Here is a 229,625-nt window from a genome sequence, read left to right as displayed (position 1 = left end):
AAAGGAAATCCAATGAATCAGGAATCAACGCTGAAAGGCATACGCGTCATCGAGGTCTGCAATGTGGCCGCGGGCCCCTTCTGCGGCCTGCTGCTGGCCGACATGGGCGCCGACGTCGTCAAGATCGAACAGCCCGATTGCGGCGACACCCTGCGCAGCTGGGCGCCCATCACCGACGGCTACAGCGAAAACTTCGCCTCCCTCAATCGCAACAAGCGTTCGGTCACCCTGAACCTGAAGAACGACCGCGACCAGCGGCTTGCCGCCGACCTCATCGCCCAGGCCGACGTCCTGATCGAAAACAACCGCCCCGGCGTCATGGACCGCCTGGGCCTGGGCTACGCCGACATGCGCAAGCGCAACCCCGCCCTGATCTATTGTTCGATCTCGGCCTACGGCCAAAGCGGCCCGCGCAGCCAGGAAGGCGGGTTCGACCTGACCCTGCAAGCCATGAGCGGGCTCATGAGCGTCACCGGCGAGCCGGACGGCGCCCCCGTCAAATGCGGGGTTCCGGTCTGCGACTTCACGGCCGGCCTGTATGCCGCCTTTTCCATCGCCGCCGCCTTGCGCGGCGTGGCGCAAAGCGGCGAAGGCACGCACATAGACGTCTCGATGCTGGGCGCCACCCTGGGCATCGCGGCCTTGCAGACCTCCCAATACTTCGGCACGGGCGTCGACCCGGTCAAGCTGGGTTCGGCCCACCCGCGCAATGCGCCCTACCAGGTGTTCCGCTGCAAGGACGGCTACTTCGGCATGGCGGCCGGCAATAATTCCCTGTGGAAATCGGTGTGCGCCGTGGTCGAACGCGCGGACTTGTTCCAGGACGCCCGCTTCCTGAACCCAACGGACCGCGCCGTCAACCAGGACGCCTTGCGCGAGATCCTGGAAGCCATCTTCCAGACCGCCGACGCCGACGCCTGGCTCGAGCGTTTCCGCGCCGCCGGCGTGCCTTGCGCCCCCATCAACAACTATTCAGACGTGCTGGCGGACCCCCAGGTCGAACACATGCAGTGGGTGCGCGACCTGGAACTCCCCAACGGCGTGCGCACCCGCACTTTCGTTTCCCCCATCCGCTTCGATGCCCGCACGGCGGACGTCCGCCTGCGCCCGCCCGCGTTGGGCGAGCACAACGAAGAAGTCTTCGACGGGCTCTTGAAGCCCCAGACGGTGGAGTAAGCCCCATGCCGGACCTGCTCACCATAGACCGCCTGCCGGGCGGCTGGACATTCACCCTGAACCGGCCCGAAAAGCGCAACGCGCTGTCGAGCGAACTGGTCGAAGCCCTGATCGAAGGGGTCGAATCCGCCCATGCCGCCGGCGTTCCGCTCCTGGTCTTCCGTGGCGCGGGCAAGAACCTCAGCGCGGGTTTCGACTTCACCGGCTACGAGGAACAAAGCGAAGGAGACCTGGTGCTGCGCATGGTGCGCATCGAAACGCTCCTGCAGCGGGTGGCCGGCTCGCCCGCGCTGACCGTCGGCTTGGCGCATGGCAAGAATTTCGGCGCGGGCGTGGACCTGTTCGCCGCGTGCAAGCTGCGCTACTGCACGCCCGACGCCGGCTTCCGCATGCCCGGGCTGAAATTCGGCCTCGTGCTCGGCACCCGGCGCTTCCGCAACATCGTCGGCCCCGCCCATGCGCTGTCCATCCTGGGCAGCGCCCGCGCCTTCCAGGCCGACGAGGCCTTGCGCATCGGCTTCGCCACGCTAACCGCCCCCGAAAGCGAATGGCCCGGCCTGCTGCAAGAAGCGGAACAAACCGCCGCCGCGCTGTCCGCCGACACGCGGGCCGGCCTGTACGCCGCGCTGGACTTGAACGACGCCGCGGCCGATATGGCGGCGCTCGTGCGCTCCGCATCCAAGCCCGGCTTCAAGGGCCGCATACAGCAATACCTGGCGGGATGATCCCGCCGCTCAGGAGAACGACATGTCATCTGGATTCAACAACCCCGACAAGCAGGTGTCCATACAGGAACTGGCCGCGCTGATCCCCGACGGCGCCTCGGTGGCCCTGGGGGGCAGCTTCCTGCATCGCGGCCCCTTCGCGCTCGTGCGCGAGCTCGTCCGGCAGAAGAAAGCCAACCTCGAAATCGTGAAGCAGTCCCCCGGCTACGACATCGACCTGCTGTGCCGCGCCGGCGTCGCCACCCGCGCGCGCACCGGCATCGTCGCCATGGAAGGAAACTTCGGCCTGGCGCCCAACTACCGCAAGGCCATCGAAACCGGGGCGCTCGAACTGGAAGAGCACGCCTGCGCCACGCTGACCGCCGGCCTGCGCGCCGCCGCTTTCGGCACGCCCTTCCAGCCCTGCGCCGGGGTGGAAGGCAGCCATCTCATCGACATCAACGGCTGGAAGAAGCTGGACGACCCCTACGGCAAAGGCGACCCCGTCTGGGTGATCCCCGCCATCCAGCCCGACGTCGCGGTCATCCACGCCAACGAGGTCGACGCCAAGGGCAATGTGCGCGTGCTGGGAACCTCGCATTGGGACCGCATCATGAGCCGCTCGGCCAAGCGCGTCCTGGTCGTGGCCGAACGCCTGGTGGACAGCGAAGTCTTCGAGCGCCAGCCCGAGGTCACGCTCATCCCCTACTTCCTGGTGCAGGCCTATGCCGTGGTGCCGAACGGCGCATGGCCGGGGTCGTGCTGGCCGGATTATGAAATCGACTACCCCGCCGTGGAACGGTACCTGGAACCCGGTCCCGACGCCTTGCAGGCCCACCTGGACGCCGCCCCCGAAGCCTTGCCGGAGCATGCCCAATGAATACGAACTGGTCCCCTTTCTCTTATATCGTCACCAATCTGGCCCGCTTCATCCGGCCCAACGAAATCACCTTCAGCGGCGTGAATTCCACCATGCCCATGCTGGCCTGCCTGATGGCCAAACAGGCCTACGACTGGGATTTCATCTACATCAACGTGGCCGGCGGCGTGGACCCGCGTCCGTCCAAGATTCCCGTCTCCAGCTCCGACCCGGTGCTTGCCGAACATTCCGCATCCATATTCGCCAACGAAGACTTCTACGACCTCTGCTGCCGGGGCCGCATGGACCTCACCTTCCTGGGCGCCGCCCAGATCGACGGCGAAGGCAATGCCAACAACTCCTGCATCGGCGACTGGCACCAGCCCAAGGTGCGCCTGCCGGGCGGCGGCGGCGGCGCCGTCATGCTGCCCACGGCGCGGCGCGCCTGCACCTGGCGCACCGAACACTCTCCGCGCACCTTCGTCGAGAAACTGCATTTCCGCACTTCCTGGGGCGGCTTCCACGGCGTGGCCACCCCCATCGCCGTCTTCGTGAAAAAGAACGGCCGCCTGGCCCTGCAGTCCTGGCATCCCGAATCCAGCCTGGAAGAAGTCAAGGCGCGCACCGGCTTCGAATTCGACAGCGAAGGGGCCCGCCCGACCGAACCGCCCACGCAGCGCGAAATCGACGCACTGGCCGCCCTGGACCCGGACGGCGCCTTCGAACGCGACGCCGCCGTGACCCTGCGATAGGAGGCCCCATGCACCACGCCAGCCTGCCGGCCGCCTATCCATCGCTGTGGCGGTCGGAATCCTGGGCATCGCGCCCGGCCCTGAGCGACGCCGCCGGCGCCGCCACCCTGTCGTACGGCGCCCTGTACGAACGGGTCAGCGCCCTGGCGGGCCGCTTGCGCCAGGCCGGTGTCCAGCCGCGGCAGCTGGTGGCCCTGGCCATGGAACGCTCACCCGATGCCGTGGTCGCCATCCTGGCCGTCATGGCGGCGGGCGCCTGCCCGTGCCCGCTGGAACCCCGGCTGACCCAGGAGGAAATCCGCGACCGCCTGCGTTCCGTCGGCGCCGGAATCGTGCTGGCCGACGCCGTCAACCTGCCCAGCCTGGACCTGGCCGACGGCACGCGGCGATTGCGCATCGACGCGCTGCCCGACGCCCCGCCCTGCTGGGCCGACGGCATTCGGCCCGAAGACCCCGGCCTGCTGCTGTTCACGTCCGGCAGCACCGGGCGGCCCAAGGGCGTGCTGCTCAGCCACAAGGGCCTGCTCAACAATGCCCGGGGCGTCGTTCCGCTGACCGGCCTGGCGCCGGCCGACAAGCTGCTGCACGTCATGCCGCTGTACCACACCAACGGCCTCAACAACCAGATTTTCAGCCCCTTCCTGGCGGGCGCCCACGTCGTGCTGGCCGGCCGCTTCCGCGCGCCGGACACGCCCAGGCTGCTGGACACGCACCGTCCCACCATCATCACCGGCGTGCCCACGATGTATTCCCGCATGCTCGACCTGGACTTCACGGCCGCAAGCCTTGCCGCCCTGCGCTTCGCGCGCTGCGGCTCCGCCCCCATCACCCGCGAGCTGCACGCCCGGATAGAAGCGGTGCTCAAATGCCCGCTGGTCGTGTCCTATGGCTTGTCCGAAGCCACCTGCACCTCGACCATCAACCCGCCCTCGAAGCGCAAGATCGGCTCCATCGGCAAGGCGCTGCCCCACCAGCGCGTCTACCTCCGCGCCGCCGACGGCGGCATCATCGACCAGCCGGGCGTGGACGGCGAAATATGCATCGAAGGCGACAGCCTGATGCTGGGCTACCTGGGCGTGAAGGAAGACGGCGTGCAGGAGCCTGCCGGACCCGTCCTGCGCAGCGGCGACCTGGGACGCGTGGACGAAGAGGGCTACTTCTACATCACCGGCCGGCTGAAAGACGTGATCATACGCGGCGGAGAAAACATATCCCCCGCCCTCATCGAGCAAGCCATCAGCGCCTGCCCCGACGTAAGCAGCTGCTGCGTGGTGGGCCGGCCCGACGCCGACCTGGGCGAAGTCCCCGTCGCCTTCGTCGTGCCCGCCGACCCCGCCCGCCAGGACAAGGCCCGCATCCAGGCCGCCGTCAGCGAGCGCCTGTCGCGCATCTACCAATTGGAAGACGTCTACTTCGTGGACAGCCTGCCCGAAAATTCCGTCGGCAAGATCGACCGCAAGGCCCTGGCCCGTTCGTTGGCGCAGGAGGCGTGAAATGAACACCGAACGACTGTTGAACACCGTGGCCGGCCTGACCCGCTTGACGCAGGACCGCGCCCCCGGCGATGACTCCATACTGGACCAGGCCCGCGACCTGATGCGCGACCTGGTCGCCCGCGACGACTGGCTGCCCGACGCCTTCGCCCGGCCCCACCCCGAGTTCTATAGGCAGTACCTGCTGTACGGCGACCCGCTGGACCGCTTCTCATTGGTCAGCTTCGTTTGGGGACCGGGCCAGAAAACCCCCATCCACGACCACACCGTATGGGGCGTCATCGCCATGCTGCGAGGCGCCGAACTGGAACAGCATTACCGCCGCGGCAGCGGCGGCCTGGCGCCCGCCGGCCCCGAAACCCGCCTGAACCCCGGCGAAGTCGCCTGTGTATCCCCCAAGATCGGCGACATCCATCGCGTCAGCAACGCCTATGCGGACCGGGTCTCCATCAGCATCCATCTATACGGCGGCAACATAGGAAGGATCCGCCGCTCGGTGTACGACCCGCAAAGCGGCGCGGCGAAGGAGTTCGTCTCGGGGTATTCGAATGGGGTGGCGGCCAATTTGTGGGCACCATTCAGCCAGGACTAGGATAGAGAATCTGGTCGAGCAAATTGTTTACCCCAATAATTTGAATATTCCCGTTGGACTCGTAACCATCATGGAGCCAAATATTTAACATTTCAAAAGTGCCATCGGTGGAAAATCCTTGCATCGATATATTCTTAAGTGTGGCGCCTTGCAATCCAATGGCTTCTATACCGAATTTGCCGGTTGGTTGGGAATCTCCCTCCCAGAAAATGATCAAGTCTTGCAAATACGCGTTCCTTACATCGAACAGTCCGAGGCCATGCTGCCCATCCGCCATGATCTTGACACCAATGATTGATAGCCCGTCGGTATTGTAAATTTCGTCCATATTGGAGTAGGCAATAATTGGGAATGACCCGGCTCCGTCCGGGTCTACCGTAAAGGCGCTTAGCAGGACGTTTTCAACGACTTTGCCGGCGTCTGACGGAACGTTGATTTTTATGCTTCCCACTACCTTGGAGAAATCCTCTCCTTGGCCGATCAATTGGATATTTCCATTAAGAGCGACGTCTCCCGTGAAATTTCCTTTACCCAAAATGACTTGCCCAACTCCTTCTGTCAGGACATTGGCCAACTTGTTTACAGCGTTCTGAATGGCTTGACCGTTCGCCACCACAATGACGTTCGTTCCCTGAAGCTCGTCTACGCCGGTGTCGATACCATGATTCGCAATGGAGATTGGAGTTTCACCATACGTGTTTCCGCTGATGTCCAAGTTTCGGATCATTTTTTCTTGCGTCAATCCTATCGCTTCCGATGTTGTCTCGAAGCTGCTGCTCTTGACGCTGAGCTTGGCGGGCCCATCGGTACCAATCCCTACCTGCCCGGCAGAGAAAAAGCTGTTCGATACGGTAAGCTCATTGCCGCCATTGACGTATATTCCTGTCAACCATCCTGTAAAAGTCGAGCCATCCACGGTAACGACGCTGCTTCCGTTTTCCACCTCGATGCCGCGAATTTGACCCGTATCACCACCATCATACGTGAACTGAACACCGTCGACCGTAACGTCCGCGCCGCTCTGTATATATACCCCCTTACCTTTGGAGCCGGCAACCAAGTTCGTCTCCATGCCATAAATGGATCCATCACCCGAAAGATGGAAACCATCCGCGCTGCTACGCACGACAAAACCTCCGTCTATGACGGAGCCGGCGGAAAGAATGACATGGAGGTCGTTCATCCCCACATTAATGTCTTCATGAAACATGCCCGGTCCAACGTAAATTACGTCGTTAGCTTGAGCAGCATTCACTGCCGACTGGACGGTAGCGTATTTCGTAACGACATCCGTTCCGTTAGCAACCTCCCGGACGACATAAATCTCATTTTGGATTACCGCCCTGTCACTCGCGCTACGCTCAACTCCATGCGCGAGGTCCCATGCGACGGTTTTTTCTTGATTCTCTGTTTTGCTCAGCTTCCCATCGTGATATGGCCGGCCGCCAAACGTGCTAGAGGCATCCATGTACGCCCCTTCACTGGCCGGGATGCTCAGCACCTCATCTGCCACACGGCCAGCCACCACTGTACGATTCAGGTTCCCCATGAGGTTGTCATGCAATGATTGCTGACGAATATCCCAATGAGGCACTCCACCATCCTTAGTTTGCACGACGTCCCAAATCGGATCTCCACCATTCTTTAAGTAAGCGGCATAGATGACGCTCAATTCAAGATTGGCGTCATTCACAATGGTTTTGGCCTGTTGATCACTGGAACTTAATAGGCGGTAGTATTCCTCATCGCCCGTCACCCAGAACAGCTTGAATTTATCAGCAATATCATTGCTGGTGACCAATACGCTATCCCATACGGCCGCAGGCCCATTCATATCGCCCACGTACACTTGCGCGATATTTGCGCTTTCTAATTTCTGATTTCCATCGCCAAGTGGTGTGAAGTTCGTTTCGACGCGCAGCTTTCCACCATTGACCAAATCAATTCGAGACAAACTGCTGACCACATCTTCCGCTGCCTGAAGTACCGTATTTGCTTCGACAACGATGTTATGGATGCTCCCCATATTGGGCTTCAACGACGCGGTCACCGAACCTCGAACGAATGTCGCAACACCGCCATCATCCACCGTCATGATGATGTCGCCAGTCGCCGTCCCCGAAAAAGTCAGCGTCCCATCGCCGCCGAGCGTCACCGTGAACGTCGGGCTGGGGCTTCCGCCACCGCCCCCAGGCGTGGGCGTTGGCGGCGTGAAGGTGGGCGGCAATTCCGTACCCGGCGGCACGATCACGCTTGGCGGGATCACCAGCTGTATGCCGGCCGGCGGGACGAAATCGACGGGAATCGGCGTATCTGGCGGGGGCGTCCACCCGGCCGGGGGCTGGAAGGTGGGCAGGAACGGGGCGACCTCGCCCACGCGCAGCAGGGCGCCTGCGATGTTCCCGGAGGACAGTGCCTGCTGGAAGGTGCCGTCATTGGCGAACATGCCCAGGTTCACCCCGTTGCCCAGGTCGCGCGCTTCGCCGGCGCCGTAGACCATCAGGTGCTCCATTGCGCTCATGAAGCCGTTCTGCACCGCGGCGGCCACGTCGGGGTTGGCTTCCAGGTAGGCGCCCAGGTCGATGGAGGGGTTGAATGGGCGCGGCTCGCTTTGGCCGTAGGACAGGAAGTGCTGAACCGCCGTCATGGTGCCGGCCTGCACCGCGGCGGCCACATCGGGGTTCTGCAATAGGTAGAAAGCTTCGTCGAACAGCGCGGAAGGCGTCCGGTCTTCGCCCGCACCGTATTGGATGAAGTGGTCGTAGGCGGTGGTTTCCCCGCGCTCGACCGCCGCCGCGACGTCCGGATTCTGGGCCAGGTACAAATCCACGTCGAACAGCGGCCCCATGGAGCGCCCTTCGGCCTTTCCATATTGTTCGAAGTGCTGGAAGGCATCCACCAACCCCTGGGCGACCGCCGCAGCTACGTCGGGGTTGTGGTCCAAATACCATTTAAGACTGAAAACCTTGAGTTCAGTTGCCATGACAGTCTCCTGTGTCGTGCTGCACCGAAACTGGGTTCATATGTGTTTAATTGTAATAATAGTTACATATGAGAATGGCTTATTTTACTCGTGTTTTCTGGGAAAGTGATGTGGTATAAAAAATTTATTCTGATAAATCAATGATTTGCATTATGTGGTTGAATTTTTCATAATGCTTCTAAAAATTGTCACTTGTGAAAATTTTCCAATATTCATGTTGGAATTAACTTATTGTTGCCAGGGTGGCTGATCTCGCATAGGCGCGCCGGGCTCATCAGCCTACGAGCTGCATATCTGCTTACGGATTGGAGAGCAAGTGTGGAAGCACCGCCGCCGGTAAACGAGCGGCGGCGGGCTGGCATGAACTGGGATGATTCGTGAGGCGGGATGAAATGGGCAGGCAGGGCTGAGGCACCATGCGTGGCGCCTGCCTTATGGCCGCCCACGATGGCGCGTCATGGCATCACAACATGATGCTTTCTTCATCCACCAACACGCCGACGATGCCCGATATGGCATCCCGGCCAAAACCGGCTCCGGCTATCACTATCTCGGTTCCAGAGGTCGGCGGATACGAAAATTCATCGTATAGAACTCCGTCCGAAATCGTGCCACCCCAACCTATCAAGTCAAGAGTGTCCGTCAGGCCATTTGCATTGACGGTATCGATCGCCTTCAGCATGAAATTGTATTCGTCGACTGTGACGATGTTGCTCAGGATGAGCGTTGATGTTCCACCGGGATCTGCACCGTTCATGTCGAAGCAGAAGATGAAATCTACATAACGTAAAGACTCACTGGTTTTTACCAAGTCTCCCTCTGCAATGGTCAGCGAAGCTACACTGGCGATGAGGTTGTCCTTGCTAATGAACCACTCCGTCAAATCAATGACGTCGTTTACGACCGGGCTTTCCTCATAGTTCCATGTCGAGGTCAATGTCATATTTTGGATTTCGACTATCGCCCCTTCTTCCAGGGGAGGCACTGTAATCAAATGATCTGACTTGCGCCCTCCACGTACCGGTGATAGGTCGCTCTTGTTCCCTACGGCGCCATCCAACTCAGCAAGAGTCAGCACCATGGCCTCGGCTAGATAAGCGCTCACGTTGGTGTATACGACGTCGGCCCCGCCATTTCCCTTTAGCTCCGCCAAGTTCAATTCCAATGAGCCGGAGCCCTCTACTAGCAGCATAATGAGACTGCCATCCAGCCCTACGCCCCCGGCGTCGCTTTTGAAGCTCCTGATTCCGCTGTTGCCATACGCGGCAAGCAACAAAGTCGAAATATTGGCCGAGACCTCACCACCGCCATCCAAGGCAGTGACGGATAAGCGCGCCAAATGCGCATCGTCCAAACGCAATGTCTGCTCCGAACCGCAGCCGCAAGGCTCCATTGGTTCTTGATACACCACAACGAATTCATGATCGATACCCTCCCCGATGCCCTTCGCACTCAACGCGAGCGGAAAGATATCTGAGCCAGATATCAAGACAGGCACATTGGTTACAGTCAGATTGGATACGGACGCTTCATTGGATATCTCCAATATTCCTTCTGAATTGCGAAGGTCCAGGCCGCTTTCCGAAGTCGCCGTCAGGTGTAGAACGGGAATGTTCTTTAAGCGAGGCGCATACTTGGAGTCGAGCGGTTGATCCAAGGTGGCATACAGTTCGTCGGAAACGCCCCCATTGATGGTGAGCCGATCCGTTAACGCAGCCGAGCCTGTCGCCAGGAAATAATTGTATACAGAGCCCCCATTGACGGTTTGCCATTGGCTATCCGACAAGTCCGCAAGCTTGATATAGTTTTCCGCATTGGGTAGCTGATACTTGAGCACCTCCGGCTTGAGGGGGTACGGATTATCAAGCGTTCCCCACCCCTGCGGATCAGGATCAGGCCCCGGCTTAGGATCCGGCGGACCATAATCCGGCAGATACGGCGCCACTTCCGCCACCCGCAGCAGCGCATCGACAATCTTCCCTTCCGCAAGCAATCGCAGGAACACCGGATCGCCGTCCATCATGCCGAAGTCTATTCCATTGCCCAGGCCACGTTTCTCGCGTATGCCGTAAAGCATCAGGTGCTCCATGGCGGACATCTGGCCGTCCTCTACCGCGCGCTGCACGTCGGGGTTGGCGTCCATGTAGGCGGCCAGGTTGATGATGGGCGTCACGATGCGGCCTTCGTATTGGCCGTATTCCACGAAATGCTGGATGGGGGTGAAGTGCCCGGCCCGCACGGCATCCGCCACGTCCGGGTTGTGGCGCAGGTAGTAGGCGGCGTCGAACAGGGCGATCGGGGCCCTGCCCTCGTAGATGCCGTAAGTGAGAAAATGCTCGTAGGCCGTGGTTTCGCCGCGCGCGACCGCGGCGGCGACGTCGGGGTTGCCGTGAAGATAAAACTGCACGTCGAACAATGGCCCGGGCGAACGGCCTTCTTTGAGGCCGTAACGCAAGAAGTGCTCCAGCGGTTCGATCAGCCCCTGGCTGACGGCTTCCGTGACGTCGGGGTTATGTAGCAGATACCACTCTGTATAGAACAAGGGGGCGGTGACAACCATTCCATCTCCAGCATTACTTTATGTATCATAATTCTACATATGTAACTGACGCCAAGCAATGAGGCCGGCCAACAAAGCCGGCGGAGCATGTGGAGACGCCCGGCCGGCGGGCTCGCCGGCCGATCGGGCGGGCAGCTGGGCGGTCAGTGCAGCAGCACGCCCAGCGTGGTGGTTTGCGGCGCGGGGCTTTCCAGCCAGGGAAGATCCAGCGGCAAATGCCACTGGGCGTCCTGCGCCTTCTTGATCAACAGCTCGATCAGCTGGTGCACATGGTCGGGCGACAAAGGCATGGCGAACACCGGCTCGTGGGCGCTGGCCTGGGTCATGGCCTTCGGCATGGGCAGGCCCTTGAAGGCCAGGATCAACTGCTTGTCGTCCAGCTTGATGATCAATTCCGTGGCCAGATAAATCGCCGCCTGCGGCGCCGCATCGGCCGCCGCGTCCGCGGCGCCTTCGGCTTCCCCGGCCTGCGGGCCCGCCGCCCCTTCCGCCGCCTTGTCGGTGTCCCGCTTGGCTTGCATGGCTTTCTGATGCGCCATCTGCAGCACCTCTTGCCAATATTCCGCCGGCGTCTGGTCCAGGCCGGTCAGTTCGGGCAGCTTGGTCAACAGCTGGTGCAGGACGATCATGGTCATGCGCCGCGTCAGCAGCATGTGCACCGCCCCATGCCTGGGCCTTTCGGCGTTGACGATCAAACGGTCTTCATACGCGCTGAACACGATGTTGATGTCCGTGCTCAACGGGTAGGTGACGTCGGTGGTTTCTGCCGTGGTGGTCATGGTTGCATGCCTCTGAAATAGTGCCTGGGCGCCGCCCCGGAAACGGGCGCGGACACGCATACGATAACATTGCTTGGGCGCCGCCCCCGCCACCACAAGAGCCGCAACAAGGGCGGCCGACGGCAAAAATAACACTATATGATTATAGTATTACCACACACCCGACCGCCGCGCCCAAATCGGCCCATAGTCCAGTGACAACATAGAAAATCCAGCCACCATCTTCTCAACCCAATACTTTGTAGTATAATCGCATAAACTGCCCATCCAGCAGACAAGCAGAGACGTGACCATGAACCTACTGAAGCCACAAGGCAATTCCACCTCACGCGCTGAACCGAATCTTACGGACCGCATCACCGAAGTCCTGGCCAACGAAATCACCAGCGGCAACTACAAGCTGGGCGAAGTCCTGCCCCCCGAGCAAACCATCGCCGACCGCCTCGGCGTATCCCGCACCGTCCTGCGCGAAGCCGTGTCCCGCCTGAAGGCCGACGGCCTGGTGTCCAGCAAGCAAGGGCGCGGCCTGGCCGTCCAGGCGGTGGCGCGCCCCTCCGTGCTGCGCATGCACGCGGCCGACGAAGACAATCTCGATGAAATCCTCGCCATCGTCGAACTGCGCCGCGGCTTCGAGATCGAAGCGGCCTCCCTGGCCGCCGCCCGCCACAACGACGACGACTTGCAGGCCATGCGCAAAGCGCTGGACGACATGGCCCGGGCGATAGAATCCGACGACATCGCCGCCGGCATCGAGGCCGACCTGCGCTTCCACCGCGCCATCGCCGAAGCCACCCGCAACGAACACTACGTCGAATTCTTCCACTTCCTCAGCCGCCTGCTGCGAGACAACCTGAGAGTCTCGCGCACCCGCTCGGCCAAGGCCAAGCGGGGCACCGATGCGCAACGCGAACACGAAATCATCTACCAGGCCATACAGCGCGGCGACCCCGAGCTGGCCCGCCAGTGCGCGCGCAATCACATAGAAAACACGGAATCGCGGCTGCGCAGCAGCAGCCATTTCACCAGCGGCGCATTGAAGTAAACCGGCAAACGCAATGTCTACGACCCCTGAAACGCTCGCGGCACAGCAATCGGCGCCCGGCACCGTCATCATCGGCGCGGGCCATGCCGGCGTCGAATGCGCATTCGCGCTGCGCACCGCCGGCTACACGCTGCCCATCACCCTGCTGGGCGCCGAAGCGTGCGAGCCCTATCAGCGCCCGCCGCTGTCCAAGGGGTTTCTGTCGGGCGCCATGGCCGCCGAACGCCTCGCCCTGCGCTCGCCCCAGGTATACGAAAAACACGGCATCCAGGTCCACGCCGGCGACCCGGCCGCGCAGCTCGATTGCGCGTCCAGCGTCGTCACCACGGCCTCGGGCCGCCGCATCGGCTTCCAGCACTGCGTCATCGCCACCGGCGCGCATGCGCGCACCCTGCCGGTGCTGCATGGGCCCGATGTCTACGTGCTGCGCAACCTGGCCGATGCGCGCGCCTTGCAGGCCCGGCTGGCCGACGCATGCCGGCTGCTGGTGGTCGGCGGCGGCTATCTCGGCCTGGAAGCCGCCGCCACCGCCGCCAAGCTGGGCGCGCAAGTCGTCGTGCTGGAATCTTCGCCCGCCCTGATGTCCGGCAAGGTCTCGGCGCATGCGTCCACGGAATTCGACGCCATGCACGGCCAGGCGGGCATATGCCTGCGCCGCAACGCAACCCGGGTGGACTGGGCGGCCAGGCCGGGCGGCGGCTGGACCGCGCTGCTGCCGGACGGCACCTCATACGACGCCGACGCGGTGCTGGTGTCCATCGGCGCGGAACCCGACACCGGCCTGGCCGAAAGCGCGGGCATCGCCTGCGACGGCGGCATCCTGGTCGACGCACAGTTCCGCAGTTCGGCGCCCGCGGTCTTCGCCATCGGCGATTGCGCCCGCGCCTATCGGCACGAACTCGGCGCCCGCGCGCGCGTCGAAAGCGTGCAGAACGCGCTCGACAGCGCACGCGCGGCGGCCGCCGCCATCGCCATGCAAGCCCCGCCCGCCGGGCGCCCGCCCACGTTCTGGTCCGAGCAGCACGGCCGGCGCCTGCAGATCGCCGGCATCGTCAACCCCGCCATCGCGGTGCAAGACGTCGTCACCCGCAGCGCAAACGGCTGGCTGGTCGAGCGCTATCAGCAGGGCCTGCTCGCCGCGGTGGAAGCGCTGGACAGCCCGGTGGAGTTCATCAAATCCATGAAGCGCATCGGGTCGCCCCCACAACCCTAGCGCCTCGCCGCAACCAGGAGACAGCCAATGCCAACCGTTAGATTCCTACTGCCCGACGGCGCCGAACGAGCCCTGGAGGTGCCGGTGGGCGTCTCCCTGATGGAAGCCGCCCGCCAGGACGGCATAGAAGGCATCGTCGCCGAATGCGGCGGCGGCGCCATCTGCGGCACCTGTCATGTCCATATCCAGAAAGAATGCTTCGACCTCCTGGAACCCGCGGGCATGGCCGAAGCCGCCTTGCTGCAGATCGTCCCCGACGCATCGGAAACCAGCCGCCTGTCCTGTCAGGTCATCATGACCGATGAACTGGCCGACATGTGCGTGCGCGTTCCGGCTGAACAATTAACCGTTTGATGAAAGGATCGCACCATGTCGGACAACAAAACACTGAACCTGATGGACCTCGTTCCCGGCATGCGCGTGTCTTTGTCGGACGGCGCCGTGGCGGAAGTGGTCGAGAACCCGCAGGACGGCTCTTGGATCATCTGCCGCTACCTCAGCCACCCCGCCATGCCGAACCTGGTCGAAGCGGGCGAACAGCCCGTCTTCGCAACGGATATTGAAGGAATAGTGCAATAAGGCACGTTCTGTTTTTTTGAATCAGGAGCCCCCCATGCCGCAACCCCGAGTCATCATCACCGCCCCCGTGCCCGCCGACCTGCGCGAGCAGCTCGCCGCCCAATGCGAGATCATCGACGTTCCCACCGGCGCCGGCCTGGCCGACGCGCTGCCCAAGGAACAGCTGGACAGCATCGAAGGCGTGGTCTGCACCGTGCGCAGCAAGTTCGACACGGCGGTGTTCGATGCGCTCCCGCGCCTGCGCGTCGTGTCCAACTTCGCGGTGGGATACGACAACATCAACATTCCGGAAGCCACCAAGCGCAATGTGCTGGTGTGCAATACCCCGAAAGTGCTCGACGGCGCCGTGGCCGACCTGACTTTCGGCCTGCTGATCTGCCTGGCCCGCGACCTGGTCCGGGGCGATGCCCACGTGCGCAGCGGCGCCTGGGCCGAAAAGGGCGCGCCCGCGCTGACGCAAGACATACGCGGCAAGACGCTGGGCCTGCTCGGCATGGGCCGCATCGGGCGGGTGGTGGCGGAAACCGCCAAGGCCTTCAACATGAAGGTCATCTACCACAACCGCAACCGCGACGCCGAAGCCGAATCCCTGGGCTTTGCGGAATACCGCGATCGCGACGCCCTGTTCGCCGAGTCGGACTTCCTCAGCATCCACGTCCCGCTCACCCCCGAAACCAGGCACTCCGTCGGCGCCAAGGAATTCGCGGCGATGAAACCCACCGCCTACCTGATCAACACTTCCCGCGGGCCCGTCGTCGACGAGGCGGCGCTGATCGACGCGCTCAAGGCCGGCCGCATCGCCGGCGCGGGCCTGGACGTCATGGAACAAGAGCCCCTGCCCGCGTCCAGCCCGCTCTGCGCCCTGCCCAATGTGGTGCTGCAGGCCCACGTGGGCAGCGCCACGGTGGAAACACGCCGCGCCATGATCGATCTCGCCGTGCGCAACCTGCTGGACGCCCTGTCCGGCACGCGCCCGCAGGCCATGGTCAACCCGGAAGTCTGGGCGGGGGCATCGGAGACGACGAATGCCTGAAGAGAAGCAGCGCGGCCTGTACCGTGGCTTGACGCACTACGGCGACATCGAGTTTTCGCGGTACCTGCGCCGGTCGTTCGCGCGTTCCATGGGGTATTCGGGCGACGAGCTCAACCGTCCCGTCATCGGGATCGCGGACGCGGGCAGCGGCTTCAATAATTGCCACCGGCACTTCCCCGAGCTCATCGAAGCCGTGAAACGGGGCGTGACGGCGGCGGGGGCGCTGCCCATCGTCTTCCCCACCATTTCGCTGGGCGAGCCCTTCCTGCATCCCACCAGCATGATGTTCCGCAACCTCATGTCCATGGACGTCGAGGAAATGGTGCGCGCCCAGCCCATGGACGCGGTCGTGCTGGTGGGCGGCTGCGACAAGACCGTCCCCGCCCAGCTCATGGGGGCATTCTCGGCCGGCAGGCCCGCCATTCAGCTGGTGGGCGGCCCCATGATGACGGGCCGCTACGAAGGCGAGCGCCTGGGCGCCTGCACCGACTGCCGCCGGCACTGGTCCAACTTCCGGGGCGGCGACCTCTCCGTGGACCAGATCGAGGAAATCGAAGGGCAGCTGGCCACCACCGCCGGCACCTGCGCCGTGATGGGAACCGCCAGCACCATGGCCTGCATCGTCGAGGCCCTGGGCATGATGCTGCCCAAGTCGGCCACCATACCGGCGGTCCACGCGGACCGCCTGCGCGCCGCCGAGGCCACCGGCCGGCAAGCCGTCTGGCTGGCCGGCCAGGGCCTGACGCCAGACCGGATCGTGTCGGAAAAGTCGATCGAAAACGCCCTGCGCGTGCTGCTGGCCATAGGCGGCTCCACGAACGCGCTCATCCACCTGACGGCCATGGCCGGCAGGCTGGGCATCGCCGTCGGCCCCAGGCAACTGAACGAGCTGTCGGAAACCACGCCCGTGCTGGTCAACCTGAAGCCCACCGGCACGCACTACATGGAAGACCTGCACGCCGCGGGCGGCCTGCCCGCCGTCATGCGCCAGATCAAGGACTTATTGCATCTGGACTGCCCCACCGTCACCGGCAGGACGCTGGGCGAAGAGCTGGAGCGCGGCAAGCCCTGGTTCGACAAGAACGTCGTGCGCGAACGTTCGGACCCGGTGCGGGACAAGGGCGGCCTGCTGGCGCTCTTCGGGTCGCTGGCGCCCAACGGCGCGCTCATCAAATGCGCCGCCGCCGATGAGCGCCTGTTCGAGCACGAAGGGCGCGCGGTGGTCTTCGACACGCTCGAAGACATGGCCGAACGGCTCGACTCGCCCGACCTCGACGTCCATCCCGACGACGTCCTGGTATTGCGCAACGCCGGGCCCGTCGCGGCCGCCATGCCCGAGTCCGGCTACATCCCCATCCCGGCCAAGCTCGCCCGCCAGGGGGTGCGCGACATGCTGCGCATCTCCGACGCCCGCATGAGCGGTACCGCCTACGGCACCGTGGTCCTGCACATTTCCCCCGAAGCCGGCCTGGGCGGGCCCCTGGCGCTGGTGCGCAACGGCGACCGCATCCGCCTGTCGGTCTCGGCCCAGCGGCTGGACCTGCTGGTCGACGAAGACGAACTGGCGCGGCGCCGCGCCGAATTCGACAGCCGGGCCCGGCAGCCCTTGCGGGGATACGCATGGCTGTACCACAAGCACGTGCTGCAGGCCGAGCACGGCTGCGATTTCGACTTCCTACGGCAGGCCGGCGTGGGCGGTGAACAGGCGCCCCCCGGGGCCTGACTCGACCCGGCACAAGAACACTTTCAAACAGGCAGGAGACATGCACGCGAATTTCATCAATGGCGAGTGGGTTGAAGGCACGACCGCGCGCGTCAATCTAAACCCCTCGGACCTGAGCGACCGGGTCGGCGAATACAGCCAGGCCGACGCCGCGCAAACGGCGCTGGCGATCGAATCCGCCAGGGCGGCGGCCCACGCCTGGGCGCGCAGCACGGCGCAGCAGCGCGCCGACCTGCTGGATCGCGTGGGCGCCGAGATCCTGGCCCGCAAGGAAGAACTGGGCCGCTTGCTGGCGCGCGAGGAAGGCAAGACGCTGGCCGACGGCATCGGCGAAGTGAACCGCGCCGGGGCGATCTTCAAGTTCTTCGCGGGCGAGGCGCTGCGGATACCCGGCGAAAAACTGCCGCCGGCGCGGCCCGGCATCGACGCGGAAATCACCCGCGAGCCGGTGGGCGTGGTGGGGATCATTTCCCCCTGGAACTTCCCCATCGCCATTCCCGCCTGGAAGATCGCGCCGGCGCTGGCCTACGGCAACACCGTGGTCTTCAAGCCCGCCGACCTGGTGCCCGGCAGCGCCTGGGAGCTGGCCGGCATCATCAGCCGCGCCGGGTTCGCGCCGGGCGTTTTCAATCTCGTGATGGGGCGCGGCTCGGTCGTGGGCCAGGCCATGCTGGATCATCGGCACATCGACGCCGTCTCTTTCACCGGCTCGGTGGCCACCGGGCGCAAGGTGGCCGAAGCCGCCGTGAAGCGCATGGCCAAGGTCCAGATGGAGATGGGCGGCAAAAACCCGCTGGTCGTCCTGGACGACGCCGACCTGCAAACCGCCGTCGACTGCGCGATCCAGGGCGCTTTCTTCCAGACCGGCCAGCGCTGCACCGCATCCAGCCGGCTGATCGTGCAAAAAGGCATCTATCCCAGGTTCCTGGAAGCCATGAAGGCGCGCATGCAGGCGCTGACGGTCGACCACGCCTTGAAGCCGGGCGTGGACATCGGCCCGGTCGTCGACGATGCGCAACTGAGCCAGAACGAGCGCTATATCGCCATCGGCCGCGACGAAGGCGCCACCCTGGCAATCGGCGGCGAGCGCCTGCTGCGCGAAACCGACGGCTACTACTTCAGCCCGGCGCTGTTCACCGACTGCCACAACGGCATGCGCATCTGCCGCGAGGAAATCTTCGGGCCCGTCGCCGCCATGATCGCGGTGGACGGCTACGAAGAAGCGCTGGCCCTGGCGAACGACACCGACTTCGGGCTTTCGGCCGGCATTTGCACGAGCTCCCTGAAGCACGCAAGCCACTTCAAGCGCAATGCGGAAGCCGGCATGGTCATGGTCAATTGCGCCACCGCGGGCGTTGACTATCACGTTCCCTTCGGGGGGCGCAAAGCATCCAGCTACGGTGCCCGGGAACAAGGCCGCTACGCCGCCGAGTTCTACACCACCGTGAAAACGTCATATACCGCCGCATAAAACATTTTGGACGGAGCCATGAACGACAATCACACAGAGACAAGCCAGCCCGAAGCCGCCTATGTCCGCGCAAGCATGGACTTGTGGTGGGAGATCCAGAACTTCCTGTTCGAAGAAGCCGAGCTGCTGGACACCCGCCGCTTTTCCGAATGGCTGGAGCTGCTGCACCCGGACATCCAGTACCGGATGCCGCTGGCGCGCAACATCCGGCGCGACCACATCAAGACGCAGGAATACACCCGGCCCGGTGAGGCGGCCTGGTTCGACGAAGGCTACCAGACGCTCAGCCAGCGGGTCGCGCAGATCAACACCGGCATCCACTGGGCCGAAGAGCCCGCGTCGCGCATTTCGCACCTGATCGGCAACGTGCAGGTGTGGGCGCCCGCGGAAGCCGCCGGCGCGCCCGATGAAGTCAAGGTGCGCTCCCGCTTCCTGGTCTACCAGAACCGCCTGCAAACGGAAACCTCGCTGTTCGTCGGCAAGCGGGACGACATCCTGCGACGCCACGAAGGGCGCTGGAAGATCGCCGAGCGCACGCTTTACCTGGACCAGAATGTTCTGCTCGCCAAAGCCCTGACGACCTTCTTCTGACTCGCCGTCCGCGCCACGGCACGACCCATTACGACTCTAATGACACGGGGGATGCATGCTACCCATCAATGAACTGGTACAGGCCGACCAAGGCCTGGTAAAAAGAGCGGTTTTTTCCGACGAGGCGATTTTCCAAGAGGAGATCAAGCAGATTTTCTCGCGGGCATGGCTATTCGTGGGGCACGAAAGCCTGGTGCCCAATCCGGACGACTATTTCGTTTCCCAGATGGGCACCGATTCGGTGATCCTGACGCGCAACCGCCAGGGCCAGATCCAGGTGCTGCTGAACAGCTGTTCGCACCGGGGCATGAAGCTGTGCCGCTACGACCACGGCAACAATCGCACCTTCACCTGTCCCTATCACGGCTGGAGCTTCTCGACCGACGGCCAGCTGGTGGAGCGGCCGGGCGAACTCGTCGGCGTCCCGGGCTTCACCACCCATTACATGGGCGAGCTGGACAAGAAGAGCTGGGGCCTGAAGAGCGTGGCCCAGATCCACAACTACAAGGGCACCATCTGGGCCACCTGGGATCCCGACGCGCCGCCGTTCGAAGAATACCTGGGCGACATGCGCCTGTATCTGGATTCCGCCCTGGACCACCGGGACGGCCGGCCGGGCGGCTCCGAAGTGATCGGCGGGGTGCAGAAATGGCGCGTCAAGTGCAACTGGAAGATGCCCGCCGAGAACTTCATCGGCGACCTCTATCACGACATCAGCCATCGATCCGTGGACATCGTGGGGATAGGCCCCAGCGGCGGACGCGGGCGGCGCGACGCCATGAAGGGCCGCGTGGCGATCGCCTTCAAGGACCTGGGCCACGGCCTGCTGGGGAACCTGCCGCACTTCGAAGAACCGGACTACAGCCCCATGTACGCCGCCTACCCCGAAATCGAGCGCTATTACCGCGAGGTCCATGAAAAGCGCGTGCAGAATCTGGGCAGCCAGCTGCGCGTGAAGCACCGCGTGGGCACGATTTTCCCCAATATGTCCTTCCATGGCTGGCAGCCGCGCACCATCACGGTGTTCCACCCCGTCAGCGCGACGGAAATGGAAATGTGGCGCATGTATCTGGTCGACAGCGATGCGCCGGAAGACGTCAAGGAAGCGGCCCGCCACTATTTCCTGCGCTACTCCGGCCCCGGCGGCATGACCGAATCGGACGACATGGAGAACTGGACCGGCGCGACCGAATCCAGCAAGGGCGCCGTGGCGCAAGAGCTCTACTTCAATTACCAGATGGGCATCGGCCATACCAGGCCCGTGCCGGAACTGCGCGGCGCCGTCGTCAGCCATGAGTTCACGGAAGAAAACGCAAGAGCCTACTACCGCAGGTGGGGCCAGTTCATGGAAGGCAGGAGCTGGAGCGAACTGATGCCCCGCTACGACTGATCACCCCCGCGGCCGGAGCCCAAACTACAACAGCCTGGCCCGCGGACCACATTCACCAAACCACTTGAGCACACTCCTGGAGAAGACAAACATGGACCGTCGCACTGTACTGAAACTGATGGGCGCTTCCGGCCTGGCCTGGCATGGCGCCGGGCTGGCGCAGCAGAAATTCCCGTCCCGCCCCATCACCATGATGGTGGGCTCCACCACCGGCAGCGCCACCGACCTGGCCGCCAGGTTCTCGGCGCAAATCCTGCAAGACAAATACAAGCAGAGCGTGGTGGTCGAGAACAAGCCGGGCGCCGGCGGCATCATATGCATGCTGGCGGTGGCGGCCGCCGCGCCCGACGGCTATACGCTGCAGACCGGCGGCCTGGGCCACAACGTGATTCCCCCCGTCACCCGCACGGGCATCCCCGTCGACCTGACCAAAGCCCTCATCCCCATCGCGCAGCCGGCCGAATTCCTGAACGTCCTGGTCGTGCGCTCCGACCACCCCGCCCGCAACCTGCAGGAATTCATCGACTATCAGAAGAAGAAATCGCAAGGCGGGAAATCGATCCTGTACGGCAGCAACGGCGTCGGCAGCTCGTCCCACCTGGCCAGCGAGCTGTTCGGCATCCGCACGGACCTCAAGGTGGAACACGTGCCCTACAAAGGCGCCAGCGAAGCGCTCATCGGCACGGCCAACGGCGACCTGGACCTGCTGTTCATGAACATGCCGCCTACGCTGCCGATGATCCAGTCCGGCCGCTTGCGCGCGCTGGCCGTCACCAGCTCCTACCGGGCGCGCCAGCTGCCCGACGTGCCCACCATGCAGGAACAGGGCATGACGGACTTCGACGTCACCAGCTGGCTGGGCGTCTATGGGCCGGCGGGCATGCCTCAAAAGCTCATCAATGAACTCTCCGACATCCTGGTCGAAGGCTTCAACACCGAACACTACCGGGAAAAGTTCATCGGCGCAGGCTTCGAACCCAAGACCCGCAACGCGCAAGAGTTCGCGGCGTTCAGCCAGTCGGAAATCGCCCGCTGGAGCGAAGTGGCGAAGAAGGCGGGCATCAGCATTCCTTACGGGGGGTAGGCGAGTCGGCCCAGGGTGCAGGCCGCTTGCGCCTGCGCCGGGCCGGCGCCTTCAAGGATCACGGATGGAATTTCTCCCACCAGTGGCGGGCGATTTCCTGCCGCTGGCAGACCCATGCGTCGGGAAAACCGGCAACGTAGTCCAGGAAACGCTCAAACCCCACCGACCTTCCGGGATGGCCCATGAGCCGCAGATGCAGGCTGACGGTCATCATTTTCGGATGTGTCTGTGATTCCCGACGCAGCACGTCGAAAGCGTCCTTCATGTATTGGAAGAAGTCGTCTCCGGTAAGCATCGCCCCGCGGATGAACTTGGTGTCGTTGTTGACCAGGCCGTGCGGAATCACGAGGTGGTGCCTGCCTTCCACGCGAGTCCAATAGGGAAGTTCGTCGTTATAGGCGTCCGAGTCATAGAGGAAGCCGCCGTGCTCGACGACCAGGCGGCGGGTATTGACGCTGGGTCCGTACCGGCAATACCACCCTTCCGGCTTGCGGCCGATGGTTTTCTCTATGCTTTCGACGGCCCGCCGAATGCGTTCCCGTTCGACGTCCTCCGGCATGTTCTGGTGGTGTTCCCAGCGCCAGCCATGCGCGCAGACGTCGTAGCCGCGCTCGCGTATGCGGGCGCAGACTTCGGGGTTGCGCTCCAGGGCCAGGGCGCAGCCGTAGATGGTCGCCGTCATGCCGCGTTCGGCAAGCAGGCGGTCCAGGCGCCAGAATCCGACGCGGCTGCCGTATTCGAACATGGACTCGGCGGCCAGATCGCGCCCCTTGCCGGGGCTGCCGCCTTCCGTGAGTCCGGTCTCGCTGTAGTCGTCGCCATCCGGAATCGACGGTTCGCTGCCTTCCTCATAGTTGATGACGAAATTCACGGCCAGCGCTGCACCCGGCTTCCATTGGGGATCGGGCGGGTTGGCGCCATATCCGACGAAATCACGATTCAAATGAATTGGATTGCTCACATCTGCTCCTGTTCGCTGGGCCAGTCGCCCTTGAGGCATGCCTGCACAGGCCGCTCCAGCGTATGGAATACGTCGTCGTCCTGATTGCCGGTGAGGCTCATGGCAACGATGAAATCCATGGGCGTGTCGAAGACCGATAGCCCGTAATGCCAGACATTGCGCCGGTACGTGACGCCTTGTCCCGGCCGGGAAACGAACGCGCGGAACGAGGACGGGTCTGGAAGACCGTTGTCGCCGCCGAGACAGACGACAATCAGGAAGTGGGTGGGGCCCAGCGGCATGAAAGTCTGGGTTGAAAAAGGATGGCGTTCCATCCACTCTATCAGCAAGGGCATGCGAGTCGGGGCCACGATCCGGCTGATCCACATGCACGGCTGGCTTGCGGCTTCCTGGCCGCGAAAGGCCTCGGTGATGTAGTGCCGCCGCCCTTCCCCCGTGTGTTCGATCACCGTTCCGAAGGGCTCGAAAGCAGCCGCGGTCAGCGGCTCGGCCTCGACCCTCAATAAGCTAACCGCCATGTTCGTTCCTTACTCCAAATGCCGCGAGGAATCCTTCGGCAATATTTTCGAGGTGCTTGCGCATGAATTCCCGCGCCTGATCGGGGTCGCCGGCCGCCAGCGCATCGACGATCGCCAAGTGCTCACTGCTGGCTTCGGCATTGCGTCCCGGCACGCGTTCGACGTTCGAAATCCGTATGCGCCGCCGCGCGTCCTTCAAAATCGCCGAAAGCGAACGGTTGGAGCAATACTCGCAGACCAGGTCGTGCATCTCGTCGCCGGCATGCCAGGTTTCGATGCGGCCGTCGGTCGCCAGGGCGGGATCCATGATCGCCGCTCGCACTTTCTGGAGCAGCGCGGGGGGGATGCGCCCGGTAGCCAACGCGGCCGCCTCGGGTTCGAGGATGCGGCGCACATACAGCAGCTCGAGCACCTCGCCCACGTCGATTTCGCGCACGATCGTCGTGCCGTTGACCAGGCGCACCAGGTAGCCCTCGCCCAACAGGCGGTTCAAAGCATTTCTAAGCGGGGTCCGAGAAATGTTCAGCGCGTTGGACAAGCGGCGCTCGTCCAGCACGGACCCCGCCCCGATCTGCCGCGTTTCTATCCAGCCCAGGACGGTGCTGTAGGCGCGCTCGGTGGCGGTGGCCACCGGCTGCGCGGGCTCCGAATAAATAATTTCCGAATTAGCCATTGACCCTCACTTATGACGAAAACCAGACGCCGAAGACAGTCAGCATAACTCTGCGCGGCGCCTGGAGCCCCCGCTATTTACGTTGCTTCACGGTTTCCAGATGCCAGGCGAAACCGTACAACGACGGCGTCCACGATTCCACCCGTTTGCCGACCACGGCGACCTGGCTCTTCATCGCAACCGGATGATTGATGAATTCCGAGTGCATTTTTTTATTGAGGGCGCGAAGCGCCGTTTCAAGTTCATCCGCCTTGTGCAGCGTGATCAGTTTTTTCCACTCCTGATTGATGCCTGGAAGGTCCCAATATCCCTGGATGAGTCCTCCGACGTCTTGCCCGATGACCGCGACGCGCAGGTTCGGCAGCACGGTCGGCCGCACGCCGGGCGCATTCAAGTATAAATGCGCGGCGTACTGGGTCTCCCAGCGTTGCGGCGTGGAAGCATAGCGCGGACGGAAGGCTCCGAACTCCATGGGCGTGACCTCGGTCTTGAATCCGGCGGCGCGCAGGTAGCCGTCCACCAACTCCATGATTTCGGGCGCTTCGGGGATGGAGACGGTGCGCACCGACCAGATCTTGACGGTGGTGCCCTTGTAGCCGACTTTCTTCAGCAGCTCGGCGGCGCGCTTGGGATCATAGGCATAGGGTTTTTGGTTGGGGTCGAAGCCTATGGACTGATCCACGGGCCAGTAGGCGGAGGAAATAGGCTGGGCCGTGCCTTTCGGGTAAATGTGCTTGAAGATGGTGGGCATGTCTATGGCCCGGACCAGCGCCTCCCGGAAGTCCTGCTTGTGGCAGAGCATTTCCTGCTGGTAGCAGCCATAGAACTCCAGGGACGCGATGGCGGCGCCCTTGGCAGTCATTACGTTCAGGCCGGCCGCGCGCGCGTCGTCCGCCTGGCGAGGATCGACAAAGGCCATGTCGGCCTCGCCGGAGCGGACCATGGACAGGCGCGTGCTGGGCTGGCTGCGCGGCACGATGCGCATCGAAGCGAAATCGGGTATGCGCGCCTTGTCCCAGTAGTCGGCATTGGCGCTCAGGGTCATCTCGACCCCCCGCGAGAACGACGAATACTTCCAGGGCCCGGTCCCGATGGGGTCGCCGACCAGTTCGAAGCCTTCCGGCGTAGCGCGATAGTTATGACGGGCCAGCATGCGAATGTCTCCATCGCGCGCGCTCAGGATGGCCAGGTACAGAGGATCCGGAGACTTCAGCTGGATCACCACGGTATGCGGGTCGGGCGCCTTGACGGACTCGATGGACTGCAGCAGCCGGCAGAATGTGCAGATGGCGTCCTTCGCGATGAAGCGCTCGGTCAGGCTGAACACCACGTCATCGCTGGTGAACGGCTTGCCATCATGCCATTTCACTCCCTGGCGCAACTTCAGGGTGTAGGTCTTCGCATCCTCGCTCATGGTCCAGGATTCCGCCAGGCCGCGCCCGGGCGCCAGCGAGCCATCGGGCGCCGTGCCGATCAGGGGGTCATTGATGTGGCCCGTGTACTGTAGATCCTGGGTCGAAGTCTTGCCCAGATCGAGCAGCTCGCGCCCGAAGTTGGGCACGACCACCGTAAGCGTGCCGGCCGGGGCTGCCATGGCCGTAGCGCCGGCCACCCACAGTGCGCCCGCCAATATTGCCTTGTATATAACCGCTGATTTCATCATGTCCTCCTCTTGTTGGCCCGGTTCTTCATCAGGCTGCAGACCCGTCCTGTAGGGCCTATCCGCGTTCGTCGCCCGGTCTGCGGATGCGGGCGGCGGAAATCAAAGTTTCGGTATAGGCATGCTGGGGACGCGTGAATAGCGACTCAGCCTCGGCCTGTTCCACGATACTGCCTCGGTACATCACCGCCACACGATTCGCCAGATAGCGGACCGTGGCGAGATCATGGGAAATGAGCAGGTAGCTCATGCCCAGTGATTCCTGCAAGTCCTTCAACAAATTCATGATCTGCGCCCGCACCGATACGTCCAAAGCGGATACGGGCTCGTCGAGCACGATCACTTTGGGGCGCACGGCGATGGCGCGCGCGATGGCGATCCGCTGGCGCTGGCCGCCGCTGAACTCGTGAGGAAAATTGTTGGCCGCCGCCTGTTCCAGCCCGACATCGTCCAGCGCGCGGGCCACGGCTTCGGCCGCTTCGCGCGCCGACCGGCCATTGAGCCGCAGCGGCTCGGCGATCAGCTGGCTGACTCGCATCCGCGGGTTCAGCGAGCTCCAGGGGTCCTGGAACACGGCCTGCACGGAAGACCGGTACTGGCGCCGCTCGGCACGCGTCGCCTGGTTCAGCGCGATGGTCTCGTAGCGGATCACGCCGGACGTGGGCTGCTCCAGGTCGAGCAGCATGCGCGCGGTGGTGGTCTTGCCGCAACCGGACTCGCCCACCAGGGCCAGCGTTTCTTTCGGCCGAAGGCGCAGGCTCAGGCCGTCGACCGCGACGACGGGGGCATGCTTCATCCTTTGCAGCACACCGCCCGGGCGCTCAAAATGCTTGACGAGGTTCTCGGCTTCCAGCACGAATCTTTCCGCCATGTCAGTCTCCCAGCCGCCAGCAGCTGACGGTATGGCCCGGGCCGCTCTCCTTCTGCGGCGGAACGTCTTTCAAGCAGCGCTCCATCACGTAAGGACAACGCGGCGCGAATGCGCAGCCCCGCACTTCAGAGAAAATCGACGGCGGCTGGCCGGGTATCGTGTACAGGCGCTCGTCCTTGTGATCCACGTCGGGCACCGATTTCAGCAGGCTTTCGGTATAAGGATGGCGCGGCGCATTGAACAGTGCCGCCGTAGGCGCCGTTTCGACGATGCGGCCGGCGTACATGACGGCGACCCGATCGCACATGCGCGCCACCACCGCGAAATCGTGAGTGACGAACAGGATGCTCAACCCTTCTTCCCGCTGTATGCGCTTGAGCAGGTCCAAGAAGGCCGCCTGCACCGTCACGTCCAGCGCGGTGGTGGGCTCATCTGCGATCAGCACGGAGGGGGAACCCGCCATCGCGATCGCTCCCACCACGCGTTGGCGCATTCCGCCGCTGAAATGATGGGGATAGGCCGACAGCCCTTGCTCGGGGTTGGGAATCTGGACACGCTCCAGCAGCGCGGCGGCGGCGCGCCTGAGCTCCGCGCCTCGCAGGCCTTTGTGCAGGCGTAAAGACTCGAACAGTTGATCGCCTATCGTCAGGACGGGATTCAAAGCGCGCATCGGGTCTTGCAGGATCATGCCGATTTTCTTGCCGCGATAGGCGCGCATTTCGTCGTCGGAAATCCGGAGCAGGTCCTCGGATTCGAACAAGACCTCGCCGCCCGTCACGGTGGACGCCGGCTTGGGGTTCAGCCGCAAGACGGACAGGCATGTCAAGCTCTTGCCGGAACCCGACTCCCCGACCAGACCCAAAGTCTCGCCGGGATAGAGATCGAACGACACTCCCTTGACCGCCAGCCCCGTTCCGCGCTTGCTTTGCAGCTGCGTAGTCAGGTTCCGGACGCGCAAGAGTGGCTCGCGTGTGGAGTAGTCCATCTTCAAATATTCCGCAGTTGGGGGTCCAGGATGTCGCGCAGCCAGTCTCCGACGAGGTTGTAGGAAAAGACCACGAACAGGATGGCGACGCCGGGCATGACTGAGATCCACCAGGCCGATTCGATGTAGTCCAGTCCCTCCGCCACCATGCCGCCCCAGGTCGGGGTGGGCGGAGGGACGCCCGCGCCCAGGAAGGTGAGCGATGCCTCGACGATGATCGCCCACCCCACTTGAAGGGTGCAAAGCACCACCAGCGTATTCAGGATGTTGGGCAGAATATGGCGCAACACGATATACAGGCCGCCGGCGCCGGCCACCCGCGCCAGGAGCACGTAATCGCGCCCTTTGATGCTCAGGACTTCGCCGCGCACCAACCGCGCGAACCGCGCCCACAGCACCAGCGCCAGAACGACGACCACCACCATGAAGCTCGGCCCCACCGTCACGGCGAGCACCAAGGCCAGCAAGATGCTGGGGAAGGCCAGGAAGCCGTCCGCCGAACGCATGATCAACGCATCGATCCAGCCGCCGCGGTAGCCCGCCACCAGGCCGAGCAATGTGCCCACGAAGCCACCCAGCATGATGGTGGTCACGGCGACCCCGAGCGACACTTGCGCGCCCAGAATGATGCGGCTGAATATGTCGCGCCCCAATCGATCCGTGCCCAGTGGATAGTCCCACGAGCCGCCCGCAAATACCGGCGGCAGCAGGCGCGCTCCCGGGTTGATGGCCAATGGGTCGTGCAGCACAAGGTAGTCCGCGAACACGGCCGCCAGTACGGTCGCGGCCACCATGAGCAGCGGGATCACGGGAAAGCGATCGGAGGTGAGCCTGCGCAATGCCATGGTCGCCATGCCTATCCCCTTACTCTCGGATCGATCAGCCCATAGCTGAGATCGACCAGGAAATTGATGCCGACGATGATCGCGGTATAGACGAGGACGGACAGCTGCAGCACGGGAAAATCGCGCCACAGCGTCGACTCATAAGCCAGGTAGCCCAGGCCCGGCCAGCCGAACACCACTTCGATCACCACTCCGGACGCGATGATCACGCCATACATGAAGCCGATGAAGGTCACCACCGGTATCAACGCATTGCGCAACCCATGCTTCCATACGACGATTCCTTCGGACAGGCCCTTGGTGCGTGCGAGTTTGATGAACTCGGCGTCCAGCACCTCGAGCATCGAGGACCGCAGCAGCCGCACGATGCCCGCGCTGATGCTCCACCCGAGCACGACGCTCGGCAGGACATAGTGCTGCCATGTGCCCACGCCCGAGCTGGGAAACCAGCGCAGGCCCACGGCGAAGACGAGGATGAGCACGATGCCCAGCCAGAAGGCCGGCGTGGACTGCCCCAGCAGCGCGAACCCCATGCTGAACCGGTCCCAGCCCTTACCCCTGTGGACCGCGGCCAGCACACCCAGCGGCACGCTGATCAGCAGCGCGACCGCCAAGCCCGCCGTGGCGAGTATCAGCGTTCTGCCGACACGGTCGAACACCAGTTCCGTCGCGGGCGCCCCCGTGCGTATGGACGTGCCGAAATCTCCGCGCAAAGCGTCCCTCAGGAAGATCATGTATTGGCTGGCCATGGGCTTGTCCAGCCCCATGCGTTCAATATAGGCGGAGCGCTCGGCCGGTGTGGCGTCCGTCGGCAGGACCAGATCGGCGGGGCTGCCGGACGAGCGCGCCAGCACGAAGACGATCAGGCTGGTCATGAGCAGGGTCATGAAAGCCTGGAACAGCCGGGAAAGTATCAGTCGCGCCATGCCGTGCCCTATGCCGTTTCGTCATCCGGCGCGGCCATGCGGACGTTCTGTATGTCGACCACACCGTGCGGATGCGCCTTGAACCCGGAAATGTGCGGCCCCCAGCCGACCAGCACGTTGGCCGAGAACAGCGCCATGACCGGCAGCTCCGCGCGTATGATTTCCTGGATGCGGGCATACAGCTCGCGGCGCTCTTCATTATCGGTGCTGTGCCTGGCCCGCCTGGCCAGGCCGTCGAGTTCCGCATTCGAATAGCGCCCGGCATTGAACACGCCGTCCGTGCAGAATTCGCGCTGAAGCAAGGTATCGAAATGCGGCCGGCTGGCCGTTCCCTGGATGGCCATTTGCCAGTTGCCGCGCATGTACATATAGGGCCACCAAGGCGGGTCGTCGTAGGAACTGGCCCGCATGCGTATTCCAACCGCTTCGAGATCTTGCGCCACGCGCGCGGAGATGGCCGGCAGCGGCGCCGTGGTCGGATGCGCGACCTTGATGGTCAAGCCGTTTCCGTAGCCGGCTTCCCGCAGCAGCATCCTGGCCTTGTCGGGATCGTAGCCTACCGGATCCACCGGATGCATCCACGGATCGTCGTGCGGCAGGACCCCTTCGCCCGGCCGGGCTTGACCGCCCATGACGTCGCGGATCAAGGCCGAGCGGTCGACCGCGTGCGCCACAGCGTGCCGCACCCGCGCATCGTTGAACGGCGCTTCTTGGCAATTGAAGCAAAGCAGCACGCGCGCCTGAGACGGTGCCGCCATGGTGCGCAGCAGGCCCGCGTCTTCCAGACGCTGGGCGGCCGAACCCGGCACGCTTTCCACGATGTCGGCCGCGCCGCGTTCGATAAGGGCGATGCGCTCGTTGACGTCCGGCGCATAGCGGATTTCCACCGCGTCGACATTGGCGCCGCCGCGGCCGCGGCCATCGATGTGCCTTTCCAGCTTGATGTGGCTGCCGCGCACCCATTCCGTCAGCTTGAAGGCGCCGGTGCCGCAGGGTTGCGCCACCGTGTCGTCCACGATGTGCGTGCGCCAGGCGAGGTTATTGAGAAAAGCGTCATTCGGCTCCGAGAATTCAAACGCCACTCTATGCGGTCCCAGAACCTTCACCTCTTTCAGGCCTTCGTAGTCGGCGGCCAGCACGCTGTCGCTCTTGCCGTCGAAAACCTGCCGGAACACGCGCACCACGTCGTTTGCCGTAAAGGGCCGGCCACTATGGAAGCGCACCCGATCGTCGAGGTCGAACGTATAGTGCTTGCGGCAAGGGGAAACCGCCCAGCGCAGCGCAAGTTCCGGAGCGATCGCACCATCGTGATCGATCCGCACCAAGCTTTGGCAGAGGATCTTCAGAATGACAGTGGCCGCGCTGGAATCCGAATTAAACGCGTTAGGCGCCAACGCGATGGTCTCGTGCTTGAAAAGCAGGCGTAAAAGATTCATGCCCCACCCTGATAAAACATTTTGCTCATGTCGTCTCCCGCTATGAATTCTTTTGGTATACCAATATGACACCGAAAAAATTCCGGGTCAACCAAGGGTTATCCCGAAATGAACTCAGCGGAATGGGACAAGCGCGGACATGCCCCCGCGTCGGCGGGAACTCAATCGAGCGGGTGGGAGCCCACCACACGGGGCCACGGCCGGTTAGCGTTGACAGGCCCTAGGCTGGCCGGCCTCTGGATAGATGCAGCTTCACCGCCAGATGGAAGGCTGACAGCGCCGCGTCGTCAGTCCCTTTGGTGGACCATGCCGCCCAAAGCTGGGGCTGCACGGGGCTGTCTTCGATCGGCACATAGGCGACGCCGGTGATGCGCGCGCCTGCGCAGCGAAGGCGTGTGCTGACCCTGAACGCCGGCCGCCCCCGCCCTACGCCGCGATCTGCAGCGCCCGCAGCAAGGGCAGCTGCTTTTGCGCGAAGGCGGTCGCCTGCGCGGAGAGCTCGGCCATGTTGTCTTCGGCCGTATCCAGGGCGACGCCTTCCTTGACGATCTTCTGGCCTTGCGCGGCCAGAATCTGCCAGACGTATTGCGCCCATTCGGCGGGCTGTTTCCTGCCCTGCGCCAGCGCCAGCAGGAAAAGCTGCTGGAAGCGGCCGACCATCACCCCGCCGCCTGTTACCGGGCTGGCCAGGTAGCTGATGTCGCCCATGCTGCGGGCCTTGAGCATCAAGTGCGCATTCAGCTTGTCGGTGTGCTTCCTGGCTTTGCTTATTTGACTGTCTTCCGCGGCGGCCACCGCCAGGGTTCCGGCCCCGACCAGCACCATGGCAGCCTGCACGATCTGCGCGAAGGTGACGCCTTTTCCGGACAACGCTTGTTCGAGCTGGCCCAGAGTGCGCGCCTTGTGGTCGGCCAGGGCGTCCAGCAGGGGCGCATAGACGCCTTCGTTGAGCGTGGCCTCGCCCAGCGCGCCGTTGACTTTCATGGAGACGTCCGCCCGCGGCGTGACCAGCATCACCTTCTGCTGCCGCAGCGCCTGGGCCTGTTCGAACGGGGTGACCCGCCGGGCGCCCTTCACCCAGTAATCGCGCCGGAACTGCTGATTCACCATGAAGTCGCGCACGCTTTCGCGGAACATGGGGTCGGGGATCTCTTTCAGGAAAGCCTGCTGCTCCGCCGACAGATTGACCGCGTCGATGTGATCCAGGTAATGGGCGGAGCACGCATACTGCAGCTTGGCGGGCTCCAGCCATTCGGCCATGGTGGCGAAGTGCATGGGGTGCCAGTCGCGGTTGAAGTATTCGTGGGCCAGGTAATGGCGGTTCTGTTCCTTCAGCTTCTTGATGCGCTCGCCCACCAATGGGTTCGCCCGCGAAAACAGCGGGTTGGTGGCCAGCAGCCCTTCGGCGAACTCGATGGCGCCGTCGATGCGGCTGACGATGCCGCGCCCTTCGGCGCCCAGCACTTCCGCGTGCTCGGCCATCAGGTGGCGCATGGGCGCGAACGCCGCCCAGCCCGGCAACGTGTTGTAGCTGATATAAAGCACGCCGCCCACCTTCAGCTTGCGGCGGATGAAATCCACGATGACGGCGCGGTTCTCGTCGCTGATCCAGCTCCAGATGCCGTGCAGCCCGATGTAGTCGAAGTCGGGCAGGTCGGCCCGCCTGGCGAAGTCGGCGAAGGCGTCGTCATGCAGCGCCGCGGCCGAGCCCGACACGGCGGACAGTTCCTGCGCGAACCCCGCCTGGGCGGGGTTGAAGTCCGTGCCATGCCATTTCACCACAGAGGCCGAGGCATGGATGTTGGCGCTGAGCCCTTGCCCGAATCCCAGTTCGCAGGCGTGCCCCACCTCGGGCATGGACAGCCCCGAGTTCAAGAACGCCAAGCCCACCCGCAAGGGATTCAGTTCCGTGTAATACCCGTAGGTATAGCCGATGTCGGCCACATAGCCCGCGCTCCAGTTGCTCATTGTTGTCTTTTTCCCCGTATCGAATCCGTCCGCTACTCTAACGGTTGGGTTCGGGGCTAGTCAATGGCAAGCGGCGCCGGGCCTTGTGCCGGGAAGTCAGGCGCCGCCCGCGCCCCGGCCGTCCGCCTGGAAATACAAGTGCGCGCCGCATGCGTCGGCCGGGTCCACGGCCAGGCTGCGGTCATCCACCTTTCTGTAGCGGATGCCGTTGGCTGCGAACAATGCCTCGCTGCGGCCGATGTCTTTCACCAGCAGGGTGGCGGACGCCAGATACGCATCGCCCAGGCGCTCCTGCGCATCCCCGCGCCGCTCGGCTTCGCTGGGCGAAATCAGCTCGATGTCCGCGCCTTCGCCAAAGTTCAGAAGGATGCGGTCGGCGCCGCGGCGCACGTTGTCGGCGCCCAGCAGCTTCACATAGGCGGTTTCGGCTTGGTCGAAGTCGGACACCACGCCCACCAGGCGGCCGAAACCGACCACGCCGTTGGGATGATCCGTCCAGCCCGGCTGGCGAAGCGTATCGAAAGTCAGGTGTTCGCAAAGATTGGCGTGGGTGAGCCCCGGGTAAAGGCTATGGTCCAGCATCACCGTGCGGAAATACAGGTCCAGGGTCTTGTCTTCCAGGACCAGCTTCCGGTTGAGATCCCTGGGAGGCTCTATGCCCAGCCCCGCCGCCAGGCCGGCCTGGTAGCTTTCGTCGGCATTCCCGGCATTGAACGCCACGCTATACAAGCCTTCGCCTTTTTCCAGGAACGTGTCCACGCCCGCCAGGAACTTGCCGGGGTCGCCGATGCCGCGGATTTCAAGGTAATCATGAGGAAACATGATGCACAGGTTTTCCGTTCCCCATTCCTGGTGCTTGCCGCTGGGCGGCACCACGAAGCCCAGCTTTTGATATTGCGCGCGTGTTTGTTGCAGGTCGCGCACGGCGACGACGGGGTGGTCTACTCTTCCTACTTTGGCGGTCATGGGTCTGTCCTGGATCCTGCTGCGTGAATGGTGATTCGTCCATACGATTGGATCCGATTTAGGATAATATGTCAATCCGTCCCTTCCATCTCGAAAAAACCCGCACATGGCATCCAATCAATTGCTGGCCGGAGAACGGCCCGAATTCCCCGACAGCCTCTGGGCGTCGATCACCCCGCCGCTTCCGCCCCTGCCTTCCCTGGAAGGCGCGCAAGAGTTCGACGTAGCCATCGTGGGCGGCGGCTTCACCGGCCTGATGGCGGCGCTGACGCTGCGCGCCGCAGGCCGGCGCGTCGCGGTGCTGGACGCGGTCGAACCCGGCTGGGGCGCCTCGGGCCGCAACAATGGCCAAGTCATCCCCGGATTCAAATGGGACCCCGACGTGCTGCGTGCGCGCTATGGCCCGGAAGCCGGGCGCCGGCTGGCGCTTTGGGGCGCTGCGGCGCCGGACCTGGTTTTCGAGACCATCGCGGCTCACGGCATCGAGTGCTCACCGGTGCGTAACGGCTGGATTCAGCCCGCCTACACGGATGTTGCGGCCGAGCGCATCGAAGAGCGCTGCCGGCTCTGGGCGGAGCTGGGCGCGCCGGTGGCGATGCTGCCCAGGGATGAGATCGCCTCCCTGCTCGGTACGCCGATTTTTCAGGCGGCCTGGATCGACCGGCGCGGCGGCTGCATCAACCCATTGGCCTATGCGCGAGGCCTGGCGCGCGCGGCGCAGTCGCAAGGGGTCGGTCTTTACGCCCGCACGCCCGTCGAGTCGATGCGGAAAGAAGACGGTCGGTGGGTGCTGGCCTGCGCCAATGGCGCAACGGCCGCGGCGCCCCAGGTCATCGTTGCGACCGCCGCCTACGCGAACGACATCGTGGGCGGCCTGAGGACGTCCATGGTGCCGGTGCGCACGGCGCAGGTCGCCACCGCGCCGCTCCCGCAACCATACCTGGACGCCATCCTGCCCCAGCGCCACTGCGCCTCGGACACGCGGCGGCTGCTCACCTCGTTCCGCATTTCACCCGACCATCGGCTGGTGATGGGCGGCGCCGGCGCCACGGCGGGCCTGAGCCATGATTTCATCGTCCGGAAGCTGCACAAGGCCGCGGCCCGCATGTTCGGCCACCTGGGCCCGCTGGCCTGGGAATACGCCTGGAGCGGCTATTTCGCCGTGACCAAGGACCACATGCCGCACATTCACGAAACCGGCGGCGATCTCATCTGCGCCCTGGGCTGCAACGGGCGCGGCATCGCGGTTTCCACCGCCATGGGCAAGCTGCTGGGCGAACGCCTGCTGGGCCTGCCCACGGAAGACATGCCGCTGCGTCCCACGCCGATCCGGCCCTTCGCCTTCCATGCGTTCCGCCATCTCGGGGTGGCCGTGGCCACACAGTACAACGGCCTGCTGGATTACGTGGACAAGGCCCGTTCGCGCTGACCCGCCATGGGGCCGCTCCGGCCGCGATGCCGGCGCAAGCGCGCCTTCATGCCTTGCCGGCGGACTTGCGCCGGAAATAAGCCTGGACCTCGCGCTGGGTATGCTCGATGTGCCGCCGCAGCAGCGCCACGGCCTCGTCGACGTCTCCGCGCTCACAGGCGTCCAGGATCTTCACGTGGTCGCGATGCGAGCGTTCGTGGCCCGCCACCGCGCTGACGCGCTGGCGCATGATCTTGCCCATCTGGTCCTGCACCGACTTGATCAGCGCGACCAGGCGGGGCCGATTCGCGGGCGCATACAGGCATTCGTGAAAGCGCGCGTTCAGTTCGCTCCAGCCTTCTTCGGTGATGGCGGCGTGGTAGGCGTCCAGCAGCGCCCGCGCGTGGGCGATGTCCGACGCCGCCATGTTGGGCACCGCGAGCTCCAGGGCCCGGCATTCGATCGCGATGCGCATGTCGAGCATTTCCACGTAATCCGCCACCGTCAACACCGTGACCGTGGCGCCCGCATTGGGCGTGAAGGACACCAGCCCTTCCGACTGCAGCCGCATGAGCGCTTCGCGCACCGGTATCTTGCTGACCCCGAGTTCGGCGGCGATGTCGTCCTGCCGTATCGGCGAGCCTTCCGCCAGCGCGCCGTCCAGGATCCGCTTGCGCAGTTCCAGGTATACCCGATCCGTCGCCGTGGTCTTCTTAGTGGCAGCATTCATCATAAAACAGCCCAATCCCTGACGAGCCGGCATGCCGGCAACACGACCGTACTATACCCTCCGGGAAGCGCGCACAGCTGTATCAGCGTAAACACCAACTTATTACGTCCAATAAAATCGTATACTATTTCGCAAAATAATATCTGATACCACGCGATACGCCGGCATCGAATCCTGCAGTCGCGTGCCGCACGGTTCCCCATCAACCTTCGCCAGTGAGCCCCCATCCAGCAATGAGCAGCAGCGCCCCCCTTTTCGACAGCGCCATCGGGCCCGTCCTGAAAGCGCAAAATGAACCCGTCCTGGGCTATGCCCCAGGTTCGCCCGAACGCGCGGCCCTGCAGCGCGAACTCGAATCCCAGAGCCAAAGCGCAGCAAGCATCCCGCTCGTCATCGGCGGTGATCACATCGACACCCGCGCGCGGGTCGACCTCGCTGCGCCGCACGACCATGGACACAAGCTGGCAACGGTCAGCCAAGCGGAAGGCAAGGACATCGAGCTCGCCATCGAAGCGGCCATGAAAGCCCGCCAAGAATGGTCGCGCTGGTCTCTGCAGGACCGCTCTGCGGTGTTTCTGAAGGCGGCGGACCTGCTGGCCGACAAATACCGGCAGCGCCTGAACGCCGCGACCATGCTGGGCCAGAGCAAAACCGCGCAGCAGGCGGAAATCGACTCGGCTTGCGAACTCATCGATTTCCTGCGCTTCAATGTCCAGTTCGCGCAGGAAATCGCGGCCCAGCAGCCCAATTCGTCGAGGGGCATGCGCAACCTGACCGACTACCGTCCGCTTGAAGGCTTCGTGTATGCGGTCACGCCGTTCAACTTCACGGCGATCGGCGGCAATCTTGCGACGGCGCCGGCGCTGATGGGCAACACCGTCATCTGGAAGCCCGCCGCCACCGCGGCGCTCAGCAACTATCTGTTCCTGCGGCTGCTCGAAGAAGCCGGGCTGCCGCAAGGCGTCATCAATTTCGTGCCCGGGAACTCGTCGGAGATCAGCGCGCGCGTCTTCGGCCACCCCGACTTCGCCGGCCTGCACTTCACCGGCTCCACCACCGTTTTCGACGAGCTATGGCTCAAGGCCGCCCAGAACCTGAAGTCATACAAAAGCTATCCCCGCCTGGTGGGAGAAACCGGCGGCAAGGATTTCGTTCTCGCGCACGCTTCGGCGGACGTCGAAGCGCTGGCCGTGGCGCTGCTGCGGGGCGCCTTCGAATACCAGGGCCAGAAGTGCAGCGCCGCGTCGCGCGCCTACATTCCCGCATCGCTCTGGCCGGCATTGCGGCAGCGCCTGCTGGAAGACGTGGCCGGCATCAAGATGGGCAACGTGCTCGACCTGTCCAACTTCATGGGCGCCGTCATCGACGACAAGGCGTTCCGCCGCATTGCGCGCTACATCGACCTGGCGCGGCAGGGCGCAGGTGCCAGGATCCTGGCCGGCGGCCAGGCCGACGCAAGCGCGGGCTACTTCGTCCCGCCCACCGTCGTGCAAGTGGAAGACCCCGGCCACGCGTTGATGCAAGAGGAAATCTTCGGCCCGGTGCTCTCAGTCTACGTCTACGAAGACGCCCGCTGGGCGGACGTCCTTCGGCTCGTCGACACCACCAGCCCCTACGCCCTGACCGGCGCGGTCTTTGCGCGTGACCGCCAGGCCGTCCAGGAAGCGAACGGCGCCTTGCGCCATGCCGCGGGCAATTTCTACATCAATGACAAGCCGACGGGCGCCGTCGTCGGCCAGCAGCCTTTCGGGGGCGCACGCCGCAGCGGCACCAACGACAAGGCCGGCTCCGCCTTGAACCTGCTGCGCTGGGTATCGCCGCGCACCGTCAAGGAAGCCTTCCTGCCCGCCACGCACTACCGCTATCCCCACATGGAATAAGGAGGAAACACCATGAACCGTTCAAACGGAAAAAGAGCCTTACTGAAGTTCGGCGCCGCGCTTGGCCTGGCGCTGCCTTTCGCCATCCAGCCTTCCTGGGCCGACACCGACGCGGCCAAAGGCCCCACGCGCATCATCGTGGCGTTTTCCGCCGGCGGCTATACCGACGTCATCGGCCGCGTACTGGCCGAGCAGCTGTCCAAAGACTTGGGCCGCAGCTTCATCGTCGAAAACAAGGCCGGCGCCAACGGCGTCATCGGCACGGTCAGCGTGGCGCGCGCGCGAAACGACGGCTCCACGCTGCTGCTTGCCGCGCCCGGGCACGTCACCAACCCCTTGCTGCTCAAGGACGCCCCCTACGATTCCCTGAAGGACTTCAGCCCCATCATCAAGGTGGCGACGCTTCCCAATGTGCTGGTGGTGCCCGTCAACTCGCCCTATAAGTCTTTGCAGGACATCATCCAGGCCGCGAAGGCCCAGCCGGGCGCGCTCACCTACGGCTCCGGCGGCATCGGCTCCAGCAACCACCTGGCCATGGAGCACCTCGCCAAAATGAGCCGGATCTCGCTTCGGCACGTGCCGTACAAGGGGAGCAGCCTGGCCGAAACCGACGTGGCCGGCGGCCATGTCGAAATGATGTTCTCCGGCGCCGGGTCGGCCGTCACCAAAGTGCAGTCGGGCACGCTGCGGGCGCTGGCGGTAAGCGCCAAGGCGCCGCTCGCCTCCCTGCCCGGCGTGCCCACCGTCGATGGCGCCGGCGTGCCGGGCTATGAGTTCAGCTCATGGCTGGGGCTTTTCGCGCCGGCCGGAACGCCCCGGGACGTCGCGGAAAAGCTCAATCAGGCCGTGAACCAGGCCATGCGGAATCCCTCCGTCAGCGAACGCCTGAACTCATTGGGAGTCGACCAGTTCAAGCCGAATTCCATACAGGATTTCACGGCCTTCCTGAAAGAGGAAATCGAGACCCAGCGCGCACTGGTCGCCGGCATGGACAACATCAAGCAATGACGAACGGGCTGCGCAGCGGCATGGCGGCCGGGCGTTCCGCAGCGGCCCTCAGCGCTTCAAAGCCTCTATCTGTATCAGGATGCGGACTTCGTCGGGAATGCCGGGCAGCCCGAACGTCATGCCGAAATCGCTGCGCTTGAGCATGGTTTCGAAGTCGCCCCCGCAAGCTTCCTTTTTCGCGCGCGGGTTGTCATAGCAGTTGAAACGCAAGGCGTTCAGCGTAACCGGCTGCGTCTTGCCCAGCAGCGTCAGCATGCCCGAGACCGACTTGACCCGCCCGTCTTCAAATATGAAGCCGTCGCCCACGAACCGGGCCGTCGGATACACCGGGACATTGAGGAAATCCGCATTGCGCAGGTGGTCGTTGTAGGACTCTATGCCCGTGTTGACCGAGCCCGGGCGTACCACGACGTCGACCTTGCCTTTCCGCCCGGCCTTGTCCAGCGTCACCGTGCCCTCGACCGTATCGAAACGCCCTCGGTTGGTGGAGGTGCCGGAATGCAGGACTTCGAAGTGAACGAAGGCGTGCGTGGGCTCGACGTCGTAGATGGCTTCCTGTGCATGGGCCAGGCCGGAAGCCGCCAGGATGGCGGCGGCGAACAGTGCTTTTTTCATGAATGAGTTCCCTATGGTAAGCGGCTGTATTGACAGCGCGAAGCAACGAAACGCGGCGGGCGCAAAACGCCGATGCAGCGTCTGACGGCTTCGAGTCTAGCCACTCGCGGACAACCCGCCGTGCCTGTTTCGCGGGATGCGTGATTTAGGTCAAAGGACGGCGCAACGAGGTGATTTCAACGTATTTCATTGCGGTTTTTCGGTCAAGAAGCAGTGAGCCGGCGCCCACCGCCGCGGCCGTGAACATTACTCGTCCGGCTCGAAAGCTCCCGTCTCCACCATCAGCCTTTGATACTCCCTGGCCCTTTGCAACGCGCCGGCGCCCATACGCGAAGTCCACGCCGAAGCCAGCCACTGTACGGCCGCCATGGCGCCCACCATGGAATCGAAGAAAGCGTCCGACTCTTTGCCGACCAGCAATCGCCTGTCCGTCACCCGCGCCAAGGCGCTGAGCGGCGCATCGACGATTCCCAGCGTCCAGGCGCCCGCCTTCGATGCCCGCCGCGTCGCGCTGACGGTTTCCCGGCTGCATGGACTGAAGGACGCGGAAATCACGATATCGTCCTTGCCGAGGCCCAGCAGGTCCAGGCCGAAGGCCCCGCCCCGGTCATCCGCCAGGATCGCGCCCGGGCAGGTGATTCGAAGCAGGTAGTGCAGCCAGGTGACAACCGGCGTACAGGACCTCCGGCCGATCAGCGCGATCCGCTGCGCCCCTACCATGCGCTCGACGGTCTCATCGATGACTTCAGCGTTCTCGGGTGTGTAGCAGCGCTGCACATTCTTCAATTCCGTGCGCAGCATTGCTTGGGGCGATGCCAGGTAATTGAAGGTGGTCAAGCGTTCGGCGAACATCGACTCGCCCGCACCGTCGCGCAACACCTGCGCAAATCCCTCCCGCAGGCCCTTCCATCCGTCGTAGCCCAGTTCTTGCGCCAGGCGGATGAACGAGGCGCTGGAATGCCCCGACAAGGTGGAAAGCTCGTTCAAAGGGCGGGTGGCCACTTCGGCGGGATTGGCGAGAATCCAGCTGGCCGTTCGCCGCAAAGTGCGGGAAAGGTTTTCATATCGACGGCGCAGCTGTTCCTGCACCGATAACGGTTTCATCTTCATAGCCTTTCACTTTGCCACGGCTCGCATGCGCAACCCGCTGATTTAGAAATGGATTTTTTACTCCAAAACTTCTTTGTTTGGAGTATTCAATTTACCATTCCTGGAATTCTTCATAACGACATGCGCCTGGAGGGACGAGCCGCGATGATTTCACTTGTAGGATATACGGACAGGTTTTCAGCCCGCCCCGGGGAAAAGATCGGCGTCAAGGTTTCCAGCGCCTTGCCCGCGCCCTATCACGCGGATCTCGTGCGCATTCACAGCGCCGACCCCAACCCCGAAGGCCCCGGAGTCGTCCTCGAAGAACTGCCTTCGTCCTTCGCGGGCGCCTATGCATCCGTCAAGCAGGAAATCCGCGCCGGCTCCTGTGGCATCGCTTCCACGGCCGGCTTGCGGCTTGAGGGCCAATGGACGGCTTGCGTGAGGGTACAGCCGTGGCTCCTGAATGACGGCGAGCAAGTGGCGCTCAGCATTCAGGCGGACCAGGCCCTGTCCGTCGCCGTGCGCCGCAACGGCATTTGTGTGCGGATCGGCGCCGCGCGCTGCGAGCTTTCCGCAGTGCTGCACGAAAGGCATTGGTACGAGCTGCGCCTCGTCGGCGATGGGGACCGCCTTGTGGTCATGCAGACCCCGATCCCGCCGGACGGAGCCGCCTTGCCTGCCTGCACCGCGTCGATGCCATTGCCCCGGCCCATTGGCCACGTAACGAGAGTGGTGTTCGCCGCGGAACCAGGCAACCCGGAAAACGGCTTCCATAACTATTTCAATGGCCGCATCGAGCATCCTTTTTTCCTTCAAGGCGCGCACACCGATCGCGCAATCCTGATGCCCCATGCCTATCGCCATCCCGAATTGCTGGCGTGGTGGGACTTCAGCCGGGACATCGGCTCCTTGGCCATCTCCGACCGAGGCCCCTTCAAGTTCCATGGCAGCCTGCTCAATCTTCCCACCCGGGCCGTCCGCGGCCCCTTCTGGACGGGAGCCGGCATGGACTGGAAGCAGCGCCCGGACGACTATGCTGCCGTCCATTTTCACGAAGACGATTTGTACGATTGCGGCTGGACGACGGACTTCGAATTCGTGGTGCCCGGCGACATGCGCAGCGGCGTATACGGCATACGCCTGAGGGAGCGCCCGAACGATGCCTCGGGCGCAGAGGACATCATCCCGGTTTTCATTGTGCCCGGCCGGGGCCGGCCCCAGGCCCGGGTCGCGCTCGTCATCCCCACCTATACCTATCAAATCTACGCCAACTACGACAGAAAAAATTACGACGAAGCGTTCAAGGCCCGCATGGCGCAATGGGGAACATACCCCCACCACCCGGCGGAAAACAAACAGTTCGGGCTGTCCTGCTACAACCTCCATGCGGACGGAAGCGGGGTGACGTTCTCGACCGCCCGGCGGCCCATTCTGACCATGCGCCCGGCCTACATCGCCTATACCGACCAGCGGGGCTCGGGCCTGCGCCATTTTGCGGCGGACATGCATATCGTCGCCTGGCTGGAAGCGAAAGACATCGAGTTCGACATCCTGACCGACCATGAACTCGAAAAAGAAGGCGCAGGGGCCTTGCTGCCCTATCAGGCGGTCTTGACCGGCACGCATCCCGAATACCAATCCATGGCGACGCTGAACGCCTTCCGCGACTATGTGAACGGCGGCGGACGCCTGGCCTACCTGGGCGGCAACGGCTTCTATTGGCGCATCGCCGCGAGCGAAACCGTCCCCGGCACCTTGGAAGTTCGCCGCGCGGAAACCGGGGTCCGCTCATGGATCGCACAGCCGGGCGAGTACTACCACGCCCTCGATGGGGGCTACGGCGGGCTTTGGCGCAACAACGGACGCGCGCCCCAGCAACTGGTGGGGGTCGGCTTCAGCGCGCAAGGCAAGTTCGAAGGCTCCTACTACAAGCGGCTGGAGGCATCTTATGAGCAGCGATTCGCCTGGATGTTCGCGGGAATATCCGACGAGCGCATCGGAGACTTCGGCTATTCGGGAGGCGGCGCGGCGGGCTTCGAGCTCGACCGAGCCGATTTTCTGTTGGGCACGCCCCCTCAGGCCACCGTATTGTGCCGCTCCGAGGGCCATTCTTCGACCTTTGGCGCCACGCTGGAAGAATTGATCGCTCCACCGGCCTACAAAGAAGGCGACAAGGCGGCGTCTCTCGTCCGCGCGGAAATCGTGTACTTCGAAAACGACCAGGGAGGCGCGGTCTTCTCCGTGGGATCGATCACTTTCTGCGGCAGCCTGCCGTGGAACGGCTTCGACAACTCCATTTCCAGGCTTCTGGAAAACGTGGTCCATCATTTTTGCCGCAACGGCGACCAAGCTCCCTCTTGAACCAGCAATAGAGTCAAACCATGTACGACGCAAGCACTTATCCGAAATCAAACGCGCTATATGCCGAAGCGAAACAGTATCTCCCCGGCGGCAATACGCGCACGACCGTATTCGAAAAACCTTTTCCGCTGTATGCCTCGCATGGCAAAGGGTGCCATGTATGGGACGTGGACGGCAACAGGCGCATCGACTGCATCAACAACTATACGTCGCTGATCCATGGGCATGCGCATCCCGGCATCCACCAGGCGGTCCTGAAGCAGATGGAACGGGGCACTTGCTTTGGCATGCCGACCGAGTCCGAAATCTCATTGGCGCGGGAACTGGTCCGGCGCCTGGATTCCGTGGATACCGTGCGCTTCACGAATTCGGGCACGGAAGCGGTGATGATGGCCATCAAGGCGGCTCGCGCCTACACCGGCCGCCCCAAGATCGCCAAGGTGGAAGGCGCCTACCACGGCAGCTATGACCCGGCGGAAATCAGCCTGGATCCCGGTCCCCAGCAGTGGGGAGGAAACACGCCCAACCCCGTGCCTTATGCGAAGGGAACGCCGGCGAGCGTGATCGAAGACGTCATCGTGCTGCCCTTCAACGATCCCGACAAGGCGAAAGAGCTGATTTCCCTGCACGGCCGCGACCTCGCCGCGATTCTGATCGACCCACTGCCGAACCGTGCCGGGCTGATCCCGGCGTCGGACGCCTTCCTGGGCGCCATACGCGAAACCGCGGACGCGGTCGGAGCGCTCGTCATCTTCGATGAAGTGATCTCGTTCCGGCTGAGCCACGGCGGCGCGCAGGCGCTGTTTTCGATCTCGCCCGATCTGACGACGCTCGGGAAGGTCATCGGCGGCGGCTTCCCCGTCGGCGCGGTCGGCGGAAGGCGCGATGTCATGGCCGTGTTCGACCCATCCTCGGGCAAGCCCGCCTTGCCCCACGGCGGAACGTTTTCCGCCAATCCGGTGACGATGCAAGCGGGATGCGCCGCCCTCGAATACCTGGACGAGCAAGCGTTCTCGCATCTGGATCGAATCGGCGGCGAAGTCAGGCACGCGGCCAACGAAGCACTGAAACGGCATGGCGTTCCCGGCGTCGTCGTGGGAATGGGCTCTTTGCTCAAGATCCACTTCACCGACCGCGCTCCCGCCAACTATCGCGCGGTCTACCCCACCCCCGCCGAAACCTCGAAGCTGCGGATCTTCAATCGGACATTGATCGAAAACGGCATCTTGCCGTCAGGCTATGGCTTGATGGCGCTTTCCACGGCCATGGCCGCGGACGACATCCATCAGATCAACGCCGCAATCGACCTTGCGATCCGCGCCGTCAAGAACCAGGAGCCCCTCCATGCATGATGCGCTGAACAAAGAGATAAGCCGGCTGTCCACCGCAGCGCAGGACCTGTTCGATGCGATCGCCGAGGTTTCCCGGGACGGACCCGGCATCACCCGGCCCGCTTACTGCGAGCAGGAAACGAAAGCGGGCGAGCTCATCAAGCGCTTCGCCGAATCCGAAGGACTGGAATGCGGCATCGATGGAGGCGGGAACTTCCAATACGACTTGCCGGGCAAAGACCCGCATGGCATGACCGTCATGGCCTCCCACCTCGACTCGGTTCCGCTCGGCGGCAACTACGATGGCCTGGCGGGCGTCGTTGCGGGCACCCTGGTCCAAGCGGCCTGCAAGCGCGCCGGCGTGATTCCCCCGCGCCGCCTGAGGACCCTCGGGCTTCGCGGCGAAGAAAGCCCGTGGTTCGGGACCGCATACCTGGGAAGCAAGCTGGCGCTGGGCCAGCTCACCGACAAGGACCTCAACGAACTGACGCATATCAGCACCAAGCGGTCCCTGGCCGCCCATCTGCAAGCGCTCGGCGTCCCGGCCGACGCGGCGTCCATACATGGCAAGCGGCTGCGCCACGAGGACGTTCACTCCTATCTGGAACTGCACATCGAACAAGGGCCGGTGCTCGAAGACCTTGGCATACCGATCGGCCTGGCGACGGCGATCCGGGGCAACATCCGCCATCCGTTTGCCAAGTGCCACGGCGTCTACGGCCATTCGTCGACCAGTCCGAGGCATTTGCGCAGCGATGCCGTGATCGCGACTTCCCAGCTCGTCTGCGCCGCGGACGAGCTCTGGAAAAGCATTCTGGACGAGGGGAACAACGATGACCTCATCATCAACTTCGGCATATTTGCCACGGACCCGGCGCAGCACGCCATGACCAAGGTTCCGGGGGATGTCCGCTTCAGCTTCAATATCGCAGGCACGAACAATGACGTCGCCCGCGATCTGTATCGCCGGATTCTCGCCGAAGCGGACCGCATACAGAAAGAATTCCGGGTACGTTTCGATTTCGGCCCGAAAGTCGGCACCGAGGCCATCCATCTGGATCCGGCCCTGCTCGACACGGCGGACGCCGCGGCAGGCGACCTCGGCCTGAAAACCCTCAGGATGCCCACGGTCGGCCATGACGCCGCCATGTTCGCCCGGCTGGGCGTTCCGACCGGGATGATCCTGGTCAGGAACCAGAACGGCAGCCACAACGTGGACGAGGCCATGCGCATCGAAGACTTCATCGATGCCACCAAGGTCCTTGCGCTCTGCGCGCTGAGCGCCACACCGCGACACTGATCGCAGTCCCTTCAAAACTTATCCATCCATCAGGAGACAACCATCATGACCTTCCTTTCAAGAAAAATCTCGACGTGCTGGAAATTGCTGCTTGCGGGAGCCCTTGCATGGGGATGCGCCGGCCCGGCTCAAGCCGCATACCCCGACAAGCCCGTTCGCCTCGTGGTGGGGTTCTCGCCGGGAGGCACCACCGACATCGCGGCACGGGTGATCGCCGCCGAACTCGGCAATATCCTGAAGCAGTCGTTCGTCGTGGAGAACAAGCCCGGCGCCGGCAGCAACCTGGCGGCCGAGCATGTCGTCCGGTCGAACCCGGACGGCTATACCTTGTTCGTCATTGCCGTGACTTCGGCCATCAACCAGACGCTGTACAAAAACCTGAACTTCGACATCGTCAAAGACTTTGCGCCGGTGGGCTTGCTCATACGCTCGCCCAACGTGCTCGTGGTCAATCCATCCCTGCCCGTGCACAACGTGAAGGAACTGGTCGACTACGCCAAGAAGAATCCGGGCAAACTCGCCTTCGCATCTGCCGGAACCGGCGGTTCGACCCACATGGCGGGCGAGCTGTTCAAGCTGCAGGCCGGCATCGACATGCTGCACGTTCCTTACCGCGGCAGCGCGCCGGCCATGACCGACCTGATAGGCGGACAAGTCCAGCTGAGCTTCGACAACATGCCCTCGGCCTGGCAGCATGTCCAGACGGGCAAGCTGCGGGCGCTCGCGGTCACGACCAAAGAGCGCTCGGCCAGCGCGCCCGACCTGCCCTCCATGGCCGAATCGGGGTTCCCCGAATTCGACGTCTCGGCATGGTTCGGATTGGTGGCGCCCGCGGGAACGCCAAAGGACGTCATTGAAAAGCTGAACGCCGCCGTGAACCAGGCACTGGCGATGCCGTCCGTACGGGAACGCTTCGATGCCATGGGAGCCGTCGCCGCCCCCACCACGCCCGAGCAGTTTGGCCAGTACATCAAATCCGAAGTGGAGATCTGGGGCGAAGTGGTGAAGGCCTCCGGCGCCACCGCGAACTGATTCCACAGCAGGAGGCTACATGGCCCAGGACATTCCAAGGCCGCCGCAGCGGCCCATATCGCCCACCTCTCCCGAGGAGTTTTCGGAATGGGCGCTGCGAACGGCCCGCGGCCTGGGCTTGAGCAAAGCCGCGGATGAATACCCGGAGCAACTCATCCGCGCCGCCGCCATGGCCAGGGCCGGCGTGGAAGCCCTGGAAGAAGACATGCCCGGCATCGCCTTGCTTCCGCGGCCCGCCTGGAGCCTGACCAAATGAACGACGCCGACCTCAGCCAGCTCGGCCTGCACGAGGCGTCCGAGCTCATTCGCAGCCAGGATCTGTCGCCCGTCCGGTATGCGCAGGCGCTATTGAACCGGATCGCCCGGGAAGACGGGCGCCTGCATGCGTTCATCGGCGTCACCGAGGACATCGCCCTGGACGGCGCCCTCGCCGCGGAGAAGGAAATCAAAGCAGGCAGATGGCGCGGCCCCTTGCACGGCGTGCCTTACGCCCTCAAGGACATCATCGATTACGCGGGCGTACGCACTACCGCGCAATCCGCCTTGTTGGCAGACTACATCGCCGCCGAAGATGCGTGGGTGGTGAAAAAACTAAAAAGCCAAGGGGCCATTCTGCTGGGAAAACTGGGCACGGACGAATTCGCCTGCGGCGGGCATCCGGTGGATTGCCCCTGGCCGGCCCCCCGCAATCCCTGGAACCCGGAATACATCACCGCGGGATCCTCCAGCGGCAGCGCGGTCGCGGTTGCCGCGCGCATGGTCCCCATGTCGCTCGGCACGGACACCAACGGGTCGATACGGAACCCGGCCGCCCGCTGCGGCCTGGTGGGCATGAAGCCGACATATGGCCGCGTCAGCCGCAACGGGGTCGTTCCTTTGGCGCCGACGATGGATCATGTCGGCCCGATGACGCGCACGGTGCAAGACAACGCCTTGGCGCTGCAGGCCATCATGGGCAGCGACCCCGCGGATCCCGCAACCTGGAATCGCCCGGACGCCGACATCACGCACTACGCATCCGGCCTGAAAGGCCTGCGCATCGCGGTCGCGCGCAATGTGTACATGGAAGACCCGGCCGCCGATCCCGAACACATTGCCGGGATCGAAGAGCTGGCGCGCGTGCTGGCCGAGGGAGGCGCCACGCTGCATGAAGTACGGATACCCACGCTGCGTAAATACAATCAGCTTTCCCGGCTGCTGCTCAGCATGGAAGCCTACGCCATCCATGAGCCCTGGCTGCGTTCCGACCCGGGGTGTTATGGAACGCGATGCCGGGAACGCCTGCTTCAAGGCGCGTTCCTGACCGCGGCCGACCATGCCCGCGCCAATGAACTGCGCAGGCGCTATTGCGCGGAGCTTTCAGGCCTTCTGTCGAATGCGGACCTGCTGGTGACCGCTACCGGCTATGATGCCACGCCCAAGGTGAGCGATGCGGAAGCGTTCCTGAAAACCTACGAGCGCCAGGTGCGGATGCCTTTCAACATGACCGGCCATCCCGCCCTGGTGGTTCCGACGGGTTTTTCCAGCACGACCGGCATGCCTCTTTCAGCGCAGATCGTGGGCCGCCACTTCGAGGAAGCCACCCTCTATCGCGCGGCAAGCTTCTATGAGCGGCTCCGGCCCTGGCATCGGAAGTGTCCGCCCTTGCAATCCGCCTAGCGCCGGCGACCCCATCAAACCGAAGACCCCTGCTCGATCCTGTACTGTATTTCACTGGTATCCAGCAGGATGGTCCGATATTCCACGGGCACATCCTGATATGTATATGCGATGCGCTCGATTCTAAGTAACGGAGCCTGGGGCCGGACGCCGAGTTCGCGCGCCACGGCGGGCGTGGCGCTGCTTACACCAACATTGGCTTCGACCCGGATCACATTGATGTTGTACATCGTGTGGTAGAGCGAATACAGCGACACATCGTCCGGCTGGAATTCCTTGGCGTCCAGGCCCGGAAACAGGGCGACGGGCACGCACGGATTGCTGCGCCCCACTGCGCGCCCGTTGATTTTGAATAGCATGTGTATGCTGAAAACATCCCGGTCGCTGTACCGATACAGCTGCAGCGCGTCGATGGTTTTTTCCGTCGCGGCTTCCCTCGAAATGGACAGCAATTGACGAACGGGATAGTGGCGCTTTCCGGAAGCATCCACCAAATGAAAGAAGCGGTACAGGTTGCGCGACACTTTCTCCGTGGCGACGAATGTGCCTTTGCCCTGCTTGCGCACCAGAATGTTGGCGTCGACCAGCTCGCCCACCGCTGCCCGAATGGTGGACTTGCTGACGCCGTACATGTCAGCCAGGTCGGATTCGACCGGAAGCTTGTCGCCCGCCTGCCATTTCCCTTCGGAAAGGGCCTGAATGATTTTTTCTTTGACTTCTTTGTATAACAGCATATTCCGCATATCTTGAAGGCGGCGGGCGACATGGGCCAAGGGAAGCCTGCTTATTGGGCCGCCAAGTTCTCTTCCTTGATGAACTTCTGCCATTTATCGGTTTGCGACTGAATCAGCTCGGCCAGCTCTTTGGGCGTGCTTCCTTCAGCCTCGATGCCCAATTCCAGCAGCTTCTTCTTCACTTCCGGCGTTTCCATGATCTTGATGACTTCTTTGTTCAGCTTGTCGACAATGGTTTTCGGCGTGCCCGCGGGAGCGAAAAGAGCGATCCAGGAACCCGATTCATAATCCGGCAAATCAGCCGCCTGCGCCACAGTCGGGACATCGGGAAGCAGCACGGACCGATTTTTTCCGGTTACCGCCAGGGCCTTGAGCTTGCCGGAATCGACGTGCGCGATGGAGGAGGTTTTGATGGATTCCATCATCAGCGACACGCGCCCGCCCAATATATCATTTGTCGCCTGCCCCGTGCCCTTGTAGGGAATCTGCAGCATCTGCGCGCCCGACTTGCGCAGCAGCATTTCCATGGCCAAGTGGGAAATCGAGCCATTGCCCAGCGACGCAAAGGTGAACTTCTTCGGATCTTTTTTCGCTTCGGCGATCAGCTCCTTCAGCGTGTCGGCCTCCACAGAAGGGTGCGCCAGCAGCACGTGCGCGGTATGCGCCATCAAGGTGATGGGCGCAAAGCTTTCCGCCGGCAACGGCTTGTCCTGGAAAATGGGCGCGGTGATGAAGGCGCCGCTGGTTCCCACGAGCAGCGTATAGCCGTCCGCGGCGGCTCTGGCCACTGCGGCCAGGCCTATGCCCCCTCCGGCGCCCGGGCGGTTTTCGACGACGATAGGCTGACCGATCGCACGTTCGAGTTCGTGCGCAACGACGCGCGTCATGATGTCCGAGGTATTGCCGGGCGGAAACGGCACCAGCATCGTGACCGGCTTGTCGGGATAGGGTGCTGCCGCGGCGGCGGCGCCTGTGCCGGCCAAGCCCATCAACACCGCGGAAGCGAATACGGAAAACTTGGATTTGAAGCTCACATCGATCTCCTGTTTCGGGCGTTGCGCCGCCCGTTGTCATGGTCAGGCCTGGCCGGCCTGCTTGCGCTGCAGCGTGTGATAGCCCAGCGCCTCGCGAGCCGCTCGCAGGGAGCTGCCGGATTCGGTCGCCTGGATGATGTCCTGCTCGGCCTGGCGCGTCTTGACTGCGCGCTCCAGCACTTCCAGGACTCTGCTGAAGGGGATCACGACGACGCCGTCCCGGTCGCCCACCAGGAGGTCGCCAGGGTTGACGCGAACGTCTCCCAGGGAAACCGCGCCTCCGACCTCCTCCACCTGGACGCGATCCTTGCCCGTGCGCATGAACGTGCCCCGGCTGAAGATCGGATAGCCGCAATCCATTGCTTCGTGCGAATCGCGGCACACGCCGTGGATCACGGTTCCCCTGAGGTTCTTGCGTTTCGCGATCTGGCTGAGGATGCCTCCCCATACCGTGCAATCGGTTCGCCCTTCATTGTCCAGGACGATGATTTCCGTTTCTTCCACATCGTCGATGAAGTCGCCCACCGTGCCGGCGTTCAAAGGGTCCACAGGGGCGAAGCGAACCGTAAAGGCCCGCCCCATGATCTTGTGATCGCCCGTCACGCATCCCAGGCCATGTGCCGGGCCCGGGAGCCCGAAGAAATCCAGCGCGTCCGAAATCTCGGCGGTGGACAGTTCTTTGTATCTTGGGTCTTGCCAATTGGTCATGCGTCTCTCCACTTGATTGATTCGTTAAAGAAATTTATATAGGCGTGCCGGGTTGTCGCTGAATATCTTTTTTCTCAGCTCTTGTTCCGGCACCCAACGCAGCATCGCGCCGATCAGATCCCCGACCCGCGGCAGGTCCTCATCCGCGGTCAGGACGAAAGGCCAGTCGCTCGCCCAGACCATGTGCCCGGGCGCATGGCGGACCAGCGTCCGAGTCAGGTTTTCGAGATCGGCATAAAGCGGCGGGCCCGATAAAGATGTGTTGTAGATTCCGGACAGCTTCACCCACACCCTTCCGGTATCCAGCAAGCGAAGCAAGGCCGCCAAGCCCGGATGGCTGACGTCCACGGGCTCCATGAACTTTCCGCTATGTTCGATCACGACGTCGCAGGGCAGCTCCCGTATCATGTCCTCGCGTTCATGCAGCCTGCGGCCATCCATCTGCAGTTGAATGTGCCACCCCAGGTCGGCCGCCGACTTGGCCAGGCGGGGAATGTCTTCCCAGGCGACGACGGCCCGGTCCGTCATGCGGCAGCGTATGCCCTGCACGCCCGCCGCGCGGAATCGACGCAAGGTTTCCAGGGAAGCGCCGCCATCCACAACGACGACGCCGCGCGCCGTGCCGCCGAACTCTCGCAGGGACTCCAGAACGCAAGAGTTGTCCGTGCCATAGTAGGTCGCCTGAACGACCACTGCGCGCTGCAGGCCGTACCGCGCCTGAAGGCGGCGATAGTCCTCGACGCGCGCCTCCCGGTTCAGCGGCAGCGCTCCTTGCGCAAAAGGAAACCGCCGGTCGATGATATGCATATGGCAATCGCAGCTGCCGGCCGGCAGCTGCCACTTCCCGACTCTGTCCGCCATCCTGATCCTCCGCGTCACGCTTATTGGCCCTTGCCTTTCTTGCTCTGTTCAATGATGCCGCGGTACTTTTCGACCTCTTGGCCGATGAAGGCCGTGAATTCCTCGACGCTGTCGCTTCGGACCTCTGCGCCTTGGCTCAGCAGGCGTTCCTTTACGTCTTTGGAAGCGAGAGCCGCCGCAACGTCGCGGTTGATCTTCTCGACGATAGGGCCGGGCGTGCCGCGGGGGGCGAACAGCCCGAACCATGCCGAGATGTCCACCGCCACGCCCAGCTCGGTCAGAGTCGGTGTGTTGGGCAGCAGAGGCGAGCGGTTTCTGGTGGTGACCGCCAGCGGCAGCAGGCGTTTTGCCTGAAAATGCGCCAAAGCCGGAGGCATGCCTGAGATGGCGCTATCTATCTGCCCGCCAAGCAGGTCGACGATCGCGGCATTGCCGCCTTTGTACGGAATGTGTATGAGCGATATGCCTGCCGCCTTATTCAAGAGCGCACCGGCCAAGTCGCCGGAACTGTTTTCTCCCGAGGTTCCATAGCTCACCTTGCCGGGATTCTGTTTCGCGTATTCGATAAACGACGAGATGGTTTTATGAGGGCTGGACGCATTCACCACCAGGATCAGCGGGCTGTCGGCCGCCATGATGATGGGCTGCAAGTCGCGGACCGGCTCGAAGTTTTTTTGCGGTGAAATTACGCTATTGATCGCGATTTCAGGGGTGTACGCCATGAGCAAGGTATAGCCGTCCGGGCTCGAGTTGCCGACTTGGCTTGCGCCGATGGAGCCGTTCGCCCCCGGCCGGTTGTCCACGATCACGGGGACTCCCCAGGCGACGGTAAGCTTTTCGGCGACTGCGCGGGCGATGAGGTCCGCGCCGCCTCCCGGCCCGTAGGCCACGACGATACGTACGGCCCTTTCCGGATAACCGCCGGCGGCCGCGCCGGATGGCTGGGCATGCGACAGCGGTGCCAAGGCGAGTCCGGCGAGCAATAGCGCCGCGAGCGCCGAATGTTTTGTCATGGTTTCCAGCCATTTGGTGATCATTGTCGTCTCCTTGTCGTCATGCCGGCCGGGAGCCATGTCCGCCGGCCAGTGCTTGCCATCCGGGCCCAGCGATACATGGACCGCTGCGCCGGGCATGCGCCGCCTATATCCCGTCGATGAGTCCGGGCCCCGGTTTCGCCGTACCCCGTTCCACCGCCTTCACCAGCTCATGCAGCTTCGCATTCAGTGGCGTGGGAATGCCGATTTCGGCGCCTTTTCTCGCAATCAGTCCATTGATGTAGTCGGACTCCGTCCTGCGGCCCCGCTCGATGTCCTGCGCCATGGAGGGCCGTTGATCCGCGCGCCGACGTTGCGCGACGCCCACCAGCTTGGATACCGCGTGCTCCAGGCCTTCTTTGTCGCCTTCTCCCGCTCGTGCCAGGAGCTCGGGGTCCATGCCCTGCATGGGCACCAGCGCATAGCCGAGCGCCTGGCCCACGCGTATGGCTTCGCTCGCCAGTCGGATGGAAACCCAGCGCGGCGCCTCGTTTAGATCGCGCTCATTGCCGTTCAATGCGGTAATGGCGGACAAACCGTTGCGCATGGCATTGATGACGAGTTTGGACCAGCGCTCCCCCCACAGATTGGTGGTCACTTCGGAATAGTCGGCATGCTGAAGGAGGGCCGCAATCGCCTTGGCGCGCGCCGTGACCCGCCCATGGCATTCGCCGATGCGAAACACCGTGTGATCCTTCGAGCCCAGCGCAATGGTCCGCTTGATGTGGCCCGGCTTGTAAAGCTCCACCGCGATGATGCTCGCAATGCATCCCAACACGCGTCCCCAGCCGACGATGCCCGCTATTTCCTCTTCCATCGTCGAGTTCTGCAACGATACGACGCAGCCGTTCGGCGCCAGGTAGGGAGCGATCAGCTCCGTGGCCCAACGGGTGTCATAGCACTTCGTCGCAATGATGGCGACGTCGATCGGTTCCTCCTTGGCCAGGGATTGCGCATCGCAGACATGCAGCGCACGCACCGGCACGACGTGGCTTTCTTCCGGCGTGACGCCCTGCAGGCTCAAGCCGTGCTTTTTCATGCACTCCACGTGCTCGGGCCATTGGTCGATCAGGGTGACGTCCACCCCGGCCCTGGCCATGTGGCCGCCCACGTATCCGCCGACGCCGCCCGCTCCCACCACCGCTACTTTCATCCTTGCTCCTCCGTCTCGGTCTATTCGGTTGCCATTCAAACAAATGCTTCGCCGACATATGGCTCGAACCGCATGTAGGCCTCCGCGTAGCGGATCGCCTTGTTGCCGGAAACGCGCTGCGCCAGATAGCCGCGGTACTGCGCACGCCCTGTGTAGTTCTCAACCAAGTAGGCTTGCGAATCGACCAGGCTCATGGCTTTGAGCTTTACATCCATCACGTCGGTGATATCGATGAAGGTGTCGGGTTTGAAATTGCAGAATTCCGGCTGGTCGGGCTCGAACATGCACACCTTTACTCGACCGATTTTTTTCGTTTCCGGGCTTACGCCCGGCACGGCGGCGCAGCGCAAGGCCCAAAAGAAAGCGCGGGCCGCTTCGGGATGATCGAAATTCAGCGGATCCTCGGTATGGTGCGTCAATGCCACCGTCGGGTTGAAGTCACGGATTTCGTCGACCAGCTTCAGGTAGTGCAGCTTGTCCAGAACCATGGGGTGATCATCGAAATCCAGATACCGGATCTCGGCGCCCAGCAGCGCCGCGGCTTCGTCCGCCTCCGCGCGCCGAATCTCCTTCACTTCTTCGACTCGTATGCCGGGCCGGCTCGCCCAGACCTCCGCCGACTCGCCGCGCTCGCCGAACGTGAGATCGATGATCCTCACCTTTGCGCCGGCACTTGCGTATTTCGCGATCGTCCCGGCGCACCGCCATACGAAATCCACGGCATGCGCGCTCACCACCAGCAGACGCTGGTTCGACAAATCAACCATTTTTCACCGCTCCTTTTGCTTAGCACTTATGAATACCGCCGGCCTTGGATTCAGGCATCCAAAGAACCTAATGATTGTTATGATTACAATGATTGGTATCAATTTACCGGATTGAAGGCGCGTCGTCAAGCATCGAATGACGAAAGCCCGATTCCAGGGGGTCCGCCCCGCCGCGGGCGCTCTGATATGATGTCTTGCGCCCCACAACCCGACACACGGCGCTTTTGACCAAAGAAAATACCGATATGTCTACGGACGGCCTCAAACCCGTAAAGCGCCGGGCCTCCCTGGCTGACGACGTGGCCGACGCGCTGCGGGAGCGCCTGCTGCGCGGCGACTTCAAGGCGGGTGATCGCCTGCCCACGGGTTCGGAGCTTTCCGCCGCCTTCAGCGTCAGCCTTGCCGTGATCCGCGAAGCGATGTCGCGCCTGAAGCACGACGGCCTGGTGGAAACCATCCAAGGCGCGGGGGTGTTTGCCACCGGCACGGGCGGCTCCAAGACCTTCAGGCTCGACGCCGACGGCGGCGGCCAGGAAGCGCTCAAGCACATCTTCGAGCTGCGCCTGGCCTTCGAGGAAGGGGCGGCTTACCTGGCGGCATCCAGGCGCACGCCCAGAACGCTGCGCGGCCTGCACAAGGCCTTCGAACTCATGCATGCCGACGACCCGGGCGCCGGCGCGGCGGCCGACAAGGAATTCCACCGCCTGATCGCCGGGGCCACCGGCAACCCCCTGTTCCTGGAATTCTTCGACTTCCTGGCCGCGCGCATCGACAGCACCATCTTCATCGCCCGCGCGCATTCCGCCGAAGCGGGCGTCAGCGCCGAAGCGCTGGAAGAGCATCGAGAAATATTGCGGGCCATCGAAGCCCGCGACGGCGCGGCCGCCAAAGCCGCCATGTTCAGGCACTTAAACAACGCGGCGGCGCGGCTGCGCTTGTAGGAAGCCAAGGCCAGGGGCTCGTCCAGCCGTGGCCGCCAAGTCTTCTGAAAACCTGATAACATGACAGGAAGCCAGGTTCCTTTCCGGCCCAACACCTTTATCTTCCATCCTCATTCACCCCATGACATCCGATTTTCTGAAACAACTGCGCGACACGCTGGGCACCGACATCGTTGAAACGGACGCGGACGGCATCGCGCCGTGGCTGACAGACTGGCGCGGGGTTTACAAAGGCAACGCGCAAGCCGTGGTCCGGCCCCGCACGACCGGGCAGGTCGCCGCGTGCCTGCGGCTTTGCAATCAATACGGCGTGCCGGTCGTGCCCCGTGGGGGCAACACCGGGCTGTGCGGCGGAGCCACGCCGGACGCCTCCGCCGCCAACGTCATCTTGTCGCTGGATCGCCTGAATCAGGTCCGCTCCCTCGACACGGTCGCCAATACGATGGTGGCCGATGCGGGCTGCATACTGGGCAACCTGCGCCGCGCGGCAAGCGAGGCCGACCGCCTGTTGCCGCTGAGCCTGGCGGCGGAAGACTCCTCACAGATAGGCGGCAATATCGCCACGAACGCCGGCGGCGTGAACGTGTTGCGCTATGGCATGGCGCGGGAGCTGGTGCTGGGCATCGAAGCCGTGCTGCCCAGCGGCGAAATCTATGACGGCCTGCAGACCCTGCGCAAAGACAATACCGGCTACGACCTCAAGCAGCTTTTCATCGGCTCCGAAGGCACACTGGGCATCATCACCGGCGTGGCCTTGCGCCTGCAGGCGCCCACGCGCGTGCGCGCCGTGGTGCTGGCGGCGGTCGATTCGCCGGACCAGGCGCTCCAGCTGCTGCGCCTGGTCTTCGGCGCCTGCGGGCCGCGCCTGCAAGCCTTCGAATTCTTCACCGATCAATGCCTCGATCTGGTCCTGAGCCAGGTCGACGGGCTGCATGCCCCCTTCCCCACGCGTCATCCGGCCTACGTGCTGGTCGAGCTGGCCGACACCGCCGGCGAAGAAGCCTTGCAGGCAATGCTGGAAGAAGTCATTGGCCAGGCCCTGGAACAGGAGTTATGCATGGACGCCGCCTTGTCCGCGACGCTGGCCCAGCTGCACAGCCTGTGGCGCCTGCGCGAAGAGATCTCGGAAGCCCAGAAAGCGGACGGCCCGCATCTGAAACACGATATCTCCCTGCCCATCGAGCGCATCCCGGAATTCATGCAGTCCGCCGAAGCGCGCCTGCGCACCGTCGCCGGCGACGCCCGGCTGTACATTTTCGGCCATTTCGGCGATGGCAATCTGCACTACAACGTATCGCGCCCGCTGGGCGCGGACCGCGGCTGGGCGCATGAGTGGGAAGAACGCATCGCGGATCTCGTCTTCGAGGAAGTGGCTCGATACGGCGGCAGCATCAGCGCCGAACACGGCATAGGCCAGCTGAAGCGGCGCGCCTTCCACCAGCACAAAGACCCCATGCAGATACGCTTGATGCGGGACATCAAGCGGCTGTTCGATCCGAACGGCATCATGAACCCCGGCAAGCTGCTGTAAGCGCGCCGAGTGGCGAGCGGCCGGACCCCGCGCGAGGTCCGGCCGCTCCTATCTATTTGTCCCATAAAGGTTTTTCATTTGTCCCATTGACCGGTCAAATAGCGCGTCGCTACCATCTGTGGCATGAACACTCACAGACCGCTGAACGCCGCCATACCGGTGCCCAAGCATCATCAGGTGTATTTGCTCTTGCTGGAAAAGCTGAAGAATGGCGCATTCGCCAACGGCTTTCCGAACGAGTTTTCCCTGATGGCGCAATATCAAGTGGCGCGCGTCACCATCCGCAAGGCCATGGCCCGCCTGGCCGATGAAGGATTGATCGAACGCAGCCCCAGGCGGGGCACCCGGCCCACCGCGAATTCGGCGTCATTGGCCGACATCAAGCTGGCCGGCCTGCTGGGCAGCCTGTTCCAGGCCAATCTGAAGCTGGCCATCCGAGTGCTGTATTGCGAACAGATCCCGGCCAGCAACGTGGTACGGGCGGCGCTCGGCCTGCCGGAAGGTTCGGACGTCATGAAGTCGGTGCGCCTGCGCAGCGCTTCGTCCGGGCCGGTCTCGCACGTCACCAGCTTCACGCCGCTGGAATTCTCCAAAGCCATCAAGGCCGACAAGCCCGAACCTCTGCTGGTGCTGCTCAAGGAAGCCGGCGTGGAAGTGGGGCGAGCCAAGCAAAGAATCTCCGCCCAGCTCGCGGACGCGCTGGTGGCCCCCTTGCTGGACGTGGAGGTGGGCTCGGCCTTGCTTGCCGTGTCGCGGATCTTCTTCAACAAACAAGACCGGCCGGTGCAGTTCGAATTCGGCCTGTACAGGCCGGACCGCTACCAGTACGAAATGGAGTTGTCCGAACACGGCGACCTGGACGCCAAGGTCTGGATCAGTCAGGCCTCCACCTGAACCTGAAGTCCGGCGTCGACCCACCGCCGCCCCCCAACCCTCTCAGAGCCCCTTGCATGACCATGTATATCGTCGACTTCCGCTGCCGGCCGCCCACTCCGCAATTCAACAGCTATTTCCAGAAGGACTTTGTCGCCAGCGTCCAGGAACGCAGCGGAGCGCGCCCGTCGCCCGCCTTCATGAACGATTCGGTGGACGATTTCATCAAAGAGATGGACGCGGCGGAGATCTCGGTGGGCGTGGCCATGGGCCGCAACAGCCCCGCCATGGACATGGGCGCGCTCAAGTTTCCGGCCGGCATCCTGCCCAATGACCATCTGGTCGATCTGCAGAACCGGTACGCGGGCCGCATCGTCGGCTTTGCCGGCATAGACGTGTCGAATCGCATTCACAACGCATGCGAGGAAATCGACGAGTACGTCGGCAGGCGCGGCTTGAAAGGCATCTTCATCGAGCCCTGCCGGGCCTTCCCGGGCCATCCCGACGATGAACGGATCACGCCCGTCTATGAGCGCTGCCTGGATCTGGGCTGCCCGGTCGCCGTCATGTCCGGGCCGCTCGCCGGGCCCGACATCAGCTTCGCCGACCCCACTCCCATCGACCGGCTGGCCACCCGTTTTCCCGAGCTGAAGATCATCGTCGTCCATGGCGCATGGCCCGAAGTCGTCAAAGCCACGGCGGTGGCGATGAAACACCGGAATGTGTATTTGTCGCCGGACTCCATGCAGTTCCGTCCAGGCACCGCGCCCTACATCGAAGCGGCCAATCTTTTCATGAGCGACCAATATCTTTTCGGCACGGCCTACCCCCTGCGCAATCTGAAAGCCACCGTGGACGACTTCAAGCAACTGCCCTTCAACCCCGACGCCATGGAAAAGGCATTGGGACTCAACGCCAAGAACCTCTTGAACCTCTGAGCCGGATACTGGAGCCCCTATGACACGCGTCATCGATTTTCGCCTGCGGCCGCCGCTGCACACCTATCTGCAAACCGCCATCTGGGAAAAGAGCGGCTATACCAAATTCAACCGGCTGCAGGGCGTCGAGCCCGCTCCGTCGGTGCTCGCCTGCTCCCCCGATCTGATGTTCGAGGAAATGCAAGCCGCGGGCATCGAGATCGGGGTCATGAACGGCCGGCAGTGCAACGATTTCCGCGGCGAAGTCACCAACGCCGACCTCGCCAGGATATGCGGCGATTTTCCCGGCCGCTTCTATGCCCTGGCCGGTGCGAATCCGTTCCGCGGGAAAAGCAATGTGCGGGAAGCCGAAACCTTCATTCGCGAATACGGCTTCAAAGGCATCGCCTTCGACCCCGGCGGCTACGATGAGCCCATGTTCTGCGACGACCCGCGCCTGTTCGATCACTATGAGCTTTGCCTCAAGCACGACTATCCCGCCGTGCTGACTCTGGGCCCCATGGGCGGCGGCGGCGTCCATTTCGGAAACGCGCTGCAGGTCGACCGGCTGGCGGCGCGGTTTCCCGAGCTCAAGATCGTGGTGTCCCATGCCTGCTGGCCTTATGCGATCGAGTTGTGCGGGGTCGCCGCAAGGCGGCCCAACGTATACCTGATGCCCGACATGTACCACGTCGGCTTGCCCGGCGAAGAACATTACACAAAAGCCATTGAAACCGTCGCGAAAAACCGCTTCGTGTTTGCATCCGCCTACCCGAGCCGGCCCCTGGGCCTAGCCGTGGAAGGCTACAAAGCGCTGCCGATCAGCCCCGAGAGCCTGAATGACGTTCTCTGGAACACCGCCGCCAGGCTTCTGAAGCTGGAAGACGGCGACGAGCGATAGCAAGAACCCCGGATCACCGGCAAAGGAGGAGACATGAAACACCATCGCCATACCCATACATTGCTGCTCGCGCCGCTCATGCTCTGCATGGCGCTGCTTGCGCCCTCCGCCATGGCGCAGGCGCTGCCCGGCGGCCCCATCACCATCGTCGTTCCCTTCCCGCCGGGCGGCGTCACCGATGTGGTGGCGCGCAGCGTGGCAAACGAGCTCGGCCAGCTGTGGAAACAACCGGTGGTCGTTGACAACCGCCCGGGAGCCGGCGGCAACATCGGCGCAGCGGCGGTGGCTCGTTCCGCGGGAGACGGCCGCACGCTGCTGTTCGCGGGCACGTCCATCGTCATCAACGCCGTCATGCAGGACAAAGTCCCCTACACCCTGATGGGCGATCTGCAGCCCATCACACAGGTGGCCGATCTGCCCTTCCTGATCGTGGTCAACGATTCCGTGCCCGCGAAAACGCTGCCGGAGCTCGTGCAGTACGCAAAACAGCATCCCGGCGCACTCAACTTCGGGTCCGGCGGAAACGGCACCAGCCCCCATGTCGCCGGAGAGCTCTTCAAGCAGAAGACCCATACGGACATCGTCCACATTCCGTTCAAAGGCGCCGCCGCGGCAACGACCGACCTGCTGGCGGGGCGCATCCAGCTGATGATCGACTCCGCGCAAGGCCTCATTCCATACGTGCAGAAAGGAGACCTTCGAGCGCTCGCCACGCCGCGCGCCGAACGCATTCCGTCGCTGCCCGACGTTCCCACCGTGAAGGAAAGCAGCTCCCTGGACATCGACGTCAGTTCCTGGCTGTCGCTCTGGGCGCCGGGGGGAACGCCTGGCGAACTCATGGACCGCATCAGCCGTGACGTTGCCACGGTGCTGGCGAAAGACAGCGTCCGGGAATCGCTGCTGCAAAAAACCGTGCTGCCGGTCGGCAGCGGCAGGGCCGACTTCACGGCTTTCGTGAAGTCGGAATTGACCAAGTGGCGCCAAGTCATCGACCAAGCTCAGGCCAAGGCCCAATGAAGGACGCCGGGATCCGGCCCAATCAGGAGACAGACATGAAGATTCTACGCAGCGTGGCCTATGCGCTTTTGAGCACCCTCGCCCTGACGGGCGCGAGCGCCGCGGCGGACGCCTATCCGGACAAGCCCATCAAGCTCATCGTGCCCTTCGGCGCGGGCGGCACCACCGACCTGTTCGGACGGCTGATCGGCAAGGCGCTCGGGGATGAGCTCAAAGTCGCGGTGGTCGTGGAGAACCGCGCGGGCGCCGGGGGGAACATCGGCTCCGCGCAAGTCGCCCGCGCGCCCGCCGATGGCTACACGCTGCTGCTGGGCGGCGCGGGCCATCTGGTCATCTCCCCCAGCCTCGACCCCTCGTTTCCCTTCGATCCGTACAAGGATCTTGCGCCCGTGATGATGGTGGGCACGGCCATGAACGTGCTCGTCGCCCATCCGTCCGTGCCCGCCAAATCGGTCCCGGAGCTCATAACGTATGCGCGCGGCAAGCCCGGTGAAGTGAACTTCGCCTCCGGCGGCAAAGGCGGGGTCATCCACCTAGCGGGCGAAATGTTCGCCCGGCAGGCCAAGGTGCAGCTGGCCCACATTCCCTACAAGGGCAGCGCCGCCGCCTATACCGACCTGGTCGCCGGCCGCGTTCAAATCATGTTCGACAATCTGCCCAGCGCCCTGCCCTATATCCGCTCCGGCCAGGTCAAGGCGATCGCGGTCACGGGCGCCGCCCGCAGCCCGCAGCTTCCCGATGTTCCCACGGTGTCGGAGCAGGGGCTCAAAGACTATGAGGCCAGTTCCTGGTGGGGCGTCTTCGCGCCCGCGGGCACGCCGGCGCCCATCATCGCCAAGCTCAATGGCGCGCTGACCCGGGGCCTGGCGAAATACAAGCAGGACATCGAGCGCCTGGGCGCCGAACCCAGCCAGGGCACGCCGGAGGATTTTGCCGCCACCATGCGGAAAGACGGCGCGAAATGGGCGGAAATCATCAAGAGCGCGGGGATCACGCTGCAGTAAGGAGGGGGCAAGAGGCCGGGCCTCGCAGGCCGTCCGGCCTCCTAAAACTGATACCCCTGCTTGAACCGCTTCAGGAAGGCCTGCAGCCGGGGGGACCGCGGGTCATCGAAGATTTGCTCCGGCGGCCCCTGCTCGACGATCTCCCCGTCCGCCATGAACACCACCCGATGCGCAAAGGCCTTGGCGAATGCCATTTCATGCGTGACGATGATCATCGTCATGCCGTCCTGCACAAGCTGCCGCATCACGTCCAGCACCTCGCCCACCAGCTCGGGATCCAGCGCCGAGGTCACTTCGTCGAACAGTATGGCCTTGGGCTGCATGGCCAGCGCCCGCGCGATGGCCACCCGCTGCTGCTGCCCGCCCGACAGCAGCCTGGGCATGGCGCCGGCCTTGCTCGCCAGGCCGACGCGATCGAGCAGGGCGGCCGCCCTTTCCTCGGCCTCGCGGCGCGGCACCGACAGCGCCCGCACCGGCCCGAGCGCCACGTTCTTCAGCACGCTCATGTGGGGAAACAGATTGAAGCTCTGGAAGACCATGCCCACCTGGGCGCGCATCGCCGCGATCTCCGTTTCGGAGCGGCGCACGCGGCGCCCGCTCGCATCGAGCCTGTATCCCATGGCCTCATTGCCTATGGTGATCTCGCCCTGCTGGAATTCCTCCAGGAAGTTCACGCAGCGCAACAGCGTGGATTTCCCCGAGCCGCTGGGCCCGATGATGACCACGGCCTCGCCGTGCCGCACCTCGGTGCTGATGTCCTTGAGCACCTGGTGCTGTCCGAACCACTTGGATACCTTGCTTATCGAAATCGCCGCGTCGCCGCTCGAGCGGGCATCAATTGACATAGTTCAACCGCCTTTCCAGATACTTTCCCAAACGGGACAGCGCATAACAAATAAGAAAATAGACCAGGGCCACGAAGCCGAAGATCTCGAACGGCGCCAACGTGCGTTCGACGATCTGCCGCCCGACGTAGGTCAGGTCCACCAGCCCGATGATCGCCACCAGGGATGTTCCCTTGACCACCCCGATGCATGTGTTGACGTAGGCGGGACCCGCCACCCGCATGGCCTGACGGGCGACGATGTCCGTGAAGATCCGCTTGCCGGTGAGCCCTATCGCCTTGCCGGCCTCCCATTGCGCGACCGGGACGGACAGCACCGCGGCGCGGAAGACTTCGGTCATGAAGGCCCCGAAATAGGCGGCGATGACCACGATGCCGCCCGTCGTCGGGTCGATTTCCATGCCGGCGTAAGGCGCCGCGTAATACATGGTGAACAGCAGCACCAGCAAAGGCACGCCGCGCATGATGTACAGGTAGATTTCGACCACGATGCGCAACAAGAGCCCGCCATACAGCTGGCATAACGCGAAGGCCAGGCCAAGCGCCGTGGACAGCACGATGGCCGCGGCCGACAGGTAGAGCGTCGTCACCGTGCCCATGCCGAGCAATGGCAGGCTGTTGATCAGCAGTTCCATCATGCGATCCTTATGCGACGCTCGAGCAGGCGCATCGCGCCCCCGAAGACGGCGGTTATGATCAAATAGAACGCGGCCAGCGTGAAGAAGATCTCGAACACGGCGGCGGTGCGGTCGGCAAGCATGCGCGCATGGAAAGTCAGCTCGGCCACGGATATCGTCGCCACCAAGGAAGTGTCCTTGATGATGAGTATTCCCTGGTTGGAAAGCGGCGGGATCACCTTGCGCAAGGCCTGGGGCAGGACGACGATGCGGAACGCCCGAAGCGGCGTCAGCCCCAGCGCCAGGCCTCCCTCCGTCTGTTGGCCCGGTATGGATTGGATTCCGCCCCGGTAGATTTCGGCGATGTACGCCCCGTTTTGCAATACCATGGCGATCAGGCCCGTCGCGAAACCGGATAGCGGATATCCCAGCGTGCCGGAACCGAAGAAGATGAAGAACATCTGCACCAGAACGGGGGTATTGCGCACGACTTCGATGTACGCGCCGGTCAGGCGCGACAAGAGCCGCGAACGGGAAAGCAGGCCCATCACCAACGGTACGCCCCACAAGGCGGACAGGCTGATGGCCAGAGCGGCCAGCGCCAGGGTGGTGAACAGGCCTTCGGAAAGCGTCGCCAGGATGCGCTGGAAGAACGCCGGATCCAGTGACATGGTTTCTCCTCGGTGGTATGCTGATATATTTCCGAAAAATGGAAGTTTTTTTCTTATAAAGTGGATTTTGAATCTTGGCCGCCTGAGCGGTCAATGAGTACTAACGCTAATTGGGCAATGAATAGAACCGTCTCCAAAACAACCGCTGAACAACCTCTGGACCGCGCCATCGCGATCCTCACCGCGTTGACCGACGCGGCGCGCCCCTTGTCCGTCACCGACCTGGCCGCTTTGTGCGACCTGCCGGTGACCACGGTGCACCGCATGGCCGCCCAGCTGGAAAAGCGCAATCTGGTCAAGCGCGCCATGGGGTCCAAGAAACTCATCGTCGGCGCCGGGCTGGTCCGGCTGGGCGTGGCGGCCACCGAAGCCGCGATGCGGACGGACCGCCCGCACCAGATCCTGGTCGCGCTGGCCAACGAGATCGGCGAGTCCTGCCAGATCGGCGTGCGCGCCGACGACAACGTGGTCTACATCGACACCGCGCGCACCACGCCCTCCCCCGGCCTGCATTTCGAGCAGGGCCGCCGTTCGCCCATACACTGCACCTCCATCGGCAAGCTGTATCTGGCGGAATTGAGCCCGCCGGCGTTCGAGGCCTGGCTCGCCGATGCCAACTTCGCGCAGCTGGCGCCCGGCACCATCATGTCCAAAGACAGATTCAGGGCCACCATCGAAGAAGTCCGGCAACAAGGCTGGGCCGCCAACAATGAAGAATTCCTGCCCGGGCTCGTCGGCTGCGCGGTCCCGATCAGGCTGGCCTCGGGCAAGCTGATGGCGGGCCTGGGCCTGTACGTGCCCACCGCCAGGATGCCTTTCGAGCGCATCAAGGACTTCCTGCCGGCCCTGCGGACGGCGGCGCAAAAAATCGCAGCCGCCTCCGAAGAGGCGCAGGCCGGCGACTGAAACCCGCTATGCCGGCCTGAACACGACGATCTTGCGATCGGGCCCATGCTCGGAGAATTCCGCCCTGACCTTGCTGCCCACCAGAGAGGTCCCGTCGGTCGGCGCGCCCCGCAGCTGGCCATAGAATATGACCCCCTCGGCCAGCTCCACCGCCGCGAAAACATAAGGAAGCTCCCCGTTGAACCCGTCGTGGTGCGCCCGGTGTATCGTGGTGTGGGAGATCACCTTGCCGTCGCCCGCCGCGTCCGTCCATTCCAGTTCCGACCCATGGCAAAACGGACAACACACCCGGGGATAGAAGATCACCCTTCCGCAAGACTCGTTCAAGCAGCGCTGCAGACGGATGCGGCCTTCGTTCACCCCGGTCCAGAAGGGTTCGCTGACCTCATTGACGCGCGGCTGCGGCTTGGCTGTGATTTGATGCCCTGACATTTTCATTCCACCCTTTCAAGAATAGCCGCGCTGGACGACAGGCCGCGCCCGTAGGCCACCATGCCGTAGCCCGACACCACGCCCCGCTTGCACTTGACTTGGCGGCCTTCCGCCTTGCCCAGCAGCTGTGTGACCCCTTCCACCAGGCCGATCATGCCGCCGGATGCGCCGGCCTGCCCCGCGGACAACTGGCCGCCGCCCGTATTCACGGGAAATTCTCCATCGACGGTGATGTCCGTTTCACGCAGGAACCGGGCGGTTCGCCCCTTGGGGGAAATCCCCAGGCCTTCGAGCTGCACGAAGGACATGACGGGGTAGTCGTCGTACACCTGCGCGAAATGAAGGTCGGACGGGCCGCAGCCGGCTCGCTCGTAAAGCCGGTCGGCGAACCCTTCCCAGCCGCCGGGCAGGCCGTATACGTCATGGGCGAGATAGTTGTGGATTTCCTCGGATGCCAGGATGCGCAGGCTGGGCCCTTCGAGCCCGGCGGCGATTTTCTCGGACGCCAGCACGATGGCGTCCCCCCCCACGCAGGGCATGACGCAGTCGTACAGCCGCAAGGGGTCGGCGATCTGCCGCGCATTCAAGTAGGCGTCCATCGTCAGCGCCTCTTTGAACAAGGCGTTCGGGTTGCGCAGCGCATTGGCGCGCAGCGCAATGCAGAACCGGCCGAAGTCTTCGCGCGTCGCGCCATGGCGCTCCATGTACAGACGCGTATGCAGGGCGAACATGCCGTTGGCGCCGCCGAAGCCCTGCGGCGACATGAAATCGCGCACCGACGTATTGAAATGATCCAGCGTGGCGTTGTGCGAGGTCACGTCGAAGGCGTCGGCGGCGGCCACGACCGCCACGTCGCACGCGCCGTCGCGGATGGCGCGGGCGGCATGGGCCATGCCGATGATGCCCGAAGCGCCACCATAGACCCCTTGGAACATGAAGCGCGGCTGTATGCCCAGGTGCTCGGCCACGATCGCCACGTTGTCGGGCGGAAGCATGAAGGAAGTGACCGCCAAGCCGTCGACGCTGCCCCATTCCAGCCCCGCGTCCCGCAGCGCCGCCGTGCCCGCCTGGTACAGCAGCCGGTGCACGCCATGCGGCGATCGCTTCGCATAAGCGGTTTGCCCGGCGCCGACGATGCGCACCCCATCGAAAAGCTTGCTCATTCAGATGACTCCCTTCGATTGCAGTTCGGAAAGCTTCTGCTCCGTCATGCCCAGTTCCCCGATATAGATTTCCCGGTTGTCGGCGCCCAGCCGCCGGCCCGCGTGCCGCACTTCGCCGGGCGTCGCGGCGAACTTGGGCACGACGCTCTGCATGCGCACCGATCCGAAATCGTCGTCCTGGGCCTGGACGATGTTTTCCCTGGCCCGATAGTGCGGGTCGGCAAAGATGTCGCGGATGTCGATGACCGGTCCGGCGACGACGTCCGCGCGCTCGAACAGGCTCATCACGTCCTGGCTGTCGCGCTGCGCGAACCATGCGGCCAGCAAGGCATCCAGCGCCTGGTCGTGTTCGCAGCGGGAAGCGTTGTCGACGAACCTGGGGTCGTCGATCAGCTCCGGCATGCCGATCGCGTGGGCGAGGCGTTCATAGGTCCGCTGCGAGCTGGCGGAAATGCCTATCCACACCCCGTCGCGCGTCTGATACGTATTGCGCGGCGAGTCCTCCGCCAGGCGGTTGCCCTGCCGTTGCTTGACGATGCCGAGCTGATCGAAGCCGATCACCTGCGCCTCGACCAGGCGGAACAAGGGCTCGTAGAGGCTGACGTCCACTTCCTGGCCCTTGCCGCCGTTGTGGTCGCGGTTGTAAATGGCGAACATCGCCGACATCGCCGCGAAGGTGGACGCCACGGAATCGGCCATGGGAAAGCCCGGCAATGTCGGCGGCTTGTCGGGAAAGCCGGTGAAGGACGGGATGCCGGAAAAAGCCTCCGCGATCGTGCCGTATCCCCCGCGCTGCGAGTAGGGGCCCGTCTGGCCGAAGCCCGAGACGCGCACCAGCACCAGGCGGGGGTTGATCTTCGACAGCTCCGCATAGCCCAGCCCCCAGCGCTCGAAGGTGCCGGGCTTGTAGTTCTCGATGACGATGTCCGCGGACCGCACCAATTCGCGGAAGATCTCCTGCCCGTCGGGGTCCGACAGCTTGAGCGTCAGCAGCCGCTTGTTGCGCCCGATCACCTTCCACCACAGGGAGCGCCCCTCTTTCATGGGCGCCCACTGGCGTATGGAATCGCCTATGCCGGGCATTTCGATCTTGATGACGTCGGCCCCGAAGTCCGCCAACTGCGTGGCGGCGAGCGGACCCGCGATCATCGATCCGGCGTCGATGACGCGCATGCCGCTCAGCGGCCCGGCCCTGCGCTGCGTGCCCGGGCTCTCCTCGCCTTGTCGTGATTGATTCATTCAGCTTTGCCTCTTACCTGATGTTCGTATTCGCCCGACCCAAACCGCGCGCGGTCATTTGGCCGCCATGCTGTAGAAGCGCTGGGGAGGCGGATTGCGCCCGAACCATTTGCGATAGATTTCCGTGTACTCGTTGTAGCGCGAGCCCGCGGTCATTTCCTGCACCATGGTGTCCATCCAGAGCCACAGCTGGAAATCCCCCTGCTTCATGAAGATGGCGTTGCCCGAGGTCACCGCCAGCGCCTCCGGCAGGACTTTCAGTTCCTGGTTGTTCGCCGCATACCAGTTCAGGACCGGCGTATCCATCTGCATGGCCTGGGCCTGGCCCGACTTCAATGCCAGGAACTGGCTGCTGGGCGTATCGAAAGTCAGCACTTTGATGTCGGGCAGGAATCGCTTCTGCCGGTCCATCATTTGCGGGTTGCTCAGATTGGCCAGGGTGTATTTGCTGCTGTTCAGCTCGGCCAGGGTGTTGACGTTCGCGTCCTTGCGCACGGCCACCGACATGCCCGAATCGATGTAGGGACGCGTGAATGCGACGCGTATCGCGCGGTCCGGGTAGACGGTGGTCGACGCCACGCCGATGTCGGCCCGGCCCGATGCCACCGCCGGCCAGCGCCCTTCGCTGGTGACGGACACGAATTCGACTTTGTTCTCGTCGCCGAGCAGGGACTTGGCGATCAGCCTGGAAATGTCGATGTCGAAGCCCACCAGCTTGCCCTTTTCGTCCGTATAGCCGAATGGGGGCGCGGTGCTGAACGTGGCGACGATCAGCTTGTCGCGCTTCAGGATGGTGTCCAGGCGCGAATCCGTCTGGGCCTGCGCCGACGCGGCGGCCGGAGCGAGCGCGGCCGCGCCGCAAGCGGCGAGCAGGGAAAACGCCCCGCATAGCTTTTTCAATGCAAGCTTCATGTTGTCTCCTCTTTGAGGTAATTGATTTCCGAAAAACGGTAATATTTTTCTTATTAATCGGATTTTGAATCACGCGCGCACATGCCGCAATAAGGGTAATCCTGTATGCGGGAACAGAGTTTGCTGCCCGGGGTCTCGTTTCAACCTACCCCAAGGAGATCTCCGATGGCATTGAAGTTCTTTGATAGCCAGTGGTATCTAGCCAACAATCCCGACGTGGCTGCCGCCGTGGCGGCGGGCGATACAACGCCCGAGCAGCACTTCGAGATGTACGGCGTCAACGAAGGGCGCTCACCCAGCGCCCTGTTCGACGCCGATTTCTATCTGGCCCATAACTCCGACGTGGCGGACGCCGTCGCCGCCGGCACGCAGACGGCCTATGGACATTTCGTACAATTCGGCCATGCCGAGGGCCGTGCGGCCAGCCCTTATTTCAACGTGGACTACTACCTGGAACAGAATCCCGACGTGGCCGAGGCGGTGGAAAGCGGCGCCCTATCGGCGTATGAGCATTTCCAGATGTACGGCGCGGCGGAAGACCGCTCGCCGCTCGCCTTCTTCGACGCGGAACAATACCTGGCCGCCAATCCCGACGTGGGGCTGGCGGTGGAGGCCGGCGCCACGACCGCCACGGAACACTTCCAGCGCTACGGCATCCACGAGGGCCGCAATCCCAACATGGTCATCGTGCTGGGCGCCTACCTGGCCGAGAATTCGGACGTGGCCGCGGCGGTGGATGAAGGCGCCACCACCGCGCTGGAGCACCTGCTCACCTACGGCCTGGCCGAAGGCCGCAACCTGGGCAACGGCCTGGACCTCGCCCTGTTCTCGGAAGACCCCGTCTTCCAGGAAGCCATCGAAGCCGGGCACACCGACGCGGCCCTGGCGCGGGTCGGCCAGGTCGCCCCCTTCCTGCCTGAATTCACGCCGCCGGAAGGCTTCGAACTGCCGTCCAACTGGGAAATCCCGCAGGACTATGTGCATCCCGACGGCGCGCTGCTGACCGTTCCGGAAGGATGGACGCCGGATGAGCCCGTTCGCCTGCCGGATTCCTTCGAACAGCCTTTCTCGCTGGTCGACACCGGCGGCGTCATCACCTTCGCAGGCTCCGCCGAAGGCGACATCACGCTGATCAACGAAGACGGCGGCGCCGCGTTCGCGCGCGGCGGCTTCATCGCCGCCGACACCTTGCCGCTGGACGGATCAGCCACCGTCACCCTGGCCGACGGCCAGCACCTGGTCGGCTCGTTCAGCGACCTTGAACAACTGAGCGTCGTGGGCGCGGGCACGGTGACCGCCCAGGGCACCGAGGAAAGCGACGACATCGATCTGTCCGGCGCGACCCTGGCCGGCCTGACCATAGAGGCCATGGGCGGCGACGACACCATTGCGATCGCCGATGGGCAGACCGCCCTCGGGGGCGACGGCGCCGATACCTTCGTGATCGCCGCCACGGCCGGCACGCCGAGCGTCATCACCGTGGGCGACTACGATGCCGAATCCGGGGACGTCATCGACCTGCGCGGCGTGGCGGGGCTGAACCTTGCCGCCATGGAGGTGCGCGGCGCGGAACATGACGGCACCCAGTGGATATGGGAGGACTACACCGGCGACAGCGTCGGAATCTGGTTCACCGATTCCGCGGCCAACGTCGAGGTCACCGGCGCCCGCTCGGACACCATGACCTTCCTGATCCCCGATACCAGCCTGGTCGAAGGAGGGCCCGTCTATCAAACGGCCAGAATCAACATCAGCGACGGCGGCGTCATACGCGCCGGCGACGGCGGTGAGGCGCTGGTCGGCGGCAACGGCAGCCAGGCCCTGATCGGCGGCGCGGGCTCCGACGCCCTGATCGGCGGCGCCGGCGCCGATTTCTTCGTGTTGAACGACGTGTCCACGTCCAATCTCGGCGCCATCGACCTGATCGCGGACTTCGACGTCGGCAGCGACTTCATCGTCGGGAACTCGACGGTGGCGCCCGCAAGCGTGGTGACCGGCAGCGTCGACACCATGGACGCCGCCAGCCTGGCGGCGGTCCTGACCGCGGAATCGTTCGCCGCGAACGGCGCCGCGGCGATCAGCTCCGCCGGCCGGACCTATCTGGTCCTGAACGACGGCACCGCCGGTTTCAACGCGACGGGCGACGCCGTGGTGGACATCACGTCCGCGGGGCCGGACCTGAGCGCGCTGAAGATCATCGGCCTGCCGGATATCGATACGGCATCGATAGGGTTGTAGCCGCCCCGAAGGGCGGAGGCCGGGCGTCCTACGGGGCTCGGCCCCTGGTTCTCCGCGCTGCGCGCCTCATCGCCGCAGCGATTCGGAGCCGGCGGAAAGCGGCGCGTAGCGCAGGTCGTATTCGTCACGGGCGTCCAGCTTCTTGCCGGGAAACGCGCCCGCCGACTGCAGCAGGTCTATGGTTTTCTGCTGCGTGCCGATCACCTCTTCGCTCAGTCCCGGGAATACGGTGTCTCCGTGGCTTGCAACGACTTTTTGCGCGTCGTCGGGCTTCAGCCGCTGGTTCTGCACCAGATACGACCGCAGCCATTCGTCCCGGTTGGCGTTCCTCCATTGGTGTGCCCGATACCAGTGGATGATGAAGTCCCGAATGGCCGCGGCCTGCGCCGGATCCTCCAGCGCTGAGCGCGAGGCATAGGCATAGAGATAGCCGGGATTGATCCCCGGCGTCCACGGAAGCTCGATCGCTCCCTTGGCGGCGGCGGTCGACAGATAGCGCGCGCGGTCGGGCTGCTTGAGCACGGCCGCGTCGATCTGATTGGCGCGAAGGGCGTCCGCAAATTCCGACACGCCAAGCTTGACCGGCACGATGTCGCCCGGGCCCAGTCCCGCCTGCTGCAGGGCGCGCAGGACGACGGCGTGCTGCGCGGTACCGTCGTTGACGGCCACACGCTTCCCCTTGAGATCCTGCACGGTCTTGATGCCGGAGCCGGGAGAAGTGGCGATGAGCAGCGAAGGACCGGTGCTGGCCACGACGCCGACGATGCGCAAGTCCGCACCCGCATAGTGCGCCAGAATCGGCGGAACATCGCCCACGATGCCCACCTGGGCGGAGCCCGACCGGATGGCCTCCATGCGCAAGGGCCCGCTGCTGAAGCTGGCGTACGACACGTCGGCCGCCAGCTTCTCCTGTTGGCCGGACAGTTTCAGCAGCAGCTCCGTGCCCCGGGCGTCGTCCGCAATGACCAGCTTCGTGCCCGGCGGAACCTCTACGGGAAGATCGGCCGTGGCGGCGGCATGCGCGCTCAACGGCACCGCCAGGAGGATTCCAAAGCCGACGAGCAGCGCCTTGATGAAGAAAAGATTCGATGTGGCCATTCGGCCTCCTTTCAATGAGTAGTGGTGATCGGATCGGCGGCCGCGGCAACGCGTACGCCCAGCAGCGCGAGAATTTCCCGGCGCATGGCTTCGAAGCCGCTGCTGCCCCGGCCTTGCGAAAGCTTGAGAGGGTTGCGCCTGTCATAGTGGATGCGGCCCGCATCCAGGACGATGATCCGGTTGGCAAGCACCAGCGCCTCGTCCACGTCGTGCGTGACGAACAGCACGGCGGGCCGATGCCGCGCATGGACCTCGAGCAACAGCGACTGCATGCGCATGCGCGTCAATGCGTCCAGGGCGCTGAAGGGCTCATCCGCCAGGATCAGCGCCGGATTGCGCATCAGGGCGCGAGCCAGGGCGACGCGCTGCTGCTCCCCGCCCGACAGCACCTTCGGCCATGCGGACTCCTTGCCGGACAGCCCGACGCCGGCCAACGCCCGGCGCGCTCGGCCGGCGTCCATGTCATCGGGCGTGCCCAGCCTCACGTTGTCCAGCACGGTCATCCACGGCAATATGCGCGAGTCCTGGAACAGCACCGAGCTCTGTCCTGAAACGCTCAGGGCGCCGCCGCCGGAAGCCGCGGCATCCAGGCGCGCCACCGCCCGCAGGAGCGTGCTCTTGCCGCATCCGCTACGGCCCAGCAAGGCGACGAATTCCCCCGCGTGGATGTCCAGATCGACCGCGTCGAGCACGGTCTGTTCTCCGAACCGCCGTGTCAGATTGCGCACCGAAACGGCAATCGGCGCATCGGCCGCCGCTAAGCCACTGTTTGACGCCATCCCAGCACCCTCTTGTGTACCGTGCGTATCAACGCGTCCGTGCCGAATCCCAGCACCCCGTAAAGCACCAATCCCGCGATCACGATTTCTATCTGGCCATAGATGCGGGCCTGGGAGATCATGTAGCCGATTCCGCTCGTGGCGTTGATGGTTTCCACCACGACGAGGGCCGTCCACGCATGGGTCGCCGCCAGCCGCAAGCCCGTGAAGAAACCCGGCAGGCATGAGGGAAAGACGATGTAGCGCAGGAACTGGCGGCGGTTCAGATCGACCGTCTGTGCCAGCTCCACGTACCGCAGGTCGATATCGCGCAGCGCGGCATGGGTGTTGATGTAGACGGGCACGAAGACGCCCAGCGCGATCACCGTGATCTTCATCGCTTCGCCGATGCCCATCCACATGATGAACAGCGGAATCAACGCCAGGTTGGGCAGCGCCCGCTTTATCTGCACCAGGCCGTCGAACAGCGCGTCGCCCAGGCGTGTCAGGCCCGCCGCCAGCGCCAGCAGCAGCCCCGCGGCGACCCCGGCGGCCAGTCCCTGCCCCGCGCGCGCCAAGGACGCGCCAATGTTGTCCGCCAGGTAGCCGTCCGCCCATAACTCCTTGAACGTCGCCGCGACCGTGTCCGGCCTGGGGAGCGTTTCGGGGGACAGCCAGCCCGACAACGTGGCGATGAACCACAGCAGGATCACGAGGGCCGGACCCAGCAGGCGCTGGGATGCCGACGTCGACTTGGGAATCAGCGGCCTGGCCGCGCCGCGGCGCATTGCGTGGACGGCATGGCCGGACCCGGCGGGAAACGGCGCGCGGCCCAGTTCCGGCAAATACGAGGTCTGTACTGACACGGACTTCTCCTTCTATCGGTTGGTTCAAACGAGCGCGGCGTCCGCCACCGCCAATGGCCGGAGCACACGCGGCGGCAAGGACAAGCCCAGATGGTCGCGCAGCGTCGTGCCGGTGTATTCCGTGCGGAACAGGCCGCGCTTCTGAAGCTCCGGCACGACATGGTCCACGAAGGCCTCCAGCGAGGTCGGCAAGGCGGGGGGAATCAGGTTGAAACCGTCGGCGGCGCCGTTCCTGAACCAATGCTCGATCGTGTCGGCGATCTGCTTCGGCGTGCCGGCGACCACGCGATGGCCGCGGCCGGCGCTCAGGCGGCGCAGCAGCTGGCGCAAGGTGATGGTCTCGGTGTCCGCAATATGGCGCAGCAGCTCCACGCGGCTTTTCATCACGACCTCTTTCCCGCCGTCGTCCGGCAGCTTGAACACGGAGTCCAGGTCATCCAGCGTCAAGGACAAGCCGGTCGTCTGATTGAGCTGGGCCAGGCCGTAAGTCGGCAAGGTCAGATCCTCGAACTCATTCCGCAGCGCATGCGCCTGCTCTTCCGTCCCGCCGATGAAGAAGGAAAGGCCCGGCAGGATCAGGACGTGCTCCGGATCGCGGCCGAATGCCCGGACGCGCGATTTCACGTCCTGGTAGAAGGCCTTGGCGTTTTCATAGTCCGGCTGAGCCGTGAAGACGGCGTCCGCGTACCGCGCCGACAGGTTTTTCCCCGGCTCCGAGGAACCCGCTTCGAACAGCACGGGACGGCCCTGGGGGGAACGCGGCACTTCCAGCGGGCCGCGTACGGAAAAGTGCCGACCCTCATGATCGATTGTGCGGATCCGATCCGGATCCACCAGCCGGCCTCCTTCCTTGTCGCCGATGAAGGCGCCCTCGTCCCAGCTGTCCCAGAGCTTCAGGACCACCTCCAGGAACTCCTCGGCCCGCTGGTAGCGCTGGCCGGCGTCGGGATGATGCGGATAGCCGAAGTTGGCGGCGGCATTGGCGTTCGCCGTGGTCACGATATTCCATGCCGCCCGGCCGCGGCTCACGTGATCCAGCGTCGCATAGCGCCTGGCCAGGTTGTAAGGCTCGTTGTAAGTGGTGGACGCCGTGGCGACGAGCCCGATGCGCTCGGTCGCGGTGGCCAGCGCGGCCAGCAGCGTCAATGGATCCAGGGTGTCGAACAGCCGGTCCTGCGACCGGCTTTTCAGCACTGGATGGTCGGCGAAGAAAATGGCGTCCAGCAATCCGCGCTCGGCGGTGCGGGCGAGGTGGATGTAGTGGCCGATGTCCGTGTACCCCGACAGGTCGGTTTCCGGCCGGCGCCATGCCGCTTCGTGCTGCCCAACGTTACGCAGGAACGCGTTCAAATGAAGCTGTCGTGGCAAATCGCTCATCATGCTCTCCGTAGTTTGAATGACTCTTGAGGTGAATCAATTCTAGGAGCGGCATGCGTTCACGCGAACGATTTCATGCTTATTAGATTATGGGACGCCAAGCTTATAAGCTCATGACCGTCCAGGGCCTTTACCCTCTCGACAGCAAGGAACGCGCGCGCTCGATCACCGGCCGGTCTATCATCCGGCCATCGAGCGCCACCGCGCCGAGCCCGCGGACATCGGCGTCCTCGGCCGCAGCAACGACGGCGCGCGCCCATTCCAGCTCCGCGGCGGACGGGCTGAACCCTCGGTTGGCGTGAGGAACCTGGGCGGGGTGGATGCAGACCGTGCCGGTGAATCCGATCGCGCGGGCGCGGGCGACCAGCGCCGCGTATGACGCCATGTCGTGGATCTCGGCCACGCTGCCGGGCAAGCCCCAGCAGGCCAGGCCGAAGGCATGCGCGCAATTGGCCACCGCATGCGCGGCCCAATCCAGCGACTCGGGCGTCGGCGCGATCGACATTTCCGTCGCATAGTCTTCCGCGCCGAACCCCAGGGCCGCCACGCTGCCGTGCGCCGTGGCAATGGACTCCAGGCGCAGCACGCCCAACGGCGTTTCGATCAAGGCGATGATGGGCGGGGCCGCCCCACCGCGGCCGGACTCGTGCAGCCAGCCCGCCACGGCTTGGACCTGCGCCGCCGACTCGACTTTCGGCAGCATGACGCCGGCGAGCCGCGATACGGGCAGCGCCGCGATGTCCGCGCGCAGCAGGCCGGGATCCGCATTGACGCGCACCAGCACGGGCGCGCGATCGGCCAGGCATCCGACCGCCTCGGCCACCTTGTCCCGGGCCGCTTGCTTGCGGTCCGGCGGAATCGCATCCTCGAGGTCGAGCACCAGCGCATCGGCCCCGCGCTGCGCCGCCTTGGCGAACAGATGCGTGGAAAGGACGGGCACGAACAGTACCGAACGCAGATCACGCAACGTCATCGGATGGCTCCTCGCGCCCGCATGGCCTGGATCTCTGCTTCATCCACGCCCGCTTCCCGCAACAGCTCGCCGGTATGCTGCCCCAGGCCGGGAGCCGGGCGGCGGATCGCGCCCGGCGTGCGGCTGAGGCGGGGCGTGACGTTGTGCATGACCACGGCGCCGTCATCCGAATCCAGCGCGATATAGCATTGGCGCCGAACCACGTGCTGATCGGCCAGAAGCTGCGGCGCGTCATAAACAGGCCCCAGCGTCACGCCTTTCCGCCGGAACAACGCCAGGCACTCGTCCTGGCTCATTTCCTTGACGGCGTCGGCGATCATGCCGTCCAGCTCGGCGTCGTTCTCCAGCCTGGCCTCGTTGGTGGAAAAACGGGGGTCGTCGGCCAGTTCCGGCCGCCCTATCGCCTCCATCACCCGCCGCGCCATGACGTCCGTGGAGCCGGACAACGCGACCCAGCGCCCGTCCTTGCACCGGTAGGCATTCCTCGGCGACGCGATCTTGCGGGCGGGATCCTTCTTTTCGCCGGTCGCGGCATAGACCGAGACATCCGTACCCATGACGGCCAGCATGGGTTCGAGCAGAGACAGATCGACGACCTGCCCCGCGCCGCCGTTGACTTCGACTTCGCGCAGCGCGGCAAGCGTGGCGAATGCGCCGGTCAGGCCGGCAATCATGTCCGCCAGCGCCATGTTGGGCAGCTGCGGCACGCCTTCCGGCGCCATGTGCTTGTGCGCATAGCCGCTGAACCCTTCCACCAGGCTGCCAAAGCCGGGCAGGTTCTTGTAGGGACCGGTTTGCCCCCAGCCGGAGATGCGCACGATGACGAGCCGGGGATTCAGCATATGCAGGTCTTCCGGGCTGAACCCCATGGCCTCCAGGGTGCCGGGGCGAAAGCTCTCGATCAGGACATGCGCGGACTCCAGCAGCGTCCGCAGTGCGCTCCGGGCGCCCGCATCGCGCAGCTCGATCGCCAGGCTGCGCTTGTTGCGCGCATAGGTCCGCCACCAGGCATCGAGCCCGCCGCCATGCTCGAGCGCTTCCTTCCAATGGCGCAGCGTGTCGCCCGCCTTCGGCGATTCGACCTTGATGACGTCCGCGCCGAAGTCCGCAAGCTGCAGCGACAGCATGTTGCCGGCGACCAGCCGCGACATGTCCAGGACGCGGACCTTGTCCAGCACCCCTTTCGAGGCGGGATCGGGAAGCACCGCGGCCAAGGCCGCGGAGGGTGGACCCAGGCCGTCCATCATTTCGCATTCAAGCCCAGATCGGCCACCAGCCCCTGCCAGAAAGGCGCCTGCTGGTTCAACCGGGCCAGGAATTCATCGTTGGTCATGTGCAGCACCGTGGATTCGGTCGCCGCGAACTGCTCCTGCAGCTTCGGGTTGCGCAGCGCCTCTTCCACCGCCAGCTTGATTTTCCGGATGGCTTCGGGCGGTACGCCCTTCGGGGCGAACAGGCCGCCCAGCACGCCGATCGGAGGGCCTTCCAGCCCGGCCTCCGCAAGCGTGGGAACATCGGGCAGGGAAGCTTCGCGCTTGTCGCCCGTGACCGCCAGGGCGCGCAGCTTTCCGGACTTGATGTGACGCATGGACGCCGTCAGCGAATCCGTGGCGAAGAGCACCTGGCCGCTCATCAGGTCGGTCAGGGCCGCGCCGCTGCCTTGGTAGGGGACATGGGTGGCTTCCAGGCCGGCGCGGCGCAGGAAGCTTTCCGTGCCCAGATGCGTCATCGTGCCCATGCCGGCGGAGGCATAGGCGGACGGTTTGGCGCGTATCGCATCGATGAGCTCCTTGATGTCCTTGGGCGCTTCCGGCGTATTCGCGACGAGCACCGCGAAAGGCGCCCAGAGAATCGGCGCCACGGGCGTGAAATCGTCCAGCGAGTAGTGGGCCGCCGAGTTCATGACGGGAACCACGAGCAATTGCGCCGTGGACGTGAACAGGATGGTGTAGCCGTCCGCCGGAGCGCGTTTCACCGACTGATGGGCGATGATGCCGCCCGCGCCCGGGCGGTTTTCCGCGATGATGGTTTGCCCCAATGAGGGAGCCATGAAGTTGGCCAGCATGCGGCCCACGACATCGCTGCCCGAACCGGGCGCCTGCGGAATGACGAGGGTGACGGGCTTGGCGGGGAAATCGCCGGCGGCCGCCTGGGCTAGCATCGGGCCGCACAGCGCCATGGAAGAAAGTGCCGCCAACAGGCGGCGTCGGGAAATCGGCTGCACCATGGTCTCCTTCTTTTCCGGGATGGAAATCAGTTATGTTTATGTCTGAATGAAGTATATACCATTATGTGCTACAGCAAACATTGCCATGACAAATAAAAGACAATCGACCGCCCTGAAGAAATCTGCCAAGTTCGCGACGGACGACCAGCTGGCAAGCCACGCGCCGGAAAACTTGATCACCTACCGCGTGTTCGTGGCCGCCCAGGCCATGTCGCGCCTGGTGGACGCATCCGTACGCGCTTCCATGGACCTGACGAGCCGCCAGTGGCGTGTACTGGTCGTCCTGAACCGGCTCGGCACCGCCGCCTCCGGCGACGTGGCTCGCCTCGCCAGTTTCGATCACAGCCAGGTCAGCCGCATCGCCCTCGAGCTGACCAAGCTGGGACTGGTCCGGCAAGGCAGCGACGGCAAAGACCGCCGCAAACAGCTGCTTTCCCTGACGGAAAAAGGAATCGAATACTTGCGCATCGGCCTGCCCGCCTCGCTGGAGCGCGAGCAGCGGCTGCGCGCACGGCTCAGCGCAAGCGAATATGAGGTGTTCTGCCGCGCGCTCAGCGCGCTGACCGATGAAGCCGCGGTCTTGCTGGGTGAAATCGATAGCGCCCCATCACGCAGCCTGATCCAATCCTGAACTCTGGAGCGATGACACATGAAGCGGCGTACGTGCGCAGTGGTGGGCGCCGAAACCTACAAATCCCCCAGCGAAGCGTTGATGCTTTTAGCGGTGGCAATCAGTTTTGGCGCCAGGCTGCGCTGCACGTCCTCCAGCTTCCAGCGCGGCGACGGCACCGCAATATTCACGGCACCCACCGGTTTTCTTTGGCGATCAAGCAAAGGAGCCGCAATGGAAATATCGCCAACAAAGGCCTCTTGATCATTCAAGGCGTAGCCCGCTTGCCGAGCCGCCGCCAGGGCGGCCATGAGCCCGGGCAGATCCGTGACCGTCGTGGCGGTCATCGCCTTGCGGTCAGCCCGCTCCAGGGCGGCACGGGCAACCGCCGAATCCATGCAAGACAGTATGGCTCTGCCCGCCGCAGTGCAGAATGCAGGCAAGCGTGAACCGACATGCAGGTCCACGCTCACTGCGTGATGGCTGGGAAACCGTGCGATATATACGATCTCGTCTTCCTCCAGCCTCATCAGATTGACCGTCTCGCCGGTATCCCGATTCAAGGCCTCGAGGTAAGGATGCGCCTTCTCGCGCAGCCGGTCCAGCGCAAGCACAGTGTGGCTGAAGCTGAGCATCCGGCTCGACAAGGTATAAGCCCGGGTATCAGGATGCTGGCGCAGATACCCGAGCGCCTTCAGGGTGTGCACCATGCGTTGCACCACACTGCGATTGAGCTTCGACGCTGCCACGATCTCGGTGAACCCCAGTGGCCGCCCCGCTTTCTGGAGGACTTCAAGTATTTGAAAACATTTGGCCAGAGAATGAACGAACAATCTGCTGGCAGCATCATCGGGGGTATCACCAAGCTCTTTTGTCATGCGATTTCAAGGCTCTTCTTCAACGAGCACACCATACAAGTTTGGACGGCGGTCGCGCCACCAGGGAAACTTCTTTCTGGCGGCCGCCACATCGTTCAGATCGACCGTCGCCACCAGCAGTTCGGGGTCTTGCGTTCCAGCTTCCGCCAACATCGTTCCGCGCGGATCCACAATCATACTTCGGCCCAGATGGGTACGCGGACCCTCCGTTCCCACACGATTGCAGGCAAGCACGAACACACCGTTTTCATAAGCGCGCGCCCGCAATGGGACCTCCCATATAGAGGCACGGTGAACCGGGTCGGAGTATGTCGAGAAGCTGATTGGCATGACGATGATTTCCGCGCCCTTCATCGCCAGCACGCGCGATGCTTCGGGGTAAAGCCTATCGTTGCATATCTGCACCCCTATTCTGGTGCCCGCCACCGTGTAAACCGGCAGTTGCTCGCCAGGCGTAAAGTAGAACTTCTCATAGCTGCCGGTACCGCCCTGGGAGGCATTGGGAAAGTAAGCGGGCATGTGAGTCTTGCGGTACACGCCCTGAACCACCCCGTGCTCGTCGATGACCTGGGCCGAGTTGTAATAGCCCGCATGCGTGCGTTCGGCGACGGGAAGCACCAGCGCAATGCCCAGTTCTTTTGCCTTGGACCGCAGCCCGGCCAGCACGGGATCGTCCATGAACATGAAGTGGCGATCGAAGTCTTCTTCCAGGCGATTGGCGAAAAACGGCCCGAGGAACAACTCGCAAAATGAGAGGAGCTGCACACCCTTCCGGCCGGCTTCGTCCAGCAAACGATGGGCGAGCTCTTCAACTTGCTGTTCACCGCAGACCGACACGGCGCCGGTCTGCGCCGCCGCGATGGTAAGTGGCCTTGACATGGTCACCCCCAAATCCTTTCGAACGCCCGAATGAAGTTGCCGCCCGCTATGCCCTGAATTTCCTCCGCGCTAAACCCGCCCTTTTCCAAGGCTTCGATGATGTGGCCGAAGCGGCTGGGCGTAGGCGTTTCGGACGGATATCGGGAGGCCGAGGCATTGCCAAACGCCTGCGCATACTTGCCGCCGGTCTCGGGATACGCCCCTTTGGACAGCTCGAGAATGGAGCGCACGTTCTGCTCGTCTTGGACGGCGGAAAAGTCGGTTCCTATTCCAATGTGCTCTACACCCACTACGTCGGCAATGTGCTGGACGTGCCGTACGAAGTTGGCCAGTGTGGGCGGATTCTTCGGATTGCCGTCCCAGTTCATGAACCCATGTATCGAGGCGCCGATGACCCCGCCCGTTGCGGCAATGGCGCGCAGGACCTCATCGGATTTATTGCGCACCTGGTCATCCACCGCTTTGGCGTTGGCGTGTGTCGCAAGTACCGGCTTGGATGACAGGCTGGCCGCATCAAGGGAAGTCCGTTCCCCGCAATGAGACAGGTCGATTGCGATTCCCACGTCATTCAGTTCGGCCACGAGCGCCCGGCCGAAGCGCGTCAGGCCTCCATTCCGTTCTTCAATGCATCCGTCTCCGGCCAAGTTGGCTTCGTTATAGGTGAGTTGTATCACTCTCATGCCCAACGCATGGAAAGCAGCGGCCCGATCGACCTCCCCGTCGAAAGGCAAAGAATTCTGCCAGCCCATGATCAAGCCGGCCCGGCCTTCCTGCTTTGCCCGCTCGATGTCGCCGGCGGTTTTGACCAGCCGCCATTTTGAATCGGGCGCCGACAGCCGTTTGTGCCAACGCCCCAGTTCAGTGATTGTCTTGCCCAAATCCCAGTGCATGTGAGTGACGGTGATATTCGCCGCCGTTACTCCGCCTTCCAGCAAGGGGATCGGATTTCCATCACAAAAGTAAACCAAGCCATCGACGATCAAAAGCTGCTGCGACGTCTGCATGTTCATTGCGCCACTCCCACGGTAGATGATCAAAGTAATATTGCTATGCAATACTTAGTATTGCATATAAAGATCGTAATGGATACAGTGTGCCTACGCAAGAAGTTACTCGTGGACGCAGTACAACTCTCTCTTCAAAGGAACTGTGATGGTACGTCGATGCATTCTTCTGCTCAGCTCGCTTGTCATGGGTCTGTCCCTGCAGCCCGCTCATTCCCAGGGCTCCTGGCCTCTTGAACCGATAAAGCTCGTCGTCGCCTACCCGCCGGGCGGCAGTACCGACACGGCGGCACGCATACTGGCGCAACGCCTCAGCCAGAACCTGAACCAGCAAGTCGTTGTGGACAACCGGGCGGGGGCCGGCGGCACCATCGGTGCCGCGTCGGTTGCGCGGGCCAAGCCGGACGGCTATACGATCTTGCTAGCCGCCTCGCCCGAAGTCGCGATAGCGCCGGTGGTAATGGAAAAAATGAACTACGACCCCAAGGTGGATCTGGAAGCGATATCCATGGTCGGCCAAGTTCCGTTCGTGCTCGTCGTGAATCCGGCGCTGCCGGTCAAAACCCTGCAAGAGCTCATTGAGTATGGGAAGAAGAATCCCACGAAATTGAATTACTCTTCTTTCGGCACGAATACATCCAATCACCTGATCGGCGAACAATTCAAGATTCTTACGGGGATAAAGGCCACACATGTTCCCTATAAGGGCAGCGGTCCCTCGATCACCGATCTCATGGGCGGGCAAGTTCAATACACTTTCGATACAGCCACGGCCGTCATGGGGCACGTAGAAGCAGGCAAGCTTCGGGCGATTGCCGTCGCGACTCCCGAGCGGCTCGCCAATGCGCCGACCATCCCCACAATGTCGGAAGCCGGCCTTCCAGGCTTCGTAGGCGGAACCTGGTTCGGCCTGCTGGCGCCGGCCAACACACCGCCGGACGTCATTCAGCGTCTGAATAAGGAGACACGTGCCGCGCTGGCGTCCAAAGACATCCAGACAAAATTCGCGGAACTCAATATCCTTCCTGCAGGGGATTCTCCGGCCGAGTTCCGCGCATTCATCGATGCCGAAATCGCCAAATGGAAGAAACTGACGGCACAGCTGGATCTAACCTCGAAATAAGGAATGTAAACATGCAGCAGCGAGGCACATGCGCTGTGGTGGGCGCCGGCATCATCGGGGTATGCATCGCATATGAATTAACCAAGCGGGGCGTCGACACCGTGCTCATCGACAAAGACGAGCCCGGCCGGGGGTCCAGCTATGGCAACTCTGGGGCAATCAGCCCCGCCTCGGTCGCTCCCCTGGCCATGCCGGGCGTCCTCGCTTCCGTTCCCGGCATGTTGGGCCATCCGGACAGCCCGCTGTTTCTTCCTTGGCGCTACTTCCCGCGCGCGCTACCCTGGCTGGCGCGCTTCGTATGGGCATCCCGCCCGTCCGCGGTGGAGAAATCCGCTACGCGCCTGGCGGAGATCCATCAACAAGCGGTCAGCCTCCATGAAGCCCTTGCCAACGAGGTCGGCGCCCCCGAGGTCATCCTCAAGCGGGGGCACCTGCACCTATATCCCAATGAACGCGCGCTCAATGGCGACCGCGCATCGTGGCGCTTGCGCGAGCGCCACGGCATCACGTTCACCCGCATCGCACGGCCCGAGATCCTCGACCTCGAACCCCAGGCGCCAGCAGGCTATCAAGTCGGCATCTATCTCGAAAATCAAGCGACATTACGCAATCCATTCCGCTATCTACACGCCATTTTCGCCAAGTTCCTCGACAACGGCGGGCGTTTCGTGCAGGCCAATGTCCAATCGTTAAAGAACGACGCAAATGGCGGCTGGACGCTCGACACTTCCAGCGGTCCGATGAACGCGCAGCATGTCGTGGTCGCCGCCGGCGCCTGGTCCCGCCGCTTGCTGCGCCCGCTGGGCATTCAACTGCCCTTGGAAACACAGCGCGGCTACCACGTGCAATTCCGCGGCGATGCCGCAGCGGTCAGCCGAACCGTGGTGCTGACCGATCACAAGGCTTTCTTCACCCCGATGGAAGACGGCCTGCGGGTAGGGGGAACCGTCGAGCTTGCGGGCTTGAAGGCCGAACCCAACCTTCACCGGGCGGATATACTGGCCCGCATCGCCAAGCGTGCCTTCCCGCAACTGGAGGGGCAGCCATACGACACATGGATGGGCCACCGGCCTTGCATGCCCGATTCGGTTCCCGTCATCGGCCCCAGCAAAAAGCGGCCCGGCTTATGGCTGGCCGTGGGGCATGGCCACCTTGGCCTGACGGATTCCGTGGGTACGGCCAAGATCATTGCGGACGGCATGCTGGGGCCATAAGCTCAAGGCGCCGCTCAGCGTGCCAACACGGCTTCAACAGCCCGAGCCATGGCAAGCAAGGCGCCGTCCTCTCCATTCCGGCAGACCAGCTGCAAGCCTATGCCTCTGGCCCCGGCGCAATACGCAGCGGGTATCGGCAAAGACACGCCGCACAGCCCCAGCAGGTTGATGGGCTGGGTATTTCGTAGCGCCCTGGCGTTCCATGCCACCACGGCGTCCACGTCGCCAACGGAGTCGGCGGGCACCGTCAGGGCGGGCGAGGTGGGCATGATGGCCATGTCCACCTCGCTCAGTATGCGCCGCGCCTGTTCCTGCAGCCCGTGCCGTTCTCGCAGCAAGTGCAAGTACAAGTCGGCCGGGTAATCCAGGGCGGCGGACGCCCGGAACCACACCACCGGGTCCAGCAAGCCGCGATTCTTCATGAAGCGTTCGCGGCCGAAAAAGCCCAGGAATTCCGCCGGCACCCCGCGCCCGAAGGTTTCGGCCACGCGCTCCGTGCCCGGGAGATCCATGCTTTTGAAAACGGCGCCCGCCCGCTTCAACGCGTCCAATACTTTGTTGAACGCCGCCTCGACCTCTGGGTCCAGGCCGTCGCAAAAAACCCGCTCCGGCAGGCCGACGCGGGCGCCGTCCAATTGCCATGCCGGCATCGCGGCCCCGCCCAGCGCGGCGGCGATCAGGTCCAGATCGTCCATGTTCCGCGTGAACAGCCCTATGCTGTCCAGGGTGGGCGCCAGCGGAAAGATGCCTTCCAGCGGCCAAAGCGCCGCACTGGCCTTGTAGCCGACGACTTCGCAGAAAGCGGCGGGCTGGCGCACGGAGCCGCCCGTGTCTCCCCCGACCGAGAATGCGCACAGCCCCGCGGCCATCGCCACCGCCGAGCCGCTGCTGGAGCCGCCGGGCATGTGCTTGCGGGACGGGTCGATCGGGTTCCAGGGCGTGGGATGGGTAAGGTTGAACGTGCCCATGGCGAACTCGGTCGTGCGGGTCTTGCCCAGCACGATGCAGCCCATTTGCTTCAGCTTGCGGATGAACGGCCCTTCGCCGCCAACCAGCCCCGTCAGATCGGCACGGCTGCCGGCCGCCGTCGGCATGCCTTCGACACTGAACAGATCCTTGACGCCCATGGGCACCCCCATCAAGGGGCCCAGATCCACGCCTTGGCGCAGCAGCGCATCCACCCGCCTTGCGGCTTGCAGCGCTTGCTCGTGGGCAACGTGCGCATATGCCGACAGCTTGGGGTTCGACGCGCCGATCTTCTGCAGGAACCCGGCCGTGACCGCTTCGGCGGTGATCTTGCCGCTTCTGAGATCCGCCCCCAGCCGGCCTATGCTCGGAGGGAGATCGTCTGTTTGCTCGTTTGCCATGTCATCCCCGCTGCGCGTCCATCGACGCATCGAGGCGGCCATGCCGCAGGCCCGGCATGGCCGCAAGAAGATCGCGGGTGTATTGATGGGCCGGATTCGAAAAAATCCTCGCCCCCGGCCCGCTTTCCACCACTTCCCCATAACGCATGACGAGGATCGTATCGCTCACTTGCGACGCAACCCGCAGGTCGTGCGTGACGAAAACCATGGCCAGGCCCATCTGGTCCCGAAGCTCGGTCAACAGCTTCAGGATCTGCGCCTGGACGGAGACGTCCAGGGCCGAGACGGGCTCGTCGGCGATCAGGACCTCGGGATCCAGGGCCAGCGCGCGCGCAAGCCCGACGCGCTGGCGCTGCCCGCCAGAAAACTCGTGCGGATACCGGCCCGCGGCCTGGGCGCCAAGGCCCACGATGTCCAGCAGCTCGCGCGCCTTGGCATGCGCCGCCGCGCGCGGGGTGCCGTGGATGATGGGGCCTTCGGCAATGAGATCGCCGACGGTATGGTGAGGGTTGAGCGACCCGTACGGGTCCTGGAACACCATCTGGATGCGGCGGCTGAAGCGCCTCATTTCGCGCCGCGACAACGCCTGCACGTCGGTGCCGTCGATCTCGACCACGCCTTGGTCGGAAGCGATCAGGCGCGTCAGGCAGCGCACGATCGTGGATTTGCCCGACCCCGATTCCCCCACGATTCCCAGCGTCTCGCCTCGCCGAACGGTGAAGCTCACGTCATTGACCGCCAGGAATCTCGTCGGCTTCTTCAGGAAGCCGTTCGAGCGAAAATAGGCTTTGTGCAGGTGCTTGACGTTCAGGATGACGGGCTTCTGATCCGCCTCCTTGATGCCTTCCCGGTAAGTCAGCTTAGGGATGGCTTTGATCAGCGACTGCGTGTAGGAATGCGTGGGCGCTTCCAGGACCTGGTCCACGGTTCCCGATTCCACCAGGTTCCCAAGCTGCATCACCAGGACCCGGTCCGCGATATCGGCCACCACGCCGAAGTCATGGGTCACGAAGATGATGGCGGTGCCGTATTTTTCTTGTATGTCCTTGAGCAGCCGCAGGATCTCCGCCTGCGTCATGACGTCCAGCGCGGTGGTGGGCTCGTCGGCGATCAGGATGGAAGGGTTCATGGCAAGCGCCATGGCGATCATCGCCCGCTGGCGCTGCCCGCCGGACAGCTGATGAGGATAGGAATGGAAAATCCTTTCCGGATCGGGCAGCTTCACCGCGTCCAGCAATTCCTTGACCCGCGGCGCCGCCGCCTTCTGGGTCAAGCCTTGATGGACATGGAACACCTCGCCTATCTGCCGGCCGATTTTCATGACCGGGTTGAGCGCGGTCATGGGTTCCTGGAAGATCATCGCGATTTCTTTGCCGCGTATGCGCCGCAGCTCCGCGTCGTCGGCCGCGACGAGGTCGCGGCCTTTGAACAGGATTTTCCCGGAAGCGATGCGCACATGCGGTTTCGGCAACAGCCCCATGACCGCGCGCGCCGTCATGGACTTCCCCGAACCCGATTCCCCGATGATGCACACGACCTCGTTGGGACGCAGCGTCATGCTCAGGCCGGAAACGGCGTACTTGCGGTCCGTCCCGGCGGGCAGCGCGATGGTCAGGCCTTGGATGTCGAGCAATGCTTCTTCCATGATTCAAAAGTGCCTTAATCGTGGATTGAGCGCGTCGTTCAGCCCTTCGCCCACCAGGTTGATGGCCAGGACCGTCACCAGTATGGCGACCCCTGGAAACGCGCATAGCCACCATGCCGTCCTGAGCACCGGGCGGGCCGCGCCTATCATGAAGCCCCAGCTCATGACGTTGGGGTCGCCCAGGCCCAGGAAAGACAATGCGGACTCGATCAATATCGCATTGGCGACCATCAGGGAGCTCATGACGATGATCGACGACAGCGTATTGGGCAGAATGTGGTGGACGATGGTCCGCCAGTTGCTCATGCCCATGACCATGCACGCCTCGACATACTCCTTGCCCCGCGCCGCCAGGAATTCACCGCGCACCAGCCGGGTCATGGGCGGCCAGGACACGATGGCTATCGCAAGCACCACATTCGTTATGGAAGCGCCCAGTATCGCCACCAGCAGGATCGCGAACAGGAAGAAGGGAATCGTTTGAAAGATCTCGGTGATGCGCATGACCCACTGGTCCACGTAGCCGCCGTAGTAGCCGGCCATCGCCCCCAGGACCGTGCCCAGGAAAACCGCGATGGCGGTGGCGAACAGGCCGATGAGCAGCGACGTCCGGGCCCCGTAGACGATGCCGGTGGCGACGTCCCGGCCCAGGATGTCGGTGCCCAGCAGGTGTTCCTGGAACGGCAGCGAAAACGGCGTTCCCACCATGCTGAACGGGTCCTGCGCGTAGAAGAAGGGGCCGACCAACGCAACCAGCGCAACCACCAGCAAGATCACCGCGCCGAAGACGGCCGAGGCATTCCTGCTGAATCGACGAATGAGCGGAGCCATAGTTTCGGGCCTTATAGCTGTGAATCGATGGTCTCAGGCCGTTCTGATGCGCGGGTCGAGAACCGAATACAAAACGTCCACCAGAAGATTCGCGACGACCACCAAAATGGCGCAAATGAAAAATATGCTCAAAAGCAGGTTCAAGTCGCGCGCGAACAAAGCCTGGAAGGCAAGGTAGCCCAGTCCCGGCCAGGCAAAGACGGTTTCCACGACCACCGAGCCGCCCAGCATGGCGCCGATCTGCATGCCCGCCATGGTCACCACCGGCAGGACCGCATTGCGCAGCATGTGCCCGAAAACGATCTGGCGCTCCGTCAAGCCCTTGGCCCGCGCCGTGGTCACGTAATCCAGGCCGGACTGCTCCAGCATGGAGGCGCGCATCAGGCGCGTGTAGAAAGCCAGGTAGAACAGGGACAAGGTGGTTGCCGGCAGAACCAGATGCCTGCCGATGTCCAGCACGCGTTCCCAGCCTTCATAAAAAGCGGATATGTTCTCCATCCCGCTGGTCGGCAGCCAGCCCAGGTGTATGGAGAACAGGACGATCAGCATCAGCCCAGCCCAGAACATGGGCGTCGCGTAGGAAATCAGGGCGCCCAGTGAAATCAGATTGTCTTTCCAGGTGTTCAGCCAGCGCGCGGCCAGGGCGCCCAATAGAACCCCCATGCCGACGGAAATGACGAGCGTCGTGCCCATCAGCAGCAGCGTGGCGCCCAGGCGTTCCGTGATCAAGTCCTTCACGGGCTTGGCCGCGCGGAAGGAATAGCCCAGATTGAGGGTCAGGATGTTCTTCACGTACACGCCGAGCTGGACGGCCAGGGGCTTGTCCATCCCGAATTCTTCGCGCAGCTGCGCAATGTATTCCGGGGTGGACGACCCCGCTTCGCCGGCCAGCACTTCCGCCGCGTCTCCGGGCGCAGAATGCAGCAGGAAGAAGTTCAGGACCACGATGACCAGGATGGTCAGGACGCCCTGGAACAAGCGCCTGAAGATCCTGGGCAAGGACCCGCCTATCAATGCAAGCATATCCGCTCCATGCGCCTGGCCGCGACCGGGGAAGGCGGATCAGGCCTTGTCCAGCCAGGCCTTCCCGAAGGACCCGTACAAGCCCAGAGGCGTCACGATGTCGTCCTTGACCCGCTTGTTCTTCACCGTGACGAACTCGATCTCGTGCACCCAGACGTATGGGGCCGCCTCGACCACCAGCTTCTGGAACCTGTGATAGATTTCGTTGCGCTTCTTGGGGTCGGTTTCGATCGCCGCGCGGTCCAGGAGCTCGTCCGTTTCGGGCGTGCTCCATTGCGAGTCGTTCACGAACACCGCTCCCGGCGTGATGGTCTTGGACGAATAAAACCTGTGGGCGCCGATCACCGGATCGGCGAGCGTCTGCACCCAGTTGCTCGTCAGGTCGAAGTCATAATTCGTGTACACCCGCCGCAGCCACGTGGGCACGTCTTCATAGCGCAGGGTGGCCTTGATGCCTATGCGCCCCAGCACCTGCTGGATATATTCGCCGAAGCGGCGCCACTCGTCGCCATAGGGCGTGATGTCATGGACGATCTCGAAGCGCGTGCCGTCGGCCTTCCTGGGAAAGCCGGCTTCATCGAGCAGCTTGTTGGCCACTTCCACGCCATTGGGCACGTCGTAGTTGTGCACGTCCGGCGTATAAATGCCGTTGGCCGCGAAGTTCGAACTGATGGGGCCGGTGGCTTTCTTGCCGAAGCCGAACCAGATGTGGTCGATCACGAATTGGCGGTCGATCGCATACGAAATCGCCTGCCTGACTTTGACGTTGTCGAACGGCTTGCGCTTGGTGTTGAAGTCCAGCATGGTGATCGGCGCCTGCATTTCGTACCCGCGCGTCGTGGCTTCTATGAAGGGCTTCTCTTTGAGGCGCGCGATGTCGACGTTGGGAATGGCGCTGAAGCCCCCGATATGGGCCTCGCCCGCCTCGATCGCGGCGCTGCGGGACCCGGCGTCGGGGATGAAGCGGAACGCGATCCTGTCCAGGTTCGGCTCGCCCGGCTTCCAGTAGTTCTTGTTTTTTTCCAGCAGCACGAACTCGCCGCGCCGCCATTCCTTGAAAACGAAGGGGCCGGTGCCCACGGGCTTGTTGGCGTATTCGCTGCGCTGTATGTTTTCGCCTTCGAACAAGTGCTTGGGCAGCATCGGGGACTCGTAGCTCGAAAGCCCCATCATCAGATACGGCGCGGCGGTATCGAGCTTGAACACGGCGGTGAGCGGGTCGGGGGTTTCCACCGCGACGACATGGCGGAAGGTGGTGGCCGCGCCCCGCGGGTGGATTTTCTTCAGGACTTCCATCACGCTGAACCGCACGTCTTCGCTGGTGAAGGGCTTGCCGTCGTGGAACTTCACGCCGTCCTGCAGCTTGAACGTGATGGTGAGGCCGTCGTCGGACACCTGCCAGGACTTGGCCAGCCCGGGCTTCGGTTGAAGATCGAAGCCATATTCCAGCAGGCCTTCGTACACCTTGGTGGCCACCTGCCCCACGGGCCCCGACGTGCTTTGATAACCGGCCAGGGTGGGGGGCTCGGGCACCACCAGCATGACCAGGGTGCCGCCCTTGCGGACCTTGCCGCCTTCACCGCTTTGCGCCAGCGCCGACGCGGGGACGCCGACGCCCCACGCCCCCCCGAGAAGTGTGCCGAGCTGTATGAATTTCCGGCGGGTCACGGCGTTGCCGGTTGAATCTTCCTTACAGCCGCCCTCTGTGAACGCATTTACATCGGCCATATCCGTCTCCTGAATATTTCCCGATGCGCCCTGACCTTCTAAAGACGCTCGGAGCTACTTCGAAAGGGGCAAGTCATATATATAATTTAAATCATACATCTAGGCCGAGACATCAGGGTAATCACTCATCGGAATCGTCTGGGCTGTGCGCGGCCTTTGGCGCATCAAGGCAGCACGAGCATATTCCCATGGGTGTCCACCATTTCCGTTACCGCTTGCTTCAAAGCGTGAACAAAGTTTCTTGCCACGATGGGTACCGCCCGCGTGGATGAGAACACGACACAGACCCGGGTTTCGATTGCCGGGCTGAAAGGCCGCACGACCAGATCGGTGAAATCGCCTGAAAACAATGGAAACGAATCGACCAGCGCCACGCCGACGCCCCGGCGCACCAGCGTGTAGGCCGTCATGGTGTGGTTGACCGTGAAGTGCACGTTGTGCGCGACGTTGGCGGAATGGAAGGCTTCACGCAGCAGCATGCCGGTGGTGGTTTCGTCGCTGAACGAAATGATGCTCTCGTCGGCCAGTTGGCGCGGCTCTATATAGCGGCGCCGGGCCAGGGGGTGGTCGCGGCGCAGCACGCAGCACACGCGCGACCGGCACAGTTCTATCGTTTCCATATCCAGCGCGCCGGCGGGCGCGTCCAGCACGCCCAGGTCGACGTAGTTGGTGGCGACGTGCTGCACGGCCAGGCGCGTGGGCAAGGACTTGATGTCGAACCGCACCCCGGGGTGCGCGCGATGAAAGTTTTCGATGGCCTTCGCCACCAGCGACATCGACAGCGTGGTGACGGAGGCGATGGAAATCGTGCCCGACAGCCCTTCCCGCGCTTCGTCCGCCAGGTTTTTGATGACCGTGAGCGTACCGAACAAGCGCTCGATTTCGGGCATGAGCCGTTCGGCTTCCGGCGTGATGATCAAGCGGCCGTTCACGCGCGAGAACAATGCCAGGCCCAGCCTTTCTTCCAGCAGCCGGACCGTCTTGGTGACGGCCGGCTGGGATACGTTCAGCATGCGCGCGGCGGCGGACACGGAGCCGGCTTTCGCAACTGCGCGAAACACCGCCAGGTAACGGACGTTGAGCATGCCTGACCCCCTACCCATAACTTTTAGTTTCTTGCACTGCTTGTAAATTGTATTAGTTTTAATGGGCAACTGGGCATACAGTAGCGTCAAACAAGCCGCCGATCCGGCCCATAACACCAGAAGAGACAACGTCATGAGCAGAGAGCAGGTCCTGAAGGAGACCGTGCCGCCGCTGGCCGCACGCATCGAGCAACTGGAGGCCGAACCGCTGCCGGCCAGCATAGGCTTCCTGCTGGACGCGGCCGCCGCGGAATGCCCCGCCGCATTGGCCTGGAATTTCTTCGAGCTGGGCGCAACCATCGATTACGCCACGCTGCAAAAGACGGTCAACCGGCTGGCTTGCGGCATGTACGAGGCCGGCATCCGCAAGGGGCGGCATGTCGGCGTCATGCTGCCGAACATCCCCGCGTTTCCGCTGACATGGCTGGCGCTGGCCCGGCTGGGCGCCGTCATGGTGCCGATAAACATCGCCTACACGCCGCGGGAACTCACCTTCATCATTGAAAACGGAGACGTGGAATGGCTGGTCATCCATGACGGCTGCCTGCCCGCCCTGGATGCGCTGAACCCCTTGCCGGGCCTGCTGCGGGCGGACCGCATCCATACGGTGGGCAGCGAGCGCGATTCGGCCCATCATTGGGAAGCCCTGCTCGACAATGACGGCGACGCCTTCCGCCCGCCGTATGAAGTCGAACTGGATGACCCCATGAACATCCAGTACACCTCGGGCACCACGGGCTTTCCCAAGGGCTGCGTACTGTCGCATCGGTACTGGCTCATCACCAGCAAATCCAATGCGTTCCGGGACGGCCGCAAATATGCGCGCATCCTGGCGCCCACGCCCTTCTTCTACATGGACCCCCAATGGCTGCTGCTGATGACCTTCTTCCAGCGCGGCACCCTGTTCGTCGCCAACCGGCAAAGCCCCAGCCGGTTCATGGGCTGGGTGCGCGAGCACCGGATCAACTTCTGCCTGCTGCCCTATCTGGTCCACAAGCAGCCCGAAGCGCCCGATGAGAAAGACCATGCCCTGGTCCGCGTCAACGTATACGGGATACCCAAAGACCTGCACGCCGCCCTGGAAGAACGATTCGACCTGATCGCGCGCGAGGCATTCGGCATGACGGAGTGCGGAACCTGCTTGTTCATGCCGATAGAAGCGACCGACATGACGGGCTCGGGCTCCTGCGGCAAGCCCGGCCCCTTCAGGCAGGCGCGCATCGTCGATGAATCCGGCCAGGCCGTCCAGGCGGGCCAGGTGGGAGAACTGCAAGTGCGGGGCCCCGGCATGCTGCAAGGCTATTACAAGAATCCGCAGGCCACGGCCGCCGCCTTCGACGGCGATTGGTTCCGCACCGGCGATTTGTTCCGCCAGGACGAGCGCGGCTATTTCTACATCGTGGGCCGCGTCAAGGACATGATACGGCGCGCGGGGGAAAACATCGCCGCGCGGGAAGTCGAAGCCGTCATCACCGCCCTGCCCCAGGTGGCCGAAGCCGCGGCGGTGCCGGTTCCGGACGAGGTGCGCGGCGAAGAGGTCAAAGTGTATGTCGCGCTGCGCGAGGGATACGGCCCGGAAGACTTGCCCGTGTCCGCGCTGCTGGAACACTGCGCCGCCAAGCTGGCCCGCTTCAAGATACCCCGCTACATCGCCTACCACGGAACGCTGCCCAAGACCCCATCCGGCAAGATCGCCAAAAAACAGCTGACGCAAGGCGTGGCGGACCTGAAGGCCGGCAGCTACGATCGCATACAGGAAAAATGGCTATGACATTCATCGACTACGGCAGCACTCCGCCGACGCTCGGCAAGACGGGGCCGCATTTGGCGAACTACCGGCGCGTCTACAACGCCAGCGAACGGGCCGCCGGCGAAATCAAGCAGGCGCCCGAGCCCCTGGCGGCCTACCTGGACATGTACGAGGCCTGCCAGGCCAGGCACGTGGTCATCAAGGGGCGCGATCTGGAAACCACCTTCGGCTTGCGCATCAGCAATGAAGACGTGGCCGACTTCTGCGCCAAGCACGGCCCCCGCTACATCGGCTTTGCGGGCGTCGATCCCAACAAGGGCATGGCGGCGGTGCGCGAGCTGCACCACGCGGTCGCCGAACTGGGGCTGCGCGGCTTGAACCTGCAATGCTTCGAACACAAGCTGCGCATCAACGACCCGAAGATGTATCCGCTGTACGCCAAGTGCATCGAGCTGGGCGTCCCCGTGAACATTCACGTCGGCACCAATTTTTCCACTGCCACGTCCATGGATTATGGCCGGCCCCAGTATCTGGACGACGTCATGATGCACTTTCCCGAACTGAACGTGTGCGCGTCCCCGCCGGGCTGGCCCTGGGTGCCTGAACTATTGGCGGTGGCATGGCGCCACGCCAACGTGCGCATCGGCCTGGTGGCGGTGCGCCCCAAGTATCTGGCCGTACCGAATTCGGGTTATGAAATGCTGCTCCAGTATGGCAACACCATGCTGCAGGACCAGATGATCTTCGGCTCCGCCTACCCGATGCAGCCCATAGACCGCAGCCTGGCGGAGGTCAAGGCGCTGCCCATCAAGGAGGAAGTCAAACGCAAATGGCTGCACGACAACGCGGCCAAATTCCTTGGCTTGGGGCCCGTGGACGCAACCACCTAGGCGGCGCCGGCCTCGGGACGGCCGGCCGGGGCAACGCGCTTCGGCGGGCCTGAGAAAGAAGTATGTCGATAAGCGTAAACGCATCACAGGAGACAACCATGTCAAAGTTGCGCCGTATCAATACTCGTCTTGGCATTCTTGCATTTGCCGCCGCCGTCCTTGCCGCTCCGTCGGCCGCGCCGGCCCAGACCCAGCCCGAGAAGCCGCAGAAAATCGTCATGAACGATTCGGGCGGCGCCACCCAGGCCGCCAACCGGAAAACCTTTTACGATGCCTTCGAAAAAAAGTACGGCATCAAAGTGCAGACCACCAGCCCGGTCGACCTGGGCAAGCTGCGCGCCATGGTCCAGGCCGGCAACATTGAATGGACCGTCACCGAGATCGCGGGACCCGACGCCATTCTTGCGGAAAGATCCGGCTTGCTGGAACCGCTGGACCTGTCCGTGATCGATCTGTCGAAATTCCCCGAACACCTCAGGAACCGCAAGTACGTATTCCCGAAAAGCGCCTATTCCACCATCATCGGCTACCGCAGCGATGTATTCAAGGACGGGAAAGGCCCGCAAAACTGGAAGGATTTCTGGGACGTCAAGAAGTTCCCCGGCCCGCGCACCATGCAGAACAGCCCGATCGAGAACCTGGAATTCGCGCTGCTGGCCGACGGCGTCGAGCCCGACAAGCTGTATCCGCTGGACGTGGATCGCGCCTTCAAGAAAATGAATGAAATCAAGCCGCATATCGCCGCCTGGTGGACGACGGGCGCGCAGTCCGCGCAATTGCTCGTCGATCAGGAGGCCGTCATCGGCACCGCCTGGAACGGCCGCTACTACGCGCTGGTGAAAGAAGGCGCGCCCATCGCCATGGTATGGAACCAGGGCGCCATCAAGGAATCAGCTTTCGGCATACCGAAGGGCGCCAAGGACGCCTACTGGGGACAGCGCCTGCTGGCCATCGCGGCCGACGCCAAGCTGCAGGGAGCCTATGCGAACATCATCGGCTACCCCGGGCTGAACCTCGATGCCACGCAGTACACCGATCCCACGATCGTGCCCTACCTGCCGACCAGTCCGGAGAATCTGCCGAAGCAGTTCTGGGTGAATCTGGAATGGTGGTCCGACAACCGCGCCGCCATCCAGGAACGCTGGGCGCGCTGGCTGCTGGAATGACCCCCCCGGCCCGCCTTGAAGAAGATTCGCCCAGCCACTTGAAAGGAAACGGCCCATGACCGGCAGTCCTCCCCACACGCATGCCGATGCGGACCGCGCCGCCCATGGCGTGCACATCAAAGGCGTGACTCGCCGCTTCGGCCAGGTCGAGGCCCTGGCGGGCATAGACCTGAGCATCCGCGAGGGGGAATTGCTCACCATCCTGGGCCCCAGCGGCTCGGGCAAGACCACGCTCCTGAAGGTCATCGCGGGTTTCGAACAGCCCGACGAGGGCGTGGTCTGCCTGAACGAACTGGACATCACCTACATGCCGCCCGCCAAGCGCGACATCGGCATGGTGTTCCAGAACTACGCGCTGTTCCCGCACATGACCGTCGCGGAAAACATCGCGTTTCCCTTGCGGATGCGCAAAGTGCCGAAGGCGGAATGCGACAGCAAAGTGCGCGAGGCCCTGAAGCTGGTCGACCTGCCGGAATTCGGCGCGCGCCTGCCGAAACAGCTGTCCGGCGGGCAGCAGCAGCGGGTCGCGCTGGCGCGCGCGGTGGTCTTCGGGCCGCGCCTGTTGCTGCTGGACGAACCCTTCGGCGCGCTCGACCGCAAGCTGCGCGAGCAGATGCAGCTCGAAGTGCGCCGGCTGCAGCGCCGCCTGGGCCTGACGGCGCTGTTCGTCACGCACGACCAGGAAGAAGCGCTGGTGCTGTCGGACCGCATCGCGGTCATGAACGAAGGCCGGATCGCCCAGCTGGGCACGCCGCAGGAAATCTACCAGACGCCCGTCGACCGCTTCGTGGCCGGCTTCATCGGCGAATCCAACCTGCTTCATGCCCGCGCCGATGACGCCGGCCAAGCGGCCACGCTGGAAGACGGCACGCGCATCGCCCTGCCGCCCGGCGCCCACACCGGGCGCGACATCGGCATCTTGCTGCGCCCCGAACGCGCCCGCTACATGAAGGAAGGAGACCGCGCCGACACCAGGATCGACGCCACGATCACCGAGATCGTGTACCTGGGCGAGACCACGAAATACCGCCTGCGCACCCGCAGCGGCGTCGAACTGATCGTCCGCTGGCCCCTGGGCGCCGCCGGGCATGCGCTCGCCATGAACGAACCGGTCGCCATCGGCTGGGACCGCAACGACATCCACGTGATTCAATGGACATGACCCCCGCCACCCCGGCCGGGCGCAAGCCGGCCTCCAGTGCTCCGCCCCGGCGGCCGCGCCTGTCGCGGCTATGCCGGCGCGGAGCGGGCGCATCGATATGGGCCGCCGTGCCCGCCACGGCATTCATCGCCGTGCTGTTCCTGCTGCCCCTGGCCATTCTGTTCGTGCAGGGCTTTCAAGACGGAACGCTCGACGCCTACCGGAAGGCCCTGACCGACGGGCTATACGTCGGCGTGCTGGCCGACACCTTGCTGGTCGCCGCCTACGTCAGCCTGATCTGCCTGCTGATCGGCTACCCGGTCGCGTATTTCCTGGCCACCGCCGGCGGGTACTGGCCCACCATCGGCCTCATTTTCCTGCTCCTGCCCTTCTGGACCAGCGTCCTGGTGCGCACCTACGGATGGATGGTGATCCTGGGCCGCAACGGCATCGTCAACCGCCTGCTGCTGGACACGGGCGTCATCGCCAGCCCCATCATCATGATCAACAACCTGATGGGCGTGCTCATCGGCATGGTGCACGTCTTGCTGCCCTACATGGTTTTCCCCCTGTACGCCGTCATGCGGCGCGTGGACCCGAACCTGCTGGCGGCGGCGGAAGGCCTGGGCGCTTCCCGCTGGGAAACCTTCCGGCGGGTCTACTTCCCACTGACGCTGCCGGGCGTGCTGGCCGGCGCCACCCTGGTGTACGTGCTGTCGGTCGGGTTCTACATCACCCCCGCCTTGCTGGGCGGCGGCAAAGTCCCCATGACCGCCCTGCTCATCGAGAAACAAGTCAGCCAGTTCCTGGACTGGGGCTTCGCGTCCGCCTTGTCGGTCGTGCTGCTGGCCGCCACGCTGGTGGTGTACCTGATATTGCGCATCGTTCTTCGGGGGAACATGCAATGGAACTGAAGACCGCACGCGCCCGCGGGCGCAAGACCGCCTGGTCGCCCCTGCGCATCGCGCTGTGCGTGTGGGCCTGCCTGGCCTTTCTTTTCCTGATGGCGCCGCTGGCGATCGTCTTTCCCATTTCGTTCAGCTCGTCGGCCTATCTGCAGTTTCCGCCGCCCGGCTGGTCCCTGCGCTGGTACGAAGCCTACATCGATGACTTCACCTGGATGAGCTCCACCTTCCGCAGCCTCAAGATCGCCGCCTGCGCCACCGTGCTGTCGGTGGTGCTGGGCACGCTTTTGTCCTTCAGCCTGGTGCGGGGCCGGTATCCCGGAAAATCGTTAGTGAACCAGATCTCCATCCTGCCGCTGATCATTCCCACCATCATCTACTCCATCGCGGTCTATGGCCTGTTTTCGCAATGGCGGCTCATCGGGCATTGGCAAGCCATCGTCCTGGCCCATACGGTGCACGCCATTCCCTTCGTCGTCATCATCGTCAGCGCCGCGCTGCGCACTTACGACATCAGCTACGAACACGCCGCCATGAACCTCGGGGCGAGCCGCGCCATGGCGATCTGGCGCGTGACGCTGCCGCAGATCCGGCCGTCGCTCATTTCCGCCACCTTCCTGGCCTTCATTTCTTCGTTCGACGAACTGGTCATCGCCATGTTCCTGGGCGGCTCGAACATGACGCTGCCGAAGAAGATGTTCGACAACATCATGAACGAGATCGACCCGACCATCGCCGCGGTGTCCGTCATTCAAATCGCGCTGGTGACGATCATCCTGGTGCTGGTGTCCAAGTTCGGCGCGGGGGCCACGCCTGCGAAGTACAAGCAATGAGGAATGCTAGGGTTTTTTCCAATACAGCCCGAGCTCTTCCTTGCGCCTGAATTTCGCGCTCACCCTGCTCACCGCTTCTTTGCCGATCTCGGCCACCAGGTTCGACAGCAATCCCTCGAATACCGCGAACGTCGGCACGAGCGTCTGGTAGAAGTTGGTGCTCGTGGTGGGCACGATGATCTTGCGCTTCGCCTTGAGCGCCACCGGGGACACCGAGCTGTCCGTAAGGGCCACCACGGGAATGGAATGCTGTGCGCAATACTGCGCAATGCGCACGGAATCGGCCGCATACGGATCGAAGCTGATGATGAACACGAGATCGTCCTTGTTGAAGGAAACCAGATCCTCGCCGAAAGTGGAGAACCGCCCCTCGAAGAGATGGACGTCGTCCAGTATCAGGCTCAGCACGTATCGCAGGTAGAACGCCGCCGGGAATATGCCGCTGGTTCCGACCACGCCGATCTGCCGGGCGGCCAGCAGCAAAGCGGAAATCTGCCTGAGTTCTTCGGCCTGGATGGATTTATGCGTGTCGACCAGGTGATGAACCAGGTTGTCGGTCGTTCGGCTCCAGAAGTCTCCTTCTTCGTTCTTGGCGCCGCTGCCGATGATGTGCTTGGTGTGCACGCCATAGCGGGACGGCCCGGTGAGCGACAAGCCGATCCGGTAGACGTCCCTGAACTGCTGGTAGCCATGGAACCCAAGCAGGTCCACAAAGCGGATCACCGTCGAAGTGCTGACTTGCGCCAGCTCCGAGACTTGCCGGATGGGAAGCAGCGCGATCCGGGAGGGTTCCTTCAGGACGAAGCGGGCAAACTTCTGCATGCCGGGGCTCAGATTGGGATACTCGGCCTCGATGCGCTGCTGGATGTCGGTTACGGTAATGGGTCGCTTTGTTTTTGTCGCCATATTGGATCTTCAAATGATCACCGCCAGGCATCCGCCACGCGGTCGTAGCTGCCCGCGCGTGGATCTTGCTGGTCGGAAATCAACATGTGCTTTGCCACCTTTCCCGAGGCCGTCCGCGGCAGCACGTCGCGGAATTCAAAATACCTGGGAACCTTGAACGCCGCCAGATTGTTCTTGCAATAGTCGATCAGGGGGCCGAGCAGCACGTCGCGGCGCACGCCCCGCTGCGGCACGACGTAAGCCTTCACCTCTTCCCCGCGTATTTCGTCCTTCACGGCCACGACGGCGGCTTCGCATATTTCCGGATAAGCCAATAATACAGATTCCAGTTCGTGCACGGAAATGTTCTCGCCGGCACGCCGGATCATTTCCTTGATCCGGCCGACGATGTAGAAGTAGCCGCGCGCGTCCCGCCGAAACAGGTCGCCGGTGCGAAACCAGTCGCCGTGGAACGATGCGGCCGTCGCATCCGGCTTATTGTAATAGCCCTTCATGATGCCCGGACCGCGCACGAGCAGCTCGCCGATTTCGCCGTCCGGAACGGTATTGCCGTCCGCATCCGCGACTCTTGCCTCCCGGAAGGGCACGGGAATGCCGCAAGATCCCGAGCCCACCATGTCGGTGGCTTCCACGGGCATGAACAAGCCGGTGCCGATCTCGGTCATTCCGAAGGCCTCGCGGGCGCAGACGTCGAAGCGCTCTTCCAGCAGGACGTGGTTGTCCTTGCTGAGGCCATATACATTGACGCGCATCAGTTCATGGTCGCGGTCATGCTTCGACGGGGGCTGCTTGAGCACCACGTCCGGCATCAAGGCAAAATTTATCTTGTAGTCGTGCACCCATGACATGAACCGGCTGGCGCTTTGCCGCTTGGCGACGCATAGACAGGCGCCGCGATACATCGACATCAGCAGCTGCCATTGGGGGTCCATATAAAAAAACGGAGTCGACGCCAGGATGCGCCGATAGGGCAGCCCGTCCCGAAACGCGTTTTGCTTGCCCGAAATCAGCCAATACCCATGCGTCAGCATGCAGCCTTTGGGAAATCCCGTCGTGCCCGAGGTGTATTGGATATTCATCAGATCGTCCGGGCCGACTTCCCAGGCCGGCAGGAAGGCGCCGGACTGTCCGTCCAGCAAGCCTTGCCACGACGCATACGCGCCGCCTGGCGCGCCCACCACAAACACCTTGTCGGCGCCCCGCATGGCCCGGTGTTCTTGTCCGATCTCCTCCCAGGCGGCAAGGCAGTCAGCATGAATGACGAGCCACTGCGCTTCGGAGTCGTCTATGACGTATTTGAGCTCCCGGCCCGTGTATGAGATGTTTATCGGCACCATGACCGCCCCGAGCCGCGCGAGCGCAAGCCATGTGATGGGAAACTCAGGGACATTGGGGAGCATCACACCGACATGCGCGCCTTTCTTGACTCCTTCGGCGGCCAATCCGTTCGCCAGCTTGTTGACCTGCGCCAGCAGGGCTTCATAAGCCAATGGCGGAGAATCGGACTCGAAGAAATGAAGCGCGGCCCGCCCCGCGTGCGTGCGTGCCGCGTCCTCCAGGAGCTCCCCGATGTTGCTTGGTAACGGTTCACTTTCTATCTTCTTCTTGCGCTCAATATACGAGGGACGATCGAGCGACAGTATCTGTGCGCGTGACATGGTTGCAGAAGTTTCCTTGGTGAGAGTGCCCGAATGCGTCAGCCGTTATGCTCGCGCCGCTGAAGTTCCTTCGGCACCACTACCGTGCCCACCGCCCGCGCGATCAAAACCGGCGGATCCAGCACCTCGCCATGAGAAGGCGCCTGCCCGACGCCGTGGGTTCTCGCGACGGCATAGGCTTCGTATTTGCGCTTTCTCGACGTCTTGCCCACGGACAATTGCGTGGCCGTCACCCTCAGATAATCGCCCTCATAGGCCGGCGCCACGAATTCGACCTCATCGAAGGACTTCATGAACCCCGCGTCGCCATCGAACATCATCGACAACTTGCCGCCCGCCATTCCGAATAGCTCCATGATGGTTCCCAGCGATACGACTTGGTTGGCATAGTGGCTGTCGACCCGCAGCTCGATGGTCGACTGAAGCGGGCTTGATTCATTCTGTGTCATGGGATGATTCTCCTGATGGTCCGCTCACGCCACGCTTGGCTTTTCGAGCTCGTTGATGATGTCTTGGTCGATCAGCGACGGGTCCCGCAGTTGCGGAGCGCCGTAGCCGCCCCCACCGGGCGTGCGCAGCACCACCCCGTCGCCGGGCTGAAGATAAAGCCGGTCGATCTTGGTCAAAAAGGGCGCCTTGAACGATTTGCTGCCCACATGGAAGCTATGGTCCGCGGAACACCCCGGCTCGCCTCCGAATAAACCGTGCGGCCGGGTCGTCCCGCGGTCCCCGACCAAAGTCAGATAGGCTTCGCCGTCACGCAGCCTGAATGCGACTTCCACGCCGTATCCGCCTCTGTGCTTTCCCGCCCCCGCGGACCGCCCACGAATTCCGTACTGGGTGAAAAGCAGCGGCGTGGCGTGTTCGAGCACTTCTATCGACGTATTGCGGGCCGTCGACACCAAGGTGGAGCCGTTCGTCAGGCCGTCGCAGGTTTCAGAGCCGCCGTAGCCGCCGCCAAAGAAGAACATGTTCACGTATTCGCCCCGGGTGGGGCTCGTGCCCCCGATGCCGATGTTGGTGCCGGTGCAGAACGTGCCCGCCGGGATGCTTTGCGGGGCGATCGGCGCCAAGGCGCCCAGCACCGCGCCGATCAGCCTTTGCGCCGTTTCGGTCGTGGTGGCCGACACCGGCTTGGGCGGCCGCGGGTTGTACATATTGCCTTCGGGAATGATGAAATGGAAAGGCACGAAGCACCCCGAATTCACCGGGATGTCGGGGAATATGTGCTTCATGCCGATGAGAAGCGCGCTGATGGTGCTGCTCAACGGACAATTGAAGGGGCCTCGGCATTCCCGGGAGCTTCTGGATACATCGAAGGTCATCTCGGACCCGTGGATGGTGATTTCCAGGGATATCTTCAAAGGTTCGTCGACCACGCCATCGTTGTCGAAGGAGTCCTCGAACGAGTATTTCCCGTCAGGCAGCTGCTCGATGCAATTGCGCATCAGCTGCTCGGAGCGCAGCTTGAGCTCGTCGACGCACTTGAAGACCGTGTCCTCGGGATAATGGTTGAACAGCCGGTCCAGCCCGGCGCAACCGACGTCGAGCGAATTGATCTGCGCGGCAAGATCGCCGCGCCGGTCGTTGGCCGCGCGCATGTTCAGCAGCATGACGTTCAGCAGGTCCTCGTTCATCGCGCCGCCGCTCATCAGCCTTACCGGAGGCATCCTGAAGCCTTCCTGATAGACGTCCGTCGAAGCCGGCGTGAAGCCGCCGGGCGTCATCCCGCCCACGTCGGGCCAATGCCCGGTATTGCCCACCAGCATGGTCAGCTTGCCATTGCGGAAATAGGGCTTGACCAGCTTCACGTCCATCGTGTGGGTGCCGCCCGAGTAGGGATCGTTGACGATGAAAACGTCGCCGGGCCGCATGGTATGCGGCGGAAACGCCGCGAGAACATTCTGCACCGTATGCTGCATGACGACGATGAAGATCGGCAGCCCGTTGGGCCCCTGCGCGATGACCTCTCCGGTTTCGGGGTGGAACACGCCGCTGGCCAGATCCCACGCATCGGCGATGATGGAGGATATCGCCGACGCGCCCAGCACGGTGTCCATGTCGTCCGCGATCTGTTCCAGGTTGCCGCGCATCACGGCAAGGGTAATGGGATCGACGCTCATCCTGCAGTCCTCTCGACGAATATGCTTGCGCATGCTTGAACCACGCCTCGATAGCCGGGTTCAATGAACGATGTTGAATCCTGCTGCAACAGCAGGGCGGGTCCTGTGATCTCGAAGCCGCAAGGCAGGGCGTGGCGCTCGTAGACCGCCGTCTGCCGGGGCTTGCCGTCGAAGTACACCGAACACGTGTCCGGCTCGGGAGGAGCCCCGGTCGGCAACTGATGAAAGGCGCTCATGTCGCTGACGGCGGGGTCGCCCATCAGGGATGTCCGCAGGTTCACCAGCAGCACGTCGTAGCCTCCCAGCAATTGCGAGTACTGGCGCCGGTACGCCTCTTCGAAAGCGCTCTGCAGGTAGGTTTGCGTGAGCTCCGCATCGGGGTCGAATTCCACGTATATGCTGTGGGTTTGCCCCAAATAGCACATATCGGCCCCCAGCACCGGCGTTATCCTGTCTTTCGCCACACCTTCATGCACCAGCAGTTCCGTGCCTTTGGCGATATGCCCGGCATACACGGCATCCAGCGACCGGACGTCCAGGCTCGGAATGGCTTGATTGAACGCCTGTATGAAGTCGTGCCGCAGCGAGCCGAGCAGGCAGCCCATCGCCGACGTAATGCCCGGGTAGGGCGGAATGACCATTCTTTCGCAACCGGTCTCGCGCATGATGCGATTGGCGTGCAGCGGACCCGCGCCGCCAAAGGCCAGGATGCTGAAGTCGCGCGGGTCCAGGCCCCGTTCGAACAGCTTCTTCCGCACATACGCGCCCATTTGCGCGCCCGTTACCTTCAGGATGGCTTCGGCCGCGTCCTCCACGGACAAGCCGAGCGGGCCGGCGATGGCGCGCTCGATCGCCTGCCTGGCCAGGTCCAGGTGGAATCCAATACCGGTGTTCTTTCCGATGGCGAGGCTTTTGCCGAGCATGCCCAGCACCAGCTTGGCATCCGTCACCGTCGGCAGGGTGCCGCCTTTGCCGAAGCACGCCGGGCCGGGATCGGCGCCAGCGCTTTGCGGGCCGACCTGCAATATGCCCGTGGAGTCGATGCGCGCGATGCTGCCGCCGCCCGACCCGATGGCATGCACGTCTATCATCGGCACGCATAGCGGTATGCCGAAATCCAGGTGCTGCTGATGCGTGCCCGCCGGAACCAGGTCGTTGATGACGCATATGTCCAGGCTGGTGCCGCCCATGTCGCACGAGACGACATTCTTCAGGCCCGCCGCCTTGGCAATGGAAACCGCCGCGGTCACGCCGGCCGCCGGGCCGGACAATATGGTGTTGGCCGCGAATTGCGGCACCATCTGCGCCGACACCAGGCCGCCGTTCGACTGCACGACGAGCAGGTCCTCACGGTAGCCGTCCGCGCCCAGCTTGCCGGTCAGGGAAGAAAGATAGCGTTCGAGCAAAGGCCGCACGTAGCCCGCGATGACGGTGGTGCTCGTGCGTTCGAATTCGCGCATCACCGGCAGCACATCGCTGCTGATGACGATGTAGTCATTGGGCCAGACCTGCTTGGCGAGCTCGCGGGCACGCCGTTCATGCGCGGCATTGACATAGGAATGCATGAAGCTGATGACCAGCACCTCGCATCCCAGATCGCGCAGCTTGCCTGCCTGTTCCACGACTCCTTGCTCATCCAGCTCGACGATGGTCTCGCCGTCGGCGCCGATGCGCTCGTCGACCTCCGCGCGATAACGCCTTTCGATCAGCGGCGTGAATTCGCCGATCAGCCCATACGTTTTCGGCCTGTCGCGGCGCCGCAATTCCAGCACGTCACGGAATCCGCGCGTGGTCAGCAAGCCGCATTTCGCCCCTTTGCGCTCGATCGTCGCATTGGTGGCCACGGTGGTGCCGTGGGTGATCAGGCTGATGTCCTTGGCCGCAAGGCCAAGCGCCTCGATTCCGCTCATCAGGCCAAAAGCCTGGTTGTGGGCGGTCGTGGGGACCTTGGCGGTCCGCAGATCGCCCGTCTCCGTATTCACGTACACGAGGTCCGTGTTGGTCCCTCCGATGTCAACTCCTACGATGTGCGCCAAGTTGTCTCTCCAATCATGTTAAAAGTCGCGAGCTGCATCGCTATTCCTCCCAGTTGCCGATATAGGCCTCGATGACGGATGGATCGGAGGCGACGTCCTCGGGCAGCCCTTCGGCCAGGATTTCCCCGAAGTTCAGCACCGTGACCTTGTGGCTCATCTCCATGACGAAGCGCATATCGTGCTCCACCAGCAGGATCGCCATGCCGTCCGCGGCAAACTGGCGGATCAGGCCGGCGATGTACTGGGTTTCCGTGGGATTCAAGCCGGCGGCGACTTCGTCCAGCAACAGAAGCTTCGGATTCGTGCCCAATGCGCGGGCCACTTCCAGCACCCGGCGGTGGCCGTACGACAGGTTCGCGGCCTTCTCGTCCATCAGTTCATGCAGGCCCACACGCTGCAACAGCTCCACGGCGTGGTCCAGTATGGCTCGCTCTTCCAGGCGCTTGCCGCCAAGCGAGAACATCGACCGCAACGGCCCCAAGCGGCCTCGCAGATGGCAGCCGCACATTACGGTCTCTATCACCGTCATTTCGTCAAACAGCTGCGGGGTCTGGAATGTGCGGGCAATGCCCGCCGCGGCAAGCCTGTGGACCGGCCATCCCGTGATATCGGCCCCTTGGAAAAGAATCCGCCCGGCCGAGACCGGCAAGATTCCGTTGATCAAATTGAATGTTGTGGTCTTGCCCGCGCCATTGGGCCCGATGAGCGCGTGTATCGTGGCGGCGCGTACCTGCATCGATACCTCGCGCACAGCGTGCAGGCCGCCGAAGGACTTGCCCACATTGATGAGTTCCAGCAAGGCTGGAGTGTTGTCCGCCGTCATTGCCGCCGTCCCTCCGCACGCTTGTTCAGCGCCAGCGTCGCCACACCCGCCAAGCCTTTCGGCATCAAGGTCAGCGATACGATGAGAATCATTCCGAAGATCAACATCTTGTATTCCGCGAATGTCCTCAGGTATTCGGGCACCACGACCAGCAGCGCGGCGCCCATGACGGCTCCGGCCAGGCTTCCCAAGCCCCCCACGGAAATCATGATCAACAGCAGCAGCGACTCGATCCAGGTGAAGTTGTCGGGGTTCACGAAACCGTTGAGCTGCGGAATGAACAAGCCGCCCAGCCCCGCAAAGCCGCACCCGATGACGATGACGCCGACCTTGTAGCCGGAAACGTTGACGCCCAATGACGCGGCGGCGGCCTCGTTCTGCCCTATGGCGGCGAAGGCTCTTCCCGCCCGCCCCTGCACCATGCGCACAGCCAGCGCATAGGCCACGGCGAACACGGCCAGCAGAACCATGAACAGCTGTCGGCGGGTTTCGACCGCCATGCCGAACAGTTCTATTTGAGGAATGCCCGTCAAGCCCGTGTGGCCTCCCGTCAATGAGGACCAATTGGCCAGCGCCTGGTACACGATGACGCCAAATCCGAACGTTGCGATCTTGAAATAGATGCCCGACAAGCGGATGAGCTGCGCCATCAGCAAGCCGAACAGCACCGTCAGCGCGATGCCGGCCGCCGCCGCGGGCAGGAAATGGAAACCCAGCCTGATCTGCAAAAGCACCGTGGCATAGGCGCCGATTCCCATGAAGGCCGCATGGCCGAGCGAGAGCTGGCCCGCCACGCCCACCATGACCTGCAGGCCGATCGCCGCGATGGAATAACAGATGATCACGCAGCCCAGGTACAGGCCGAAATCGCCCGCCAAAGGGGGGATGACGGCCATGGCCAGCATCACTGCGGCATAGGCGAGCCAGTTGCGGCGATCCCGCAGCTGATGCGACAGCCTGTGCGTTTTAATGGTCGATGTCATGGCGCCAGCACTCCCTTTCCAAGAAGGCCCTTGGGACGAATCAAAAGCAGGATGATCATGGTTGCGAAAGCGATGCTGTCTTGAAATTCCGTGCCCAGGAAGGAGCCGCCGATCGCCTCGGCGACGCCAATCACCAGGCCGCCTATCACCGCCCCCTGCACGTTCCCGAAGCCCCCCACCGCGGCGGCGGCGAAAGCCTTGATGCCGATCAGGCCCATATCGAACGACACGAAGTACAGCGGCGCGTAGAACACGCCCGCTACCGTTCCCAGCATGGCGGCGACGATGAACGCGATGGACGATGCGCGCGTCACCGATATGCCCATCAGGCCGGCGGCATTGGGGTCATCTGCCACGGCCCTGAGCGTCAGGCCCGTCCAGGTCTTGGTGAAGAAATAGTGCAGCAGCATCAATATGACCGCCATGCCGCCGGCAATGTAGAAATAGACCACCGGCAAGGTCTCGTCTCCGAACTCCACTATTTCGAAACGCAGCGGCAGGTCGTATACGACCGGGTTCGCGCCCCAGATCAGCCGCGCTCCGTTGCTGAGCACCATGCCGATGCCCAGGGTCAGCAGCACCAGGTAGATCTGGTTCGCGTTCCGCTTGACGGCCGGGCGCAGTATCAGTCTTTCCAGCAGATAGCCGATGACGGCGCCCGTCGCGATCGCGCCCAGCACCAGCAACGGATAAGGCGCCCCGGGCACGAGAAGGAGCAGCGTGTAGCCGGCGAACGCGCCAAGCATCATGATGTCGCCCTGTGCGAAGTTCACCAGAGCCATCGCACGGAAGATCATGCTGAAGCCGATGGCGACCAGTGCATACACACAGCCGACCGCAAGCCCGCTAATAAGAGCAGTAATCACGTCGTATCCACACCGTTGTAAGAGTAAGGACCCGTCTTACTGCACGAGGCGGTCGAGTTCCAGACCGTTTTTCCCGAGCCGCACGAACGGAAGGGGCCGCTCCACGTCGCCGTTCGGCTTGATGGAAATCGTTCCGGCGCCGCCCTGGAAGCCGGACACCTTCAGCAACGCGTCTTTCAATTGCTCGGATGTCGCTTTCTTTACGTCCGGCAACGTGCCCAGCGTGTGCGCCAGAAGCAGCATGGCGTCATATCCCATTGCCTCGTACTGGCTGGGAGCGCGCTTGTAGGCGGCCTTCCATTGTTCGACGAATTGCTTGCCGCGTTCGGTGTCGACCGAGCCCGCGAAGTAGTAGAGCGCGCCGTAGGTGCCGATGGAAGCCGGCCCGGCGATCTGCGAGAACTGCGGAAGGCCGGGCGCCGTGTTGGCGTATATCGACACCTTCATTTTCATCTCGCCCATTTGCTTCACGATGAGCGCGGCATCCGTGTAGAACCCCATGATGGCCACGAAGTCCGGCTTGGCCTGGGCAACGGTGCGCAGAATGGGGCGGAAATCCTTCGCCGCCGGTTCGTATGTGGCGCGCCCGGCTTCGACTCCACCGAGCTCTTTCAGGCCCGCTGCAAAACCGTCGGCGTTCGAAATGCCGTAGTTGTCGTTGCGCGCCAGAATGAACACGCGCTTGGCGCCGTGATCCTGCATCATCCACCGGGCCGCTTTCGCCCCGAAATCATCCGCGCTCTGCGCGATCCGGAAGAACCACTGATTGCCTTGCCGCGTCAGCGAGTTGTCTTGCGCCAGCGGCGATAGCTGCACCACCCCGGCCTTGCGCGTGACTTCGATGATCGCCTGTGTTTCGGCGCTCGTCATGCCCCCGATGATCGCCGTGACCCCGTCGCTGGAAACCATGCGTTCGGCCGCTTGAGCGGCCAAGCCTGGATTGCCGGTGCTGTCGGCCGAGATCAGCCGGATCTCTCCGGCCGCCTTGTCCCGCATTTCTTTCAACTGCGCCAGGGCGAACTCCGCGCCCGCCTTCGCCTCGGTTCCATACACGGCCGCCGCGCCCGACATGGGCCCGATGAGCCCGATCCTTATCTCGGCGCCGGCCGACGACACGAACGCCGCTGCGCATAGCGCCAGCCACTTCACCGCTTGTTTTGTGATGATGCTCATGCTTGTCTCCTGAATATCGTTATCGACTATTGGATGGCGCATCCATCGCGGCGGGCTCAGCCCCCCAGATATGCGCTTCTTACACGCGGATCAACCCGCAATACTTGCGACTCGCCACTGATGGCGATCCGCCCCCGCTCCAGAACGTATGCCCTGTCGGAAATGCGCAGCGCCGCCTCGGCGTTCTGTTCCACCAGGAGCACGGAGACTCCGGCCGCTTTCAATTCCTTGATGACCTTGAACACGACTTGCGCGAACAGCGGCGACAAGCCCATGGACGGCTCGTCCAGCAGCAGCACCTTCGGCTTGGACAGCAGGGCCCTTCCAATGGCCAGCATTTGCTGCTCTCCCCCCGACAGCGATCCGGCGGTTTGCTTGAAACGCTCGCGCAGCCTGGGGAAGCGCTGAACCACCTCTTCGATTTCCTGTTCCATGCGCGCGGCCTTCCGGCGCCAATACAGGCCGAGCTTGAGGTTCTCGATGACGGTCAGGCTCGGAAATATTCCCCGCCCCTCCGGAACCACGGCGATGCCCAGCGACGCGACGTCCTTGACGGCCGTTCCGGTGATGTCGCGCGCATCCAGCCAGACCTTGCCGCTGGTTTGCGGCAGCTGCCTGCATACGGTCTTTATCAACGTGGTCTTTCCGGCGCCGTTCGGGCCGATGATGGCGACCACCTCGGCGCCCCCGACCTCCAGGGACACGCCGTGCAGGACATTCATTGAACCGTAGCCGGACGAAACGTCGGTCAGGCGGAGCCTTGCCTGGCTGTGTGTGGCTGTATTCACGCGTTCACCAGAAAGTTATGTGTCTCGAATAATTCTTGATTGGGCGAATAGTAGTGAATAAAACGAATTACGTCAAACATAGATTTTATGACATTTATTGTTTTATTCATGAGCCAAGAAAAAGGCCGGACCGCCCAGGATCCGGCCATGACGATTCGTCCATGTTTCAGCACATAGCCTCGGCCGGCGATGCTCAATGCGCGGTGCACGTCCTGCTCGACCAGGAAGATGGCGATGCCTCGGGCGTTGATTTCGGGCAGCTTCTGGAAAACCGTCTCGACCTTCGCCAGCTACGTGCGCGAAGCCCGCCCGCAGGGCTGCCGCCAGGCGCTGCTGCGCTACCCCGGCCGCCCGATCTCGCTAATCGCGTCCAGCTGGGGGTTCAGGCCCCATGCGGGGCCTGATCATCGCTCAGCTCGTGCGGGCGTAATTGATCTCGGTAATCACATTCAGGACGACCTGCCGCTTTTCCTCGCGCACCGCGTGCACCGCCCGCGCCAGCGCCGCGGGCAGTTCCGCGGGGTCCTCCACCCTCAAGCCCAGCCCTCCGCTCGCTTCGACGATGCGCTCGTAATCCGGCGCGGGTTCGAGCGTCGCGAATATCGGTTCGGGCATGCGGGCCGCGGCGCCGTCGGGATACATGGACAAGGTCGCACGATGGACCGCCCCCCAGCGCCGGTTGTTGTAGATCACCGTAATGAACGGCAGGCCTCGCGCAGCGCTGACGAAATGGGTCGGGGTCGGGTTTCCGAACATGTACGAACCATCGCCGACCGCAGCGAACACCACCGAATCGGGCTTGGCCATGCGCACGCCCAGGGCGGTGCCGAGCGCCCAGCCCAAGCCGCCGGCGGGGCTATGGGAGAAGTAGCGGCCCGGCCCGTCTATCCGCAGCTCTTCCAGGCTGAACGTGTATTCGTTGATGAGCACGCTGTCGTCGTCCATCGCATCGGCGATGCAGCGCGATATGTAGCGATTGCTCATCGAATCGCCCAGCGCCGCCGCCTCGTCGGCGGCGCCGCGCTGCCTCGCATGAGCCTGCGCCAGCCACGCTGAAGCGCGGCGGCCCTCCGTGCCCGCCCACAAAGCCTTCAAGATGGATGCCGTGTCGCCCTGCAGCGACAGCTCGGACCGGAATCCGCGTATTGGATAGCGCAGGAACAGGGGGTCCATGCCCAGGTGGATGACTTTCGCCTGCGGCGCCGGCCCGCCGCTCCCGGGCAGCCACGGCACGTCGGCATCGGCCACGAGGATGAGATCCGCCTGGGGCAGCAGGCGCACGGGGTCGAAACCGGCATTTGCCGGCGAGCCGGCGGGCAGGCTGAGATAACGCGGCCGATACTGGACGACGGGAATGCCCCGGTCCTGGGCCAGCGCCGTCATGGCATGGAATCCTTCGCTCGTGCGGCCCGCGTCCGCCGTAATGATGAGCGGCCGCTCGGCATCATTCAGCCATTCGATCGCGGTGGCCATGTCGGCGGCGTTGGGCATGCCGGCGCGCACAGGCGCCTGCATGCCGATGCCGCCGTCGTCCCGCGTACCGGATTGCGCCGACAGCACTTCGCGGGGAAGCACCAGGTAAACCGGCCCCTGCGGAGCCGAGCACGCGACCGCCACCGCCCGGTCGACCACATCCTCCACCTGCGCGGGATCACGCAGCTCGTATTCCCATTTGACCAGTTCGCGCACCATCCCACTCTGGTCGAACATCTCTTGCGCCCAATTGATGTAGTTGTTGCGCGCTCCGAGCTTGCCATACTCGAGGACCGGTGAACGGCCCGCCGTCAACAGCAGGGGAATGTGCTGCCTGGCCGCGTTGAACAAGCCGCACAATGCATTCGCGGTGCCAAGGCTGACATGCACCATGATCAACTGCGGGCGGCCCGTGATCATCGCATAGCCGTAGGCCATGGACATGGCGACGTTCTCGTGCGGAATCAGAACGGGCTCGACACCATGGCCGCCTTTGGCCAGCGCCTCGATCAAGGGCGGAAAGTCAGTGCCGGCGTTGCCGAAGATGTATTCGACTCCATGTGCGTGCAATCGCTTCAGGTAGCGCTGGGCGACTGTGAGCTCCTGCTCATCCGGGACGACCGCGGTTTGCGGCTCTCGTGATCGCGCCTGGCCGGCATGGTTTCTGCTTGCATTGGGGATGCTGGACATCGTGACATTCCTTCCATGTTTATTTGGCAGCCGGAGCCGAAGGATCCGGAGGTGATTGGACGACGCTGAGCTGCATGTAATCGCGCAAACCCAGCAAAGCGTTCTCATGGCCCATGCCCGATGCCTTCGCTCCCCCGAAAGGAAGATGCGGATCGCTGCCGCCATGCTGGTTGACCCATGCCGTGCCGACCTCGAGCCGCGCCGCGAGGGCTCGCCCTTGCTCGATGTCCACAGTCCAGATAGAGCCGCTCAGGCCAAAGGCCGTATCGTTCGCCTGGTCCAGCGCGTCATCCACCGACACATAGCGGATCAGCGGCACGACGGGACCGAAAGGCTCTTCTTCGACCAGCCGGCTTCCCTTGCCGAGACCGCTCACGATGGTGGGCGGGATGAAGTATCCCGGCAGGGGCAGCGGCTCGCCGCCGGACAGGAACTCGCCGCCCTGACGGCGCGCATCGTCGATGAGAGCATTGACGATGTCGAACTGCGCCCGATTCTGGACGGGGCCCAGCTGCACGCCCGGCTCCATGCCGCTGCCCACCTTCGTGGCGCGCGCGATCGCGGCAAGCGCGTTTCCCATGGGCGCGTAGATGTCTTCATGCACGTAGATGCGTTTGATCGCCTTGCATATCTGGCCGCTGTTGTTGAACGCCCCCCAGAAAATGTCCTGCGCGGCTTTCGGGATGTCGACGTCGGGCAGCACGATCGCGGCGTCATTGCCCCCCAGTTCCAGCGTCACTCTTTTCAGGCTGGACGAGGCGCTTCTCAGCACTTTCTTGCCGGTCGGCCCGGAACCGGTGAACGAAATCTTGTCTATGCCTGGGTGCTCGCTCATCCATGCGCCCAAGTCGTTGCCTCCGGCCAGGACATTGAGCACTCCCGGCGGCAGGATGCCGCGCGCGAGCTCGCCGAGCTTCAGCGTGGTCAGGGGAGTGTACGGCGACGGCTTGAGCACGACCGTGTTGCCCGTGTAGATGGCGTGGGCGATCTTCCATACCGCGAGCACCACCGGAAAGTTCCAGGGCGTTATCGCCCCCACGACGCCGAGCGGGCGGTAGTGCAGCTCCACCTTGTCGCGACCACCACTGCGCAGCAGTTCACCGCCGATGTCGATGGTGCTCAGAACGTCGATATGGTCGGCGGACCGCAGGAACTCGCTTGTTGCGGCGGCCAGCGGCTTGCCTTGCTCTTGTGTGAGCAAGGGCGCGAGCCGGGTCGCCGAAGCACGCAGGGCAGCGGCGAAGGCCCGCACGTACTCGCCGCGCTCCGCCGCCGGTGTCCGGCGCCACTGGCCGAATGCCCGCCTTGCCGCGGCCACCGCCTGGTCAAGCTGCTCGCGCGTCGCATCGGGACAGCGCGCGAAGCCACGCGCCGTCGCCGGATCGATGACTTCGAAGTCTCCCTCGCTCGAAACGGCCAAGCCGTTGATGGTGTGCGTGAACTCCATGGTGAACGCTCGCATCTGGTCGTTGAACCGGCTTACTTCCGTGCGGACGACTTGATGGCGCCGCCCCACTTCTTGTCCTGCGCAGCCAGGTAGTTCTTGAAGTATTCGACGGTCGAGCCCACGACGCTCAGGCCGGCATTCGCATAGGCCTCCTTCACCTGCGGATCCGCCAGCGCCTCGACCATCTTCGCGTTCAAGACGTTGACAATGGGCTCAGGCGTGCCCGCCGGCGCAAGGAAGCCGAACCACGAGGTGATTTCGTAGTCCTTGACGCCCTGTTCGGCGATCGTCGGCAGGTCCGGCCATTCCGCATTGCGCTCCATTGCCGCCAGGCCTATGGGAATGAGACGGCCGCTTTTGATGTAGGAGCCCGCCACCGACAGCTCGATGGACGCCAGTTCGACATGCGCCCCGAGCAGGTCCGTCAGCATATTGCTGGTGCCCTTGTAGCTGATATGAGTGATTTCTATGCCGGTGCCCCGCTTGAAGAGCTCCCCCGCCAGATAGTGGAGCGATCCCTGGCCGACGTCCCCATACAGTATGGGGGTTTTCCGCTTTTCATAGAGCTTGACCAGATCGGCCACATTCTTGACGCCAAGCTCGGGCGACACCATCAATACATGGGACACATTCGCCGCCAGCGTAATGGGCATCAAGTCGACATTCGGATTGAAAGGCAGAGGCGGATCCAGGTGGGGCCGGATGCTCAGGGAAGTCGATCCGACAAGCAGGGTGTAGCCGTCCGGCTTGGCGTTGACGACCGACTGCGTGCCGATCACGGCCGCAACCCCCGGCCGATTCTCGACCACGACCGGCACTTTGAGCAGCTCGCCCAGCCGCTGCGAAATGGACCTGCCCGTGATGTCGACACTGCCGCCAGGGCTGAAGGGCACCACGAGCTTTACGGGGTGACTCGGAAAACTTTCAATGGGCTGGGAAGCCAAGCCGGAGGTCGCAATAGCCATGCCGCCCATCAATACCAACAGTCTCATCAATCGCGCTGCGAGCATCTTCTTTCCCCTGTCAAATTTGAATCGGAGGAGCTGGACAGCCTGCAATCCGCCAAGGAACGGCCGTCTATGGTCTATGAGGGGCGCCGGATTTTATGGATGTGATGTGATCGACGACGGCGACAGCACAACAAGGACGCCCACATCGAGTATTAACGTTGAATGCCGAACGGCCATCAAATTAAATTTTTGATTGAAAGCATAAAGAAACTTTATGTCTTTCATGGGAAGGGGTGCTCTACTTTACCCCATGACTTCAAGCCTTGGCCTTATAAAAAAACGCAAATTCCAAAGGGAGCATTTCCCAAGCAGGGTCCGCTCCCTTCTGCTCAAGCCTTGCGAACGACCACCGCGTCCAATGCCATCGCGCCCAGCCCCGCGGGGCGCGCGACGATGGGGTTGACGTCTATGGACGAGATCGTATCGCGGGCGGCGTAGGCGAGCCGCGACAGCGCGGCCAAGGCTTGAGCCAGCGCGTCGATGTCGGCCGCCGGCTTCCCCCTGGCGCCTTGCAGGATTTCGCTGGCGCGCGTGGAAAGAATCATGGCTTTCGCCTCTTCGGCGTCGAACGGCGCCAGGCGGAAGGTGACGTCCTTGAGGATCTCCACGAAGACGCCGCCCAGGCCGAACATCACGACGGGACCGAACACCGGGTCGCCGTGCACGCCCATGATGCACTCCACGCCGTCCGAAATCATGGGCGCGACGAGCACGCCGTCCACCTTGGCGGCAGGCGCGTGTTTTTTCGCCGCGTCCCGCAAGGCCTGGTAGGCTTGCGCCACCGCGTCGTCTCCCTGCACGTTCAGCCGCACGCCGCCGATATCGCTTTTATGCGGGATGTCGGCCGAGACGATTTTCATGGCTGCGGGCGCACCCAGCGCCTTCGCATGGGCACATGCCTGGGCGGCGGACGTGGCCACGATGCTGGGCACGACGGGAATGCCGGCCCGCGCCAGTATCTGCAAGGATGCGCTTTCACTGAATGTGCCCGCGCCGGGCTCCACGGCGAAGGAATCGGCCTGGGAGCCGTCCGGCCGCGCCGGCAGCGCGACGTGCCGGCCCAGCGTCGCGCCCAGGGTGCGCACGGCGTCGCTGGGGTCGGAGAACACCATGCAGCCCAGCTCTTCCAGCTTGCGCCGCCTTTCGGCGGGCAGCAGCGCGCAAATGGCCAAGGGGGTTTCGGGATGCCGGGCCTGCAGGGACCGGGCGAGCTGCTCGATGTGCGGCCATAGGGATTCGGACGAGCCCGCCGCCGCCAGGAAGACGGCAAGCGCGCCATAGGCCCCGGTTTCCAGCATGTCCAGGCAGGTGTCCTGGAAGACGGCGGGGTCCGTGATGGCTTGACCGGTGACGTCCACGGGGTTGGCCGGGCCCGCGAACGGGATGCGCGCCAGCAGGCGCCGGCGCAAGTCCTCCGGAAGCGGCGGCAAGGCCAGCTCCTGGTCGTCGGCCTCGTCGGCCATCAAGGCGCCGACGCCGCCGGAAATGGTGACGATGCCCAGGCTGCGCCGGGCACGCCCGCCCTTCCAGATGCTGAGCGCCTGCCCCAGGGTGAAGAATTCGTCCATGCTGTGCGCCCGGTAAGCGCCATATTGCCGAAACAGCGCGTCGTAAACCGCATCATTGCCCGCCAGGGCGGCGGTGTGCGATGCCGCGGCCTGCGCCCCCGCGGCGGTACGGCCTATCTTGGTGACGACCACCGGCTTGCCCGCTTCGTGCGCGGCGCGCAAGGCCAGCTTCAGGGCCTCGCCGTCCTGGCAGCCTTCCATGTAGGCCATGATGACTTCGGTATTCGGGTCCTGCACCAGCCATTGCATGCAATCGGCGACGTCCACGTCGCTTTCATTGCCGGTGCTGACCCAGAACGACAGGCCGATCCCGCGTTCGCGCGCCATGCTGTAGGCGTAAGCGCCGAAAGCCCCGCTCTGCGTGACCATGCCGATCTTGCCGGCGGGCACGATGCCGGTCAGCGGCGCCGGCGAAAACGTGGCGTAGACGTTTTGCGGGATGTTCATGAAACCCAGGCAGTTGGGCCCCAGCAGGCGTATGCCGCGCTGCCCGGCCAAGGCCTGAAGCGCCTTCTGCTCCGCGCGTCCGGCCTCGTCCACCTCGGCGAATCCAGAGGTGAAGATGACCGCGTTGCCCAGCTGCCCCGGCCGGGCGGCTTCCAGCGCGCCCCGCGCAAACCTGGCCGGCACGGCGATGATGGCCAGGTCCACGTCGCCGTCGATGTCTCCTATGGTTGGAAAGCAGGGCAGCCCCTGCACCTCATGCTCTTTCGGGTTCACGGGATGGATGCGGCCGGCATAGCCCTGCTTGCGCAACAGCGCGATGGGCGTCGCGCCCGATTTCCCCCGCGTGTTGGACGCGCCGACGACGGCGATGCTGCGAGGGGCGAAAAGGGAATTCAGCGTGGCGGTGGAAGTCATGGTTCGGCGAATTGCAATGAAAAATGGGGGAAACGTAATCACAGGCTCATGTCGATGACGATGCGCCCATGGCTGCGCCGCGCCAGCATGGACGCCACCGCGTCCGGCAGGCCGTCCAGCGCAATCGTGCGCCGGATCGCCTGCAGCCGGGCGGGACGATACACCGTGGCGAGCTTGGCCCAGACTTCCCGGCGCACGTCCATCGGGCTGTTGGCGTTGATGCCCAGCAGCTTCACCCCGCGCAGTATGAAAGGAAATACCGTGGTGGAAAGCTCGTTGCCGCCGGCGTTGCCGAAGGCGGCGACGACGCCTTCGCTTTGCGTGGCGCCGAGCATCCAGGCCAGCATCGGGCCGCCCACCGCATCGACGCAGCCGGCCCAGCGCGCGTGCGCCAGGGGCGCGGCCGCGCCGAAATCCGGCGGGGCGATGACGTCTTTGGCGCCCAAGGACGCGAGATAGTCCCGGCAGTCGTCCGCCTTGCCGGACACGGCCGTGACCTCGTAGCCGCGCCGGCTCAGGATGTCGATGGCAATGCCGCCCGCCCCGCCCGTGGCGCCGCTGACGGCGACGGGCCCTTTGGCAGGCTCCAGCCCATTGTGTTCCATGCAGTGAAGCGCCAGCCCGGCCGTATAGCCCGCGGTCCCCAAGGTGGCGGCGTCGATCAGGCTGATGCCGGCGGGCAGCGGCATGACCCATTCGCCGCGCACGCGCGCATACTGCGCATACCCGCCGTCGTGGTCCACGCCCAGGCCGTAGCCGTGCACGACGACCTCGTCGCCGGGCGCCAGGCCGGGCGCGGCCGAGGACACGACGCGCCCGCTCAGGTCTATGCCGCCGATGCGCGGATAGCGCCGTATGATTTTCCCCTGGCCGGTGGCGGCCAGGGCGTCTTTATAGTTCACCCCCGCAAAGGCGACTTTTATGACGGTGTCTCCGGCGGACAGGTCTTCCAGCGACAGTGTTTCTTTGCGCAGCGCGGGCGCCTGCCCGCCGCCTTCCGGCGCGTGCAGCCGGAAACCCGTGAATGTGGACGTCATGTTCGTTCTCTCAAGGAAGCAGCTGATGAGCCAGGATACGCCTGCCCAGGGTGGCGCGGTGCAGTTCGTTCGCGCCATCGTAGATCCGGAAGGGCCGTGCTTCGCGCCATATCATGGAAACCGGCGTGTCGTCCGAGACGCCAAGCGCTCCCATAAGCTGCACGGCGCGATCCACGACCCGGTTGACGGCTTCCGACACGAAAACCTTGGCCATCGACGATTCATGCTTCACCGGTAGTCCGGCGTCCATGCGCCGCGCGCAATGCCGCGTCATCAGGCGCGCCGCGTGCAGGTCGATGTGCGAATCGGCGATCATGGCCTGCACCTGCTGAAGTTCGGCCAGGCGGCTGCCGAAAGACTCGCGCTCTTGCACATAAGCCTGGGCCAGTTCCAGCGCCCGGGACGCGCGGCCGATGAAGCGCATGCAGTGCGACAGGCGTGCCGGCTCCAGGCGCAGCTGCGCATATTGCAGGCCCTTGCCCACCTTGCCCAGCACCGCGGCGCCGGGCAGCTTGCAGCGGTCAAAATGCATCTCGGCGTGCCCGCCGATCTGGTAGCCCGTTATCGTGGGAATGTCGCGCGCCACGCGATAGCCGGGCGTGCCCGCTTCCACGATGAACAGCGTCACGCCTTCGTCCGTATCCGCCTCGACCAGCGCGAAATCGGCCTTGACCCCGCCGCTGATGAATTTCTTGTGGCCGTCCAGCACCCATCCATCCGCGCAGCGCTCCGCGCGGGTGCGCAGCATGCCCGGATCGGAGCCCGCGCCGGGCGCGGGTTCCGTCATGGCGAAGCAAGCGCGCTTTTCGCCGCGCGCCAGGGGCGCGAGATAGCGCCGCAGCTGGCCCGCGTTGCCGAGCTCGAGCAGCGTCAGCATATTGGGCTGGTCGGGCGGCGCGCAGTTCAGCGCCAACGGCCCCAGCAGCCCCCGCCCCGCTTCTTCGAAGATCTCGCAGCACGCTTCCCAGCCCAGCCCCAGGCCGCCCCACTCCGTGGGCAGCTGCGGCGCGTATATGCCCGCCTCCCGCGCCTGGACGCGCAAGCGGCCGACGGCCTCGTCCAGCGCGTCGACATCCTGCGCGATCCCGGGGCGCTCCATGGGAATGGCGACGCCGTCGATGAAGGCGCGAACGCGCTGGCGCAAGGCGGCCACGTCCCGGGCGGCTGGATCATTCAGTTTTTCAGTGCTCATCATGCTCTTCCACGGCAGGCCAGGAGCGTCAGTTGACGGTCGTGTTCGTGTCCTTGATCAGCTTCGCCCACCACTCGGTTTCGCTGCGTATCTGTTCGGCGAACTCGGCGGGGGTATTGCCCTTGGGCTCCGCGCCCAGCTCGATGAGCCGCTTCTGGATGTCCGGCCGCTTGAGCACCTCGACGATGGCGGCATGCAGCTTGTCGATGACGGGTTGCGGCGTGCCGGCGGGCGCCATCAGCCCCTTCCATGCCATGATCACGTAGCCCTTGAGCCCCTCTTCCTCGAAGGTGGGCACGCCGGGCATGGCCGCGGTCCTGGCGGCGCTGGGCACCGCGATCGCGCGCAGGCGTCCCGACTGCACTTGCGGCAGCAGCGGCGGCATGTTGTCTATCATCAGGCCGATGTGCCCGGCGACCAGGTCGGTGACCGCCGGGCCGCTGCCCTTGTACGGAACGTGCTGCATGTCCAGCCCGGCCATCTTGTTCAGCAGCTCGCCCGCCAGGTGCGCCGGCGTGCCCGCCCCTGGCGAGCCGAAGGAAATGCCGCCCTTGTGCTGCTTGGCGTACGCGATGAACTCGCGCAGGTTCTTGGCGGGGATGGACGGGTTGATCGCCATCAGGTTGTGCTCGGCGGTGATGGCCGTGATGGGCGCCAAGTCCGTCACCGGGCTGAACGGCATGTTCTTGTTAAGGCTGGGATTGATCACCGTGGGCCCGGCCGCCGCCAGCAGCAGCGTGTAGCCGTCCGGCGTGGCCTGGGCGACGAAATGCCCGCCTATGTTGCCGCCCGCCCCGGCCTTGTTTTCCACGATGATGGGCTGGCCCAGCATGGGCTGCATGGCTTCCGCCAGGACGCGTCCCAGGATGTCCGTGGAGCCGCCCGGCGCGAACGGAATGATCAGCCGTATGGGTTTTTCGGGATAGGCCGCATGGGCCAGCGATGCGGCGGCGCAAAGGGCGGCGGCCGCCAGGCCCGTGACTATTTTCTTCAGCATGATGATGTCTCCAGATTGATTCGGTCTTTTAACGAGGCTGCAAACAGACGAGGTCAGGCGATGCCGGAGGCGGCGCCTCAGCGCCCCGGCGCATAGCCCGCCGCCTGCAGCGTGAGGCGGGCAATGTTCAGTTGGTGGATCTGGCTGGTGCCTTCATACAGGCGGAACAAGCGGACGTCGCGATAGAAGCGCTCGATGCCGAAATCGGCGATGTAGCCATAGCCACCGAACATCTGTACGCAGCGGTCCGCCACGCGGCCGCACATTTCAGATGCAAAATATTTGCAGATGGACGCATTCAGCGTGACGTCCTCGCCGTCGTCCCGCTGGCGGGCCGTCTGCAGCACCAGCGCGCGCGCCGCCTGGATGTCGGTCTGGCAATCGGCGATCATGGCCTGGATCAGCTGGAAGTTCATCAGCGGCTGCTTGAACTGCTGCCGTCCGCTCACGAATTTCATCGCCTCTTCCAGCATGCGCACAGCGGGGCCGATGCACAAGGCCGCCAGATGGATGCGCTGCTTATTCAACACCTTCATGGCGGTCTTGAAGCCCATGCCTTCCTTGCCGCCCACGATGTTGGCGGCGGGAACGCGGCAGTCCTGGAAATGCACCTCGGACACCGGCGAGCCCGCCTGCCCCATCTTCTGGTAGGGAACGCCGGTGCTCAGGCCCGGCGTATCGCGCTCTACCAGGAAGGCGGAGATGCCGCTCGCTTTGGGATTACCCGGATCCGTCCGCGCCATGACCGTGAACAGGCCCGCGATCGGCGCGTTCGTGATGAAGCACTTGCTGCCATTCAGGATGTAATCGTCGCCGTCGCGCAGCGCGGTCGTCTTCAGCGCCGTGGCGTCGGACCCCGCCTCCGGCTCGGTCAATGCGAACGCGCCGGTCACCTCGCCGCTTGCCAGCAACGGCAGATAGCGCCGCTTCTGTTCCGGCGTGCCGTCCGCCACCAACGCCTCGGATCCGATCCCGGTGTTGGTGCCGACGCGCGCCCGGAAAGCGACCGAACATTGCGAAAGCTCGATGGCCGCCAGGACGAGCTCTTCGGTGCTCATGCCCACGCCGCCGTATTCCTCGGGGATGGAATACCCGAACATGTTCTGGGCCGCCATTTCCCGGACTAGGTCTTCGGGCACTTCATCCAGGTCCGCCACCCGTTTCTCTTGCGGCACGAGCCGCGCACGGACGAAGCGGCGCAAGGAGTCGATAAAAAGCGGGAACGTTTCCGGGTCGCGGATCATGGCTGGCTCCTGTGTTCTATTTGCCGGCCAGAATAGCGGCTTATTCTTAATGCTGATACTATTGTTTCGATATATTGAATTTCAGGCCATCCATGCCCGCTTCTTCCCAGACCTCCCGCCACCCGGCCTTTGCCACCACCCTGGCGAACGGCCTCGCGGTCCTGCAGTGTTTTCGTGCCGGCGACCCCATACTCAGCAATCGCGACCTGGCCGAACGCACCGGGCTGTCCAAGGCCACGGTGTCGCGCCTGACCTACACCCTGTGCCTGAAAGGCCTGCTGATGCACGACGCTCAGCTACGGCGCTACCGGCTGGGCGCTGGCGTGCTGTCCCTCAGCCATGCCTTGCTGTCGGGCATGCGCCTGCGCCAGCTGGCGCGGCCGCTCATGCGCGAACTCGCCGCGGCCACCGGCGGCACGGCTTCCCTGGGGGTATACGACCAGCGACACATGGTCTACGTGGAAACCAGCCGCGGCCACGACCTGATCGCCTTCCGCCCCGACATCGGCGCGCGGCTGCCCGTCATGGCGTCCGCCATGGGCCGCGCCTGGCTGGCCGGCGCCGGCCCCGCGCAGCGGCAGGCCGTCCTGGACGAGCTCGAACGCCACGAGCCCGAACAGCTGCGCAAGTTTTCCAAAGCGCTGGCAATCGCTGTCGAAGACTGGAAGGCCCACGGCTATTGCGTTTCGGAAGGCGATTGGCAGGCCGACGTGCACGCCGTGGGCGTGCCCCTGCGCATGCCCGTCGACGGCGAACGGCTGGTGTTCAATTGCGGCGTCAGGGTGGAACGCCTGGGAGCCGGAGGGCTGCGGAAGGAAGTCGCGCCCAAGCTGCGCGCCATGGTCGACCACATCGAGCGCCTGGTCACGGACGGCGGACATGGCTGAGGAACACCATGGCGACAGCCAGTTCGCCTCCACCCTGGCCCAGGGCATAGACGTGCTCGCCTGCTTCCAGCCCGGCGAACGCGTCCTGGGCAACAAGGATTTCTCCCTGCGCACCGGCCTGTCGCCCAGCACCATCGCGCGCCTGACGCACACCCTGGTGCAGCTGGGCTACCTGCGGCGCGATCCCGGCAGCCGGAAGTACCGGCCGGGGCTGGCCCTGCTGTCCATTTCGCATCCTCTGCTGGCCAACATGCGTCTGCGCCAGGCGGCCAGGCCGCTGATGCAGCGCCTGGCCTTGCGGATAAACGGCGCGGTATCCCTGGTGATCCGCGACAGGCTGCACATGGTCTATGTGGAAACCGCCAGGGCGAACGAGGAACTGCAAACGCATCCCGACATCGGCGCGGCCCTGCCCATGCTGTCGACCGCCGCCGGCAAAGCCTGGCTATGCCAGGCTCCGGCCGCGGAACGAGACGCCGTCCTGAACCAGTTGCGCATCCATTGCCCGCAAGAGCACGAACGGCACATGCCGCAGCTGGAAGCCGCAAGGCGGGAATTCGCAAAGCACGGCTATTGCTCCAACAATCGGCATTGGCGGCAGGATACCTACGGCTTTGCCGTTCCCGTCAGCCGGCCGGTGGACTCCAACGTATTCGTGCTGAATTGCGGCGTGCCGGCCGAGGACGGCGCCTTCGAACAGCGCGCAAGCGAGATCCCGCCGCAGCTGATCACCATGGTCCGGGGGATAGAAGCGATTCTCGGGTGGTCTTGATCCGGGACCATGCCGCCGACGAAGCGGGCGGCATGGCAATGATCAGCCCCCTTCTTTGGCCTTCGAGCCCAGGATCGGCTCCAGGCTCTTCAAATGCCTCGTGCCCGGCGTATCAATGCCTTCTTCGATCCGACGGAGCAGCCGCGCGACCTCGGCATGCAGGGGCGCGGGAACATGGACGTCGGCCGCTTTCGCCGCGACGAAGCCGTTCATGAAATCAACCTCGGTCCGCTTGCCTTTCTTCAGATCCTGGGCCGTGCCCGACAAGGCATCGTCCGTAACGAGCTGATGCTGCGCGCGCAGCGCGGCCATGGTTCTTTCGATGGCGCAGGCGTCCCCGGCCTGAGCTTGCCGCCATACATCGGGAGCGACGCCGAAGACGTCCTCGGTCGCGTATCCAAGCGCCGCCCCGACGTCGATCGCTTCGGCGGCAAGCCCGATCATGACGCGGCAGCAAGCCGGATCCCCGAAGGTCTGTTTCAGCCCGAAGCCGCACAGGGCGCTGAACCCCGACGTCATGGCATTGGCCACGAGCTTGGCCCAGCGCAGCCCCCACAGATTGTCCGTGGCCTGCGCCGTGTCGACATGCGACAGCAAGCCGGCCAGCAGCTCGGCGCGCCGGGAGCGCGGGCCCTGGGCTTCGCCGACATAGAATACGCAGGAGCCGCTCTTCACCGCTTTCTTGCTGCGGCGCACGCGGCCCGGCCCTTCCAGCGCCACATACATGCCGCTGCCTATGCAACCCAGCGTGCGCTCCCACCCCGCGCGGGCCGCCACGATGCTTTCGACCAGGCCGTTCTGCAGCGTGACGACGCAACCTGACCGCTTCAGCGCGGGCAAGATGATGCCGGTGGCCCAGTCGGTGTCGTAGAGCTTGACGCAAATGAATGCGACGTCCAGAGAGCATGGCGGAATCGATGCCGATTCATGGGCGTGCAGCGCGCGCACGGGAATCGAGCATGCGCCGTCCGGCTCGGCGATCGTCAAACCGTTCTTGCGGACCGCTTCCACATGCTCGGGCCAGGCATCGACGAGCACGACGTCGTAGCCGGCGGCGGCCAGCTTGCCGCCGACGAATCCGCCGACGGCCCCCGCCCCGACCACGGCGATCCGGCCGGTAAACTCATTGCGGTTCAATGCCGGCCGCCTCCGTGATCTTCTTGAACTTGGCCACTTCCGCCTTGATGAACGCCGCGAACTCGGCCGGCGTGCTGGAAGCGGCTTCAACGCCCATGTTGACGAACTGCTCTTTTATATGGGGCAGCGCGGCCGCCTTTTCCACGGACCTGGCAAGCTTGTCGACGATCGCGGGCGGCGTGCCGGCCGGAGCGAGCAGCCCCCACCACGTCGACACGTTGTAGTCCGGCACGCCGGCTTCCTGGAGGGTGGGCACGTCGGGCAGGGCCGTGCTGCGGGCGTTCCCGGTCACGGCCAATGCGCGGACCTTGCCGCCGCGTATGTGAGGCACCGTGGGCCCCAAGGAGCCGAAGATCATGTCGACGTGGCCGGCCAGCACGGCGGTGTTGGCATCGGCGTCGCCGCGGAACGGAATATGGTGCAGCCTGGTTCCGGTACGCTCTTGAAACAGCACGCCGGCGAGATGCGGCGGCGCCCCGACGCCCGACGAGGCAAAGGTCAGGGTTCCAGGGCTAGCCTTGGCCAAGTCGATCAATTCCTTGACGGAATTGGCCTTGATTTGGGGGTTGACGACCAGCACATAAGAGCCGATGGCCGCCACGCTGACCGGGGCGAAGTCCGACACGATGTCGTAGGGCAATGATTTCCGCACGCTGGGAGCCAACGCGTGCGCGCCCGCCCCCATGAACAGCGTGTAGCCATCGGGAGCCGCCTTCGCCGCCGATGCCGCGCCTATGGTGCCCGCCGCGCCGGATATGTTTTCCACGACCACTTGCTGGCCCAGGTCCTTGGACATTTCCTGGCCGATGGCGCGCGCAACCAGATCGTTCGCGCCCCCGGCCGGGTACCCCACGATCACTTTGATCGGCTTGGCCGGATAGGCGTCCGCGGCTCCCGCCGCACCCGCGGCAACCATGCTTGCAAGGCCTATGCAGGCGCTCAATATCAATTTATGGGTTTTCATGCCGACTCCATGCTTGTGTGGTTGAAAGGCCGAAAATCAGGACTGGTCCGCCTTGAGCTGCCATGCCAGGCCCGCCTGGACATACTCGGCGGAATCGGGCGCCGGCTTCATGGCGGCGAGCATCAAGGCGAATGCCACGTAGTATGCCGCCGTGAACGACGCGTCGGTGATCTGGCGGGGCGACATGAATTCTTTGAGTCTTGCAAAAGTCTCGTCGCTGACCGACGGCGGCGTCGAGAATTCCAGCGCGTACTGCGCCAATGCGCGGTCCGCGCCGCTGAACGTGGAAGGCACTTCGCCCCTGCGCATGGCGTCGACTTCCTCGGCGCCGATGCCGGCCTGAAGCGCCAGAGGCACGTGGTGCATCATCGCGTATTCATAGGCGCGGCCCGTTATGACGATGACGATCTCCCTTTCGCGCGCCGTCAGGGTCGAGCGATACCGCACGTAATCCCCCACCGACGCAAACCGCTGCAAGGCTTCTGGGGCGTGCCCCATGGACCTCAGCGCGTTGGATGCCTTGCCGCGGCTCTTTTCCACATCGGCCAATGCCGCGGCGAATTCGGGGTCTGTACTTTCATCAAGAAGTGGCAGGCGTGACATGGTGTTCTCCGAGAAGTCATTGGACGGCGCATGGTCCATTACGGAACATACATTTCGTCCCTGGCCAATATGGTCCCCGCGCAGATTTCGGCGCGCGGAACCAGGGTGCGCAAATCGCAGTATTCTTTTCGCGTATGCGCGTTTCCGCCGACAGGCCCTGTTGCGCACAGCGTGGGCGCGCCCGCGGCGGCGGTCAACCCGCTGTCGGCCGACCCGCCCGTCGATTCCCCTTTAACGGCGACCCCCAGCCGCTGAGCGACCCGTATGTAGTCATTCAGCAGCATCCGGCTTTCGTCGGTCTGGAACAGCGGCAGGAAACGCCCTTCGTGGGTAATGCGCCCGCAGGTGCAAGCCGGCGAGGCTTCCTGGATGATGGCGGCGATTTGCCGCTGCAGCCGGTCTTCGTCCACCCCTTTCGGATAGCGGACGTCGAGACGCCCCTTGGCAAACGGGGCGACCGTATTGACCGAGACGCCGCCCTCGATGGTGCCGACATTGGTCGTGACCCCCGCGCTGCGATCGGTCAGCGCATGCAAGGCCACGACCTTCCTGGCCAGCGCCTCGATGGCGCTGGCGCCTTTCTCGTGCGCGACGCCGGCGTGGGCCGCCACCCCTTCGACCTCGAAGTCCACGAACATCGCGCCCTTGCGCTCGATGACCACGTTGCCGGTGGGCCTGCCCGGCTCCGCATTAAGCACGCAGCCCGCGCCCCGCGCCATTTCGAGCGTCAGTTCCCTGGAGGAAGGCGATGCGATTTCTTCGTCGCCGGTAAAAAAAACACGAATCGGGGCGACATTGCCGCCGCACTCGAAGAATGCGCGGGCGACGAAAGCGTTCATCACCAGGCCCGCTTTCATGTCGGCAACCCCGGGACCATAGGCTATGCCGCCTTCCACCCGGTAAGGCCATTGTTCCAATGTGCCCTCCGGGAAGACGGTGTCCATGTGACCCAACAGCAGCACGTGGGGAAGCTGCGCCTCGCCGCTGCCCGGGATGTCGGCCCTGAGGCAATTGCCGTGGGATTCCCGGGGATAAACCGTGGTCTGGATGCCGGCGGCATCGAAGAAGGCCCGGAACGCTTCGCAAACCCGATCGACGCCCTGCTTATGGTAGCTGCCGCTTTCGATATTCACGACCCGCTCCAGCAGGTCGAACATGTCCTGCTGATGCGACCGGAGCCAAGCGGTCAGCTTCTCGTACCCTGCATTTCGCTCCATGCGCCAACCCCCAAGTTGCCATGCATCTTAAATGACACATTATCATCATAAAAATCTTGATCTTGCAATGGAAATTGCAAGATTAGGCTTTCCTCCATTTGAATTGGGCGTAGAATCACGGCACATCACCCAAGACAGGGACCACTATGAAGCTGTTCGACCGTATCGCTAACTATCCAAGAAAGTTGACGAAACACGAGGCCCGATTGGCTGACTACATTCTCTCTGGATATCCGCAGCACTTGCTGGAATCGGCCACGGCCATCGCCGGCAAAGTGGGGGTCAGCGCATCGACGGTCGTGCGTTTTTTCGCCAAGCTGGAATACGCATCGCTGTCCGAAGTACAGGACGAAGCACGGCTCGACCTGGCCTCCAAGCTGACCTCGCCTTCGCAGCGAGCCAAACTGGCCTCCAAGAACAAGCATTCCCTTTCCCATGTGCTCGAGCGCACGCTGGAGCTGGACCGGGAAAACCTGAGCGCCACCATCGGCGCCATCGACCTCAAGGCCTTCGAAGCACTGGTCGATACGCTCATGCGGCCGGAAACGCGCCGCATTTATCTGGTGGCGGCAAAGAACAGCTCGGCGGTCGTGCATTACCTGTACACCCATCTGAACATGTGCCTTGCCAACGTATACGCCTTGCCCACCGGCACCGCCCTGGCGGACCAATTGCTTTGGGCCAAAAAGGACGACGTGCTGCTGGCCATCACCATCAGGCGATATTCCCGGACCGTAGTGCAGACGGCCCAACATTTCCGCAACCTGGGCTCCACCATCGCCTGCGTCACGGACAGCCCCCTGGCGCCCGTCGCCAACCTATCGAACCACAGGCTGCTCATACACACGTCCAGCACCTCGCCTTTCGATTCCTACACCGCGGCTTTCAGCTTGTGCAACGCCATCGTGGCCGCGGTGGCCATCAAGCGCCAGAGAGAGGTGAAGCGCAGCCTGAAGCTTGGCGACCGGCTATGGACCGAGTTCGGCGTTTTTACCCAGTCTTCCTAGCCGAATTCCTCGCGCAGCAGCCGCCGCGAGATCTTTCCCGATGCGGTCCTGGGCAGATCCTGCAGGAACTGGATCTGACGGGGATACTTGTACGGCGCGATCACTCCCTTGACGTATTCTTGGATGCCGGCGATCAATTTCTGCGACGGTTGATGGCCCTCGTGCAGGACGATGTACGCCTTGACCACCTCCCCCCTCAGCGCGTCGGGCGCCGACGTCACCGCGCACTCCTTCACGGCCGGGTATCCCATCAAAGCGTTTTCAACCTCGGTCGGGCCGATCCGGTAGCCCGACGAGCTGATGATGTCGTCGGTCCGGCCGATGAAGAACAGGTTTCCGTCGGCGTCGCCACGCGCGGAATCCCCCGTGCGGTGCCAGTCGTCCTGGGTGAACGTCTTTTCGATCGAACCGTCGTTCCAGTAGCCGAGCATCAGGCCCGGATTGTCTCCACGCACGGCCAGCTCGCCGACCTCGCCAGGGGCGCATAGCTGATCGCGATCGTCGACGACAGCCACTACATTGCCGGGCATCGCGCGCCCGATGGCGCCGTTTTGAGGCACCTCGTCCGGAGCGGTGATGGTGCACTGCGGGGTCTCGGTCTGCCCGAACGCCACCAGCAGGGGAGCGCCGGAGAACTCCGCCCAGCGTCGAGACAGGTCGACCGTCATGGCTTCGCCGGCCGACAGCGTGAACTTCAATTTCGGCAGGGAGGCTTTCGCCGCCGTGGAAATGATTTGCCTCAATTCGGTGGCGACGGCGCTATACATGGACACGGAATGACGGGCCAGCGCATCGACCTTTTCTTGCGCCGTCAGATTCGGCTCGATGATCAGCGACGTGGCCCCCCAGAACCACGCGCCGTACAAAAGACAAGACCCGGCCCGGGTCCATCCCGTATCGCTCGTCGTCCAGATCACGTCATGCATCGACGTATCGAACATGTGCCACGGTTGCCAACTGCGCACGAACACTCCGCGCGCCGCGTGCACGACCGCTTTGGGCAGCCCCGAAGAGCCCGAGGTGAAATACATCAATGCCGGCGCTTCCGCCGGCATCACAGCGGGTGCAACGGTGTCGCGCGGGGTTGCGACGGCCTCCTCCAGGCTGTCCCACCCGTCGGCAATACCGCGGCACAGCCGCAGCGGCACGAGATCGAGAACTTCCGAGAAGCGGTCCACCAGTTCCGACGAGCTGATGGCCGCCCGGGCGCCGCTGCGCCGAATGCGGTAGGTCACTTCGGAAACGCCGATTTGGGTGACGCTGGGCACCGGCACCGCGCCCAGGTAATGGCATGCCGTCATCGCAATCAGCCACAGCGCTGTTCTTGGCATGAAGATCAGCACCCGGTCTCCCTGCTCGACACCGCGCTCGGCCAGCGCGCCGGCAAGCCGGACCACCGCCTCTTGGACCCGGGCATAGCTCCAGATGTCTTCCGAGCCGTCCCGGCCCACGCTGATGATGGCCGCATGGTCCGGCGTCGCGCGGGCCCGCGGCTCGAGCACATCGGTTGCGAAATTGAAAGTCGGCGGCACCACGAGTTTGCCCTGAACGACCGCGCCCCATTCCTTTCCAAGCATTCCCTGCCCTCATTGCTTATGCGAGACAAGCCAAGAGTGTACAAGCGGACCGCTCGCGCAATGTATGAGTTTTCCCCGTCGAATCATAGGAAAAAACCTATGCATGCCCATCCTGAATCATAGGTTTCTTGCTATGGATCGCGGCGCAATTTTTATTTGTTAAGCGCCGGCCCTCTGGGTAGAGTCCTTACTTGATCTTCATTCCAGGATTAGGAGCAACACATGCGCACACAGGTTGGCATCATCGGGGCGGGACCATCGGGATTGGTGCTCTCGCACTTACTGTATCTGCACGGCATCGACTCGGTGATACTCGAATCACGAAGCCAGGCATATGTCGAGGCGCGAATGCGGGCCGGCGTGCTGGATTCGGACGTCACCGCCCTTTTCAAGGCGGTCGGCGTCGGCGAGCGCATGATGAAAGAAGGCCTGCCCCAGGAGCAGATGGAAATCCGCTTTGAAGGCAAGCGCCGGTACATCAACTGGAAGGAGCTGGCGGGCGGCCGGGTCAATATGGTGTACGGCCAGCAAGAGGTGGTGAAAGACTTCATACAGCGGCGGCAGCAAGACGGCGGCAAGCTTTTTTTCGAGGCGCAGGCGCTGCGGATCACAGACCTGGACGGCAGGCCCACCATCGAATACATGCATGAAGGACAGCAAAAAAAACTGGAATGCGAGATCGTCGCGGCCTGTGACGGGTATCACGGCATCGGGCGGCGCACCATTCCCGCGGACAAGCTGGAGGCCTATGAGCTCAACTACTCTTTTGCATGGCTGGGCATCGTAGCCGAAGCCAGGCCCTCCAGCAAATGGCTGGTGACGTCCGCGCACGAACGCGGCTACGCCATGCACAGCATGCGCTCGCCCAGCATCAGCCGCAATTATCTGCAGATCCCCCTGACAGACACCGTCGACGACTGGAGCGATGAGCGCATCTGGCAAGAGCTTCAAACCCGGCTCGAGACGGACGCCGACTGGAAGCTCGAAGAAGGCGCGATACTGGAAAAAACGCGCTTCGACATACGCAGCTTCGTATGCCATACGATGCGCTACAAAAAAATGTTTCTGGCGGGAGACTCCGCCCATATGGTCCCGCCAACGGGAGGGCGGGGACTGAACCAGGCCATCGCCGACGTATGCATCCTGGCGGACGGCCTGGCCGACTACTTCAAGAAATCGTCCTCGGCGCACCTGGAGCGTTACACTGATCTCTGCCTGCAACGGGTCTGGCACGCCCAGCAATTCACCTGGAGGATGACTTCGGTTCTGCAAAGGCTGGACTGGGAAAACAAGAATCCCTACCACCGCCAGGTCCAAATCGCGCAACTGGAGTATTTGACCAGCAACCGGGCGGCGGCCACCAGCCTGGCGGAATGCTATGCGGGCATGCCGCTGCAGACGTCTTTCCTGCCGTCCGACCGGCCTCAGTATCCGCTGGTCATCTAGGGCCTGCCGACGTTAAAAGGCGGGCGGCACTGGCCCCAGGCCTTCGGCGCCAAGAACCCTCGGCGCCCAGGCCTCGCCTGCCCCGGCACGCGCGCGCGCCAGATCCCCCGGGCCGATTCATTAATTTACTTTATGGTTGCAGCGATAAATTTTATTGGATGCGTCGCCGGACATCCTCTTTAATTGACCACGGCATGGCTTGACCAAATCTTCGATGTTTCCATGCCGAAAATAATATTTATATGAATTTCCCCAGGAGCATCCCCATGAAGTCCGGTTTCCTCATCCGCCCGGTAAAAACGATCAGTTGTTCGATATTGGTTCTTTTTACCTCATTCGCCGCCGCACAAAATGCGTCCAACACGCCTGTGTCCCTGGTGGTTCCCTTCGCGCCCGGGGGCAGTGTCGACCTGGTGGCCCGCGCGGTGTCGGAGCCGCTGTCGAAAGAACTTAAGTCCACGGTCGTGGTCGACAACAAGCCCGGCGCGTCCGGCGCACTGGGCGCGCTCCATACCATCCGCTCCACCCCCAACGGCAAGACTCTGCTTCTGGGTTCGACGAGCACGATCAGCGTGCGGCCGCTGCTCGATCCGCCGCCCGGATACGACCCCGCGAAGGACCTGACGCCGCTCAACCTGACCGCCGGCGTGCCTCATGTCATCGTGGCCAATCCATCCGTTCCGGCGAACAACATCAAAGAGCTGATCGCGCTCGCCAAGTCACAGAAAGAGAGCCTTTCCTGGGGCGATTCGGGCCCGGGAACGCCGCACCACCTGGCCGGCCAGTTGCTGGCGCGCGAGGCGGGCATCGAACTGCTGTTCGTGGCATACCGCGGCACCTCCGCCGTGGTCACGGACCTGGTGGCCGGCCACGTGCAGGTTTCCTCGGTGGAAATGGGCGTCGCCTTGCCCTACATCCAGAACGGCCGGTTGAAAGTGCTGGGGATCGCATCGCTGGAACGCAACAAGGCGCTGCCCGACGTCCCCACCGTCAGCGAACAAGGCATCGACGGCTACAACATCCAATCATGGTTCGGCTTTTTCGCGCCGTCCCAGACGCCCGCCGCACAGGTGAAAGAGCTCACCGCGGCGCTGAAAGCGGCGGTCGCTTCCGAACAGGCCATCCAGGCGCTGAATCAGTCCGGCCTGGAAGCGATCAACCAAAGCGGCGCGGAATTCGAAGAGTTCTTGAAACGCGAACACGTGAAGTGGTCGCGCGCAGCCGGCAAGTAAGGCGAGCCCACATGGCAACCGCGGCAAGCGTACCGTTCAACGAGCACCTGCGCATATCCGACGCCATTGCCGACGGCGCGAGCGCCGCGGCCGGGCAATTCCATTGCCGGTGGCGTCCGGAATATGCGAACTCGTCGGGCAACTACCACGGCGGCGTGCTGATGGCCATGGCCGATGCCGCCATGAGCCGCGCGCTGCAGGCGCGGCTGGCGCCCGGCCTGCGCGCGGCCACGGTGCAGATGAGCTCCTCTTTCCTTGCCGCAGGCGCCTCGGACGTAAGCATCACCGTCCACACGGAGAAACTGGGCAAGAGAATCGCCCATTGCCGCGCGTCCATCGCCACCACGTCCGGGAAGCTGCTGTTTACGGCCACGGCGGCGTTCGCGGTGACCGCCGCGGCGCCATCCCCCCAATAACTCCTAGACGCCAGGATGCCAAGCCTTGAACGACCTTTACTTCGATGACGTTGTGGAAGGCTTCCGGTTCGAGACCGGCGGCCGCACGATCACGGAAGCCGACATCGTCAATTTCGCGGGTGTCTCCGGCGATTTCCACAAGCTTCACATGGACGCCCAGTATGCCGAACGGCACACGCCTCACGGTGAGAGAATCGCCCATGGCATGCTGGTCGTTTCCATCACCACCGGGCTGATCGGCCGCAGCGACTTCATGCGCGCCATCGAAACCAGCACATTGGGCGTGAAAGAGCTACGCTGCGCCTTCAAGAAGCCCGTGTTCATCGGGGACACCATCAGGGTAAGCGCTGAAATCATCGGCCGGTCCGAGAGCAAGGCCGGCAACCGCGGGACCATCCAGATGCTAAGGAAAGTATTGAATCAACATGATGAAACCGTCGTGGAGCTAAGCTGGTTCGCGACTTTGCTCAAGCGCTGACCGATAACAAAAATACGCCTCCGTCACCGCCTTCCCCTTCGTCAGCAGGAAGTCGACGAAGCTGCTTGCGAGAGGCCGGTGTTCCGCGTTTTTCTCGGTAATGACGCACCATTCCGAATGCAGCCAGCCCTGCAGGCGGTCGCTGCTGATCGGAACGATCAGATTGCGCTCGATCTCGGCCTTGCAGGCATGCAGGGACACGAACCCGACCGCCAGGTTGGCTTCGACCATGCGCTTGATCGCCACATTGCTGGAGAATTCCGACTTGAACTGAAAGGGCATGCCATGGCTCTTGAAAACGCCCTCGACCACGCTGCGCGTGCTGGCGCCGGCTTCCCGCACGATCAGCCCGGAATCCACGACATCCTGCAATGTGAAAGAGCCGTCCTGGGACAAGGGGTGCCGCGGCGACGCAATGAACGCCATGGGATGATCGGCGAACACCTGATGATTGAACTCGTCGGAGACCGTGTCGTTTTCCAGGACGACCATGTCGACCGAGCGCTCCCTGAGAAGCTTCAGCACTTCTTCCTTCTGCCCGATGCGCAGGTCGATCTTCGCGTTCGGGTCCTGCTCGGAGAAGGCGATCAAGAGCGGCGGCAACAAGTATTCGACGGTTTGAATCGCGCCGATGCGCAAGGTCTGGCGGGCTTTCGTCCTGAGCTCTTCGAGCTCCTGCGATGCATCATGCCATTGCCCGACGATCTTCGAGGCATGCCGCGTCAGGATCCGCCCGGCCTCGGTCAGGACGATGCCCCTGCCTATCTTTTCGAACAGCGGCAGGCCGGCCGCCTCTTCCAGCTGCTTGATCTGAAGCGTGACGGTGGGCTGGGTGACGTGCAAAATCCTTGCCGCCTCGGTCACGCTTCCCATATTTGCCGTAATGTATAGCGCGTTGAGCTGCTTGAGTGTGGCGAATCGCTGCATGAAGAACCTCCGCAACAATAGAATGACGGATTGCCATCATAAAGAATAATGCCTTGCAATAGGCATTGCGTGCAACATGCATTGCACAATTTTCTTTTTTATGAGTTTTTCATTGCAAAACATGGCCGGCTGTGGTTTCATATCCGTGTATTGATACGAGCGCCCCTATACCCTTCATGTTCTTCAGGAGAACGCAATGAAACTCGGCCTCAAATTCATCGCCTCGCTGATCGCGCTGTCGGCCGCATTGCTTTCCGGAACCAGCACGGCGCAGGGCTGGCCTGAACGCTCCATCCGGGTCATTGTCCCCTTCGCCCCCGGCGGCGGCACCGACATCTTCACGCGGGTCATGGCGCCCCGGCTGTCCGAAGTGCTGGGCCAGCAAATCGTCGTCGACAACAAGCCGGGCGGCTCGAGCATCATAGGCAGCCAGCAAGTGGCGCAGGCCGCCCCCGACGGCTACACGCTGCTCATCGTCGACTCCACGTTCATGATCAATCCCAGCTTGCGCAACAACCTGCCATACGATTCGGTCAAGGACTTCACGCCCATCGTCCATCTGGCCTCCGGTCCCGTGATCCTGGTCGCCAACCCCAAGGTGCCCGCGCAGTCGCTCAAGGAATTGATCGATCTGGCCAAGAAAGAACCCGGGCGGCTCTTCTACGGCTCGGGGGGCAATGGGGCGTCCACGCATCTGGCCGGTGAGCTTTTCAACATGGTTGCAGGCGTCAAGATCGAGCACGTTCCCTTCAAAGGCACCGGCGAAGCACTGACCGCCGTCATGTCGGGGCAGGTCCCCCTGACCTTCACCGGCATCAGCTCGGCGCGCGGCCCCGTGGAAGACGGCCGCCTGCGCGCATTCGCGGTCACGGGGGAGCGGCGCAGCGAAGCCATGCCCAATGTGCCGACCTTCGACGAAGCCGGCCTGGCCAACGTGAACAGCAGCACCCAATGGGGCGTATACGGCCCCAGGAACCTGCCGGCCGATATCGTCGCCAAACTGAACCACGCCTTCAACGAGGCCCTGAAGGACCCGGCGGTCAAAGAGCGGGTCGTGGGGCTGGGGTATGCATTGCAAGGCGGCACGCCGGCCGAGTTCGAAGCGCTCACGAAATCGGAAATCGAAAAATGGCGCAATCTGATCACCGCCGCAAAAATCTCGATCAATTGATTCATCGCTTCAAAGGTACCAGACCCCACATGCACTCGACCTTCAAATCACACGACGGCCTGGAGATCGCCTACCACGTCGATGATTTCACGCCGCCATGGGCCAAGCCGGAAACGGTTCTTCTGCTGCATCCCGCCATGGGCAATTCAACGCGCTGGTTCAGCTGGATGCCCACTTTGCTGCACAAGTACCGGGTCATCAGAATGGATCTGCGCGGCCATGGCAATTCCGGCATGCCCGCGGAAAGCGACCCGTTTTCGCTGGACCTCCTGGTGCAAGACGCCTCTCAACTGATCGACCTGGCGGGCGAAGGCAGCGTGCACGTGGTCGGGAACTCAGCCGGCGGCTATGTCGCCCAGCAACTGGCAATACAGCACCCGAAGCAAGTCGGGACGCTGGCCCTCTATGCCGCCACGCCCGGCTTGAAGCACAGCCATGCCCCCACCTGGATTCCCAAGATAAAGGAAATCGGCCTCAAGCCATTCCTGGCCCAGACCATACACGAACGGTTCGACGACACCGCCGATCCCGAGCTCGTCCAATGGTTCATCGAGCAAACCGGCTCGAACGACCCGGCCTTCATTACGCGCTTCGTGCTGCATATGTGCACGCACGACTTCATGGACGAACTCGGCAAGATCCAGTGCCCCACGCTCATCGTCGCGGCCGGCAAGGAATCCATCGGCCACGCCGATGCCTATGCCGAAATGCAGAAACGGATTCCGAACGCACGGCTTCAATACATAGACACTGCGGCGCACAACATTTGCGACGGCTACCCGCAGCGCTGCGTTCAGTACCTGATGGATTTTCTAAGCAAGGCATGACATGAACCGGCACTACGCTTGTATCACCTTCGATTTCGATGCAATGTCGGGGCTGGTGGCGCGCGGCCTGACCACGCCCACCCCCGTTTCCCGCGGCGAGTTCGGCGCCGTCGCCCTTCCCCGCATACTCGACCTGCTGAAGCGCTACGACATAAAAGCATCGTTCTTCATTCCAGGGGTCGTCATCGGCACCTACCCCAGGGAGTGCGAACAAATCCTCGCTTACGGGCATGAAATCGGCCATCACGGATGGACGCACGTGCCTCCCGCCAACCTGACGCCGGAACAAGAGGAAGACGGCCTGATCCGCGGCATCGAAAAAATCCGCGAACTGACCGGCGCCGCTCCGCGCGGCTATCGTTCGCCGTCGTGGGACCTCAGTACGTACACGGTCGAGCTCTTGCTGCGCCATGGCTTCCTGTATGAAAGCAGCATGATGGGCAACGACCATGAACCCTACCGCGTGCGCCAGGGCGACGTGGTCTCGGTCGATGAACCCATGCAGTTCGGGAAACCGACGCCGCTCATCGAATTGCCCATCAGCTGGACGCTCGACGACTTTCCGCATTTCGAATACCTCAGGGTGGGCCAATCGCTGGCGCCCGGGCTGCAGAATGCCTCGGGCGTGCTGGAGAACTGGGTGAACGACTTCGAATACATGCGGCAAACCTGTGATTGGGGAATCTTGACCTACACCTGCCACCCGTACGTGATCGGGCGCGGCCACCGGATGATCATGCTGGATAAGCTTCTGAAGTCGCTGCAAGAAAAAGGCGCGCAGTTCATCACGCTGGAACAGGCCGCCCGCATGTACGACGAACGTTCCCTCTTCCACGCTTGATCGAGAACCCTGAAATGCCTTCCAATCAAGAAAACACCGTATCCCGGCCCGGACGCCTGGCTGGCAAAGTCGCGCTGATCATCGGCGCCGGCACCGGCATCGGCGAATGCGCCGCCAAGATGTTCGCGCGCGAAGGCGCACGGGTCGCACTGGCCGACATCAGGTTCGATGCGGTGCAGTCGCTTGCGTCGTCCATCTGTCCAGATTCGACCCAGGCCAAGGCGTTTGCCGTGGACGTGACCAGCGACGGCAGCGTCCGGCAACTGGTGGACGACGTCGTGGCCGGCTTCGGCGCACTGCACTGCCTGTTCAACACGGCGGGCGGTTCCCTGCCCGAAGACTCGCTGGTCACCGACGTGCCGCTCGACGTCTGGGACAAGACCATGAACCTCGACCTGCGCGGCACGCTGCTGGGCTGCCGATACGCCATCCCCAAAATCATTGCGTCCGGCGGCGGCAGCGTCGTCAACATGTCGTCGGGCGCCGCGCTGCGCGGCTCCGGCAAGGCGCATATCTATTCGGCGGCCAAGGGCGCGATCGTGTCCGTCACCCGCAACCTGGCGGGCGCGTATGCCAAGCACGGCGTGCGGGCAAACGCGATCTGCTGCGGCCGCATCAATACCCAGCGCATTCGCGACACATACGGCATACCCGGCCAGCCCGGCAAGAGCGAAGACGCCATGAAAGTCGACGACACCATCAAGGCCTACCCATATTGGTTCGGCGAGCCCGAAGACGTCGCCGGCATCGCCTTGTTCCTGGCGTCCGACGAATCCCGCATGATCACCGGCGCTTCCATCCCGGCGGACGGCGGCCGGTCGGCATACTGACATACTGACGCCGTATCAGCGATGCGCTTCGTTCTCGCCTTGTTCAAGCACGAAACCAATACGTTTTCGACCCAGCCCACCGAGCTTCAGTCCTTCAGCCGCGGGTCGGTGCGCGAAGGCCCCTGCCATGGCGTCGAAGCCGTCAGGGCAAGCCAAGGCACCAACAATGCCGTCGCCGCCTATCTGGACCTGGCGAAAGAACTGAACGCCGAAGTCGATTTCGCAATCTATGCCAATGCCGTGCCCAGCGGCATCGTCACGCGTGCGGCCTTCGAGGCCATTGTCGCGCCTATCGTGGCAAGCGCCGCCAAGGGCTGCGACGCCATACTGCTGGACCTGCATGGCGCCATGGTGGCCGAGGGCTACCTGGACGCGGAAGGCGAATTGCTGCGCCGGCTGCGCGCCGTACAGTCCGATACGCCCATCGTGGCCGCGCTGGACTTCCATGCGAACCTGAGCGCCGAGTTCATACGGCATGCCGACGTCGTCACCGGCTACTGCACCTATCCACACGTCGATGTCTACCAGACCGGCGAACGCGCGGCCAGGACCTTGCGCGCCATGCTGGACAAGCGCGCCGAACCCGTTCTGCTGTGGCGGCGCCTGCCCATGCTGACGCAGATCCTGAATCAGTCCCCGTCGCGCCAGCCCATGAAAGACATCATGGACAAGGCCTGCGCGGCGGAAAGCAGCGGACGCGTGCTGAACGCATCCGTCTTTGCCGGCTTCCCTTTGGCGGACACGCCGTATACCGGGCTCTCCATCGTACTCGTCGCCGACAAGAACAAGCAGGCCGACGCCGTCGAGCTGCTGGATGAACTGGCCGACATGGCGTGGCGGCGCCGGGCGGACTTCATCACCGAATATGACCCATTCGAAAAGACCTTGGCCCGGGCCGCCCTCCTGCCGGATGGGCCGGTGCTTCTGGTGGACCATGGCGACAATTGCGCGTCGGGCGGCACGACCGATGAAATGAGCGTATTGCGCGAGATGATGGCCTTGGGCATGACGGATGCGGTCGCCGGACCTTACTGGGATCCCGCCTCGGTCGAGGCCTTGATCAGCGCAGGCATGGGCGCGCAGTGCACGATAGACCTGGGCGGCAAGACAGACATGCCGGCCGTCAACCTGCGCGGCAAGCCATTGCGGGTAACCGGCACCGTGGTCAACATCACGGACGGCCGCTATACCGTGACAGGCCCCATGTTCACCGGCATGCGGCTGTCCCTTGGCCGTACCGCGGTGCTGGACACCGGCGGCATCCTGATCCTGGTGTCGGAGAAACCCCAGGAGCCTTTCGACGCCGGCATTTTCACCCATGCCGGGATACTGCCCGAAACGAAGAAGTTCATTCTGATCAAATCCAAGCAGCATTTCCTGGCGGGCTTCGGAAGCCTGGCCAAGCATATCGTCATGGTTGCCGGCCCCGGGGTATGCGGCTCGGACTTTTCGCAGTTCAACTACACGAATCTGGAACGGCCCATGTTTCCCCTGGATGCAGAGTTGGGGGGGATCGCTCTTATGGGGCCCGGCCCTCGACGGCCCTGAACCTGCGAACCTCCTGATACCTTTGCATCCTCCGCAAAATAGCTTCCCATTCACTCAGCTGTCCATCGTCCCGCCCATCCTTTATGCTGAGACGCAAAAAGGAGACAAGCCATGCTAAGCAAGGGCCTATTTGCAATCGCGTTATCGTGCGGTGCCGTGTTCGCAGTCACCGAGTCCATCGCTCAAACATATCCGTCCAGACCGATAAAGCTGGTTCTAGGCTTTGGCCCTGGCGGCGGGGCCGATAGCATCGCACGGCTATACGCTGCGGAGCTGCAAAAGCTGCTGAATACACCAGTATATGTAGAAAACAAGTCCGGAGCCTATGAACAAATAGCTGGGCGGACGGTTCAAACGGCGCCTCCTGATGGATATTCTCTATGGCTGGCCACCACGGGCGGCGTAATCCAGGCGCCGCTCATGCGCGAAATGCCCTATGATCCGAAAAAAGACTTTACTCATATCGGAGTCATCGCTGAAGCAGATGCAGTATTGGCGGTAAAGAACGAGTTCCCCATCAAGTCAGTCGACGAGCTCGTCAATTATGCACGTGTCCACCCCAATGTGATCAATTTCGGATCGGCGGGCACTGGCGCTCCCAGCCACCTGCTGGTCGAATACATTCAAAGTCTGACTGGCATCCAGATGACTCATATTCCCTACAAAAGCGCGGGAGATGTCGTGCGTGAGCTGGTGGCGGGCAATATAGATTTTGCCGTGGCGGTACCGGCATCGGCCGCTCCTTTGATCAAGGCGGAAAAAATCAAAGGGATCGCCGTAACGGCAAAGGAGCGATTGGCGTCTCTGCCCGAGCTGCCGACTCTTGAAGAGGGTAGTATTTCTGAGCTCAAGGGAATGAGCGTTTATGCTTTCTATGCGATCCTGGGACCTGCGGGTATGCCGCAAAGCGTGACAGAAAAATTGAATAAAGCATTCAATCATATTTCATCGCTCCCAGAAATGCAGCAGCGTGCGGTCGAAATGAACTTCCGGCCCGTGACCGGAACATCGCAGGAGTTCACGTCACGGATAGATCAGGAACTGATTACATGGGGCAAAGTCGCAAAGCGCATAAAGTAAAGAAGGCCTTCCGAACATGTCAAAAACAGCCGTCGTAACGGGCGGTTCATCGGGCATAGGATTGCAAACCGCTAGGCGCCTTCTGGCAGATGGATGGCGGGTATGGTCTCTGGACGTCAATCCTCCCCCACCGCATTGCGCAACACCTTTGTTTATGCGTGCGGAAATGTTCAGCTATCTGGCCTGCAATGTGTCCGACATTGCCAGCACCCAAGCCGCGTTTGAACAGATTCAGAACCAGACAGAGAAAATCGACGCCTTGATATGCTCGGCCGGCGTTCTGCGCGCCGGCCGGCTGGTGGATCAGCCACCGGAGCATATCGACATGATGATGAACGTCAACATAAAAGGTCCTTGGCTCAGCACCCGGTACTCCGTGCCTTTACTCAAGAATGGAAGCACGCCTGGACATCCTGCACGAGTGGTCTTTGTTGGTTCCATCAGTGGAATCCGACCCAAAGTCGGCACCGGTTTCTATGCCGCATCCAAGGCTGCGCTTCATGTGCTTGTCGGAGTTCTTGCCGTCGAGCTTGCCGATGCCAATATACTTGTCAATGCCGTAGCTCCTGGCACTGTCGCGACACCCATGATTTGCGAGCAGCCCGGCCCCGAGGGGATCGGCACAAGCTTTCGGCCGTCAGGCATGTCACCCTTGGGCAGAATAGCTGAACCCGATGACGTGGTGGACGTTATTTTGTTTTTTCTGGGAGAGCGCTCATGCTACGTAACCGGAACCGTACTTCCGGTGGACGGGGGCACGAGGGCCGCCTTCTCTCCAAAATAGCTTGCCGGCTTCGCATCCTCAACCCCTATGGTGCCAAGATCCTGCGAGCCGTTGAACAAGGTCAGCAAATAATCGACGAACACCCTGACATTACGGGAAAGCCCGCGGCTACTTGGATATACGACATAGAGCTCGGCTTCTGTGTCAATAGGCTTTACAGTGTAATCTTCGAGCACCCGCACCAGAAGTCCATTGGCAAGCAGGGGTCTGACCATCCACTCGTGCACCACGATCAAGCCCAAGCCAGCAACAGCTGACGACCTGAGCACAATGGCGTTATCTGAACGAATGACACCATCGACTTCTATTTCCTGCTCTTTACCATCCTTTGTAAAAGCCCAGATGTTTCCATACTTCGGAGCGGTATACACGATGCAGTCATGAGACCGAATGTCGTCCGGGATCTTTGGCATTCCACGGTTCTGAATGTACGAAGGCGCTCCACACACTATTCTTCTGCTTGGACTCAGGCGGCGAGCAACGATATCGGCGTCCGGTATGACGCCCATCCACACCGCGACATCGATCTGATTGGCAATGAGATCGCATCTTTCATCGCTCAAAGAGATATCGAGTTTCAAGTCAGGGTACCGTTTGAAGAACGGAGCCAAAGCGGGGATGATCGCTGCGCCCGATGACACGCGAAGCGAAACGCGCAGCACACCCTTGACGCTATCCTGGAAAGACTTGGCTGCTAGCTTCGCGTTGGCCAAATCGCGCAATATTTGAGTCGCCCTTTCGTAATACAGACGACCAGGCTCGGTTAAGGACAGGCTTCTTGTACTGCGGTTAAGCAGCCTGATGCCCAATTCGTCTTCCAGCGCTTTGACCTGCCTTGCCACTGAGCTGACCGAAGCGCCATGGCGAGCCACTGCTGAAAAGCTGCCTGTTTCGACAACCTTTATGAAAGTCTGCATGCTCGCCAATTCATTCATCAACGCCACCTTTCGACCCAAACCCTAAGCCATTCTAGCAAATGGTTCCGGATAGAAAGAGCGTATTTGGGCTAGTCTTCAGACGGCTTGGGAACACCGCCATAGAGGCCCCAGGTGCTGGCTGCCAGCCAACCTGCATCGATCAATAGATCCACGCCTGTTATGGCGGAAGCCCTATCCGACGCCAGGAATTCAACTCCCTCCGCGACCTCATTGGGCTGCACTCGCCTGCCTAGCGCCATGTGGTCCTTAACATCGGACGCGTAGCGCCCGGGCGGCCGTTGCAATACACGAGCCACTTCAGTCGTCCCCGGGGACACAGAGTTCACCCTGATGCCATGGCGGCCCCATTGGCTTGCAAAATTACGCGTCAAGTTAACGACTGCGGCCTTGCTTGGCCCATATGCATGCAACGGGGAGGAGCCATGTGCAACCGTGGACGCAATGTTGACTATGCTTCCTCCTCCCGACTCTACCATGCGGACGCCGAATGCCCGGTTAGCATTGAAAGTGCCTTCAACATTGACCTGCATGACAGTGCGAAACAGGTCTAGGGGGAAGTCACCAGGAGAATGGCGCTCCTGAAACGCGGCAGCGGAAACCACCAGCGACCTGACTGGCCCCAGGTCCTTTTCTATGGTGTTGGCAAGGCTCTCCAAGGATTTCAAATCCCGTATATCGGCACCCATCCCGACCCCTCCAACGCTCCGCGCAAGCTGCCGGGCCTGCGTTTCGTCCAGATCGATCACCACAACCCGCCAGCCCCTTTGGGCCATCAGCTCGCAGCAAGCAGCGCCTATGCCATTAGCGCCACCGATCACAACACCAAGCTTAGAGTCAGACATCTGCAATCCTCGATTTCTTCACACACAGATCAGGAGAACAATATACAGCCGTATGGAGTCGGATATCGCGCGCCGCACGCAAAGCTCCTTTCATTTTTTCGCAGCGGGAGAATCCTTGTATGGCGCAGTTCGCCACGGGATAATTGTGCAGCCGCCAGCGATGGCCCAAGAACAACGGCGAGAGCGTACAGGAGACATAATGAAGAAATCGAGCATAGCTTTGACGTGTTTTTTTGTCATCGCAGCCTGCACCACGAGTATAAGCCAAGCAACTGCCGACTACCCAACTAAACCCATTTCGCTGATCGTGCCTTTAGGCGCGGGCGGCGCAACGGATGTGGTCGCGCGCGTGATCGCCGAAAAGCTTAGCGAAAAGCTTGGACAACCGGTTGTCATTGAAAATCGTCCTGGCGCAGAAGGTGCCATGGGCGTGCATGCAGCAGCGAAGGCGGCTCCCGATGGCTACACCTACGTGCTGGGGTCGAGCTCTACCGTTGCCGCCAACTACTATTTACGCAAGAATCTACCCTTTCATCCCATCAATGATCTTGCTCCTGTATCTACAGCCTTGAAGGACTTCTTCAACGTATTGGTCATCAATCCCAATATTCCGGCCAATAACTTGAAGGAATTCATTGCGCTCGCAAAAGCCAGCCCCGGAAAGTATAACTATGGTGCCGCCACCAGTGGCGCCAAGATTTGTATGGAAAGCTTCAAAACTATGGCGGGCGTCGATTTGCAAATGATTAACTATAAAAGCTCGCCGCAAGCGCTCAATGATTTGATAGGCGGCCGCCTGGATATCATTTGCGAGCCAGTGGCCACCGCCTTGCCCAACATCGCCGCCGGCAGGCTCAAAGCCATAGGGGTGACAAGCCCGGAACGAGTTGAAAATGCGCCCGAACTACCTACAGTGTCCGAATCGGGTCTGCCCGATTTCAGCTTTTCCGCATGGGTCGCAGTGTTTTCGCCTGCAAATACGCCCCAGGCGGCGATCGATAAGTTTTCAAGCGCACTCGCTGTTGTGCTGAAAGATCCAGAGACAGAGCAAAGAATAAAAGCGATCAATGCCGCACCCATGGTCGGTAATGCCGAAGACCTGAGGCAGCTGCTCCATACAGAAATGCAACGAGCCGAAAAAATTGTCCGTGATGCAAACATACAGCCAGAATGAGGCGCCGACGAATGTTGAGTATGGTGGGAAAAGTGGCCTTCGTTACAGGTGCCGGATCGGTCGGTGCCGGATGGGGAAACGGAAAAGCCACTGCTGTCTTGCTGGCACGCCAAGGAGCCAGCGTATTCGGGGTCGATGTCAACGACGAGGCGCTGACAGCAACGGAGCAGGCGTTTCATGATGAACGGCTTGCACAATGGCGTGGACTGCGCTGCGATGTAACGGACAGTGTTTCCGTCCAGCATGCCGTCGACGAATGCATGGCTAGATATGGTCGCATAGACATCCTAGTCAACAACGTGGGAGGCAGCGCGCCAGGCGACCCTACAACAATGACGGAAGACACTTGGAGAGCCCAGATAGACCTCAACCTGACCTCCGTCTTTCTTAGCTGCAAACACGTCCTTCCCATCATGACACGCCAATTTGAAGCACATGGCCGGGGCGGCGCCGTTGTCAATGTATCCAGCATCGGCTGCATGACCTTTCAGGTCGACGGCAGAGTCAGTAGCGCCTACGCTGCCTCGAAAGCCGGTGTCCTCGCCTTTAGCCGCTCCACCGCGATCGCATACGTCAAAAAGGGAGTCCGAGTAAATACGGTGATCCCGGGTGTCATGCATACGCCGCTGGTCGAGCACCGGCTCACCAGCCAATTAGGCATGGGCAATGCAGAAGAACTGATCGCTCGCAGGCATGCCAGCGTGCCAATAGGAAAAATGGGCGATGCGTGGGACGTTGCTCACGCCATACTATTTCTTGCCAGCGATGAAGCAGGCTATATCACAGCGACGGAGTTAGTGGTGGATGGCGGCATAACGGCCGCACGCCCCACTTTCTGACTATTACCGACTTCCGATAAGCATCCCATGGCACGAATGACGCTATCTTCTCTCGATCCGCTTACACAAGAACAACGAGCCGTGTGCGACATGACGGCCGCGGGATTGCGCGGCAAGATCCCGACACCCATGGTCGCCTGGCTGCGCAATCCTGAACTCGCTTATCGCGCTCAGCATCTCGGCGAATTGCTTCGCTTTCAAACTTCGCTGCAGCCCAAATTGGTTGAACTCGCCATTTTGGTTTGTGCCAGACACTGGACGTCTCACCATGAATGGACCGCTCACAAAACATTGGCGTTAAAAGCCGGTCTTGATCTTAATATCATTCAATGCATTGCATCACACCGTCCGCCCTATTTTCTCGATGATGCTGAATCGTTGATCTACGAAATCTCCATGTCGCTGCTCACTACGCAACGGTTGACCTCATCGCTATATCAACGAGCCATTGCGAGCCTGGGGGAAAAGGCCGTGGTCGAGCTGATCGCCATTCTGGGCTACTACTGCATGGTCTCCCTCACCCTTAATGCGTTTGAACTGGGTTTGCCCGATAACATCGCGGCCGAACTGGGCGATGTCGACGTATCTGCTTGACTCTTGCGCGGATTCACGAGTGCTTATATCGAAACGTATCGCCCAGCGTTCCTCATGTAAAGAAGAAGCGCTGGAGCCAAACCAAATGATCGTCGATGCGCATCATCATCTTTATGTTCGGCCCGGTGTGACCTATCTGCTGGACAATCTGATTTCCGACATACGCGAAAGCGGTCATGACGTTCGTGCCACCGTCTATATGCAGGCACGGTCTATGTACCGAAGCCATGGCCCTAATGCATTTCGCCCGGTCGGTGAAACCGAATTCGCCAATGGCGTGGCGGCCATGAGTGCCAGTGGAATCTACGGCAAAGAATATGTATGTTCAGGCATAGTTGGTTTCGCCGATCTCATGCTGGGAGACGGAGTTCGCCCTGTGCTTGAAGCACATATCGGGGTATGCGGCGGAAGGACATCATCGGGCGGCCGCTTTTGCGGCATACGCCATCCTTCGGCATGGGACATGGACACGCGACTGTGCAATCCGGCATATCCATCCAGTGAGGATATGATGCGGTCCAAGGCCTTTCGCGCCGGCTTCATGCATTTGGATCGCTTGGAGCTGACCTTCGACGCCTGGCTCTATTTTCACCAGATCCCTCGGATAATGGCCCTTGCTGATGCTTTTCCAAATGTGCCTATCGCCGTCAATCACTGCGGAGGCGTGTTGGGAATCAGCGCCTATGCCAACCAGCGTGAAGCGGTCTTTGATTACTGGAGAACACAATTGCAATTCTTGTCCCTTCGGCCCAATGTAATGATGAAGCTGGGCGGCCTCGGCATGGAAATATCCGGTTTCGGCTTCGAATCCGCCGACAAGGCGCCGAATTCGTTAGCACTTGCACGGGCTTGGCGTCCCTGGATCGAAACGTGCATCGAGCTTTTTGGGCCTAAGCGATGCATGTTCGAAAGCAATTTCCCGGCCGACAAAGTAAGCTATGGATACGGCATCGGCTGGAATGCGTTCAAGCGCATCGTTTCATCAGCAACTCCGGATGAGAAGGATGAATTGTTCTGGCGCACAGCTATGGGCTTTTACCATCTGCCTCTCAATGAGGCGTTACAGCCCCTCGGCACCCATGATATAACCCTCAAGCCCCAATAGCGCTGATAGTTGAAATATGGCGAGAATTTCCGCTGAAGTTGCGCCATGCCTCAGCGCATTTCGTATATGCATGGCCAAACCCGGCCCATACATATGCGTCACCGAACAGTCAATGGCTATATATATGAACTCGCGCTCTTTCGGGGTCAGCGACCCAGCTTCCCAAGGCGACATGGAAATCTTGGACAATGCAATGAAGTAATCCGGGAGCAGGCTCGCAATCGATTCTCTCTCCTGGTTCCAGAATCCTCGTGTTTCCACGAATCTCGCCTTGACCATTTCCACATCCGCGCGCAAAGGGGCACAGGCTTGATCTTCGCCTTCAACGTGACGCAATTGCTCCACCAAGATGGGCACAGCAAAATACAATGCATGGTTCGCAGCACCCACGACGGAAACCAGGACGTCAATCACATCCGACTCGCTCGCACCCGCGACGACCGCACGTTTGACATGCCGGGCTATCGCTCTCTCATTGACGGACGTGGCCGTCGCATGCATGGCTAGCAGCAGCAACTCTTTCATGCGCGGCGTCAAGGACGTATCTGCGATCGCCATGCGCCAGAAGTTCCGCGCCGATTCATGCATAGGACCTGCTACCCGGTGCAGGCGCTCCGACAAGCCTTCACTGGCGAATACTTCATCCAGTTCGGTCAGCTTCTCGCTCATGCTGGCCCTTGCCACCTGACTGTCATTCAACAAGACCCAGCTCACGCGCCTTGATCTGGATAGCCAGATAATGGCTGTAGACGCGATTCTGAGATAGGCCGCCACCCAGGAACCATAGGCCCCTCTGCGGAGTGGGCCCGAACATGTTTCGCAACTCCCCATTTTCCGCCAAACCCCAGATGGGTCCCACCTTCCAGGCAATTTCTTCGCCTAGAAGCTGCTTGACGACCTGCTCTTGTGAATAGTAGCCGGTCGCGGTCACCACGATATCGGCCTTTTCGATGCGGCCATCCTTCATCAGGAGTCCTTCCTTCACGAAAGTTTTTGCATCCTCCCACTGCAAAAGGCCAATCTCGCCGTTCACGATGAGTTCCGAGCATCCACAATTCAGATAATAGCCGCCATGCCGAGAGCGCAACTTCATTTGATGGCCAGCCTCATCAGGACCGAAGTCCAGCTTGAAGCCACGCGCACGCAAACCTTCATGCAGAGCTTTATCATGCTCCTTCATCTTCTGCACATTCAACTGATAACCACGCTGCAAAAGCTGAAATGTTGCTGCGGTACCGATCAGGTCGGCATCTTCGGTGGGAATGTTTTCCTGATAGTGAACCGTATTGTTAAAGGCTGCCGCTTCGACGCTCACTACTGTCGTGGAACCGCGCTGTATCAAGCTGACCTTCGCATTGTGACCATGTAGGTCTTGCGCGCAATCATGGCCGCTGGTGCCTGTGCCGACAACAAGCACACGCTTGCCTTTGTATTTGGCCCCGGAATAGTAATCGTCGGTATGAAGGACCTCTCCTTCAAAATCCGCAAGCCCCGGCAGGTCCGGCATTTTCTTGCCACCCGCCACACCATTAGCAAAGACCAGGTGCCGTGGATGCAGGGTACGCTTCGTTCCGTCGCTCAATCTGACAGTTGCATTCCAGACGGCCTTTTCTTCTTCGTAATTGCCCATGATGAACGTTGTATTCGTCCACACATTGCACTCCATCGCCCAGGCATAGAACTCCAGGAATTTTGCCAACATATCCTTAGGGAGATACTTCGGCCAGCTTGGAGGAAAAGGGATATAGGGGAAGTGGTTTATTGCCACCTGATTATGAAGTGCAAGGGAATGATAGCGGTCACTCCACACCTGCCCTACGCGCGGCTTTCTTTCAATCACCAACGCGTCAACGCCCAACAAGCGCAACCGCGCCGCCAAGGTGATTCCAGCCTGACCGCCACCTATGATCAATACAACTGGCTCTCGATCCACAAATGCTTGCTCTGCCGATCGCAAATCCGACCAGTTAGCACCGCCAAAGTTGCGCGAGTATGCAATGCCTGTCGGCCTACGCTGCAGAATAGGTTCTTCATGCCCTTTCAGTTCAGTAAGCGAGCTCGAAAATACCCAAGCCTTCCCTGTGCCGTCGGCCGGCAGTCGCAATACTCCATTGCAACGCGCCACATCGGTTTCAAAAGAAAAAATCGCCTCAATGACGTCATTGCCCAGCCGCCGAACGCGGCGCGGTGGTGTACGGCCGTCCGCCACCCGAAAATTTCGTGCATTGACGCGAGGCTGATACTTGATCAAATCCCCGACAACGGATTGCTGATCATCGTGTGGAGCAATGTCCCAACTGAAGGCAAGCATATCGCGCCAATGACACTCGTCACCGAAACAAGACAGCAACGCGTCCCGGTCACATGCTCGCAAAGCATTTTCAAAGCTCCACAACCATTCATTTACAGCCGTGCGCTCCGATATCTCCCCGGGCCTCTCGGAATTCCTCTCAACGTCATGATCGACAAACATTCCTGCTCCTGCTATTGGTATCCCGGCTGCGACTTCGTCACGCAACGATTTTTATGTCAAGGATTCTATAGCAGCGCAATTCAGGCAATAAGCAGTATGAATGGCAAGCAGCCTTGCACAAGATGCAAAAGCGCAGCGTTGCGAGTCAGACCTCATGCGGGGTTCGACCCGCAATATACAAATCCACGTACTCGTTCACCGGCATGGCTTCCAGGGCGTGCTGGTCGAGCGACACTTTCAGTATGCGCTGCTGCTGCGCGGCCGGGAAGCGCCGCGCGAGGTTGCGCTGGAACTTGGCCTCCAGCAGCGGAATGCCTTCGGCGCGCCGGCGCCGGTGGCCCAGCGGGTATTCGCACACCACCTCCGACATGACGCCGCCGTCCTTGAATTCCAGTGTCAAGCCGTTGGGAATGGACCGCTTTTCCGGATCGTGATAATCCGCCGTGAACATGGGGTCTTCCACGCAGACGATCTTGGCCCGCAAGGCATCGATGCGCGGGTCGGCCGCGACGCCGTCTTCGTAGTCGTCGGCCGTCAGGCGACCGAACAAAAGGCAGACGGCAACGATGTATTGAATGCAATGATCGCGGTCGGCCGGATTGTTCAGCGGTCCCTGCTTGTCTATGATGCGGATGCAGGCCTCGTGCGTGCGTATGGTGATGCGCGCGATGTCGTCCGTGGTACGGCCGGCCGCACCCAACTGCCCATGCAGCGCTATGGCGCATTCCGCCGCCGTCTGCGCGTGGAACTCGGCTGGAAATGCGACCTTGAACAGTATGTTCTCCATGACGTAGCTGCCGTAGGCGCGCTGGAAGCGGAAGGGCCTGCCTTTGAAGAGCACGTCGTAGAATCCCCAGCGCTTGGCGGTCAGCACAGACGGGTAGCCCATCTCACCCGCTTGCGTCATGAGCGCCAGGCGCACGGCCCGGCTGGTGGCGTCCCCCGCCGCCCAGCTCTTCCGGCTGCCCGCATTCGGCGCATGCCGGTAGGTGCGCAGGCTTTGCCCATCCACCCAGGCTTGCGACACGGCATCGATGATCTGGTCGCGCGACAACCCCAGCAGCCGCGACACGACGGCGGTGGAGGCCACCTTGACCAGCACGACATGGTCCAGGCCGACCTGGTTGAAGGAGTTTTCCAGCGCGATGCATCCCTGGATTTCGTGCGCCTGGATCATGGCGGTGAGCACGTCGCGCATGGTCAGCGGCGCCTCGCCCCGGGCGACGGCGTTGCGTGAAAGCCAGTCGGCCACGGCCAGGATGCCGCCAAGGTTGTCGGAGGGATGCCCCCACTCGGCGGCCAGCCAGGTGTCGTTGAAGTCCAGCCAGCGAATCATGGCGCCGATGTTGAACGCCGCCTGCACCGGGTCGAGCTGGAAGGGCGTGCCGGGCACCCTGGCGCCATGCGGGACCACCGTGCCGGAAACGATCGGCCCCATCAGCTTGGCGCAGGCCGGATATTCCAGGGCTTCCAGGCCGCAGCCCAGTGTGTCGATCAGGCAGTTCCGGGCCGTTTCATAGGCCAGGCCGCTGTTGATTCGATAATCGAGCACGTAGTCGGCGATGTCAACCAGCACTTGATCGGGTTGTGGGCGGATATTGACGATATCTGAAGACATGGGGCCTCCTGGATGCGATTGCCGACAAAGAGCCGGGCCGGCGATTTGCCATCAGGCCCGGACCATTTTAGGCCCAACCGCATCGTCCTTGCGAGGCCCAAACGGCCCTCACGGCACCACCACCCCTTCCGCATACCCGTCCCGCTGCGGGTCGGCGCCGCCTCGGAGTTCTCCGTCGAAGCGGGTGATGCCATGCACGGCGGCGAAGGCGTAGCTCAGGTGGCTGCGCCTTACTTCGTAGCCCAGCTGTTCGAGTCCTTTCTGCACCGGCATGGGAATGCGGTTGGAGATGTCTATGGCGTTGCTGGTGGAAACCATGCGGGGCGCGCTGATGGCTTCCTGAATGTCCATGCCCCATTCCAATACGTTCAGGATCACTTGCGCCACGGCCGGGCCTATCCATGACGCGCCGGGAGCGCCCAGCGTCAGGACGGGATCGTTTCCGTCATAGATGATGCTGGGCGCCATGGACGAGTATCGGCGCCGGCCGGGAACGATGGAGTTCGGGGTGCCCGGCATGGGATCGAAGGTGCTCATGGCCCCGTTCAGCATGAATCCCGTGTCCTTCACGATGAAGCCCGAAGGATTTCCCAGGGTGTGGGTCATGGTGGCGATCATGCCTCGTGCATCCACGACCGAGACATGCGTGGTGTGGCGCGACTCCGCCGGTTTGGCGCGCTCGATATTCGCCTTTTCGCCCGAACGTATGGCTTGCGCGCAGGTCCGGACATACTCATCGGATAGCAGGCGGTCGACGGGGTTGTCGGAATACTTCGGATCGCCGATGAATTGCTCTTTGTCGCGCAGGGCTATTTTCATGGCTTCGGCCAGAACACGGATGTATTCGGTGGAGTTGTGCCCCAGCGAGGCGAGGTCGAACTGTTCGGCGATGCGAAGGATCTGGCCGACGAGTATGCCGCCTCCTGGCGGCGAGGGAGCGTCGACCCGCCATCCTCGATAGCCGAAGGAGAGCGGACGGGTGATTTCCACGGCGATCTGCTCCAGATCGGCGGCGGTAAGGATTCCCCCCTGGCTACGCACGTCCTCAATGATGTGAGAAGCGATCGAGCCGGTATAAAAGCTTTCCGCGCCCTCGCGGGCGAGCACTTCCAGGGTGGCGGCCAAGTCCGGGTTGCGTATGGTCGAGCCGAGCGTCTTGTAGGACCCGTCTTCGTTCAGGTAGATGCGCCGGCCGTCCGGCGTCAGGCCAAGCTTGTCGCCGTAGTTCATGCGGCCGTACTTGCGCTCGTTCTGGGTGAACACCGTGTAGACGTGCGGCCGCAGCAGCCAGCCTTCTTTCGCCCAGGCTATGGCCGGGGTGAACAAATCGGCCCAAGGCATGGATCCGTGGTCCGCATGCGCCTGCGACAGCATTCTGAGCAGGCCGGGCGCGGTCACGGACTGGGCGCCGGCTTCGTTGACGAAGTCCTTGACGATGAAGCCGAAGCCGTCGGTGGTGACGCCCAATGCGATGTCCCGCCACATGTCCGGCCGGGACTCCAGCGGACAGCCGCCGAAGCCTTCATAGACCTTGCCTGTCTGCGTGGCGGGGTCGTACACGTGCAGCATGCCGAATCCGCCTATGCCGCACATCAGCGGATCCACCACCCCCTGCGTCATGGCGCAGGCGATCGCCGCATCGACGGCGGTGCCGCCCGAACGCAGCACGTCCGCGCCGGCGGAGACCGCTTCGGGCTGCGGCGCGGTGATCATTGCGTTGGCTTTCGGCAGTTTGCGTTCGGGACGGCGGGCCATGGTCTGCTCCAGAAATAAAGAAGGCGATCCTGGGCGCCGGACCCACGGCGGGGCCCGGCGCCTGAAAAGAAGAAGCCGGCTCCGTAGGGAATCCGGCTTCCGGTCGGCTGAACGGGTTTACAGGCCCGCCTTGAATTCCTTGTTCCAGAAGTCCAGGCTGGCCGCCCGCTGCGCGGCCAGCGCTTCGAGGTTGTAGGGATGGATACGGGCGAGTTCCTCGGGCGTGAAGCCCACCCGCTTCTGCAGGTCCGGAGGCAGCGTCGCGTTCTTGACCGTCGGCGCATAGCCCATGGTTTCCGCAAAGCGCAGCTGGCCTTCGGGCTCGAGCAAGGCATTCAGGTACTTCAGCGCGGCCGCCTTGTTGCGGCTGTTCTTGGGCACCGCACCTTCGAAGGTGACCGGGATGGCGCCCTCTTCGGGAATGACGAATTCCAGCGGCAGGCCGGCGTCGCGCCATTGCAGGGCGCGCGCCTTCCACATGCAAGCAATCCAGATCTCTTCCGACTTGAAGGCCGCCGCGACCGCTTCGTTGGACGGGAAGACCTTGGGCTGGTTGCCTTTCAGCTTGCGCAGGAAGCTGTATCCCGGCTCGAAGCTGTCGCCCTTCCCGCCTTCCGCCAGGCCGGCGAACAAGGTGTTGAAGTTGTAGAGAATGTCCGAGAATCCCACCCGGCCCTTGTACTTGGGGTCCAGGGTGTCCTTGAAGGACTTGGGCGGCGTGGGCACCTTGTCCTTGTTGTACACCAGCACCATCGCGCTGAAGATGTGCGGAATGGAATACGGCGTGCGGAACGTTTCAATGGTGTTGGCCAGGTTGGGCACGTTGCCGGCCGTTACCGGCTCCAGCACTCCCGCCGTGCTGGCGTCGTACATGTCCAGGTCGCCCAGCATGGCCACGTCCATCGACCCGCGCCGGGAATTGCGCTCGGCCTTCAGCTTGGTGTTGCGCGCGGTTGCGTTGCCGGTATCGTAGACCGGCTTGATGCCCATGGGTTCGACGATGGGCGCAATGAACTTCTGCAGCAGGTTCTGGTAGTCGCCACCCCAGGTGCCCACCACCACATCCGTGGCCTGGCCGTGGGCCAGTCCGGGGATCATGGGAAGTGAAGGCACCAGAACCAGGCCGGCGGCCTGTTTCATGAATTTGCGTCGATTCAATTCTTTTTCTAGCATGGTTGCCTCTCATGTAGTGAGAAAAGTTAAATGATGCGGCAGCGTCAGGCGAAAACCTTGCTGCTGCGTTGAGCTACGGCTGAATGCTTCGTGTTGCTTAATGCGATGGGCGCGTCCGGCAAAGCCGCCTGGATGTCCCCGGCGTCGATATCGCGGGCAATGACCACGCATATGTCTTCATGGGCGGCCAGGCCCACCAGGCGGCGCGGCGCGCCGAACGTGGCGCCGACGCTCTGGATGTGTATGGGTTCGGCGCAGTCGGCGACCTTCAGGACCGCCTTGACTCTCAGCAGTTTATCGCCGCATATCGAAGCCAGGTCGTCCAGCCACATCGCCACGTCGTCCCAGGACGCGCCCGCGCGCAAGGCGCCGGCCATGACGTGGATGCGCGGGTGGGCCTTGGCCGGCGCGCCGCCGAACAGGCCTTGCACGGTGCCCTCGGCCGGGCCCGCCGGGCCGCTGTCGGCGAAGGCCTGGCGCACCGCCGCGGCGCGGTCGGCATCCGCAACGATTTGCGCAAGGGGGTTGACGCCCCGGATGACTTCGATGTGCGCGCGGGCGGCCTCGGGCGCAACCAGGTCGAGCTTGGTGAGCATGACGCGCTGGGCCGCTCCCAATTGCGCCGCGGCCTCGTCGAACTCATCGACGTTCAAGGCTCCGCGCACGCAATCGTAGGTGCTGACCACCGTCACCCGTATGCCGCGCCGCGCGAGTTCCGGATCCGCCAGCGACGCCACGATGGGGCCGGGGCGGGACAACCCGCTGGTCTCCAGCACGATGCGGCGCAGCGGGCGCGCGCCGGGCGGCCTGGGCGCGTCGAGCATGGCGCCCACCGTCAGCACCAGGCTGCTGCGCAGGGAACAACACACGCAGCCGTTCGACAGCAGGGTCAGCGGGATGTCGTCGGCGCCGTCTTTCACCACCACGCCGTCCACGCCGATCTCGCCGGCCTCGTTGACAATGACGCCGGTTTCCCCCTGGCTGTCCGACTTCAGCAGGTCGAGCAGCAGCGTGGTCTTGCCGCTGCCCAGGAAGCCGGCAAGGATGAAAAGCTCAACGGGCATGGGGAGGCCTTTGGTCGCCGTCTTCGCCCCAGCTGTCGTCGGCCAGCTTGCGCACGTCCGCCAGCAGTTCGTCCACGTCGAAAATCAGCCCCGCCTTGATGGTATAGCGCAAGGCCCGCACCCACTCGGGCCGGCCTGTCTGGTCGTTCAGGCGCCATGCGCCGGTGCCATACAGGAGCTTGAAGTCTTCCAGCGGGTTGTGATCCATGACCAGCAGGTCGGCGCGCTTGCCGACGTCCACCGACCCGGTGTCCTGGTCTATGCCCAGCAATTCCGCCCCCAGCGACGTGGCGGCGCGCAAGGCCTCCAGCGGATGGAACCCCGCTTCCTGCAGCAGTTCGAGCTCGCGGATGAGGCCGAAACCGAAGATCTGGAAAATGAAGCCGCTGTCGCTGCCGGCGCAGACCCGCCCGCCCAGGTTCTTGTATTCGTTGATGAATTGCATCCAGAGCCGGTAGTTCTCCTTCCACTCGATCTCGTTCGTGGTGCTCCAGCGATACCAGTAGGACCCATGGCCGCCCCGCTGCGGCTGGAAGTATTTCCAGATCGCCTTCCACGTGTAGTCGTCGTGCCAGTCCGCCCGGCGCGCGCGCATCAGGTCGCGATTGGCATCATAGATGTTGAAGGTGGGCACGAAGGTATGGCCCAACTCCAGGAAGCGTTCCATGACCTCCTTCCATTTCGGGCTGCCGGGCTGGGCCGCCTGCTTGAAGGTCTGGCCGGCCAGCGCGAAACGAAAGTATTCGTCGCTGTAGTTGTAGTCGGTGGGAAACTGCTGCACCACCCTGGACTCGAACAAGGCTTCGGGCAGGCCGTAATAGTGTTCCGAGCTCGTCAAGCCCCAGGTCGCCGACTTCAGCGCGTTGACCCGCGTCACCGCCATCTGCGCATGGTGGCAGCCCGAGCGCAGGCCTTGCTTGGCTGCCTCGTCGAGCGCCGCCTGCATGATGGTCGGCGGCGCACCGAAGAACTTGATGCCGTCCGCGCCCCGATTCTTCAGCTTGCGCACCCAGTCGCGCGCCTGGTCGGGCGTGTAGATCGTCTTGACACGGTCGTTGACCGCCGGAAAATAGGCATAGGACAGAATATTGGGCGCGGCGATCTCGTTCCGGGCGGATGCCTCTTTTTGCTGCATGGTGTAGCCGAGCCCGTTCAGGCCGCCCATTTCACGCACCGTCGTCACGCCATGGGCCAGCCACAATTTGTAAATGTAGTCGGCGGGCGGCTCGACGCCGCACATGGAATGGTAGGGCGTGCCGATATGCGCGTGCGAATCGACCAGTCCCGGCATCACGAACTTGCCGTGGCAATCCACCTCGAAATCGCCAGCGGCCGGCCTGCGGTCCTGGTTGATGGTGTCGAGCGACGCCCCCACCCCCGCCAGCGCGGCGATGCGGTCGTTCTCGATCACGACGTCCACGGGGCCCCAGGGCGGCGCTCCGGTGCCGTCGATGATGGTGGCGCCGCGCAGCACCAGCCGCTTGAACGGGCCCGCGCCGCGATCCCGGCCGGTGGCCGGCACCGGCGGGCGCCACCCTTTGCTGGCGTTCAGGTCGCCCATTTCTTCGCCGGGCAATGAATTGATGTAGGGGTTGTCTGGTTTGCTCATTTCCGAGTTCCTGTTTCCATGATTCAGCCTATGGCCATCAAGCCGGCGTTGCCGCCGGCCGCCGTGGTGTTCACGCTCAGGGACCGCTCGCGCAGCAGCGGTTCCGGCAAGTATTGCGCGCCGTCGCGGATCGCCTCCGGCGTCAGGCCCTGCACTTGAAGCAGCGGGCCGTCCCGCAGGGCCAGCCGCCGATTCAGCTCGCGCAGGGCGTCGCTGTCGCCCTCGAACAGCACCGCGTCGACGGGCGCCGCATCGATGCGGTCCATGGCGACCCAGCTCACGCCGTCCTGCTCGGCGCCCTGCGCGCCCAGTGCAGCGCGGGCGGCCCGGACGTCCACGAAACAGGCCTGGTTGCCCGTCAGCCGGCATGCCTCCCATTGCCGCCGCGCGCCTTCCTCGCTGGCGGCCAGGCACAGCACGGCGCCGCGCGGAACCACCGTATAGGTATTGTGCTCCCCGGTCGGCCCGGGGAGCTGCACGGTTTGCGGCAGCCCGGCGGCGAGCTCGATGCCGGCCGGCATGTGCGCCGGCCGGCGCGACAGCAATCGGTACAGATACAAGGGACCGCCCGCCTTGGGTCCCGTGCCGGACAGGCCTTCCCCGCCGAACGGCTGCGCGCCCACCACGGCGCCGACGATGCTGCGGTTCACGTAGATGTTTCCGGCCCGGACGCGGGAGCTCACGTATGCCACCATCTCGTCGATGCGGGTGTGGACGCCGAACGCAAGCCCGTATCCCGTGCCGTTGATGGCGTCGATGACCGTGCCGATTTCCTCGCGCCGGTAGCGCAGGACATGCAGCACCGGGCCGAATACCTCGTGCGTCAGCATGTCCAGGCTGGGCAATTCGATGAGGGTGGGCGGGACGAACGTGCCATGGCGCGCCTCGGGCGGCAACGGCAGCTGCTCCACACGGCAGCCCGCCGCGCGCATGGCCTGGATGTGCGCCTCGATGCGCGCCTTCGCGTCGGCGTCGATCACCGGCCCCACATCGACGGAGAGCCGGTCGGGGTTGCCGACGGCGAGCTCGCGCATGGCGCCTTCCAGCATGTGCAGTATTTTGTCGGCGCAGTCTTCCTGCACGAACAGCGCGCGCAGCGCGGAACAGCGCTGCCCCGCCGAATCGAACGCCGACGCCAGCACATCGAGCACCACCTGCTCCGGCAGCGCCGAGGAATCGACGACCATGGCATTCTGCCCGCCGGTTTCCGCGATGAAAGGAATGACGCCGCCGTGGTCGGACAGGCGCGTGGACAGCGTCCGGGCAATATGCCGGGCCGCGTCCGTCGAGCCGGTGAAGGCCACGCCGCCCACCACGCTCGCCGCCGCCAGCGCCTGCCCCACCGTCTCGCCGTCGCCCGGCAGCAATTGCACCGCCGCATCCGGAACCCCGGCGGCGCGCAGTATGGACACCGCCTGGGCGGCGATCAGCGGGGTTTGCTCGGCCGGCTTGGCGATGACGGTATTGCCGGCCGCCAGCGCCGCGGCCACTTGGCCCATGAATATGGCCAAGGGGAAATTCCAGGGGCTGAGGCACGCGACCACGCCCAGGGGGCGGTGCGTATCGTTGCCGAACTCGCGCTCGATCTGGTCCGCGTAATAGCGCAGGAAGTCCACGGCCTCGCGGACTTCCTCCATGGCGTTGGCCACGGGCTTGCCCGCTTCCCGGACGATGAGCCCGATCAGCGATTGCATGTCGCCTTCCAGCATGTCCGAAGCGCGGCGCAGGCATTGCGCCCGCTCTTCGACGGGCGTGGCCTGCCAGACCGAACCCGGGCCGGCGGCCTGCTCCAGGGCGCGCGCCACCTCGTCCAGGCCGGCATGGACGACATGCCCGACGATGTCGCGATGATCCGCGGGATTGATCACGGGTTCCGCCCGATCGGGATCCCAGCCCTCGCCGTCGCCGAGCATGGGCGCCGCTTTCCATTGCCGGTTGACGCTGTTGGCCAGGGCCGCCGCCAGGGAACCGAGCCTATGCTCGTTGGTCAGGTCTATGCCTTGCGCGTTGAGGCGCGCCTGGCCGTCGCCGCGGTAAAGATCGCGCGGCAAGGGAATGCGCTCATGGGGAACACCCAGCGGCCACAAGGCCTTGGCCGCGTCCACCGGGTCGGCGACCAGCTGTTCCGTGGTGATGCCGTCCATTCTCAGCAAGTTCACGAACGACGTGTTCGCGCTGTTTTCCAGCAGCCGCCGCACCAGATAGGGCAGCAGGATCTCGTGCGTGCCCACCGGCGCGTAGATGCGGCAGGGGCGATTCAGCTTGGATTGCGATACCGGCCCGACCACTTCTTCGTAAAGGGCTTCGCCCATGCCGTGCAGGCATTGGAACTCGTATTGCCCCGGGTAGTAGTTCTCGCCGGCCATGTAGTACACCGCCGCCAGCGTATAGGCGTTATGGGTGGCGAACTGAGGGTAGATCTCGCCCGGCGCGGCCAGCAGCCGGGCCGCGCATGCCAGGTAGGACACGTCGGTGTACACCTTGCGGGTGTAGACGGGATAGCCTTCCAGCCCCGATTCCTGGGCGCGCTTGATCTCCGTGTCCCAATAGGCGCCCTTGACCAGCCTGACCATCAGGCGGCGCCTGCTGCGCCGCGCGAGGTCAATCATGTAGTCGATCACATAGGGCGCCCGCTTCTGGTAGGACTGGATGACGAAGCCGATGCCGTTCCAGCCTTTCAGGTCGGGCTCGGCGCACAGCGCTTCGAGCAGGTCCAGCGAGATCTCCAGGCTGTCGGCCTCTTCCGCATCGATATTGAGGCCCACGTCGTACTGGCGCGCCAGCTTCGTCAGCTCCAGCAGACGGGGATAGAGCTCGTCCATGACCCGGTCGTGCTGCCGCCGGGAATAGCGGGGATGCAGCGCCGACAGCTTGATCGATATGCCCGGCCCTTCATAGATGCCGCGCCCCGCGCTCGCCTTGCCTATGGCATGGATGGCGAGCTCATAGGCGCGGTAATAGCGTTCCGCGTCCTGGGCCGTCGTCGCCGATTCGCCCAGCATGTCGTAGGAATGGCGAAAGCCCTTGCTTTCCATTTTGCGGCTGTTCGCGATGGCTTCGGATATCGTCTGGCCCGATACGAACTGCTCGCCCATCATGCGCATCGCCATGTTGACGCCCTGGCGTATCAAGGGCTCGCCCCCCTTGCCTATCATGTGCGACAACGCCTTGGAAAGCCGCTGCTCGCTATTGACGGACGCCAGCTTGCCGGTGATGAGCAGGCCCCATACCGCCGCGTTGATGAACAGCGACGAGGAGCCGCCGATGTGCGCCTTCCAGTCTCCCTTCGAGATCTTGTCGCGGATCAGGGCGTCGCGCGTGGCGCGGTCCGGAATCCGCAGCAAGGCTTCGGCCAGGCACATCAATGCGATGCCTTCCTGGCTGGACAGCGAGAACTCCTTGATCAGCGCCTCGACCCCGCGGCCGGCGCGCTTCTTGCGCAAAGCCGTCACCAGCTCCGTGGCCAGCCGGCGCACCTCGTCCTTGCGCGGCACCTGCGCCTGTTCCAGCAACAACGGCAGGCATTCGGGCTCGGCCCGGCGATAGGCCGAGGTGATGGCCGCGCGCAATACGGACTGCGGCCGGACGTCCTGGCTGAACATGAAGAACGGCGGGGCGTTGTGCCATTCGGCCTCGTCGGCAAGCGGCAGGGGGCCGTCGTCCCCGCCTTCTCCCGCGGCCGGCGGAAGCCGGCCCCGTTCGATCTGTTCCAGGAATGAAATGAGCGCCTGCTTGTGCAGCCAATGCGGCGTTCGCCCCACCAGCTCGGACGCGCTCTTCAGCCGATTCCGGATCGAGCTGTCCACCTTCACGCCCAGGTTAGTGCTTGCCATGATGATTCAGGCCTTAAGCCAGTTCGTCGTGATAGATCTTTCCGCCTTTCATCACCAATGGGATATGGTCGCCCTGCCCCAGCAGGCAGCCGATGTCTTTATAGGGATTGCCGTCCACGACCAGGACGTCGGCCATGGCGCCTTCGGCCAGCTGCCCCAGACGGCCCTGCATGTTCAGGACTTCGGCGCCGATCAGCGTGGCGCTCTGGATGACTTCGAAGTTGGACAGGACCTCGGCGCGGATGCGGAACTCGTCGCTTTGCAGGCGCTGCGACGGCCCGAGCAGATCGCTGCCGAAGCCCATCTTGACGCCCGCCCGCTTGTAAAGCTGCAGGGACTCCAGCCCCGCGGTGCGCACCGTGGCGATCTTGGCCACGCTGTCCGCCGGCAGGCCATAGGTGGCGCCTTCGTTGGCCAAGGCCTCGTAGGTCACCAGGGTCGGCACCACATAAGCGCCCTTTTCCGCCATCAGCCGCGCCACGCGCTCGTCGATGAGGTTCCCGTGCTCGATGGTGCGCACGCCGTTGCGCACGGCGCGCTCGATCGCATCGGCGGTATAGGAGTGCGCCATGACGTAGGTCTGCCTGCTGCGCGCCTCGTCGACGATGGCGGCGATTTCGTCTTCGGAATACCCATAGGCCGCGATCGGATCGGTGGGCGACGCCACGCCGCCGGACGCCATGATCTTGATCTGGTCCGCGCCCATCTGGAATTCCTCGCGCACGGCGCGCCGCACGTTGTCGACGCCGTCCACCACGCGGCCGATGTCGCCGGCGCGGAAGCAGCACCCGCAAAAACTCATGGGCCGCAGCTGGTCGGAACGCTGGCGCGGGTCGCCGTGCCCGCCGGTCTGGCTCAGGGCGCGGCCCGAAATGAAAAGCCGCGGGCCGACGATGGTGTCTTCTTCCACCGCGCATTTCAGCCCCCAGCCCGCGCCCCCGGCGTCGCGCAGGGTGGTGAACCCGCGGCGCAGCATGGCGGACATGATGGGCACGGCGCGCATCATCACCAGCGCATCCGGCAGGAAGCCCTGGGAGCTGAGGTTCAACTGCGTGGCCATCACGTGGCCATGCAGGTCGATGAGGCCGGGCATGACGGTCTTGCCGGCGGCATCGATCACCCGGGCCGAGCTCGACGACAGCGGCTTGTCGGACACCTCTTTGATCTTGCCGTCTTCGACCAGCACGTCATAACCTTCGAGCAGTTCGGGCTGCGTCGGATCCAGCAAATTCCCATTCTTGAAAAGTACAGCACTCACGACTTGACTCCTTGAGCTTCAGCAAAACCGTGGATGGATCACGACACCATCGTCCTCACGTAGCGACGGTGTATGAGCCAGTTGGAAAACAGGGCCATCAGCAGGGTGGCGACCACCAGCACCAGGGCGAGCGTCGCGCCGAACGGCCAGTTCGCCGCCTTGGTGATCTGGTCGTAGAGCGCCGGCGCCATCATGGTGATGCCGGTGCCGCCCAGCAGCACCGGCGTGGCATAGGCGTTCATGCAAAGAATGAACACCAGCAGGGTGCCCGCCGCGACGCCCGGCGCGGCGATGGGCAGCACCACCCGCCTGAACGCCGTGAAGAAGCTGGCGCCCAGGCTCTGGGCGGCTTCCTCGATGGAGAAATCGATGCCTTCCAGCACGCTCTGCAAGGTAAGGATCAGGTACGGAAGGACCACGCCGGTCGTGCCGACGATGACGGCCAGCGGCGTATACATGATCTGCATGGGCGCATCCACCAGGCCCAGCTTCTGCGCAATGAAGTTCACGAAGCCGGCGTTGCCCAGAATCACCATCCAGCCCGCCGCGCGCACCACGTTCCCGACCATCAAGGGAAACACCAGCAGGATGATGAAGAGGCTTTTGTAGCGGCTCTGCGTCTTGGCCAGGAAATAGGCGACCGGAAAGCCCAGCACCAGCGACAGCACCGTGCACGTGGCCGCGACATAGACGGTGCTGAAGAAGACGTCGCGGTAATACGCGTCCTGGAAGAACTTGACGTAGTTGTCCAGCGTGAAGCCTTCCACCATCATCGCCGCATCGAAATGATTGAAGCTGTACCGGAACAGCATCAAGATCGGCACGATCATGATCACCAGCACCAGCACCGACGCCGGAAACGCCAGGCTGGCGCCGCGGCGCTTGTCGGACTTGCCCTTGATATCGACATCCATGAGCGACTCCGGCCTCATTCCGAAAAAACGACGCAGTCTTCGGGCTGAAAGCACGCATGCACGCGCGTGCCCGGCGCATAGGCGCGCAAATGGCCGCTTGCGTTGGACAGCTGCGAACTGACCGACTCGCCCGTATCCAGCTTGATGCGCACGTCCAGAATGGAACCCAGGTAGACCGCCGAATCGACCACCCCCGCCAGCGCATTGGGCCCTTGCGGCTCGCCCTCGAGCCGGACTCTTTCCGGGCGCACGCCTATCCTGCGGGTGGCGGCCCCGGCGGCGGGCACGACGATCTGCTGGCTGGACGCCGTGGTGAAGCGGCCCGGCTCGCGGACCGAGCCGTCGAAGAAATTCATCTTGCCCAGGAAGTCCGCCACGAAGATGTTGTCGGGCCGCTCGTACAGAGCGTCGGGCGTGCCGATCTGCTGCACCTTGCCGTCATACATGATGGCCATGCGGTCGGCGATGGCAAGCGCCTCTTCCTGGTCGTGCGTCACGAAGATCGTCGTCAGCCCGAGGTCGCGCTGCAGGGCGCGGATTTCCTCGCGCACGTCCAGGCGCAGCTTGGCGTCCAGGTTGGACAAGGGTTCGTCCAGCAGGAAGACGCGCGGCTGTATGACCAGCGCGCGCGCAATCGCCACCCGCTGCTGCTGCCCGCCGGACAGCTGCCTGGGGTAGCGGTCCCGATATTGCGTCATGCGCACCATGTCCAGCGCCTCGCGCACGCGCTTGTCGCGCTCCGCCACGGGGATCTTGTGCATCTCCAGGCCGAACATCACGTTCTCGCTGACGGTCATGTGCGGAAACAGCGCATAGCGCTGGAACACCATGCCCGTGTTGCGCTTGTGGACCGGCATGCGGGTGACGTCTTCGTCGCCGATATGGATGGTGCCCGCGGTGGGTTCGATGAAGCCCGCGATCATGCGCAGGGTGGTGGTCTTGCCGCAGCCGCTGGGGCCGAGGAAGGCGACCAGCTCGCCGTCTTCGATTTCGAGTGAGAAATCGGCCACCGCCACGGAGGAACCGAACTGCTTGCTCAAGCGATCAATAGTTACTTTTGCCATGTTCAAACCACCTGACTGAGTTTTACGAACCGGTCAGTGACCAGCATGACCACCCCGAGCAACAGGATCTGTATGGCCGAAACGGCCGCAATCGTGGGGTCGAGATTGAATTCCAGATACTGCATGATGGCGATCGGCAGCGTGGTGCGCCCCGGGCCGACCAGCGACAGGGAGAGCTCCAGGTTTTCGAACGACACCACGAAACTGAAAAGGGAAGCCGCGACGATGGCGGGCCTGAGCATGGGCAGGGTGATCCGGCGGAACGCCACACCAGGCGGCGCGCCCAGGTTCCGCGCCGCCTCGATGATGGAAGGATCGAGCCCGTGCATGCTGGCGGACACCAGGCGCACCGTCCAGGGTATGGTCAGGCAGACATGGGCGAGCACCAGCCCGCCGTAGGTGCCGACCACGTCCATGTCCAATATGTTTTCCACCCGCAGATAGGCCAGGTAAATGGCCACGCCCGCCACGATGCCGGGAATCAGCAAGGGCGACAGCAGCAAGGTGTTGACCGAATCGCTGCCCCGGAAGCGATAGCGGATGATGCCCAGCGCGGCGGCGACGCCCAGGACCACGCCGCATACCGACGCGATCGCCGCGACCTGGAAGCTGGTCAAAAAGCCGTTGACGAAGGCCGAATCCGTGATCGCCTTGGCATACCAGGAAAGGGTATAACCCGATGGCGGAAAGTAGAGGATCGCATCCTTGAAGAAGCTGAGCCAGACCACGAAGATCAGCGGGCTCAGCATGAATAAATACATCAGGACGACGAACGCCCGGTGCAGCAGGCGCGGCCAAGGCACCCGCGCGCCCCGCTTCGCCCGGGCGGGCGCCCCGGCGCCGGCCTGTTTTTGAACAGCAGAAAAGTCCATGGACTACCTCGTTTCTACCCCGGTAGAACCATTTTCCAGGTTCGGTTATACCGGTGTGCCTTATAGGTTGAACCGCATCGTAAACGCAGGTAGAACCGATAGGCAATAAGGGTTAGTCCGTGGTTTTTGCGGGCTTGTAGCCCAGCGACTTCGAGACTTGGGCCGCGCATGCCAGCAGTCGCCGAGCCATGTCGCCGTCCCAATCGCTATCGAAGCCGGGCGCGGCACCCATGATCAATATTCCCAGCGCGATGCGCCCATTGGCATCGAACACCGGAGCGCAAAACGCGTTGATGCCGGGAATGGGCTGCCCCAGCGCGCGCGCAAGGCCCCGCCTCCGGACTTCCTCGGTCGCCTTCTGCAAAGAGGTATCGGAGTGCGCGTCGTTCGGGTTCTTGTAATGCAGGCCCATGGAATCGGCGGCAAGGACATCCTCTATGACCCGGGGCGGCATGTAGGTGGCAAAGAGGCGGCCCGTGGCGGTGTGCAGCAAGGACATCACCGTGCCGATGCGCAGGTTGACGTGCAGCGGACGCGCCGGCTCTTCCAGTTGCACGATCGTGGGGCCGAGATTGCCCCATACCGCCACCGCGACGCCTTGCGAGGTCGCGGCAGCCAGCTCGCCAACCACTTTGGACGCCTCCTTGACGGCGTCGATCCGGCGCAGCTTGGCCAGGCCGAGCTCGAGCGCAAGCGGCCCGAGCTCATAGCGATTGGATGCGGGGTCCTGGGTGACGAAGCCGACCTTGCAGAAGCTGACCAGGTAGGGATGCGCCTTTCCGGCGGCGACGCCCGACGCAAGCGCCAAGTCGCGGAGGGCCATGGGTTCGCCATGGTCGCTCAGCGTCTTGAGCAAATGGCTGCCTATTTCGATCGACTGTATGCCGCGGCGGGTTTTTTCGGACGAACTCAAAGCGGGTGAACCCTCGAGTGGGCGCCGCCCACTCACTGCGGACGGCCTGGTTTCTAATTGCCTGTTGCCGGTTGCAGCTGCAAAAGGCGCGCAGCATTTTGATATAGGATTTTATCCATTATCGGCGCAGCGATCGGCAAGCCGGTGAACCATTGGCAATACTCCACCATCGGCGCCATGGGATACGCGGTTCCGAACAGGAAGCGGTCTTGCAGGAAACCCTTGGCGGCCGCCAGGTATTCGTCCAGGCCTGGAAGCGCTTCATTCAAGTACATATCGGGGCTCAGCCACAAGTTCGGTCGGCGGAAAGCAATATGAATGATTTCCTGGACATGCGGCCAGTTGCCATGCGTGGCCACGACTTGCAAGGCGGGGAAATCGGCCAGCACGCGATCGATGTGCTGCGGATCCGTGTAACTGATGTCGGGGCCGGCGTTGCCGCCGGTCATCAGCAGCAGCACCGTGCCGTCCGCTTCGCAGCGCTCGTACAAGGGGTAGAGCAGGCGGTCGTCCGCATAAAGCGGCTGCGCCCATACGCCCGGCTCGAGATTGAGCACGGTCATGCCGAGATCGCGGATTTCCTGATATTGCTGAAGCATGCCGCGTATCGTCGGGCTTTCTATGGACCCCACCGGACAGAACCTGTTTGGATAGTCTTTGGCGATCGCCGCGACGTCGGCGTTGGAAACCGCGCCCAGCAGCGTGGTGTTGCGGCCCACGCATACGCCATAGACGATGCCCGCCGCGTTTGCCTCCTGGAAGTACAAGTCCATGGATTTCTGCTCCGCCGACGGCGCCGGCTCGTAGCCTATCTGTTTCGTGAACCGGTTGCGGATGTCGGGCCGCGTATAGATGCGCGCATCGAGAAACGACAGGGCGGGCGGACGGGTGCGAAAGTCGATGATGTCGGACATAGCGTTCCTTACTGTTTTGGAATTTGAGCGATTTCAATCATTTTGGCCCACGACTGGATTTCACGGTCGATATAAGGGCCGAACTCGGCGGCGTTCATCAGGGCGGGCTCCACGCCTATCGATGCCATCTTGGCGGCGACCTCGGGGCCGGACATGGATTTTTGAAGCGCGGCGTCCAGCGTGGCGAGGACGGATTTCGGCGTATCCGCCGGCGCCATGACGCCATACCAGCTGGCGATGGAATAATTGGGGAAGGTGGCCGCCAATGCGGGGACGCCCTCCATGAGCCGGGAGCCTTCATGCGGAGTAACGCCCAATGCGCGCGCGTTTCCTCCCTTCGATTGGGCGATGGCATTGCCGAAATCGACGAAAGTGAAATCGATCTGCCCGCCGAGCATATCCGTGACGGCGTTTGGAATGCCCTTGTAAGGGACATCGAGCACCTCCATTTTTGCGTCGTGCTTCAGCACGGCCAGCGCGATTTGCGCGCCGGGAGAGCCGTAGCCGGCCGAGAGCTTGCCCGGCTGCGCCTTGGCCCGCCGCACCAGATCATCCACGGTCTTGACGGGGCTGTCGGCTTTCACCATCAGCGCCATGCCGGTCGAGGCGACCTTGCCGATGGGCGCGAAATCGGCGGCCGCATAGGGCATCTGCTTGAGCAGGCTGTAGTTCATGGCCTGCAAGGCGGCCGAAGTCATCAGCAATGAATAGCCGTCGGCCGCGGCCTTTGCCACGGACGCAGCGGCTATGGTGCCCGATGCCCCGGGCTTGTTCTCGACGACGACGGTGCCTTTCAATTCGGCCCCCAAGCGTTCAGCCACTAAACGCGCCACGAGATCCGTCTGCGAGCCGGCGGGAAACGGCACCGTCAGCTTGATGGGTTTGTCGGGGTAGGCGTGCGCCACAGAGCACGCGAGCAAAAGGCTCGATAGAGCCAGACGGATGGCATACATGTTTGTCTCCTGGTGGATTTCGTGGTTTTCGCGCGGGCGTCCTCGCGTTTTTTTACTCTACGGCTCAAATTTGTTATTGTCAATTGATTTTGCTACTGACTAATCATATGAGCAAAAGGGTTTTCCCTAGCCATGAAAAAGCTTCATATCCTTGATGTGCATTCATTCCAGACACGTTTTAGCCTTGCAAGGCTCTTGGTGCATAATTAGAATTAGACTAACTTATTAGTTAATAATAAATAAACAGCTGGAGTGAGCTATGGAACATCCCTCTTCACCTTATCAGTGCGACGTCCTGGTCATCGGTTCCGGTGCATCCGGCATGTCGGCCGCCATCACAGCCGCCTTCCACGGCCTGGAGGTGCTGGTCGTGGAAAAATCCGCGCAATATGGCGGCACCACGGCAAGGTCGGGCGGCTGGCTGTGGATACCGGGCACCCGGCTCGCAACCGAACAAGGCATCATCGAACCGCCCGGCGCCGCAAGGGCTTATCTGCAGCACCAGGCCGGCACGCACTTCAATGGTCCTCGCGTCGATGCATTTCTGGAAAAAGGCCCGCAGGCCGTAGAGTTCTTCACCACCCGCACATCTCTGCGGTTCGACATGCCGGCGGTCTTCCCCGACTATCATGCCGAGGCGCCGGGGGGAGTCCAGGGCGGCCGCTCCATGGTCACCCGCCCCTTGTCGGGCAAGGAACTGGGCCCTTTCATCCAGAAACTCGCACCGCCCCTGCCCGAATTGACGGTCCTGGGAATGATGCTCGCTTCGGGCGAAGACATCAGGCATTTCATGCGCGCCTTCAAATCCTGGGTTTCGTTCCGCTATGTCTGCCGGCGCCTGGCCCGGCATGCCATCGACGTCGTCCGATACGGCCGGGGCATGGGCTTGACCAACGGCAACGCACTGGCCGGGCGGCTGGCCAAGTCCGCCCTGGATCTGGACATCCCCATCTGGCTCTCCACGCCCGCCGTCGGTTTGCTTCATAAAGGATCGAGGGTGGAAGGCGCCATCGTCGACCATGAGGGCACGCGTGTGCAGATCACCGCCCGCCGGGGCGTGGTCCTGGCTTGCGGCGGCTTCCCTCACGACACGGAGCGGCGCGGCGCGCTGTTTCCCCACGTGCGCAACGGCTATGGCCACCACTCGCCATCGCCGGCCGCCAACACGGGAGACGGGCTGCGCCTGGGCGTAGCGGCGGGCGGGCATGTGGATCAGACCATTCCTCATGCCGCAGCCTGGGTGCCGGTGTCGATCATGAACCGGCCCGACGGATCGCTCGGCGTCATGCCCCATTTCATCGATCGGGCCAAGCCGGGTGTCATCGCCGTTACCGCGCGGGGCGTGCGCTTCACGAACGAAAGCAATTCATATCATGACTTTGCGCAGGACATGACAGCCGCCTGCAAAGACCAAGACGAGGTCCACGCCTGGCTGATCTGCGATCACAAGACGCTGCGCAGCTACGGGCTGGGCCGCGTCGCCCCTTTTCCCATGCCCATAGGCCGGCATTTGCGCAGCGGATACCTGCGGCGCGGGTCCACCATAAGCGCCCTCGCCCGTGAAATCGGCGTGGATGCCGCCGCGCTGGAAGCCACGATAGCGCGATTCAATCAAGGCGCCCGCCACGGCGAAGATCCCGATTTCGGCCGAGGCAGCAGCGCTTACAACCGCTTCCAGGGCGACCCGGCCAATACGCCCAACCCGTGCATTGCGCCCGTGGAAAAAGGACCGTTCTACGCCATCCGGCTGACCATCGGCGACATCGGCACCTTTGCCGGCCTGGTCACCGACGAACGTACCCGGGTCCTGACCCAGTCGGGCGCCGCCATCGAAGGCCTGTACGCGGTGGGCAACGATGCCGCCAGCATCATGGGCGGCGAATATCCCGCCGCCGGCATCACCTTGGGGCCTGCCCTGACGTTCGGGTATATCGCCGGGATGGAACTGGCGGGACGGAAATGACTGATCCGGGCTTTGGATCAGGCCTTTGCAGGCCCTGAGTTCAAAACCCCTTCCACGCGCTCGGCAAAATCCAGCAATGCGAAGTCCGCGCCGGGCGCGGCCATTATTTGCAGCCCGGTCATCGGCTGCCCATCGACCGCCGGGATGGGCAGCACGGCTGCCGGCGCGCCAACGAAATTGGCCAGCAGCGTCAGGTCGGCCTGCTGCGTGGGCACCGCGCTTTTATAGCCGAAAGCCCGCTGGCCCACCGCCGGCAGCAACAAGGCGTCCGCGTCGGCCAGCCATGCCCGCCACAGCAAGACGGCGTCTGCCGCCTTGGCCCAGGCGCGGGCGAAGTCCGCCGGCTTGCGATCTTCCACCCAACGCAAAGCGGCGGCCATATCCTTCGGAAATTGGTCCGGATGCTCGGCCCATTCCTCTCGATACGTCCATAACAGCTCGGCCTCGCATAGCAGCAGCCCGGCCCGCCGCAGCGGCGTCAAGCCATCGGCTTGCGCCTCGAAACGATGCACGGCCATGCCCGCGGCTTCCAGCTGCGCAATCGCGGATTGAAACGCATCCCACACTTCGGGCTCGATATCCAGGCCGTGCAGCGCCGTTGGCGCGCGCAATGCGCGCATGGGCCGAGCGGCGGGCGCATCGGGCCACAGGCGCGAATCGGCGCAGGCGGGATCAAACCCGCCTACCGCCGCCAAGGCGGGCCGCAGACTTGCCGCATGCCGGCCGAGCAAACCGATATGGTCCAATTGCCGGCAAAGAGGCACCGACCCGCGAGGGCTGATCCGCCCGTAACTGGGCTTGACGGCCGCCACGCCGCAATAGCTGCCCGGTATGCGCACCGAACCCATGGTGTCCGTACCCAGCGCCAGGTCGGCCCAGCCCGCCGCGATGCTGGCGGCCGCGCCGCCGCTGGAACCGCCCGCCACCCGGCCGGGATGAGCCGGATTGGCGCAGTCTCCGAAGTCGGCATTGTGGTTCGTCGCCCCGAAAGCCGCCGCGTGCATATTGGTTTTTCCGAGAATGACCGCACCGGCGGCGCGCAAGCGCGCCACGGCGACCGCGTCGTCGCGGGCGACGGCATGGCGGCGGAAACCGAGTCCGGCGGTGGTGGCCAAGCCGGCCACATCGATATTGTCCTTGACCGAAACCACGACACCATCCAGCGGCCCCAGCACGGCGCCGGCGGCGTGCCGGGCGTCGCTTGCACGCGCTTCTTCGAGGGCCGTGCCGCAAAGCGACAGATATACATTGGCCCCGCCGTTATGCCGCTGGATATCGGCGAGCATTTCCGCCACGCGCTGCTCCGCGCCGAGGCCGCTGGGGAGTTCCAAGGGGGGTGTCCAAGCGTTGGTTGATGAGCGTGCCATCGATGCGCCTCTGTTGTAGCGAGGCCGGCGCTTTGGACGGCCTGTCGCCTCATTCGACATTCAAGGCATGAAGCTGCCGCCGTTCACATCGATGATGGCCCCGGTAGAGTAGCTTGCCTCTTCGGAGGCCAAGTATGCCACAGCGGCGGCGACCTCTTCGGGGGTTCCCATGCGAGAAATGGGTATTGCGTTGGCCAGCTTGCTGTTGGTGCCGTCATCCACAGCGGCGGTCATGTCCGATTCGATCCGGCCGGGCGCGACGCAATTCACCGTTATGCCGTATGGCGCGGCTTCCGCCGCCAGTACACGGGCGAACCCCACCATGCCGGCCTTGCTGGCCTGGTAGTGCGCGCCCGGCACGGCTGTCCGCGTGCGCGCAGCCTGGCTGGCGATCATGATGATGCGGCCGGATTTCCGGTGGCGCATCGCCTGCAGGCATGTCTGCGTTACCAGGAAGGTGCCCGTGAGGTTGACCGCCATCACTTGGTTCCACTCGCTCAACGGCATGTCGATGACTGGACGCTTGGCGCCGTCGGTCTTCGGGGAAATACCGGCATTGTTCACCAGTATCGACAGGTGCTCCCACCAATCGCCCAGGCGATCGGGAAGGCTTTGGACCGCCTCGCTGTCAGTGATGTCGATTTGCACCGAGCGCGCATTGATCGACATGCCGTTCAGCTCTTGCGCCGCCGAATGCACGCCGTCCGATACGTCAAGCAAAACGATGCGATGCCCATTTTGCGCCAGCCGTTTGCCGATGGCCCGGCCGATACGGCCGGCCCCGCCCGTCACGAGCGCGACGCTGTGCTTGCTGACCATTTTTCATGCCTTCCAGAATATGTTCATGTGGGTGCGGCGCCGATGGACAGCCCGCCACAGGCGTAAAGCACCTGCCCGGTGACGTAGCGGGCATCGTCCGACAGAAAGAACGCAACCGTTCCGGCGATGTCTTCCGGCCGCCCCAGCCGGCGCACGGGAATGCGGTCCGCCAGTGCCCGCCGTTCTTCCTGGCTCATGGGATTGTTGTTGCGGTATAGCTCGGTCTCTACCGGCCCCGGCGCAACGGCGTTGACGATAATGCCATGCTTGCCGAGTTCCAGCGCCCAAGTGCGCGTATAGCCGACCAAGCCGGATTTGGCGGCGGAGTATGCGCTACGGCGCGGCATGCCCAATGCGGCGCGGCTCGAAATATTGACGATCGAGCCGCGTTTCGAGCGGATCATGGACGGCAGGCAAGCCTGCACGACTTGCAAAGGCGCACGGACGTTCACTGCGAGGATGCGCTCCAGCTCGTCCACAGACGTTTCCTCTATGGTGCTGGAGGTAGTCAGCCCCGCGTTATTCACGACGGCATCTATTTGAAACTCCGCGCTGATCCGCTCCAGGACGAGGCGGGTTTCGCCGGCATCGGCAAGATCTGCCCGGTAAAACGCGCCGGGGAAAGGCGCAGCGGGCACCGAGCGTGCCAGACCGACGACAATATGGCCGTCTTGGTGGGCCCTGTTCGCGACGGCCAAGCCTATGCCCCGGCTTGCCCCCGTGATGAGGATGGTCCGCTGATTCTTCATGTTCAGTCTGCCCGAGCGCCTGAAGCTTCGACGACCTTCGCCCATTTATCGACGTCGGCTCGAACCAGTTGCGCGAATTCTTCAGGCTCGTTGGGCGCCGGCGGGATGCCCAGGCCCCGGCTGACCAAAATTTCATGCGTCGCCTTGTCGGCAAGCGCGGCGTTCACCGCGGCGTTCATTCGCCGGACGATGCTGGCATCCGTCCCGGCGGGAGCGAACAGGCCAAACCACGTTTTCACCGCGAAGCCGGGCACACCGGACTCGCTGAGCGAAGGGATGTCGGGCCGGGAAGGCCAGCGCTCGGCCGTGGTCACGCCCAGCGGCCGCAACTTGCCGGCATCGACGTTCGGCATGACCGTGGGCATGTTGTCGAAGACGGAGTCTATCTGCCCGCCCAGCAGCGCCGTCATGGCCGGCCCGCTGCCATTGAAGGGAACATGCAGGAGCTCGGTCTTGGTCTCGAGCTGGAAGAGCTCACAGGACATGTGAATCGAAGAGCCCGGACCCGACGAGCCGCAAGTCAGTTTGCCGGGGTTCGCCTTGGCATAGTCGATGTATTCCTGCACGGTCTTGATGGGCAGCTTCGGATTGACCACGAGCAAATTGGGGACGGTTCCGAACAAGGAGACCGCCGCAAAATCACTGACGATGTCGTAGCCTGGATTCTTGTAGAACGTACGGTTGATCGCGTTCGCGCCGCTGCCCACGTAATAGGTATAGCCGTCCGGCTTTTCACGCTTTACCGCGACCGCGCCAATGTTGCTGTTGGCCCCGGGCTGGTTCACGACGACAATCGATTGCCCCAATTGCTCGGACGCCACTTTGGCTATGGTTCGGGCGACGACGTCGGTCGTGCCGCCGGCGGCGTAGCCAACCACCCATGTGATGGAGCGCGCCGGCCATTTGTCGGCGTTGCCGTTTTGCGCATGCGCCGCAATGCATGGGACCACGCTCAATGCACAGGCCAACGCGAGCTTGAGCTTCAACGAATTGTTCTTCATGAAAATGTCTCCTAAACGTTTTTTTGCCAGCGGCACCGTGATGTCGACGGATGCAAGCTGGATCGCTTCGTCATGATTTGAATCAAGGATTCGAGCGAATATCAACGGTATCATAGGAGCGGCAGCCTTCTAATACATTTTTAGACGCCGATTGGCAAAGGCTAGCCTATCAATCTGCCGGCTTGTCTATCCCGCTTCGGGACCGGCCGCGGCGTCATGCGGGTCATCGAAATACCGGACGCAGAAATCAATGAAGGTCTCGACCAGCGGATTGCTGCTTTGATGCTTGCGCGCGATGCCGACCGACAATTGCGGGGCCGGCTCTTCCAGCGGCAGGTACTTCACCCCATACAGCGCAAGCTTGTGCTGCGAGCGCGGCACAGGAGAAAACCCTTGCTTCGCCGCCACGAGCGCCAAGGCGGCATGCATGGTTTTCACCTGCAAGAAGTCGCCGGTTTTTACCTTGTGCTTTATGAGCATGTCGCGGAACAGCGCGCGCGTGCTGCCGCTGGCATGATGGCTTGGAAAGCCGATCATCGGGCAATTCTGGAGCTCGGTGATCGAGACCGCGTCGCGATTTCTGGTTGCCCATTGCTGGGGCATGGCGATCCAGTAGGGTTCCGAAAAAATCCTGGTTACCCGAAGGTCTTCTTCATGTATGGGCTCACGCACGAACGACAGGTCGACGTGCCCCGCCGTCACCACGCTGGTCTGATCCTGAGTCGCATGCTCCACCAGGCTCAGCCTTGCGTCCTTTTGCGTATCGACCCATGCCGCAAGCAGCTGCGGCAAAAAAGTATAGGCATGGGCGTGCAGGACGCCGATGCGAAGCGCGTGCATCTTCTCCCAGCGGGCGTTCCGTATGACCTCCGCGCACTGGTCTATGTCGGCAAGGATGCGGCGCGCATGCGGCAGGAAAATCAGCCCGTCCTCGCTGAGCGTCACGCTGCGCGTGGTGCGATGGAACAGCGTGGTGCCCAGATCGCGTTCCAGCGCCTGGATGTGCTCGCTAAGAGGCGGCTGGCTGATGCCGAGCCGTTCCGCTGCGCGGCTGAAGTGCTGCTCTTCCGCTACCGCCAAGAAATACCGCAGCCGCTTTATATCGATCATTTATTCTGTGCCGATATCAATAAAGGGTTAAAACAGTATTAGACACTGAAATAACAGATTAATTATATTACCGTGGATATCTTTGAGATATAAACCAACGGAGGACTAAATCATGGAAATCAGAAAGCTGACTGGCACCATCGGCGCAGAAATTCTTGGGCTGGATGTGTCCAAGCCGCTTTCCGCGGCTGTGCTTGTGGACGTGCGCCAGTGCCTGCTGGATCACTGTGTGATCTTCTTTCGCGACCAGGAACTGACGAAGGAAGAACACATCGCCTTCGTGCGCCAATTTGGCGAGATCAGCACGAGTCCGGTCTACAAGACCCTGGATTCTCACCCGCAGATCATGCCCGTCATCAAAGAAGCCACGGACACCGGCATTATCGGGGACACCTGGCATACCGATGAAACCTACCAGGAAACGCCGCCTCTGGGCTCGGTGCTTTATGCACGGGAAATACCCACCGTGGGCGGCGACACCTTATGGTGCAACCTGTACCGCGCCTACGAGACGCTCTCGGACAGCATGAAGGGCATGCTGGACGGCATGCAAGCGGTCCATACGAATGAATACCTGACCGGCAACATCGCCGCCCGCAACGCGGGGCGATCCACCAAGCTGCTGGAATCCGTAGGCGTCAACCATGTCGTGCACCCGGTCGTACGAACGCACGAGGAAACCGGACGCAAATGCCTGTTCATCAATCGCCCCTTTACCCTTGCATTTGAAGGAATGTCGCGCGAGGAAAGCCTTCCCTTGCTCAATTATCTGTACGAGCACAGCACCAAGCCCGAGAACACGTGCCGGTTCCGCTGGCAGAAAGGCTCCATCGCTTTTTGGGACAATCGCTGCACCATGCACTATGCCATCAACGATTATCCAGGCGAGCGGCGTGAAATGCACCGCATCACGATACAGGGCAGCAGGCCTAGGTAGCGGACAAGGGACCGAATTTGCGGATGAGCAGGCGTTCCAGCAGCGCCGCTTGGCCTTCCTGACGACCTTCCCAGAAGCCTTCCTGGCGGCCTTCTCGAAACCCCTCTTCGCGCCCTTCCTTGCGCCCCTTCAAGATCCCCTCGCGCTTCCGCTGCCGGGCCCACATGCCCGGCTTCTCACTGATCAACATGACAAGCTCCTGCAAACTCGTGACCTGGGGCACCGCGTCCATCAAACTGTGCAGTATTTCCGGGATTTGCTCAATGGCCGTGCTGTGCTGGCCGTGCTGTGCTCCAGCCGAAAAAGCAGCCCCGCCAGGTTCGCATCGGGCAGGCCGCCCGCGCGCCGGTAGGCGGCATCGCGCTCGCTCATGAAGGCCTCCCTGAAAGTGAATGTCAGGCTGCCATCATGGCTTGGATCACGGCGCGGGAGTGGCTGCGGCGGATGAAATGGCCACTGCGGGAACTACCCGGGCGTAGCAAACTCAAGCCGTGTCAGGCCGCGCCATGCCATGGCTAAAACCGGCCCCTATAGCAACTTCGCTAATTCGGGCCTGAACCTAGCATCAAAACGCCGGCGGGTTGACGGCGCGGTCAACTTTCAACTCGGGGTGAACGATGTCGCCGTCGCGGACGATTTCGGTGCCGTCCAGGGTAAGGCTGCAGCCACGCATCGGGATGTCCATGTGGCAGGCAGTATCGTTGTCGCCGCCCAGCTCCACATTGGGGCCGAGCGAGAAAAGCACGTTGCCGTAGAAGGAAAGCGCATTCATGACGTGCTCTTCGTGCAGCCGGCGGGTGGCCTCGAAGTGATACCAGCGCGCGGCGTCGTTCATGCCCCAGCCTATGTGCGAAATGGCATAGGCGCGCGGGTCGTTGAAGCCGGCCACGTAGGTGCGCAGCAGGTCGGCGTCCATGCCGGAGCCTTCCACCTTAGTGACGTAGCCCCGTTCGACGGTGAGGATGACGTCGGACTGCAGATAGCGTTTGAACGCGGCCAGTATGTCGCCCTGGCGCAGCACGACGGTGCCGTTGACCTCACCGTCATTGCCTTGGGTGAATACGAAGCCTGAAGGGAAGTGGTCCCAGCGGCCGGGTTCGTCGGTATAGCCGTACTCGGACATGACCGGATACTGGCCGAGTTCATAGGTGATGTCGGTGCCGAACCGCGACGTGATGTGCATGCGGCGAGCCTGCATCAGGATCTCGCGTCCCCGCTCGACGCGCTTGGCCAGCTCGCGCGTGGGAAACATGGCGCGCAACACATTGGGCGGTTCCATGATGCGTAGTATGCGCACGCCCGCTTTCTGCATGTCCAGCTGTTCGCGCGAGAACAGCAAGCCCACCAGGTCGATGACCATGTCGCAGCGCTTGAGCATATCCAGCACCAGCTCCCTGCCGGCGAACGGATGGCGTCCTTGCACGGCCGCCTTCAAGGTCTGGTCGCGCTGGACGGTCACATTGAAGGCCTGCGCACCCAGGCGTTCCGCCGCCTTGAGCAGGGCCTGCACATAATCCGACCATTCCGTGCCGGCATTCAAGATGGCCACCTGCTCGCCTTCGCTTACCTTGCACAGCCGCAGTTCCTCGAGGAACAATTCGACCAGATCAAAATCCACTGTTGATGACGTCATGATGCTTGCCGCACTCCCTTCGGTAGAACCTGCCGCAATACGCGCAGGCATAAGTCTGTGTTCTCGGCCTGAAGCTGGTGCGCGGCGCCTTCGGCGCGCACCACCCGCAAATCCGGCCGGCTCTGTTGAAACCTGGCCAATTCTTCCTGATTGATGACGCCGCTGGCCGTCGCCACGACCAGCGTGACCTCGCAGTTCGCGCGCGCCACGTCGTCGTAGATGTCCTGCTCATGGAAGTCGCGGTAGGCAGCCTCGATGACGCGCGGATCGCAGCTTGCCATCCATTGGGCGCGCTGCCGCAGCAAGGGCTCGGGCCATGGCGCAACGCCCGGTCGGCGCAGGTAGGCGTCGCCTTCGCCGCGCCGCGCCGCCTCCACCATGGCAATGGTGCGCTCGGCGGGAATCGGATAGGGCCGTGTGCCGGGCGCGCTGGCGGGCGGGTCCAGCATGATCAGGGACCCGATGGCGGTGGACCGGGCCGCGAGACGCGCCCCGATGCGGGCGCCCATCGAGTGCCCGACGACCGCGGGGGACTGCAGGCCGGCAGCGGCCAGGAAAGCCTGCAGATCGTCGGCGCAGACATCCAGCCCATAATCCAATTGCGGCCCCTGTTCGCTGAGCCCTCGGCCGCGCACGTCCACCACCCAGACATCGTGCCCGTCGTCCGCCAGGGCTTCCGCCACGTGCATCCATAAAGCCGCGGGGCTGACGATGCCCGGCACGATCACCACCGGTGCGCCCTGACCCTTGCAGCGCAGGTAATGCTGCCGGATGCCATTGGCCCTGAAATGGCCGCCATCGATATGCTGATTCGACATCGCCTCAGCCTCGCATCGCGCACATGATCAAGGATGTCGCGGCCGCCCCCAGTGAAGCCGCCGCGATCAGCCAAGGCACCATGGGCCAGGTCGGCCAGATCGATGGCTGCAGCGCCTGCGCACCGACCGGCGCAGCCATCGGCGCTGCGGCGGGCTCGCCAAGCCGCTTCTGGAAGTTCTGGAAGAACTGCGCCGTCATCTTCGCGACGACGCCTTCCACCAGGCGCGCACCGACTTGCGCCAGTTTCCCGCCTATGTCGCCGGAGGCTTCGTAGTCCAGGCGTGTGCCGTTGGACTCGGCATCGCTGATGCGGATGCGGATTTCCCCCTTGGCGAAGCCGGCCGGGCCGGCATTGCCCTGCACCACCAGGCGGTATGAGCTTTGCTCGACGATATCCAGCATCTGCATCACCGATTTCATGCGCACGCTGACCGGCCCGATGCTGGACTTGACCACCATCTCGTAGGCATGGGGAGCCGTCTCGGCCATGCTTTGGCATCCGGGTATGGACGCCTTCAAGACTTCCGGGTCCATCAAGGCCGCCCACACCCGGTCGCGGCCGGCGCTCAACAGGTAATCGCCCTGCACCTTCATTTCTTCACCTTTCTCTTTGTTGCGTGCCTGCTCCAGCAGCGCCGCCAAGTTCTTCATGGATATGGGAAGCGCCGTGACCGACACCCCTGCGCCGGCAAGCGCCGACGAGACCGCATTGGCAATGGCGGCGCCGGTCGCAATGATGCCGCCCTCGCCCGCTCCCTTGACGCCCAGCGGATTGCTGGGCGAGCGGGCCAGCTCCAGCGTGTCGCCGCGCACCACGGGAAAATCCGTGCTCGTGGGCAGCAGGTAGTCGGCAAACGTGCCCGTCAGCAGCTGCCCGCTGCCGTCGTAGATGAACTCGTCCAGCAATGTGCCGCCCAACCCCTGCACCGCTGCGCCTATGGTCTGGCCATGCACGATCTCGGGATTGATGACGCGGCCAAGGTCCTCGACGCAGTAGTAGTCCAGGACCTCGACCTGCGCGGTGCCGGGATCGACCGCCACCTCGGCCAGCTGCACGCCGAAAGTGTAGGTAAGCTGATCCGACATGAACTTGGCGTTGACCTCGACTTCACCGCGCTCGGTCGCATCGGCATGGCCGGGAATGCCTTCGGCCAGCTGCGCCAGGGTCAGCAGCGTGGCGCCGTCGCGGGCGTCCACCACACAGCCGTTGCGCCACGCCAGCGAGTCTTCGTCGCGACCCAGCCTTTGCGCGCCGCGAGAGATCAAGCGCGCGCGCATCAGGCGCGCCGCCTCGTGCGTGGCGGCCCCGCTCATGACCGCGCTGCGGCTGTGGTAGGCGCCGAAGCCCGTGTCGAGCAGCGTGGTGGAACCGTGGTGCACGCGCACGGCCTCCATGGGGACGTCGAGGCATTCGGCCAGCACCTGGGCCATGGATGTTTCATGCCCCTGCCCGGCGCTGGATGCGCCCAGCGCCAGGTCGAAGCAGCCGTCGTGGCGCAGCGTAAGGCGCGCGTGCTCGCCCGGCCCGCCGCCGGTGGACTCGACGAAGCAAGCCAGGCCCAGGCCGATGTAGCGGCCATCTTGCAGCGTGCCCGAACGCCGGCTGCGCCGCGCCCAGTCGAACGCCTTCAAGGCGTGATCGAGCACCTGCGGGTATTGTCCCGAATCGTAGACGGCGGGGCCCATGCCGGGCACCAGCGCGCCCGCATCGTAAGGCATCTGGCCGGGCAGGATCAGGTTGGCGGCCCGGATCGCGACCGGATCCATGCCCAGCCTGGCCGCCGCGATGTCGATGAGCCGCTCGCGAAAGAAGGTCGATTCGTAGCGGCCCGGGCCGCGATATGTGCCGGCGGGCGTTTTATTGGTGCAGACCGAACGGACCTGGAACGATGTTGCCGCAATGCGGTACGGCCCGGGCAGGAACTGCGTGCCCTTGCCCGCCATCACCCCCGTGTTCGTCCGGACATAGGCGCCATTGTCGGCGACCATGGTGCCGCGCATGCCGAGCATCGTACCGTCGCGGTCGAAGGCCAGGGCCAGGTCGCAATAGGTTTCGCGCGAATGGTTCAGCGCCATCAGGCTCTCGCGCCTGTCTTCTATCCATTTGACCGGCCGCCCGACTTGGCGCGCCAGATACGGGATGAGAAAGTCTTCCGGATAGAAGTCGCCCCGCACGCCAAAGCTGCCTCCCACGTCGCATTCGAGCATGTCGACGCGTTCGAGCGGCAGCGCCAGCATGTCCGCCAGAATGCGCCGGTTCGCGAAAGGAACCTTGGCCGCGCCCCACACCGTCATGTGTTCCAGGGACGCGTCCCATTCGGCGACCAGCCCCCGGCATTCCAGCGGCGCGGCGCTGTGCCGGTGCACATAGAAGCGTTCCTGCACGACCAGATGGGCCTGATCGAATGCTTGCTCGACGTCTCCAAAGCCCACTTGATAGGACGTCGAGCTGTTGCTGCCTTGCTCGGGATGCAGCAGGGTCTCGTCGCGCAGTGCCACTTGGGCGTCGACAACGGGAGGCAGGGACTCGATATCGGGCACGACCCGCTCGGCCGCATCCTCGGCCAGATAGGCGTCTTCTGCCACGACCACGGCGATCGGCTCGCCCACGTAGCGCACCCGATCGACCGCCAGCGGCTTCTGCAGGAAATGCTCCATGCCCGGCAAAGGGCAGGTACGCTGCGGAATCTCCTTGAGCAGATCTGCGATATCGGCGCCCGTCACCACCGCCAGTACACCCGGCATCGATGCCGCTTCGGCCGTGTCGATGCCGCGTATCAAACCATGGGCAACGGGCGAGCGCACGACGCGGGCGTAGACCATGCCCGGCCGACGCAAGTCGTCCACATAATGGCCACGGCCGCTGACAAAGCGAGGCGCTTCGCGGCGGGGCACTGCCTGGCCGATCATTTCATTGCTATTCATCTTCATTTCGCGCCTGACCTGTCGATGTCGACGGTGATCCCGGGCTGCGGCGCCGGCCCTCTTCCATGACCGCGTCGACAATGGACAGGTATCCTGTGCATCGGCAGATATTGCCGGACATGGCCTCCCGTACCGACTCCGCATCGATCGGTTCGCCGCGCGCCAGAAAGGCTTCGGCGGTCACGACCATGCCCGGCGTGCAGAAGCCGCACTGCATCGCATGATGGCTGCAAAAGCTCTGTTGCAGCGGGGACAGCCCTTGATCGGGCGTCAGGCCTTCTATGGTCGTGAGCTCGCAGCCCTGCGCCTGAACGGCGAACATCAGGCAGGCGCGCACGGTCTCGCCATTCAGCAATATCGTGCACGCGCCACAGACACCGTGTTCGCAACCGACGTGGGTTCCCGTCAAACCAAGATCCTGGCGCAGAAAATCCGCCAGCAGCAGGCGGGCGGGCACCTGGCGCGAGACCATCTGGCCGTTCACCACCAGGTCTATGCTGTGGGTTTCATTCATTGATTGCTCCAAGTGGGCGTCGAGGGGTCAGACCCGGCGGGTCTGACCCCAGCCCCGGCCAGCGCATGGGTAACGCAGCTGTGCACCAGATGGCAGCGCTGGTCCGCGCTGGCATGCATGTCGGAGCGCGGGTCGACCGATGCCGCGGCCGACAAGCCGATGAGCTCGGTGTCGATGTCGGCAATGCCGCGTCCGATCAGGGTGGACAGCGCCGCATCCAGGCGCCGCGCCCGGTCTTCCACGGCAAACACGACCAGTCTTCCCGCCTGCACCACGTCGTTCTCGTCGACATTCAACCCGACTAAGGCACCCGCCAGGGCGAAGTCCCCCCGCCGACGGGCGATTTCATGGAAGCCCCAGCGCCACCTGCCCAGCGGAGCCGGAAAACGTATACGGCTCAGTATTTCGCCGGGTTTGAGCGCCGTCTCGTAGACGCCCCTGACAAAGTCGTCGGCCGCGACGCTGCGTGCGCCTTGCGGGCCGGCCAAAGACATTTCCGCATCCAGCAGCAGGCAGACGGCCGCCCATTCGGCGGCGGGGTCCGCGTGGCACAGGCTGCCGCCTATGGTGCCCCGGTTGCGGATCTGCTCATGGGCAACATGCCGTACCGCCAGGCCGATGGCGGGCCAGCCCGATTTGACACGCTCATCGCGCAGGAATCGATTATGCGCGACCATGGCGCCGGCGACCAGCCTGCCGGCGCCGTCGAGTTCCAGTGCTGACAACTCCTTGACGCCGGCCAGGTCCACCAGCATGCCTGGCGTGGCCATGCGCAGATTCATGGCCGGCACCAAGCTCTGGCCACCGGCAATGACCCGGGCGTCATCCGGATGCTGCCGCAGCAGTTCCAGTGCCTCTTCAATGCCGGCGGGACGCCGATAGACAAAAGCGCTTGGTTTCACAATCAGTTGGCCTTGAGGCCCATCTTGTCGACGATGGGACTGAACATTTCGACTTCACGCGCATAGCGCGCGGCGGCTTCGGCCGGCGGCATGCCTTCGGGCTTGATGCCCATGGTGCCCAGCTTCTCGGTGACTTCAGGAGAATGCAGGACCGCGTGCAGCTCCTTCTGCAGGTAATCGGTGATCGCGGCCGGGGTACCCTTGGGCGCTGCCACGGCGGAATACAGCGAGAAGTCGAAACCCGGGTAGCCGGACTCGGCAAGCGTGGGCACGTCGGGCAGGATGGGATTGCGTTCGGCGGATGTCACCGCCAGCGCCTTCGCCCGCCCCGAAGCGACCAGCGGCGCGCCGGGACCGATGTCGGAGCTGAAAAGCTGCGTATTCCCTGCGAGCAATGCCTGCGCCGCTTCCGAGGAACCCTTGTACGGAATCTGGGTCAGCTTGATGTCGGCAATCGATGCGAAGTATTCGGTGGGCACCTGCGAAGAATAACCAAACGAGCCGTAATTGAGTTCGCCTGGTTTTTCCTTGGCATATTTGACCAGGTCTTTCACGGTATCGAACGGCTCTTTGACGCCCGCCAATATAACCAGTGGATAGGAACCCAGGATGGTGACGGGCTCGAAATCCTTGACCGGATCGTAAGGCAAGTTGTTCTGCGTGATGGGATTGAAGACCATGGGTCCGCTGCCTCCCACCAATAGCGTGTAGCCGTCGGGCTTTGCACGCGCAACGTACTGCGCTGCGATGATGCCGCTGGCGCCCGCCTTGTTCTCGACGACCACCGTCTGCCCGACGCGCTTGGACAGCTCGGCCCCGACCAGGCGCGCAACCAGGTCCGTGCCCCCGCCCGGTGCGAACGACACAACGAAGCGCACGGGTTCGTTGGGATAGCCATCCGGGCCGTTGCCCGCCAATGCGATGCCGCCGACGGCGAACAGGGTCGCCGCGACGATCGCTTTCTTCGTCTTCTTCATGATTTACCCTTCATTTCTAGTGGTTGATGCAAAACGTGGCCCGCACGCGGCGACGCGGGTCAATCCAGCGGCACATTCACGGCGTCGTAAGACAGAATCCATTCGTAGCGATCCCGTATCTTTTCCGATGCCCATTCCGTATTGACGTAGTCGTCGGCCGTGTCGGGATTGAGCAGCGCATGGTTGTGAAACCGGCCCAGATTCTCGGACGACTTCCTGACGATTTGCGTCGTGCGTTCCTTGCGCGCCTTTTCGTAGCGCTGCAGCGCTTCCGGCACGTCGTCGAACTGGCTCAGGGCGCGGGCCAGCACCATGCCGTCCTCGATGGCCATGTTGGCGCCTTGTGCCAGGTAAGGCAGCGTGGCGTGGCAAGCGTCGCCCATCAGCGTGACGCGCCCCTTGGTCCACTGAGGCAGCGGCTCGCGCAGGAACAACGCCCATTTGTACGGGGTTTCTATCTGGCCGACGATGGTCTGGATATCATTGTGCCAACCAGCATAGTCGGCCCGCAGTTCGTCTACGCTGCCTTCCTCGGTCCAGGATTCGCCCGCCCAGTCGTCGCGCTCGACGTGGCCCACAAAATTCAGCAAACGCCCCGACCGCAGCGGATACAGAATCACGTGGCCATTGGGGCCGATCCAATTGACGCCCACGGGCCGGCGCAGATGCTCCGGCAGGCGTTCGATGTCGATGATGCCGCGCCAGCAGCACCCGCCCGTGAACTTGGGCTGATCGGGGCCGAACATGGCCTTGCGCGTGGCCGAATGCAAGCCGTCCGCGCCCACCAGCACGTCGCCCCGGATGCGTCTGCCGTCCTGCAAGATCAAGGTCACGCCATCCGCATCCTGCTCGAAACCGGCTACCCGGCTGTTGACCATGCACGCATCGGGCTTGATTTCACGCACGGCCTCGAGCAGCATGGAATGCAGGTCTGCGCGGTGCATCATTAAATAAGGAACGCCGTAGCGGTCCATCGACTCTTTGCCCAGATTGAACAGCGGCCACGTCTTGCCTGTATTCCAGACACGCACCTCTTTGGCTTGCGCGTCCACGCCCAGGCGCTTGGCCGGCTCTTCGAGCCCCAGCTCATACAAAACACGCACGCCGTTGGGCCCGAGCTGGACTCCCGCGCCGATTTCCTTCAGTTCCTGGGCCTGCTCGAAGACCGACACATCGAAACCTCGCCGCAGCAAGGCCAGCGCCGCCGTCAAGCCGCCTATGCCGCCACCGGCAATCAATACATGCTTCTTTTGCTGCATGGTCATGCCCCCCGCGCCTGAGCGGCCGGTATCAAAGCCAGCATTTCGTCGGTGGACATCACGTCGGCATACTTGCTATTCATGTCGAACAGATTGACCGCGTGAGAAGTTTGCGACCGATCGAAGACGGCGTCGTGCGGGACGATGACGTGATAGCCATAAGAGGACGCATCGACCGCCGATGCGCGCACACAGCCGCTGGTGGTGGTGCCCGTGACCACGACGCAGTTGGCGTTCTGGGTGGTCAGGTAGCTGACCAGCGGCGTGCCGAAGAAGGCGCTGGCATGATGCTTGGGCAACAGGATATCGCCCGGCTCCGGCGCGCACTCCTTGACCATCTCATAACCCTGCCTTGGTATGGACATGATGCCCGGCGCCTTGTCGGCAAAACGCTGGCCATCGTGGTTTTCCTTGTAGGCTACATGCGGGAAGATGACCGGCAGATTGCGTTGCCGGAACGCCTGAATGAGCCGCGCGATATGCGGCACGGCGCGCCAGCCATATTCACCGCAGCTGGTCGGATATTCGCGCTTTATCGACTCCATGATGGGCAGGCGTTCGTGCCCGACCGAGCGGTACTGCACATCGATCACCAGCAAGGCCGGCCTGATTTCCCCTTGGAACCGCTTGCCGAACCCCGCCGCCTGATAAATCGAAAGCTCTTCTTCGGTCACCACATGCTGCCATGGCAGTGTTCGACCTTCACTCAACGTATCCATTCCACCCTCTAGTTACACGTGATGACTAGCCATCACAACCCGGCCTGAGCAGCCTCGCAAACTATTAAGTTCACACATAAGAACGATCATTCATACACAAGAATATTTTAAGAGTGATGAAATCGGCCCGTCAAGCTGTTTTTCGGCTTGACCCTGTCCGGCTCAGAAGATTAATATATTCTCACATGAGAACTTTCGTTCATGTATGAGGATATATGACAAGGGGTCAGACTCGCAGAGGGGCTGACCTCTTTTTCCTTTTTGTTACAGGAGATCTTGATGAGGAAGAAAGCAGGAAAGCGACGTACGGTAATCAAAGCCCTGCCCGCGCTGGCCTTCGGCATGGCCTGCGGCATTACGGCGGCCCACGCCGCGAATCAGCCCGAAGGCGGCCATAGCGCCTATCCGTCGAAGACGGTGCGCATCGTCGTGCCTTTCCCCGTCGGCGGCAGCATGGATGGCTTGGCGCGCCAAGTGGCGCAAGAGTTGGGCGAACGCTGGGGGCATGCCGTAGTGGTCGACAATCGCGATGGCGCAAGCGGCATGATCGGCCTTTCCTCCGTCGCCAAGGCGGCGCCCGACGGCTACACACTGGGTGTCGTCGCAAACAGCTTCGTCGCTAACCCCCTGCTGCGCAACGACCTGCCGTACGACGCGTTCACCAGTTTCGAACCCGTGTCACTTCTTGCATCAGTACCGTTCGTGCTGGCCGCCAAGACCTCCTTACCCGCGTCCCTGCCGGAATTCATCGCGCACGCGAAGGCGCAACCGGATGCGCTCGACTACTCTTCCGGCGGCAGCGGCACCATGTCGCACCTGGGGGCCGAAATGCTGAAGCAGGCCATCGGCATCAACGCCACCCACATACCTTACCGCGGCCAAGCACCGGCGCTGACCGACGTGGTTTCGGGCCATGTGTCCTTCACCATGGGCAACCTGCCCGAAGTCGTACCCCATGCGCGCGCCGGCAAGCTGCAGGCCCTGGCCATCATGTCCAATGCGCGTTCGTCGCTCCTGCCCGATACGCCCACGCTGGCCGAAAGCGGCTTCACGCCTTTGAACATCGGCTCCTGGTATGGCCTGGTGGCGCCTCGCGACACGCCGCAACCCGTGCTGAACCAGATTCAGAAAGCCGTTTCCGACGTCATGGCGCAACCCGTCTTCCGAGGCAAGCTCGAGCAGCAAGGCTTCGAGGTGGTCGGCGGCACACCCGCGCAATTCGAAGCCTTCATGCATCGCGAATCTGCTATATATGAGAAAGTGATCGACGCCGCCGGCATCAAGACCCAATAATCCCTCGTGGGCGTCGCGTCGAATGAATGTTCAGGAGTGAAATGAAATCACCTCAAGCCATGACGGAACGCACGGCAGGCGTCAAAAGCGCAGTGCGCGTGTTGGATGTGTTGGAGTTCTTTGCGCGGACGATGGAGCCGGCAACGTTGGCGCGGCTATGCACCGAGCTCGACATGCCCAAGTCGAGCGGCCATGCGCTGATGGAAACGCTAAGGCAACAAGGCTATCTTTATTGGCTGGGCAAGCATCACGGCTATTACCCCACGCGGCGCTGGCGCGATCAGGGCGAGGCCATTACGCGCCATGACCCCATTTTGTCGATGGCCTCCGAAACCCTGCATCGCATCAGCAGCGAAACAGGCGAAACCGCCATCCTGGCCAAGCGCGAAGAAAACCATGTGCTCTACCTGGAGGTCGTGGAGCCCGACCGTACCTTGCGGTTCTCGGCGTATGCGGGCCAGATCAAGCCCATGCACAGCGCCGCCTCCGGGCGGGCGCTGCTCGCCCTGATCGACAGCGAAGAACGGAACAAGGTGCTGCGGCAGTTGAAGCTGGTGGCCTACTCGGATCGCACCGTCACCGACATCAATCGCCTGAAGCAGGTCATCGTGGATGGCGAAGCCGCCGGCTATCACGTCGCCATCGGCGAGTACCAATCGGACACTACGGCCATCGCCGTGGGGTTCCGGTTCGGCACCGAATGCTATGCGCTGCTGGTGGGTGGCCCCACCCAACGGCTGGAAGGCCACATCGAAGAGATCGGCCACATGCTGATCTCGCGCGCGGCGCAACTGGCGGGTTAGGTGTCAACCCCAGAGCTACGACGATGAAGATACCAAATGGATAGCGCCGATTTCATGGTGCTGCGCCGCCTATGCCAGTGGCGCCAGGAAAATCGCCACGCCGCGCTGATCACCGTCGTGCATACCTGGGGCTCTTCACCACGCCCCGTCGGCTCCGTCATGGCGATGCGCGACGACGGAGCCGTGGTCGGCTCTGTGTCGGGCGGCTGTATCGAAGACGACCTCATCCACCGGCATACTGGGAATCCATGGCCCAGAACTCCGCAAATCCTGAAATACGGAATCGATGCCGACGAAGCGCATCGCTTCGGCTTGCCCTGCGGCGGCACAGTAGAACTGATTACCGAATTCGACCCCGACCCGGCGTTGCTGGCCGATCTGCTCGAATCCATCGACCAAGGGCGTCTGATCAAGCGAGAATTGAGCATGAAAGACGGACGGGTCCGACTCATACCCGCCGACGCCGCCCAGGCCTTGACCCGCACAGACTCCTTGATGAGCAGCGTATTCGGGCCCAGCTACCGTATGCTGATCATCGGCGCGGGGCAGTTGTCCGAATACTTGGCGACCATGGCGGTTTTCAACGGATTTTCGGTGGCCGTCTGCGACCCCCGAAGCGAGTACGCCAGCCAGTGGTCCGTGCCCGGCGTGGAGATCCTGCCGGGCATGCCGGACGACGCCGTGAACGGCTTCGCTCCCAATGCTCGAACTTGCATCATCGCCCTGACGCATGACCCGAAACTGGACGACCTTGCCCTGCTTTCCGCGCTGCATAGCGACGCATTTTACGTAGGCGCCATCGGCTCCAGAAAAAACAGCGCCGCACGCAGGCAAAGAATGATCGATCACTTAGACCAGACGCCCGAGTCGGTGCAAAAGCTGCGTAGCCCGGTAGGCATCTTCATTGGAAGCAAGACACCCGCCGAGATTGCGGTGAGCATCATGGCGGAAGTGATAGCGATGAAGAACGGAGTGGCAGGAGCCTGACCCTCTGCGACCGAACCACAACTACTCATGTGAAGCGGTGTACTTCTGAACCGATGGGACGTGTTTCGAGGACTGCGCCCTTCGGGGCCGCGCCAGGTCGAGCCCCACCCTACTTTTATTAGTACGCCCGCGCCGCCCCATGGCTGATGGCCAGGCGCACCGAGGCGCTGGGCAGGCGCTGCCGCAGCGGCTCCAGCGCGGCCACCGTCGTGGGGAAGTCCGCATAGCGCACGAGCGCGATGCCGGTGGCCTGGAAGTACTGGATCGATACCGGCGCGGGGCCGGGCCCGGTGCTTGCACGGATCTCGGCTTCCGACGCCCCTGTGATCAAAACTTCATTCTTGCTGCCGAGCACGGTGCCCTGGGCGTCGAGCAACAGGCTTGCGCCATCGGCCCCCGCTTGGGGCAACAGGCGGTAGCGCTGCTTGCCGACGGCATAGACCGGCAGCTCACCGTAGGCGGCAATCTGATCGGCGGGCAGCTTCTGGCCCGGCACCAGGGGTTCGGCCGCTTGGGCGCCCAAGGCCAGCACCGCGATCGCGAGGCCGCTCGCCCAACTGTTCATCCATTTCATGCTGTGTCCTTTTTGATTTCAGGCGATGCTATTGCGCAATGATACGGGCTTCCGTTTCCAAGAAGTATTTCGCCGGGTGGGGTTTCGCGCCAAAGCACGACTGCGAAAACCAGGGCTTATAGTTTCCGTCAGGCAGCTTGACGGCGAACTCCAAGGGCAGGTCGGGATTGGCCGCCATCAGGTAAATCTGCCATTCCCCTTGCGCCTCTTCGCCGTAGAACGCCACGCTGTTCACGGCGTAATCAGCGAATTCCACGGTCTCACCCGCACGGAAGGCGTCATTGGGCAGCTTCAGCAACGACACCGTGCCCGCCGGCGAGCGCACCGCAATGCCCACCGCGCCCAGGCAGACGTCTTTACCGGTTAGGCGGACCTGGAATGAATCCACGACTTGCGCCGGCGACTGCAGGGTGCCCAGCAGCGTGACGCGCTGATACGGAAACGCCATCGACTGTGCGTCTGTCACGCCTTGTTTCCCAGGATATTCCTCATAGTAGTCCTCCAAATAGTCGTCGCCTTGATACCAGACCTTCACCGTCTCGAACTGCGGAATCTTGACGTCCTGCAAGCGGCTCAACTGGGGATCGCGCTTGTATTCGCGCGCCAGCTCAACGGCCCGGGCCGCGTCGGGCACGCCAAAGCCGTACCAGTTCGAATGCTCGTGGCCGGCGCCGTTCTTTTGCCAGCCAAGGTCAATGGGAACGGCGGTGGAGCCGGGCCGGATGTCGTCCTTGCCGCCCAGATGGGTGCTCAGCTTGTTGGTGGCCAGGTCCATGCGCGCCCCGTAGGGAAACAGCCCCAACCGGTGGGGCGAAGCCGACACGTAGCCCGCATCGACCTTGCGGGCGGACATGCGCAGGATGTCGCGCACGTCCCGCCAGCTCAGATCCGGGTTGGCGCTGAGCATCAGCGCCGCCACCCCCGCGATGGTCGGCGTCGCCGCCGAGGTTCCGTTCATGTAGGTGTAATCGCAATCCCGGTTGTCGAGGACGCCGTTGTGATGGGATTCACCGCGCAGGAAGGGCGTCTCAGCGGTCTTGGAACTGTAGCCCACCGCACAGCCGCGCAGGTCGGTGCTGAAGAGGGTCGGGCCGCTATAGTCTCCGATACCGACCTCGCCGTATGTGCCGCCCTCGCCATATTCCCCGCCCATGCCACTGACCCAGATGACCGACCCGGCACTGCTGTAGCTGCTGGCCTCGCCAAGGGCGTTGATGGCGGCCACGGTGATCGCGTTGGGCTCACGCGGCCCCATCTGGTCGTTGGATGGGTTGCTGCAATCGTAATAGCCGATGCTCAGGCCGCATACCCGGCTGTCGAAGTCGTTGCCGGCCGCCTTGAGAAAGACCGCGCCCTTGCCATCGCGCAGCTTTTTCATGGCGCGGATGACCGGGGTGTAGGTGTCTTCGTCGGAATCGTAAGGAACAGCAAAAGCAGCGCCCATCCCCAGCGACGCATTGAATATGTCGGCTCCGCTGGACCACGTCGCGCCTCCCAGCGACGCCGCCCAGGCTCCCGGGTCATCCTCATCACTTTCGAGATAGTTGACGCCGCCGATCTTGGCCAAGGGCGCGATGCCCATCACGCCCTTGCCGTTCTGTGCCGCCGCGATGATGCCGGCCACGACGGTGCCATGAGGGCCCTGCGTTGTCGCGGGTTCCGTGGGATAGGGATCCGGCATGTCGGTGACCAGATTCCAGGACAGGCTCGGGTCCGCATTGGGTGCCAGGTCCTCGGTGTGCAGGTCCACCCCCGAGTCGACCACCATCACGCGCACGCCCTGGCCTTTTATGCCCTGGCGGTGCACGGGTTCCACGTTCAGATCCAGGCCGCCGCCGAACACCGACGGGTAGTCCTGGAAATAGCTGTCCTTGTAATTCAGCGCCCACTGAAAGGTGTACAGCGGTTCAGTCGTGCCGGTCCGGCAGGCATAGGGGCCGGTCTCGGCGCAGGCGACGTCGGGTATTGGGGTTCCGGACCCGCCGGAGCCGTCGCACGCGGCAAGTGCAAGGGCCAGGGCGGAGATCAGCGGCAGGCGGATGACATTCAATGAGCTCATGGGTATCCTGAGAGTTCAGATGGCGCGAGGCGGCCGATGCCGGTTCAAGACCTCGCAAACCCATAAGTATATCGCGCTCTGTAATATTTGGAAGCATCTTCCCCGGTTAATCGACGCTTATCTTGTTCTGCTGGATGATGGCGGCCCAGCGCGCGGCTTCCGCCTGCTGAAACTTCAACGCTTCCTCAGGCGTCGTCGCCATGACCTCGAAGCCCATGCCCTCGAGCTTTTCCTTGACTTCCGTATTCTTCATGGCTGATTGCAGGCCCGTCGAAAGCCGCTTCAGAATTCCGTCGGGCGTGGCTTTGGGCGCTGCAAATGCCTGCCATGAATAGACCACCATGCCGGGCACACCGGCCTCGGCAAATGTGGGAACGTCCGGCAATTGGGCCGATCGCTTCTCGGCCGTGATCGCCAATGCCTTCATGCGCCCGGACTTGATCAGATTCGACACCGAGCCCAAATTCTGGAACGACACGTTCACCTGGTTGCCCATGATGTCGTTCTGGGCGGCGGCCCCTCCCTTATAGGGAACATCGACGCCCGTGGTACCCGTTTGCTGCCGGAACAGAACCGCCGACAAATGATCGGACGAGCCCGTGCCTCCGGTGGCGTACGAGACACTATCCGGATTTTTCTTGGCATAAGCGATCAGCTCTTCCACCGTGTTGGCGGGAAAGTTCGGTGCCGCGACCAGGACGTTGGCGTTGCGTACCGCGATCGACAGATAGGCGAAGTCCTTGTTGGGGTCGTAATTGAGCGTCTTGTACAACCCTGGATTGATGGCGTACGTACCGATCGAGCCTATCAAGAATGTATAGCCGTCCGGAGCCGAACGCGCCAGCGCAGTGGCGCCGATCGCGCTGTTCGCGCCGGGCTTGGTTTCCACCACGATGGGCTGGCCCCATTCGGTCGCCAGTTTTTGAGTGATGGTCCTGGCGACGACATCGCTCGTGCCGCCCGCCGCGAACGGAACGATCACCGTAACCGGCTTGCTGGGATAGTCGTTCGCGTGAACGGTGGCGGCATACGTCGCCGTCATGGCCAGTAACACGCAAGAAAGCCTTATTTTGATTCCCATGATGACTCCTTTAGTAATCTGGGGGCTGACGCGGTGGTCAGATAGTTGGTGTTCAGGGCTGTGATATCGGCGCATCCCAGCAGCGCCTGGTTGCGGTCGATTTCCGATTTGAAGATTTGAATGACGCGGTCCACGCCTTGGCTTCCCGCGACCGCCGCGCCGGCCAGCATGGGACGCCCCATGAATGCCATGCGCGCTCCCAGCGCCAGCGCTTTCATGACATCGGTCCCGCGCCGAAAGCCGCCGTCGATCAGCACGGGGAAGCTCCTGGGCACGGCGGCAACGATTTCGGGCAAGGCCTGCAGCGTCGAAACCGCGCTGTCCAGCTGCCGCCCGCCATGGTTCGAAACCACCAGCCCGTCCAATCCGATGCCCACCGCCTTGCGGGCGTCGTCTTCGTGCAGAACGCCCTTGATGAGCAGACGGCCTTGCCAGCGATCCCTCAGCCAGCGAAGGTGGTTCCAGTCGAGCTTGTCCCAGCCGCTGCGAAAGCCTTGGGGCTGATCGGCGGTGATGGGATTGCCCGGTTCGTGACTCTGATTTGCGAACCTCGGTATGCCGTCGCGCAAAAGCGTGCGCATGAACACCCTTGCCGTCCAGCGCGGGTGCATGATGCCGTCGAGCGCCAGACGCGGCGTCAACCTCAGCGGCAATACAAAGCCATTTCGTTCGTTGGTCTCGCGGTTGGCCCCCACCGGAGTGTCGATCGTGACGACCAGATTCCGCACTTGCGCCGCTTCAAGGCGCAGCATCAATTTTTCCAGGCGCGATTCATCGCCCGGCAAATAGCCCTGGTACCAGGCGTCGGGCGCCTGCTCGACGATCTGCTCGAGCGGAACATTGGACGAGCCGCTCAGTATGAACGGGATCCCGTTCTTTGCGGCGGCCTTGGCCAGCACCAGATCGCAACGGTGGCACGCCAGCGCGGCGACGCCAATGGGCGCGATGCCGATCGGCGACGAATACCGGGCGCCCCAGAGCTCGACCGACTGCGAGCGAGCGCTCGTTCCCGTCAAGCCTTGCGGACGGAATAACAGCCGGTCGAAAACCGCCAGGTTTTCAGCGAGGCTGCGGCCGTCCTCGGCCCCCCCGAACAAAAATCCGCCCACCGAATGCGGCAGGATGCGTCGCGCCTCCCGCTCGAACTCCATGGCGTTCAAAAGCTTGCTTGGTTTCATTCGATCTTGTCCACATCCCCGCCGCGGTGGCGTCTTCTAATAGCCGGTTGAAGACTTCTGCCCGGCGCCTGCCGCGCTCAAGGTTTCCGCGATGCGCGTCTTGCAGGCGCCGCCAAGCATGTTCGCGTCGTTTCCTGGCGTTACCAGGTGGAACCCTTGTTCCAAGCGCTGCCGCGCGACCGCGGACGAACCGCAAAAGATGCCCGCCAGCAGATTCCGGGCAAGCGCCGCTTGCAGGATGCCGCCGATCGCGTCCGCCACCATGCCTTGCATTTCCGAGCCGGGCCGCTCGCCCAGGCTCAAGGCCAGATCATTGGGCCCGACGTAGACCCCGTCCAGCCCCGGCGTGTCGAGTATGGCATCGAGGTTGTCGAGCGCCGATTGCGATTCAATCATGGCCAGGGTCAGGATATGGTCATTGGCATGCTCGAAGTAGTCGGGGCCGCCATACAACAGGCCGCGCGCCGGACCGAAGGACCGATTGCCGACGGGCGGGTAACGGCAGGCGGCAACGAAGGCCGCCGCCAGCTCTGGGGTATCGATAGAAGGACAAATCACCCCATATGCGCCGGCATCCAGCAAGCGCATGATCTGCGCTTCGTCCATGGAGGAACAGCGAACCAGGGGCATGGCGGGGGTCGCGCTGATTGCCTGGAGCATCGAGACGCCGGTCTCGAAATCCATCATTCCGTGCTGCATGTCGACCGTGACGGCATCGAAGCCTTGGCTCGCGACGACTTCAGCGGCGTAGCTGCTGGGAATGGAAAGCCACCCGTTGACAATGGATTGCCCGGATAGAAAACGCTGTTTTACCGTGTTGCCGCGCATACAGACCTATTTTTCGTTGAAAGTGGACGCTGTCGCCGCGCGCAGGAAGGCGGGCGATTCCAGCGGAATTCTAGAAGCCCGGATTTCATATGTCTAATCTATAATTCATTGTATTTCCATATTTTTTTCGACTATAAAGATAGCCATGAGCCTGGAACTACGACACCTGCGCTATTTCATGGCAGTGGCGGAAGAGCTGAATTTCGGCCGCGCGGCACGGCGGCTGCACATGACGCAACCGCCGCTCAGCCAACAAATCATGCAGCTCGAAGAGCAGATCGGCGCGCCCCTGTTCGTCCGGGGCCGTCCCTTGCAGCTGACGGACGCCGGCAACGAGTTATTGATTCAGGCAAAGCGTTTGCTCGGCCATGCGGACAGCGTGGTGCAAAGCGTCAAACAGGCCGCGCGCGGGGAACGGGGCAAGCTGACCCTCGCCTTTATCGCCGGCGCTCTTCCCCATTTGTTTCCAGCCATCATCAAGCTCTATAGGTCGCGCTTTCCGCAGGTGGACCTGGACCTCAAGGAGCTCGTCACGCCCCTCCAGCACGAAGCGCTGCGCACGGGGGAAATCGACGTGGGGCTCATGCGCCCCCTGGGGCTCGAGAGCGATTTCGAAACCCGGATGGTGCTGCGCGAGCGCATGATAGTGGCCCTGCCGGCCGGCCACCGCCATGCAAGCCAGGCCGTCATCGGGCTAAACGACCTGATCGGGGAGCCCGTGGTCGCTTTCGACGCGAAGGAAGCCGGCTACTTCGACCTGATCACGCGCCGTATATTCGGCCAAGTGCAATCCGAGCCGCGAGTCGTCCAGACGGCGCGCCAGCTATACACCGTTCTGGCCACGGTAGCGGCCGGTGTCGGCATTGCGCTCGTGGCCGCCTCGGCAAAAGACCTTGCATTTCCGGGCGTCATATTCCGCGAGATCGAGCAGCCCGAGGCAAATTTCTCGGAGTTGATCCTGGCTTGGCGCAAGGAAGCCACGCAGCCCGTCTTGTCGAATTTCATCGATACCGCGCTTGAAGTGGCGGCCCTCACTCCCCAAACCATTCTTTAGACATATCAAACGGCAAGGAAAAATATATTAGACGACTGGTTTATCGAATCCTATACTCGTTCGAAACTTTATGGTCCGCAGGCTCCTGCGCCAAGGCCACTGAACCGATACACCAGCCGGAGATATCCCTATGCCACGCGATCACTCGCATCCCACTCGCCGCAAAATTTTGGGCATCGCGGCGGCGGCAGCCCTTGTCTCATTCAGCTTCCCCGCCCTGGCCGCGGGCGACGCGGACAACTGGCCCGCCAAACCGATTCGTTACGTCGTTCCCTTCGGCGCCGGCGGCCTTGCCGACTCGGTGGCGCGCCTGATCGCACCGCCGCTTGGAGACATCCTGGGGCAATCCGTCGTGGTCGAGAACCGCGCCGGCGTATCGGGCGTCGTCGGCACGCAGATGGTGGCCAAAGCGGCACCGGACGGCTACACCCTCGTAGGCGGCACCATCACGACACACGCCGTCATTCCGTACTTCAACAAGTCCATAGGCTACGACGTCGTCAAGGACTTCACGCCCGTCCATCTGGTGGGCACGGTCACCAACGTGCTCGTGGTCAATGTCGACAGCCCGTACAAGACGCTCCCCGACTTGATCGCCGCCCTCAAGGCCAGGCCCGGCGAGCTGACATTCGGCACCGCCGGGCCCGGCACGTCCCAGCACCTGGCGGGCGAGCTCTTGCAGAGCCTGACCAACACGCGCATGCGCCAGATTCCCTACAAGGGCGGCACACAAGCCATGACCGATCTCATCGGCGGACAGATCGACATGATTTTCGAGACCTCGACCGTGGCGAAGTCCTTGATCGACAGCGGCCGGGTCCGCGCGCTGGGGTCCACCGGGCCCGACCCCGTCGAAGGCCTCGACGGCGTGGCGCCCATAGCGCAGCAAGGCATACCCGCGTTCGACGTCCGGTCCTGGCAAGGCGTGTTCGCCCCCGCCGGCACGCCGGAGCCCGTCGTCAAGAAGCTGGCCGACGGCATCGCGAAGGTGCTGGCCATGCCGGAGATCCGCGCGCGCATGGCCGGCCTTGGCATCGCGCCGAGCGATCTCGGCCCCGACGGCTTCGCGCGGTATCAGGCCCAGGAGATCGAGCGCTGGGGACAAGTGATCAAATCGGCCGGGATCAAAGCCGATTAACGGCATTCGAGCACAAGAGCGCAGCATGAGCATATCCATCGGATGCATTGCCGACGACTTCACCGGCGCGACGGACGTGGCGGGGATGCTCGTCCGGGCCGGGATGCGGACCGTGCAGACCATAGGCGTCCCAAGCAGGCCCCTGCCGGCGAGAGCCGACGCGGTGGTGATCGCCTTGAAGTCGAGGACCTGCCCCGCGCATATTGCGGTCGCCGACACGCTGGAGGCGCTGGCGTACTTGCGCGACGCCGGCTGCCGGCAGATATACTTCAAGTACTGCTCCACCTTCGATTCGACCGAGCACGGGAACATCGGACCGGTCATCGATGCGCTCATGGGCGCCCTGGACGCGAGCTTCACCATAGCCTGCCCCGCCTTCCCCGAAAACAATCGCACTATCTACAAAGGCCACTTATTCGTCGGCGACACGCTTCTGTCCGAAAGCGGAATGCGGCACCACCCGCTCACGCCCATGACCGATTCCAATCTGGTTCGCGTGCTGCAGCGGCAAACCGCCAGGCCGGTCGGCCTCATCGACTTCGGCACCGTGGCCAAGGGTGCGCAGGCGATCCGCGATCGGATGGCCGAGCTGCAAGCCGAAGGCATCCAGATCGCGATCGTGGATGCGCTTTCAAACGCCGATCTTTTGCAGATCGGCGCCGCGGGCTCGGCTCTGCCGCTGCTGACGGGCGGCTCCGGCCTGGCGTTGGGCCTGCCGCAAAACTTTCTCGGATTTGAAGCTTCGGCCGAGGCCGGCGACAGCCTGCAGGCCCCCAAGGGGCTGCGCGCAATCCTTTGCGGGAGCTGCTCTCAGGCGACGCGGGCTCAGCTTGCGGATTTGATCGCACGCGGCACACCCGCGTATGCCATCGATCCGGCGCGCCTGATCAACGACGAAGACCTGGTGGCTGACGCGCTGTCATGGGCCTCGACGCGCCTGCCTGACGGCCCCGTCGCCGTCTACGCCACCGCCGAGCCCGAACGCGTACAATGGCTGCAAGAGCGCCTGGGCGTCGAACAAGCGGGCGCCGCCATAGAACAGACACTGGCCGGCATCGCGCAGGGCCTGGTCAACCTGGGTGTGCGCCAGTTGATCGTCGCCGGAGGAGAAACCTCCGGCGCGGTCGTCACGGCGCTGGAAATTCCCGGCTTGCTCATCGGGCCGCAGATCGACCCCGGCGTACCCTGGACGATCAGCCTGGGCGACAAGGCCATTGCGCTCGCTTTGAAATCCGGAAACTTCGGGAGCGTGGACTTCTTCAGCAAGGCTTGGGACCATCTGCCATGAGCGAAAGCAGCTTGCGCGAACAGATCTGCCGCATGGGCGCATCCCTGTATGAGCGCGGGCTGACGGCCGGCAGCAGCGGGAACATCAGCGTACGCACCGAAGACGGCTGGCTGCTGACCCCAACTAATACGTCCCTGGGGTCGCTGGACCCGGCCCGCATCTCGAAGCTGGACTGGAACGGCATGCTGCTGGCCGGAGATCCACCGTCCAAAGAAGCATTCCTGCACCGCGCCATGTACCAGGAACGCGGCGCCGCCAACGCCATCGTGCATTTGCACTCTACGCATTCTGCCGCCGTGTCGTGCATGTCGGGCCTGGATCCGCATTGCTGCATCCCGCCGCTGACGCCGTATTTCGTCATGAAGATCGGCCAGCTTCCGCTGCTGCCTTATCATCGCCCCGGCGACCCCAAGCTCGGAGACGCCATTCGCGGCCTGGCGGGCAAGCACAGCGCCGTCCTGCTGGCCAATCATGGCCCCGTGGTCTCGGGCCGGTCGCTGGAATCGGCGGTATACGCCATCGAAGAACTGGAAGAGACCGCAAAGCTTTTCTTGCTCTTGCGGGGGCATAATCCCCGTGTCCTGACTGAACAGGAAATCGCCGAACTGCGGGACACATTCAATCTGTAAAAGGCTTCCGCCGGGAAAATGGCGCAATCAAAGCGCCTGCACCACAATCGAGGGACTCAATGCCAAGATTTGCCGCCAACATCAGCATGATGTTCACCGAACTGCCGTTCCTGGACCGCATCGCCGCGGCGTCCCGCAACGGTTTCGATGCCGTTGAATTCTTGTTCCCCTATGAGCACGAAGCAAGCGAGATAGCCGCGCGCCTGCAGGCCCATGGGGTGAAGAATGTTCTGTTCAACATGCCGCCGGGCGACTGGAGCGCCAATGAGCGCGGCATCGCCGCGCTGCCCGGCCGCAGCGATGAGTTTCGCGCCGGCGTGGAAAAAGCGATCGCCTATGCGAAGGTGCTGCAAACACCGAATCTGCACGCCATGGCCGGCCTGGTTCCCAACGCCGCGGACCTGTCGTCGTGCCGCGCGACTTTTGTGGAAAACCTGGCTCACGCGGCAAGGCTATGCGCGCCGCATGGCATCAACGTATTGATAGAGCCGATCAACACCCGGGACATGCCGGGATATTTCTTGAACTACCAGGACATGGCGCATGCCATCGTGCAGGAAGTCGGCGCGCCCAATCTCAAAGTCCAGATGGACTTCTACCATGCGCAGATCATGGAAGGCGACGTGTCGACGACCTTCAAGAAGTATCGGTCCGGCATCGGCCACATTCAGATCGCGGGAGTGCCCGAGCGGCATGAGCCCGATGCCGGCGAGCTGAATTATGACTATGTGTTCAAGGTGCTGGACGACGCCGGCTATGAAGGTTGGGTAGGCTGCGAGTATCGGCCCGCCGGAGAAACATCCCAGGGCTTGGGGTGGCTGCGGCGCTGGAAATGACGGCAGCTCTCGCGATGGGATTCCGAGAGGCAAGCTGCCTGCCATGAGATAGTGCGGGTTTGCCCGGGATGCTGGGCGGGCCTGCGCGAGGTCAACACGCAGTACGTGGCCGAGCGCCTGCAGCGGCGCGTGGGCGACGGCGCCTGACTTGTCCAACTACCAGCTGCAGCTGCGCTACGTGCTGATCGACGAAGGCGCGCTGCTGCGCGCGGGCGGCCTGCCCGATGCGAACCTGGCGGGGCTGCTTTTTCGGCTGGAGCACAGCACGGCCATTGAGCAAATCCCGGAAATACTGCACACTTTGATGGACGCGGTGCAAGGGGCGGGGTTTGAGGAGTTGAACCGCAGCCTTGCCGCCTATATCCAGCACCTGGTGCTGTCGCGGGCCCAGCCGCAAGAGGCGGTGCCCCAGGTCACGAGTTTGCAGGAGCTTGTCATGTTGATCAGTGAGAAGCCGGGCATGTGGGCCCGGCAGTGGAAGCGCGAGGGGATCCTGGAGGGGCGCAAGGAAGGGCGCGAAGAAGGGTTTCAAGAAGGCCGTCAGGAAGGCCAAGCAGCGCTGCTGGAGCGTCAATTGATCCACAAATTCGGCCCCTTGCCTGACACTTTGGTTCAGCGCATCCACACAGGCAGCGCTGCCGATCTGGAGGTTTGGTCCCTGAACCTTATCGATGCCGATTCCATCGAGAAGGTGTTTGCTTCATGATCCAAAGCCGACGCTGCGGGGCCAGTCATCAGCTCAACGACGAGCATGCTACTGCTTCTTGATATGCAGCTTGCTCAACACCTCTTCAATCGTCGCGGTTTCTTCTTCCAGCATCGCCATGGTCTCCGACGCGGTCATGAACCTGGGGGCCCATTGGTTTTGCTCCAGGAACTGCTTCCATTCCTGTGTTTCGGCGACCTGCTTGAACGCGGATTCCCAGAACCTCACTTCCTCCGGCTTGATGCCTTTGGGCGCCAACACGCCTTGAGGGGAAGAGGTGATGGTGTCCACGCCGAGCTCCTTCCAGGTGGGGACGTCGCCCAGCACGCCCTTGAGGCGCTCGGGAGAGCCGATGGCCAGGACGCGGACCTTGCCGGTTTGCAGCGCGGGAATGATGGTGGGGGTGGTCGCCCCCACGACTTCCACGTTGCCGCCGATCAAGTTGGTGATGGATTCGCTGGATGACTTGAAGGGCACGAAGGTCAGCTTCGAGATGTCGACGCCGGCGAGCATCAATGCCTTTGCCACGCCGACATGGACGTCATTGCCCAAGCTGGCGGCGATGGCGATGTTCAGGCTGTCAGGCTGTTTCTTCAGGTGCTCGACCAAATCACGAGCCGTCTTGAAAGGCGAGTCGCTTCTGACCAGGACGCCGACGTACCCATCCAGCAGCATGACGACGGGCGTGTAGTTCTTGTAGGTGGTCTTGATCATCCCCAGGTAGCTGTTGTTGATGATTGCGGTCGGCAGCGTCATCAGGTAGTTGGGGTTGCCCACGTTCTGGTCCATGACGTTCAGGGCAAGCTGGGCGCCGGCGCCGGGCTTGTTCAGCACGACGAAATTGCTGACGAGCTTCTTCTGCATCAACAGATCCTGCAGTTTCCTGGCCACGATGTCGAGCGAACCGCCAGGCCCCGCAGGGACGATAAATTGGGTATTTTGGCCAATCTGGCTCTGCTCCGCCTCGGCGTTGAACCCTAGTGCTGACACGACAATCATCAAGCTCGACAAAATGGGCTTCAGCATCGCTTGTCTCCAACAGTGAACGTAACGTCTTTTGCCGGCCCGGGCTCGCGGACTGCGGGCCAGGGCCGGATGCTTTACTTCTGCTGCGTGAATTTATAGTAGTTCCATTTACTACTACTAGTCAATCATGACGTGACGATGCCGCCGCGGCGCCTTGCGGCCGCAAGAAGGCGGCGCCCGGCCCATGGCCCGGACGAGTTCAATGTGGCGGGTGACAAACGGGGATAGTGCGCGGGACCGCCTATAGCGCGTCCCAGTCCGCCGGTGTTTCGGCGATACGCCGCATGATGGACTTGCATGCCTGCAGCAGAGGCGCCACGTAGGCGGCCTCCGGGTCGGGCTTTTGGCGGAAGCGCAAGGTGCTGACGCTGATCGCCGCCACCGGCACGCCGTTGCGGCCGATGATGGGGGCGCCGAAGCAATAGATGCCGGCCTCGTTCTCTTCGTCGTCCACCGACCAGCCGCGTTCGCGGATCTGCTTGAGCTGCCGGCGCAACGCCGCGACGTCCCTTACCGTGTTGGGCGTGTGGCGCTCGAACGGCTGGGGCAGCAGATCGAGCGCCGCCTGCTGGGCGGCCGGGTCCAGGAAAGACAAATACGCCTTGCCCACCGCTGTGGAATACATGGACACGTTGGTGCCGATGCGCGAGTTCATCTGCACCGCGCTCAGGCTTTCCAGTTTTTCTATATAGACCATGTGCTGGCCGTTGGGTACGGCCAGGTGCACGGTTTCGCCGGTGGAATCCCGCAGATGCTTCAGGTCTTCAACGGCCGCCAGGCGCATTTCGGAGCGCCCCCAGCTGCGGCTGGCAAGCTGCACCAGCCTTGGCCCCAGGGCCAGCCTGCCGGTTTCGGGGTGTTCGACCAGCAGGCGCTCGGCCACCATCGCGGCCACGCTGCGATAAACCGTGGGGCGCGGGTAGCCGCTGAGCTTGCTGAGCTCGGCCACCGTCATGGCCGCCGGCGTATCGGCGACCAACTGCAGCAAGTGCATGAACTTCGAGAATGCGGCGGTTCCCGCCACCTTTGCGGAAGGCGGCGGGGCGGTGCGAGGCGACTTGGGCATGGCAGAAGGCGTAACGCTGGAGGGCGAAAGAAACTAGGATGAGAAACCGACCCACGGCGGCTATTATCCCAGCAAACCCCCGGCCAAGTACAGCCCGCGCAACCGGCCGCCCCGCGGCGCCCCCCGCCTTCGTCAAGCGATCAGATAGCCCCCGTCGACCGGCAGAATGACCCCGGTCATGAAGGAAGACGCCGGAGAGCACAGGAATGCCACGCCCTTGGCCACGTCCTCGGGCGTGCCCCAGCGCCCGAGCGGCGTGCGTTCCAGGATGCGGCCGGAGCGCGCGGGGTCCTCCTGCAACGCCTGGGTCAAGGGCGTGGCGATCCAGCCCGGCGCAATGGCATTGACGCGAATGCCGTCCTCCGCGTAGGCAAGCGCCAGGGACTTGGTCAGTTGCGCCACCCCGCCCTTGCTGGCCGCATAGGCGGGCACCAGCGCGCCGCCGAAAAAGCTCAGCATGGACGCAGTGTTGACGATGCAGCCGGCGCGCCGCGCCAGGCGGTCGCGCGCGGCGCTGCAGACGCGCATGGTGCCGGTCAGGTTGACCGCCAGGACTTGCTCGAACACGGCCGGGTCGTGCTCCGCCCCGCGCCTGATGACGCCCGCGCAATTGACGACGATGTCGAGGTCGTCGATACCCCGCAGCAGCTGGTCCACGTCGTCCGCCCGGCTGACGTCGCCGATGCGCACCTCGATGTCCGGGCGGAGTTCGCCTTCTGTGTGGCTCAGGCCCGCCGCGATGGTGCGCGCGCCCAGCGACGCCAGCAGGTTGGCGACGCCCGCCCCGATTCCCTGCGTGGCGCCCGTGACCAGCGCCGTCTTGCCGGCGAATAGATCCGTTTGATAGGTCATGGCCGCCCGCTTAGAAAGTACCGGGATATGCGCCGCCATCGGCCAGCACATTCTGCCCCGTGATGTAGCCGGCCTGGACGCTGCAAAGGAATGCGCAGATCGCGCCGAATTCTTCGGCGTTCCCGAAGCGCCCGGCGGGAATGGCCGCCTGGCGCGCCGCCCGGATGGCGTCGACGCCCTGCCCCGTCTTGGCCGCCGCGCCCGCCAGGGTGGATTCCAGCCTATCGGTCGCGAAGGCGCCGGGCAGCAGGTTGTTGATCGTGACGCCGCGCGCCGCGATGCCGCTGCGCGCCACCCCCGCTACAAAGCCGGTCAAGCCGCTGCGCGCGCCGTTCGACAAGCCCAGAATGTCGATCGGCGCCTTCACCGCGCTGGACGTGATGTTGACGATGCGGCCGAAGCCGCGCCGCGCCATGCCGTCCACCGTGCGCTTGATGAGCTCGATGGGCGTCAGCATATTGCCTTCCACGGCCTTCAGCCAGTGGTCGCGCTCCCAGTCGCGGAAGTCGCCGGGCGGCGGCCCGCCGGCGTTGGTGACCACGATGTCGTAATCGCCATGCGCGGCGAAGGCCGCCTCGCGCCCCTCGGGCGTGGTGATGTCGGCGGCGACGGCCTTCACAAAGGCATCGCCGCGCGGGCGCGCGCCCAGCAATTGCTCGTGCGCGGCGTTCAGGGCCTCGGCCCCGCGCGCGACGATCACGACATTCACGCCCTCGCGCACCAAAGCCAGCGCGCAGCCGTAGCCCAGGCCTTTGCTCGCGCCGCACACCAAAGCCGTCTTTCCAGATATACCCAAATCCATGTTCTGCTCGCTCTCGATCTCAGGGGCGCATATTGAATTTTTCGATCAACGCCTTGAAGGTGGCGTTATCGCGTTCCATCTGCGCCGAAAAAGTCCGCGCGTCGGCCACCACATAGCCCAGGTTCTGGGCCGCCATGAACTGCTTCAGGCTGTCTTCCGCCGCCGCCGCGCTGAAAGCGGCGTCCAGCTTGTCGAGCACCGGCTGCGGCGTGCCCTTGGGCGCCGCGATGCCGCGCCAGGTGCCGATGGACAAATCGATATTGCGCTCTTTCAGCGTGGGCACGTTCTCGAATCCCGGCACGCGCTGATCCGCCATGACCGCCAGCATCTTGAGTTTACCCGTCTTGACGTGCTGGATGACTTCCGCCGGGCTGACCGCCACCGCATCGATATGGTTGCCCAGCAGCGAGACCACCGCCGGATTGCCGCCATTGAAGGGAACGTGATTGAACTTGGCGCCGGTCTTGTCTTCCAGCGCCGCGGCGGCCAGGTGCCAGATCGAACCGACGCCCGCATTGCCCACCTGCATGGTTTCCGGCTTGGCGCGCGCCGCATCCAGGAATTCCTCGATGGTGTTGTAGGGCGAGTTGGCGGCCACCGTGATCGCCGACGGATCCGCATTGAGCTGCTTGATGGGCGTGAAGCTTTCATAGGTGGTCTTGGTCAGCCCCAGGTGCGGAATGATCACCATATCGGCCGTCACCAGCGCCAGCTTGTAGCCGTCGGGCTTGCTGTTGGCCACGTCCGTCAGGCCTATGCCACCCGAGGCGCCGGGCTTGTTCAGCACCACCACCGGCTGCGGCAGATGCTTGCGCGACGCATCGGACAGCGCCCGCGCAAGGGCGTCGGTGCCGCCGCCGGCGGCGAACGTCACGACCAGCTCGACGGGGCGGCTGGGAAATTCCTGGGCATGCGCGGCGGGCACGGCGGCCAGCGCCGACACGGCGCCGAACAGGGTCGAAACAAGGCAGCGATTGAATTCACGACGTTTCATTTGGGTGTCTCTTTGATCAGGTTTTATTGAATTGAAGGTGTGGTGGAATGCCGGGGAATCAGTTCAGTAAGTGGCGCGTCCCCCGGAAAGATCGAATACGGCGCCGGTGTTGAAGGTGCAGGAGTCGGAGCACAGCCAGGCCACCAGCTCGGCGACCTCGGACGCTTCCCCCAGCCGCTGCATCGGGCTTTTGGCGATCATGGTGCGCACGTGCCCGGGCGACATCTGCGACAGCAGCGGCGTCTGCACCGCCGCGGGCGCCACCGCATTGACGCGGATGCCGGTCAACGCCAGCTCCTTGCCCAGCGACTTGGTCAGGGCCAGCACACCCGCCTTGGCGGCGCTGTAGGCCGCGGCATCGGGCGTACCCTCTTTGCCCGCCAGCGACGCGATATTGACGATGCGGCCGGCATCGGCCGCGCGCATGTGCGGCACCACTTCGCGGCACACATTGAACACGCCGGTCAGGTTGACCTGCAGGATGGCGTCCCAGGCGGACGGGTCGTACTGGTCCAGCGGCCCCGTGGGGCCGGCATAGCCGGCGTTGTTGACCAGCATGCCCACCCCGCCCAGGCGGGCGATGGTGTCGGCGCAGGCGCGCGCCACAGAGGCGCGGTCGGTCACGTCGACCACGCAGGAATGCGGCGTGAGATCAGAAGCCTGCCGGTCCCACACCATGACGCGCGCGCCCTGCCCGCTCAGTTGGCGGACGATTTCCGCGCCGATGCCGCCGGCCCCGCCGGTGACCACCGCGACGCGTCCGGCGAAGTCATATCTTGCTTTCACTTGCATGGGTCAGCGGATGAATTGTCGGACATAGTCTTCGCCCAGGCCCACCTGCGCGAAGTGCTTGCGGCACATGTCGATCTTGGTGAAGACGTCTTCATAGCCCATGCCCTTCCCCCAGGGGTCGGTGTAGTACATGATGCCGTTCACCTGGAAGTAGGTGATCATTTCTTCGACATCGGGCGGCACATACAAAGTGTGCGTCTCGCCCGGCGGCTCGAACACATAGCTGCCCTCGGTCGCCTCCCAATCATGCTCGAGATAACGCCAGCGGCCCTTCAGCACGAAGCCATGGACGGCCTGCGGATGGCGATGCCGGCTGAGCACGCCCGACTTGCGGACACGCAGCAGATTCATCCAATAGCCCTGGCTGACGTTCAAACAGAGCGGCCGGAACCAGACGTTTTCAGCTTGCGGCACCCACAGGCGCTCGTCGGCGGGAATGGCCTGCGGAATGACGATTTCGGGCAGGGCGTCGGGCGGATTGGGATATTGATACGGCGTCATCGGGTCCGTATCGGGCGAGTCGACTGGCATGGTTTGGCCTTTTTGTCCTTAATGTGGATCAATCGTTTACATTGTGGACAGATTATAGCGAGCACTTTCAGGAATTCTTCATGGGGTTTACCCGCAGGAGAGGTGTGTGAGCACCAGCGCGGCCGATGGGCATCGGCAGGTGTGAGGCGGAGATGGGGGATTTGAGGGAGGGGTTGCGGCCGGTCCTACGGCCCGATCCATGCCAGCGCACGCACGGTTGCGCCGGCCGGCCGCGCGCCCAGCGCCGGCATCCAGCGCGGAGCGTGCTTCACCAGCACTTCCGATTGCCCGAGCTTGAGCTTTCGAGTTTGGCCGGAGGTTAGGTAAACCTCGCGGATAGGTACTTGCAGGGTCTGGCCCAATGCTGGGCCTGAGCACGCCAAATCTTACGCAGCCAGTTCCTTGCAAACGGCTTCGGTCATTTCGGTGCAGCTCGCCTGGCCGCCAAGGTCGCGCGGAACGGCGATCTTTTCGGCGAGGACCTTGCCGACCGCCGCCTCGATGCGGTCGCCCGCCTGGGTGATGCCGGCGTCGCCGTGCTTGTCGCCCAGCCAGCGCAGCATCATGACGGCCGATAGAATCGTCGCAACCGGACTTGCCAGGTTCTGCCCAGCGATATCGGGCGCGGAGCCATGGGCACCCTGAAAAAGAGCATGCTGGTCGCCGATTTCCCCGGACGGCGAGATGCCCATGCCCCCTACCGTGGCGGCGCCCAGGTCGGAAATGATATCGCCAAACATGTTCTCGGCAACGATCACATCATAGAAGTCCGGGCGCTTGAGCAGGTGCACGGTGATGGCATCGGCGTATGCGTAGTCGATCTCGACGTCGCTGAAGTCGCGATGCACGTCGTCGCATACCGCACGGAAAAACGCATAGGCACGCAAAATGTTGGCCTTGTCGCATACCGTGACCCTGGCTTTGCCATCGGCTTGCGCGCCCCGGCGCTTGCGGGCAAGTTCGAAAGCAAACTTGGCGACGCGTTCCGTGCCCTTGCGGGTGATGATCAGGCTGTCCGAAGCGAACTCATCGCGCAACAGCACACCGGCTCCGCGGCTGGCGTACAGGCCTTCGGTGTTTTCGCGGATAATGACGTAGTCGATGCCGCCGTTCTCGAAGGCGCGCAATGGCGACAGAACGCCCGGCAGCAGCTTGATGGGGCGTACGTTGGCATATAGATCGAGCCGAAAGCGCAGTCGCAGGTGAAGATCGTTGCCGACTTCAGTGCCGTCGGGGTAGACGATGCCCGGCATGCCTGCGGCGCCGTGCAGGATGGCATCCATCCGCCGGCATGCATCGAAAGTGTCCTCGGGCAATACGTGCCCGCTCTTCACATAGTGATTCGCGCCGCCATCCAGCATTTCGAAATGAAGCCCGCCTTTACCGCAGGCTTCGTCCAGTACCTGCATGGTGGCCTGAGTCACTTCGGGCCCGATGCCATCGCCCTCGATGGTAGCGATCTGATATTTTTTGCTCATGTTGTTTCCAGTTGATTTACCAAGCCGTGGCAATGTACTTGGCTTCCATGAACTCCAGGATGCCATGGTGAGCGCCTTCGCGCCCCAGCCCGCTTTGCTTGACGCCGCCGAACGGAGCGGCCGGATCCGACACCAGCCCGCGGTTCAAGGCGACCATCCCGGCCTCCAAGGCCTTCGATACCCGCATGCCTCGGCCGACGTCCGCCGTGTACAGATAGGCGATCAGGCCGTATTCCGTGTCGTTGGCCATCTGGATGGCTTCTTCCTCGGTGTCGAATACATAAATGGGCGCAACCGGCCCGAAGATTTCTTCGCTGAACATCTTGGCGTCTTGCGGCACGCCCTGCAGCACGGTGGGCGGGTAATAATAGCCTGGGCCTTCACCCGGTTCGCCGCCACATAATACGCGAGCGCCTCGTGCCTTTGCGTCATCGACGAGCTCTGCCACTTTGCCAATGGCGGCGGAGTCGACCAGCGGGCCGCAATCGGTGTCCGGGTCGGGCCCGGCGCCGACCTTCAGCGCCGACATGGCATCAACCAGACGCGCCGTGAAGGCGTCAGCCACTTTGCGCTGAACCAGGAAGCGATTGGCCGCCGTGCATGCCTCGCCCCCGTTGCGCATTTTGGCGATCATGGCGCCTTCCACCGCTTTGTCGATGTCCGCGTCCTCAAATACGAGGAAAGGCGCATTGCCGCCCAGCTCCATGGAGCTATGAATCACCTGGTCCGCGGCCTTGCGCAACAGTGTGCGGCCAACGGCGGTCGAGCCGGTGAACGACAGCTTGCGCACGCGGCTGTCTTCCAGCATGGCGTTGACGACTTCGGACGTCGTGGATGATGTGATGACGTTGACTACGCCATCGGGCACTCCTGCTTCAGCCAGAATACGCGCCACCGCGTAGGCGGTCAGCGGCGTGGCGGTTGCAGGCTTGAGCACGCAGGTGCAGCCGGCGGCCAAGGCCGGCGCAATCTTGCGCGTAGCCATGGCCGCGGGGAAGTTCCAGGGCGTGATCAATACCGATACGCCTATGGGTTCGTACTGCACGAGGATCTGGTTGTTTCCCGACGGCGCAGTGCCCAGATCGCCTCGCACTCTGACGCCTTCTTCGGCAAACCATCTAAAGAACTCCGCCGCGTAGGCGACTTCGCCGCGCGCATCCTTCAATGCCTTGCCATTTTCAAGGGAAATCAGGCGGGCCAGGTCTTCGGCATCACGCAGCATCAATTCGAAGCACTTGCGAAGGATCTCGGACCGCACGCGCGGAGGTGTCGCGGCCCAGGCGCCCGCAGCCGAATAAGCGGCGTCGACTGCCGCGATGGCGTCTTCCTTGCCCGCATCCGCGACGGTGCCCAGCACGCTTTCATCCGAAGGGTTGATCACTTCGATCTTGCGCTGGCGGGTGCCATCGCACCACTTGCCCCCGATGAAAAGCCCGGCATGCAGCTCCGCATTTGCTTGGTTCGACTTCATTTTTTCCAACATGGTTAAGCTCCACTCATCGCTTTGTCCAGGATACTGCGGACGGAATGTTTATCAAGGATTCTGGGGTTGTTCTCGACCAGGCGCGCGGCGCCCATCGATAGCTCGGCAATCTGGTCCAGGTCTTCGTCTTTGACATCCAATTCGCGCAAGCTGACCGGGATGCCTATGCGCTGGAACAGCGCGCGAACAGCCGCGATCCCGGCGTGGGCGGCCTCGTGGTCGGTGCCGCCGGCATCGACTCCAATGGCGCGTGCGACTTCAGCATAAACGCTTTCGCATGCCTCGACGTTGAACTCCATGGTGTATGGCAGCAAGACGCCGATTCCCAGCCCATGGGCGGTGTGCGTCTGGGCGCCGACCGGGTACTGTATGGCATGGGCCGCGCAGGTACCGGCAGTTCCGAAAGCCAAGCCGGCATAGGTCGAACCGAGCATCACCGCGCTGCGTGCTTCGATATCGCTTCCCTCTTTCACCGCCTTCTCCAGGTTGGCGAAGATCAGCCGCATGGCGGACAGCGCATATTGATCGCTGAGGACGTTCTTGCCCACGAACACACGCTCCATGGCCATGCCGGGCGCAGGCGGCCGGCGGATCGCGGAAAACGCTTCCAATGCATGCGCGAAGGCGTCCGCGCCCGAAATCGCCGTCAGCCCCGCAGGGCAACTGAGGGTGAGCTCGGGATCGCAAATCGCGGTGTGCGGGATGAGCTCCGGGCTGGAGATTCCCACTTTGACGGCGCGATCGGAATCGGCGATGACCGCGACGGGCGTTACTTCGGAACCTGTGCCTGCGGTCGTCGGGATAGCGATGACGGGGACGATGGGCCCCGGGACCTTGAATTCGCCATAGTATTGCGAGACCGGCTCGGGATACTTCATGAGCAGGCTGACCATCTTGGCAAGATCCATGCAGCTGCCGCCACCGATGCCGATAATGACTTCGGGCCTGAATTCGCGATGGCGATCGACGCAATCCCGGATGCCCTCCAGCGGAAGTTCGGGCTCCGTGCCATCGAACACTTCGACCGAGACATCGTGGGCAGCAAGGTCATCCAGCAGTTCTTGCATGAGCGGGCTGTTGGCCAGCCGCGTGTCCGTGCAGATCAAGGCCCGGCTGCCCAAAGAGGCCGCCGCCCGGCCGAGCGCCTTGCGTTGCCCCGGACCGAATATCAGGCGTGCCGGCGCCCGCATCACCCCGTAATCAAGTTGCATTTATCTTTTCTCCAGTTTTGGTATTGGATTGCGCACGATCGTTTCGTGCCATGTCCTGAATCTGCGCCCACACGGCGGGCGCCAGGGTGATCTGCTGCTGCAAGCTGCTGTCGCGCTTGCTTCTGGCACGGTCGCCCGGCACACGCACTGGGTTTCCAGGCTCGGCAGCAGGCGATGCGCGCAGCGCGTCCATGAACTGCCCAATGATTTGCGCAGACTGCTCTTGCGGCTCCAGCACGATGAACACGTCCCCTTTATTGCAGTGGTGCTCGGAGTCGAGCGTTCCCCTGACATCGCGCCCCAATGCACTGCCCGTCAAGCTGGCCACCAGCAGTTCAAATCCCAGCCCCAATCCATAGCCTTTGGCGCCGCCGAATGGCGCAATGGCGCCGTGCTTTGCCGCTTTTGCATCAGTGGTTGGCCGGCCGTCCTGATCGACCGCCCAACCTTCAGGAATCGGCACGGAGCGGTTCGCATGGTCGTGGATCTTGCCCATGGAGACCAGACTGGTGGCCATATCAAGCACGAAAGGTTCCGGCACGGCCGGCACCCCAATGGCGATGGGATTGGTCCCGAGCATGGCCTGGCTGCCGCCCCATGGGTGAACCAAGGCTTCGCTGATGGTAAGTGCGATCAGTATCTGGCCCTGACGAGCAACCCGTTCGGCATACCAGGCCAACATCCCGAGATGGTCGCAGCCTCGGATGGCCGCCACCGCTACCCCGGTGTCGCGCGCCCGTTCGGAAATCTTGGCGATCGCATCCAGCGCAACCACCGGCCCCAGGCCGTGATTGCCTTCGATGCGGTAAAGCGATGGCATCGCCCATACGCCCTTGCCCACCGTGCCCGGATCGCACACGCCATTGCGTATGCGTTCGATTACGCGGGGCAGACGCAGCAAACCGTGCGAAGCCACCCCGCGCAACTCTGCTTCAAGAAGCAGCGACAACTGGGTTTGCGCATGTTGCTCTGGCACCCCTGCGTTACGCAGCGCCGCCAGACTTTTGTCAGTGACTTCTTCTACCGTGAGCACGATACCGTTCCTTTTGTGCACAGCCGTCTCGGCTATACTTTTGTTTCAATTTTCGATATCATATCCGATATGAAATTTTATCGTCAAGCAAACAGCAGGTCGGCCTACGCTTGGCGACACCGCTCAAGGGATAACCATGAAACCGTTTCTTTATCCAGAAGAACCGCATAGCCGCGGCAATCCTATTCAAGAACGCCGACCTCTCAGCGACGAAATCTACGAGGCGCTGGTAACGGAACTCATCTCGCTACGGATTCCGCCCAATGCGCGAATGTCGGTCGATGCGTTGGCGCGGCAGTTCGGCGTGTCACAGACCCCAATTCGGGGAGCCCTGATCCGTCTGGAGACGGAGGGCTTGGTGGTGAAGAAGCACAACGCGGGATACAGCGCCGCGCCCCTGCCATCGGGTAAGCATTTCGAAGAGGCGTACTTGATGCGCACCTTGCTTGAACCCGAAGCCGCCAGTCTGGCCGCTGCCAATGTAAAGCCCGAAGACATACATGCGCTCAGGGCGTTGTGCGACCACATGGAACAACTGGTCACTGAGGACACGCAAGGCAATTACGGACGTTTCGCCATGCTCGACGGCCAGTTCCATGCGCGCATCACCGAAATGTGCGGCAACGAATTGCTGCAGCACACGCTGCAAGGTCTATATGCCCACATGCATCTGTTCCGCCTGCGCTATCACTCGTCGGTGGCGGAAGAAGCAATCAAAGAGCATCTGGCCATTGTCGAGGCTATTTCCCGCTGCGACTCTGGCGCAGCCCGCAGCGCGATGGCAAACCATATCCAAGCATCGCGCGACCGCATGAAACCCTATTACCAACACCTTTAAACCAACCGGGAGGCAACATGAAGAAAAAACTATCACTTTTGCTTGGAGCGCTGCTGATCAGCACCACGACTTTAACCATGGCCCAGGCCGACAAACCCATTTCCATCATTGTGACCGTGCCACCGGGCGGGTCCTCTGATGCCTTGGCGCGTGTCGCGGCAAACACGCTCAGCGAAAAAATAAAGCGGCCTGTTGTCGTCGAGAATGTGACGGGTGCGGGCGGGCTGGTGGGAATGCAACGCTTCCTGCGCACACGAAATGACGGCAATACACTGCTGTTCATCAACCAGGCACTGGTGATCATTCCCCACCTGCAACAAAACAGCACTTATGATCCGATCAAAGACTTTCAGCCGCTGGGCATAGTCGCTTCCGTGCCCATGATGCTTTCCGTAAGCAATGGATTCAAGGCGCAAGACGTAAAGTCGTTGATCAGCACCATGAAAGAAAAGCCGGGCGAAATCAACTTCGGCTCCGGCGGCCCGGGCACGACGGCACACTTTGCCGAAGCGCTTTTTGTCAATCTGGCAGATGCAAAAGCCGAGCTGGTCCAGTATCGAGGTTCGGGTCCTGCTTTGGTCGACCTCATGGCCGGCACCATCGATGCCGTCATCGACCAGACCGTCACCATGGCCTCTTTGCATGCGGACAAGCGCGTCCGGGCCCTGGCTGTGACGGGAGACAAACGCGTGGATCAGGCGCCTGACGTTCCGACCTTCACAGAGGCCGGCTTGCCAAGCTTTGACCTGGAGATCTGGAACGGCCTTTTCGCCGCCGCCGGAACACCGCCCGATGCCTTGGCGGAGCTGAATCAAGCCATTGCAAGTGTGGTGACGGACCCCGGGTTCATCGAGAAAATAAAGGGCTTCGGCGGCACCGTACCGCAAGGCGATAAACAAGGGCCGGAAGCCTTGAAGCAGCTTGTAATCAAGGACGCGCAGCGCGTGAAAGATCTTTCCGCGCAGGGCGCCTTCGGCGCACAGAAGTGACGGGATGGGGTCGGATCCAACGGGCCTGACCCCGCCCTCTAATACGCTCGCGCCGTTCCGCGGCTGATGGCCAGGCGCACGGATGCTGCGGGCAGGCGCTGCTGCAGCGGCGCCAAGGCGGCCACCGCCGTCGGGAAATCCGCATAGCGCACCAGAGCGATGCCGGTGGCGGCGAAGTACTGGATCGACACCGGGGCGGGGCCGGGTCCGGTGCTCGAACGAATCTCGGCTTCCGATGCCCCCGTGATAAGAATTTCGTTTGCGCTGCTTACCACCAGACCTTGGCTGTCAACCAATAGACTGGCGCCATCGGCGCCCTTCTGCGGCAGCAGCCGATAGGATTGCTTGCCTACGCTGTAGACCGGCAGATTGCCGAGTTGGCCAAGCTGGTCGGCCGGAATCCTGCTACCAGGCGCATACGTACCGGCGGCTTCAGCGCCAAAAGCCAGCACGACCGCAGCAACGCCGCCCAAAATACCGTTGATCCATTTCATGATGTGTCCTTGTGTCAGGCAAGACCTATTGTGCAATGATACGAGCCTGCGCATGCAAGAGATAGTCGGACGGGGCGGCGGCGCCGCCGAAGCAGCTCAGGGAAACAGCGCGCTCATATCTCCCCGCCGCGTTCTCCCGGGCGTAATTCAGGGGAAGGTCAGGGTTGGCCGCCACCAGGTAGACTTTCCAATCGCCGGCCGCGGGCTCGCCATAGAAAGCCACGCTGCTCATGCCGTAATCCTCGAAGCTCGTGATTTCTTGTGAACGAAAAATATCATTGGGCAGCTTCAGCAGCGACATCGTGCCCGACGGCGACTGCACGGCAATACCGACGGAGCCCAGGCAAACGTTATTGCCAGACAGGCGGACCTGCACGGTGTCCGCGACCTGCTCCGCCATGCTCAGGGTTCCCAGCAGCGTGATTTCCCGGTAGGGGAGATCACGCGCTTGCGCATTGGTCACACCGGCTTCCGCGAAGTGCTCCGCATACTGGTCGCCCTGGTACCAAACGCTAATATTCTGGAATTCGGGTATCTTGACATCGTCGAGCCGGCTAAGCTGTGGATTCCGTTTGTATTGTTGCGCCAATTCTATGGCTCGCGCCGTATCGGGTACCCCAAACCCATACCAGTTCGAATACTCGTGGCCGGCGCCGTTCTTCTGCCAGCCCAGGTCGATGGGGAACACCTTGGAGCCAGGCCGGATGTCGTCTTTGCCGCCCAATTCTTCAAGCAATTGATTGGTGACGAGATCCATGCGCGCGCCGTAAGGAATCAGGCCCTGCGGGTGGGGCGACCCTTGCAGGTAGCCGGCGTCGACCTTGCGCGCCGACATTCGCAGAATGTCGCGAACGTCCCGCCAGCTTAGATCGGGATTGGCGGCGAGCATCAACGCGACCACCCCGGAGATGGTCGGCGTCGCCGCCGATGTGCCGTTCATGTAAGAGTAGTCGCAATCGGGGTTGTCAGGCACGCCATTGCGCTGCGATTCGCCGCGCAGAAAAGCCGTTTTTGCGCTTTTGGTGCTATAGCCTAAAGTGCAGCCTCGCATATCGGTGGAGAATATGGTGGGTCCGCTGTAGTCGTCGGTGGCCGCTTCACCATAAGTACCGCCGGCGCCATATTCGCCGCCCAGGCCACTGATCCAGTTGACCGAGCCCACGCTGCTGTAGCTGCTGGATTCGCCGAACGCATTGACCGCCGCCACCACGATGGTGTTGGGTTCCTTCGGCCCCAGCTCGTCGTTGCCAGGGTTGCTGCAATCGTAATACGCTGCGCCAAGCCCACACTCGTAGCTGTGAAAATCATTGCCCGCCGCTTTCAGGTAAATGGCCCCCTTGCCGCCACGCAACTTCTTGAGCGAGCGCATGATCGGTGTGTAGCTATCGTCTTCGGAGTCGTACGAAAAGGGCGCCCCGGAGTATCCCAGCGAAGCGTTGATGACGTCCGCAGAGCTGGACCACGGCGCGCCGCCCATTGCAGCCGCCCAGCCCGCAACGCTTTGATGCTCAAGGAAGTTGACACCGCCGACTCGCGCGCGCGGAGCGATGCCCATCACGCCTTTGCCGTTCTGAGCAGCGGCAATGATGCCCGCCACCGCCGTGCCGTGGGGAGCCGCCGAGGTCGTCGGAGCTGTGGGATGGGGATCTTGAGTATTCGAACCCAAGTTCCAGGATAGCGAGAAGTCCGCATTGGGAGCCAGATCTTCGTTGTGAAGATCGACACCCGAATCGACCACCAGCACGTTCACGCCCTGGCCCTTGATGCCCTGCCGATGCACCGGTTCAACGTTCAAGTCCATCCCGCCACCGAAAACGTCCGGGTAGTCCTTGAAATAGCTGTCTTGATAATTCAATGCCCATTGGAATGTGTACAAAGGTTCCGACGCACCTGTCTTGCATGCATAGGGGCCGGATTCGACGCAGACGACGTCAGGAATCGGCGGTGCGTCGGATCCGCCCGAACCATCGCAGGCGGCAAGCGCGATTGAAAGAAAGGAAAGCAGCGTCCAGCGTACGGAAGTTTTTGTTTTCATGGGCATCATGGATGTTAACTACGCAGGCAAATGGCATGGGGCCGTGCCGCGACTCGACTTTGTCTGCGCAGTATACCTTCATAGACACCTTTACTTACACAAATTCGATATTCGCATGTTTTAAGGGGTGAGACCTCATGCCGAATATTGCCGAACCGTAAGGTGAACTTAATACATGGCCATCCTGCTTTAGCTCAGATATCCTGACTAACGCGCTGATAGCGATACTTTTTCACACCGCAAAGGATGGCTCTGGCAGCGGGCATTTACGTCTGTCCTGATCTGGACCAAGATCAACGCATATGCAGAACGATAAGCTTCTATGATCTGGCGGAGCTGATCACGTTCGGAGCGCTCGTCTTCGACCAGTCCGCCATGATTCGTTATGCTACGAGGAGGACGGACCCCATGCCAGCGACAGTGGTGGGGTCGGACCCCTCATGATCCGACGTCGCTGTTTGCCGACGAAGACACCGAAGTCTTCATAGACCGCACGTCCGGCCTCGTCAATGCAAAGCGTCGCCGCAGGCTGCATCCGGGCTGGCGCCGATCTTCGATGATGAAACGTTAAGGATCATCGCCTGGGCCTGCGAGCGATCCGCCTCCAGCGGACAACCGCTTGCGCTGCGCATGCCCGTTCATCTGAAGGCCTTGCTGACAGCCGTCATCGTGTCGCCCAAGGCGCCGATCCGATTCGTCAAGCTAGTCTCGGAAATGGTCCATCGCATCAGCCATGCCATGGTGGCGCGGGGAAGCTGGCCCGTCGCCGCCTAGAGCGCATGCGGCCGGACTTCCGCAGGCGCTCGCTATTTTCCTGTTGGGCAATATGCGGATTGGGTGACGCCCAGACGATGGGCCCTCTCGGTTTGCGTAAGGCCAAGATGCTCGCGCCATGCCTTGACAGGACTGGCGCCATCGACGGTGCGACTAATCACGTCATGGGGGATCAGATCGCGATCTTCAACATGGCTGGCGATGTACTCGTCGTGGGGGATGACCACGAAAGCAGGCTTTCCGCCTGGTCCGTTAATGATCTGGATGTTAGTACGTGCGTTCATCGCGCTTCCTCAAACGTGCGGCAGATTTTTGGTATGCCTCGGTAAAGGCTTCGGCCAGGAAATGGTGCCGACCGCGTTCATAAAAGGCGAGCAAGCCGAACATGTAATCACGGCCTTTGATGTCCGAGAAGGAGAACGGCGCGAGGGACTGCCGTATGAACGGGACATTCGTGTGTAATGGCGTTCGCCTTGTCGCAGAACTGCTCGAAAATCTCGCGCAGCTGATGGGGGTTGTCGGGCAGTATATAGCGACTGTCATGGAACCTTACGACGACCGACCGCAGTGCGCCAACGCCCGAGTCATCGGCCAGTAAACCTTTGATGACCAGCGATTGAATGTCGAACAGGTCTCGTTTGCCGAGCTGCAAATGAGTGCCATGATCCCTCAGGAAGGTGATGGCCTCTTTGTGGTTCAGCATGATGCGCAACTGCTGCTCGGTCAAACCTTCGGGACGTTCTCCGAGTTCTATCAATGTCTTGGTGTCCAGCCAGGAGATGTTGACGTTCTCAAGGTTGGACGACGCATGGGTCAGGTCGATAAGCAATGATGACAGTACCCGCGCGTACGATTTCCCCTTTTCTTTTGCCTGAGCGACCCCATCAACGGTTCCGGCAGTTTCCAGTTGGGCATCCGTCAATAGAAACGAGCGGTTGGGCTGATAGTTATCGAGCGGAGCGGGGTTGTAAGCGACAGCCGGTCTGAGCCAAGGGGGCACGCGACAAGTCCCAGCGCAACCAGGCATCCGATGCCCTATTGATGCGATATGCCTTGCCTTCTGGTTCCAGGAGGCCAGCTTGCACCAGCTTCTTGATATCCCAAAAAATAGTGGTCCGTTCAAGACCAAGCGCAGCGAAATCGGCCACAGACTGCAATTCTTCCGGCATTTGAACAAACTGCTCAAAAATGCGTTGTTGGCGGGAAGTAAGCTTTTCCATGTGACTGGTGCTGGGCTGCTGTTATGTTGCATGGATGGTTGCACGCCTGCAACCATCCATGCAACATAACGTTGGCTTGCCGGACAAGGTGATGGCGGCGAACTACCGCACTGTGCTGCCGGATGCCGGGTTGCCACAAAAAGAGCAGGAGAAACACGCGACGTCTGCTCGAATCTCGCGGAACGCTGTCCCTCAAGGACGACAATCCATCGTCGTGCGTCCCGTCTGGTGCGTGGCGCCCAGGGGCGCTGCCTGCCGGCATCGGTGAATCGAATTCCTCAAACGCCCAGCGGTCATTGCTCGGATAAAAACGAAAAGCGCATCAGGGTCCGGGTCCTTGCGCGTGCATGATCCACCACAGGCAAAGGGTAGTCCACGCCCAAACGCAGCCCGCAAGCCGCGAGCTCCGCCGGCTTCATCGCAGCAGGATAGTGGATACGCGCAGTGGGCACTTTTGACAGCTCCGGAAGATAACGGCGAATGAAGTTCCCGTCGGGGTCGAAGCGCTGCGATTGCGTCACCGGGTTGAATATGCGGAACCAAGGCTGCGCATCGCAGCCCGTGGACGCGGCCCATTGCCAGCCGCCATTGTTGGCAGCCAGGTCATAGTCGTTAAGGTGCTGAGCAAAAAAACGTTCGCCGCGGCGCCAATCGATACCCAGGTCTTTGGTCAAAAAGCTGGCCACCACCATACGTAGGCGATTGTGCATGTAGCCGGTTTGCAGCAGTTGGCGCAACGCCGCATCCACCAGCGGATAGCCGGTGCGGGCCGCAGACCAAGCGTTCCAAAGATCGGGCGCATCATCCCACTGCACACGGTCGTAGCCGGACTTGAAAGATTGCGTGACGAGCTGCGGGTTGTGCCACAGGATCATAAAGTAGAAGTCACGCCAGGCCAGTTCCGACAGCCAGACCCGCGCGCCCGCACAACCCTGCGCTGCCTGCTTGGCGGCCAGCGCTGCCACCTGGCGTATGGAAATCGTGCCAAAGCGCAAGTGCACCGACAGGTAGGACACCCCCTTGCGTCCTGGATAGTCGCGCGCTTCTTGGTAGGCTGACATGCGCGGCAAAAAGTCCTGAAGCAGGCGCTGCGCGCCGCTGGTTCCCGTGGGCAATGCCAGGTCCCGCAGATTGGTGGGAGCAAAGCCCAGGTCCGCCAGCGCGGGCAGAATCTGACCCGCAGGCCGCGGCGCCAAGTGGTGGGCGTAGCATTCGATGGGGTAGGGTTTGAGCTGAAAATCGTCCAGCTTTTGCAGCCACGCGCGGTAGTAGGGCGTGAATACGCTGTACGGTCGACCTTGCTGGGTCAGCACCTCGTCCCGATCAAGCAGCGCATGGTCTTTGTAATCGCTGAAGCCGACTCCTGCGGCACGCAAGGCGTCCGCTACAATTCGATCGCGCGCAATGGCTTCGGGCTCGTAATCGCGATTGGCCAAGACTTCCCGCACGCCCAGCTCTTGCGCCAGCTGGACGATGCACTGCACCGCCGGACCATGTCGCACGATAAGCCCGCCGCCGCGAACGCCGCTCCGCGCGGCCAGTGCCTGAAGGCTGGAGTTCAGCTCCAGCACGCTCTCGTGTATGAACTCCACCCGCCGGTCCACACGGGTGGGCAACGCATCCAGGAGGTCGGTGTCGAACACGAAGGCGCAATACACTTTCTTGTAACGGCGCAGCGCATGATACAGCGCGGCATGGTCGTCGCAGCGCAGGTCGCGCCGCAGCCACACCAGGGCACTAGGGACCGAGTCGTCGGTGTTTTGCAATGGAGATCCTTACTGGTGACGAAAGCCGGATCGCAGGTACGCGGTGTCATCACACCTACAAGTGGTCGCGGCTGGCGCTACATATTGCCGCGTAGAGGTATTTCGATCAAGGATGCATTATAGGAAGGCGTTCGACTGCCACCTTGCGAGAGATAGGCTTCATGCATCACCTCTCTGCCAGCCAACAAGCGCTCGCGGCCGCGGGATGCCAATCGGACCCGGGACTTGGCGAGCCGGAAATGACATATCTTGATACAAGATCCCGATTTCTTGCTAATATCACGTCCACGAAGGGAATCATCCCAACATGCACTCAGGAGACATCGATGGCTTTGCCTATCTGGACCGATCAACAAGTCTTGAATCAACTGAACAGTGGCCTAACCTGGAAGCAAGCAGTCATCACCTACCGCTTTGCGCAGGATGGCTCGGAACTCAACTTCCAGGAAGGTGAAGCGGCCGGCTTCACGTCTTTCACTGCCGTGCAGCAACAATTCGCGCATATTGCCATGGCCTTGTGGGATGAGCTGATCCCGCAGACACTTCAGTTCACCAATGGCCCAAAGGCAGACATCGATTTTTCCAACACCACGACCGCGATCGGATACGCCCACGCCTACTACCCCCCGCAGGGCAGCGCCTATTTCAATACGAATTCGGACACATGGACGCCTTACATCGGCGGCAACGGTTTTATGACCTTTGTCCATGAAATGGGCCATCTGCTGGGTTTGGACCATATGGGCGACTATAACGGCGCCGATAACAAGGGCGCATCGTCCTGGCAGGACAGCACGGTCTGGTCGGTGATGTCTTATTACGGCCCGTCCGAACGCACCGGCCACGGGGATGTGGCCTGGGCCGACTGGATGGGCATGGACGGCGTGCTGCACCGGCCCCAAACGCCGATGATCAACGACATCATGGCCATACAGCATATGTACGGCGCCGCCGAGGCGCGCGGCGGCAACACGATCTATGGGTTTGGCTCCACCGTCACGGGCCTGACCGCCGACGTCTATGATTTCTCGGTCAACCTGAACCCCATCCTGACCATCTACGACAGCGGCGGCGTGGATACGCTCAATTTGAGTGGCTGGGGCACCGATAGTCATGTGGACCTGCGTCCTGGGAATTTTTCGTCCGCCAACGGAATGACGAACAACATCGGCATTGCGCGCGGCGTGCTGATCGAGAACGTGATCACCGGCGCCGGTAATGATTCGATCACCGTCAATGCCGCCAACAATGTCATCGATGGCGGCGCGGGCATCGACCGCGTGTTCTTTTCCGGCGATTTCTTCAACTACAAGATCAGCTATGATCTCGGCAGCCGTCAATATACGGTGGCCGACAACACCGGTGCGGAAGGCGCGAACGTGCTCGTCAACATTGAACTGGCCGGCTTCAAAAACTACAACGCCAACGTCAACGACATAACGCCCGGCGTACATCGATTCTTCAATGCGCAGTCCGGCGCACACCTGTTCACATCCAACAACGACGAGGCCTCGGCTGTCCTGGACATGGGCGGGTTCCAGTACGAAGGCCTGGCGTTCGAACGGCTGCTCAATATGACCGACAGCATCGCCGTACACCGCTTCTTCAACAGCGCCAATGGCGACCACTTCCTTACCGCGGATGCCAACGAAGTTGCCCATTTGCGGGCACTTGATGGTGGCTACCAGTACGAAGGCGTCGCCTTCCAGGCCTACGGCAGCCAGGTGGACGACGCACTGACAGCGCTGCACCGGTTCAGCAACAACGAGACAGGGGTGCATTTCTACACGGCCGATGCGGCGGAAGCCGAGGCGGTCAAGCTCAGCGGCTACTGGCAGGATGAAGGCATAGCCTTCTATGTGGTCGGTTGATCTCTGGCCAGCTGTTGCGGGGCGGCACGGCCCCGCGAGGGCGGCGCCTTGCCGCTGTTATTCACGTACTTCACCGGCTCCAAAACAGGTAGTGCACAGCTTGTAACCCGTCCCGTTGCAACTGCTGCACATCCGACTGTAATGGGGGTCGTGGCCTATACGGTCGCAATACACGCGCCGCCGCCGCTGCACATGGGGCAAGTCTTGTATTTCAACACGCCGCTCGAGCCCCGCTGCCCGCCGGCTCGAGGGTGCAGGCTGCTGCTTTTCCCCGCATCAGCGTCGGCCCAGTTCATCAGCGCCCTGGCCACAATAAAAATGAGCACTGACGCAGCCAGGCGCCACTCTGTGGGGCCTGTGTGAAAGAACACGGCGTAGGCAATGCCGTCGATGGCCGCGATTAAAACTGAAAAAATAAAGACGAACCGCCACAGCAATATCAAGACGATGAAACCAATCAGGTAGTGCCACCAAGTCAGATCACCGTCCATGTCATGCTCCCGCGCCAACGATTCATAACGCGGCAGTGCCGTGGTCAGCCTGAGGATTCATCTGCCCGATGCCCGGCAATGCCTTAACTGCCTGTCTATGCATTCCGTGATAGGGAAGTTCTTCCGGGCAATGCTTCGCGGCGCGAGCCGCCAGGAGTCCCGCTCCTGCTGTGCTCGGGTAGCCACGCAATCGCATCGATATTGCGGATAGGACGCGGAAGTGCGCCGATTCTCGCAGAACTTGCGGTTGGAGCTGACCCCAAAAATGGTGGACACCGGCGAACTTCGCAACCAGCTGGCGCAGTGGATTACGGACGCGGCCACTAGAAACCGGATACTGATCGATAACCCGGCCGCGCTCTATGGCTTTTAATCGAGATACACCAGTTGAACACCGTCATCGCGGGTGTAGCCAAGCAGGTAGAGCTGACCGAGGCAACGGAACTTGTAGACCCATAGCTCGGACAGGTCACCTTTTTTCTTATCCCCGATGTCGGGGTTTTGGGCCACGACTTCGACAGCCGCATTCACTTCGGCCACCGCGTTGTCGTGCAGCTTTTTGTAGATGCGGACAAAGCGTCGGGTTTGCCGGACTTCCCAGCTCATGCCTTGGAGGCCGAACGGGGCACGAAGACCGTACTGTCCTCACGCGGCTCCGCCATGCTCATTAGGCTCTCGGCGATGAACGAAGCGGGCAGGTCCGGGTTATCAAGCGCCGCCCGACCCACTTTGGCCCAGAACTCGACCTGGCCTTGCACGGTACGGAACTCCGCTTTGGCGGCAGCGCGTGCAGCGCTGACCAAGCTTTCATCGATACGCACGGACACGGTGCTCATCACGGCCTCCTTTGAATCACGCTTACCACAATTGTAGTCAGACGCCATTCCGCAGTCAAATTCATGACCGATTTGCGTTACCAGGAGTTCCCGCCGGAATGAGGCGCCGGTAGCCTGGACGGTCGCCTCAGCGTCTGGATGTTTGCGCGGCCGCATGGGGCTAGACCCCATGCCTGCACCCCATCGACATCAATACGGATGCCTGTCCTTCTTCGCCATCCATGCCTCATAAGCTTTCAGCCCCACATCGCGCTCAAAGTTTTCAGTGACCGCTATACGCCTGTCGGCCCATGGCTTGGCAAAGTCCTCGTATTGGAAGGCGTCGTCGAAGCCGATCTGGCTGGTGTCTTTCAAACTGGCCGCGAAATACACATGATCAATGCGGGACCAGTAAATGGCGCTCATGCACATGGGGCAGGGGGCGCCGTTGATGTAAATTTCGCAACCTTTCAGCATGCGGGCGCGCTCGGGCACCGGGTCCGGCGAGCCGCTTTCCCTGGGTATCATTTCAAGTATGGTGCCCGCGCCGTACTCGGAACCCAGCAGTGCCTTGGGATTCAGCCTTGCCGACGCGTCCATGATGGCGGTGACCTCGGCGTGAAACACCGGTATGCCGGTCAGAAGCACGCGATTCTGGCCACGGCCTATGATCTCCCCGTCTTTCACAATGACCGCCCCGAACGGGCCGCCCCAACCTTTTTCGACGGACTCGATCGCAAGACGCGTCGCCTCTTCCATGAACTTGCGTTTATTCGGATCAGTCTTCGCCTTGACGGGGGCTTCCGAGGGTGCTGCGCTGGCCATGGAGCCGGACATGGCGGCCGCAGTGGCCAGTGTACCGGCCAGCGTGCGGCCAAGAAATTTGCGTCGGTCAACATGCTGTTGGCAATTGCATTGGGTCGATGAACAATCCGGTGAAGTCATAGAATGCCTCTTTGGAAGATTAGTTCGCCGCAGGTGCGACGAATTGTAATTAAACCAGACCAGATGAAGATGCGGCAAAAAATGTCGCGCGAGGAAAGTCCACGGGGTCCGACCCCAACAGCGAATTGGAGAGCACCGAATGCCAAGTGTCATGCGTACTTTGCTGATCGCAAAAACAAAAGATAAAGAATTGCTGTACGGCCATTCCATCCTCTGGGAGCTCTCGGGGCTGGACTACGTAGTTAACAAGTGGAAGAAGTGCAGCCTGGGCGATATCTCGATCTACTTCAAGGATCTGCCCACCGAGGACGAGGTCGATGCAGCATTGAAGAACGGGGCCTTTGATCTTGCGCCGGATCTTGACGTTCAAATTCCCCTGGATCTTCCGGAGTCGGAAAACTTGTTCATCGAGAAAAGCTACGAGGAAGAAAACTTCAATCCTTTATCGGATCTTTGCTGTTCTGCAACCGTGCGCTTCAGCGAACTTTCGCCGGACAGCGCAGGCATGACCGACATTCCACGCCGTTACAACGCGGCCTTTGAGCGAATCAGGGACGACTTCCATATCGATATCCTGAAGATGCCTCATTTGCTGGGCAGCTTCACGGTATTCCGGCCCACAAGGATCGAAGAAAACTTCAAGGGTTTCCAAAGCGACGATGCCGCCGGTTCCTATTCGGCTCCGCTCACCTTCCCCAACAAGCGGGGCAGGATTTTTTGCGCCAGGTACTTGGAGCCGGAAGCAGACAGGTGCTGATCGTCGACATACATGATCCCCGCCCTTCCCGGACCGGTCCGGATAAGGCAGCCGGCTTCATTGCACAACTCCTTCATCGCCGATATATAGGGCACATTCGCATGCCGCATCCGGGCCTCCAGCACGGCGTCGAACTCTTGCAATGACGGCAACAGACCGAAGCTGATGCGTTCGCCTGCCGGTGTCGCGCCATGGCGCCAGTAGTAGTTGAACAGGATCTGCTGCAAGCCGGCGCGCCAAACGGGTATGGGCCCAAGCACCACGATGCGGCTATCAGGGGCTGCTTGGTGAATCACTCGGACCGCTTCTTCCAGCAAATCCGCCATCCGGTTCGCGTCGCTCAGGTAATAGCGCCAAACCGCATGAAGCAAGATGGTATCCGGCGCATGAACGCGCAGTGTATCCAGTACAGCGCCGTTCACAAAAGATAGCGGCCGCTTCATGTTGTTGAACATTTCTGATGTGAACAATGGCGCCGTCGCATCCGTCGTGTATTGCCAAATGGCGAATGGTTCACTGGCGCGCAGCGCGTCCAATCCGACACGAAGCGACGCCGCATGCGAATCGCCCCATAGCATGATGCTGGGATGGCCGTCAGGAAAACAATCCGCCCGCTCGCCCAAGCCCTTGCCGGAATAGATCATGTTGTGGCAAATACCGCGCCTCAGCCCCGCCATCCAGGCTTCGTCCCGCAGGCCCGTGGCCAACTCGTCGCGCAGCTCGGCCGGCAGCCGTTGGGGCGCTCCCTGCAGCATCCATATCGAGCACGCGGCCACGGCCGTCGCCGTCATCGCCAAGGAAAGCGACGCCACTTTACCAGCGCGCGTGCCACGTTGGCGCAAAGGCTTTTCTATGTACCGATAACTCAGCCACGCCAACAAAAAGCTTAGCGACACCATCGCCAGCGTCAGGTTTCGCGTGGCGACGTATGACCCATCGCTGTTCGCGTTCGCAGCCAAAGCCAGCAGCGGCCAGTGCCATAGGTATAGCGGGTAGCTGATCAAACCGATACCCACCATGACATGGCGGGATAGCAATAAGCGATTCATGGCGGCGCGAGGGCCGGCCGCGATCAACAGCACCGAGCCCAGCACCGGCATCAGCGCACCTAGGCCCGGAAAGACGCCACTGGGCGAGAGGATGAAGAAAGACGCCGTCACCAAAGCCAGCCCGATAAGGCTGGCGAGATGCCGCAAGACCTCTCCCGCCTCTCTTTCCTTCCTGAAGCCGAAGCTTGCATTGAAAGCAAGCAGCGCCCGCACCATGGCGGGCTTCGGATACTGCATCAAATATGCGAGCAAGCCGCCGGCCCCCAGTTCCCAGAACCTGGACAACGGCGAATAAAACGCCCAGGAACGGTCAACCTCCACAAGATAGACGCTGTATAGAAAAGACACCGCGATGAGCACCGCCATCGTCCAGCCCATATGAATGGAGCGCCTGAAAATGGCGAAGAGCAGCAGCGGCCACACCACGTAGAATTGCTCTTCGATGCCCAGCGACCATAAATGCAGCACAGGGTTGGACTCGGCTATCCCCGCGAAGTAGCCGGTATCCGTTGCAAACAAAATATTGGCGATGAACGCGACGCCGCCGAGTGTGTTGACTGCAAGCTTTTCATAGTCCGAAGGCAGAAAGACGAACGCGCCGGCAAGCAAGGAAAACAGCAGAACCACCACCAACACAGGAAAGAGCCGCAAGATCCGCCTGGCGTAAAAGTCCAGAAGGCTGAACGCTCCTCGCTCGAAACTCTTCAAAAGTATGGTGGTGATTAAAAACCCTGAGATAACGAAAAAGACATCCACTCCCGCAAAGCCGCCCGCCAATGCTTGCGGAAACGCGTGGTACACCAAGACCCCAAGAACCGCAACGGCGCGCAAGCCGTCTATGTCGGGTCGGTATGCTGGATGTGTAGCGATGTCGCTTACATGATGGGATGCGGGTCGACCGTCAGTCGAGTTGGCGGCTGCGGCCGCAGTGATAGTCATGTTTCTTGAAAAGGTTTGAAAATCTGTGTGCGCTAGGCATTGTAGCCAAAGCACCTAAGATAAGGCGCGCGCATGGCAACGGCTCGATAGCGATGCCATCGGCATGGCAAAGAAGAACCGGACTTTGACTTGCCCGATGAAGCCCGCGACGACGAACTCGTGTTCTACACCTGCATGTTAAGAGACAAGTCGGGCCCAGGTGGACACCGGGCCATGATCTGCGTCAAGCAGCTTGCAGAAAGACGGCCCCTGATGGGCGCAATGAGCTTTCGCCTCGCTGAGCGGTCAATTCGATACGGTCCGAGAACTTGTCCGTACCTCCATCTCGAATAGAAATTTCCACTTGACAAAAATCCTAAATTTTGGACTTCGTCGCCAGATATCAAGTTCGAGCGTTCTCGCACCGCTCGGCCCGACGGGCAGCCAGCCTGCCGTCAGCCGTCATGGCTAGGTGTGCGGTACAGGACACTTGAAAATGAAGCTGCATATCACTGAGAAAGCCGTCAAAGAAGCCATCGTTCCCGCCGGGAAAAAGCACATTCTGATATTTGACACGGAACAGACCGGCTTTGCCGTGCAGAAAACCGGGCCAGGTAGCATGAGCTACATCATCCTTTACAGGAACGAACAAAAAAAGCAACGTCAGGAAAGACTCGGCGCCGTGGGTGAAATTTCCGCGAATGCGGCGCGTTCTCTTGCACGCTCTTTCCTGGCTGAGCTGAAGGAGAAAAAGCAGGGCGTGCCCAGAGGCCGTACAGTGCTCGCACCGACGATGGACGAGTTCTTCTATAAGACTTTCTTGCCAAAAGTGAAGCTGGAGAGCCGTTCGTATGAAACCCACGCTTCGATATACCGTAATCACATTCAGGCCGAGTTCGGCCAGCGCCGCATGAACGAGGTCGACGGTGACGAGATCGTCGACTATGCCGGCCGACTGAAAGAGAAACAGGCCTCCGGTGGCCGCTGGGCCAAGGCGTCCTCCCGCACTTTGTCGGACGGGACAGTCAAGCGCATTTTGATTCTGGTGCGCCACATTTTCAACGAGGCTATTCGCACCAAGAGCACGAATGTGACGGAGAACCCCACGCACGCCATCCAGTTGACCACCGTGCGCAAAATCGTAGGCAAGTTCCTTTCCCGTGCACAATTGAAAGCCCTACTCAAGGCCGCCGAGGCGTCACAGAACGCTGACCTTGCCGACATCATCAAAGTGATGGGGGCCACGGGCCTGCGCCGTGACAACGTCCTTGCGATGCGCTGGTCGTGGTTCGACGAGGTACGCGCAACCCTGAGTGTCCCCGCAGAGGAGGACAAAGCCAAGAAGGGCTTCGTGCTGCATCTTTCATCCGGCGTAGTCGACATCCTGCAGCATCGGCTGGAAACAGCTGGTTCGGATTGGGTCTTCCCGAATCCGAAAACCGGAAGGCCGTATCACTCCTGCCGCAATGCCTGGGTAACGGCCCGCGAGAATGCCGGCCTGCCCGGCTTGCGGATGCACGACCTGCGCCACACGTACGCCTCGATGATGCTGGACAGCGGTTCGGACATTGTCGATGTGCAACAGGCGCTGGGCCACACTCAGCTGAAAACGACCGCCGGCTATCTGCATTTGACCGAGGGCCGGAAGCGGCACAACGCCAACGCCGCCGCCCAGACGACCGGGCTGTTCGCGTAGAGACCTTCGCCTGATTTATAGCCCGCTTGGCGGGCTGTTTTCTAAGCAAGTTCAATACGCAGGTTTTTGCCCAGGGCCTTGGCTGCACTGCTTGGAGTGGTCAGTCTCAGGCTGGTATCAGCTTCGTCAAGCAAGCGATTCAGGGCAGCGCGACTGGTGTGCATTTTTTCAGCCAAGGCGGTTTTGACAAGGAGGAATATGGGGTCTAAGCTCCAAATGCTGGAATGCTTGTACGCAGGGCTTTTCTCTGTAAATCGGACTGATTCAAGTCGCACGTACTTTTTTATCTGCTTGTACGCGAGCTCGTCAAAGAAAAAAATTCGGTAAATCAGTAGGTTGTTGAAGTGAGCAGCTTACGCTCACTGCGGGTACTGATATCAAGACTGGTGGCGCAGGTGATGATGTGTTCCTAGGCGACCAAGTTGCTCAGGGCGGCTTGTTGCGCGACTCCCTCAATAACACCGACATGCTAGATGGTGCTGGGGGTCACAACAAACTGATTGCGACCGTCACGGCCAATGTCACGCCCGCATCTCTTGCAAACATCCAAGACATCCAGGTTACGAACGCTGGTGTCGGTCTTAGCACGGTGACTCTGACGAACGCAGGGCAAGTCGAAAAGCTGAGTACCGCAGGTAACACAAACGCGATTACTTTCAACAACGTCCAAACGGCTCTTAAAGAGCTGTCCATTTCCAACAACACAACTGATGTAAGCGTGAACACCGTAGCTGCGGCCTTGGCTGGCGCGGCAGATGTTCTGAACGTTAATCTTGCTTCGGTCACGAACGGCGCTCTGAGCGCCACTGTGGCGACCGGTACCAATGGCTACGAAACAATCGCCATCAATAGCGACGGTGCGGTAGCCAACACGCTGGCAAGTGTGGCCGGCGCAACCAGCACCAATACCTTGAAAGTGGCTGGCTCGCAAAACCTGACGGTCACCACTTCGCTGGCTGCTACGGTCAGGACCATAAACGCAGCTGATTTCGCCGGCAATTTGAATGTTACCCACACCAATGCCGCACAATTGAACATCACTGGCGGTAAGGGCAATGACACCTTTATTCTGGGTAACACCTTCGTGGGTGCCGAGAATGCGACAGCCGCCAATCGTGATGTAATAAATGGTGGTGAAGGTCGCGATACGTTGAGCATCGCATCCGCTCAAGCTACCGCTGCGTCGGCCGCTGCCCAAACGACAGTCACCAACATTGAACGTATTCTTGTTTCTGACGCTGTAGCAGGAAATATCGACCTCACTAAATTCGCTAGTGCAGACACCCTTGCATTTGGAAACGCCACTATTGGCGCTCACATCTTCACATTGGGCAATGGCAACACGGTCGAATTCGTTACTGGAGTCGCAGGGAATAGCGCCCGTGCCTTCCAAATCGAAGGCGTTGGTACTACTGATGCGCTTACCTTGAAGGCTGTAGCGGGAACCGATTTTGGCACTTCAGCACAAAGCTTCAACGGCATTGAACAGCTGACCATTGACACGGGTACCGCTGCTGCTGGCACAGTAACCTTTGGTGGTGCAGTGACCCTGACTCCCACCGCTGGCGGTACAGGCAAGATTGTTGCAACTGGCGGCAATAATCTGACGCTCGCCGGTACAGTAACTGCTGACGAGATCGATGCGTCTGGTCTTTCTGGTACGGCGGCACTGGATATGACTGGTGGTGGCTTGGCAGGCGCTGGCAAGGTGACAGGTGGTGCCGGTAATGACACCATTATTGGTTCCGCCGGCAACGATGTGCTCGTCGGTGGTGCTGGTAACAACAATATCAGCGGTGGCGCTGGCAATGATGTGATTATTGGCGGCACAGGTAATGATATTATTACCGGTGGTGCGGGCGTCGACGTTATGACGGGTGGTGCCGGTGCGAACGTTTTTGCGTTTGCAAGTGGCTCGCTGGGCGCTACCCCTACCGCATCGAACTTTGACACGATCACTGATTGGGCCGCAGGTACGGGCAATAGGATCGATTTCGGTGCAACGGCGATTACCGTGGACGCAGGTACCGGCACAGGCTTGACAGTCAATGCAAAAGGGTTGGTAACTGCAGGTGCAGCTGACCTCAACGCCTTCGTGACTGCGCTTGGAAACTCCTCTACTACGGCTGCAGGCAGTGCCATTGTTTACTCCAACGGAACTGATAGCTACTTGTTCATTTCCGACGGAACTGCAGGTCTGGGCGCGAATGATACATTCGTCAAGCTCACAGGCGTTAATGCAACTGACGGTTTGACGCTGAACGCCGGCGATATTGTTGGTATTGCTTAATTTGACTTCTTCAGATCAAGTAATATTGCGATATCTGAACTCCTGATTCTACTAAGCCAGGGAAAAATCAGGAGGATCGCAAAAAATCGGCTGATTTCGCCTATATCGTCTACAGTATTGCTGGATGAGATCAATAAAACGATTTCTTAATAATTTCAGAAGTAGAATAGGTGATTAGGATCGGCACAAAGGCCTCACAATTACGGTTGTGGGGCCTTCTTTTTTGTGCGCTCAGCATGAGCGCACTCTTGTGGGTGCAAGTCCCGCCGCGAGCTGACCACAGTGAGCGAAGCGAAGCGCAACTGCGTGAGGGTGACCGAACGTGGGGAGGAAGCGTGGAGCGAAACTGCGAGCCGATGGACAAGAATCGGATAGAAGGCGCTGCCAAGCAGGGCGAGCGGGGTAAGCGTCCGCGCATCACACATTGACTCGGCCGCGTAAGCGGCCGATATCTTTTAGGCGGTGGTGAGCGGAGCCCAGTTATGCGGCAAGCGCGCTTCGATCCTGTTATTCGGATGCGTCGGCAGGCGTGTGAGCACATCCTTCAGATAGGCATACGGATCATGCCCATTCATCTTGGCTGATTGGATGAGACTCATGGCGGCAGCCGCCCGCCGGCC

211 protein-coding genes and 2 pseudogenes (1 of these 213 running past the window's edge) are annotated in these 229,625 nt (G+C 62.6%); 80 read left to right on the top strand and 133 right to left on the bottom strand.

Annotated features, from left to right (window positions below):
- The 7 genes in view from H0A72_RS10960 to H0A72_RS10930 are tightly spaced (at most 22 nt apart) and all read left to right on the top strand, a layout consistent with a single transcriptional unit that may run on beyond the window.
- On the top strand, positions 1-2 hold a 2-nt sliver of the coding sequence (locus tag H0A72_RS10960; protein WP_180155164.1) for an IclR family transcriptional regulator domain-containing protein. 769 nt of this gene lie to the left of the window's left edge; only 2 of the gene's 771 nt are visible here; the start codon falls outside the window, past its left edge; its stop codon straddles the left edge of the window (only 2 of its three bases are visible, at positions 1-2).
- Positions 3-12: 10 nt separating this feature from the next.
- Positions 13-1,176 carry a CaiB/BaiF CoA transferase family protein gene (locus H0A72_RS10955; protein ID WP_180155162.1) on the top strand — a complete coding sequence of 388 codons (1,164 nt, stop codon included), beginning with the start codon at positions 13-15 and terminating at the stop codon, positions 1,174-1,176.
- A gap of 5 nt (positions 1,177-1,181) precedes the next feature.
- Positions 1,182-1,901: an enoyl-CoA hydratase/isomerase family protein gene (locus H0A72_RS10950; protein WP_180155161.1), complete on the top strand. Its 720-nt coding sequence runs from the start codon at positions 1,182-1,184 to the stop codon at positions 1,899-1,901.
- Between the two features lie 22 nt (positions 1,902-1,923).
- On the top strand, positions 1,924-2,760 hold the full coding sequence (locus H0A72_RS10945; RefSeq protein ID WP_180155159.1) for a CoA transferase subunit A: 837 nt from the start codon (positions 1,924-1,926) through the stop codon (positions 2,758-2,760).
- Positions 2,757-3,491 (top strand): CoA-transferase subunit beta, encoded by a 735-nt coding sequence (locus H0A72_RS10940; protein ID WP_180155158.1) that lies wholly within the window; start codon positions 2,757-2,759, stop codon positions 3,489-3,491. Before H0A72_RS10945 ends, H0A72_RS10940 begins: the two co-directional genes overlap by 4 nt.
- An 8-nt stretch (positions 3,492-3,499) precedes the next feature.
- A complete protein-coding gene (locus H0A72_RS10935) occupies positions 3,500-4,984 on the top strand; it encodes a class I adenylate-forming enzyme family protein (RefSeq protein ID WP_180155155.1) in 1,485 nt (494 codons plus the stop codon).
- A 1-nt stretch (position 4,985) separates the two neighbouring features.
- Complete coding sequence (locus tag H0A72_RS10930; RefSeq protein WP_180155153.1) at positions 4,986-5,576, top strand: cysteine dioxygenase family protein; 591 nt, start codon at positions 4,986-4,988, stop codon at positions 5,574-5,576.
- Here H0A72_RS10930 and H0A72_RS10925 read toward each other — a convergent pair.
- From H0A72_RS10925 to H0A72_RS10915, 3 genes are all read right to left on the bottom strand, one after another.
- Positions 5,563-8,559, bottom strand: coding sequence for a right-handed parallel beta-helix repeat-containing protein (locus tag H0A72_RS10925; RefSeq protein WP_180155151.1), 2,997 nt, complete (start codon positions 8,557-8,559; stop codon positions 5,563-5,565). The genes H0A72_RS10930 and H0A72_RS10925 overlap by 14 nt on opposite strands.
- 463 nt (positions 8,560-9,022) lie before the next feature.
- A complete protein-coding gene (locus H0A72_RS10920) occupies positions 9,023-11,119 on the bottom strand; it encodes a hypothetical protein (protein WP_180155149.1) in 2,097 nt (698 codons plus the stop codon).
- 143 nt (positions 11,120-11,262) lie between these two features.
- Positions 11,263-11,898, bottom strand: coding sequence for a hypothetical protein (locus H0A72_RS10915; protein ID WP_180155147.1), 636 nt, complete (start codon positions 11,896-11,898; stop codon positions 11,263-11,265).
- A 292-nt stretch (positions 11,899-12,190) separates the two neighbouring features.
- Between H0A72_RS10915 and H0A72_RS10910 the strand changes: the two genes are divergently transcribed.
- The 10 genes from H0A72_RS10910 to H0A72_RS10865 all read left to right on the top strand — a co-directional run bounded on the left by H0A72_RS10910 (position 12,191) and on the right by H0A72_RS10865 (position 22,024).
- Positions 12,191-12,940, top strand: coding sequence for a FadR/GntR family transcriptional regulator (locus H0A72_RS10910; protein ID WP_180155145.1), 750 nt, complete (start codon positions 12,191-12,193; stop codon positions 12,938-12,940).
- Positions 12,941-12,953: 13 nt separating this feature from the next.
- Positions 12,954-14,153, top strand: coding sequence for an FAD-dependent oxidoreductase (locus H0A72_RS10905; RefSeq protein ID WP_180155143.1), 1,200 nt, complete (start codon positions 12,954-12,956; stop codon positions 14,151-14,153).
- 27 nt (positions 14,154-14,180) lie between these two features.
- Positions 14,181-14,507, top strand: a complete 327-nt coding sequence (locus H0A72_RS10900) for a 2Fe-2S iron-sulfur cluster-binding protein (protein WP_180155141.1) — start codon at positions 14,181-14,183, stop codon at positions 14,505-14,507.
- A 15-nt stretch (positions 14,508-14,522) separates the two neighbouring features.
- Positions 14,523-14,732, top strand: coding sequence for a hypothetical protein (locus tag H0A72_RS10895; RefSeq protein WP_180155139.1), 210 nt, complete (start codon positions 14,523-14,525; stop codon positions 14,730-14,732).
- Positions 14,733-14,766: 34 nt separating this feature from the next.
- The gene (locus H0A72_RS10890; protein WP_180155137.1) at positions 14,767-15,765 is read left to right on the top strand and encodes a 2-hydroxyacid dehydrogenase; all 999 of its coding nucleotides are present in this window, start codon (positions 14,767-14,769) and stop codon (positions 15,763-15,765) included.
- Positions 15,758-17,488 carry an IlvD/Edd family dehydratase gene (locus H0A72_RS10885; protein ID WP_180155135.1) on the top strand — a complete coding sequence of 577 codons (1,731 nt, stop codon included), beginning with the start codon at positions 15,758-15,760 and terminating at the stop codon, positions 17,486-17,488. Before H0A72_RS10890 ends, H0A72_RS10885 begins: the two co-directional genes overlap by 8 nt.
- 40 nt (positions 17,489-17,528) lie before the next feature.
- Complete coding sequence (locus H0A72_RS10880) at positions 17,529-18,959, top strand: aldehyde dehydrogenase family protein (RefSeq protein ID WP_180155133.1); 1,431 nt, start codon at positions 17,529-17,531, stop codon at positions 18,957-18,959.
- Between the two features lie 18 nt (positions 18,960-18,977).
- On the top strand, positions 18,978-19,550 hold the full coding sequence (locus H0A72_RS10875; RefSeq protein ID WP_180155132.1) for a 3-phenylpropionate/cinnamic acid dioxygenase subunit beta: 573 nt from the start codon (positions 18,978-18,980) through the stop codon (positions 19,548-19,550).
- Between the two features lie 55 nt (positions 19,551-19,605).
- On the top strand, positions 19,606-20,940 hold the full coding sequence (locus H0A72_RS10870) for an aromatic ring-hydroxylating dioxygenase subunit alpha (RefSeq protein ID WP_180155130.1): 1,335 nt from the start codon (positions 19,606-19,608) through the stop codon (positions 20,938-20,940).
- A 91-nt stretch (positions 20,941-21,031) separates the two neighbouring features.
- Positions 21,032-22,024, top strand: a complete 993-nt coding sequence (locus tag H0A72_RS10865) for a Bug family tripartite tricarboxylate transporter substrate binding protein (protein WP_180155128.1) — start codon at positions 21,032-21,034, stop codon at positions 22,022-22,024.
- 58 nt (positions 22,025-22,082) lie between these two features.
- On the opposite strand, the gene H0A72_RS10860 is transcribed toward H0A72_RS10865, so the two are convergent.
- The 11 genes from H0A72_RS10860 to H0A72_RS10810 form a co-directional block, all read right to left on the bottom strand.
- Complete coding sequence (locus H0A72_RS10860) at positions 22,083-22,985, bottom strand: polysaccharide deacetylase family protein (RefSeq protein WP_343060178.1); 903 nt, start codon at positions 22,983-22,985, stop codon at positions 22,083-22,085.
- Positions 22,982-23,503, bottom strand: a complete 522-nt coding sequence (locus H0A72_RS10855) for an ureidoglycolate lyase (protein WP_180155124.1) — start codon at positions 23,501-23,503, stop codon at positions 22,982-22,984. Before H0A72_RS10855 ends, H0A72_RS10860 begins: the two co-directional genes overlap by 4 nt.
- Entirely contained in the window at positions 23,493-24,176 is a 684-nt protein-coding gene (locus H0A72_RS10850) for a GntR family transcriptional regulator (protein WP_180155121.1), read from the bottom strand. The genes H0A72_RS10855 and H0A72_RS10850 overlap by 11 nt, the downstream gene beginning before the upstream one ends.
- Before the next feature lie 73 nt (positions 24,177-24,249).
- Positions 24,250-25,770, bottom strand: coding sequence for an ABC transporter substrate-binding protein (locus H0A72_RS10845; RefSeq protein ID WP_180155119.1), 1,521 nt, complete (start codon positions 25,768-25,770; stop codon positions 24,250-24,252).
- Between the two features lie 124 nt (positions 25,771-25,894).
- The gene (locus H0A72_RS10840; protein WP_180155117.1) at positions 25,895-26,707 is read right to left on the bottom strand and encodes an ATP-binding cassette domain-containing protein; all 813 of its coding nucleotides are present in this window, start codon (positions 26,705-26,707) and stop codon (positions 25,895-25,897) included.
- 1 nt (position 26,708) lies between these two features.
- Positions 26,709-27,692: an ABC transporter ATP-binding protein gene (locus H0A72_RS10835; protein WP_180155115.1), complete on the bottom strand. Its 984-nt coding sequence runs from the start codon at positions 27,690-27,692 to the stop codon at positions 26,709-26,711.
- 2 nt (positions 27,693-27,694) lie between these two features.
- A complete protein-coding gene (locus H0A72_RS10830; RefSeq protein ID WP_246436940.1) occupies positions 27,695-28,546 on the bottom strand; it encodes an ABC transporter permease in 852 nt (283 codons plus the stop codon).
- A gap of 2 nt (positions 28,547-28,548) precedes the next feature.
- The gene (locus tag H0A72_RS10825; protein WP_180155113.1) at positions 28,549-29,463 is read right to left on the bottom strand and encodes an ABC transporter permease; all 915 of its coding nucleotides are present in this window, start codon (positions 29,461-29,463) and stop codon (positions 28,549-28,551) included.
- Between the two features lie 8 nt (positions 29,464-29,471).
- On the bottom strand, positions 29,472-30,899 hold the full coding sequence (locus H0A72_RS10820) for an ABC transporter substrate-binding protein (protein WP_180155111.1): 1,428 nt from the start codon (positions 30,897-30,899) through the stop codon (positions 29,472-29,474).
- A gap of 426 nt (positions 30,900-31,325) precedes the next feature.
- Positions 31,326-32,867: a class I SAM-dependent methyltransferase gene (locus tag H0A72_RS10815; RefSeq protein ID WP_180155109.1), complete on the bottom strand. Its 1,542-nt coding sequence runs from the start codon at positions 32,865-32,867 to the stop codon at positions 31,326-31,328.
- 96 nt (positions 32,868-32,963) lie between these two features.
- Positions 32,964-33,833, bottom strand: coding sequence for a VOC family protein (locus H0A72_RS10810; RefSeq protein ID WP_180155107.1), 870 nt, complete (start codon positions 33,831-33,833; stop codon positions 32,964-32,966).
- Between the two features lie 106 nt (positions 33,834-33,939).
- Between H0A72_RS10810 and H0A72_RS10805 the strand changes: the two genes are divergently transcribed.
- The gene (locus tag H0A72_RS10805) at positions 33,940-35,262 is read left to right on the top strand and encodes an NAD(P)/FAD-dependent oxidoreductase (RefSeq protein WP_180155105.1); all 1,323 of its coding nucleotides are present in this window, start codon (positions 33,940-33,942) and stop codon (positions 35,260-35,262) included.
- A gap of 46 nt (positions 35,263-35,308) precedes the next feature.
- On the opposite strand, the gene H0A72_RS10800 is transcribed toward H0A72_RS10805, so the two are convergent.
- Positions 35,309-35,974 (bottom strand): GntR family transcriptional regulator, encoded by a 666-nt coding sequence (locus H0A72_RS10800; protein WP_180155103.1) that lies wholly within the window; start codon positions 35,972-35,974, stop codon positions 35,309-35,311.
- 230 nt (positions 35,975-36,204) lie between these two features.
- Here H0A72_RS10800 and pruA point away from each other — a divergent pair, with 230 nt between their 5' ends.
- Both pruA and H0A72_RS10790 read left to right on the top strand, forming a co-directional pair.
- Entirely contained in the window at positions 36,205-37,851 is a 1,647-nt protein-coding gene (gene pruA, locus H0A72_RS10795; protein WP_180155101.1) for an L-glutamate gamma-semialdehyde dehydrogenase, read from the top strand.
- Between the two features lie 12 nt (positions 37,852-37,863).
- Entirely contained in the window at positions 37,864-38,859 is a 996-nt protein-coding gene (locus tag H0A72_RS10790) for a Bug family tripartite tricarboxylate transporter substrate binding protein (RefSeq protein ID WP_180155099.1), read from the top strand.
- Between the two features lie 48 nt (positions 38,860-38,907).
- Here the strand turns inward: H0A72_RS10790 and H0A72_RS10785 are convergent, their stop codons facing one another.
- Entirely contained in the window at positions 38,908-39,474 is a 567-nt protein-coding gene (locus H0A72_RS10785; protein ID WP_180155098.1) for a YceI family protein, read from the bottom strand.
- 246 nt (positions 39,475-39,720) lie between these two features.
- Positions 39,721-40,578 carry a MurR/RpiR family transcriptional regulator gene (locus H0A72_RS10780; RefSeq protein WP_180155097.1) on the bottom strand — a complete coding sequence of 286 codons (858 nt, stop codon included), beginning with the start codon at positions 40,576-40,578 and terminating at the stop codon, positions 39,721-39,723.
- 150 nt (positions 40,579-40,728) lie between these two features.
- Between H0A72_RS10780 and H0A72_RS10775 the strand changes: the two genes are divergently transcribed.
- Genes H0A72_RS10775 through H0A72_RS10750 form a run of 6 tightly spaced genes read left to right on the top strand, consistent with a single transcriptional unit; the run spans position 40,729 to position 48,249 of the window.
- A complete protein-coding gene (locus tag H0A72_RS10775; protein ID WP_180155096.1) occupies positions 40,729-42,927 on the top strand; it encodes a N,N-dimethylformamidase beta subunit family domain-containing protein in 2,199 nt (732 codons plus the stop codon).
- 20 nt (positions 42,928-42,947) lie between these two features.
- Positions 42,948-44,279: an aspartate aminotransferase family protein gene (locus H0A72_RS10770; protein WP_180155095.1), complete on the top strand. Its 1,332-nt coding sequence runs from the start codon at positions 42,948-42,950 to the stop codon at positions 44,277-44,279.
- Positions 44,272-45,558, top strand: coding sequence for a hydantoinase/carbamoylase family amidase (locus tag H0A72_RS10765; protein ID WP_180155094.1), 1,287 nt, complete (start codon positions 44,272-44,274; stop codon positions 45,556-45,558). Before H0A72_RS10770 ends, H0A72_RS10765 begins: the two co-directional genes overlap by 8 nt.
- A gap of 45 nt (positions 45,559-45,603) precedes the next feature.
- The gene (locus tag H0A72_RS10760; RefSeq protein ID WP_180155093.1) at positions 45,604-46,590 is read left to right on the top strand and encodes a Bug family tripartite tricarboxylate transporter substrate binding protein; all 987 of its coding nucleotides are present in this window, start codon (positions 45,604-45,606) and stop codon (positions 46,588-46,590) included.
- Between the two features lie 19 nt (positions 46,591-46,609).
- On the top strand, positions 46,610-46,846 hold the full coding sequence (locus H0A72_RS10755) for a hypothetical protein (protein WP_180155092.1): 237 nt from the start codon (positions 46,610-46,612) through the stop codon (positions 46,844-46,846).
- Positions 46,843-48,249: an amidase gene (locus tag H0A72_RS10750; protein ID WP_180155091.1), complete on the top strand. Its 1,407-nt coding sequence runs from the start codon at positions 46,843-46,845 to the stop codon at positions 48,247-48,249. The genes H0A72_RS10755 and H0A72_RS10750 overlap by 4 nt, the downstream gene beginning before the upstream one ends.
- A gap of 14 nt (positions 48,250-48,263) precedes the next feature.
- On the opposite strand, the gene H0A72_RS10745 is transcribed toward H0A72_RS10750, so the two are convergent.
- From H0A72_RS10745 to H0A72_RS10715, 7 genes are all read right to left on the bottom strand, one after another.
- Positions 48,264-49,076 carry a GntR family transcriptional regulator gene (locus tag H0A72_RS10745; protein WP_180155090.1) on the bottom strand — a complete coding sequence of 271 codons (813 nt, stop codon included), beginning with the start codon at positions 49,074-49,076 and terminating at the stop codon, positions 48,264-48,266.
- Entirely contained in the window at positions 49,034-50,017 is a 984-nt protein-coding gene (locus H0A72_RS10740) for a tripartite tricarboxylate transporter substrate-binding protein (protein WP_180155089.1), read from the bottom strand. The genes H0A72_RS10745 and H0A72_RS10740 overlap by 43 nt, the downstream gene beginning before the upstream one ends.
- A 42-nt stretch (positions 50,018-50,059) precedes the next feature.
- A complete protein-coding gene (locus H0A72_RS10735) occupies positions 50,060-50,725 on the bottom strand; it encodes an RraA family protein (RefSeq protein ID WP_180155088.1) in 666 nt (221 codons plus the stop codon).
- A gap of 24 nt (positions 50,726-50,749) precedes the next feature.
- Positions 50,750-51,532 carry an amidohydrolase family protein gene (locus tag H0A72_RS10730; protein WP_218953272.1) on the bottom strand — a complete coding sequence of 261 codons (783 nt, stop codon included), beginning with the start codon at positions 51,530-51,532 and terminating at the stop codon, positions 50,750-50,752.
- A 74-nt stretch (positions 51,533-51,606) separates the two neighbouring features.
- A complete protein-coding gene (locus H0A72_RS10725; protein ID WP_180155086.1) occupies positions 51,607-52,623 on the bottom strand; it encodes a Bug family tripartite tricarboxylate transporter substrate binding protein in 1,017 nt (338 codons plus the stop codon).
- Positions 52,624-52,726: 103 nt separating this feature from the next.
- Positions 52,727-53,773 (bottom strand): ketopantoate reductase family protein, encoded by a 1,047-nt coding sequence (locus H0A72_RS10720; RefSeq protein ID WP_180155085.1) that lies wholly within the window; start codon positions 53,771-53,773, stop codon positions 52,727-52,729.
- Between the two features lie 35 nt (positions 53,774-53,808).
- On the bottom strand, positions 53,809-54,540 hold the full coding sequence (locus H0A72_RS10715; RefSeq protein WP_246436941.1) for a PIG-L deacetylase family protein: 732 nt from the start codon (positions 54,538-54,540) through the stop codon (positions 53,809-53,811).
- 245 nt (positions 54,541-54,785) lie between these two features.
- On the opposite strand from H0A72_RS10715, the gene H0A72_RS10710 reads away from it, so the two are divergent.
- The 7 genes from H0A72_RS10710 (at position 54,786) to H0A72_RS10680 (ending at position 61,724) form a co-directional block, all read left to right on the top strand.
- On the top strand, positions 54,786-55,481 hold the full coding sequence (locus tag H0A72_RS10710) for a FadR/GntR family transcriptional regulator (RefSeq protein ID WP_180155083.1): 696 nt from the start codon (positions 54,786-54,788) through the stop codon (positions 55,479-55,481).
- A gap of 121 nt (positions 55,482-55,602) precedes the next feature.
- Positions 55,603-57,012 carry an FAD-binding oxidoreductase gene (locus H0A72_RS10705; RefSeq protein ID WP_180155082.1) on the top strand — a complete coding sequence of 470 codons (1,410 nt, stop codon included), beginning with the start codon at positions 55,603-55,605 and terminating at the stop codon, positions 57,010-57,012.
- Positions 57,013-57,135: 123 nt separating this feature from the next.
- Positions 57,136-57,906, top strand: a complete 771-nt coding sequence (locus tag H0A72_RS10700) for a GntR family transcriptional regulator (RefSeq protein ID WP_180155081.1) — start codon at positions 57,136-57,138, stop codon at positions 57,904-57,906.
- A gap of 56 nt (positions 57,907-57,962) precedes the next feature.
- Complete coding sequence (locus H0A72_RS10695) at positions 57,963-58,823, top strand: amidohydrolase family protein (protein ID WP_246436942.1); 861 nt, start codon at positions 57,963-57,965, stop codon at positions 58,821-58,823.
- Positions 58,824-58,842: 19 nt separating this feature from the next.
- Entirely contained in the window at positions 58,843-59,703 is an 861-nt protein-coding gene (locus tag H0A72_RS10690) for an amidohydrolase family protein (protein ID WP_180155080.1), read from the top strand.
- Between the two features lie 33 nt (positions 59,704-59,736).
- Complete coding sequence (locus tag H0A72_RS10685; RefSeq protein ID WP_180155079.1) at positions 59,737-60,720, top strand: Bug family tripartite tricarboxylate transporter substrate binding protein; 984 nt, start codon at positions 59,737-59,739, stop codon at positions 60,718-60,720.
- A 35-nt stretch (positions 60,721-60,755) separates the two neighbouring features.
- Entirely contained in the window at positions 60,756-61,724 is a 969-nt protein-coding gene (locus H0A72_RS10680) for a Bug family tripartite tricarboxylate transporter substrate binding protein (protein ID WP_180155078.1), read from the top strand.
- Positions 61,725-61,765: 41 nt separating this feature from the next.
- Here the strand turns inward: H0A72_RS10680 and H0A72_RS10675 are convergent, their stop codons facing one another.
- The 3 genes from H0A72_RS10675 to H0A72_RS10665 are packed head-to-tail and all read right to left on the bottom strand — an operon-like array spanning position 61,766 to position 63,856.
- Positions 61,766-62,569 (bottom strand): amino acid ABC transporter ATP-binding protein, encoded by an 804-nt coding sequence (locus H0A72_RS10675; protein WP_180155077.1) that lies wholly within the window; start codon positions 62,567-62,569, stop codon positions 61,766-61,768.
- On the bottom strand, positions 62,559-63,206 hold the full coding sequence (locus H0A72_RS10670) for an amino acid ABC transporter permease (RefSeq protein WP_180155076.1): 648 nt from the start codon (positions 63,204-63,206) through the stop codon (positions 62,559-62,561). The genes H0A72_RS10675 and H0A72_RS10670 overlap by 11 nt, the downstream gene beginning before the upstream one ends.
- The gene (locus H0A72_RS10665) at positions 63,203-63,856 is read right to left on the bottom strand and encodes an amino acid ABC transporter permease (protein ID WP_180155075.1); all 654 of its coding nucleotides are present in this window, start codon (positions 63,854-63,856) and stop codon (positions 63,203-63,205) included. Before H0A72_RS10665 ends, H0A72_RS10670 begins: the two co-directional genes overlap by 4 nt.
- A gap of 117 nt (positions 63,857-63,973) precedes the next feature.
- Here H0A72_RS10665 and H0A72_RS10660 point away from each other — a divergent pair, with 117 nt between their 5' ends.
- The gene (locus tag H0A72_RS10660) at positions 63,974-64,762 is read left to right on the top strand and encodes an IclR family transcriptional regulator (protein WP_180155074.1); all 789 of its coding nucleotides are present in this window, start codon (positions 63,974-63,976) and stop codon (positions 64,760-64,762) included.
- A gap of 6 nt (positions 64,763-64,768) precedes the next feature.
- Here H0A72_RS10660 and H0A72_RS10655 read toward each other — a convergent pair whose 3' ends face one another.
- From H0A72_RS10655 to H0A72_RS10640, 4 genes are read right to left on the bottom strand one after another with little or no spacing between them, the layout of a single operon-like run.
- Positions 64,769-65,194, bottom strand: a complete 426-nt coding sequence (locus H0A72_RS10655; RefSeq protein WP_180155073.1) for a Zn-ribbon domain-containing OB-fold protein — start codon at positions 65,192-65,194, stop codon at positions 64,769-64,771.
- Between the two features lie 2 nt (positions 65,195-65,196).
- The gene (locus H0A72_RS10650; RefSeq protein ID WP_180155072.1) at positions 65,197-66,357 is read right to left on the bottom strand and encodes a thiolase family protein; all 1,161 of its coding nucleotides are present in this window, start codon (positions 66,355-66,357) and stop codon (positions 65,197-65,199) included.
- Positions 66,358-67,596 (bottom strand): CaiB/BaiF CoA transferase family protein, encoded by a 1,239-nt coding sequence (locus tag H0A72_RS10645; protein ID WP_180155071.1) that lies wholly within the window; start codon positions 67,594-67,596, stop codon positions 66,358-66,360.
- A 54-nt stretch (positions 67,597-67,650) separates the two neighbouring features.
- A complete protein-coding gene (locus H0A72_RS10640) occupies positions 67,651-68,508 on the bottom strand; it encodes a transporter substrate-binding domain-containing protein (protein WP_180155070.1) in 858 nt (285 codons plus the stop codon).
- Positions 68,509-68,673: 165 nt separating this feature from the next.
- On the opposite strand from H0A72_RS10640, the gene H0A72_RS10635 reads away from it, so the two are divergent.
- Positions 68,674-70,746: a bluetail domain-containing putative surface protein gene (locus H0A72_RS10635; RefSeq protein ID WP_180155069.1), complete on the top strand. Its 2,073-nt coding sequence runs from the start codon at positions 68,674-68,676 to the stop codon at positions 70,744-70,746.
- 66 nt (positions 70,747-70,812) lie between these two features.
- Here the strand turns inward: H0A72_RS10635 and H0A72_RS10630 are convergent, their stop codons facing one another.
- The 7 genes from H0A72_RS10630 to H0A72_RS10600 form a co-directional block, all read right to left on the bottom strand.
- The gene (locus tag H0A72_RS10630) at positions 70,813-71,844 is read right to left on the bottom strand and encodes an ABC transporter substrate-binding protein (protein ID WP_180155068.1); all 1,032 of its coding nucleotides are present in this window, start codon (positions 71,842-71,844) and stop codon (positions 70,813-70,815) included.
- 11 nt (positions 71,845-71,855) lie between these two features.
- Positions 71,856-72,536, bottom strand: a complete 681-nt coding sequence (locus H0A72_RS10625; RefSeq protein ID WP_343287142.1) for an ABC transporter ATP-binding protein — start codon at positions 72,534-72,536, stop codon at positions 71,856-71,858.
- Positions 72,537-72,601: 65 nt separating this feature from the next.
- Positions 72,602-73,468, bottom strand: a complete 867-nt coding sequence (locus H0A72_RS10620) for an ABC transporter permease subunit (protein ID WP_218953271.1) — start codon at positions 73,466-73,468, stop codon at positions 72,602-72,604.
- Positions 73,469-73,492: 24 nt separating this feature from the next.
- Positions 73,493-74,845 (bottom strand): NtaA/DmoA family FMN-dependent monooxygenase, encoded by a 1,353-nt coding sequence (locus tag H0A72_RS10615; RefSeq protein ID WP_180155066.1) that lies wholly within the window; start codon positions 74,843-74,845, stop codon positions 73,493-73,495.
- A 130-nt stretch (positions 74,846-74,975) separates the two neighbouring features.
- Positions 74,976-75,818 carry an HpcH/HpaI aldolase/citrate lyase family protein gene (locus tag H0A72_RS10610; RefSeq protein ID WP_180155065.1) on the bottom strand — a complete coding sequence of 281 codons (843 nt, stop codon included), beginning with the start codon at positions 75,816-75,818 and terminating at the stop codon, positions 74,976-74,978.
- On the bottom strand, positions 75,815-77,065 hold the full coding sequence (locus H0A72_RS10605; protein ID WP_246436943.1) for a CaiB/BaiF CoA transferase family protein: 1,251 nt from the start codon (positions 77,063-77,065) through the stop codon (positions 75,815-75,817). The genes H0A72_RS10610 and H0A72_RS10605 overlap by 4 nt, the downstream gene beginning before the upstream one ends.
- Positions 77,062-78,045 (bottom strand): Bug family tripartite tricarboxylate transporter substrate binding protein, encoded by a 984-nt coding sequence (locus H0A72_RS10600; protein ID WP_180155064.1) that lies wholly within the window; start codon positions 78,043-78,045, stop codon positions 77,062-77,064. The genes H0A72_RS10605 and H0A72_RS10600 overlap by 4 nt, the downstream gene beginning before the upstream one ends.
- 85 nt (positions 78,046-78,130) lie before the next feature.
- On the opposite strand from H0A72_RS10600, the gene H0A72_RS10595 reads away from it, so the two are divergent.
- On the top strand, positions 78,131-78,676 hold the full coding sequence (locus H0A72_RS10595; protein WP_180155063.1) for a MarR family winged helix-turn-helix transcriptional regulator: 546 nt from the start codon (positions 78,131-78,133) through the stop codon (positions 78,674-78,676).
- Between the two features lie 56 nt (positions 78,677-78,732).
- On the opposite strand, the gene H0A72_RS10590 is transcribed toward H0A72_RS10595, so the two are convergent.
- From H0A72_RS10590 to H0A72_RS10580, 3 genes are read right to left on the bottom strand one after another with little or no spacing between them, the layout of a single operon-like run.
- On the bottom strand, positions 78,733-79,533 hold the full coding sequence (locus H0A72_RS10590) for an IclR family transcriptional regulator (RefSeq protein WP_180155062.1): 801 nt from the start codon (positions 79,531-79,533) through the stop codon (positions 78,733-78,735).
- Between the two features lie 6 nt (positions 79,534-79,539).
- Positions 79,540-80,412 carry a carbon-nitrogen hydrolase family protein gene (locus H0A72_RS10585; RefSeq protein WP_180155061.1) on the bottom strand — a complete coding sequence of 291 codons (873 nt, stop codon included), beginning with the start codon at positions 80,410-80,412 and terminating at the stop codon, positions 79,540-79,542.
- Positions 80,413-80,414: 2 nt separating this feature from the next.
- The gene (locus tag H0A72_RS10580; RefSeq protein WP_180155060.1) at positions 80,415-81,422 is read right to left on the bottom strand and encodes a dipeptidase; all 1,008 of its coding nucleotides are present in this window, start codon (positions 81,420-81,422) and stop codon (positions 80,415-80,417) included.
- Between the two features lie 142 nt (positions 81,423-81,564).
- Between H0A72_RS10580 and H0A72_RS10575 the strand changes: the two genes are divergently transcribed.
- Positions 81,565-82,539 carry a Bug family tripartite tricarboxylate transporter substrate binding protein gene (locus H0A72_RS10575; RefSeq protein WP_180155059.1) on the top strand — a complete coding sequence of 325 codons (975 nt, stop codon included), beginning with the start codon at positions 81,565-81,567 and terminating at the stop codon, positions 82,537-82,539.
- A gap of 11 nt (positions 82,540-82,550) precedes the next feature.
- The gene (locus H0A72_RS10570) at positions 82,551-83,753 is read left to right on the top strand and encodes an NAD(P)/FAD-dependent oxidoreductase (RefSeq protein WP_180155058.1); all 1,203 of its coding nucleotides are present in this window, start codon (positions 82,551-82,553) and stop codon (positions 83,751-83,753) included.
- 14 nt (positions 83,754-83,767) lie between these two features.
- On the opposite strand, the gene H0A72_RS10565 is transcribed toward H0A72_RS10570, so the two are convergent.
- The 6 genes from H0A72_RS10565 to H0A72_RS10540 form a co-directional block, all read right to left on the bottom strand.
- Positions 83,768-85,120 (bottom strand): amidase, encoded by a 1,353-nt coding sequence (locus tag H0A72_RS10565; protein WP_180155057.1) that lies wholly within the window; start codon positions 85,118-85,120, stop codon positions 83,768-83,770.
- Between the two features lies 1 nt (position 85,121).
- The gene (locus H0A72_RS10560) at positions 85,122-86,765 is read right to left on the bottom strand and encodes an ABC transporter ATP-binding protein (RefSeq protein ID WP_180155056.1); all 1,644 of its coding nucleotides are present in this window, start codon (positions 86,763-86,765) and stop codon (positions 85,122-85,124) included.
- 3 nt (positions 86,766-86,768) lie between these two features.
- Positions 86,769-87,596 (bottom strand): ABC transporter permease, encoded by an 828-nt coding sequence (locus H0A72_RS10555; RefSeq protein ID WP_180155055.1) that lies wholly within the window; start codon positions 87,594-87,596, stop codon positions 86,769-86,771.
- A 33-nt stretch (positions 87,597-87,629) separates the two neighbouring features.
- Positions 87,630-88,619, bottom strand: a complete 990-nt coding sequence (locus H0A72_RS10550; protein ID WP_180155054.1) for an ABC transporter permease — start codon at positions 88,617-88,619, stop codon at positions 87,630-87,632.
- Between the two features lie 39 nt (positions 88,620-88,658).
- The gene (locus H0A72_RS10545; RefSeq protein WP_180155053.1) at positions 88,659-90,347 is read right to left on the bottom strand and encodes an ABC transporter substrate-binding protein; all 1,689 of its coding nucleotides are present in this window, start codon (positions 90,345-90,347) and stop codon (positions 88,659-88,661) included.
- Between the two features lie 164 nt (positions 90,348-90,511).
- Positions 90,512-91,432: a LysR family transcriptional regulator gene (locus tag H0A72_RS10540; RefSeq protein ID WP_180155052.1), complete on the bottom strand. Its 921-nt coding sequence runs from the start codon at positions 91,430-91,432 to the stop codon at positions 90,512-90,514.
- Positions 91,433-91,565: 133 nt separating this feature from the next.
- On the opposite strand from H0A72_RS10540, the gene H0A72_RS10535 reads away from it, so the two are divergent.
- The 6 genes from H0A72_RS10535 (at position 91,566) to H0A72_RS10510 (ending at position 98,117) form a co-directional block, all read left to right on the top strand.
- Positions 91,566-93,203: an AMP-binding protein gene (locus tag H0A72_RS10535; RefSeq protein WP_180155051.1), complete on the top strand. Its 1,638-nt coding sequence runs from the start codon at positions 91,566-91,568 to the stop codon at positions 93,201-93,203.
- Positions 93,200-94,072 (top strand): amidohydrolase family protein, encoded by an 873-nt coding sequence (locus H0A72_RS10530; RefSeq protein ID WP_180155050.1) that lies wholly within the window; start codon positions 93,200-93,202, stop codon positions 94,070-94,072. The genes H0A72_RS10535 and H0A72_RS10530 overlap by 4 nt, the downstream gene beginning before the upstream one ends.
- A 98-nt stretch (positions 94,073-94,170) precedes the next feature.
- Entirely contained in the window at positions 94,171-95,238 is a 1,068-nt protein-coding gene (locus tag H0A72_RS10525) for an ABC transporter substrate-binding protein (RefSeq protein ID WP_180155049.1), read from the top strand.
- Between the two features lie 55 nt (positions 95,239-95,293).
- Positions 95,294-96,400: an ABC transporter ATP-binding protein gene (locus tag H0A72_RS10520; RefSeq protein ID WP_180155048.1), complete on the top strand. Its 1,107-nt coding sequence runs from the start codon at positions 95,294-95,296 to the stop codon at positions 96,398-96,400.
- On the top strand, positions 96,391-97,293 hold the full coding sequence (locus tag H0A72_RS10515) for an ABC transporter permease (RefSeq protein ID WP_218953269.1): 903 nt from the start codon (positions 96,391-96,393) through the stop codon (positions 97,291-97,293). Before H0A72_RS10520 ends, H0A72_RS10515 begins: the two co-directional genes overlap by 10 nt.
- A complete protein-coding gene (locus tag H0A72_RS10510; RefSeq protein WP_180155047.1) occupies positions 97,284-98,117 on the top strand; it encodes an ABC transporter permease in 834 nt (277 codons plus the stop codon). The genes H0A72_RS10515 and H0A72_RS10510 overlap by 10 nt, the downstream gene beginning before the upstream one ends.
- Before the next feature lie 6 nt (positions 98,118-98,123).
- On the opposite strand, the gene H0A72_RS10505 is transcribed toward H0A72_RS10510, so the two are convergent.
- From H0A72_RS10505 to H0A72_RS10420, 18 genes are all read right to left on the bottom strand, one after another.
- Entirely contained in the window at positions 98,124-99,023 is a 900-nt protein-coding gene (locus H0A72_RS10505; protein WP_180155046.1) for a MurR/RpiR family transcriptional regulator, read from the bottom strand.
- A 17-nt stretch (positions 99,024-99,040) separates the two neighbouring features.
- A complete protein-coding gene (locus H0A72_RS10500; RefSeq protein ID WP_180155045.1) occupies positions 99,041-100,681 on the bottom strand; it encodes a class I adenylate-forming enzyme family protein in 1,641 nt (546 codons plus the stop codon).
- Between the two features lie 38 nt (positions 100,682-100,719).
- Positions 100,720-101,130 carry a hotdog fold domain-containing protein gene (locus H0A72_RS10495; protein ID WP_180155044.1) on the bottom strand — a complete coding sequence of 137 codons (411 nt, stop codon included), beginning with the start codon at positions 101,128-101,130 and terminating at the stop codon, positions 100,720-100,722.
- Positions 101,131-101,154: 24 nt separating this feature from the next.
- On the bottom strand, positions 101,155-102,804 hold the full coding sequence (locus tag H0A72_RS10490; RefSeq protein ID WP_180155043.1) for a hydantoinase B/oxoprolinase family protein: 1,650 nt from the start codon (positions 102,802-102,804) through the stop codon (positions 101,155-101,157).
- Positions 102,801-104,840 carry a hydantoinase/oxoprolinase family protein gene (locus H0A72_RS10485; RefSeq protein ID WP_180155042.1) on the bottom strand — a complete coding sequence of 680 codons (2,040 nt, stop codon included), beginning with the start codon at positions 104,838-104,840 and terminating at the stop codon, positions 102,801-102,803. Before H0A72_RS10485 ends, H0A72_RS10490 begins: the two co-directional genes overlap by 4 nt.
- 40 nt (positions 104,841-104,880) lie before the next feature.
- Positions 104,881-105,663 (bottom strand): ABC transporter ATP-binding protein, encoded by a 783-nt coding sequence (locus tag H0A72_RS10480; protein ID WP_180155041.1) that lies wholly within the window; start codon positions 105,661-105,663, stop codon positions 104,881-104,883.
- Positions 105,660-106,646 carry a branched-chain amino acid ABC transporter permease gene (locus H0A72_RS10475; protein WP_180155040.1) on the bottom strand — a complete coding sequence of 329 codons (987 nt, stop codon included), beginning with the start codon at positions 106,644-106,646 and terminating at the stop codon, positions 105,660-105,662. The genes H0A72_RS10480 and H0A72_RS10475 overlap by 4 nt, the downstream gene beginning before the upstream one ends.
- On the bottom strand, positions 106,643-107,512 hold the full coding sequence (locus tag H0A72_RS10470) for an ABC transporter permease subunit (RefSeq protein WP_180155039.1): 870 nt from the start codon (positions 107,510-107,512) through the stop codon (positions 106,643-106,645). Before H0A72_RS10470 ends, H0A72_RS10475 begins: the two co-directional genes overlap by 4 nt.
- Before the next feature lie 36 nt (positions 107,513-107,548).
- Positions 107,549-108,685 carry an ABC transporter substrate-binding protein gene (locus tag H0A72_RS10465; RefSeq protein WP_180155038.1) on the bottom strand — a complete coding sequence of 379 codons (1,137 nt, stop codon included), beginning with the start codon at positions 108,683-108,685 and terminating at the stop codon, positions 107,549-107,551.
- A gap of 56 nt (positions 108,686-108,741) precedes the next feature.
- Positions 108,742-109,407, bottom strand: coding sequence for an ABC transporter ATP-binding protein (locus tag H0A72_RS10460; protein WP_180155524.1), 666 nt, complete (start codon positions 109,405-109,407; stop codon positions 108,742-108,744).
- Positions 109,408-109,884: 477 nt separating this feature from the next.
- Entirely contained in the window at positions 109,885-111,636 is a 1,752-nt protein-coding gene (locus H0A72_RS10455; RefSeq protein ID WP_180155037.1) for a thiamine pyrophosphate-requiring protein, read from the bottom strand.
- A gap of 19 nt (positions 111,637-111,655) precedes the next feature.
- Positions 111,656-113,083, bottom strand: a complete 1,428-nt coding sequence (locus H0A72_RS10450; protein WP_246436944.1) for an aldehyde dehydrogenase family protein — start codon at positions 113,081-113,083, stop codon at positions 111,656-111,658.
- Between the two features lie 32 nt (positions 113,084-113,115).
- Positions 113,116-114,075, bottom strand: coding sequence for a Bug family tripartite tricarboxylate transporter substrate binding protein (locus H0A72_RS10445; RefSeq protein ID WP_180155036.1), 960 nt, complete (start codon positions 114,073-114,075; stop codon positions 113,116-113,118).
- Between the two features lie 347 nt (positions 114,076-114,422).
- Complete coding sequence (locus H0A72_RS10440) at positions 114,423-116,522, bottom strand: acetate--CoA ligase family protein (protein ID WP_180155035.1); 2,100 nt, start codon at positions 116,520-116,522, stop codon at positions 114,423-114,425.
- Positions 116,523-116,560: 38 nt separating this feature from the next.
- On the bottom strand, positions 116,561-117,559 hold the full coding sequence (locus tag H0A72_RS10435) for an acrylyl-CoA reductase family protein (protein WP_180155034.1): 999 nt from the start codon (positions 117,557-117,559) through the stop codon (positions 116,561-116,563).
- A gap of 10 nt (positions 117,560-117,569) precedes the next feature.
- Positions 117,570-118,751, bottom strand: coding sequence for an acyl-CoA dehydrogenase family protein (locus H0A72_RS10430; protein ID WP_180155033.1), 1,182 nt, complete (start codon positions 118,749-118,751; stop codon positions 117,570-117,572).
- 28 nt (positions 118,752-118,779) lie between these two features.
- On the bottom strand, positions 118,780-119,748 hold the full coding sequence (locus H0A72_RS10425; RefSeq protein ID WP_180155032.1) for a Bug family tripartite tricarboxylate transporter substrate binding protein: 969 nt from the start codon (positions 119,746-119,748) through the stop codon (positions 118,780-118,782).
- A gap of 77 nt (positions 119,749-119,825) precedes the next feature.
- The gene (locus H0A72_RS10420) at positions 119,826-120,992 is read right to left on the bottom strand and encodes an acyl-CoA dehydrogenase family protein (RefSeq protein ID WP_180155031.1); all 1,167 of its coding nucleotides are present in this window, start codon (positions 120,990-120,992) and stop codon (positions 119,826-119,828) included.
- 92 nt (positions 120,993-121,084) lie between these two features.
- Between H0A72_RS10420 and H0A72_RS10415 the strand changes: the two genes are divergently transcribed.
- Together H0A72_RS10415 and H0A72_RS10410 are read left to right on the top strand one after the other, a co-directional pair.
- Positions 121,085-121,879 (top strand): IclR family transcriptional regulator, encoded by a 795-nt coding sequence (locus tag H0A72_RS10415; RefSeq protein WP_180155030.1) that lies wholly within the window; start codon positions 121,085-121,087, stop codon positions 121,877-121,879.
- Entirely contained in the window at positions 121,872-122,651 is a 780-nt protein-coding gene (locus tag H0A72_RS10410) for an IclR family transcriptional regulator (RefSeq protein ID WP_180155029.1), read from the top strand. Before H0A72_RS10415 ends, H0A72_RS10410 begins: the two co-directional genes overlap by 8 nt.
- Positions 122,652-122,693: 42 nt before the next feature.
- Here the strand turns inward: H0A72_RS10410 and H0A72_RS10405 are convergent, their stop codons facing one another.
- Genes H0A72_RS10405 through H0A72_RS10390 form a run of 4 tightly spaced genes read right to left on the bottom strand, consistent with a single transcriptional unit; the run spans position 122,694 to position 126,572 of the window.
- Entirely contained in the window at positions 122,694-123,788 is a 1,095-nt protein-coding gene (locus tag H0A72_RS10405) for a ketopantoate reductase family protein (RefSeq protein ID WP_180155028.1), read from the bottom strand.
- Positions 123,775-124,752, bottom strand: a complete 978-nt coding sequence (locus tag H0A72_RS10400; protein ID WP_180155027.1) for a Bug family tripartite tricarboxylate transporter substrate binding protein — start codon at positions 124,750-124,752, stop codon at positions 123,775-123,777. The genes H0A72_RS10405 and H0A72_RS10400 overlap by 14 nt, the downstream gene beginning before the upstream one ends.
- Positions 124,753-124,788: 36 nt before the next feature.
- Positions 124,789-125,355 carry a carboxymuconolactone decarboxylase family protein gene (locus H0A72_RS10395; protein WP_180155026.1) on the bottom strand — a complete coding sequence of 189 codons (567 nt, stop codon included), beginning with the start codon at positions 125,353-125,355 and terminating at the stop codon, positions 124,789-124,791.
- A gap of 38 nt (positions 125,356-125,393) precedes the next feature.
- Entirely contained in the window at positions 125,394-126,572 is a 1,179-nt protein-coding gene (locus H0A72_RS10390; protein ID WP_180155025.1) for a M20 family metallopeptidase, read from the bottom strand.
- 146 nt (positions 126,573-126,718) lie between these two features.
- Here H0A72_RS10390 and H0A72_RS10385 point away from each other — a divergent pair, with 146 nt between their 5' ends.
- Positions 126,719-127,579, top strand: coding sequence for a MurR/RpiR family transcriptional regulator (locus tag H0A72_RS10385; RefSeq protein ID WP_180155024.1), 861 nt, complete (start codon positions 126,719-126,721; stop codon positions 127,577-127,579).
- On the opposite strand, the gene H0A72_RS10380 is transcribed toward H0A72_RS10385, so the two are convergent.
- Complete coding sequence (locus H0A72_RS10380) at positions 127,576-129,156, bottom strand: acetate--CoA ligase (protein WP_180155023.1); 1,581 nt, start codon at positions 129,154-129,156, stop codon at positions 127,576-127,578. The genes H0A72_RS10385 and H0A72_RS10380 overlap by 4 nt on opposite strands.
- Positions 129,157-129,378: 222 nt before the next feature.
- Here H0A72_RS10380 and H0A72_RS10375 point away from each other — a divergent pair, with 222 nt between their 5' ends.
- The 4 genes from H0A72_RS10375 to H0A72_RS10360 all read left to right on the top strand — a co-directional run bounded on the left by H0A72_RS10375 (position 129,379) and on the right by H0A72_RS10360 (position 132,728).
- Positions 129,379-130,602, top strand: coding sequence for a 4-hydroxybenzoate 3-monooxygenase (locus tag H0A72_RS10375; protein ID WP_180155022.1), 1,224 nt, complete (start codon positions 129,379-129,381; stop codon positions 130,600-130,602).
- A gap of 266 nt (positions 130,603-130,868) precedes the next feature.
- Positions 130,869-131,834, top strand: a complete 966-nt coding sequence (locus tag H0A72_RS10370) for a Bug family tripartite tricarboxylate transporter substrate binding protein (protein WP_180155021.1) — start codon at positions 130,869-130,871, stop codon at positions 131,832-131,834.
- 11 nt (positions 131,835-131,845) lie between these two features.
- A complete protein-coding gene (locus H0A72_RS10365; RefSeq protein WP_180155020.1) occupies positions 131,846-132,250 on the top strand; it encodes a PaaI family thioesterase in 405 nt (134 codons plus the stop codon).
- A gap of 25 nt (positions 132,251-132,275) precedes the next feature.
- A complete protein-coding gene (locus tag H0A72_RS10360; protein WP_180155019.1) occupies positions 132,276-132,728 on the top strand; it encodes a MaoC/PaaZ C-terminal domain-containing protein in 453 nt (150 codons plus the stop codon).
- Here the strand turns inward: H0A72_RS10360 and H0A72_RS10355 are convergent.
- The gene (locus tag H0A72_RS10355; protein WP_180155018.1) at positions 132,696-133,655 is read right to left on the bottom strand and encodes a LysR family transcriptional regulator; all 960 of its coding nucleotides are present in this window, start codon (positions 133,653-133,655) and stop codon (positions 132,696-132,698) included. The two genes, H0A72_RS10360 and H0A72_RS10355, sit on opposite strands and share 33 nt — an antisense overlap.
- A 196-nt stretch (positions 133,656-133,851) precedes the next feature.
- Here H0A72_RS10355 and H0A72_RS10350 point away from each other — a divergent pair, with 196 nt between their 5' ends.
- The 7 genes from H0A72_RS10350 to H0A72_RS10320 all read left to right on the top strand — a co-directional run bounded on the left by H0A72_RS10350 (position 133,852) and on the right by H0A72_RS10320 (position 140,736).
- The gene (locus H0A72_RS10350) at positions 133,852-134,826 is read left to right on the top strand and encodes a Bug family tripartite tricarboxylate transporter substrate binding protein (RefSeq protein ID WP_180155017.1); all 975 of its coding nucleotides are present in this window, start codon (positions 133,852-133,854) and stop codon (positions 134,824-134,826) included.
- A 29-nt stretch (positions 134,827-134,855) separates the two neighbouring features.
- Complete coding sequence (locus H0A72_RS10345) at positions 134,856-135,653, top strand: alpha/beta fold hydrolase (protein WP_180155016.1); 798 nt, start codon at positions 134,856-134,858, stop codon at positions 135,651-135,653.
- A 1-nt stretch (position 135,654) separates the two neighbouring features.
- A complete protein-coding gene (locus H0A72_RS10340) occupies positions 135,655-136,494 on the top strand; it encodes a polysaccharide deacetylase family protein (protein ID WP_180155015.1) in 840 nt (279 codons plus the stop codon).
- A gap of 14 nt (positions 136,495-136,508) precedes the next feature.
- Positions 136,509-137,324, top strand: a complete 816-nt coding sequence (locus H0A72_RS10335) for an SDR family NAD(P)-dependent oxidoreductase (protein WP_180155014.1) — start codon at positions 136,509-136,511, stop codon at positions 137,322-137,324.
- Positions 137,325-137,345: 21 nt separating this feature from the next.
- Entirely contained in the window at positions 137,346-138,872 is a 1,527-nt protein-coding gene (locus H0A72_RS10330) for a M81 family metallopeptidase (protein ID WP_180155013.1), read from the top strand.
- A 111-nt stretch (positions 138,873-138,983) separates the two neighbouring features.
- The gene (locus H0A72_RS10325; protein WP_180155012.1) at positions 138,984-139,952 is read left to right on the top strand and encodes a Bug family tripartite tricarboxylate transporter substrate binding protein; all 969 of its coding nucleotides are present in this window, start codon (positions 138,984-138,986) and stop codon (positions 139,950-139,952) included.
- A gap of 16 nt (positions 139,953-139,968) precedes the next feature.
- Entirely contained in the window at positions 139,969-140,736 is a 768-nt protein-coding gene (locus H0A72_RS10320; protein WP_180155011.1) for an SDR family NAD(P)-dependent oxidoreductase, read from the top strand.
- Here H0A72_RS10320 and H0A72_RS10315 read toward each other — a convergent pair.
- Entirely contained in the window at positions 140,673-141,671 is a 999-nt protein-coding gene (locus H0A72_RS10315; RefSeq protein ID WP_180155010.1) for a LysR family transcriptional regulator, read from the bottom strand. The genes H0A72_RS10320 and H0A72_RS10315 overlap by 64 nt on opposite strands.
- 71 nt (positions 141,672-141,742) lie before the next feature.
- Complete coding sequence (locus tag H0A72_RS10310) at positions 141,743-142,516, bottom strand: SDR family NAD(P)-dependent oxidoreductase (RefSeq protein ID WP_180155009.1); 774 nt, start codon at positions 142,514-142,516, stop codon at positions 141,743-141,745.
- A gap of 199 nt (positions 142,517-142,715) precedes the next feature.
- Here H0A72_RS10310 and H0A72_RS10305 point away from each other — a divergent pair, with 199 nt between their 5' ends.
- The 4 genes from H0A72_RS10305 (at position 142,716) to H0A72_RS10290 (ending at position 146,228) form a co-directional block, all read left to right on the top strand.
- Complete coding sequence (locus H0A72_RS10305) at positions 142,716-143,690, top strand: Bug family tripartite tricarboxylate transporter substrate binding protein (RefSeq protein WP_180155008.1); 975 nt, start codon at positions 142,716-142,718, stop codon at positions 143,688-143,690.
- A gap of 11 nt (positions 143,691-143,701) precedes the next feature.
- Entirely contained in the window at positions 143,702-144,529 is an 828-nt protein-coding gene (locus H0A72_RS10300) for an SDR family NAD(P)-dependent oxidoreductase (protein ID WP_218953267.1), read from the top strand.
- 27 nt (positions 144,530-144,556) lie between these two features.
- The gene (locus H0A72_RS10295) at positions 144,557-145,123 is read left to right on the top strand and encodes a carboxymuconolactone decarboxylase family protein (RefSeq protein ID WP_180155006.1); all 567 of its coding nucleotides are present in this window, start codon (positions 144,557-144,559) and stop codon (positions 145,121-145,123) included.
- 85 nt (positions 145,124-145,208) lie between these two features.
- Positions 145,209-146,228: an amidohydrolase family protein gene (locus tag H0A72_RS10290; RefSeq protein ID WP_246436947.1), complete on the top strand. Its 1,020-nt coding sequence runs from the start codon at positions 145,209-145,211 to the stop codon at positions 146,226-146,228.
- Here H0A72_RS10290 and H0A72_RS10285 read toward each other — a convergent pair.
- From H0A72_RS10285 to H0A72_RS10215, 15 genes are all read right to left on the bottom strand, one after another.
- Entirely contained in the window at positions 146,184-146,897 is a 714-nt protein-coding gene (locus tag H0A72_RS10285; RefSeq protein WP_180155004.1) for a carboxymuconolactone decarboxylase family protein, read from the bottom strand. The two genes, H0A72_RS10290 and H0A72_RS10285, sit on opposite strands and share 45 nt — an antisense overlap.
- A gap of 22 nt (positions 146,898-146,919) precedes the next feature.
- A complete protein-coding gene (locus tag H0A72_RS10280; RefSeq protein WP_180155003.1) occupies positions 146,920-148,701 on the bottom strand; it encodes a flavin-containing monooxygenase in 1,782 nt (593 codons plus the stop codon).
- Positions 148,702-148,846: 145 nt separating this feature from the next.
- Positions 148,847-150,319 (bottom strand): bifunctional 2-methylcitrate dehydratase/aconitate hydratase, encoded by a 1,473-nt coding sequence (locus H0A72_RS10275; RefSeq protein ID WP_180155002.1) that lies wholly within the window; start codon positions 150,317-150,319, stop codon positions 148,847-148,849.
- A gap of 108 nt (positions 150,320-150,427) precedes the next feature.
- Positions 150,428-152,074 carry a gamma-glutamyltransferase family protein gene (locus H0A72_RS10270; RefSeq protein WP_180155001.1) on the bottom strand — a complete coding sequence of 549 codons (1,647 nt, stop codon included), beginning with the start codon at positions 152,072-152,074 and terminating at the stop codon, positions 150,428-150,430.
- A gap of 117 nt (positions 152,075-152,191) precedes the next feature.
- Positions 152,192-153,247: an ABC transporter substrate-binding protein gene (locus H0A72_RS10265; RefSeq protein WP_180155000.1), complete on the bottom strand. Its 1,056-nt coding sequence runs from the start codon at positions 153,245-153,247 to the stop codon at positions 152,192-152,194.
- A gap of 44 nt (positions 153,248-153,291) precedes the next feature.
- Positions 153,292-154,311 carry a CobW family GTP-binding protein gene (locus H0A72_RS10260; RefSeq protein ID WP_180154999.1) on the bottom strand — a complete coding sequence of 340 codons (1,020 nt, stop codon included), beginning with the start codon at positions 154,309-154,311 and terminating at the stop codon, positions 153,292-153,294.
- The gene (locus H0A72_RS10255) at positions 154,301-155,920 is read right to left on the bottom strand and encodes an amidohydrolase family protein (RefSeq protein WP_180154998.1); all 1,620 of its coding nucleotides are present in this window, start codon (positions 155,918-155,920) and stop codon (positions 154,301-154,303) included. Before H0A72_RS10255 ends, H0A72_RS10260 begins: the two co-directional genes overlap by 11 nt.
- 23 nt (positions 155,921-155,943) lie before the next feature.
- Positions 155,944-159,753: a trifunctional transcriptional regulator/proline dehydrogenase/L-glutamate gamma-semialdehyde dehydrogenase gene (putA, locus tag H0A72_RS10250; RefSeq protein WP_180154997.1), complete on the bottom strand. Its 3,810-nt coding sequence runs from the start codon at positions 159,751-159,753 to the stop codon at positions 155,944-155,946.
- A 13-nt stretch (positions 159,754-159,766) separates the two neighbouring features.
- The gene (locus tag H0A72_RS10245) at positions 159,767-161,011 is read right to left on the bottom strand and encodes an amidohydrolase family protein (protein WP_180154996.1); all 1,245 of its coding nucleotides are present in this window, start codon (positions 161,009-161,011) and stop codon (positions 159,767-159,769) included.
- 38 nt (positions 161,012-161,049) lie between these two features.
- Positions 161,050-161,925, bottom strand: a complete 876-nt coding sequence (locus H0A72_RS10240) for an ABC transporter permease (RefSeq protein WP_180154995.1) — start codon at positions 161,923-161,925, stop codon at positions 161,050-161,052.
- A 14-nt stretch (positions 161,926-161,939) separates the two neighbouring features.
- Positions 161,940-162,989, bottom strand: coding sequence for an ABC transporter ATP-binding protein (locus tag H0A72_RS10235; protein ID WP_180154994.1), 1,050 nt, complete (start codon positions 162,987-162,989; stop codon positions 161,940-161,942).
- Between the two features lie 2 nt (positions 162,990-162,991).
- Positions 162,992-163,750, bottom strand: coding sequence for an ABC transporter permease (locus H0A72_RS10230; protein WP_246436958.1), 759 nt, complete (start codon positions 163,748-163,750; stop codon positions 162,992-162,994).
- Positions 163,751-163,973: 223 nt separating this feature from the next.
- Positions 163,974-164,774, bottom strand: coding sequence for an IclR family transcriptional regulator (locus H0A72_RS10225; protein WP_218953266.1), 801 nt, complete (start codon positions 164,772-164,774; stop codon positions 163,974-163,976).
- A 53-nt stretch (positions 164,775-164,827) separates the two neighbouring features.
- On the bottom strand, positions 164,828-165,688 hold the full coding sequence (locus tag H0A72_RS10220; RefSeq protein WP_180154992.1) for an amidohydrolase family protein: 861 nt from the start codon (positions 165,686-165,688) through the stop codon (positions 164,828-164,830).
- Between the two features lie 8 nt (positions 165,689-165,696).
- Positions 165,697-166,641, bottom strand: coding sequence for a tripartite tricarboxylate transporter substrate binding protein (locus tag H0A72_RS10215; protein WP_180154991.1), 945 nt, complete (start codon positions 166,639-166,641; stop codon positions 165,697-165,699).
- 259 nt (positions 166,642-166,900) lie between these two features.
- Between H0A72_RS10215 and H0A72_RS10210 the strand changes: the two genes are divergently transcribed.
- Positions 166,901-168,604, top strand: a complete 1,704-nt coding sequence (locus H0A72_RS10210) for an FAD-dependent oxidoreductase (RefSeq protein WP_180154990.1) — start codon at positions 166,901-166,903, stop codon at positions 168,602-168,604.
- A gap of 17 nt (positions 168,605-168,621) precedes the next feature.
- Here H0A72_RS10210 and H0A72_RS10205 read toward each other — a convergent pair whose 3' ends face one another.
- The 5 genes from H0A72_RS10205 to H0A72_RS10185 form a co-directional block, all read right to left on the bottom strand.
- Positions 168,622-169,935: an amidase gene (locus H0A72_RS10205; RefSeq protein ID WP_180154989.1), complete on the bottom strand. Its 1,314-nt coding sequence runs from the start codon at positions 169,933-169,935 to the stop codon at positions 168,622-168,624.
- 96 nt (positions 169,936-170,031) lie between these two features.
- Entirely contained in the window at positions 170,032-170,790 is a 759-nt protein-coding gene (locus H0A72_RS10200; protein WP_180154988.1) for an SDR family oxidoreductase, read from the bottom strand.
- Positions 170,791-170,813: 23 nt separating this feature from the next.
- A complete protein-coding gene (locus H0A72_RS10195; protein ID WP_281494231.1) occupies positions 170,814-171,539 on the bottom strand; it encodes an SDR family oxidoreductase in 726 nt (241 codons plus the stop codon).
- Positions 171,540-171,541: 2 nt separating this feature from the next.
- Positions 171,542-172,540 carry a Bug family tripartite tricarboxylate transporter substrate binding protein gene (locus tag H0A72_RS10190; RefSeq protein WP_180154986.1) on the bottom strand — a complete coding sequence of 333 codons (999 nt, stop codon included), beginning with the start codon at positions 172,538-172,540 and terminating at the stop codon, positions 171,542-171,544.
- Positions 172,541-172,726: 186 nt separating this feature from the next.
- Positions 172,727-173,650, bottom strand: coding sequence for a LysR family transcriptional regulator (locus H0A72_RS10185; protein ID WP_180154985.1), 924 nt, complete (start codon positions 173,648-173,650; stop codon positions 172,727-172,729).
- Between the two features lie 112 nt (positions 173,651-173,762).
- Between H0A72_RS10185 and H0A72_RS10180 the strand changes: the two genes are divergently transcribed.
- Positions 173,763-174,587, top strand: a complete 825-nt coding sequence (locus H0A72_RS10180; RefSeq protein WP_180154984.1) for a TauD/TfdA dioxygenase family protein — start codon at positions 173,763-173,765, stop codon at positions 174,585-174,587.
- On the opposite strand, the gene H0A72_RS10175 is transcribed toward H0A72_RS10180, so the two are convergent.
- From H0A72_RS10175 to H0A72_RS10130, 10 genes are all read right to left on the bottom strand, one after another.
- Complete coding sequence (locus tag H0A72_RS10175) at positions 174,580-174,777, bottom strand: hypothetical protein (protein ID WP_180154983.1); 198 nt, start codon at positions 174,775-174,777, stop codon at positions 174,580-174,582. The two genes, H0A72_RS10180 and H0A72_RS10175, sit on opposite strands and share 8 nt — an antisense overlap.
- A 41-nt stretch (positions 174,778-174,818) precedes the next feature.
- Positions 174,819-174,959, bottom strand: a complete 141-nt coding sequence (locus tag H0A72_RS10170) for a hypothetical protein (RefSeq protein WP_180154982.1) — start codon at positions 174,957-174,959, stop codon at positions 174,819-174,821.
- A gap of 193 nt (positions 174,960-175,152) precedes the next feature.
- Positions 175,153-176,220, bottom strand: a complete 1,068-nt coding sequence (locus H0A72_RS10165; protein ID WP_180154981.1) for a 2,5-dihydroxypyridine 5,6-dioxygenase NicX family protein — start codon at positions 176,218-176,220, stop codon at positions 175,153-175,155.
- Positions 176,217-177,038 carry an alpha/beta fold hydrolase gene (locus tag H0A72_RS10160; RefSeq protein ID WP_180154980.1) on the bottom strand — a complete coding sequence of 274 codons (822 nt, stop codon included), beginning with the start codon at positions 177,036-177,038 and terminating at the stop codon, positions 176,217-176,219. Before H0A72_RS10160 ends, H0A72_RS10165 begins: the two co-directional genes overlap by 4 nt.
- A 4-nt stretch (positions 177,039-177,042) precedes the next feature.
- Positions 177,043-179,964: a xanthine dehydrogenase family protein molybdopterin-binding subunit gene (locus H0A72_RS10155; protein WP_180154979.1), complete on the bottom strand. Its 2,922-nt coding sequence runs from the start codon at positions 179,962-179,964 to the stop codon at positions 177,043-177,045.
- Positions 179,957-180,478, bottom strand: a complete 522-nt coding sequence (locus tag H0A72_RS10150) for a (2Fe-2S)-binding protein (protein WP_180154978.1) — start codon at positions 180,476-180,478, stop codon at positions 179,957-179,959. The genes H0A72_RS10155 and H0A72_RS10150 overlap by 8 nt, the downstream gene beginning before the upstream one ends.
- Positions 180,475-181,380 carry an FAD binding domain-containing protein gene (locus H0A72_RS10145; RefSeq protein WP_180154977.1) on the bottom strand — a complete coding sequence of 302 codons (906 nt, stop codon included), beginning with the start codon at positions 181,378-181,380 and terminating at the stop codon, positions 180,475-180,477. The genes H0A72_RS10150 and H0A72_RS10145 overlap by 4 nt, the downstream gene beginning before the upstream one ends.
- Before the next feature lie 2 nt (positions 181,381-181,382).
- Positions 181,383-182,357, bottom strand: coding sequence for a Bug family tripartite tricarboxylate transporter substrate binding protein (locus H0A72_RS10140; RefSeq protein ID WP_180154976.1), 975 nt, complete (start codon positions 182,355-182,357; stop codon positions 181,383-181,385).
- A 59-nt stretch (positions 182,358-182,416) separates the two neighbouring features.
- On the bottom strand, positions 182,417-183,622 hold the full coding sequence (locus tag H0A72_RS10135; protein ID WP_180154975.1) for an FAD-dependent monooxygenase: 1,206 nt from the start codon (positions 183,620-183,622) through the stop codon (positions 182,417-182,419).
- Positions 183,619-184,335: an isochorismatase family protein gene (locus H0A72_RS10130; RefSeq protein ID WP_180154974.1), complete on the bottom strand. Its 717-nt coding sequence runs from the start codon at positions 184,333-184,335 to the stop codon at positions 183,619-183,621. The genes H0A72_RS10135 and H0A72_RS10130 overlap by 4 nt, the downstream gene beginning before the upstream one ends.
- Before the next feature lie 279 nt (positions 184,336-184,614).
- On the opposite strand from H0A72_RS10130, the gene H0A72_RS10125 reads away from it, so the two are divergent.
- From H0A72_RS10125 to H0A72_RS10115, 3 genes are read left to right on the top strand one after another with little or no spacing between them, the layout of a single operon-like run.
- Entirely contained in the window at positions 184,615-185,628 is a 1,014-nt protein-coding gene (locus tag H0A72_RS10125; RefSeq protein WP_180154973.1) for a Bug family tripartite tricarboxylate transporter substrate binding protein, read from the top strand.
- A 41-nt stretch (positions 185,629-185,669) separates the two neighbouring features.
- Complete coding sequence (locus tag H0A72_RS10120; protein WP_180154972.1) at positions 185,670-186,431, top strand: IclR family transcriptional regulator; 762 nt, start codon at positions 185,670-185,672, stop codon at positions 186,429-186,431.
- Between the two features lie 36 nt (positions 186,432-186,467).
- Positions 186,468-187,418 (top strand): XdhC family protein, encoded by a 951-nt coding sequence (locus tag H0A72_RS10115; RefSeq protein ID WP_180154971.1) that lies wholly within the window; start codon positions 186,468-186,470, stop codon positions 187,416-187,418.
- Between the two features lie 118 nt (positions 187,419-187,536).
- Here the strand turns inward: H0A72_RS10115 and H0A72_RS10110 are convergent, their stop codons facing one another.
- From H0A72_RS10110 to H0A72_RS10090, 5 genes are all read right to left on the bottom strand, one after another.
- Entirely contained in the window at positions 187,537-187,992 is a 456-nt protein-coding gene (locus H0A72_RS10110) for a hypothetical protein (RefSeq protein WP_180154970.1), read from the bottom strand.
- Positions 187,993-188,020: 28 nt separating this feature from the next.
- Positions 188,021-190,051, bottom strand: coding sequence for a S8 family serine peptidase (locus tag H0A72_RS10105; RefSeq protein ID WP_180154969.1), 2,031 nt, complete (start codon positions 190,049-190,051; stop codon positions 188,021-188,023).
- A gap of 106 nt (positions 190,052-190,157) precedes the next feature.
- The gene (locus H0A72_RS10100; protein WP_425502511.1) at positions 190,158-191,132 is read right to left on the bottom strand and encodes a Bug family tripartite tricarboxylate transporter substrate binding protein; all 975 of its coding nucleotides are present in this window, start codon (positions 191,130-191,132) and stop codon (positions 190,158-190,160) included.
- On the bottom strand, positions 191,117-192,310 hold the full coding sequence (locus H0A72_RS10095) for an alpha-hydroxy acid oxidase (protein WP_180154968.1): 1,194 nt from the start codon (positions 192,308-192,310) through the stop codon (positions 191,117-191,119). Before H0A72_RS10095 ends, H0A72_RS10100 begins: the two co-directional genes overlap by 16 nt.
- Positions 192,311-192,346: 36 nt before the next feature.
- Positions 192,347-193,138: an HpcH/HpaI aldolase family protein gene (locus H0A72_RS10090; RefSeq protein ID WP_180154967.1), complete on the bottom strand. Its 792-nt coding sequence runs from the start codon at positions 193,136-193,138 to the stop codon at positions 192,347-192,349.
- Between the two features lie 145 nt (positions 193,139-193,283).
- Here H0A72_RS10090 and H0A72_RS10085 point away from each other — a divergent pair, with 145 nt between their 5' ends.
- The 6 genes from H0A72_RS10085 to H0A72_RS10060 all read left to right on the top strand — a co-directional run bounded on the left by H0A72_RS10085 (position 193,284) and on the right by H0A72_RS10060 (position 198,789).
- Positions 193,284-194,192: a LysR substrate-binding domain-containing protein gene (locus H0A72_RS10085; RefSeq protein WP_180154966.1), complete on the top strand. Its 909-nt coding sequence runs from the start codon at positions 193,284-193,286 to the stop codon at positions 194,190-194,192.
- Positions 194,193-194,322: 130 nt separating this feature from the next.
- The gene (locus tag H0A72_RS10080) at positions 194,323-195,330 is read left to right on the top strand and encodes a Bug family tripartite tricarboxylate transporter substrate binding protein (protein WP_180154965.1); all 1,008 of its coding nucleotides are present in this window, start codon (positions 194,323-194,325) and stop codon (positions 195,328-195,330) included.
- Positions 195,331-195,355: 25 nt separating this feature from the next.
- Positions 195,356-196,618 carry a 3-oxo-tetronate kinase gene (otnK, locus tag H0A72_RS10075; RefSeq protein WP_180154964.1) on the top strand — a complete coding sequence of 421 codons (1,263 nt, stop codon included), beginning with the start codon at positions 195,356-195,358 and terminating at the stop codon, positions 196,616-196,618.
- A complete protein-coding gene (gene otnC / locus H0A72_RS10070; RefSeq protein ID WP_180154963.1) occupies positions 196,615-197,247 on the top strand; it encodes a 3-oxo-tetronate 4-phosphate decarboxylase in 633 nt (210 codons plus the stop codon). Before otnK ends, otnC begins: the two co-directional genes overlap by 4 nt.
- A 59-nt stretch (positions 197,248-197,306) precedes the next feature.
- Positions 197,307-198,083, top strand: a complete 777-nt coding sequence (gene otnI, locus H0A72_RS10065) for a 2-oxo-tetronate isomerase (RefSeq protein ID WP_180154962.1) — start codon at positions 197,307-197,309, stop codon at positions 198,081-198,083.
- A 148-nt stretch (positions 198,084-198,231) separates the two neighbouring features.
- Positions 198,232-198,789 carry a DUF4351 domain-containing protein gene (locus tag H0A72_RS10060; RefSeq protein ID WP_180154961.1) on the top strand — a complete coding sequence of 186 codons (558 nt, stop codon included), beginning with the start codon at positions 198,232-198,234 and terminating at the stop codon, positions 198,787-198,789.
- Positions 198,790-198,837: 48 nt separating this feature from the next.
- On the opposite strand, the gene H0A72_RS10055 is transcribed toward H0A72_RS10060, so the two are convergent.
- From H0A72_RS10055 to H0A72_RS10005, 12 genes are all read right to left on the bottom strand, one after another.
- Positions 198,838-199,815, bottom strand: a complete 978-nt coding sequence (locus tag H0A72_RS10055; RefSeq protein ID WP_180154960.1) for a tripartite tricarboxylate transporter substrate binding protein — start codon at positions 199,813-199,815, stop codon at positions 198,838-198,840.
- 241 nt (positions 199,816-200,056) lie between these two features.
- A complete protein-coding gene (locus H0A72_RS10050; RefSeq protein WP_180154959.1) occupies positions 200,057-200,881 on the bottom strand; it encodes an IclR family transcriptional regulator in 825 nt (274 codons plus the stop codon).
- 132 nt (positions 200,882-201,013) lie between these two features.
- Positions 201,014-201,733, bottom strand: coding sequence for an SDR family NAD(P)-dependent oxidoreductase (locus H0A72_RS10045; protein ID WP_180154958.1), 720 nt, complete (start codon positions 201,731-201,733; stop codon positions 201,014-201,016).
- A 10-nt stretch (positions 201,734-201,743) separates the two neighbouring features.
- Complete coding sequence (locus tag H0A72_RS10040) at positions 201,744-202,535, bottom strand: SDR family oxidoreductase (protein WP_180154957.1); 792 nt, start codon at positions 202,533-202,535, stop codon at positions 201,744-201,746.
- 19 nt (positions 202,536-202,554) lie between these two features.
- Entirely contained in the window at positions 202,555-203,529 is a 975-nt protein-coding gene (locus tag H0A72_RS10035) for a tripartite tricarboxylate transporter substrate binding protein (RefSeq protein ID WP_180154956.1), read from the bottom strand.
- 63 nt (positions 203,530-203,592) lie between these two features.
- Positions 203,593-204,321, bottom strand: coding sequence for an SDR family NAD(P)-dependent oxidoreductase (locus H0A72_RS10030; RefSeq protein WP_180154955.1), 729 nt, complete (start codon positions 204,319-204,321; stop codon positions 203,593-203,595).
- A gap of 3 nt (positions 204,322-204,324) precedes the next feature.
- Positions 204,325-204,852: a 2,4'-dihydroxyacetophenone dioxygenase family protein gene (locus tag H0A72_RS10025; RefSeq protein WP_180154954.1), complete on the bottom strand. Its 528-nt coding sequence runs from the start codon at positions 204,850-204,852 to the stop codon at positions 204,325-204,327.
- A 185-nt stretch (positions 204,853-205,037) separates the two neighbouring features.
- Positions 205,038-205,214: a hypothetical protein gene (locus tag H0A72_RS22160; protein WP_246437105.1), complete on the bottom strand. Its 177-nt coding sequence runs from the start codon at positions 205,212-205,214 to the stop codon at positions 205,038-205,040.
- A gap of 24 nt (positions 205,215-205,238) precedes the next feature.
- Entirely contained in the window at positions 205,239-206,396 is a 1,158-nt protein-coding gene (locus H0A72_RS10020) for an isocitrate/isopropylmalate dehydrogenase family protein (RefSeq protein ID WP_246437106.1), read from the bottom strand.
- Positions 206,347-207,801: an NAD-dependent succinate-semialdehyde dehydrogenase gene (locus tag H0A72_RS10015; RefSeq protein WP_218953265.1), complete on the bottom strand. Its 1,455-nt coding sequence runs from the start codon at positions 207,799-207,801 to the stop codon at positions 206,347-206,349. The genes H0A72_RS10020 and H0A72_RS10015 overlap by 50 nt, the downstream gene beginning before the upstream one ends.
- 14 nt (positions 207,802-207,815) lie before the next feature.
- A complete protein-coding gene (locus H0A72_RS10010; RefSeq protein WP_246814995.1) occupies positions 207,816-209,003 on the bottom strand; it encodes an iron-containing alcohol dehydrogenase in 1,188 nt (395 codons plus the stop codon).
- A gap of 10 nt (positions 209,004-209,013) precedes the next feature.
- A complete protein-coding gene (locus H0A72_RS10005; RefSeq protein ID WP_343060273.1) occupies positions 209,014-210,057 on the bottom strand; it encodes an Ldh family oxidoreductase in 1,044 nt (347 codons plus the stop codon).
- Between the two features lie 136 nt (positions 210,058-210,193).
- Here H0A72_RS10005 and H0A72_RS10000 point away from each other — a divergent pair, with 136 nt between their 5' ends.
- Positions 210,194-210,895 carry a GntR family transcriptional regulator gene (locus H0A72_RS10000; protein ID WP_180154951.1) on the top strand — a complete coding sequence of 234 codons (702 nt, stop codon included), beginning with the start codon at positions 210,194-210,196 and terminating at the stop codon, positions 210,893-210,895.
- Between the two features lie 17 nt (positions 210,896-210,912).
- Positions 210,913-211,884 carry a Bug family tripartite tricarboxylate transporter substrate binding protein gene (locus H0A72_RS09995; protein ID WP_180154950.1) on the top strand — a complete coding sequence of 324 codons (972 nt, stop codon included), beginning with the start codon at positions 210,913-210,915 and terminating at the stop codon, positions 211,882-211,884.
- A gap of 38 nt (positions 211,885-211,922) precedes the next feature.
- On the opposite strand, the gene H0A72_RS09990 is transcribed toward H0A72_RS09995, so the two are convergent.
- Entirely contained in the window at positions 211,923-212,378 is a 456-nt protein-coding gene (locus tag H0A72_RS09990) for a hypothetical protein (RefSeq protein ID WP_180154949.1), read from the bottom strand.
- A 25-nt stretch (positions 212,379-212,403) separates the two neighbouring features.
- Positions 212,404-214,413 carry a S8 family serine peptidase gene (locus H0A72_RS09985; protein WP_180154948.1) on the bottom strand — a complete coding sequence of 670 codons (2,010 nt, stop codon included), beginning with the start codon at positions 214,411-214,413 and terminating at the stop codon, positions 212,404-212,406.
- Between the two features lie 630 nt (positions 214,414-215,043).
- On the opposite strand from H0A72_RS09985, the gene H0A72_RS09980 reads away from it, so the two are divergent.
- The gene (locus H0A72_RS09980) at positions 215,044-215,187 is read left to right on the top strand and encodes a hypothetical protein (RefSeq protein WP_180154934.1); all 144 of its coding nucleotides are present in this window, start codon (positions 215,044-215,046) and stop codon (positions 215,185-215,187) included.
- Here the strand turns inward: H0A72_RS09980 and H0A72_RS09975 are convergent.
- The 4 genes and pseudogenes from H0A72_RS09975 to H0A72_RS09960 form a co-directional block, all read right to left on the bottom strand.
- Positions 215,141-215,471: pseudogene (locus H0A72_RS09975) on the bottom strand (helix-turn-helix domain-containing protein). The gene H0A72_RS09980 and the pseudogene H0A72_RS09975 overlap by 47 nt on opposite strands.
- Positions 215,472-215,578: 107 nt before the next feature.
- Positions 215,579-216,109, bottom strand: a complete 531-nt coding sequence (locus H0A72_RS09970) for a Fic family protein (protein WP_180154947.1) — start codon at positions 216,107-216,109, stop codon at positions 215,579-215,581.
- Between the two features lie 25 nt (positions 216,110-216,134).
- Positions 216,135-216,407: a LexA family transcriptional regulator gene (locus H0A72_RS09965; protein WP_180154946.1), complete on the bottom strand. Its 273-nt coding sequence runs from the start codon at positions 216,405-216,407 to the stop codon at positions 216,135-216,137.
- A gap of 293 nt (positions 216,408-216,700) precedes the next feature.
- Positions 216,701-218,173 carry a cryptochrome/photolyase family protein gene (locus H0A72_RS09960; protein WP_180154945.1) on the bottom strand — a complete coding sequence of 491 codons (1,473 nt, stop codon included), beginning with the start codon at positions 218,171-218,173 and terminating at the stop codon, positions 216,701-216,703.
- A gap of 326 nt (positions 218,174-218,499) precedes the next feature.
- On the opposite strand from H0A72_RS09960, the gene H0A72_RS09955 reads away from it, so the two are divergent.
- Positions 218,500-220,044, top strand: coding sequence for a M10 family metallopeptidase C-terminal domain-containing protein (locus H0A72_RS09955; protein WP_180154944.1), 1,545 nt, complete (start codon positions 218,500-218,502; stop codon positions 220,042-220,044).
- Positions 220,045-220,199: 155 nt separating this feature from the next.
- On the opposite strand, the gene H0A72_RS09950 is transcribed toward H0A72_RS09955, so the two are convergent.
- From H0A72_RS09950 to H0A72_RS09935, 4 genes are all read right to left on the bottom strand, one after another.
- Positions 220,200-220,535, bottom strand: a complete 336-nt coding sequence (locus H0A72_RS09950; protein ID WP_180154943.1) for a hypothetical protein — start codon at positions 220,533-220,535, stop codon at positions 220,200-220,202.
- A gap of 369 nt (positions 220,536-220,904) precedes the next feature.
- Positions 220,905-221,141: a type II toxin-antitoxin system RelE/ParE family toxin gene (locus tag H0A72_RS09945; protein ID WP_180154942.1), complete on the bottom strand. Its 237-nt coding sequence runs from the start codon at positions 221,139-221,141 to the stop codon at positions 220,905-220,907.
- Positions 221,138-221,371, bottom strand: a complete 234-nt coding sequence (locus tag H0A72_RS09940) for a TA system antitoxin ParD family protein (protein ID WP_180154941.1) — start codon at positions 221,369-221,371, stop codon at positions 221,138-221,140. The genes H0A72_RS09945 and H0A72_RS09940 overlap by 4 nt, the downstream gene beginning before the upstream one ends.
- Positions 221,372-221,560: 189 nt before the next feature.
- A complete protein-coding gene (locus H0A72_RS09935) occupies positions 221,561-222,295 on the bottom strand; it encodes a nucleoside deaminase (RefSeq protein WP_218953263.1) in 735 nt (244 codons plus the stop codon).
- A gap of 151 nt (positions 222,296-222,446) precedes the next feature.
- Here H0A72_RS09935 and H0A72_RS09930 point away from each other — a divergent pair, with 151 nt between their 5' ends.
- Entirely contained in the window at positions 222,447-223,052 is a 606-nt protein-coding gene (locus tag H0A72_RS09930) for a hypothetical protein (protein ID WP_180154940.1), read from the top strand.
- Here the strand turns inward: H0A72_RS09930 and H0A72_RS09925 are convergent.
- The gene (locus tag H0A72_RS09925) at positions 222,968-225,040 is read right to left on the bottom strand and encodes an acyltransferase family protein (protein WP_180154939.1); all 2,073 of its coding nucleotides are present in this window, start codon (positions 225,038-225,040) and stop codon (positions 222,968-222,970) included. The genes H0A72_RS09930 and H0A72_RS09925 overlap by 85 nt on opposite strands.
- A gap of 475 nt (positions 225,041-225,515) precedes the next feature.
- Here H0A72_RS09925 and H0A72_RS09920 point away from each other — a divergent pair, with 475 nt between their 5' ends.
- Positions 225,516-226,715 carry a tyrosine-type recombinase/integrase gene (locus H0A72_RS09920; RefSeq protein WP_180154938.1) on the top strand — a complete coding sequence of 400 codons (1,200 nt, stop codon included), beginning with the start codon at positions 225,516-225,518 and terminating at the stop codon, positions 226,713-226,715.
- Between the two features lie 41 nt (positions 226,716-226,756).
- Here the strand turns inward: H0A72_RS09920 and H0A72_RS22150 are convergent.
- Positions 226,757-226,906, bottom strand: a pseudogene (locus H0A72_RS22150) (Fis family transcriptional regulator); the annotation flags it as partial.
- A gap of 212 nt (positions 226,907-227,118) precedes the next feature.
- On the opposite strand from H0A72_RS22150, the gene H0A72_RS22435 reads away from it, so the two are divergent.
- Entirely contained in the window at positions 227,119-229,005 is a 1,887-nt protein-coding gene (locus H0A72_RS22435) for a calcium-binding protein (RefSeq protein WP_180154937.1), read from the top strand.
- Positions 229,006-229,460: 455 nt separating this feature from the next.
- Here H0A72_RS22435 and H0A72_RS09910 read toward each other — a convergent pair.
- Positions 229,461-229,625, bottom strand: a 165-nt coding sequence (locus H0A72_RS09910) for a transposase domain-containing protein (RefSeq protein ID WP_180154936.1), incomplete at its 5' end; no start/stop codon positions are given.

The organism is Parapusillimonas granuli, from assembly GCF_013416525.1.
Lineage (GTDB): Bacteria > Pseudomonadota > Gammaproteobacteria > Burkholderiales > Burkholderiaceae_B > Parapusillimonas > Parapusillimonas granuli.
Note: the sequence above shows the minus strand (reverse complement) of the source record. Positions and strands in the feature narration are given on the sequence as shown.

Bases quoted from the DNA above. Each gene is read 5' to 3' on its own strand.
- H0A72_RS10955 (WP_180155162.1), top strand. From the start codon at position 13: ATGAATCAGGAATCAACGCTGAAAGGCATACGCGTCATCGAGGTCTGC.
- H0A72_RS10950 (WP_180155161.1), top strand. From the start codon at position 1,182: ATGCCGGACCTGCTCACCATAGACCGCCTGCCGGGCGGCTGGACATTC.
- H0A72_RS10945 (WP_180155159.1), top strand. From the start codon at position 1,924: ATGTCATCTGGATTCAACAACCCCGACAAGCAGGTGTCCATACAGGAA.
- H0A72_RS10940 (WP_180155158.1), top strand. From the start codon at position 2,757: ATGAATACGAACTGGTCCCCTTTCTCTTATATCGTCACCAATCTGGCC.
- H0A72_RS10935 (WP_180155155.1), top strand. From the start codon at position 3,500: ATGCACCACGCCAGCCTGCCGGCCGCCTATCCATCGCTGTGGCGGTCG.
- H0A72_RS10930 (WP_180155153.1), top strand. From the start codon at position 4,986: ATGAACACCGAACGACTGTTGAACACCGTGGCCGGCCTGACCCGCTTG.
- H0A72_RS10925 (WP_180155151.1), bottom strand. From the start codon at position 8,559: ATGGCAACTGAACTCAAGGTTTTCAGTCTTAAATGGTATTTGGACCAC.
- H0A72_RS10920 (WP_180155149.1), bottom strand. From the start codon at position 11,119: ATGGTTGTCACCGCCCCCTTGTTCTATACAGAGTGGTATCTGCTACAT.
- H0A72_RS10915 (WP_180155147.1), bottom strand. From the start codon at position 11,898: ATGACCACCACGGCAGAAACCACCGACGTCACCTACCCGTTGAGCACG.
- H0A72_RS10910 (WP_180155145.1), top strand. From the start codon at position 12,191: ATGAACCTACTGAAGCCACAAGGCAATTCCACCTCACGCGCTGAACCG.
- H0A72_RS10905 (WP_180155143.1), top strand. From the start codon at position 12,954: ATGTCTACGACCCCTGAAACGCTCGCGGCACAGCAATCGGCGCCCGGC.
- H0A72_RS10900 (WP_180155141.1), top strand. From the start codon at position 14,181: ATGCCAACCGTTAGATTCCTACTGCCCGACGGCGCCGAACGAGCCCTG.
- H0A72_RS10895 (WP_180155139.1), top strand. From the start codon at position 14,523: ATGTCGGACAACAAAACACTGAACCTGATGGACCTCGTTCCCGGCATG.
- H0A72_RS10890 (WP_180155137.1), top strand. From the start codon at position 14,767: ATGCCGCAACCCCGAGTCATCATCACCGCCCCCGTGCCCGCCGACCTG.
- H0A72_RS10885 (WP_180155135.1), top strand. From the start codon at position 15,758: ATGCCTGAAGAGAAGCAGCGCGGCCTGTACCGTGGCTTGACGCACTAC.
- H0A72_RS10880 (WP_180155133.1), top strand. From the start codon at position 17,529: ATGCACGCGAATTTCATCAATGGCGAGTGGGTTGAAGGCACGACCGCG.
- H0A72_RS10875 (WP_180155132.1), top strand. From the start codon at position 18,978: ATGAACGACAATCACACAGAGACAAGCCAGCCCGAAGCCGCCTATGTC.
- H0A72_RS10870 (WP_180155130.1), top strand. From the start codon at position 19,606: ATGCTACCCATCAATGAACTGGTACAGGCCGACCAAGGCCTGGTAAAA.
- H0A72_RS10865 (WP_180155128.1), top strand. From the start codon at position 21,032: ATGGACCGTCGCACTGTACTGAAACTGATGGGCGCTTCCGGCCTGGCC.
- H0A72_RS10855 (WP_180155124.1), bottom strand. From the start codon at position 23,503: ATGGCGGTTAGCTTATTGAGGGTCGAGGCCGAGCCGCTGACCGCGGCT.
- H0A72_RS10850 (WP_180155121.1), bottom strand. From the start codon at position 24,176: ATGGCTAATTCGGAAATTATTTATTCGGAGCCCGCGCAGCCGGTGGCC.
- H0A72_RS10845 (WP_180155119.1), bottom strand. From the start codon at position 25,770: ATGGCAGCCCCGGCCGGCACGCTTACGGTGGTCGTGCCCAACTTCGGG.
- H0A72_RS10840 (WP_180155117.1), bottom strand. From the start codon at position 26,707: ATGGCGGAAAGATTCGTGCTGGAAGCCGAGAACCTCGTCAAGCATTTT.
- H0A72_RS10835 (WP_180155115.1), bottom strand. From the start codon at position 27,692: ATGGACTACTCCACACGCGAGCCACTCTTGCGCGTCCGGAACCTGACT.
- H0A72_RS10830 (WP_246436940.1), bottom strand. From the start codon at position 28,546: ATGGCGACCATGGCATTGCGCAGGCTCACCTCCGATCGCTTTCCCGTG.
- H0A72_RS10825 (WP_180155113.1), bottom strand. From the start codon at position 29,463: ATGGCGCGACTGATACTTTCCCGGCTGTTCCAGGCTTTCATGACCCTG.
- H0A72_RS10820 (WP_180155111.1), bottom strand. From the start codon at position 30,899: ATGAATCTTTTACGCCTGCTTTTCAAGCACGAGACCATCGCGTTGGCG.
- H0A72_RS10815 (WP_180155109.1), bottom strand. From the start codon at position 32,867: ATGAGCAACTGGAGCGCGGGCTATGTGGCCGACATCGGCTATACCTAC.
- H0A72_RS10810 (WP_180155107.1), bottom strand. From the start codon at position 33,833: ATGACCGCCAAAGTAGGAAGAGTAGACCACCCCGTCGTCGCCGTGCGC.
- H0A72_RS10805 (WP_180155105.1), top strand. From the start codon at position 33,940: ATGGCATCCAATCAATTGCTGGCCGGAGAACGGCCCGAATTCCCCGAC.
- H0A72_RS10800 (WP_180155103.1), bottom strand. From the start codon at position 35,974: ATGATGAATGCTGCCACTAAGAAGACCACGGCGACGGATCGGGTATAC.
- pruA (WP_180155101.1), top strand. From the start codon at position 36,205: ATGAGCAGCAGCGCCCCCCTTTTCGACAGCGCCATCGGGCCCGTCCTG.
- H0A72_RS10790 (WP_180155099.1), top strand. From the start codon at position 37,864: ATGAACCGTTCAAACGGAAAAAGAGCCTTACTGAAGTTCGGCGCCGCG.
- H0A72_RS10785 (WP_180155098.1), bottom strand. From the start codon at position 39,474: ATGAAAAAAGCACTGTTCGCCGCCGCCATCCTGGCGGCTTCCGGCCTG.
- H0A72_RS10780 (WP_180155097.1), bottom strand. From the start codon at position 40,578: ATGAAACCGTTATCGGTGCAGGAACAGCTGCGCCGTCGATATGAAAAC.
- H0A72_RS10775 (WP_180155096.1), top strand. From the start codon at position 40,729: ATGATTTCACTTGTAGGATATACGGACAGGTTTTCAGCCCGCCCCGGG.
- H0A72_RS10770 (WP_180155095.1), top strand. From the start codon at position 42,948: ATGTACGACGCAAGCACTTATCCGAAATCAAACGCGCTATATGCCGAA.
- H0A72_RS10765 (WP_180155094.1), top strand. From the start codon at position 44,272: ATGCATGATGCGCTGAACAAAGAGATAAGCCGGCTGTCCACCGCAGCG.
- H0A72_RS10760 (WP_180155093.1), top strand. From the start codon at position 45,604: ATGACCTTCCTTTCAAGAAAAATCTCGACGTGCTGGAAATTGCTGCTT.
- H0A72_RS10755 (WP_180155092.1), top strand. From the start codon at position 46,610: ATGGCCCAGGACATTCCAAGGCCGCCGCAGCGGCCCATATCGCCCACC.
- H0A72_RS10750 (WP_180155091.1), top strand. From the start codon at position 46,843: ATGAACGACGCCGACCTCAGCCAGCTCGGCCTGCACGAGGCGTCCGAG.
- H0A72_RS10745 (WP_180155090.1), bottom strand. From the start codon at position 49,076: ATGGCAGAAGTTCATCAAGGAAGAGAACTTGGCGGCCCAATAAGCAGG.
- H0A72_RS10735 (WP_180155088.1), bottom strand. From the start codon at position 50,725: ATGACCAATTGGCAAGACCCAAGATACAAAGAACTGTCCACCGCCGAG.
- H0A72_RS10730 (WP_218953272.1), bottom strand. From the start codon at position 51,532: ATGCATATCATCGACCGGCGGTTTCCTTTTGCGCAAGGAGCGCTGCCG.
- H0A72_RS10725 (WP_180155086.1), bottom strand. From the start codon at position 52,623: ATGATCACCAAATGGCTGGAAACCATGACAAAACATTCGGCGCTCGCG.
- H0A72_RS10720 (WP_180155085.1), bottom strand. From the start codon at position 53,773: ATGAAAGTAGCGGTGGTGGGAGCGGGCGGCGTCGGCGGATACGTGGGC.
- H0A72_RS10715 (WP_246436941.1), bottom strand. From the start codon at position 54,540: ATGGTTGATTTGTCGAACCAGCGTCTGCTGGTGGTGAGCGCGCATGCC.
- H0A72_RS10710 (WP_180155083.1), top strand. From the start codon at position 54,786: ATGTCTACGGACGGCCTCAAACCCGTAAAGCGCCGGGCCTCCCTGGCT.
- H0A72_RS10705 (WP_180155082.1), top strand. From the start codon at position 55,603: ATGACATCCGATTTTCTGAAACAACTGCGCGACACGCTGGGCACCGAC.
- H0A72_RS10700 (WP_180155081.1), top strand. From the start codon at position 57,136: ATGAACACTCACAGACCGCTGAACGCCGCCATACCGGTGCCCAAGCAT.
- H0A72_RS10695 (WP_246436942.1), top strand. From the start codon at position 57,963: ATGACCATGTATATCGTCGACTTCCGCTGCCGGCCGCCCACTCCGCAA.
- H0A72_RS10690 (WP_180155080.1), top strand. From the start codon at position 58,843: ATGACACGCGTCATCGATTTTCGCCTGCGGCCGCCGCTGCACACCTAT.
- H0A72_RS10685 (WP_180155079.1), top strand. From the start codon at position 59,737: ATGAAACACCATCGCCATACCCATACATTGCTGCTCGCGCCGCTCATG.
- H0A72_RS10680 (WP_180155078.1), top strand. From the start codon at position 60,756: ATGAAGATTCTACGCAGCGTGGCCTATGCGCTTTTGAGCACCCTCGCC.
- H0A72_RS10675 (WP_180155077.1), bottom strand. From the start codon at position 62,569: ATGTCAATTGATGCCCGCTCGAGCGGCGACGCGGCGATTTCGATAAGC.
- H0A72_RS10670 (WP_180155076.1), bottom strand. From the start codon at position 63,206: ATGATGGAACTGCTGATCAACAGCCTGCCATTGCTCGGCATGGGCACG.
- H0A72_RS10665 (WP_180155075.1), bottom strand. From the start codon at position 63,856: ATGTCACTGGATCCGGCGTTCTTCCAGCGCATCCTGGCGACGCTTTCC.
- H0A72_RS10660 (WP_180155074.1), top strand. From the start codon at position 63,974: ATGAATAGAACCGTCTCCAAAACAACCGCTGAACAACCTCTGGACCGC.
- H0A72_RS10655 (WP_180155073.1), bottom strand. From the start codon at position 65,194: ATGTCAGGGCATCAAATCACAGCCAAGCCGCAGCCGCGCGTCAATGAG.
- H0A72_RS10650 (WP_180155072.1), bottom strand. From the start codon at position 66,357: ATGAGCAAGCTTTTCGATGGGGTGCGCATCGTCGGCGCCGGGCAAACC.
- H0A72_RS10645 (WP_180155071.1), bottom strand. From the start codon at position 67,596: ATGAATCAATCACGACAAGGCGAGGAGAGCCCGGGCACGCAGCGCAGG.
- H0A72_RS10640 (WP_180155070.1), bottom strand. From the start codon at position 68,508: ATGAAGCTTGCATTGAAAAAGCTATGCGGGGCGTTTTCCCTGCTCGCC.
- H0A72_RS10635 (WP_180155069.1), top strand. From the start codon at position 68,674: ATGGCATTGAAGTTCTTTGATAGCCAGTGGTATCTAGCCAACAATCCC.
- H0A72_RS10630 (WP_180155068.1), bottom strand. From the start codon at position 71,844: ATGGCCACATCGAATCTTTTCTTCATCAAGGCGCTGCTCGTCGGCTTT.
- H0A72_RS10615 (WP_180155066.1), bottom strand. From the start codon at position 74,845: ATGAGCGATTTGCCACGACAGCTTCATTTGAACGCGTTCCTGCGTAAC.
- H0A72_RS10610 (WP_180155065.1), bottom strand. From the start codon at position 75,818: ATGACGTTGCGTGATCTGCGTTCGGTACTGTTCGTGCCCGTCCTTTCC.
- H0A72_RS10605 (WP_246436943.1), bottom strand. From the start codon at position 77,065: ATGATGGACGGCCTGGGTCCACCCTCCGCGGCCTTGGCCGCGGTGCTT.
- H0A72_RS10600 (WP_180155064.1), bottom strand. From the start codon at position 78,045: ATGGTGCAGCCGATTTCCCGACGCCGCCTGTTGGCGGCACTTTCTTCC.
- H0A72_RS10595 (WP_180155063.1), top strand. From the start codon at position 78,131: ATGACAAATAAAAGACAATCGACCGCCCTGAAGAAATCTGCCAAGTTC.
- H0A72_RS10590 (WP_180155062.1), bottom strand. From the start codon at position 79,533: ATGACAAAAGAGCTTGGTGATACCCCCGATGATGCTGCCAGCAGATTG.
- H0A72_RS10585 (WP_180155061.1), bottom strand. From the start codon at position 80,412: ATGTCAAGGCCACTTACCATCGCGGCGGCGCAGACCGGCGCCGTGTCG.
- H0A72_RS10580 (WP_180155060.1), bottom strand. From the start codon at position 81,422: ATGAACATGCAGACGTCGCAGCAGCTTTTGATCGTCGATGGCTTGGTT.
- H0A72_RS10575 (WP_180155059.1), top strand. From the start codon at position 81,565: ATGGTACGTCGATGCATTCTTCTGCTCAGCTCGCTTGTCATGGGTCTG.
- H0A72_RS10570 (WP_180155058.1), top strand. From the start codon at position 82,551: ATGCAGCAGCGAGGCACATGCGCTGTGGTGGGCGCCGGCATCATCGGG.
- H0A72_RS10565 (WP_180155057.1), bottom strand. From the start codon at position 85,120: ATGGCAAACGAGCAAACAGACGATCTCCCTCCGAGCATAGGCCGGCTG.
- H0A72_RS10560 (WP_180155056.1), bottom strand. From the start codon at position 86,765: ATGGAAGAAGCATTGCTCGACATCCAAGGCCTGACCATCGCGCTGCCC.
- H0A72_RS10555 (WP_180155055.1), bottom strand. From the start codon at position 87,596: ATGGCTCCGCTCATTCGTCGATTCAGCAGGAATGCCTCGGCCGTCTTC.
- H0A72_RS10550 (WP_180155054.1), bottom strand. From the start codon at position 88,619: ATGCTTGCATTGATAGGCGGGTCCTTGCCCAGGATCTTCAGGCGCTTG.
- H0A72_RS10545 (WP_180155053.1), bottom strand. From the start codon at position 90,347: ATGGCCGATGTAAATGCGTTCACAGAGGGCGGCTGTAAGGAAGATTCA.
- H0A72_RS10540 (WP_180155052.1), bottom strand. From the start codon at position 91,432: ATGCTCAACGTCCGTTACCTGGCGGTGTTTCGCGCAGTTGCGAAAGCC.
- H0A72_RS10535 (WP_180155051.1), top strand. From the start codon at position 91,566: ATGAGCAGAGAGCAGGTCCTGAAGGAGACCGTGCCGCCGCTGGCCGCA.
- H0A72_RS10530 (WP_180155050.1), top strand. From the start codon at position 93,200: ATGACATTCATCGACTACGGCAGCACTCCGCCGACGCTCGGCAAGACG.
- H0A72_RS10525 (WP_180155049.1), top strand. From the start codon at position 94,171: ATGTCAAAGTTGCGCCGTATCAATACTCGTCTTGGCATTCTTGCATTT.
- H0A72_RS10520 (WP_180155048.1), top strand. From the start codon at position 95,294: ATGACCGGCAGTCCTCCCCACACGCATGCCGATGCGGACCGCGCCGCC.
- H0A72_RS10515 (WP_218953269.1), top strand. From the start codon at position 96,391: ATGGACATGACCCCCGCCACCCCGGCCGGGCGCAAGCCGGCCTCCAGT.
- H0A72_RS10510 (WP_180155047.1), top strand. From the start codon at position 97,284: ATGGAACTGAAGACCGCACGCGCCCGCGGGCGCAAGACCGCCTGGTCG.
- H0A72_RS10505 (WP_180155046.1), bottom strand. From the start codon at position 99,023: ATGGCGACAAAAACAAAGCGACCCATTACCGTAACCGACATCCAGCAG.
- H0A72_RS10500 (WP_180155045.1), bottom strand. From the start codon at position 100,681: ATGTCACGCGCACAGATACTGTCGCTCGATCGTCCCTCGTATATTGAG.
- H0A72_RS10495 (WP_180155044.1), bottom strand. From the start codon at position 101,130: ATGACACAGAATGAATCAAGCCCGCTTCAGTCGACCATCGAGCTGCGG.
- H0A72_RS10490 (WP_180155043.1), bottom strand. From the start codon at position 102,804: ATGAGCGTCGATCCCATTACCCTTGCCGTGATGCGCGGCAACCTGGAA.
- H0A72_RS10480 (WP_180155041.1), bottom strand. From the start codon at position 105,663: ATGACGGCGGACAACACTCCAGCCTTGCTGGAACTCATCAATGTGGGC.
- H0A72_RS10475 (WP_180155040.1), bottom strand. From the start codon at position 106,646: ATGACATCGACCATTAAAACGCACAGGCTGTCGCATCAGCTGCGGGAT.
- H0A72_RS10465 (WP_180155038.1), bottom strand. From the start codon at position 108,685: ATGAGCATCATCACAAAACAAGCGGTGAAGTGGCTGGCGCTATGCGCA.
- H0A72_RS10460 (WP_180155524.1), bottom strand. From the start codon at position 109,407: ATGAATGTCCTGCACGGCGTGTCCCTGGAGGTCGGGGGCGCCGAGGTG.
- H0A72_RS10455 (WP_180155037.1), bottom strand. From the start codon at position 111,636: ATGTCCAGCATCCCCAATGCAAGCAGAAACCATGCCGGCCAGGCGCGA.
- H0A72_RS10450 (WP_246436944.1), bottom strand. From the start codon at position 113,083: ATGGAGTTCACGCACACCATCAACGGCTTGGCCGTTTCGAGCGAGGGA.
- H0A72_RS10445 (WP_180155036.1), bottom strand. From the start codon at position 114,075: ATGAGACTGTTGGTATTGATGGGCGGCATGGCTATTGCGACCTCCGGC.
- H0A72_RS10440 (WP_180155035.1), bottom strand. From the start codon at position 116,522: ATGACTTCCACCGCCACGCTGAATTCCCTTTTCGCCCCTCGCAGCATC.
- H0A72_RS10435 (WP_180155034.1), bottom strand. From the start codon at position 117,559: ATGACGTCCACATTCACGGGTTTCCGGCTGCACGCGCCGGAAGGCGGC.
- H0A72_RS10430 (WP_180155033.1), bottom strand. From the start codon at position 118,751: ATGAGCACTGAAAAACTGAATGATCCAGCCGCCCGGGACGTGGCCGCC.
- H0A72_RS10425 (WP_180155032.1), bottom strand. From the start codon at position 119,748: ATGCTGAAGAAAATAGTCACGGGCCTGGCGGCCGCCGCCCTTTGCGCC.
- H0A72_RS10420 (WP_180155031.1), bottom strand. From the start codon at position 120,992: ATGATCCGCGACCCGGAAACGTTCCCGCTTTTTATCGACTCCTTGCGC.
- H0A72_RS10415 (WP_180155030.1), top strand. From the start codon at position 121,085: ATGCCCGCTTCTTCCCAGACCTCCCGCCACCCGGCCTTTGCCACCACC.
- H0A72_RS10410 (WP_180155029.1), top strand. From the start codon at position 121,872: ATGGCTGAGGAACACCATGGCGACAGCCAGTTCGCCTCCACCCTGGCC.
- H0A72_RS10400 (WP_180155027.1), bottom strand. From the start codon at position 124,752: ATGAAAACCCATAAATTGATATTGAGCGCCTGCATAGGCCTTGCAAGC.
- H0A72_RS10395 (WP_180155026.1), bottom strand. From the start codon at position 125,355: ATGTCACGCCTGCCACTTCTTGATGAAAGTACAGACCCCGAATTCGCC.
- H0A72_RS10390 (WP_180155025.1), bottom strand. From the start codon at position 126,572: ATGGAGCGAAATGCAGGGTACGAGAAGCTGACCGCTTGGCTCCGGTCG.
- H0A72_RS10385 (WP_180155024.1), top strand. From the start codon at position 126,719: ATGAAGCTGTTCGACCGTATCGCTAACTATCCAAGAAAGTTGACGAAA.
- H0A72_RS10380 (WP_180155023.1), bottom strand. From the start codon at position 129,156: ATGCTTGGAAAGGAATGGGGCGCGGTCGTTCAGGGCAAACTCGTGGTG.
- H0A72_RS10375 (WP_180155022.1), top strand. From the start codon at position 129,379: ATGCGCACACAGGTTGGCATCATCGGGGCGGGACCATCGGGATTGGTG.
- H0A72_RS10370 (WP_180155021.1), top strand. From the start codon at position 130,869: ATGAAGTCCGGTTTCCTCATCCGCCCGGTAAAAACGATCAGTTGTTCG.
- H0A72_RS10365 (WP_180155020.1), top strand. From the start codon at position 131,846: ATGGCAACCGCGGCAAGCGTACCGTTCAACGAGCACCTGCGCATATCC.
- H0A72_RS10355 (WP_180155018.1), bottom strand. From the start codon at position 133,655: ATGCAGCGATTCGCCACACTCAAGCAGCTCAACGCGCTATACATTACG.
- H0A72_RS10350 (WP_180155017.1), top strand. From the start codon at position 133,852: ATGAAACTCGGCCTCAAATTCATCGCCTCGCTGATCGCGCTGTCGGCC.
- H0A72_RS10345 (WP_180155016.1), top strand. From the start codon at position 134,856: ATGCACTCGACCTTCAAATCACACGACGGCCTGGAGATCGCCTACCAC.
- H0A72_RS10340 (WP_180155015.1), top strand. From the start codon at position 135,655: ATGAACCGGCACTACGCTTGTATCACCTTCGATTTCGATGCAATGTCG.
- H0A72_RS10335 (WP_180155014.1), top strand. From the start codon at position 136,509: ATGCCTTCCAATCAAGAAAACACCGTATCCCGGCCCGGACGCCTGGCT.
- H0A72_RS10330 (WP_180155013.1), top strand. From the start codon at position 137,346: ATGCGCTTCGTTCTCGCCTTGTTCAAGCACGAAACCAATACGTTTTCG.
- H0A72_RS10325 (WP_180155012.1), top strand. From the start codon at position 138,984: ATGCTAAGCAAGGGCCTATTTGCAATCGCGTTATCGTGCGGTGCCGTG.
- H0A72_RS10320 (WP_180155011.1), top strand. From the start codon at position 139,969: ATGTCAAAAACAGCCGTCGTAACGGGCGGTTCATCGGGCATAGGATTG.
- H0A72_RS10315 (WP_180155010.1), bottom strand. From the start codon at position 141,671: ATGAATGAATTGGCGAGCATGCAGACTTTCATAAAGGTTGTCGAAACA.
- H0A72_RS10310 (WP_180155009.1), bottom strand. From the start codon at position 142,516: ATGTCTGACTCTAAGCTTGGTGTTGTGATCGGTGGCGCTAATGGCATA.
- H0A72_RS10305 (WP_180155008.1), top strand. From the start codon at position 142,716: ATGAAGAAATCGAGCATAGCTTTGACGTGTTTTTTTGTCATCGCAGCC.
- H0A72_RS10300 (WP_218953267.1), top strand. From the start codon at position 143,702: ATGTTGAGTATGGTGGGAAAAGTGGCCTTCGTTACAGGTGCCGGATCG.
- H0A72_RS10295 (WP_180155006.1), top strand. From the start codon at position 144,557: ATGGCACGAATGACGCTATCTTCTCTCGATCCGCTTACACAAGAACAA.
- H0A72_RS10290 (WP_246436947.1), top strand. From the start codon at position 145,209: ATGATCGTCGATGCGCATCATCATCTTTATGTTCGGCCCGGTGTGACC.
- H0A72_RS10285 (WP_180155004.1), bottom strand. From the start codon at position 146,897: ATGAGCGAGAAGCTGACCGAACTGGATGAAGTATTCGCCAGTGAAGGC.
- H0A72_RS10280 (WP_180155003.1), bottom strand. From the start codon at position 148,701: ATGTTTGTCGATCATGACGTTGAGAGGAATTCCGAGAGGCCCGGGGAG.
- H0A72_RS10275 (WP_180155002.1), bottom strand. From the start codon at position 150,319: ATGTCTTCAGATATCGTCAATATCCGCCCACAACCCGATCAAGTGCTG.
- H0A72_RS10270 (WP_180155001.1), bottom strand. From the start codon at position 152,074: ATGGCCCGCCGTCCCGAACGCAAACTGCCGAAAGCCAACGCAATGATC.
- H0A72_RS10265 (WP_180155000.1), bottom strand. From the start codon at position 153,247: ATGCTAGAAAAAGAATTGAATCGACGCAAATTCATGAAACAGGCCGCC.
- H0A72_RS10260 (WP_180154999.1), bottom strand. From the start codon at position 154,311: ATGCCCGTTGAGCTTTTCATCCTTGCCGGCTTCCTGGGCAGCGGCAAG.
- H0A72_RS10255 (WP_180154998.1), bottom strand. From the start codon at position 155,920: ATGAGCAAACCAGACAACCCCTACATCAATTCATTGCCCGGCGAAGAA.
- putA (WP_180154997.1), bottom strand. From the start codon at position 159,753: ATGGCAAGCACTAACCTGGGCGTGAAGGTGGACAGCTCGATCCGGAAT.
- H0A72_RS10240 (WP_180154995.1), bottom strand. From the start codon at position 161,925: ATGGATGTCGATATCAAGGGCAAGTCCGACAAGCGCCGCGGCGCCAGC.
- H0A72_RS10235 (WP_180154994.1), bottom strand. From the start codon at position 162,989: ATGGCAAAAGTAACTATTGATCGCTTGAGCAAGCAGTTCGGTTCCTCC.
- H0A72_RS10230 (WP_246436958.1), bottom strand. From the start codon at position 163,750: ATGTATTTATTCATGCTGAGCCCGCTGATCTTCGTGGTCTGGCTCAGC.
- H0A72_RS10220 (WP_180154992.1), bottom strand. From the start codon at position 165,688: ATGTCCGACATCATCGACTTTCGCACCCGTCCGCCCGCCCTGTCGTTT.
- H0A72_RS10215 (WP_180154991.1), bottom strand. From the start codon at position 166,641: ATGTATGCCATCCGTCTGGCTCTATCGAGCCTTTTGCTCGCGTGCTCT.
- H0A72_RS10210 (WP_180154990.1), top strand. From the start codon at position 166,901: ATGGAACATCCCTCTTCACCTTATCAGTGCGACGTCCTGGTCATCGGT.
- H0A72_RS10200 (WP_180154988.1), bottom strand. From the start codon at position 170,790: ATGGTCAGCAAGCACAGCGTCGCGCTCGTGACGGGCGGGGCCGGCCGT.
- H0A72_RS10195 (WP_281494231.1), bottom strand. From the start codon at position 171,539: ATGAAGAATCAGCGGACCATCCTCATCACGGGGGCAAGCCGGGGCATA.
- H0A72_RS10190 (WP_180154986.1), bottom strand. From the start codon at position 172,540: ATGAAGAACAATTCGTTGAAGCTCAAGCTCGCGTTGGCCTGTGCATTG.
- H0A72_RS10185 (WP_180154985.1), bottom strand. From the start codon at position 173,650: ATGATCGATATAAAGCGGCTGCGGTATTTCTTGGCGGTAGCGGAAGAG.
- H0A72_RS10180 (WP_180154984.1), top strand. From the start codon at position 173,763: ATGGAAATCAGAAAGCTGACTGGCACCATCGGCGCAGAAATTCTTGGG.
- H0A72_RS10175 (WP_180154983.1), bottom strand. From the start codon at position 174,777: ATGTTGATCAGTGAGAAGCCGGGCATGTGGGCCCGGCAGCGGAAGCGC.
- H0A72_RS10170 (WP_180154982.1), bottom strand. From the start codon at position 174,959: ATGAGCGAGCGCGATGCCGCCTACCGGCGCGCGGGCGGCCTGCCCGAT.
- H0A72_RS10165 (WP_180154981.1), bottom strand. From the start codon at position 176,220: ATGACGTCATCAACAGTGGATTTTGATCTGGTCGAATTGTTCCTCGAG.
- H0A72_RS10160 (WP_180154980.1), bottom strand. From the start codon at position 177,038: ATGTCGAATCAGCATATCGATGGCGGCCATTTCAGGGCCAATGGCATC.
- H0A72_RS10155 (WP_180154979.1), bottom strand. From the start codon at position 179,964: ATGAATAGCAATGAAATGATCGGCCAGGCAGTGCCCCGCCGCGAAGCG.
- H0A72_RS10150 (WP_180154978.1), bottom strand. From the start codon at position 180,478: ATGAATGAAACCCACAGCATAGACCTGGTGGTGAACGGCCAGATGGTC.
- H0A72_RS10140 (WP_180154976.1), bottom strand. From the start codon at position 182,357: ATGAAGAAGACGAAGAAAGCGATCGTCGCGGCGACCCTGTTCGCCGTC.
- H0A72_RS10135 (WP_180154975.1), bottom strand. From the start codon at position 183,622: ATGACCATGCAGCAAAAGAAGCATGTATTGATTGCCGGTGGCGGCATA.
- H0A72_RS10130 (WP_180154974.1), bottom strand. From the start codon at position 184,335: ATGGATACGTTGAGTGAAGGTCGAACACTGCCATGGCAGCATGTGGTG.
- H0A72_RS10125 (WP_180154973.1), top strand. From the start codon at position 184,615: ATGAGGAAGAAAGCAGGAAAGCGACGTACGGTAATCAAAGCCCTGCCC.
- H0A72_RS10120 (WP_180154972.1), top strand. From the start codon at position 185,670: ATGAAATCACCTCAAGCCATGACGGAACGCACGGCAGGCGTCAAAAGC.
- H0A72_RS10115 (WP_180154971.1), top strand. From the start codon at position 186,468: ATGGATAGCGCCGATTTCATGGTGCTGCGCCGCCTATGCCAGTGGCGC.
- H0A72_RS10110 (WP_180154970.1), bottom strand. From the start codon at position 187,992: ATGAAATGGATGAACAGTTGGGCGAGCGGCCTCGCGATCGCGGTGCTG.
- H0A72_RS10105 (WP_180154969.1), bottom strand. From the start codon at position 190,051: ATGAGCTCATTGAATGTCATCCGCCTGCCGCTGATCTCCGCCCTGGCC.
- H0A72_RS10100 (WP_425502511.1), bottom strand. From the start codon at position 191,132: ATGGGAATCAAAATAAGGCTTTCTTGCGTGTTACTGGCCATGACGGCG.
- H0A72_RS10095 (WP_180154968.1), bottom strand. From the start codon at position 192,310: ATGAAACCAAGCAAGCTTTTGAACGCCATGGAGTTCGAGCGGGAGGCG.
- H0A72_RS10090 (WP_180154967.1), bottom strand. From the start codon at position 193,138: ATGCGCGGCAACACGGTAAAACAGCGTTTTCTATCCGGGCAATCCATT.
- H0A72_RS10085 (WP_180154966.1), top strand. From the start codon at position 193,284: ATGAGCCTGGAACTACGACACCTGCGCTATTTCATGGCAGTGGCGGAA.
- H0A72_RS10080 (WP_180154965.1), top strand. From the start codon at position 194,323: ATGCCACGCGATCACTCGCATCCCACTCGCCGCAAAATTTTGGGCATC.
- otnK (WP_180154964.1), top strand. From the start codon at position 195,356: ATGAGCATATCCATCGGATGCATTGCCGACGACTTCACCGGCGCGACG.
- otnC (WP_180154963.1), top strand. From the start codon at position 196,615: ATGAGCGAAAGCAGCTTGCGCGAACAGATCTGCCGCATGGGCGCATCC.
- otnI (WP_180154962.1), top strand. From the start codon at position 197,307: ATGCCAAGATTTGCCGCCAACATCAGCATGATGTTCACCGAACTGCCG.
- H0A72_RS10055 (WP_180154960.1), bottom strand. From the start codon at position 199,815: ATGCTGAAGCCCATTTTGTCGAGCTTGATGATTGTCGTGTCAGCACTA.
- H0A72_RS10050 (WP_180154959.1), bottom strand. From the start codon at position 200,881: ATGCCCAAGTCGCCTCGCACCGCCCCGCCGCCTTCCGCAAAGGTGGCG.
- H0A72_RS10045 (WP_180154958.1), bottom strand. From the start codon at position 201,733: ATGACCTATCAAACGGATCTATTCGCCGGCAAGACGGCGCTGGTCACG.
- H0A72_RS10040 (WP_180154957.1), bottom strand. From the start codon at position 202,535: ATGGATTTGGGTATATCTGGAAAGACGGCTTTGGTGTGCGGCGCGAGC.
- H0A72_RS10035 (WP_180154956.1), bottom strand. From the start codon at position 203,529: ATGAAACGTCGTGAATTCAATCGCTGCCTTGTTTCGACCCTGTTCGGC.
- H0A72_RS10030 (WP_180154955.1), bottom strand. From the start codon at position 204,321: ATGCAAGTGAAAGCAAGATATGACTTCGCCGGACGCGTCGCGGTGGTC.
- H0A72_RS10025 (WP_180154954.1), bottom strand. From the start codon at position 204,852: ATGCCAGTCGACTCGCCCGATACGGACCCGATGACGCCGTATCAATAT.
- H0A72_RS10020 (WP_246437106.1), bottom strand. From the start codon at position 206,396: ATGGCATCCTGGAGTTCATGGAAGCCAAGTACATTGCCACGGCTTGGT.
- H0A72_RS10015 (WP_218953265.1), bottom strand. From the start codon at position 207,801: ATGAAGTCGAACCAAGCAAATGCGGAGCTGCATGCCGGGCTTTTCATC.
- H0A72_RS10010 (WP_246814995.1), bottom strand. From the start codon at position 209,003: ATGCGGGCGCCGGCACGCCTGATATTCGGTCCGGGGCAACGCAAGGCG.
- H0A72_RS10000 (WP_180154951.1), top strand. From the start codon at position 210,194: ATGAAACCGTTTCTTTATCCAGAAGAACCGCATAGCCGCGGCAATCCT.
- H0A72_RS09995 (WP_180154950.1), top strand. From the start codon at position 210,913: ATGAAGAAAAAACTATCACTTTTGCTTGGAGCGCTGCTGATCAGCACC.
- H0A72_RS09990 (WP_180154949.1), bottom strand. From the start codon at position 212,378: ATGAAATGGATCAACGGTATTTTGGGCGGCGTTGCTGCGGTCGTGCTG.
- H0A72_RS09985 (WP_180154948.1), bottom strand. From the start codon at position 214,413: ATGAAAACAAAAACTTCCGTACGCTGGACGCTGCTTTCCTTTCTTTCA.
- H0A72_RS09980 (WP_180154934.1), top strand. From the start codon at position 215,044: ATGCCCGTTCATCTGAAGGCCTTGCTGACAGCCGTCATCGTGTCGCCC.
- H0A72_RS09965 (WP_180154946.1), bottom strand. From the start codon at position 216,407: ATGGAAAAGCTTACTTCCCGCCAACAACGCATTTTTGAGCAGTTTGTT.
- H0A72_RS09955 (WP_180154944.1), top strand. From the start codon at position 218,500: ATGGCTTTGCCTATCTGGACCGATCAACAAGTCTTGAATCAACTGAAC.
- H0A72_RS09950 (WP_180154943.1), bottom strand. From the start codon at position 220,535: ATGGACGGTGATCTGACTTGGTGGCACTACCTGATTGGTTTCATCGTC.
- H0A72_RS09945 (WP_180154942.1), bottom strand. From the start codon at position 221,141: ATGAGCTGGGAAGTCCGGCAAACCCGACGCTTTGTCCGCATCTACAAA.
- H0A72_RS09940 (WP_180154941.1), bottom strand. From the start codon at position 221,371: ATGAGCACCGTGTCCGTGCGTATCGATGAAAGCTTGGTCAGCGCTGCA.
- H0A72_RS09935 (WP_218953263.1), bottom strand. From the start codon at position 222,295: ATGACTTCACCGGATTGTTCATCGACCCAATGCAATTGCCAACAGCAT.
- H0A72_RS09930 (WP_180154940.1), top strand. From the start codon at position 222,447: ATGCGTACTTTGCTGATCGCAAAAACAAAAGATAAAGAATTGCTGTAC.
- H0A72_RS09925 (WP_180154939.1), bottom strand. From the start codon at position 225,040: ATGACTATCACTGCGGCCGCAGCCGCCAACTCGACTGACGGTCGACCC.
- H0A72_RS09920 (WP_180154938.1), top strand. From the start codon at position 225,516: ATGAAGCTGCATATCACTGAGAAAGCCGTCAAAGAAGCCATCGTTCCC.